Below are 225388 nucleotides of genomic sequence, written 5' to 3'. Positions count from 1 at the left end.
TCGGCACGGGTGAGCGGTGCGTGCAGGCGGTCGAGCGCCCACGCGCGGGTCGCGGCCAGCGAGGTGCCCGTCTCGGGTGGCAGCGGGGTCGCGATGAACTGCGCCTGCCCGCCCGGCCGCACCGGCGCCGCCACCACCAGCCTGGCGACGGCGTTGGCCGCCACGGCGCCGTAGTCGGTCCGTACGAGGTGCAGGCACAGGTCGATGCCCGCGGACAGCCCGGCGGAGGTCAGGACGTTGCCGTCGTCGACGTACAGGACGTCGGGCCGCAGCTCGACCGCGGGGAAGCGCGTGGAGAACTCCTCGGACATGGCCCAGTAGGTGGTGGCACTACGTCCGTCGAGCAGTCCGGCCTGGGCGAGGACGAAAGCCCCGGTGCAGATCGAGGCGACGCGCTTCCCCTCGGCCGACGCGCGGCGCAGTGCCGCGAGGACACACGGGTCGATGTCCTCGCGGGCACTGGTCCCGGTCACGATGACGGTGTCGGCGTCGTCGACGGCCTCCAGCCCGTGCGGGACGCCGACCTGCAGGCTTCCGCTGGTGGCGAGGGGGCCGGGTTGGGCGGTGCAGACGCGGACCCGGTAGCCGGGGCGGCCGTCGACGACCGTCTCGCCGAGGACGAGCTCCGGGATGGACAGGTCGAAGGTGGTGGCAGGGGGGACGGCGATGACGGCAACCCGGTGCATGGCCCGAACCTCCGGATCTTTGGCATTCGGGCCACTACCTTACGGATCACCCGTGGCGGAGGGTAGAGCCGTCGGGGCGGCCGGCCCCGTCCCTCTGCGACCAGGGAGTACCCGTGACCTTGCACGTCATCGTTGGAGCCGGAGCCACCGGATCGGCCGCGGCGCGCCTGTTGGCGGACGCCGGTGAGCAGGTCCGGCTCGTCACCCGCCGGGGCGGCGGACCGCGGCACGAGCGGATCGAGCGGGTGGCCGCCGACGCCGCCGATACCCGCCGGCTGGTCGAGCTGACCGCCGGGGCGGCGGTCCTGTTCAACTGCGCCATGCCGGCCTACGACCGGTGGCCGTCCGAGTTCCCGCCGCTGGCCGCATCACTGCTGGTCGCCGCAGAACGCAGCGGGGCGGACTACGTGATGCTCGGCAACACCTACGGCTACGGGCTCGTCGACGGGCCCGTCACCGAGGACCTTCCGATGGCGCCCAACAGCGTCAAGGGGCACGTCCGGGCCCGGATGTGGCTCGACGCACTCGCCGCGCACGATGCGGGCCGGGTGCGGGTGACCGAGGTCCGGGCGAGCGACTACCTGGGCGCGGGCGCCTACTCGCCCTTCACGCTCATGGTGGGGGCCCAGGTGTTGAGCGGCGCGCCCGTCGCGTATCCGGGAGATCTCGACGCCCCGCACAGCTGGACCTACACCGGCGACGCGGCGCGCACGCTGATCGCCGCCGCCCGGAACGCGACGTCCTGGGGCCGCGCCTGGCACGTGCCGTCCACCTCCCAGGCCCCGGTTCGCGAACTGGCCGCGCACCTGGCCCTGGCCGCCGGCGCGCCCGCCCCCGACCTGGCACACCTGACGAGGGCCGAACTGGAGGCGATCGGCCGGACCGACTCCGTCATGGCCGAGTTCCCGGAAATGCTGTACCTGTACGACCGCCCCGGCATCCTCGACGCGGCGGACACGACGGCGATCCTCGGCCTGACCCCGACGCCGGTCGCGGCGGTCCTGGCCGAGATGGCCGCAGCGCACAGCGGCTCCGCGAGCCCGACGAACCCCGGATAGCCGACACCCACTCGACTTCGGAACACATTCCGAAGTAACATCTCTCCATGTCCACTCTCACCGTGTCGTTCTCTGACCTGTCAAAGAACTCCAAGCGCGTCGCCGACACCGTTGAGCAGGCCCAACGAGTCCACGTCACGCGCCGTGACGGCGAGGACCTCTACCTCACGACCGAGCGCCACGACCGCCAGCGCGAGGAGACCGCGGACGTCACCGCCCGTCTGTTCGCCGCCCTGATGAGCAACGACGAGGGCGCTCGGGCCGTACTCCTCGCACTACCCGCCGTCTTTCCGTGGACCCGGCACCTGTCGGCCGAGGAGGTGCGCGAGTTCGTCGTCGACCTGGTGGACGCCACGCGCGACGCCGTGGAGCTGGACGTGCATTCCAACCTGCACCGCGTCATCGTCGAGTGGCGCGCGACCGCCAGAATCCTGGCCGACCCCGAGCTGACCGCTCAACTCACCCGACCGCTGCAGGGCGAGGACCACGGCGAGGTGCCCGCACCGTGAGCCCCAAGCGTGGTGACGACGTCCCGCCACCGCCCGTCGGCGACGAATGGCGACTACGGTTCGCCACTTCCGATGCCGCCAAGGGGTGGGGCGACCTCTGCACGGAGGCCGCGGGGAATGCCCGCCGCTACTTCGAAGCCCTGCGGACCAACCCGCTGTCCATGAGCGATCCGGATCGCCAGCACCGCCTGCGCGGCCGCCTCGCCACCCGAACGCTGGGCGGGGAGGAACTGCCGCAGTGGGAGTACGAGGTGACGGCCGGCGGCCGCGTGCGCTATCTCGTGGACGAGGCCAGCAGGACGGTCCACTTCGTCTACGCCTCTACTCGGCACCCGAAGGACACCGACGGTTAGACCGTCCCGAGGAAGGCGTAAAGGGGGCGCGAAGAAGAAGGCCTGACACGGCGCCTGGGGAGGTCGAGTGCATTGCGATCATCTGATGATGATTCCGTGACCGCGATCTCATCCCACGGGTGGTCCCCGACCGCTAGCGTCTGATCGGGACATGTGAGGCGGGGACGGCCGCGCCGGGGGTCGAGGGGAGCGTGGGCATGCAGCCGCTGGAAGCGGACGATCCGCGGCAGGTGGGCGAGTACCGCTTGCTGCGGCAGCTCGGGGCGGGCGGGATGGGCCGGGTCTACCTCGGCCGGACGGCGGGCGGGCGGACCGTCGCCGTCAAGGTGGTCCGTCGCGATCTGGCCGGGGACCCCGAGTTCCGGGCCCGGTTCCGGCAGGAGGTGGCGGCCGCCCGGCGGGTCGGCGGGGCGTGGACGGCACCGGTTCTGGATGCGGACACCGAGGGCGGGCAGCCCTGGGTGGCCACCGGCTACATCGCCGGGCCCGCGCTCGGCGCCGCCGTCCGGGAGTTCGGGCCGCTGCCCGAACCGGCTGTACGGACCCTCGGCATCGGACTCGCCGAGGCGCTCGCCCATGTGCACGGCCTCGGGCTGGTCCACCGGGACGTCAAGCCGTCCAACGTGCTGCTCACCCTGGACGGGCCGCGGCTGATCGACTTTGGCATCGCCCGCGCGCTGGACGCCGCCACCATGCTCACCCGGTCCGGCCAGGTGTTCGGCTCGCCGGGCTTCATGTCGCCGGAGCAGGCGAACGGGCTGCCCGCCGGGCCCGCCGGCGACGTCTTCTCGCTCGGCGCGGTGCTCGCGTACGCGGCGACGGGCACGATGCCGTTCGGCTCCGGGGTGAGCGCGCCCATCCTGCTCTACCGGGTGCTGCACGAGGAGCCGGACCTCTCCGGGCTGGCCGACCCGCTGTACTCCATCGTCCGCGACTGCCTGGCCAAGGACCCGGCCGCCCGGCCGACCCCCGAGCAGTTGCGGGCCCGGCTGGACGGCGACGGCTCGGCGGCCGCCCGGCTCGGGCACGGGGACTGGCTGCCGTCGGCCCTGGCGGCGGCGGTCGGGCGCAGTGCCGTGCAGCTGCTGGACCTGGAGGGGGACCGAGGGTCCGGGGAGCGGACGGCCGCGGCGGACGTCACTGCTGCGCCGGCTCCGGAGGCGCCGGCCGCCGAGGCCTGGGCTCCCACCGGGGGCCGGACGATGGCCGAGGCGGCGAGGGCCGCGCGAGCGGCCGAGGCGGCAAAGACCGCACCAGGCACCGGGGTGACCGAGGTGACCGGGCTCCCCGGGTTCGGGCCGCCGGCCCCGCCGGGTTTCGGCCCGCCGACCGTGGCGCCCGTCGGGCCGGCCGGCCCGTACCCGCCGACCCCGCTCCCGGCCCCGCTCCCGACACAACCGCCGGTGCCGGTGCCGGTCTACGCGCCGTACCCGCAGCGGCCACGCGACCGGCGGGGGTACGGCGTCCTGGCGGCCGTGCTGGCCGTCGCGGTGCTGCTGGGCGGCGGCTACCTGCTGATCGAGCGGCTGCGGGACAACGGCCGACAGCCCGACGCGTCCGGCCCCGCGCCGACCGCCCCGGCCGGGCACAGGACGGCACCGACCACCCCGGCGTCGAAGAGCCCCGAGTCGACCGGTGACGGCTCCGACCCGTCCGACGAGAGCCCCGAGCCCGGCGCGGCCCCCACGGACCCGGGGCCGGGCATCGTCCCCGCGAAGTTCCTCGGGACGTGGGTCGGCGAGCTCATGGCGGCCAACGGGGACGTCACCACCCTCACCCTGACCATCGCCCAGTCGGCGAAGAGCGAGGAGAAGAGCAGGATCCGCGCCGAGACGCCGAAGACCGGCACCTGGTGCGAAGGCGCGTGGACGCTCACCGACGCCGACGAGAGCAAGGTCTCCTACGCGTCCCGGATGACCGGCACCTCGGCCGGTGAGAAGTGCGTCGCCGACCGGTCGGTCGACCGGGTGATCACGATGCAGCCGGACGGCACCCTCCGCTACAGCATGGACCTGCTCAAGCCGGACCAGTACCTGGTGCTGCGAAAGAAGGGCTGAGGCGCGGCCAGGCGGCGCGCGCGCCGGGTTCACCTCCCACCCGTGCCCGCCAGCCCCGGTCGGGCGCCCGGCCCTGAGTACCGGCGGTCAGAGCCGCACGATGACCAGGGCGGTGTCGTCGGTGGCGCCGCCGGCCGGGAGGAGGTCGTGCAGAAGGGCGTCGGCGAGGGGTTCGGGGGCGAGGCCGCAGTGCCGGGTGAGGGAGTCGGCGAGGCGGGCGAGGCCGGTGTCGATGTCCTCGCGGCGGCGTTCGACCAGGCCGTCGGTGTAGAGCACGAGCATGTCGCCCTCCTCGAACGCGATGGCGGCCTCGGGGCGGGGGACGTGTTCGGGGCGGGCGCCCAGCGGGGGGTCGGTGGCCTGGTCGAGGAACACGACGGTGCCGTCGGCGTGCAGCAGCGCGGGCGGGGGGTGGCCGGCACTGCTGTACGTGATGGTGTGCGCGTCCCAGTCGATGTGCGTCTCCACCGCCGTGGTGCTCTCGGCGCCGTCGACCGAGCGCGCGTACAGGCCGAGGACCTCCAGCGCCCGGGCGGGACCGTCGGCGACGAGCGAGGCCGCGCTCAACGCGCTGCGGAGCAGGCCCATGACGCAGGCGGCCCGCAGGCCGTGGCCGACGACGTCACCGACGGCGACCCCGATCCGGTCACCGGTCAGGTCGACCAGGTCGTACCAGTCACCGCAGACGTTCAGCGCGCCCACGGCGGGCCGGTAGCGCACGGCGGCCCGGTGGTGGCCGACCGGCCTCGGGGCGGGCAGCATCGCCGCCTGCAGGGCGAGGGCCACCTCGCGCTCCCGGGCGTGGGCCTGCCGCAGCCGGTCGTTGATCCCCTGCAGCTCGCGGGCCCGGGTGTAGAGCTCGGCTTCGAGGACGCGGGCCCGGCTGCCGTCCTGGCCGCCGCGGGCCTTGATGAGCTCGGTCACCTCCTCCACCCGGTGCACCAGCAGGACCACCCGGCCGTCCGGCCCGAGCACCGGGGCGTTCACCGGGCTCCAGTACCGCTCCGTCCAGGTGCCCGGCCGCTCCCGGGACTCGACGTCGTAGCGCTGCAGGGCCATGGCATCGCGCTCCCCGGTCTCCAGCACACGGGTGAGCGAGGCGAGCAGGTTCCGCGCACCGGTCGCATCGGGATCGTTCGGGTTGTCGGGGAAGACGTCGAAGAGGTAGCGGCCGATCAGCTCCTCCCGCGAGCGGCCGGACATGCGCACGAACTCCTCGTTCACGTCCGCGTAGACCAGCTCAGGGGTCAGCAGTGCCACCATGCCGGGCAGTGCCTGGAACATGGCCGCGTAGTCGATGTCCGCGTCGGCGCCCTTCATGCTCAGCCCGCCTCACCGTGCACCACGTGATCTGGTTCAACGATAGGAGCAGGAGCAGGGGGGCCGCCGGACGAGCGGCATCCGGGGCCGCGGTCCGAGGGGTCGGATCCCGCCCGGGGCGGTCCGCCGGCCGCTGCCCGGGGAAGCCGTCGAGGACTGCGCCGAGGGCCGGCGGCCCTCCCTTCAGGAGGAATTGACCCGTGATTTCGGTGCAGAAGTGCACCCGTTACGGGGGTCGATACCTCCGTAGATTCATTGTCATGACGAACCCCACCGCACCCGCCGCCACCGCCGCCAAGGCCCCCCGGGTCAACTTCGCCAAGACCGCCCCGAAGGCCTTCAAGGCCCTGATCGCCTTCGACTCCGCCGCCCGCGAGGGCCTCGACCCGGCCCTGGTCGAGCTCGTCCAGATCCGCGCCTCCCAGCTCAACGGCTGCGCCTACTGCCTGCACATACACACCTCCGACGCGCGCAAGGCCGGCGAGAGCGAGGAGCGGCTGCACATGGTCGCGGTCTGGAAGGACGCCGCGCACTTCTTCACCGCGAAGGAGCAGGCCGCCCTGGCCCTCGCCGAGGCCGTCACGCTGATCGGCCAGGGCGGCGTGCCCGACGCCGTCTACGAGCGGGCCGCCGCGCACTTCGCGGAGGAGGAGCTGGCCCGGCTGCTGGCCCTGATCCTCACCATCAACACCTGGAACCGGATCGCCCTCAGCACCGCCAAGGTCCCCGGCACCGACGAGCGGGCGGCGGGCTGACGGCGAGGGCCCCGTCCGCGAGGAGCAGCCGTCCGTGAAGAGCAGCCGTCCGCGAAGAGCGGCCGTCCGCGAAGAGCGGCCCTCAGGCCCCGTCGCGGTGGAGCGCCTGGACCGCCTCGTAACCGGGCACCTCGGCGGTGACGGCCCGCCCGGCCCGGACGGCGGTGGCGGCGTCCACCGCGGCGGCCAGCGCGGCCCGGTAGAGCAGCGAGCCGAGGCTGACCCGGGCGACGCCCAGCGCGGCGAGGTCGGCGAGCGCGGGGCCGGCCGGGGAGTGGAGGACGTTGAGCGGGACGGCGAGCCGCCGCACCAGCTCGCCGATGGCGCCCGGGTCGGCCAGGCCGGGTACGAACACGCCGTCCGCTCCCGCCTGTTGGTAAGCGGCGAGGCGGTGCCCGGCCTCCGCCTGCGGCCGGTCGAGCCGCAGCCAGTACGGGTCGGTCCGGGCGTTGACGAAGAGCCCGGGCGCGGCGGCCTTCACCGCGGCGATCTTCGCGGTGTGCAGGGCGACGGGCGCGAGCGTGCCGTCCGCACGGCCGTCCTCCAGGTTGATGCCCGCCACCCCGATCTCCGCCAACTCGACTGCCAGGTCGGCGACTTCGGCCGGATCTTCGCTGAAACCGCCCTCGACGTCGACGGAGAGCAGAAACCGCCCCCGGGCGAGGCGCCGGGCCAGGCGGAGGGTCTCCTCACGGGTGGCCGCGACACCGTCGGGCAGCCCGGCGGCCGCGGCCACCCCCAGGCTGGTGGTGCCGATCGCGGGAAAGCCCTGCTCGGCGAGGGCGGCGGCGGAGCCGTGGTCCCAGGCGTTGGGGAGCAACAGGGGTGCGCCCGGGCGGTGGTGGAGCTCGGCGAAGCTGTTCATGATCCGGTCTTCTCCTGAAGGGTCGGGCCGACGACGGCATCCGCGCCGCCGGCCGGGGCAACTGCCATGAACCGCTCCTCGGACACGCCGTGCAGGATCCCTGCGGCGAGGGCGAGGGCGTGCTCGCGTCCGGGGCAGAGCCGGGGTGCGGCGCCGAAGGCCAGGGTCGGTGCTCCCGGGCATCCCGCCACCGCGGCGGCGGTCTCCAGGACGACCTCGGTGCCGACGGGGATCGCCACCGCCCCGACGGTGGTGGCGCGGACGGCCTGCCGCCGCATCGCCCGGACCGGCGGGTCCCGGCGCAGCGTCTCGGCGAGCAGCCCGGCCGTGGGCGCTCCCCGGTCGGCGGAGCGGCGGGCATGCTCGACCAGCCGCCCGGTGGCGTCGCAGGCCTGGACGAGGAGGCCGATCCGGTTGGCCGCGTGGTCGGGCGGGGCCTCCCCGGAGTCGGGCAGCATCCGGGGCAGCAGCCAGGCCACCGCCGCGTCGGCCTCCCGGTCCTCGGGCCGGTCCGCGAAGTACGCCCCGGCCACCACCGCGACCGCCCGCGCCACGGCCTGCGGCTCGGCCAGCCCGAGGGCCTCCGCCAGCACCCGGACGGCCCGCAGCCGGGCGTCCGCCTCGAAGCCCGCGGCGGCGGCGATCCGCAGGCGGGCGGGGTCGAGGCCGGCGAGGTCGGCCTCCACCAGCGCGCGGCGCCCGGCGTGCGCCGCGCCCGCGCTGAACCGTGCCACGGTGGCGCGCAGCCAGGCCACGCCGCCCGGCGGTCCGGGCTCGGCGGGCACCGGCACCAGGGCGGGGTCGGCGAGGGCGGCCGTCACATCGTCGTACCGGTCGAGGACAACAGCGGTGGTGGTCATGGGGCCCACGCTAGGGGCGGAACGTTTCGGCCCCTGCCGAAACGTGGCTGCGGCACGATGGGGGCATGTCGCTAGCCCAGTTCGCCGGACTGCTCGCCGATCCGACCCGCGCCGCTTTCTGCACCGCGCTGCTCGACGGCCGCGCCTGGACGGCGGGCGAGCTGGCCCGGCACGCCGGGGTCGCGCCGTCCACGGCCAGCGAGCACCTGTCCCGGCTGATCGCCGGGGGCCTGCTGGCCGAGGAGCGGCAGGGGCGCCACCGGTACGTGCGGCTGGCCGACCCGGCGGTGGCCACCCTGATCGAGGACCTGTCGGCGTTCGCGGCGTCCGCCTCCCCCGGGCGGGCCCGGCCGCGCACCCTGCGCGAGTCCACCCGGCTGAGCGCCGAGGCGCGGGCCCGGACGTGCTACGACCACCTGGCCGGCCGCCTCGGGGTGGCGGTGTCGGACGCCGTGCTGGAGCGGGGCCTGGTGGCGGACGACGCGGGGCTCGCGGTGACCGGGCCCGGCCAGGCGTGGCTGGCCGGTATCGGCATCGAACTGCCGCCCCGGGCGGGCCGCCGGAGCGCCCGCCCGGTCGTCCGCAGCTGCCTGGACTGGACGGAGCGCCGCAGCCACCTGGGCGGGGCGCTCGGGGCCGCCCTCTGCCGGACGGCCCTGGACGGGGGCTGGGTGGAGCGGATCGGCAGCGGGCGGGCGCTGCGGGTCACCGCGGCCGGCGACCGGGCGTTCCACGAGCTGCTCGGCGTGCGGCTCGACGCGGCGCCCGGCGCCGGTCCGGACCCGGCCGGCTGACGCGCCGCGCCGCTGCCGGAGGGGCCCCTCAGCCCATCGTCTTCGCGCCGTCCAGCGACTCCCGGATGATGTCCGCGTGCCCGGCGTGCTGCGCCGTCTCCGCGAGGATGTGCAGCAGCACCCGCCGCACCGACCAGCTGGCGCCCGGCTCGAACCAGGGCGCCGCCGGCAGCGGGTGGGTGCGGTCGAGGTCGGGCAGGGTCGAGACCAGTTCATCCGTCTCGTGCGCCACCCGCTCGTACTCGGCGAGCAGCCCGGCCAGCGTCTCGCCGTCCCCCATCAGGAACTGGCCCTCCCAGTCGACCGGCTCGCTCTCCATGCTCTCCGCGCCGCCGACCGCGAACCGCATCCAGCGCTCCTCGACCCCGGTGACGTGCTTGATCAGGCCGCCCAGGCAGAGCGCGCTGACCGTGGTGCGCTGGGCGGCCTGCGCGTCGGTCAGGTCGCGGACGGTGTAGCGCAGGAAATCGCGGTGCTTGTCCAGCGTGCGGACCAGCTCGGCGCGCTCGCCGCTCATCAGGCGTCCGCCATGACGGGCATGTCTCCTGCTGTCTTTCCCAGGTCGATCAGGCCGAACGCCGCGCCCTGCGGGTCGCCGACCGCCGCGAAGCGACCGAACGGGCTGTCCATCGGGCCGAAGAACAACCGGCCGCCGCCCGCGGCCACCCTGGCCACGGCGGCGTCGCAGTCGTCCACCGCGAAGTAGACGCTCACATACGACGGCGCCTCGGGCGGGAGGTCGTCCGGTCCCACCTTCATCCGGCCGAGCGCGGGCTGGCCGCCGACCTGGAAGATCTTGTAGTCGACCTGATCGGTGTCCATCCGCTTCACGCCGAACGGGAAGACGGCCGGGAAGAAGGCGTCCGCCTTGCCCGGCTCCCTGGTGAGCACCTCGGCCCAGGTGTACGCGCCCGGCGCGCCCTGCTTCTCGAAGCCCTCGTGGTTGCCGGCCTGCCAGACGCCGAAGGCGACACCGGCCGGGTCCTTGCCGATCACCATGGTGCCGAAGTCGCCGACCTGCATCGGCCCCATCAGCACCTCGCCGCCGTTGGCGCGGATCCGGTCCGCGGTGGCGGCGGCGTCCGGTGAGGAGAGGTACAGGCACCAGGCCGACTGCGCCTCCTGGCCGGGCATCGGCGGGACCACGGCGGCCACCGCCTTGCCGTCCGAGTAGGCCGTCGTGTAGTTGCCGAACTCCGACGAGCTCTCGCCGAAGGTCCAGCCCAGCACGTCGCCGTAGAACGTCTTCGCGCCGTCCAGGTCGGTGAACATCGCGTCGGCCCAACAGGGCGTGCCTTCAGGTAGCGCGGCCATCTCTCAGCCCTCTCATGTGACGTTTTGCCCCGATTCGCCACAGTATCGAGTCCACCGTCCGAGCGCGCGCGTTCGATACGAACGGCGACGGCCCGCCGGGTCCACACCCCGGCGGGCCGTCCCGGTCACCTGCGCCGCTACCCGATCGGCGCGGCCGCCGCCGGCGAGCCGAACGGCGGGCGCGCACCCGCCGTCCCGAAGCCGCTCGGCCCGAACGACCCCGAGCCGGTCGGCGCCGAGCCGACCGGCCGGGCGTCCGCCGTCACCGCGTCCACCGACACGGGCAGCTCCGGCACGGACTCCGACCCCGCCGCCGCCCTGCCGCCGAAGTGCCGCCGCAGATCCGCCTCGCCGTACCGGTGGCAGTCCCGGTGCCAGACGTGGATGCCCGCGAGCCAGTTCTCCAGCTCCTTCACGTACCCGTCCAGCATCGCGCGCGCCTCCGGCCCCAGGTCGAAGTCGTCGTACAGCACCGGGAGTTCGCTCTGCGCCACGTGCTGGAACTGGGCCACCCGCGAGTTCATCAGGTCGTCGACGATGTGCACGGCCGTCGGGTAGTCGCAGTTGAAGAAGTTCTGCACCACCAGCACCACGTTGTGCACCTCGCCCTCGTACTCCACCTCCTTCTGGTACGAGAACAGGTCGTTCATCATGCACGCGTAGTCGGCGGCGGAGTTCTCCAGCGAGCGCATCGGCCCGCTCTGGTAGATCTCCGGCGGCACGGCCTGCCCGTGGGCGAGCCGGCAGAGGCTCATGGTGAGGTCGGACCCGAAGGTCTTGCGGCGCATCTCGATGTAGTCCACGGGGTCGGGGATCCGGTGCTGCGCCTGGTTGTTGAGCTCCCAGACCCAGCTCAGCAGCATGTCCTCGACGGCGGTGCGGAACTTCTGCCGGGCCTCGGGTGCCATCGGCCCGGCGGTCCGCGTCCAGAGGTCGGCCAGACCGCGCTCCAGGGCGTTCAGCGGCACCGGAGTCGGGCTGCCGTCGACCGGCATGAACGCCGAGAACCGCGCGGTCAGCGCCTTGGCCCCGACCAGGTCCCTGGTCCGTCCGAACACCGCCGGGTAGTAGTCGTCGCCGTACGTCCCCCAGGTCAACCAGGCTGAGGTGAGGTCGAGTTGCTCGGCGGTGGCGTCCGGGTGGATGCCCGCCGAGCAGAGCGGGAAGTCGTAGTCGGCGACCTTCTCCGCCGTCCAGATGTCCGAGCCCGGTACGCCCGGCTGGACCTCCAGCATGCCCATCTCCGCAGCCCACGCCACGGTGTTGGCCCGGGAGGTCTCAAGGTGCGGGCTCAGCTGCACCGTGAACGGCATTTTGAACTCCGGCAGTCGGGACGGACCGACGCGCTGGAACGGCACATGGCTGTGCGAGCGCGCCCGCCGCAGCGCCGGCTCGACGCCGCCGGGCGATCCGGGCGTCCCGTCCAGCGTGTTGACCCCGCTGAGCGAGCCCAACTCGCCGAGCCCGCCGGGGAATCCGCCCCCGGCCGGGACCCGGAACAGATCCAGCGCCGAGGTGCCCACCCCGCCGATCGCGAACTGGTCCCACCAGTTGCCCGAATCCGCCGCCGCGCCACCGCCGTTCATGTACCGGCTGGAGCGCATGTGCCACTCGTGGCCGCCCGACTGCCAGTCCTGCAGGCCCTTGACGTAGGCCAGCACCCGGGCGCACTCCTCCGGGTCCAGCCCGGTCTCGGCGAACAGCGGCGGGAGTTCGGTGAAGACGGTGTTCTCGAACTGCTGCAGCCGCGAGGTGAGCAGGTCGTTGACGGCCTCCGCCGCCTCCTGGGTCGAGCACCCCAGGAAGGTCTCCAGCACCAGGACGCCGTTGCTCAGCTCGCCCTCGTCCTCCACCTCCCGCTGGTACGAGAAGAGGTCGTTGCGCAGGTGGACACCGTCCGAGAAGGCGTCCATCAGCACCCGCAGCGGGCGGGAGCCCGAAACCGACTTCGGCACCTCGGCGTTGGCCGCGTACTCGATCAGACCGGCCGACCAGGGTGCGCCGCCGACCTTGCGGCGCATCTCGATGTACTCGACCGGGTTGGCGATCCGGCCGGCGTTGATGTTGGCGAGCTCCCAGAGCGACTCGTTGAGCAGGTTGCGGGTGCTCTCGGCGAACCGCAGCCGCCAGTCCTCGCCCATCGCGGGGACGGTCCGCCGCCACAGGTCGGCCAGACCGGCCTCGACCGGGTTGGTCGGCTCGGGCATCGGGGTGGCCGGGTCGGCCGGCATGAACAGCGGCAGCCGGTCCAGGTAGGCCTTGCCACCCTCGCGGTCGTTGGTGCGCTTGAAGATGTCGAGGAAGTGGTCGTCGAAGAAGAACACCCACACGTACCAGTCGGTGACCAGCGAGAGCGCCTCGGCGGAGGCGTCCGGGTGGGTGTAGGCGCAGAGCAGACCGTAGTCGTGGGCCTCCAGGTCGGCCTGTTCCCAGATCCCCGAGCCCTCCAGCATCCCCATCGTCCGCGCCCACGCGGTGGAGTGGGTGCGGGCCTCCTCCAGATGGGGGTTGAGACGGGCCGGGTGCGGCACGTAGAAGGAGGGCAGTTCGAACGGCTGAGTCACCGGGCGAGCCTTTCTGGACGCGTCGAAGAGGCCGACCGGCACGGCGAGGAGCGCCTCGATCCCACAGCGCCCGCCACCCGGTCGGCTCAGCATTACCCCTGGGCAACGATCTCCACCGAGGAACGGCAACAGTCATACGAGTTGGCCCTGGGTTGGGGCGATCCAGTCGAACGACAGCCCGATTGAACGGTTGGTTCTGGTTCATCTGTACGGTCGCGGGCCGACCTCGTCGCCACCCCGCCGACCGGTCCCGGACCGCGCCGGGCGCATGGTCCGGACACGCCGAGAGGGGCGAGCGGTGATCCGCTCGCCCCTCTCAGGCGCGTTGTTCCGGCCCGGCCCGGGCGGTCTACAGCAGGAACAGGGAGGCGGCGGCCGGCGCCATGTAGATCAGCGGCCACTGCACGTGGCCGAACGAGCGGGCCCGCAGGACGGTGATCGCCGCACCGGCGAAGTACAGCACCAGCCCGACCGCGGCCAGCACCCCGACCACCGGCAGGAAGAGACCCGCCACCAGACCCGCAGCGCCGGCGACCTTCGCCGCACCGAGCAGGTTCCACCACGACTGCGGGACGCCGTACTCGACCAGCGGGTCCACCACGAACCCGGCCCGGAAGAAGATCGAGGCGCCCGAGAAGCCCGCCATGAAGGCGGCCAGGCAGGTGACGACAACGTAGGTGACAGACATGGGGGTTGCTCCTCAACGGGCGAGTCGTGCGGTCCACCGGTGCGTTGCCCGCCCCGGCCGGAGTGCCTTGCGCTCTTTCACTCCTCTGACCCGCCGCACCGCGCAGGTGTGACACGACCACCGAAGAACTTTTCCGAGGGCAGCGCGACAGCACGGCCGCAGGGCCGGGACGCGGCCGCAACCCGCCCGGCCTGCCGCCCCGGGTGCCGCACGGATGCCGCCCACTCACCGACGATCCTCCGAATGCGCAGCCGATTTACCACCGGACAACAAGTCCGCCGACGAACCATCCGGCCGCTCCTAGGTTTCCCCTCCGCTGGGCGTGTTGACCCCGCCCCCTCCTCACCCGTCCAGCAGACTGGGCGGCGACCCGAGACTCCACGCTCAGAGGAGGGCTACCCCATGAACGTCACCGTCCGGCTCGCGCAGCAGCCTGAGGCCGACGAACTGCTCGGGCGCAGCGCGCTCGCCGCGCTCGTCGGGATGTTGCTCGACCAGCAGGTGCCCATGGAATGGGCGTTCACCGGCCCGCTCACCATCGCGCAGCGGCTCGGCCGGGACGACCTCGACGCGCACGAGATCGCGGTGTACGACCCGGAGGCCTTCGTCGCCCTGCTCTCCGACAAGCCGGCCGTGCACCGCTATCCGGCCGCGATGGCCAAACGGGTGCAGCAGCTCTGCCAGTTCCTGGTGGCGCAGTACGACGGGAACGCCTCCGGCGTGTGGCAGGGCGTCGCGACCGGCAAGGAGTTGCTCAGCCGCCTCAACGCCCTTCCCGGGTTCGGGAAGCAGAAGTCGCAGATCTTCCTCGCCCTGCTCGGCAAGCAGTACGGCGTGCAGCCCGAGGGCTGGCGCGAGGCGGCGGGCGCGTACGGCGAGGAGGGCGCGTACCACTCGGTCGCGGACATCACCGGCCCGGAGACGCTGGAGAAGGTGCGCATCCACAAGCAGGAGGTCAAGCGCGCCGCCAAGGAGGCGAAGGCCAAGGTCTGAGCCCACCGGCGGGCGCGCAACACCCGTGAAGCGGCTCCACAGCCCTTCCCGTGTGCGCACGGGGCCCCGGCCGCGCATCGCGACCGGGGCCCGCCACCGCACACCGTCAGACCAGGACGGGCTCCCGGTTCGAGGCCTCCGCAGCCTCGTCGGCCTCGACCGCCGGCGCCCCGGCGACCGCCGCCTTCCGCTTCGGCAGCGCGCACATCAGCAGGAACACCACCACCAGCACCCCCACGACCCACCACATCGCGTGGACGAAAGCCCCGTTGAACGCCGTCCCGACCTCGGCCGGAGCCGGCGTCGCGGGCATCGCGCCGAAGAACGCCACCGAGACCAGCCCGAGCCCCAGCGCCATCCCCACCTGGTTCACCGTGTTGATCAGACCGGACGCCGACCCGGCGTGCTCACGGGGCACCTCCGCCAGCACCGCGTCCGTGATCGGCGCGACGATCAGGCCCATCCCGAGGCCCATCACCACCAGCGGCAGCGCCATCTGCCACGGCGCGATGGCCGTCCCGTACCGCTCCGCCTCCCAGACGTAGGTGAGGACGCCCGCCGCCATCACCAGCGCGCCGGCCTGGAGCACCTTGCGGCCGAACCGCGGCACCAGCTGCTGCACCGAGAGCCCGGCCGCCACCGAGACGGCGATCGAGAACGGGATGCCGGTCGTCCCGGCCTTCAGCGGGCTCCAGCCCAGGCCCAGTTGCATGTACAGGGTCCAGCACAGGAAGAAGATCCCGGTGACGACCCCGAAGGTCAGCTGCACGCCGATGCCCGCCGCGAAGCTCTTCACCCGGAACAGCGAGAGCTCCACCAGCGGCGAGCCGTCCCGCCGGGTCTTGACCCGCTCGTAGACGACGAACAGCGCGAACACCGGCAGGCTCCCGGCCATCGACAGGTAGCCCCAGAGCGGCCAGCCGGCCTCCCGGCCGTGGGTGAGCGGGTAGATCAGCATCAGCAGGCCGGCGCTGGCCAGCAGCACGCCCAGCAGGTCCAGCTTCAGCGCCTTGTCCGCCCGCGACTCCCCGATGAACGCCCGGCCCAGCAGCAGCCCGGCGATGCCGACCGGCAGGTTGATCAGGAAGATCGGCCGCCAGGCCAGGCCGAAGAGGTCCCACTCGGTCAGCAGCGCGCCGATCAGCGGGCCGGACACGGCGCCCAGGCCGACCACCGCGCCGAACATCCCGAACACCTTGCCGCGCTCCTCCGCCGGGAAGGTCGCGTGGATGATCGACAGCACCTGCGGCACCATCAGCGCCGCCGTCGCGCCCTGCAGGATGCGCGTCGCGACCAGCATCTCGGCACCGGTGGCCAGGCCGCAGAGCGCGGAGGCGGCGGTGAAGCCGCCGATCCCGATCAGGAACAGCCGCTTGCGGCCGTAGATGTCGCCCAGCCTGCCGCCCGTGATCAGCCCGATCGCGAAGGCCAGGGCGTAGCCGCCGGTCACCCACTGGACGGCGCTGAACGATGCGCCGGTGTCCTCCTGGATGCTCGGGATGGCGATGTTCACGATGGTGACGTCCACCAGGTCCATGAAGGAGGCGGTCATCACGATCGCCAGCGCGATCCACCTCCGCCGGTCGGCAACCGCCGCATCGGTCTTCATTGCGTTCTCCCCTACCTCGCTCTTCGGCACGTCTGTGACGATAGAGCGGATGTAGGTCAGATCCTGTCCGCCTTGTCCGGCATCCTGGAGCGCATGACAGACACTCCGGCACGCCTGCTGAACCTGCTGTCCCTCCTCCAGACCCCGCGCGAGTGGCCCGGCAGCGAGCTGGCCGAACGCCTCCAGGTCAGCGCACGGACCATCCGCCGCGACATCGACCGGCTGCGCGAGCTTGGCTACCCGGTCGAGGCGACGATGGGCTCCATCGGCGGCTACCGGCTGGTGGCGGGGACGGCGATGCCGCCGCTTCTGCTGGACGACGAGGAGGCGGTGGCCATCGCGGTCGGCCTCCGGGCGGCGGCCGGACACGCCGTGGTCGGCATCGAGGAGGCGTCCGTCCGGGCGCTGGGCAAGCTGCTCCAGGTCCTGCCGGGCCGTCTGCGCCACCGGGTCGCCGCCCTGAACGCGGCCACCGTGCCCCTGCTCAGCGGCGACGGGCCGACCGTCGACCCGGAGGACCTCACCGTGCTGGCCAACGCCGTCACCAACCGGGAGCGGCTGCGCTTCGGCTACCGGGCCGGCAACGGCGCCGAGACCAGACGCCAGGTGGAGCCCAACCGCCTGGTCTCGGCCGGGCGGCGCTGGTACCTGGTCGGGTACGACCTCGACCGCGACGACTGGCGGCTCTTCCGGGTGGACCGGCTCACCGAGCCCTTCGCCACCGGCGCCCGCTTCGCCCCGCGCGAGCTCCCCGCCGAGGACGCGGCCGCGTACGTGGCGAGCAAGCTCCGCCGCCCCTCCCCGACGTACACCCTGGTCGCGACCCTGCACACGCCGGCCGCGAACGTCGAGCGCTGGACCCACCGCAACGGGGACTCCGAGGTCGAGCCGATCGACGAACAGAGCTGCCGCTTCCGCTCCCGCGGGGACTCCCTCGAATGGCTGGCCATGCGCCTGCTGATGCTCGGCTGCGAGTTCGAGGTCCACGAGCCCCCGGAGATGCACGCCCACCTGCGCGCCCTGGCCGCCCGCGCGGCCCGCGCGGCGGACGCGCCCTCAGGAACGTTCTAGGCCCTGCCCGGTCGATCTTGCCGGACAGGGCCGAGACCGTGCCTGACACCGCCGGCCCACCGTACGGGCCGGACAGGGCCTGGGACACGGCCGCCCGCCCGGGTGTCCCCACCGGGCGGGCGCCGTCCCTCAGACGCCGAACTCGGCGGTCAGCACCGCCCGCGCCAGCGTGTGGAAGGTGATGTTGAAGCCGACCTGGGCCGGCGGGAGGTCGGCGGCGACGTCCAGCTTCTCCACGTCCAGCGCGTGCACGGCGAAGGCGTAGCGGTGCGCCGGGCCGGGCGGCGGGGCGGCGCCGTCGTACTTGTTCCCGGGGAAGTCGTTGCGGCCGTGGAAGGAGTCCGCGCCGGGCAGGTCGGCATCCGAGGCACCGGCTCCGCGCGGCAGGCCGACGGCGTCGGCGGGCAGGTTGAGGGCGAGCCAGTGCCACCAGCCGGAGCCGGTCGGCGCGTCCGGGTCGTAGCAGGTGACGGCGATGCTCCGGGTGCCCTCCGGCAGGCCCGACCAGGCCAGCTGCGGCGAGAGGTTGGCACCGGCGTAGGTGAACTCCTCGGCCAGCTTGCCGCCTTCGGAGATGTCCTCACTGGACAGCTCGAAGGACGGCACCTGCGGCAGGAACTCATAGGGCAGCGGCGGACGAACGCTCACGGTTGGTCACCTCTCGACAAGCCGGGGCAGCCCGGCTCGGGCTGAACGACGCGATTCACTGTAGTGGGGTGCACCGGCACACGGACCCGTCCTAAAGTCGGGTCATGGCCTCCACCTTCGCCCGCCTGATATCCGACTCGCGCCGTGCGCTCCTCACGATGGTCGGCGCACTGGCCGTCATCTGGGTGGTGCAGCTGGTGAACTGGATGGACGACTACCGGCTCTCCTACGAGTACGGGGTCTCGTCGCGCCGGCTCGACGAGCTACCGGAGATGTTCACGATGCCCTTCCTGCACTTCGGTTGGGATCACATCGAGGCCAACTCCTGGCCGCTGTTCGCCTTCGGCTTCCTGGCCGCCTACCGGGGCATGAAGAAGTTCCTCTGGGCGACCCTGCTGATCACCGTGGCCTCCGGCCTCACGGTCTGGCTGTGCGAGCGCCCCAACGTGGTGACGGCCGGCGCCAGCGGCGTGGTCTACGGGTACTTCGGCTACGTGGTGCTGCGCGGCCTGCTCGACCGCAACCTGCTGGACGCGGTGATCGGCGTCGTCATCGGCGCCGGGTACTCCTACCTCCTGGTCGGCGTGCTGCCCACCGCCCAGGGGGTCAGCTGGCTGGGCCACCTGGGCGGGCTGGTCGGCGGGCTCGGCGCCGCCTGGCTGTTCCGCAACCGCGGCCCGCGACCCGCCGCGGCCACCCCCGACTCCGCTCCCGGGGCCGCCCCCGGCCCCCGCTCCGCGCTGCTCAAGGAGCTGGACGACCTGGGCCTGTAGACACGGCCACCAGGTATAGACCATTTCGGGGCCCTGCGGTTAGCGTGGGAGGAATCCGCCCCCTGCTCCGGAGCCGCACCGTGGAGTCGTCCGTCCTCGCCTTCGCCACCGACCTGATCGACGAGGGCGCCGACACCTTCTTCGGCAACCTCACCGACCGGGCGGGGGTCGGCGGCGTCACCCTCGCCTCCGTCTACCACGAGGCCCGCGACGTCTTCCCGCACAACCCCCGCCGGGTGATCCGCTACCTGGAGCCCGGCGCGGCGTACTTCCGGCCCGACCCGGCGCGCTGGGCCGGCCGCCGCCTCGCACCCTCACCCGCCGCCGCGATCGGCGAGCGCGACCCCTTCGCCGAGGCAGCCGCCGAGGCGCAGCGCCGCGGGCTGCGGCTGCACGCCTGGACGGTCTTCTGCCACAACGACCGGCTCGGGTTCCAGCACCCGGACTGCGCCCCGGCCAACGCCTTCGGCGACCGGCACCTCACCGAGCTCTGCCCGGCCAACCCGGAGGTCCGCGAGTATGCGGTGACCCTCGTCGCCGAGCTGGCCCGGTACGGCGTGCAGGCCGTCCGCGCCGAGTCGCTGCACTTCCACGGGCTACGGCACGGCTACCACCACGAGCGCTACTTCGAGGAGCTCGGCCCGATCGCGGAGGCGCTGCTCGGCCTCTGCTTCTGCGACCACTGCCGGGCCGCCGCCACCCGCGCGGGCGTGCCGGCCGAGGAGGTGGCGGCGGCCGTCCGCACTGAGCTGCGCCGCCGGCTGGCCGACGACGCGGCGGCCGCCGAGCCGGGGGCCCTGGACGAGCTGGCCGGCGGTGCACTCGCCGCGTACGTCGACGCCTCCGCCGCCACGGTGACCTCGCTCGCCGCCGAGGTGGCCGAGGAGGCGCAGCGGCACGGCATGCGGCTGAGCTTCATGGACGGCGGCGGCCCGGGCACGGGCTGGCTCTCCGGCATCGACCTGCCCGCGCTTGCCAAGGCCGCCCACCAGATCGAGACCCTCGGCTACGCGAAGACCCCGGAGGCCGTCCGCGAGAAGATCGCCGCCTTCGCCCTGCACGGGGTGCGCCCGCAGGACATGGCGGTGATCCTGCGCCCGATGGCCTCGGACTGCGACGGGCCGGCCAACCTGGCCGCCAAGATCACCGTCCTGCGCGAGCTGGGCGTGCCGGAGGTCGAGTTCTACAACTACGGCCTGATGCGGCTCTCCTCGCTCGACCGGATCGGCGCCGCGCTGGGCTAGGGCCCCTGGGCCCGGGGGTTACCGTCGGCGCCGGGACGTCCCGAACAGGCTGCGGGAGATCTCCCGCCCGAGCTGCGTCCCGGCCGAGCGGGCGAAGGACCTGACCGCCGGGTTGCTCAGCAGCGAGCCGAGCAGTCCGCCGCCCTCCTCCTCCTTCTCCTTCTCCTTCTCCCGCCGGGGCTCCGGCGCCGGCTCCTCCGCGGGCTGCCGACCGGGCTCGGGCTCCGCGACCGGCGCCGCCTGTGGCCGGGCGGCCCGCGCGGCCAGCTTCTCGTAGGCCGACTCCCGGTCGATCGCGTCCCGGTAGCGGGCGGTCAGCTCCGACCCGTCCACCGCCGCCTGGAGCGCGGCCGGCTCGACCGGCCCCATCAGCGACTGCGGCGCCCGCAGCCGGGTGGCCGCCACCGGCGTCGGTGCGCCCTTCTCCGAGAGCACCGTCACCACCGCCTCACCCGTCCCGAGTGAGGTCAGCACCTCGCCCAGGTCGTACGCGGGCGACTTGGGGAAGGTGGAGACCGTCGCCTTGAGCGCCTTGGCGTCGTCCGGGGTGAAGGCGCGCAGCGCGTGCTGCACCCGGTTGCCCAGCTGGGCGAGCACGTCGGCGGGGACGTCCTTCGGCGTCTGGGTGACGAAGAAGATGCCCACGCCCTTGGACCGGATCAGCCGGACGGTCTGGGTGATCGCCTCCAGGAAGGACTTGGACGCGCCCTTGAAGAGCAGGTGCGCCTCGTCGAAGAAGAACACCAGCTTGGGCTTGTCGAGGTCCCCCACCTCGGGCAGCTCCTGGTAGAGGTCGGCGAGCAGCCACATCAGGAAGGTGGAGAAGAGCCGCGGCCGGTCCTGCACCGCGGGCAGCTCCAGCACCGAGACGACGCCCCGCCCTTCCGCGGCGGTCCGCAGCAGCTCGGCGGTGTCGAACTCCGGCTCGCCGAAGAACGCCCCGGCGCCCTCGTTCTCCAGCATGGTGAGCGAGCGCAGGATCACCCCGGCGGTCGCCGCGGAGAGCCCGCCGATGCCCTTCAGCTCCTCCTTGCCCTCCGGCGAGGCGAGGAAGGTGATGACGGCGGTGAGGTCCTTGAGGTCGTACAGCTCGAGCCCGCGCTTGTCGGCGTAGTGGAACACCAGGCCGAGCGAGGACTCCTGGGTCTCGTTCAGGTCCAGCACCTTGGCCAGCAGCAGCGGGCCGAAGCTGGTGACGGTGGCCCGCATAGGGATGCCCGCGCCCTGCCCGCCGAGGGAGAAGAAGTCGACCGGGCAGCCCTGGGCCGACCAGCTCTGCCCGACCTCGGCGGCGCGGGCGGTGGTCCGCTCGCTCGGCGCGCCCGGTGCGGCGATCCCGGAGACGTCGCCCTTGATGTCGGCCAGGAACACCGGCACGCCCTGGGCGGAGAGCTGTTCGGCGATCAGCTGGAGGGTCTTGGTCTTGCCGGTGCCGGTCGCACCGGCCACCAGGCCGTGCCGGTTGAGCACGCCGAGCGGGACGCGTACCTGGGCCGCCGGGTACGCGGTGCCGTCGAGCAGCACCGCCCCGAGGTCGAGGGCGGGGCCGGTGAAGGCGTAGCCCTCGGCGATCCCCCGCACGACGGGTGGGACAACGGCGGTGGACGGCGGCTCGGCGGACGGCGGCTCGGCAGTCGGCATCGGGGCACTCTCCAGGGCAGAGCAGAGGGACGACGTTCGCGACATTTCCCATGAAACAGCCGCAATCGTCCGCTCGCAGCTCGCACCGGTGCGCGTGGCGGCGCCGCGGCTGCTGGGCCATCCGCCGCCCAAACGGTAGGCTTTCCGTGTGATCTTCAAGCGCATCGGCAATGGGCGGCCGTACCCGGATCACGGCCGGACCAGCACCCGCCAGTGGGCGGACGTCGCCCCGCGCCCGGTGCGGCTGGACCAGCTGGTGACCACCAAGGGCCAACTCGATCTGGAAACCCTCCTGGCGGAGGACTCCACCTTCTATGGCGATCTCTTCGCCCACGTCGTGAAGTGGCACGGCGACCTCTACCTGGAGGACGGGCTGCACCGGGCCGTACGGGCCGCGTTGCAGCAGCGCCAGGTCCTGCACGCGCGCGTCCTCGAAATGGAGTGACGGGCCCCTTCGACCTGCCGTCGGACCGCCCTCCGGCCACCCCGGGGGGCGGTCCGCACGTCTGCGGTACCCCCTTTCGGGTGCCGCCGTACTCCAGATGATGATCATTTAGTACCTTCACAGCCGGACGGCACTAATCTGCTGACTACGGCCGCGATCCGTGGCGCACCTCCGCGCCGGCCGGACCCGTCACACGAACCCCGCCCTGGCACGAGGGGGAGACAAAACGTGAGCATGTTGACTCCCCAAGGCCTGAAGGGGAAGCAGTACCGCATCACCGGCAACGCCTATCCGCGGCTGGGCCGGCCGCCGAAGAAGAGCCGCAAGGTCCTGGCACTGATCGGCTCGATCCTCGCGCTGTCCCTGATCGCCCTCGGCGGTGTGCAGCTCTGGGACATCTTCAGCGGCAAGCTCAGGCACTCCTCCGCCCAGGCCTGCGCGACCCAGTCCGGGAAGCCGCTGGCCGCGCCCACCCCGGACGCCTCCCCCGCCGCCCCCGGCGGGGATCCGCACGCCGTCCCGCAGCCGGCCGCCTTCAAGTTGAACGTCTTCAACGCCACCACCAAGGCCGGCCTGGCCGGGCGGACCGCCGACGAGTTCACGAAGCGCGGCTTCGCCGTCGACAAGAAGGGCAACGCCCCGGCCGAGCTCGACAAGAAGGTGCCCGGCACCGCGGTGGTGATCGCCGGTCCGGCCGGCGCCGGCGCGGCCACCCTGATCAGCTCGCAGATCGCCGGGGCCACCGTCACCACGGACGCCCGCACCGACAACAGCGTGGACGTCGTCGTCGGCGACAGCTACAACGCCCTGCTCGACGAGACCCAGGCCGCCGCCGCGCTGGCCCTGGCCACCAAGCCCTCGCCGACCCCGAGCGCCACCGGCAGCTGCTGAGCCGCCCGGACGTACGAGAGCCCCCCGGCACCGCGCCGGGGGGCTCTCAGCCGTTCCGGGGAGGTCAGCCCGCGGTGCCGTACAGGCGGTCGCCCGCGTCGCCGAGGCCGGGGACGATGTACCCGTTCTCGTTCAGCCGCTGGTCGACGGCGGCGGTGACGACGGTGACCGGCAGCCCGGCCAGCTCCTTCTCCATCACCGCGACGCCCTCGGGGGCGGCCAGCAGCACGACGGCGGTGACGTCGGTGGCGCCCCGCTCGATCAGCATCCGGATCGCGGCGACCAGCGTGCCGCCGGTGGCCAGCATCGGGTCGAGCACGTAGACCTGGCGGCCGGAGAGGTCGTCCGGCATCCGGGTGGCGTAGGTGGAGGCCTCCAGGGTCTCCTCGTTGCGCACCATGCCGAGGAAGCCCACCTCGGCGGTCGGCAGCAGCCGGGTCATCCCGTCCAGCATGCCGAGGCCGGCCCGCAGGATCGGCACCACCAGCGGGCGGGGGTAGCTGAGCCGGGTGCCGGTGGTGACCGCCACGGGCGTGGTGATCTCCACCTCTTCGGTGCGGACGTCCCGGGTGGCCTCGTAGGCGAGGAGGGTCACCAGCTCGTCGGTCAGGCGACGGAAGGTCGGCGAGTCGGTGCGCTCGTCGCGCAGGGTGGAGAGCTTGTGGGCGACCAGCGGGTGGTCGACGACGTGGATCCGCATGCGTCGAGGTTAGCCCGGTACCGGACGCCCGTACGACACGCCGTGGCCCGCCCGGCCCGGACCCTGACCCGGGCGGCGGAGCGGCCGGGCTCACTCAGACGTGACACGCCGTGACGCACGGCGAATGCCCGGGCGAAACCGCCTCCTGTGGTATCAACCGGGCCGATCTGGGAAAGTCACGTCGTATGACGAGCAACCCGAAGCCCGGGGGCGGCTCGGCGGACGAGCCACAGAGCCCGTCGAGCGGCCTCTCCGGGCCGCCCCCGGACCATCCGGAGACCGAGGCGGAACGCCGTAAACGGCGGGCCGCCTTCCTACGCGAGCTCGCCGAGGCCCGCGAACTGCGCGAGCGGGTGCAGCCCCGCCGGACAAAGGAACGGCGGATGCGCGAGGCCATGCGGATGCGAACCTTCCGGATCTGACCGGACCGGCGGCCGTTCACCGGCGTCCGGCCCGTGCTTCCGACACGACCTGCAAAGACGCGCTGCCGAACACCCCCCGCAAGGGCGGGCTTTCTGTCACGATTCCGATGGGACGGTCCGAACAGCGGACCGCCTCTGGCGCGGGGGCGGCCAGATTCCGCGTTGCCCGAGAGCGCCGACAGCCGAGACCGAGATCCTGGGAGTGTCCCTGGTGGCGTACTTCGCTGCAGTGCTTGCTCACACCGAGGACGGGTGGGATGTGAGCGAGGCGGAACTCGACAACGTCGAAACCCTGGCCGATCTGGCCGATCTGGCCCGCGAGGCCGCCCAGGACGACGACAGCGTCCTGGTCTTCATCGAACAGGAGGACGCCTGGTTCGCCATCGTCCGGGTGGACGGCGAGGAGGATCCGCGGATCTTCGTGTCGGACGGCGCCGCCGCCGCCCGCAGCTCCTACGGCTCCGTCCTCACCGACGAGCTGGTCGACCAGGCCGGCGAGAGCGAGTTCGGCGACCTCGACAACCTGGTCGCCGAGCTGGAGGAGGAGCAGGAGGCCGAGGAGCTGGACGAGGAGGACGCCGACTCCCCGCACGGCGGCGTCCCGGTCGGCCCGCTCGGCGACGCCCACCTGCTCGGCGAGTTCGGGCTGCCCGCCGACGAGCTGCTCGCCCTCAGCGGCGAGGGCGCGGTGCCCGGTGACGCCCTGGAGGAGATCGCCGAGGCCCTCGGCTGCGGAGAGGTCCTGGAGGCGGTCCGGTAGCGGCCGGTGCCCGCCCCGGGATACCGGACACTGGATGTCATGCAGTCCGCCCCGCAGATAGCACCACTGCCCGCCCCCGTCCGCCCCGACCCGGTCCGCGACCGCTGGGCGGCGCCGATGCGCCTCGCCATCGCCGAGGCGTCCCTGGCGCCGTCCTGTGGGGACGTCCCGGTCGGGGCGCTCGTCCTGGGCCCGGACGGCGAGGTGCTCGGGCGCGGCCACAACGAGCGCGAGGCGGTCGGCGACCCGACGGCGCACGCCGAGGTGGTCGCGATCCGGCAGGCGGCCCAGAAGCTCGGCGAGTGGCGCCTCAGCGGCTGCACACTGGTCGTCACCCTGGAGCCCTGCACGATGTGCGCGGGCGCCATTGTGCTGTCCCGGATCGACCGGGTGGTCTACGGCGCCCTCGACGAGAAGGCCGGCGCGGCCGGCTCGCTCTTCGACGTGATGCGCGACCGCCGGCTCAACCACCGCCCCGAGGTGGTCTGGGGCGTCCTCGCAGAGGAGTGCGGCGAGCAGCTGCGCGAGTTCTTCGAAACCCACCGCTGACGCCCGCCCGGGCCTGCGCCACGACCGCCCCGCGCCGCACCCACGGCGCTGACCTGGCCCGGAACACCCGCCCGGATACGGATTTCGTGACGGCGCCACCCGTCCGGTAGAGTTCCCCTCGGTAGCGTGTCCGAGCGGCCAAAGGAGCACGCCTCGAAAGCGTGTGTGGGGGCAACTTCACCGTGGGTTCGAATCCCACCGCTACCGCCATAAGCAGGAAAGACGAAGGGCCCCGACCGGGAACGGTCGGGGCCCTTCGTCATGCCGGTCTCAGTTTTGGTCTCATTCAGCCGGGAGGCAGCCACCGTGAGCCGGGGCCACGGCAGCGCATCTAAGGCTGTTCTTCTGCCCACGCATTGAACTCATCCCAGACCGCCGACCAATCCCGTCCGCTCAGCTCAGCTACTTCGAACGTATCTTCGGCGCCATGCCTCTCCGACCACTGACGTTCGAGACGGTCACTGCGGCGCCGATCCGCCTCGGCTTGGGCGGCACGACGGTCCTCCTCACGACGCTTCTCATCGGCCCACTCGGCTGCCGCCTCGACGGCCTTCCGGGCCTTCCCGGTCCACTTAGCCGCACAGTCTGGGCCTACATGCGATCGGTGACCCAGTGGGTTGCCAGCGCGATCCGCAGCCTCCAAGACGATGGGACGCCGAACCGGTTTCTGGCACCTGTCACAGTCCGCCTCGCCCTCCGACGTCCCCCTGATGATGTACGTCGCCACAACCGCCCCCTACACCCTCTCTACTGGTGGGCACAGTGTGACTGGAGCTGCGGCTACCAGGGGTGCACTTCGCTCAATCAGTCGAGTCCTTCGCCACCTCCCAGATGAGGCCGCCGATCTGCATCGCCACGTCCCGCCGGATCCGGGCCGTCACGTGCTGGTACCGATGCGCCATTGCGGTGCTGGACCAGCCCATGATGTCCATCACGATGCGCTCGGGGACGCCGAGCAGGAGGAGGATCGTCCCTGCGGTGTGACGAGCGTCATGCAGACGCCCGTCCCGGATGCCGGCGGCGACGAGCAGTTCCTTCCACCGGTCCCAGTCCGTGCGCGGGATGAGCGGGTGGCCGGTCTCGGAGGCGAAGACCCACCCACCTTCCACCCACTCCTGACGGGCGACCAGCCGCTCCCGGTCCTGCTCCTCCTTGTGGAGCCTAAGCAGCTTCACCAGCTGATCCGGAAGACCGATCAGCCGCTTACCTGCCCGCGACTTCGTGAGAGCGGCATCGGCGTTCGTCTGCACTCGCTCCGGGCACCGGCCGGCGTGCTTCCGCCCGCACGGGGCCGTACAGCCGTGCCGGTACTTCGGTCGCTGTCGGGCCTGCCGCACCCGCAGGCTGCCCCGCTCCAGATCGATGTCCCGCCACTGGAGCCCGAGCGCCTCCCCCTGCCGCAGGCCGAGCGCCAACGCGATAGCCCACCGACCGCTGTTCCGGTTCTTGCCCGACTCCAGGAGGAGCGCCTGCACCTCCTCCACCTCGTACGGCTCAACCTCCTCTTCCTCCACCTTGGGCGCGACGGCCAACGACGCGACGTTCCGGGTGAGGTGCCCTCGCCGGATCGCCTGGTTCAGCGCCGTCCTGATGGTGCGGTGCGCCTGGTGGGCGGTGGCGGGCTTGCTCCCGCCGTCCTGCATCTTCTTGTAGAGCCGTTCGAGGTGCTCCGGCTCCAACTTCTCCAGCCGGTGAGCGCCGACCCCAGGGATCAGGTGGACGTTCACCGCCACCCGGTAACCGGCGAGGGTGTTCGGCCGGACGTGCAGCGCGGCAATGTTCTCCACCCAATGGGTGAGCCAGGCCGCGACGGTCCACTTCTTGCCGGCCTTCTGGACGTTGCCGTCGTCCCGCTTCCTTTCCAGCTCCCGGACCTTCTTGGTCACGTCCGCCCGGGTCTTCCCCCGGACGTGGCGACGATCCGGTGCGCCGTCATCCTTGACTCCGACGGTCACGCGACCGTGCCACTTGCCGTCCTTGTCCTGGTAAATGCTGGAACCGCCGTTGGGCTGACGGGTTGCCAAGGGTGCTGCCTCCTCAGGCTGCGATGGGGGTGGTGGTCTGCTTCCGCATGCGGCTGCGGGTGAACTCGACAACGGCCTCGGCCGGTACCCGGCGGGCCCGGCCGATGGGGATGGTCTCGATCTCGCCGTCGCGGATCAGGGCGTACATGGTGGTGCGGCCGATGCTGAGCCGGCGGGCGGCCTCTTCGACCTTGAGGGCGACGAGAGTGGGGTCGGGTTCGGGGATGTCTTCGGGAGCGTTGGCGGTCATGCGGCTACTCCTTGGTAAGGGGAGCGGATGCGAGGTCCGGGCGCGCGGTTGTCCGAGGTGGGGATTTCTGCGTCACCGCGTCATCAGCGTCATTCGGGCTTCTGACCTGCGGCTTTAGGTGACGCTGGGGTCGGGGTGTGCGTCACCGCTGCGTCATGGGCTGCGTCATCGGGTGACGCAGGTGACGCAGGATGACGCAGGGGCTGCCGTCTGCGTCACCGGTTCCGGCGCAGGTCAGGGGCTGTTTTCCGGGCCGGGTGACGCAGGTGACGCAGCGTCTTCCTACTTGGGAAAAAGGTGGGGCTGCCTGTAGTACTTGGCACCCCTCTCAGGGCGAATGAGGAGCCGCTGCGCGGCACGACCTTTGGGCGGCTTTGCCGAACAGCAAGAAGAGCACCCGCCGCCCGGTGCTCTTCTTGCTTGTCCGTGCGGCAGGTCAGTGCAGCCGGGGCTGTTCATGCGTGGGCTCGGGCGCGGGGCGGGCCATTTCGAGGTAGCGGCCCTCCTTCGTGCGGCCGGTGTCGATGAGGACGCCCCGGGCTGCGAGGGTGGGCTGAAGGCGCTTGAGCCGGTCGGACAGCACCTTGCCGGTAGTCGGCCACCCCTTGGGCAGGGCCCGCACGTCGTCGCCGCTGCAGAGACGGCTGAGGCGAAGCAGCCACTCGGTGGACGTCCAGCGCTGCGCGGTGCCGGGCTCGATGCTCTCGGCGTGCTTCAGGACGGTCTGCGCGAGCAGGTCGCCCTCGATGACGTCGTCGTTCAGGTCGTCGAGGCTGGCCCGGTAGGCGGGCAGCGCTCCGAGACCTGTGGCCGCGTCGAGCTGCGCGCACAGGTGGGCGAAATCGGCCATCCGCAGGTCGGTGGGGGTCTCGGCCTCGGCGGCGCGGACCTTGACCGTGAGGTCGAGCAGGGACCCGAGGACTATGGGTAGGACGTCCGCGTACTCCGCCCACAGCTCCGCCTCGGTGCGACGGACGCTGGGCCGCTCCAGACGCAGCGGGAGGAGCCGTTCGGCGAGGTCGGGGCGGATGACGCCCACGTCGATGCCGGTCAGGAGCAGGGGCCGGCGGTAGGCGGAGCGGTGGACGTCCCCGTCGGTGAACAGGGCGCGCTTGACGCTCTCGGCGCCGGTCACGATGCAGCACATGGCGTCCGACAGGTCGGGGGTCATGTGGGAGAGGTTGTCCAGGGCGGTGACCCACCCCGCCGCTACGGCGGCGATGAGGTTCTCCTCGTCCTTCGGTGCCCGGCGCAGGTCACCGCTCATGCCCTCGATGATCCGCACGAGCATCCGGCCGCCGGTGGACTTTCCGGCGCCCTGCGGGCCGGTGAGGAACGGCGCCGGGACGGGCACGGACGGGCCGAGGCATCCGATCAGCCAGGCGAGGGCCAGGCACTCGGTGGCGGCGTTCGCGAAGTTGCACAGCCTCATCAACAGGTCGATGCCCTTGCCGTCGGTGTCCTTGACGGGCAGGGGCAGTTCGCCGGTGAGCTGGGTGCGCCGCCAGCACACCTCACGCGGGTCGGGGACGGTGATGCCCCAGCCGGTGGGGTGGATGCGGACGGACTTGCCGTCGGCCCGGCCGAGGTCGAGCCACGTGGCGCCGTCGAAGCCCGGGGCCACGCGGATGTGGACGGGCTGCACCTCCTCGGACAGAGCGAGCGCTTCGATCAGGTCCAGCGCCTCCTTGAGCGAGGTCCCGTTGAAGACGCCGATCCCGTCCCGGTACAGGCCGACCATGAGTTCCTGGCGGTGGCTGCCGGTGGTGCCCTGGGAACGGATTGGACGAGCCACAGGGTGCCCGGTCTTCTGCGCGTACACGGTGCCGTCGGCGGTGCGGAAGTACCGGAAGTGCGCCTGAGCGTAGTCGGCGATGATCTCGCGTGCCGGGGTCTTGTCGTCCTCGGCCACGGCTACATCCCCAGCCGGGTCAGGGCGTTGGCCCACGCGTCGGCGCAGTGCCGGGGCGATTCGCCCTTGGCCTGCGCGGCGGCGAACAGTCGCGCGGTGTGCGCCTCGGTGAGGCAGCCGCACCGGCCGTGCGTGGAGAGCACCGCAAGGAACACCCCGAACACCGTGTTGTGCACGGCGCTGGCGGCCTCGCTGATGCGCTGCTCGGCCATGGCGATGCCCCGCTCCAGGTACGTCCGGGTGCGGTGCGGGCACTTCCCGCCCCCCGCCGGGGCAGGCACGACGACGGCCGTCGGCCGGACCGGGTCGGGCTCCCTGACGATCAGGGCGCGGACGATGTCCGGCAGGGTCGCCATGGTGCCCGTGCCGGGGCCGAGCCACCGCGCGTACTGCATGGACGACTTGACGTCTACGCTCGGCCTGACGTGGTTGGCGGACGGCATGGTGCCCCGGTAGATCCAGTGCTCGCCCCGGGTGGTGGGCACGGTGCGGGTGGCGGGCAGGGTCTCGCGTGCCCACGCGATGGCGGCCGCGTCGTCGAGGTCGACGACGGTCACGCCGGCGCCGCCGGGGTGGTAGGCGACGGCGGCCGCTTCCCGCCACGCGCGCGCCCATGCGGGCGAGTTGAGGACGTCGGGGTCGGTGGTGGCGGCGGCCCAGCCGTGGCATGGGGCCGGGCAGGTGCAGGGGCCGGGGGTCTTCATGGTCGGCCGGCCGCCGCACGCGCTGTCGGTGCAGCGCGGGCAGTTGCCGAACGGCACCTTCCCGGCCCGCAGCGGCAGGACGGGCACGCCGGAGGAAGCGAGGGGGAGAGCGGCGAGCAGGTGCTCTCCCCGGGTAGTGGTCGGTTGGGTCATGCTGGGGGTTCTCCTCGTCTCGATGGGGCGGGGGAACCGGAGCGGCCGGAAACCTTGGCGGGATGCGCCGGTCGCTCCGGGCGAAGTCAGTCCTCGTCGGGTCCGCAGGCGCAGTCCTCGGGGCGGGCGCCTTGGCCGATCCGGCAGGCGCAGTACAGGAGGCCGAGCGGGGTTTCGACGGGGGCGCCGCCGGTGCAGTGGTCGCATTCGCCGGGCTGCCAGTCCTCGGACCGGTCGTCGCCGTACTCGTCGGGGTCGTGGTCGTCGAACACGGGTGGGCCTTTCGGGTCAGGCGGCGATCGGGGCCGTGGCGAGGGCGGCCTGGTCGTGGGCGCCGAGCAGAAGTCCGTAGGCCCAGGTGGCCTGTCGGGGGACGACGCCGTTGCCGAGGATCGTCAGCTCGGCCTTGGGGCCGAGGCCGTGTGCGGTGACGTGGCCGTCGGGCAGGCCCATGAGCCATTCGGTGAAGCGGGGCGCCAGGCGTACGCCGCCCCGGGGGCCGAGCATGGTGGGCGCCGGCGCGGGTCGGCCGAGGATGGTTTCCCAGCGGCGGATCGCGGGGCCGTAGTCGATGCCGTCGCGGGTGGTCCACCGACCGTCGAGCGGGGCGAGGACGTTGACGGCGAATTCGTTGAGCGGCCGGGCGTTGCGGTCCAGGAGGTTGGAGGCGCCGGACTTCCAGTCCCGCGCGGCCGGGGTCGGCAGCAGCCTCAGGCGCCGGGGTGCGGGAGCCTGGTCACGGCGGTGCGCAGGTTCATCCCGCCTTTGCGTTTGGGGGAGGTTCCCGGTCCGCCACTGCCGTCCGAACTCGTCGGGGTGGGCATCAGCGGGATGGGCGACGGCGAACCAGCGGTCGCGCTGGTGGGGGGCGCCGACTTCGGGATCACCAGCTCGTACGCATGTCCACCGCGCGTCATACCCGATCGCGGCCAGGTCCCCGGCGACGACGTCCAGCCCCCGCGAGCAGAGCGCCGCCACGTTCTCCAGGAAGACGATTCGCGGTTCAAGGATGCGAACAGCCGCAGCAACGTTCTTCCAGACTCTCGACCACTGGCCATTGATGCCGTCCTTCCGTCCCGCGTTGGAGATGTTCCGGCACGGGAAACCGGCTGCGACCGCGTCCGGCCGGTACAGCTCCCGTACCGCGCGCCAGTCGGCGCGGGTGATGTCCCCGAGGTTCGGCACCCCGGGGCGGTGGTGGGCAAAGACGGCAGCGGCGTGGGGGTCGACCTCGGCACCGACGACGACCTGGCCGTCGAGGGCGCCGAGGACGGCCATCTCCAGGCCGCCGTAGCCGGCGCACAACGCCGCTACACGCAGAGCAGTCACGCGGCATCACCCCCGCGACCGCGCCGCGGGCAGCGGCTCTTCAGGTAGCTCATTCACATCCCTTTCCTGTGCGGAGGACTGGTGTTGGGCAAGCACCGCCAGCTCATGGTGGCGTCGGCTAGGTTGAGCGAAATCCGTTGGGCAGCCGGGCTCGGAGCGTTCCTTGTCGGGCGCCACAGGACGGCTGCACGCGGCGTTTCCGATACTGGCCAGGAGGTTTCGTGATCCCGCGCTTCGAGATCGAGGTTGACCCGTCGTTCCCTGCAGGCGCTGACATAGGGATGCCGCCGGAAGACGAGATCAGCGAGGAGGGCTACGGGTACTTCCGGGATGTCTGGGACATCAGCGGCGCAACCCGTGCCGAGGCTGTGTCGGTCATCGAAGGAGAGCGGCGCCTGGTCGACTTGATGGATCGGGCCTCCACGACCTGGGAGGAGTTCGAAACGCTGGCCGTAGCTGTTGAGATGGGAGATCCCGAAGCCCTTCCGTCCGATTTCGCGGAGCGGTACCCGGACAGCGAACTCGTTGAAATCGTCGGCGACGGCGAGATGGACAAGCCTGTCCTGACGGGGCTGGACGTCGGCGTGGCAGGCTTGGCCTGGGCGCTGTCTTCGATCGGCTGCTTTCCCGCAGCAAGCTGCCGCGGCCACCTTGGGGAGCGCCCCTGGACGGATCGGCCGGTTGTCTTCTTCGCTGCCGAACCCGTGACCGTCCACTGGCTCACACACTTGGTCCGCGAGTCCGGCTGCGGCTTCGCCGACGGCGGCGAACGGGGAAGGCTGCTGATCGTGGAAGCACCTTCGATCAGCAACCTCATGGACTTGGCCTTCAGGATCGTCGACCAGGCCGAGCGGCAGTCATACAGGGGATGACACCGGGCTGAGGAGGCCGGAGTGCGTCACGGCCTCCTGCCCGGGCCAGGGCGGCGGGCGGGCGGGCGGGCGGGCGGGGAAGACGATGACGGCCGCCGCGGCTGTACGGCGGCGGCCGGGCGGTCACCGGTCTTCTCTTCGTCAACGGTTGCGGTTGGTGACGTTGACGCTGACGTTCACGCCGCCCTGTCCGCCCCGACCCCCACCGCCGCTGGTGGTCTTGAGGAGCCAGACGACGGCGAGACCGGCGGCCACGAACCCGAGCGCGGTGGTGGCGGCGGCGAGGGCCTGCGCGAGGAAACCGATCCCGATCCCGGCGCCACCGATCCCGATGCCGCTGGCGGCGAGCCGGGCGGGCCACGGGTCGCGCACCGGGACGGCGGCCGCGGGCAGGTGCTGCGGGAGCGGAACGGGGGCGTAGAGCGCGGGGGTGGTGTGCTGGGCGGGCACCGGGAGCGGGGTGGGCGGGTGGTAGAGCGCGAGGGGTGCCGGGGTGGGCTGGGCGGCGTAGTAGGGGGTGCCGTCGGGGGTGTAGTGCACCGGGGCGGCGTAGGGCTGCGGGGTGGTGGTGTGGTCCATGGGCGTCTCCCGTCAGGGGTGTGGCGCGGGGGTGTCAGGGCGGGGTGTCAGACGCCGTCAGGGGGCGCTGTCAGGGCGTCTGACACCCCCGTCTGCCTAGGGGAATGGGTGTCAGCGGGTGTCAGGTGTCAGGGGTGTCAGACCAGGGCCGGGGCGGGGACGATCCGGTAGCGGCCGGCCTTCGCGGTGGGCACCAGGCGACCGTCCTCGACCAGGCGGCGGAACTCCCCCGAGACCCAGGGGCGGGAGCGGCCGAACTGCGTCGCCTGGTCCATGACGTCCTTGGGACCGATCACCATCACCCCGTGCTGCTCGAAGGCGGCCACGATGGCGTCCATGGCGGCGCGGGCCTCTTCGGGGGTGAAGTCCGGGGCCGCCGACTCCGGGCCGAACGCCACACCGTCGAGCGCGTCCGGGACCGGGGGGAGTTCGGCCTGCGGGTCGAGGCCCTCGTCCTCCGGGTCCACCCGCCGCCCCGTACCGCTGTCGTCGTTGTCCGGGTCCGCGTACACGCTGTCGTCGTCCTCAGGGTCGGTGGTGTTGCGGGCGTGGCGGTCGGTGTAGGCGTTGCCGACGGTGGCGCCGGCGGCCTTCGCGGTGACGGGGTCGACCCTGGCGCCGTTGCGCACCGCCCACGCGGCCAACTGCTCCATGACGCGGGCGGCCTTCCCGGTGAAGCGCCAGGTGCGGCCGGGCGCGCTGTAGCGGTGCTCGTCGACGCCGGGGGTGACGAGGTAGCAGTAGCCGGGGCGCCGGTTGCCCCAGGCGCCGGGGTGGGCGCCGGCGTCCAGGACGGGTCCGGGCAGGGCCATGCCCTCGTCGCGGGCGTCCAGACCGAAGACCAGCGCGGACGGGAGTGAGGCGCGGGTGCTGGTGCTGATCTGGTCGTGGCTGGGCCGTTGGAGGCTGATGACCAGCGCGATACCGCCGGATCGGGCCTCCTGGGCGGCGCCGGTGAACGCGTCCTCACCCATGAACCGCAGCGTGTTCGCGGCCTCCTCGAACCAGGCGACCAGGAACGGCATGCCCTCGCAGCCGCAGGCCCCGCCCTTGCGGCAGGAGTGGGCCGGGTCGCTCTGGGGCTCGGCCGCGGCCGGGGTCCACTGGCGGTAGCCGTGGGCGCCGAGCCAGCGCGTGCGGGCGGGGATGACGGCCTGCAGCGCGGTGACCATGGTCTCGGTCTCGGCCCCGCCCTCCACGGCCCAGTCCAGGCCCGGCCGCAGCGGCCCGAAGTCCTGGAACGCCTTCGGGTCGGACAGCCAGATGATGACGTCGCGGCGACCCATGATCTCCGTGAGGATGTCGAGCGCGCCGTCGCCCTTGCCGGACCCGGACATCCCGAAGATGCCGAGGTGGGTGCTGTTGCGGCCGGCCTGCGGGTCACCGGGCAGCCACAACATGAGCGGGGCCCCGTCGTCGTAGCGGCCGATCACCAGCGGCTCGGCGATCGATCCGCCGACGTTGGTGGGCATCTCCCACTCGACGACGTCCGCGAGCATGTCCCGCGGCACGACCACCAGTTCGCCGCGGCGCGCGGAGTCGGGGTCGGGCATGTAGCGCACGGCGGTGGGGGCGACGTCGAGCCCGGACGCGATGTTCGGCAGAGCCTTGGCGACGTCGTTGTTGGTCAGCTCCCCTGCGGGCAGGAGCAGTTCGGCGGTGACGCGGTTCGGCTCCACGCTGGTGTGGCGGAGCTTGGCGCCGGCGAGCTTGACCTTCTCCAGCAGCGAGCCGTCCGTGTCGACGCCGGCCTGGACGGCGTCGGGGTTGCGGCGCATCACCTGCCGCACGTTCCACGACAGGGCCAGCACGGTGCCGCCGAGCCAGAACGTGCCGAACGTCAGGCTGTTCCACCCCGCGAGCGCCACCCCGGTGAACCAGCCGCTCCCGGCCGCCACGGTGACCGCGGAGTGCAGGCGCCGCTGGACGCCGGTGGTCTTGCCCGCCCAGGCGGTCGCCCCGGTGAGGGCGACCGAGCCGAGGGTGAGGCCGACCGCGTACCCGGTGGAGCCGTGGGCGGGCAGCCACGCCATGGTCCCGGCGACCCCGGTCGCCCCGACGGTGATCCAGGGCGGGGTGTAGGGCTTGGCCCGGTGGGCCAGCCACCCGGCGACGCCCTTGCCGGTGCTGGCGCCTTCGAGGTTCTCGCGGTGCTGCTGGTCGGGGTCGGTGTCGTTCTTCGGCATGGCCGGCACTCCTTTCGGATCAGAACTGGAAGGGGCGGTGCTGCTGCGGGGCGGGGCGGGGGGTCATGACGTCGGCGTACTCGCGCTGGAACGCGGCCCAGGCGGCGGCGGCGTCCTTCGCGGCGTCGGTCAGGGCGTCGGCGGCCTTGGAGAGCTTCTTGGCGACGGCGCGGGCCCGCATCTTCTTCTGGAACACGTGGTCACCCGGGGCGCCGGGGGCCTGCTCCAGGGCGGCCTTGAGGATCTCGGCCGCCACCTCCACCTCGATCGCGGAGTAGGCGCCGAACGCCCGCAGCGCCTCGCAGTAGGAGCGGACGTCGGCGGCCGAGTAGAACGCGGGCTCGGGCAGGGCCAGCGCCGAGGTGCGGTTGACCCCGGTGCCGGGGTTCGCCGCGGCACCCGCCTTCGGCGCACCGCCGGCGGGGGCGGCGCCGCCGGACGCGGTGTTCTTGCTGACGTTGATGCTGATCCCGGGGGCGAACGTCGCACCGGCCCCGAAGCCGTTGCGCGCGCCGCCGGCGCTGCTGTTGTTCGTGCCGCTGTTCGGCGACGTCGAGTTCACGCTCATCGCGGTGCCTCCCCTGCGGGCCGGGACTGTCCCGGCTCCCCACCCCCGCCCGACCCGTCAGGGCCGAGCAGGGACGGGCAGCCGTCAGACCCGCACGCCGGTGACGGCGCGACCGGTGGCGGTGCGCTCGACCACGGGCTTGGCCAGGTCGCGATGGGTGAGGGTGACCCGGACGCCGGTCTTGCCCAGGCGCCGGGCCAGCGCCATGGCGAAAGTGGCGGCGCGGTGGCGGCCGCCCGCACACCCGACCGCGACGGTCAGCGGCGCCTCGGACGGTCCGGCGTCGAACGCGTCGACCAGCAGCGCGGCCGAGGTGATCAGCTCCCGGATGCCCGGGGTGGCCATCACCGTCCGGCGGACCGGCAGGTCGCTCGCGCTCTGGTGCCGGAGGGCAGGGTCGACGTGCGGGTCGCGGAAGTGGCGGCGCAGATCGAGGGTGAGGGTGGCGCCCGCGGGCGGGGCGCCGTGGAGGTAGCCGAAGCTCACGACGCGGATTTCAGTCACGGACATGACATGAGCCTCCTGTTGCTGGTGGCAGCGGGGCAGGTCAGGGGTGGTTTCAGGCGGCCATCGGGGCACTGTCGGCGCACGGCAGGCAGGTGCCGAGGTGCGCGGGGAGCACGTAACCCGCGTCGTGCCCGCAGGCCGGGCAGGTCCGGCGGGCGGCGTTGGCCTTGGCGAGGGCCGCGGCCCTCGCGGGGGTCATCGGCCTCACGGGCTTGGCGAGGGTCAGGCGGTAGAGGTAGGCGGCCCGCATGCCAGACGTGCTGCGGCGGGAGCGCCAGAGGACCTGCGCGGCGACCGGCTGGCCGCCGGGGCGAAGGCCCCGGGCGCGCAGCTGCCGCTTGGTGAGGTAGCCGGTCGGGGCCATCCGCCACGGGTAGGTGGGGGTGCCGCCGTGCCGGTCGCCGGTCGGGTCCCAGAAGCGGGGGATGCCCATGGCGCTACTCGCCGGTGCCGTCGGGCAGGTGGTAGAAGCCGTTGACCTCGACGGGTACGCCGTGGCTGATGCCGTATACGGTCAGCCAGTGAGTGGTGTCGCACTCGCCGCTGTCGGCGGTGGCGGGGTCCAGGCCCAAGGCTTCGCGCCACTCCTCGAACTCGGTCAGGCTGCCGTGCAGCGACAGCTTCACGCCCCACGCACCCCACGGGATGCCGGTGCCCGGCTTCAGGAACTCGTGCAGCCCCGCGGCGGGGGTGGGCAGGTCGGTGTGGGCGCTGAGGATGGCCAACAGGGCGCCGGCCGCGCTGAGCTGGCCGGTCGCGGTGGTGGCGTTCTCGGTGGTGGTCACGATGCCTTCTCCTCGACGTCGCTCGGGGTGCCGGTGGCGGGCACCGCGTGCAGGGCGGGCCGCTCGGCCTGGGCTGTGCGTAGTTCCTGGTAGCGGGCTGCGATCCACCCGGCGGACCAGCCGGTCAGCTCCACGGCGGAGCGCTGGGGCAGGCCGACCGCGAACGCGCCCTTGGCGATCTCGCGGGCGCGGTCCTCCGGGAGCCGCTCGGCGGCCGGCCCGCCGGACAGCAACTCCTCGCGGGCCCGCTCGGCGGCCTCCCGCTCACGCTGCTCACGGGTCTGGGCGGCTTCGCGCTCACGGCGCTCACGCTCGCTCACCGCGCGCTCACGGCGCTCGCGCTCGACCCGGTCGGCGGCCTCCCGCTGGGCCCGTTCGGCCCGTTCCTCGCGCACCAGCCGGGCCTCGTGCTCACGCTGATCACGGGCCATACGCTCCTCGTGCTCACGGCGCTCACGCTCGCGCCGCTCGGCCGCGGCGAACTCGGCCAGCCGGTCCTCGCGGGCCTGCCGGCGCTTGTCCTCGGCGAGGCGTTCGCGCCCCTCCCGCTCGGCGCGCTCAGCCGCTTCACGGGCGGCCAGCGCAGCGGTGATCGCCCGCCGGTAGGCCAGGGATGCCTCTGCCGTGACGATCAGCAGCAGAGGCGCCACCGCATGCACCGACACCCCGACCGGATCGCGGTCCAGCGCCGACTGACCGGTGTTGAGCAGCACCGTCATGAGGCCGGTCATCCAGCGCAGCACCACCGGCCAGCGCCCGCCGTCCCCGCCGAGACGCACGAGCGTGCTGTCGAGGCGGACCACGATCACCACGGCCGCGTCCACGACCAGCGGCAGGATCGGCGCCGTCCACTCCCAGCCCGCCGGGCTGTGTCCGGACATCAACGGGGTCACCGTGAGCACGCTGTACAGGACAGCGCCGAACGTGATCGTCCACGTCCCCACACTCAGCGCCTGCTCGGCGGAGCGGATCTGCGAAGGGCTGATCGAGGCCCTCCCAGCGGCCCGCGACCGGGGTGCCGTGAGCGGCTGGTGAGCATCGTGAGTGCTCACGCGACACCCCCGCTGCCCGCCCGGGTGGTGCGGCGGTGGAGGGCGCGGCGCTCGCCGGCATTCAGGCCGCCGAAGATGCCGTACGGCTCGCGGCGCTCCAGCGCCATGCCCAGGCAGAGGGACTGCACCGGGCAGCCAGCGCAGATCATCTTCGCCCGGCGCCCGGCCCACCCGTCGACGTCCTTACCGGTGTCGTCGTCGGGGAAGAACAGGTCGGGGTCGGCGCCGGTGCAGGCGGCGCCGCGCAGGTCGCCGCCGGCGGCCGGAGCAACCTCGGCGAGCACGGTGGCCGCCGGGCGGGCGGCCCGGTGCGGGGCACGGGTGCCCACGAAGGGCAGCGTGTGGCGGTGGGTCATCAGGCCGCCGCCTTCCAGGTCTGCACCCGGCGACGCTCGGCCGTACGCATCAGCCCGGAGGCGAAGCGCGCGGCCGGCGGGTCGAGGTCGCGAAGGATGTCCCGCGCGGCGTCCAGGCGGGCCAGCCGCTCGATTGGCGACTCGTCCTCGGTGCCGGTGAACAGCTCGGCGTCGACACCGAAGCCGAACGCGAGTTCCGCGAACTCGTCCTGTGTCACGGCGTCCTGGCCTGCGACAATCAGTTTCATGGGTCGTGTTCCTCTACTCGGGACGGCCCTGAGCGGCCCCGGTGTTCCAGCACCGGGGCCGCAGCCGCATAGGGGGATCGGTGCTCAACGAGCAGCCGCGGAACCCGGCGCGACCCCGCCGCCCCATGTGGGCAGCCGGTGCGCGTCGGGAGCCGTGATCACTGGTGGAGCGACCAGAAGCGGTGGGCCCCGCCCGCTGGTCAGCGGCGGGGCCGGATATGGGTCCGGCTCATGGCAGGCCCCTTTCGGTGAAGCCCTCGAAGGGCGGGTAGATGGGGTGCCCGTCCTACGGGCGTCAGGACTGTCGGGCCTGGTCCGGTGCCTCTCTCTGCTCAGCACCAGCAGGACGGCGCACCCCGTGTGGGCGGTGCTGCGTGGCTCGCTGCCGTCGGCGACATCACCCGGTCGCCTCGGGGGCGGTCTGTCTCATCCCGCCACGTGCGTTGGGACTCCGCTGGTCTCTCGGACCGCCAGCCAGCCGTACGAATCGGCCTGGTCAGCGTCCCGTCCATCCCCACACCCCCGAAGGGGTGGCATGCCACTGCGCAGGGGGAGGGCTTCGTTCATCACGGCGGTCCACCCCCGACCTCTCGGCCTAGGTGCCTACCGCGACCGCCGCCCTCGCGTCGGTCCCGCACGATCACTCTTCAGTTCTCAAACAGCAAGCACGGCCTTCAGGGGGCTGTCACCCCACCCCTCCGGGCGCATTTATGCAGGTCAGAGCAGCCCAAAGAAGGCCCCTCTGCGTCGCTACCGCTTCTCTCGGTTGCGACACTCTCAACATAGAGAACCTGCCTAGGCAGGTCAAGAGGGTTGGGTTTCTCGCGTCTGTTGGGCACCTGCCTTAGCATTGGCGCATGGCCCTAGACCCGGATGACTCGCGCCCCCCGTATCAGCAGGTCAGCAGCTCTCTGCGGGCCTCAATCCTCACCAAGAAGCCGGGCTTCGAGACCGGCGACAAACTTCCTTCTGGCCCTGAGTTGGCGAAGCACTTCGGCGTGGCGCGCGGCACCGTCGACAAGGCGCTGGACCTGCTCCGCACCGAGGGGCTGATCGTGACCCGGCAGGGAAGCGGCTCGTTCGTCCGGGAGCGCACCTCTCGGCCGGTCGGACTCCGGCCCCACCTCGAGGCGGCGTTCGAGCAGCAGCAGGTGACTCTGGACTTCGCAGGGTTCTCCAGCGAGACGCTGCACAACGCCATGCAGGAGCCGCTGGACAAGGTCCGCTCCGGGCGGCTCACCCCGGAGTCCATTACCGTGCGTCTGCTACTGCCGGACACCACAGAGCCGATGGCCGTCCCCGTGCTGGTCGACGGGCTCAAAGACGAGGTGGCACTTCGCGAGCGAGCCCGGAACATCGCTCTGACCAACGCAGGCGGCATCGCCCACTCGGTCGGGGTACTGGCAGAGCTGGGGCTCGTCCAGTCGGCGAGCGTCCAGGTCAAGGTGCACCGGGCGTCCAGCCTGTTCAAGCTGTACATCCTGAACCGGTCGGAAGCCTTCTTCGGCTTCTATCCGCTCCGTGAGCGGACCATCGCAGTGGACGGCACGGACCGCACGTTCTACGACGTGACGGGCAAGGACACCACCCTGTTCCACCACGCCGCCGGGCCGGATGACGCGTCGCTCGGTTCGCAGTACGTCCAGCAGGCCCAGATGTGGTTCGACAGCGTGTGGGCCACGATCGCCTACGAGCGTCAGCCATGAGCGCCACGACACAGCCCCTCACGGATGTACTCCGACCGGTGAAGCACGTTCTGCTCGACTTCGACGGCCCGGTGTGCTCAGTCTTCGCCGGCATCCCTGCCTCGGAGGTCGCCCGACGACTCCGGGAGGGCCTGCTCTCCTCTGGCGAGCAGGCCCCGGCCGGGGCAGAGGATGAGAACGACCCTCTCGCCTTGCTCCGGTTGATCTCGGATGTCCGGCCCGACCTGACGGGGGGCACGGACGCCGCGCTGGCCGCCCTGGAAACCGAAGCTGTCCAGGTTGGCCGGCCGACCCCGGGCGGAGAATCGGTTCTCCGTGCCTGCGCGCGCTCCGGCCGGCTAGTCTCGGTCGTCAGTAACAACGCAGGTGTGGCCATCGAGACCTACCTCGCCACGCACGGTCTCAGTGGCTACGTGGCGGGAGTCTTCGGCCGCGCCCCAGGGGAGCCCTCATCCATGAAGCCGAACCCCCGCCTCCTGCTCGAAGCCATGGATTCTGCGGGCAGCAAGCCGGAGGAATGCATCTTCATCGGCGACGCGACCCGGGATGTCGAAGCTGGAGAGGCAGCCGGCATCCCAACCATTGGCTACGCCAACAAGCCGGGGAAGGACACTCGACTCGCTAACGCTGGCGCCACGGTCGTGGTCGACCACATGGAGCAGATCGCGAAGGCGCTGACGTAGCCACACGGCCAGAAGGGTGATAGCGGCGAGGGTCGGGCAATCCATGCCTGGCTGGTTCACCGGGATCTGCTGCCATTGCGCCCATGAGCGGTGAGGCCACTAAGAGCCGGTCGTTGGTGAGGCTGTGGATCTGGATCAAGCGGAACCAGGACTCCAGATACAACCGAGGCGCATCCACACGGTCTACTTTTGGTGCCAATCTCCTTGACGGCGCACTGACCTTCGGGGTGACCCTTGGCCTCGTATCGGCTGGCAGCCAGATGGCCGAGCACACAGAGTGGCCGGTTGTTCTTGCAGTCGCCGTGCCTCTACTGCTGTGGTTTCCGTACATGTACTACGTAGTCCTCAGGCCACTACAGCAAGCCGAGGCCCTGCTCCAACAGGAGTCGCGTAGCCCAGAGCGGCTCAAAGCAAAGGTCGACCGGCTCCGCCAAGCGTTGGTGGAGGCGGCCACACTGTCGCAGCAGCTCGAAGCAGAGCTGACCGTCCAGGTTGAGGCTCTCGAACGGATCGAGGCTCAGAAGGAACACGCCAAGCACTTGGCCCAGCTAGACGAGGCGGCTGCTGCGGCAGTCAAACAGGCCCTTGTCGACGTCACCGCAGGCCAGCAGCGCCATCAGGGGCGAGTGAGCTTCACGTACTTCGCGCTCGGTGTCGGGGCAACGGTAGCCGTAGTGATCTTCGGCCACTTCATTCCCGTGCTGTGACCGGCAAGCTCACTGACTGGTCTCAGTTCTGGTCTCATTCACCCCCGTCCGCCGGGGTTCATCGCACCCCTACGACGCCCGTCCCACCAGGGGCCGGAACCCCGGCGAACCCCGCCGGACACGGCCGCACAGACCTCGAAAGCGTGTGTGGGGGCAACTTCACCGTGGGTTCGAATCCCACCGCTACCGCCAGCATCACGAAGGGCCCGTCCGATCCGGACGGGCCCTTCGTCGTTCCCCCGCACGAAAGAACTCCGTACCCGAGGCCGATGACCACCAACGCCCGGCGAGTACGGAGCCTGAAGGGGGGAGCGGCTCGGGGGACCAACCGCTCCCCCGGGCGGAGTCCCACAACCGGGGCCGCGTCGGGGGGAGTCGCGGCGCCCGGTCCCACAGCGGGGGCTCCGGATCCACGTACCGGGGATTCCTGCCAGGTCCCCGGGTACACCACCCATCGTGCTGCACCGCTCGCGCCGGGGCACCCGGAGAAAGGCCCCACTCGCGGGGACCTTCGTCCCGCCGGGTGAACGCGTCGCACACGTGATAGGCCGTCCGGTGGATAAGCTGCCCAGTGCAGAGGGCCGCTCGGGGACCGAGTGGCGGCGGCCCACAGCAGGGAGGAAGGCCACCGGATGGCGCAGGCGAAGAAGATCGGCATGGTTCTCCTGCTCGTCTTCGTGCTCTACACGATCATCACCTCTCCGGCCCGGGCCGCCGAACTCGTCCAGCTCGGCTTCGAGGGGATCTCGAACGCCGCCAAGGCGATCGGCACCTTCATGACCGGGCTGGTGAAGTAGCCCCACCGGCAGCGGCTACGGTGGGCGGGACCCTCACCCCCCGTCCGCGAGGAGCGGCATCGTGATCCGGCACCTGGTCCTGTTCAAGCTCAACGAAGGCGTCACCAAGGACGACCCGCGCGCGGTCGCCGGCGCCAAGGCGTTCGAGGAGCTCGGCGCGCTCATCCCCGAGCTGCGCGAGTGGGAGTGCGGCTGGAACACCACCGACCGCGACATCGCGTACGACTACGCGATCAACAGCCTCGTCTCGGACCGCGAGACGCTGCAGTCCTACATCGCCCATCCGGCCCACCAGGCCGCGGCCGGGCAGTGGCGCGAGTTCGCCACCTGGGTGATCGCCGACATCGAGGTCTGATCCCCGGGCCACCCCCCGAACGGCCCCGGCGCCCCGCCCGAGACCCGGGCGGGGCGCCTTGGTGTGTGCCGGAACGGTGCCCCGGGCAGGGCCCCCGGAGGCTCGGCGGGGCGTCACCACCCCACCAACACACCTCCACACGGTGCTTGCCCGACCTGTGCCCGCCTTGTGATGCTATGACCGGTTTTGCCGGACATGGCGAGGTGGTGAGACGAAACGCGACTCCCGATCCGCAGGTCCCGCCATTCATCGAATTCGGGAGGGGTGACGTGTCCGTGCGGACACCAGGGAGCGCGCCGGACACCGGCACCGGGCCCACCGGCCCACAGGCCGCCGAGCAGACCACCGAACGGCCCCCGCCGCCACCGCCGGGGGACGAGGTCCTGGCCGCCATCATCAGCCCGGCCGGGGAGCTGCGCCCGGACGGCCTGCGCGGCCCCGGCGGCCGCCCCGTGGTGGACGTCCGGACCCTGACCCGGGTGCTGTTCGAACGAATGGCCGAGCTGCCCGCGGACGCCCCCGAGCGGGAGCGCGTCCGGGCCGCGCTGATCGAGGTCAACATCCCGCTGGTGCGCTACGCGGCGACCCGCTTCCGCAGCCGCAGCGAGCCGATGGAGGACGTCGTCCAGGTCGGCACGATCGGCCTGATCAACGCGATCGACCGGTTCGACCCGGGCCGGGGCGTGCAGTTCCCGACGTACGCGCTGCCGACCATCCTCGGCGAGATCAAGCGGTACTTCCGCGACAACGTCCGCACCATGCACGTGCCGCGCCGGCTCCAGGAGCTCTGGGTGCAGGTCAGCGGCGCGATGGAGGAGCTGACGGTGGTGCACGGGCGGGCCCCCAAGGTCCCCGAGATCGCCGCCAGCCTGCGCATCCCGGAGGAGGACGTCCGGGCCTGCCTGGACGCCGGGCGGGCCTACAACGCCGCCTCTCTGGAGGCCGCCCAGGAGCACGAGGGCGGGCTCGCCCTGCTCGACCGGCTCGGCTACGAGGACGCCGCGCTGGACGAGGTCGAACACCGGGACATGGTCCGCCACCTCCTGGTCCAGCTGCCGGAGCGGGAGCGGCGGATCGTCATGCTGCGGTTCTTCGCCAATCTGACCCAGTCACAGATCAGCACCGAGCTTGGCATGTCCCAGATGCATGTGTCCCGGCTACTTTCGCGCATCCTGACCAGGCTTCGAACCGGCAATTCCTGGGAAGACTGACCGTCATAATCCCGGACAGTCCGGGGCAAATGAATGTCCGAATCAAGATTGCTACGCGTTACCGACGCGTGACATCTTGCGACGTTCGGGTTTGCCGGGGGCGGTGGGCCGGTATGGAGGGGGAGGGCACCGTGCGGGAACCCCCGCACGGCGGCACCCGTTCAAATGTCAGTCACAAGGGGGTGGGCGCATGTCCGGAGAGCTCGGCACTGCGGAGATCCACGGGGCGCTGGTCCACGTCGGCGACGCCGATACCGCGACGGTCACCGCCGACCTGATCCCGGCCCAGCGGGCCGGGGCCGCGACACCCGTCCCCGAGGCCCCACCCGCCCCTCCGGGCGCCGGGCTGGACACCCGGACGCTCTCCCGCTCGCTGTTCCTGCGGCTGGCCGTCCTGGAGCCCGGAAGCGGGGAGCACACCTACGTCCGCGACACCCTCATCGAGCTCAACCTGCCGCTGGTCCGGTACGCCTCCGCGCGCTTCCGCAGCCGCAACGAGCCGATGGAGGACATCGTCCAGGTCGGCACGATCGGCCTGATCAAGGCGATCGACCGGTTCGACCCGGAGCGCGGGGTCGAGTTCCCCACCTTCGCGATGCCCACCGTGGTCGGCGAGATCAAGCGCTTCTTCCGGGACACCAGCTGGTCGGTGCGGGTGCCGCGGCGGCTGCAGGAGCTGCGCCTGGCGCTCACCAAGGCCGGCGACGAGCTGGCGCAGAAGCTGGACCGCTCCCCCACCGTCGCCGAGCTGGCCACCTGCCTCGGTGTCAGCGAGGAGGACGTGGTCGAGGGCCTCGCGGTGGGCAACGCGTACACCGCGAGCTCGCTCGACTCCAGCCCCGGCGAGGAGGACGGCGACGGGCCGCTGGCCGAGCGGCTGGGCTACGAGGACCTCGCCCTGGAGGGCGTGGAGTACCGCGAGTCGCTGAAGCCGCTGCTGGCCAAGCTGCCGCCGCGGGAGCGCCGGATCATCATGCTGCGCTTCTTCGGCAACCTCACCCAGTCGCAGATCGGCGAGGAGATCGGCATCTCCCAGATGCACGTCTCCCGGCTGCTCACCAAGACCCTCACCCAGCTGCGCGAGGGCCTGACCAACGAGGGGTGACGGCGGCGTCCGCCCGGCGGAACGGGCGGACGCGGCCAGGACCCGTCCGGCCGGTCCGGCCTGACAGGTCCTTCGCGAACGGGCCCTACGCGAGCAGGTTGGCGCGCAGGCCCGCCAGGACGTCGTCGTCCAGGCCCAGGCCGTCCTGCCAGAACTTCTCGAAGGTGACCCAGCCGGCCTCGACCTCGGCGAAGGCCGCCTCCAGGTAGCTCCGCTCGGCCCGGAACACCGGCAGCAGCAGCCCCGGGTCCTGCATCAGGCCGCGGGTGCCGAAGCTGTCCACGATGTTCTCGACGATCTCGGCGGAGCGCTCGTTGGTGAGCAGGTAGTCGGCGAACACCGTCTCGCGGTCCACCCCGAGGACGGTGAGCAGGATCGCCGCCGTCCAGCCGGTGCGGTCCTTGCCGGCCGAGCAGTGGAACAGCAGCGGCGCGCCGTCCGGCGCGGCCAGCAGCCGCAGCACGGTGGCGAAGCGCTCGCGCGCGACGGCGTCGGTGACGAACCAGCGGTAGAGGCCGACCATCATCGCGGCGGCCCTGCCGTCGCCCAGCAGGGCGTGCTGCTTCTCCGGGCTGCGGTCGGCCAGGGCGTCGCGCAGCGCCACGTAGATGTCGAAGTCGGCGGCGAAGACCGGCAGGTGGTGCAGGGTGATGCCGTCCGCGGTGGTCCGCTCGACGGTGATCGGCCGGGCGGACAGCTCGGCCGCGGCGATGTCGGCGACCGGCAGACCGGGGACCCGGTCCGGGCCGGCCTCGCGGACCTCGTCGAGGCTGCGCAGGTCGACCACCTGGCGCAGGCCGAGGGCGACCAGCAGGTCGAGGTCCGCGTCGGTGAGCCGGTTGAGACCGTCGCTGCGCAGCGCGACGCCGTGCCGCAGCACCCGGCCGTCGGCCGTCCGGTAGCCGCCGAGATCGCGGGCGTTGACGGCCCCGCGCAGCCCGAGGCTCCGGGCCGCCGGATCGTTCTCCGCGGCCCCCGCAACGGCCTCGAAAACGACGTTCTCGGTCTGCTGCTCGGTCACCCGGTGCCCTCCAATGGATATTCAGACTGTGACATGGCACAACCCTGCGCGATATTGCATGAACCTGCCCAGCAGAACGGGCAGATGTGCAAGGGTGTCACGCGCAGCGCCGCCAGTGTAGGGCGCACCGCCCCCGCCCCGGCCACACGCTTGGTGACCAGCGGTAACGCTCCGGCAGCGCTTTTTAATTTTCAATTCATTATTTGCGTAACCGGTCCACTTCCGGCCACAATCAGCGCCTTCATGGCATCGCCATGAACGTTGGTAACAGATTCGCTGCACTCCCGCCCATTTGGTCCCAATCGGTGCGGAGTCTCCACCAGGATGGGCGCCGGGCAGCCTGCTGCCCGCGAACAGCGACCGGGCAGAAGAGCGCCGAGCAGCGGAGCGCCCTGCCCAGGGGAGGAACACACATGGGTCGAGCGACCCGAAGAGTTGCCGCTTGCGCGGCAGCCGTCCTGCTGGCCGGCGGCCTGCAGTCGTCCCTCGCACACGGCGCCACCACGGCTCCCAGGATCGACCTCACGGTCCTGGTGATCGACGATGGCGGCCCCGCGACGGCGGCCATAGCCGCCGAGCTGAAGAGCCAGGGCACCCCGTACAAGATCGTCAATCTCAACGACGCCAACCGTCCGGTCATCGATGCCGCCTTCCTCAGCGACACCGTCAACGGCCAGCCGCGCGGCAAGTACCAGGGCATCGTGATGCCCAACGACAACCCCTTCGCGGCCGGCTCGGCCGAGATGACGGCCCTCGCCACCTACGAGGCCGCCTTCGGCGTCCGCCAGGTCGACGCCTACACCTACGCCAGGCCGGACGTCGGCCTGAACTGGGCGCAGGACCCGGGGTACATGGGCAAGCTGGACGGCGTCCAGGCCCAGGTCACCGGCGCCGGCACGGCCGGCCCGTTCGGCTACCTCAAGGGCGCCGTCCCGTTCGAGGACAACGACCCGACCGTCGACGAGAGCTACGGCTACCTGGCCACCCCGCTGGCCTCGCCGCCGGCCGGCGCCTCGTTCACGCCGCTGGTGGACGCCCCGATCCCGGGCTCCACCGCCCGCGGCTCGCTGGTCGGCGAGTACAGCCACGACGGCCGCAAGGAACTGGTCGTCACCTTCGTCTACAACCAGTACCAGCAGCAGTACCGCCTGCTGGCGCGGGGCATCGTCGACTGGATCACCCAGGGCGTGCACCTCGGGTACGACCGCAACTACTTCGCGGCCCACGTGGACGACGTCTTCCTGGCGGACGACCGCTGGGACACCGTCCTCAAGTGCACCCCCGGCGACGTCACCTGCCCGCCCGGCACCCCGGAGACGGCCAACCCGATCCGGATGACCGCCGCCGACGCGCAGTTCGCGAAGCAGTGGCAGACCGCCCACAACTTCACCATGGACATGGTGTTCAACGGCGGCGGCAGCGAGGACTGGAAGGCCGACCACAGCGTCACCGCCGACCCGGTCGTGGACCAGATGGTCGCCGACCAGGCCAGCTACCGGTGGGTCAACCACACCTACACGCACCCGTACCTGGGCTGCCTGCAGGACGTCTCGGTGGTCCCGTGGAAGTGCACCAAGGACGCCGCGGGCGCCACCGTCTGGGTCGACCAGGCCACCATCACCTCCCAGGTCAAGAACAACATCGACTGGGCCGCGGCGCACAGCCTGGTCATCGACAAGACCGAGCTGGTCACCGGTGAGCACTCCGGCCTGCTGACCGCCCCGCAGGAGACCAGCGACAACCCGTACCTGGCGCCCTCGCTGGTCGCCAACGGGGTCAAGTGGACCGCCAGCGACGCCTCCCGCGAGCCCGCCCAGCGGGCCGTCGGCTCGTCCGTGCTGACCGTGCCGCGGTACCCGATGAACGTCTTCTACAACGCCGGGACGGCGAAGGAGGAGGCCGACGAGTACAACTGGATCTACACCAGCGTGGCCAACGGCGGAAGCGGCGTCTGCGAGAACAACGCCAACTCCACCTGCCTGCCGACGCCGCTGGACGTCAACACCGGCTACCAGTCGTACATCGTGCCGCTGGAGGCCCGGATCGACCTCGGCCACGTGCTGAGCAACGACCCGCGCCCGCACTTCATCCACCAGTCGAACCTGTCCGAGGACCGGATCGTCTACCCGGTGCTGGAGCGGATCCTCTCCACCTACCGCTCGCTGCACGCCGACAACGCCCCGGTCGTGAACCTTCCGCAGAAGGAGATCGGCGCCGAGTTCCAGCGCCGCGCGGCGTGGAGCACGGCCCTGGCCTCCGGCCAGGTCACCGCGTACCGGGTCGGCGACACCGTCACGGTGAGCGCCCCGGCCGGTGTCCAGATCCAGGCCACCATGCCGACCGGCACCACCCAGAAGGTTTCCATCGGAACCGCGCCCTTCGGCACCGCCTACGCCGGTACGCTGTCCGGCTGGGTGAAGCCCGCACAGCTGCAGAGCAGCGTCACGCTCAAGCTGACCGCGGCCAACACCCCGGCGACCCCGGCCGTCGCCGCGCCGAACGCCGCCGCCAAGGCGGTCACCGCGCCGGCGCCGGCCGACAAGAAGGTGGTGCCCCAGGGCACCGCCGACGCCGTCCCGGCCGGCCCGAGCGACACCGCCCGGACCGACGCGCCGACCCTGGTGCCCGGCAGCGGCGCTCCGGTGGCCGGCAAGGGCGTCACCGGCGGCAACGCCAAGGGCGTCGCCAAGGGCAGCGCCAAGAGCGGCAAGGCCTCCGGGGGGAAGGCCGAACCCGCCCGCAAGACCGCCGGTCAGCCCGGCACCCGTTAACAGGTGATACCGGTGGTGGGGCCGGGCCGTCCCCCGGCCCCACCACCGGTAACCCGACCCGGCCATCCGCGCCGGGCGCTTGACGCAAGGACAGGAGGGGGGACAGGCAATGCGAGTCACCCTGCTCACCGAGGGGACGTACCCGCACCAGCACGGCGGCGTGAGCGTCTGGTGCGACCAGCTCGTCCAGGGCATGCCGGACGTGGACTTCGACATCGTCGCGGTCACCGGAACCGGCCACGAACCACTGGCCTGGGAGCTGCCGGCCAACGTGCGGTCCGTCACGACCGCCCCGCTGTGGGGCCCGGCCATCGAGGCCAGAGCACCGCGCGGCAAGGAGATGCGCCGCTTCCTCAACGCCTACGAGCGGTTCCTGCACTCCATCCTGGACCCGGTCTACACCACCCACTTCGGCACCGAGCTGTACGGCTTCGCCGACCTCGCCCGGCGCGGGCTGCTCAGCCCGGCGCTGCGCAGCGAGCGTGCCCTGCGCACCCTCCAACACGTCTGGACCCGTGACTACCTCTCCACCGCCGTCTCCCGGCCCACCCTGCACGACGCGCTGAACGCCACCGACCTGCTGGAGCACGCGCTGCGCCCGCTGTCGGTCGAGCCGCCCAAGGACGGCGTCGCGCACGCCGCCAGCGGCGGCCTGGCCACCCTCCCGGGGCTGATCGCCTCCCAGCAGTACGGCGTACCGTTCCTGCTGACCGAGCACGGCATCTACCTGCGCGAGCGCTACCTCGGCTACCGCACCGGCCCCTACCGCTGGCCGGTCAAGGCGCTGCTGCTGGGCTTCTACCGGATGCTCGCCGAGGAGAGCTACCGGCGGGCCGCGCTGGTCACCCCCGGCAACCGGTACAACCGGCGCTGGGAGGAGCGCGGCGGCACGCCGTCCGCCCACATCCGCACCGTGTACAACGGCGTGGACCCGGCGGCGTTCCCGCCCGCCGGACCGGAGCCCGAGACGCCGACGCTCAGCTGGGCCGGCCGGGTCGACCCGATCAAGGACCTGGAGACGCTGATCCAGGCCTTCGCGATCGTGCGGCGCGAGATACCCGACGCCCGGCTGCGGCTGTTCGGCGGCACGCCCAAGGGCGGCGAGGCCTACCGCGACCGGTGCATAGCCCTGGCCGCCGAGCTCGGCGTCGCCGACTCGGTGGCCTTCGAAGGCCGCGTCGCGGACATCACCGACGCGTACGCGGCGGGGAACGTGGTGATGCTCTCCAGCATCAGCGAGGGCTTCCCGTTCACCCTGATCGAGGCCATGTCCTGCGGCCGCTCCACCGTCTCGACCGACGTGGGCGGCGTGCGCGAGGCCGTCGGCGACACCGGCCTGGTCGTCCCGCCGCGCGAACCCGAACCCATGGCCGCCGCCGCCATCGAGCTGCTGCGCGACCCCGAGCGGCGGGCCCGGCTCGGCGAGCAGGCCCGGCTGCGGGTGATCGAGCAGTTCACGCTCCGCCAGAACATCGACGGCTTCCGCAGCATCTACACCGAGCTGCTCGGCACCTCCCGCTGGCTGCCGAACGGCGTGGTCGCCGTCGCCGACGGCGCACCCGCCGACTGGGACGAGCCGGTGGCCCTCGGCGAACGCAGCGAGGTGGGCGCGTGAACGACCGGACCATCGACCGGCGCGCACCCCGCGAAGCGGCCGCCGAGCGCAGCGAGGTGAACGCATGAGCGGACCCCTGCGCCTCGTCCCGGACGAGGCCGGCCCCGAGTGGGCCGAGCAGACCGTGCAGTTGCGCACCCTGCCGCGCAAGCGCCGCCGCCCGGTGCTGCCCGCGCAGCGGACCGAGCCCGAGGAGCAGCTGGACCTCTCGCCGGACCCGCTGGACGAGCTGGCCGACCGGCTGGCCGACGTCTGCGCCGACGCCGTCCACCCCTACGAGATCGCGGCCTACCTGGAGTCCGACGGCCTCTCCGACGAGCAGGCGGCGCTGCTGTACGGCCGCCCCGACGCGTTCACCGTCGCCGAGGAGCTGTTCCAGAAGGTCGAGCGCCGCTACCCCGGCCCGAGCTCCGAGTTCGCCAACCCCTGGCGGGCCGACCCCTGGCGCTGTGTGGTCCGCGGCCTGGTGTTCGCCCTGCCCGGCCTGGGCTACCTGCTCGGCGCCAACCTGTTCGCGGCCACCCGGATGCGATTCGGCCTGCCCTCGGGCATGCTCGCGCTCTCGGTGTCCACCCTGGTCAGCTGGTCCTGGAACCAGGCGCTGGCGCACCGCTCGTACGCCTGGCTCGGCCGCGGCCGGCGCCGGGCGGCCGGGATCTGCCTGGCCGTCGGCGCACCGGTCGGCGCGCTGACGGCGGCCACCGCCGGGTACGTGGTCGGCGGGCCGCTCGGCTCGCTCGGCTTCGCCGCCGGGCAGTCCGGCTACCTGGCCGCCGCCACCGTGCTGCTGGTCCTCGGCCGGGAGAAGTTCCTGCTGGTGGCCCTCGCACCGTCGGCGATCGGCGCGGGCGTGGTGCTGGCCGTGGACGTACCGCAGCTGGCCCGGACGGTCGTGCTGCTGGCCTCGCTCGGGCTCGCGCTGGGCCTGGCCACCCGCGAGATCATCCGCTGCCTGCGCAGCGAACAGGACGCCACCGTGCTGCGGCTGCCGCTGCGGCAGGAGATCCCGCACCTGCTGTTCGGCCTGGCCGTCGGCACCCTCACCCTGATCGCCGGCCTCGGCGCCACCGTCCACCAGGCGGTCCGCACCGGGGCCGCGGACGGCGCGGCCACCAGCCCGACGGGGCCGGCCATGATCGCGCTGACGCTCAGCCTCGGCCTCGCCGAGTGGTTGCTCTTCCGCTACCGGGCGATGGCCGTGGCGGCACTGCGGACCAGCCACACCGCTGGCGAGTTCGTCCGCCGCACCGGCGGCGTGCTGCTCGGTTGCCTGTTCATCTACCTCACCACCGTGGCCGCGCTGGACGCCGCCGCCACCGTGCTCTGGCCCGGCGCCCCGGCGCTCGGGGTCCGCGAGCTCGGCGCGCTGCTGCTGCTCGGCGGCTCCCTCTGGCTGGCGCTGCTGCTGAACGCCTTCGGGCTCAGCTGGAGCACCGCCCTGATCTGTCTGGCCGCCGCGGGCGCCGAGTGCGCCGGGCTGCTGACAGGTGTGGACCCGACCCTCCTGCAGCTCATCGGCTGCGGGGCGGCGGCCGTCGTCCTCACCGCCATCGCCGGGCCCGTGCTCGGCCGCACCACCAAGCACCGCTGAACCAAGCACCGCTGAACCGAGCACGGCCCGAACCGCACCACCGCACCACCGCACAGCACACCCGGCTGGGCCACCACACACCGCTCAGCCCGTCCCCGATCACCGAGAAAGCGAATACCCAGCATGAGCAGCGTCGCCGTCACCGGAGCCGAGGGCTTCATCGGCTCCCACCTCGTCGAGACCCTGGTCGCGGACGGCCACCAGGTCCGCGCGATGGTCCAGTACAACTCCTTCTCGTCCTTCGGATGGCTGGAGACCCTCCCCAAGGAGGTGCTCGACTCGGTCGAGATCGTCCTTGGCGACGTCCGCGACCCGGGTTCGGTCAACGGCCTGGTCAAGGGCACCGAGGCGGTGTACCACCTGGCCGCCCTGATCGCGATCCCCTACTCCTACCGGGCCCCGCACTCCTACATCGAGACCAACGTCACCGGCACCCTCAACGTGCTGGAGGCGGTGCGCCACCTGGAGATCCCCCGCCTGGTGCACACCTCCACCAGCGAGACCTACGGCACCGCGCAGACCGTGCCGATCACCGAGGACCACCCGATCAACACCCAGTCCCCGTACGCCGCCTCCAAGGCCGGCGGGGACCGGCTGGCCGACAGCTACCACGCCAGCTTCGAGACCCCGGTCGTCACGCTGCGCCCGTTCAACACCTTCGGCCCGCGCCAGTCGATGCGCGCCGTCATCCCGACCGTGATCGCCCAGCTGGCCGCCGGCGAGCGCGAGATCACCCTCGGCGACCTGCGCCCGACCCGTGACTTCACCTTCGTCAAGGACACCGCGAGCGCCTTCCGCACGGTCGGCACCGCCCCCGCCGAGGCCGTCGTCGGCAAGACCTTCAACGCCGGCACCGGCGGCGAGATCTCGGTCGGCGACCTGGTCACCCTGGTCGGCAAGCTGATGGGCGTGGACGTCACCGTGAAGGAGGACGAGCAGCGCATCCGGCCGACCAACTCCGAGGTCATGCGCCTGGTCGCCGACGCCACCCGGCTGCGCACCGCCACCGGCTGGGCCCCCGCCTTCTCCCTGGAGGAGGGCCTGGAGCAGACCATCGAGTTCTTCCGCGACCCGGCCAACCTGGCCCGCTACAAGACCGACATCTACAACGTCTGATCCTCGCCGTCCCGGCATCCGGTAATCCGACCCGAAGGCTCCTGTCGCACCGACTTCCGTGGGGGAAACACCATGCATGCAGTGATCCTGGCCGGCGGTAAGGGCGTTCGCCTGCGCCCGTACACCACCGCGCTCCCCAAGCCGCTCGTCCCGATCGGCGACCAGCACGCGATCCTCGAGATCGTGATGCGCCAGCTCGCCGCCGCGGGCTTCAAGACCGTCACCCTGGCCATCGGCCACCTCGGCCACATCATCCGCGCCTACGTGGGCAACGGCTCGCAGTGGGGCCTGCGGGTCGGCTACGCCGTCGAGGACAGCCCGCTCGGCACCATGGGCCCGCTGCTCACCATGCAGGACCGGCTGCCCGAGCACTTCCTGGTGATGAACGGCGACATCCTCACCGACCTGGACTTCGCCGGGGTGCTCAAGCACCACGAGGCGTCCGGGGCTCCGCTCACCATCGCCACCTACGCCCGCCAGGTGAAGATCGACTTCGGCGTGCTGACCACCGAGTCCGGGAGCATCACCGGCTTCCAGGAGAAGCCGAGCATCGACTACCGGGTCTCGATGGGCGTCTACGGCGTGTCCCGCTCCGCGCTCGCCGCGTACACCCCCGGCCTGCCGCTGGGCTTCGACGAGCTGGTGCTGGACCTGCTGGCCGCCAAGACCCCGCCGGCCGCCTACGAGTTCGGCGGCTACTGGCTGGACATCGGCCGCCCGGACGACTACGACCGGGCCAACGCCGAGTTCGCGCTCAACCGCTCGCTGCTGCTGCCGGGCGAGCCGGCCGAGGGCCTGTACGCCGTGCCGGACGGGCCGGAGCTGCCGATCCCGGCCGCCCGCACCGCAGCCGACAGCGCCGACGGGCAGCCGGTCGCCGCCGGCGGCCCCGGGAACGACGGACGGGCCGCGTGAGAATCCTGCTGCTCGGCGTGGACGGCTTCCTCGGCCGCCACGCCGCCACCGTCCTGCGGTCACTGCCCGGTGCCACCGTGCTGACCGCGGGGCGGCGGCCCGACCACGACCTGCGCCTGGACCTGGCCACCGCCCAGTCCGGCCCGCTCGGCGAGGAGTTGGCCGCGCTCGCCCCCGACGCGGTCGTCAACTTCGCCGGGGCGGTGGCCGGCAGCGCCGTCACCCTCGCCGAGGTCAACGCCCGCGGCCCGGCCGTGCTCTGCGAGGCCCTCCAGCAGGGGGCCCCGAAGGCGCGCCTGGTGCACATCGGCTCGGCCGGCGAGTACGGCGTCTGCGAATCCGGCACCTCGCTCGCCGAGGACGCCGACGCCCGCCCGGTCGGCGTCTACGGCGCGACCAAGCTGGCCGGCTCCCTCGCGGTGGCCGGCTCGCCGCTGGACGCCGTGGTGCTGCGGGTGTTCAACCCGGTCGGCCCCGGCGCGCCGGCCGGTTCGCTGCCCGGCCGGCTCGCCGCCGAGCTGCGCAGGGCGGCGCCGGAGGGCGCCGAGGGCGTGGTGAAGGTGGGGGACCTCTCCGCCCACCGCGACTTCGTCGACGCCCGGGACATCGCCCGTGCGGTCGGCCTGGCCGTCACCGCCGAGCGCCCGCTGCCCCGGGTGCTCAACCTCGCCTCCGGACAGGCCAAGCCGGTCCGGGCGATCGCGGACGGCCTGGCCGCGGCGGCCGGGTTCACCGGCCGGATCGACGAGAGCGGGGCCGGCTCCGAGCGCTCGGCCGCCGTCTCCTGGCAGCAGGCCGACGTCTCGGCCGCCGCCCGGGAGCTCGGCTGGCACCCGGAGACCGGGCTCGCCGACACGCTGCGCGATCTCTGGCTCAGCACCGCTCCGGCCGCCCCGGTCGTCGCATGACCGGCGTCAGCCACGCCGACGGCCGCCTGCTGGTGCCGCTGTACGTCCACCCCGCGGTGGACCCGGCGGCCTGGCAGGCGGTCGCCGCCGCCGAACCGGGCCGGATCGCCGCCGTCGTGCTCAACCTGGCCGACGGCCCGGGCGAGACCCCCGACAACGTCTTCGCCGAGGCCGCCGAGAAGCTGCGCGCGGCGGGCCTGCCGCTGCTCGGCTACGCGGACACCGACTACGGCCGAAGGCCCCACTCCGCCGTGGTGGCCGATGTTCTGACGTACCGTCAGCGACACGGCATCACCGGCGTCTACCTCGACCAGGTCGCCACCCATCCGGGCGCACTGGCCCACTACCGGCGGCTGGCCACCGCGGCCCGGGCGGCCGGCTGCGCCACCGTGGTGTTCGGCCACGGCGACCACCCCGACCCCGGGTACGCCGAGGTCGGCCTCGCCGACCTGCTGGTCACCTTCGAGGGGGACTGGGAGGCGTACCGCTCGATGACCCTGCCGCTGTGGACCGGCCGGCACGCCGCCGCCCGCTTCTGCCACCTGGTGTACGACGTGCCCGCCGAGCAGGCCCGGGAGGCCGCCGCGCTGATCGCCGCCCGCCGGGCCGGCGTCGGCTGCGCCGTTCCCGGTGCCGGGGAGAACCCCTGGCGCACCCTGCCGTACGGCCTGACCGCCGCTGAACTTACCTGACCCGATCCGGAGTTCGAGTACCGTGACCCGCCGTACCCGGCCCCTGCTGGCCGCCCTCGCCCTCGCCACCACCCTGTTGGCGACCTCGTGCAGCAGCTCCGGTTCGGAGGACGAGGACGACCCCTCGGCCGACGCCACCGCCGCGCAGCCCCCCGCGGCCACCGCCGCCCCCGTGCCCGGCACCCCGGGCACCCCGGGTACTCCGAGCACCCCGGCCACTCCGGGCACCCCGAGCGTCCCCGGTACGCCCGGCACCCCGGGCACCCCGACCAGCGCTCCGACGGGCACCCCGACCGGCAGCCCGACGGGCGGCACCCCGACCGGCGGCCCGGCGCCGCAGCCCGCCGGCTCCCGCTGGCAGCCGGCCCCCGGCCTCGCCTGGCAGTGGCAGCTCGGCGGCGGGGTCGACCAGTCGGTGGACGTCCCGGTCTACGACATCGACGGCTTCGAGACCGACGCCTCGGTGGTCGCCGCGCTGCACGCCAAGGGCCGCAAGGTGATCTGCTACATCAACGCCGGTTCCTGGGAGGACTTCCGCCCCGACGCCGCCGCCTTCGCCAAGGCCCTGCAGGGCGGCGGCAACGGCTGGAAGGGCGAGAAGTGGTTCGACATCCGCAAGCTCGACCAGCTGAAGCCGCTGATGGCGGCCCGCTTCGACATGTGCAGGTCCAAGGGCTTCGACGCGGTCGAGCCGGACACCATCGAGGCCTACAACCAGGACAGCGGCTTCCCGCTGACCGCCGAGGACCAGCTCCGGTACAACCGCATGCTGGCCGCGCTCGCCCACGAACGCGGCCTGGCGATCGGTCTGAAGAACGACCTGGACCAGATCCCCGCCCTGCTGGGCGACTTCGACTTCGCCGTGAACGAGGAGTGCTCGCAGTTCAACGAGTGCGCCCGGCTCTCGCCCTTCATCCAGGCGGGCAAGGCGGTGTTCCACGTCGAGTACAAGCTCGGCACGGAGAAGTTCTGCGTCCAGACCAAGGCCCTGGGCTTCAGCTCGATGCAGAAGAAGCTCGAACTGGACGCCTGGCGGCGACCCTGCTGAGGGAGCAGGGGCCACTCGGCCGCCAGGCACCAGTTGTTACTTGACCGCCAGCCAGACGACGGCCGCCACCACGACCACCGCGACGACGGCGATCGCCGCGATCACGCCGGTCCGGCGGTTGCCGCCACTGCTGTAGGTGGAGACGGAGCCCGGTGCCTGGGGTGCCGGGGTCTCGTCGACGAACGCCCGGAACATCTGGGTGCTGCCGGCGGGGTCGTAGTCGTTGTCAGCCATGGCAGGGACTCTAACGAATCCGCCCGTCTCGACGACACCCCGGACCCCGCCCCGGTGATCACCCGCGGCCGCCCGCGTGATCGTGCCCGCCCAGTGCAACGGCGACACGACAAGCTCGTGAAGACCTGCGGGTCCGAGGAATCGCCGCCGACCCGATCAGGTTGACTTCACTCATGACCGAAAACCACAGTGACGCCCCCAGGGTGAAGCTCGGCACCTCCGACCTCGCGGTGTTCCCGCTCTCGCTCGGCGGCAACGTCTTCGGCTGGACGGCGGACGAGGCGCAGTCCTTCGCCGTGCTCGACGCGTACACCGCCGCCGGCGGGAACTTCGTCGACACCGCCGACACCTACTCCTCCTGGGTGCCCGGCAACAGCGGCGGCGAGTCCGAGACCATCATCGGCAAGTGGCTGCGCAGCCGCGGCCGCCAGGACGACCTCGTCGTCGCCACCAAGGTGGGCATCCACCCCGAGGCCACCGGCCTGAGCGCGGCCAACATCAAGTCCGCCACCGAGGCCTCGCTGCGCCGACTCGACGTCGAGCGCATCGACCTGCTCTACACCCACCGGGACGACGACACCCCGGTGGAGGAGTTCGTCAGCGCGCTCAACGAGCTGGTGAAGGAGGGCAAGGTCGCCGAGATCGCCGCCTCCAACATCAGCGCCGAGCGGCTCGCCGAGGCGCTGGCCTTCTCCGAGCGCGAGGGCCTGGCCAGGTACGTCGCCGTTCAGCCGCACTACAACCTGGTCTCGCGCGCCACCTTCGAGGGCGCGCTGGCGGACACGGTCGCCGACCACGGCCTGTCCACCGTGCCGTACTTCGCCCTCGCCTCCGGCTTCCTGACCGGCAAGTACCGCCCCGGAGGCCCGGGCGTGGACAGTGCCAGGGCCCAGGGCGCCGCCCGGTACCTGGAGGACGAGCGCGGCCCCAAGGTGCTGGACGCGCTGGACGCCGTCGCCGCCGAGCACGGTGTCGAGCTCGCCACCGTCGCGCTGGCCTGGCTCGCCGCCCGCCCGACCGTCGCCGCCCCGCTCGCCAGCGCCCGTACGGTCGAGCAGCTCCCCCCGCTGCTGGCCGCCGCCTCGCTGCGGCTCACCCCGGAGCAGACGGCCCTGCTGGACGCCGCCTCCCGCTGACCCGGCGCGCCGGACCGGTCCGGGGCGGCACGCGGGGCCTTCACCGGGACGACTCCCGGCGAAGGCCCCGCGCTCATCGGCTACGGACGACCGAAGTGGGTCGGGCGGAAGCCGCTGCTGATGGTGGATATCCGCACCGTCCTGCCAGGCCTGGGCGCCTCGACGAAGGTGTTGCCGCCCAGGTATATCCCCACGTGGTGGATGCCCGAGGCCCGGCCGCTGTCCGACCAGAACACCAGGTCCCCGCGGCGCAGCTGCCCGGCGCTGATCGGCGTGGTGGCCGCGTACTGGTCGTCCGCCACCCGGGGCAGGCTGATCCCGCTGCGCCGGTACGCCTGCTGGACCAGTCCCGAGCAGTCGTACCCGGACGGGCCGTTGCCACCCCAGACGTAGGGCTTGCCGAGCTGGGCGAGCGCGTACTCGATGGCGGCCTCGGTGCTGCCGGAGGCCGACTCGGCTGGCGCGGCGGGCTTGGCCGCAGGTTGGGCCGCGGGCTGGGCGGGCGCCGAACTGCCGGACGAACCGGACTGCCCGGTACGGCTCAGGTAGATGTCGTAGTGGCTGGTGTACCGCCACTCGCCGCCACCGTTCTTGAACCAGTACTTCGAGCCGTCCCAGCCCTGCCTGATCCCGGAGGACGCGGCCGGGCCGTTGGAGGCCGCCGCCTTGCCGCTCGAACCGCCTGACGCACTGGAACCGACAGGTGTACCGGAGCCGACGGGCTTGGCGATGTGGCCGGCGTACACGTCGTAGTGGCTGGTGTAGCGCCACTTCCCGTCGGCGTTCTTGAACCAGTACTTGGAGCCGTCCCAGCCCTGTTTGCCGGCCGCGGCGTGCGCGGATCCGGCACCGGCCGTCAGACCGACCACACCGGCACCCGCCAGCACGGTGGTGGCCAGGCAGGTATTTCGCACGGCGCGGTGTATTCGTCCGCCGCCGCTCGCACCGGCCGACGTCCCTCGCGCGGTCCGCGGGCGGCCGGCGCAGTTCAGGCAGCCGCACCCCGCCAGCGCGGGAGTGCCGCCGAGCATCTCCTCGAACCCGATCAGCGCGGCGTCGGCGTCGAAATCGATGTCGGCGTCGAGGTCGAGGCCGAGCGCGCTGTCGAAGTCGGCGTCCGTGCCGGTGGCTATCCTCATGCCGGTCGTCCTTCCTTCCGCCCGGCCCGGGCGGCCGGGGACGGTACCGAGGCGGCCACTCCGGCCGGGGCGACGAAGGCGACCAGCAGCTGCTCCATCAGCGCACTGCGGGCGGCCTCGTCCAGTTCGTGCGCGGTGGCGCGCTCCAGCCGCCGCACGGCGAGCGCCGCGGCCTCCACCGCGTCGTCCACCAGCACCGTGCGCAGGCCCGCGTCCAGGTCCGCCAGCCGGCGGCGGCGCATCGACTCGGCGACCTCCGGCGCGTAGTCCAGCGCCAGTGGCTGCGCCGAGTAGACCTCCAGGCCGGCCGGGGCGACCTCGGCGGCCAGCCCCCGGGTGAGCTCGTCGGCGAACCACTGCCCGTCGCGCAGCGCGGGCCCGGGTGCCGCGTTGCTGTCGCAGGGCAGCATGGACGCGGTACGGGTCAGCACCGCCTGGACCTGCTCGCGCAGGTAGTTCTCGTGGTCCTCGATGGCCAGCAGCGCCCGGGCGGTGTCCTTGACCCGCCAGACGATCAGCAGCCGGACGATGATCGGTGTGCCGGTGCGGTCGACCACCTTGACCGGCTCGCTGCGCCAGTGCCGCAGCCGCACGTCCACCCGGCGGCGGCGCAGCAGCGGGTTGACCCAGACCAGGCCGGTGCGGCGGACGGTTCCCCGGTAGCGGCCCCAGCGGGTGAGCACCCTGGTCTCGCCGCCCGCGTTGGCCAGCAGCCCGGCCAGCACGACGAGGATCAGCAGACCGGCCACGGTGACGGCGGTGACGGACCGGGCGTCCGCCTCGGACCCCCCGCTCGCCTTCGCGGCGGCGCTGCGCAGGTCGGGCACCGCGTCCCAGGCCGGGATGACGCCGTCGTGCAGCAGTACCAGCAGTACGGCGGCCACCCCGACCAGCAGCGCCAGCAGGGCGATCCAGCCGGGCACCGTGCCGGCGGCGTGCTCGCGCAGTGCCTGGTCGGCACGCGGGGGGCGGCGGGAGGTGGTGGCGGCGACGGCTCCGGCCGGCGCCGGGTCCGGGATCGCCAGCGCCTCCGCGACGGCCGTCTCCAGGGGATCCCGCAGGTCGACGGGGGTGCCCGAGGTGGCCGCCGGGAGCGGGACGACCGCCATCGGCGCGGTGGCCGGGCCGGTCGGCGTGGCGTTGCGGCCCGCCTTGGCCAGCGGGCTCGAACCGGAGGCGGAACGTTCCGGCAGCGCCGGGGGGAGTGCTTTCGGCAGGTGGTCGGGTCGCTGCGAAGAATCGCGGGTGACGTCCATGCACGGATCCTCGTGGTCGGTGTGTCGCGCAACGGGCGGCCCGGATCTGACGGGCAGTGCCAAGATCAGGCTAAGTTCATACGTCATCAAATGCGACATTTGAGGTGTCGTGTGTCGACATTTCCTGACGAATCGTCCGAAGCCGACCTGACGCGCAGGCACATGGGCTGATGGTTCGGATGGGCTCAGCGCCGCCGCGCGCCGGGCCCCCGGGCGAAGACCCGGCGGGTGATCAGGCCGATCCCGGTGAGCAGCAGGAGGAAGCCGGCGAGCGCACCGCGCCAGCCGCCCGAACCGGGCCGGTCGGCCGCCGCCTCCGCGGCCACGACCCCACCGGGCGGCGCGGCCAGCGCCCGGGAGGACTCGGCAGCGGACTGCACCTCCGGGTCCCCGGCGACGGGTCCGACGGAGGCGGGAACAGCGGACGCCGGACCGGCCGCAGCCGACGCGGCAACCGGCGACGGGGAGACGGACAGGGCGGGAGAAGGAGAGGGAGTGGGCGAGGGAGCCGCGGACAGGAGGCCACTCGGGCTCGCCGTCACACCCGCCGGTGCGGACACGCCCGGCGACACCGGGGAGCCCGACGCACCGGCCGACGCAGCCACGCTCGGCGAGACGGACACGCTCGGCGAAAGCGAGGAGCCCGGCACCGCCGGCCGTCCCGGAACGGCCGCGATCGGCGGCACGACGACCGGTACGACCACCGGCAGCAGCCCCGGCGCAACAGGATCGAGAACGGGAACGGACGGGACGGACGGACTCACCGAGCCCGGCGGGGCGGACGGTGACACCGTCGGGACGGGTACCGAGGGCACCGGAACGGTGGGCGCCGACGACGGAGTCGGACCCGCGACCGGCGGCACAACGACCGGTACGACCACCGGCAGCAGCCCCGGCGCAACAGGATCGAGAACGGGAACGGACGGGACGGACGGACTCACCGAGCCCGGCGGCACGGCCACCGAGGGGCTCGCCGCCGCGGGGGCCGGAGCAGCCGCCGCAGGTGAGGCCGGTACCGCCGCCGGGGACGTCGGGGTCGGAAGGCCCGATGCCGACGGGGACGGGACCGGCACCGAGGGCGTAGGCACGGGCGAGGGGACCGCCGGAGCGGGCACAGCCGCCGTGGGCACCGCGGGCGAGGGAACGACCGTCGGGGAAACGGTCGGCACGGGCACCGCCGGCAGGGACACCGACGGCGAGGCCGTCACCGAAGGCACCACCGAAGGAGTCACCGGAGCCGCCACCGAGGGCGACGGCACGACCGGTGAAGGCGTCGAAGGCACCGGCACCGCCGCCGCGACCCGGATGCCGACCGGATCCCCCGGCGTGCCGTTCCCCGCGAGATCGGTCGCCGTGACGAGCAGCCACTGCTCACCCTCCGGCAGATCGCGGTTGGCCGTGCAGGTCCAGCTGCCGTCGATGGCCACGGTTGCCCCGCAGGCCACGACCCGCTCGGCCGCGGCCGAGTCGGAGGCCGGCCCCGAGCCGCCCACCCGGGCGGTGACGATCACCCTGGCGCCCGCCTCCGCCCGCCCTGCCAGCTTCGGCCGGGCGATCCGGACGGTCTCGCCGGCGGCCGGGGCGGTGAGCACCGGACGGGCCGGCGCGACGGTGTCCACGACCAGTCCGGTGGCGCGCCCCGCCGTCCGGTTCCCCGCCCCGTCGACGGCGGTCGGGGTGAGCTGGTGCCGACCGTCCGTCAGGTTCTCCACCGGCAGGCAGGACCAGGCGCCGTCGGAGCGGACGGCCGTGCTGCACAGTTCGACCCCGGCACCGCGCACTCCGGCCGACTGGTCGGCGACCGAGACGGTGCTGCCCGCCTCACCGGTGCCGGTCAGCTGGAGTCCCGGGTCGTTGGTGTACTCCGGCAGGGTGAGGGCGGGGGCGGCCGGCGGCGCGGTCTTCACGGTGATCCGGATCGGTTCGCCGCGCAGCACCACCCCGCCGCTGGTGGTCTCGACCGGGGTGAGGGCGTGGACGCCGGGGCTGAGCGCGCCGCCGGGGCGGCAGGACCAGTCGCCCTTCTTCCCCGCCCGGGCACGGCAGAGCGTGGCGTCCCCGTCCCGGACCTCCACCGTCGCGCCCGAGACCGCGCCCTCGCCGCGCATCTGCGGGCGGGCGTCGGCGACCACGGCGCCGTCGACCGGTTCGGCGATCTCGGGGCGGGCGGCGCCGACCGTCAGCCGGATCCGCTGGTCCAGCACCTGGCCGGAGTCGGCGAAGCCGCCGGGGGGCACCAGCTGGGCGGCGTCGCGGCCGATCCGCAGCCGGGCCCAGGTCTCCCCCGAGGATGCGCCGGCGGGCACGGTCCACTCCAGGACGGTGTGGTCGGCCCCGGCCGGGACTTCGCTCTGCACCCGCTCGGTGGCGTCGAAGCGGCCGTTGCGGTCGAAGTCGACCCAGCCGGCCAGGGTGGCGGTCGCGCCGCCCACCGCGACCGGCACGGTCAGCCGGTAGTAGCGGCCGATCGCGGCCTCGGCGGGGTATCCGATGCTCGGGTCCGCGCCCTGGTACTCACCGCGCCCGGGCTGGAGCTGCGGCGGCGCCGGGCTGGACCAGACGCTGCGCCGCCCCGCGCCGTGGTCGAGCTGCACCAGCGGCTCGTCGGCCGGATCCGCCCCGGCACCCGCCCCGGGGCTCGAGCCCTCGACGGAGGCGGGTGCGGGCGCCGACGACCGGGCGGCGGTCTGCCGGGCGAGTCTGGCCGGGGAGGCCGCTTCGGCGCCGAGGAAGAGGTCGGAGACCAGATGGGAGGCGTTCCCGTAGCCCTGCGGGGCGGTGCCGACGCCCTCGTCGACGGTGACGGTGTACGCCTGGTTCAGCCGGACGGGCGCGGTGGTGCTGCCGGCCCGGGCGGTGGAGCGCTGCTCGACCCGGAGCACGGCGGTCCGGAACGTCCCGGCCAGCTCCAGACTGCCCTCGGCGGCCGATCCCCCCGAGCCGTCGGAGGCGCCGTCGGCCCCGGCGGGGGCGAGGGAGTTGCCGTCGACCGTCCAACCGGGCCAGTCGGTGCGGTTGACCAGGGCGGGCGCGTCCGGCGAGCCGCCGGTGACGGTCAGCCGGGTGGCGGTGCTGGTGGTGCCGTCCTTCCCGGTGGCGGTTGCGGCGAGTCCGCTGAGGTGCAGCCGGGGATTGCGGACGGCCCGGGAGAAGGTGAGCTGGAGCGTTCCGACGGTGCGCCAGGAGCCGTCCGCCTGCGGACGGTCCTCGGCGATCCGGAAGGTCTCGGCCGGGTCGCCCGGCCGCAGGCCGTCCGTGTAGAGCGCGGCCGCCCGCCCCCCTCCGGCGCGGTCGGCGAGCTCACCCGGCTCGGCGGTGACGCTCGTTCCGGGAGCGGGCGAGAAGTCGAGCTGGACGGAGAGCCCGGAGGGCAGCAGTGCGCGGTGCTCGCCCGACCAGGTGTCGGGTGACTGCTGGGCGGCGGAGAACGGCGGGTTCCAGCCGATCAGCAGTCCGGCGGCAACCACGGCGCAGACGCCGGCCGTGGTCAGGGGCAGCCGCCTGGCGCTGCCCGTCCGGCGAATCCGCCGCTCCGGGGCCGGGCCGGACAGGACGGCGTCGCGGGGAGACTGTCGGCTCATCCGGCTCTCCTTCGGTGTCGGCTGCCTGGGACGGGCAGTCTGGGCACAAGATCTGACAAAACGGAATCACGATCCTGGTCCGGTCATACTTCGACACCTGCGCTATTGGCCGTGTCCCACCCGAACAGCCGTCATCCGACCGGCAGGAAGGATGTACCCGAAAGAGATGCATTTCATCCATTAGGCGGCGTATCGCGGTGAATCCGACGATTACAACCAGGCGCCGCGGTCCGGCAGCTGACGGCCCCTCGGGATGCCCTGTTCGAATGAACCGACCGCTCGGGAGCGCCAGGGCCCGCGACCACGGACCTCGCTCCCGCCACGAGCGGTCTCGCGGCCGCCGCACCCTGTGGCCCGCCGTCGCCGGACCCTCTGTTCGAACACGATCCCGGCGTCCGCGCGCCACCCGCCGACCGTCCGGACGATCGGCGGGAGCGGCTCCCGGGCGGCACTCGGAGCCCGGTCACCCCCCCCCCTGGAGGACGCCGCCCCCGATCGCCCTGCCGCGGGAGCCGGGCGGCCACCCCGGCGAGGCCTTGACTCCGGAGACCGAGGCCTCCCCGGCGGCCGCCCACGACGTGACCGCCGACACCCCGGGACGGGGCCCGACCACCGCCCGGAAAAGCGGAGAAGCCCCCGGCCGATGGCCGGGGGCTTCCCTGGTGGTGCGCTCAGCAGGATTCGAACCTGCAACCTCTTGATCCGTAGTCAAGTGCTCTATCCGTTGAGCTATGAGCGCAAGTGCCGGGCGAACCCGGTCTTGCGAAGGTTTGGTGCGCTCAGCAGGATTCGAACCTGCAACCTCTTGATCCGTAGTCAAGTGCTCTATCCGTTGAGCTATGAGCGCTCGCCCTGGTGAACGTGCCACCGGGGCGGTGCGGGAACAACATTACATGACCTGCGACTCGGGGCGAAATCGATTGATCCGGGCCGTACCGGACCCCGCCCGGCGATCATGCAGAGAGCCCCGCCGACGTGCTCGTCGGCGGGGCTCTCGGAGGCGGAGGCTGAGGGATTTGAACCCTCGATCAGGAATAACCCCGAAACCGCATTAGCAGTGCGGCGCCATAGACCGGACTAGGCGAAGCCTCCTCCACATGGAGCGCGCCCGTCTGGCGGACCCGTTCCGTGTGCCTGTGATGATGCCACAACCCAAGGGCCCGACACCAACCACCGCCAACGTTACTAGGCGGGTCGTCCCCGCCGCAAAGAAGAATGAGATACTGCCGTCTCCGGAGGAGCTGCCCTGAGCCGAGGAGACCTGTCGACGTGAGCAGCAGGCCGATCCGAGGCGCTGCTCGCCTCGCCGCCATACTCGACGCACTGCCCGACGCGCTGCTGCTGGTGAACAGCAACGGCACCGTCGTCGATGCCAACAACGCGGCCGTCCGGGCGCTCCAAGCCCCCGGCACCTCGCTGGTCGGCATGGGCGTCCTGGACCTCCTGCCCGAGTTCGACCCGAGCCGGATCCCCGGCTCGATGCGACCGGCGCCCCGCGAGGACGACGCCCTCGACCGCCCGGTGCGGATGACGGCCCGCCGCACCGACGGCACCGCCTTCCCGGTCGAGGTCTCCGGCAACGACTTCGCCGACGACGGCGCCGGCGAGGGCCGCGGCTACGCGCTCTCCCCGCTCGTCCCCTACGACCCGTACCGCGAGGGCTCGTCCTCCGGCAGCGACCTGCTCCTGCTGCTGGTCCGCGACCTGTCCAGCCGGCTCGGCGTCGAGGCGGAGCTTCGCCGCCAGCACAAGCAGACCGAGATGATCCTGCGGGCCGCCGCCGAAGGCGTGCTCGGGGTCGACCTCGAAGGCCGTTGCGTGCTCGTCAACCCGGCCGCCGCGCACATCCTGGAGTACCGGGCGAGTGAGCTGGGCGGGCGCGAGCTGCACCCCCTGATCCAGCACTCCCGGGCCGACGGCACCCCGCTGGCGCTGGAGGAGTCCGCGCTGCTGGACACCCTGACCTCCGGGCGCAAGCACCGGGTGCGGGGCACCGTGCTGTGGCGCAAGGACGGCCGACCGGTCACCGTCGACCTCACCACCGCCCCCGTCCGGGACGGCGACCAGCTGGTCGGCGCGGTGATGACCTTCACCGACCGCAGCCGCGAGCTGGCCCTGATCGCCCGCAACGAGCACCTCACCGCGGTGCTGGAGAGCGAGCTGGGCGGCGCGCTGACCGCGCTGCACCGCCGGATCGACGCGCTGGCCGGCGACCCGGCCGGGCAGCTCTGGCCGGAGGCCAACTGGACGCTGCGCCGGCTCGCCGACGAGTGCCGGCGGTTCGGCAAGCTGATCGACGGCGTGCTCGCCCACCAGCGCTCCGAGGCCGGCGACAGCGGACCGGCCGGCTCCGGCGACGGCCGCACCGACGGCAAGGGCGAGCCGAAGGCCACCGAGCGCGTCCCGGTCGCCCTGGACAAGGTGGTCCGACGGGCCGTCGAGCACGCGGGCGAGCTGGTCGGCGCGGGCCGGGTGCGGTTCTCCGTGCACGCCGCCGCCGTCGAGGTGATCGCCGACGAGCAGCGGCTCGCCCAGGCGCTGGCCCACCTGGTCGCCGACGTCAGCGGGGTCGCCCTCTCGCTGGACGCCACGCCGGCGGTGTCCTCCCCCGGGCTGGCCGCCCCCGGCGCCCCCGCCCTGCCCCCGGCCGACGGCGACGTGCCCATGGTGGTGCTCGCGGCCGCCCAGCGCGGCGAGGTCGCCCGGGTGGAGATCCGCGGCCCCGGGCGCGGCGGCAGCCCCGTCCACCTGCCGATAGCCCGCACGGTGGTGGAGCGTCACGGCGGCGTGCTCCAGCCGCACGAGCTTCCCGGCAAGGCCGGCACCACCTATGTGGTCGAGCTGCCGCTGGACCCGGTCGCGGCGAAGGCCGCCGCCGAGCGCGCCGCCGCCGAGGGCCGGTCGGACCGGCCCAAGGAGACCGACAGCGCCGTCCTGCCCGACCTGCCGGGCATCCCGGAGCTGCCCGCCGCCGCACCGCGCCCGGAGGAGGACGCCGCCGAGGACACGGCGGCCCCGGGCGACGCCGCGCCGGAGCAGCCCGCCGAGCAGCCGGTGCCCGAGCGGCGCGGCCGCCGCGGACGGGCCGCCGAGGAGCCGGCCGCACCCCCCGCCACGCCGGAGCCGGCCGCCGAGCAGTGGCCGAACGCCCCCGCGCGGGTCGAGCGGGCCGTCCCCGAGCAGTGGAACGGCACCGGGAACGACCCTGCCTACGGGCGCCAGGGGATCGGCGGACCGGAGAACCCGGCCAGCGATCCGTGGGGCAAGGACGACGGCGGATCCGGTCCGGCCTACGCGGTACCGGTCGACGGCGAGCACCAGGACGCTCCGGCCGCCGAGGAGGCCGACGCCCCCGGCGGACGCGGCCCGATCGCGCTCGGCCCCGCTCCGGAGCACCCCGCGCCCGAGGGCGCCGAGCCGACCCCGGCTACGGGGACGGCCGTCCCCGCCGACGCCGAGACCGAGCAGAAGCCGTCCCGTCGGCGCCGGGCCCTGCCGACCGCCGAGGACTCCTCCGGCGCGATCTCCCTGCCGGGCGTCCCCGACCCCGGCACCCAGTTCTACCCCGGCCTGGAGCACGCGCTGCCGGCCGGCCCGGCCCCCGCGGCGGCCGAGCCGCCCGCCGTCGCGCCGACCGGTCGGCGCCGCCGGCTGGCCGTCCCGCCAGGCGCGGACACGGAGGCCCCGGAGGCACCCGCCCCGACGCCCGGCACCGCCCTGGAGCCGGCCCGGCCCGCCCTTCCCGCGGCCGCCGTCGAGCAGGCGCCGCAGGCACCGCAGCCGCCGCGTCCGGTCGGCAGCGGCCTGGCCGAACTCGCACCGCCGCGCCCGCTCGGCGGGCCAGGCGAGGCCTACCCCGGCGGCATCCCCGCCCCGGCCGGACCCCCGCAGCTGCCCGCCGCCCCCGAGCTCCGGACGGCCCCCCGCCCGATGGCCGAGCTCCCCGCCGCCGCCCCGCACGGGGAGGACACCGGCGACCACCCGGCCATGGCCACGCCCGCCGCGGACGGCGGCCCGCGCCGCCTGCTGGTCTGGCCCGAGCCCGACGCGGCCACCCGCCAGGCCCTTCAGGACCGCGGCTACCGCCCGGTGATCGTCCGCTCCCGCGAGGAGGTGGACGCCCAGGTCTCCGGCTTCCCCGCCGCGCTCTTCGTCGACCCGCTGACCGGCCCGATCACCCGCACCGCGCTGCAGTCGCTGCGTACCGCGGCGCTGAACAGCCGGGTCCCGGTGCTGGTCACCGCCGGCCTCGGCCAGGCCACCCGGGACGCCGCGTACGGCGCCGACCCGGCCGTGCTGCTGCGCGCGCTGGCCCCGCGGGACGGCGAGAACCACGCCCCGCGCGTGCTGCTGGTCGAAGGCGACCCGGACATCGCCGCCGCCATGATCAGCAGCCTGGAACGGCGCGGCATGCACGTCGAGCACGCGTCCGACGAGAACGACGCCGTGGCCCGGGCCAGCAGCGTGCAGCCGAACCTGGTGGTGATGGACCTCTTCCAGATCCGCCGCCGCCGGGTCGGCCTGCTGGACTGGCTGCGCACCAACGACCGGCTGCACCGCACCCCGCTGGTCGTCTACACCTCTGTGGACCTCGACCCGCGCGAGCTGCCCCGGCTGCGGACCGGCGAGACGGTGCTGTTCCTCGCCGAGCGCTCGACCAGCGCGGACGTGCAGTCCCGGATCGTCGACCTGCTCGGGCGGATCGGCGCCATGGGTGAGGCGGGCGTCGCCGCCGCCGGCTGACACGGCGGAGGGCCGGCCACCCGTGGTGGCCGGCCCTCCGGTCCGTTCCGCTCCGCGCGGCCCGGACTACTCCTTGCCGAGCACCGTGACGTCCAGGCCGTCCGCCGCGTAGGTCGCCCGGATCACCTTCTTGTCGAACTTGCCGACCGAGGTCTTCGGCACCGACTCGACGATCGCCCAGCGCTCCGGCAGCTGCCAGGAGGCGATCCGCTCGGCCAGGAAGGCCCGCAGCTCCGGCAGCCCCGCGGTCGCGCCGGGCCGCAGGACGACGGTGGCCAGCGGCCGCTCGCCCCACCGCTCGTCCGGGACGGCGACCACGGCGGCCTCGGCGACCTGCGGGTGGGCCATCAGCTGGTTCTCCAGGTCGACCGAGGAGATCCACTCGCCGCCGGACTTGATGACGTCCTTGGCGCGGTCGGTGAGGGTGAGGTAGCCGTCGGGGGTGATGGTGCCGACGTCCCCCGTGCGCAGCCAGCCGTCCTCGCTGAACTTGTCCTCCGGACGCTCCGGGTCGTGGCCGGCGCCGCCGTAGTAGGCCCCGGCGATCCACGGGCCGCGCACCTCCAGCTCGCCCGCCGAGACGCCGTCGTGCGGCATCCGCTCGCCGCCCGGGCCGGTCAGCCGGGCCTCGACGGAGGCCGGGAAGACGCCCTGGGTGACGCGGTACTCCCACTCCTCCTCGGGGGTCAGGCCGCCGGGCGGCTGGGCGAACGAGCCCAGCGGGGAGGTCTCGGTCATGCCCCAGGCGTGCACCACCTTGATGCCGTGGCGCTCGTCGAAGCCGCGCATCAGGGCGGGCGGGCAGGCGGAGCCGCCGATGACCACCATGCGCAGGCTGGAGGTGTCGTAGTCCCCCGCGTCGAGCTCGTCCAGCAGGCCGCTCCAGATGGTGGGCACGGCGGCGCTGACGGTGGGCCGCACCCGGGCGATCATCTCGGCCATGGGCTTGGGCTGGAGGAAACGATCCGGCATGAGCAGGTTGGCACCCGACATGAAGGCGGCGTGCGGGATGCCCCAGGCGTTCACGTGGAACATCGGGACGACCGGCAGCGCGGTGTCGCGCGGGGTGAAGGCGAAGTTGTCGCCCGTGTTGACCTGGAGGCAGTGCAGGTAGACCGACCGGTGGCTGTAGAGCACGCCCTTCGGGTCGCCGGTGGTGCCGGAGGTGTAGCAGAGCACGGCGGCCTGGCGCTCGTCGAGGTCGTCCAGCCAGGGGTACTCGGTGGGCCGGTCGGCGATCAGGTCCTCGTACTCGTGCACGGTGCCGGCGAAGCCGTCCAGGACGGACCGGTCGCCGGGCCCGCTGACCACGATGTGCTTGAGGGTGGGGTTGAGGGCCGGCAGGACGGCGGCGAGCAGCGGGAGCACGGTGCCGTTGACGATGATCACGCGGTCGGCGGCGTGGTTGACGATGAACGCCAGCTGCTGGCCGGGCAGCCGCAGGTTCAGCGTGTGCAGCACCGCCCCCATCGACGGCACCGCGAGGTACGCCTCCAGGTGCTCGGCGTTGTTCCACATCAGCGTCGCCACCCGGTCGTCGCCGGTGACCCCGAGCTCGTCGCGCAGCGCGTACGCGAGCTGCGCGGCCCGCGCCCCGACCTCGGCGTACGTCCGGACGACCGGCCCGGCGCCGTCCCAGGTGGTGACGGTCGACCGGCCGTGGATGGTGGCACCGTGGGTGAGGATCCTGGCGACGGTGAGCGGTACGTCCTGCATCGTGCTGAACACGGGTCCTCCTTGACCTGGCGGCACCTGGGCGGGCTCCCCCGCCTACTGGGCGGTAATCTCGGGCAGCCGAGGCCGATTGTGCCTCCCGGCGGGGCCGATGTCAGCATCCTCGGCCCGTTGAACGGATCACGGCTTCGCGTTGGTGACGATTCGTCGGACGCCGGTCGAAAACAGCGGGATCTGTGGCGGTGTCACCTCGGCGCGGATAGAGTATTGCTTCATTATGAATGACGTACATAACTCAGAGCTGTCCTCCGACTCCGACGGCCTCCTCTACGACCCCGGGGTCAGAGCGACCATGCGGGCGTTCGCGGCAGGCGACGGCACGCTCACGCTGGAGGCGGCCGCGGCGGTCCGCTCGGCTTCGCAGGCCGTGGACCGGTTGCGCGCGCAGGGCGCGGGCGGCCGCGGCCTCAGCGCGGGTGCGCTCGATCTCCTCGCCCGACTGAGCGTGGCCACCGACGAGGGGCTGAGCATCGGCGACCTGGCCCGCGCGGCCGGTGTGAGTTCGCGCAACGTCACCGGCCTGGTCGACACGCTGGAACGCGACGGGCTGGCCCGACGAGTCCAGGACCAGCACGACCGCAGGTCGGTCAGGGCCCGGATCACCCCGGCCGGCAGCGACTGGCTGGAGGCCTTCCGCCAGCCGACGCAGCGCGCCATGTCCGCCGTCTTCCGCGGCTTCTCCGAGGACGAACTCGCCCGACTCCGGCACCTGTGCCTGCGTCTGGTCGAGAACCAGCACCGGATCGAGCGGTATCTGGCCGACGTCCAGCCCGACCAGCCGACCTCCTGAACAGGACAAGGAGCACCGCATGACCGCCGACGCCTCCAGCAGGCACACCGTCAGGACGTACTCCGCGGCCCGGTTCCGCGGCGATGTCGCCACGGCCGTGGCGCGCAATACTGAACGGCATGAGCGACAGCCATGACGATCGCCAGGTGCAGCGCGAGCCGGCCAGATTCCGGGTGCCGTGCCCGAACTGCGCCGGGGGTGTGCGGACCCGCGCCCGCCTCGGGGTGCGGGCCGACCGGACGGGCACGGGGTACATCTCCGAGACCTGTCCCGACTGCGCCGGGCAGGGGTGGATCCCGCTCGGCAACGGCGAGTGGAAGCGGGGGTCGGCCTAGGCAGGTGCCTGGGCCGGGGTGGCGCGGTCGGTGCGGCAGAGGCGGACGCAGACCTCGGGTTGAGGGGTGTACGCCGGGTCGAGGTGCCAGCCGTGCTCGGCCGCGATGCGCAGGACCTGCTGGGCGCCGGCGCCGCGGTAGGTCGCGAGGTTGATCCGGATCCGGCGGACGAAGGTGCCGTCCGCGGCCACCACGCCGCGGGCGGGCCCCTTGTCGCGGGCGGCGTCCTGGCGGATGTCGCGGGCCAGGATGCGGCGGATGTGGCGGTCCCAGGCCGCGGCGCCACCGGTCAGCTCCGCCCAGAACGCGCGGGGCCCGACCGCCCAACGGGCACCCCAGCGGTCCCAGTAGTCCGGCTCGGCGCGGTCCAGCCAGAAGGTGGAGAGGCAGTACACGGGAACGTAGACGACCTGCAGCACCAGGATGACGGGGAGCAGCAGGGCGAACCTGCCCGGGCGCGGCCCCCACGGCGTGCCGGGCGCGGCGGGCGGGTCGTGCGGACCGGGCGCGTGGATCTGCGCGGGCGCGGGGAACCGGCGGCCGAGCCGGACGTGGTTGCGGTCACCGCTGTCGGCCACCCCGTGCCAGCCGTAGCGCTCGGCGAGGCGCACCACGCCGGCCGCGCCGAGGCCGCGGTAGAGGCGTACGGCGAGCCTGACCCCCATCGCGCGGCTGAGGTCGGCGGCGACGTCACCGCCGCCGGCGGCGTACTCGGCCTCGGCGCTGCGGATCCGGCGCTCCAGGATCGGGGCGACGTAGCGCTCCCAGTCCTCGGGGCGGCCGGTGAGCTCGGCCCTCAGGCGGCGGGGCGGGATGAAGGAGCGGTTGACCTTCAGCCAGGCGTCGGAGTCCGGGCCGGACGGGCCGCCGCCGCCCGCCCAGAGCAGGAGCGCGATCAGGGCGGCCAGGGCGGCGATCCAGAGCGGGGCGTAGATCCACTGGAGCGTGAACTGCAGCAGGACGGCGGTCCGGCTGCGGCGCGGCCCGGGGCCGGGGAAGCCGCCGGTGGCCGCCAGGGCGCCCGGGGCGGGGGCCTGCTGAGCGGGCGCCGGCTGAAGGGGCGCCTGCGGAGGTGGCGCGTACTGCGGCGATACGGGCTGCGGCGCTACAGGCTGCGACGGCACGGGTTGCGACGGCACGGGTTGCGGCGGGACCGGCTGCGCGTACGGGTTCTGCTGGTACGGCCCCGGTTGCTGGTACGGGTTCCCCTGGCCGTACGGGTGCTGCGGCGGTGTGCCGTACCCGCCTCCGCCGTAGTGCCCCTGCTGCTCCGACACGCCCGTCCCCCTGTGCCTCGATCGAGTCGACGGCACACCCTATCCGGGGCACCGGACGGGGGAGGTGCGAGGAAGGCCCCGGATCAGTTCGCCAGCGGGGTGTCGACCTGGTTGCGGTCGATGGTGAGGGCGGCTCCCCCGTAGGTCTCCTCGACGTTGCCGCGGTACTGGTGGACGCGCTGGTGTCCGGTCCAGAGGTCGGCGGCGAGTGCGCCGCCGCCGGCGGTGTCGGCGCCGTCGTTCCAGCGCGCGTACCAGACGCTGTCGGGCAGCGGGGAGCTGCCGGCCCGGGCGGCCGCCGCGAGGTCGGCGATGCCGGAGTCGAGGCTGGAGTAGAAGCCGGAGCGGTAGCCGGCCACGTGCAGGCCCTGGGTCCAGCCGAGGGTGAAGTCGACGACCGCCTGGCCGCAGGCCGCGTCCCGCATCGGGTACGCCTCGATGTCGAGGAAGACCGGACTGCCCGCGCCCAGCCCGACGGCCTTCAGGCCGCCGACCGCCTCGACCGCCTCGTCCCGGCCCTGCTGGACGGCGTGGGCCGGGTCGATCCGCGCGGGTTTGCCCTTGAGCTCGCTGCACGGTGCCTGCAGTCCGACGTGGACGGGCAGGAACCGCCAGCCCATCGCCCGCGCCTGGCGGACCCACTCGGCGCTGAGCCGGGGCTGGGCGCAGCCGCGCTGGGCACCGCTGGTGTAGATGCCGACCGCGCCGTACGGGGAGGTGCCGCGCCAGGCGCGGAGGGTGTCCAGCGGGGGCGCGGTACAGGTGTCGAAGGCGGCACCGCTGAAGAGGTCGCGGGTCCGGGCGGCGGGTGGACCGGGCCGGTCCGGCAGCACGGTGCCCCGGATGCGGGGGGCGGCGGCGCCGACCGGGGAGGTCGCCTCGGCACTCAGGCCCGTCAGGCCCGTCCCGTCGGTGGCGAGGAGCAGGACCAGGGATGCGGCGGAGAGGGCCGCCGGGCGGAGATAGCGCACCCGCCATTGATACTGACGGACCATCGGACGATTGCGGCAACCGCGCCGCACGTGCCGCCGGAGCTCACCCTTTCAGCCGCACCCGTCCGCATCCGTCCGCATTTTGGTAACGAGCTTGCCCCGCACTTACTCCTTACGGCAAACTCGCCTCTATGCCCACGTCCCCTCCCGTCGAAACCGCCGCCCCGACGCCGGCCGCCGCCGTCGCCGAGGCTCTTGCCATGCCGCCCGCCCCCAAGGGCGAGCCCGCCGGCGAGCGCGGTGGCTGGCGACGAGGCGGGGCGCCCGGCACCGAGCCGCCCCCAGGCGCGCTGCCCGCCCGGCCCACCGGCCGACGGATCCCGAAGCTGATGCGGCGCCCGGAGCGGATCCCGGCGCCGCTCTTCTGTCTTGCCGCGATGTTCCTGGTACAGCTCGGCATCGCGCTCTCCAAGCCGCTGTTCGGCCCGCTCGGCGTCAGCGGCACGACCTTCCTCCGGCTGGGCTTCGCCGCGGTCCTCCTGCTGGCCGTCACCCGGCCCCGGCTGCGCGGGCGCCGTCCGCGGGACCTGGCCGCGGCCGGACTGCTCGGGATGGCCTCGGCCGGGATGACCCTGCTGTTCGCCGGGGCGATCGACCGGCTGCCGATGGGCACCGCGGCGACCATCGAGTTCCTCGGCCCGCTCGCGGTGGCGCTGGTCTTCGCCCGGCGGGCCAGCCACCTGCTCTGGGCGCTGCTGGCGGCCGGCGGGGTGGCGCTGCTGACGCTGCTCGGCGAGGGCGACGGCGGTTCGTCGCTGGACCCGGTCGGGCTGGCGTACGCCTTCGGGGCGGCCGCCTGCTACGCCGCGTACATCCTGTTCACGGACAAGGTCGGTGCCGCGTTCCAGGGCTTCCAGGGCCTGGCCGTCTCGATGACGGTCGGTGCGCTGACGGTGGCGCCGTTCGGGTTGAGCCAGGCCTGGGACGGGCTGACCGCGCCCGGTGCCTCGCCGCTGGTGCTGCTGCTCTCGGTGGCCGGGGTGTCGCTACTGCTGCCGGTGATCCCGTACACGCTGGAGATGACGGCGCTGCGGCGGATGCCGCAGCGGGTGTTCAGCGTGCTGGTGAGCCTGGAGCCCGCGGTGAGCGCGCTGGTCGGCCTGGTGGTGCTGGGCCAGCTACTGGGCGGGCCGCAGCTGGCCGGCATCGGCTGCGTGGTGGCGGCCAGCGTGGGGGCCACGCTGACCGGTCGGCGCTGATCGGGTCGGGGCCGCGCCGCCCTTCGGGGGCTCACGGCTCCCTGAGGCTGACGGTTTCCTGCGGGTCCGTGCCGGTCGCTCAGGGCCAGAGCAGGGTGCGCGACCACTCCGGGGTGCGGACCGGACCCGTCCGGGTGTAGCGCAGTCGCACGTGCCGGCGCTCGGCGTCGCCCTGCCAGAACTCCACCTCGTGCGCCCACAGGGTGTAGACCGCGTGGCCGGCCGCGACGGCGTCCGGGGTGGCCTCCAGCCGACGGCGGGCGGAGGCGGAGGCCTCCTCGTACTCGCCCAGGGCGGCCAGCGGCTCGCTCTGCCGGCCGACCAGCGAGGCGACCCGGGAGGCCGGGGAGCGGGTGGCGAACTCGGCCGCCGCGACCTGGTCCGCGGCCCGCTCGACGGTGCCGCGGACCCGGATCTGGCGCCCGAGCGGCGGCCAGTAGAGGGTCATCGCGGCCGCCGGGTGGTCGGCGAGCTGGCGGCCCTTCGGGCTGTCGGCGGCGGCCGAGAAGACCCAGCCGGTACCGGAGGCGTCGACGTCCCGCACCACCAGGACCCGGGCGTCCGGGAGCCCGTCGGCGTCGACCGTGGAGAGCGTGACCACCTGCGGGTCCAGGACTCCGGCCGCGAACGCGTCGGCGAGCCAGTCGACGAACAGCGGGCCGGGCTCGGCCGGGGCGGTGTCCGGGTCGAAGGACGGCAGCGGACGGGCCATCGGCGGGCGGCCGAGCAGCAGCTCGGGTACGGACCTGGCTTCGGACCTCGGCTCGGACCCGTGGTCCGGCCGCGGTGCGGGCGTGGACTCGCCCGGGCCGGTCAGGCCCTCCTCCTCCGCTGCCATCGCGCCCTTCCCTCCGGTTGCCGCGGCCGCAGCCCGGTCGGTCGGGCCGAGACGGCCCGGGCGCGGGGTGCGCTGTCGGAGCGCAACCGTACCGCCGAGGGGTGACGGACCCGGGCGCGGGCCCTTGCTGCGGGGTGTCCGGGCGGGGCCGGGCGGGGCCGCCGGACCGTTCCGAGGGTGATTCGGGAGTGCTTCAACGGCAAGTCACAGGCGCTTTCGAGGGCGCGCCAGAGGGAGCGCCTGAGGGAGCGTCAAGGGAGTTTCAAGAGGGCTTCGAGGCTGTTCCGGCGGCGGGCGCCGGACGCACCGGTGGGCGGTGCCGACGATCGGCACCGCCCACGAGCCCGGCTCGCGGTGACCCTTTCCGCTACCCGGTTCCATGCTTCGCTTCGAACCCTGCCGCGGACGCTCAGCCCACCCGCGGCCATCCACCTCCGGCGCCCCCGCCGGCGGTGGAATCCGCCTCCGTCAGTGGAAGACCGGGGCGAAGACGATGTTGAAGTTCCTGTTGTCCTGGCCGGCCAGGATGACGCCCGCGTTGTCCTTCACCGCGAGGGTGTTGGCCTGGTTGGAGGCACCGGAACCGGTGGCCGTCTGCTGGGTGGAGACGTAGTTGCCGTCGACGGATCCGAAGACGTTGCCCGTCCCGACGTTCGACACCACGCTGCCGTTGGAGCCGTCGTTGGACGCCGCGCCGTTGTCGGCGGCGGCGGCACCGGCTCCCGCGAGCAGCAGACCGGCGGCAAGCGGAGCCGCGAGCAGAAGACCGGCCACTCGGTGGGTGCGGATGCGAGCCATAAGAATCCTCCAAAAAACTGAAAATCATGCATTGCCGTACACGGTGTGCGGGAGTCCGTCGGCCAGACGAACACCTGCGGGCTGCGACGCCGGGAGACAGACTTCCGCAACAAATCGACAAAGCACCACCTCCCGGCGGCCTTTTCGCCCGTTAGCGTGATATCCGGACCTGGGCGCATAACGATCGAACCAGCGGCAACCACGCCGACACACCGCCACCGAGCTGGGAGTTCGCTCGAACGATGGCAGCGTCGCGCGACCCTTGCGCGGGCGTGCGTGCACCATTCGGGTGACCCCGCGCACCACCCCCGCGCGCAGCGCCAGTGAACGCGCCCCCTAATGGTGCGGTCGGCCACCCTTGTCGATATATCCAGCCATTCTCGGACTATTCAAAAAATCCGATAAAGCAGGAAAGCGCCCCGCATTTCCACTCCTCGGAGATGCGGGGCGCTTTGGGTGCTTGGGGCTCTTGGAACGCTTGATGACGGGGATGCGGGGTTTCGGGCAACAGTCGGTCTGACGATCAGACCGCCTTGCCCGGGTTGAGGATCCCCAGCGGGTCGAAGACCGCCTTCAGCTGCCGCTGCAGCTCCATGGCCACCGGCCCCAGCTCGCGCGCCAGCCAGTCCCGCTTCAGCAGCCCGACCCCGTGCTCGCCGGTGATCGTCCCGCCCAACTCCAGCCCGAGCGCCATGATCTCGTCGAAGGACCGCTGCGCCCGCGCCGACTGCTCGGGGTCGGCCGCGTCGAAGATGACGATCGGATGGGTGTTGCCGTCGCCCGCGTGGCTCACCACGCCGATGGTCAGCTCGTGCCGCTCGGCGATCACGGCGACGCCGTTCAGCATCTCGGCCAGCCGCGAGCGCGGCACCGCCACGTCGTCGATCATCGTGGTGCCCAGCCGGTCCATCGCGGGCAGCGCCAGCCGCCGCGCCTCCAGCAGCATGTCGGACTCCGCCTGGTCCTCGGCCGGCACCACCTCGGTCGCGCCGGCGGCCCGGCAGATCGCCTCCACCGCCGCCAGCTCGGCCACCCGGTCCGGCCCGTCGAAGGCCACCAGCAGCAGCGCCTGGGTCGACTCCGGCAGCCCCATCTGCCCGAGTTCGTTGACGGCCCGCACGCTGACGGCGTCCATCAGCTCCATCAGCGACGGCGTGAGGCCGCGCGCCATCACCTCGCAGACCGCCGCACCCGCCGTGTCCGCACTCGGGAACTCGGCGGCCAGCGCCAGCTGCGCCGCGGGGGCGGGTCGCAGCGAGACCACCGCCCGGACCACCACGCCCAGCGTGCCCTCCGAGCCGACCAGCAGCCGGGTCAGGTCGTAGCCCGCGACACCCTTGGCGGTCCGACGGCCGGTGGAGAGCAGCCGGCCGTCCGCCAGCACCACGTCGAGCCCGAGCACGTACTCGCTGGTCACCCCGTACTTCACACAGCACAGGCCGCCCGCGCCGGTGCCGATGTTGCCGCCGATGGTGCAGGACTCCCAGCTGGACGGGTCCGGCGGATACGCCAGGCCCAGTCCGGCCGCCGCGCGGGAGAGTTCGGCGTTGATCACGCCCGGTTCGACCACCGCGATCCGGTTCACCGCGTCCAGCTCCAGGATGCGGTTCATCTTCACCATGGACAGCACGATGCAGCCGTCCACCGCGTTGGCCGCGCCGGAGAGCCCGGTGCGGGCGCCCTGCGGGACCACCGGGACGCGCAGGTCGGTGGCGGTCCGCAGCACGTGCTGGACCTGTTCGACCGTCTCCGGGAAGACCACCACCGCGGGGGTGCCGGCCGCGCAGAAGCCCGCCATGTCACGGCTGTAGGCGGCCGTCACATCCGGGTCCACGGTCAGCGCGCCGGGCGGGAGGCCCTGGGCCAGCCGGTCCGTCAGATCACTCATCGCCGTCTCCGATCGCCGCCGGGGTGCGGGCCCGTCCCGTCCCGCCGCACTCTGCCCCGTGCCCGCGGGAGCGGCAAGTACGCGCACCGACCGCTTCAGGGGTGCTTCAGGGGTGCTTCAGGGCCGCCGCGTGTCCGCGTTCCTGCTTTGTGCGGCCCTTTGGCTGGTCCTCCGGTCGGCCCGCTGACCGGCCCGCTGCCTGGCCCGCTGCCGGGCTCGCTGCCCGGCGGAGCGTGGCCGACCCGAGTGCGGCAAGCCCGGCGGCTCCGGTGGCGAGCGCACAGAGCGCCGTCGGCCAGCGGGCCGCGCCGGGCCGCGCCTCAGCCGCGGACCACCGGCTCCTGGAACTCCGTCACCCACTCCGCGGTGTCCTCGGGGCACTCCAGGTACAGCTCCCGGGCGTACCCGGTGGAGCGGTAGCCGGCCTCGTCGACGAAGCGGGCGAGGGTCTGGAAGGAGGGCAGGCAGTCGTCCATCGCACCGCGGTGGACGATGGTCGCCGCCTCCTCGATCTCCGGCAGGTCGAGGACGTCGAAGTCGTACGCCCCGGGCGCGTCCACCCCGGCGCCGACCGTCACGGCCGCCCGGATCAGCACCGAGCCGTCCCCCTCCGGGGTGTCCTCGTACCGGGCGACCGACGGACCGGCCGCCGCCACCCCGGCCGCCGCCATCCGACGGCACAGCTCCTCGAAGAGCGGGCCGATCACCGGCCCGATGTCCTCCGGCTGGTAGCTCGCCGCGACGGCGGTCAGCTCCGCCACCCGCACCGACGGGATCCGCTTCACCACGACGTCGTTTGCCGACATGATTCCCTCGCTCTCGATGGTTCGGAGCCTCACCTCGACCCGGGCCAGCCGCTGGGCGTCCGCCGCCATCGCGGCGGCCAGTTCGGCACGCCGCAGCCGCAGCATCCCGCGCAGCTCGGCCGCGTCCACCCGGTCGTCCAGGACGGCCTGCACCTGCTGCAGCGTGAAGCCGAGGTCCTTGAGCGCGATGACGCGGTTGAGCCGGGCCAACTGGGCGGCCTCGTAGGAGCGGTAGCCGCTGGCCGGGTCGACACGGGCCGGGCGCAGCAGTCCGATGGCGTCGTAGTGACGCAGCATGCGGACCGACACCCGGCCGTGCTTGGCGAAGTCTCCGATGTTGAACATGATTCCTCCAGTGCAGACCCTCACACCGTGTCATGGTCAAGTCCCGGCCGACGCCGCTCCCTCCTAGCCGCCGTTCCCGCCCTTTTACCCCCTCCGTCCACCGGCCTTCCGACCTGTCAGTCCGTGACGTCGAACCCCCGGCGGCCGCCCAACTCCCGCAGGCTGCGCTGGCCCGGGATGCCGTTGGCGTCCGTGCCCGAGTAGCCGAGGCTGCGCTGGAAGGCCGCGTACGCCTCGACCGTCCGGGTGCCGAGCGATCCGTCCACCCAGCGCTGCTCCAGGAACCCCTCGTCGGCCAGCGCCTGTTCGACGATTCGCACCTCGCCGCCGTACGTCTGGTGGCCCTGTTCGGCACCCGGGTCGGTGCGCGCGGCGGTGACGACATGCGCCAGCGAGACCCGCCGGGGCGAGGGCAGCCGGCCGAGCAGCCGGCGCAGCGACTCCTCGCCCGGCACGCCGTCCGCGGCGGCGCCCGAGTAACCCAGACCGCGTTGGTAGTCCTGGTAGTTGAGGGTGTCGGCGTCGCGCCAGTCCTCGTCCGGCCCGGAGGTGTAGTGCGAGCCGTGACCGGCGGCCACCAGCGCCTCGCCGACCTCGCGGACCTGCGGGCCGTGGGCGCCGTAGCCGTACTCCAGCCCGTTGATGGTCACCCGGTAGCGGGCCGGGCCGGAGTCCGCCCGGGGCGGCGGCAGCGGGGTGCTGTCGCCCGTGCCACCACCGCCTCCGCCACCGCCTCCGCCTGCGGCCCCGGCGACGATGCCGGGCAGGACCACGTCGTAGAACTGCCGCACCCGGGCGTCCCCCGGGCAGGCCGTCCCGCCGTCCGACCAGTCCGGGAACATCCGGTGGAAGCCGTACCCCGGGTCGTCCGCCGTCCGGCAGGCGCGCAGCGGGATCCCGTGCGTGCGGTGCAGCCACACCCCCAGCGCGGTGAGCGCCGCCACCTGGGCGTCCGTCCACGGATCGGTGTGCCGGTCGTTGCTCGCCGACTCGATGCTCACCGCCCCGGTGCCGTCCGCCCTCCGGTTCGCGTGCATGTTGGCGTCGGCGCGGGTCTGCGTGCCGACGAACTGGCCTACACCGCCGTCGTATCCGACCCCGAAGTGCGACTCCAGGTTGGTGCTGTCGCGCCAGTACTCGTAGATCCGCTGCGGCGTCCACGGCGCCGCGATGCTGTGAAAGATCACCTGCGTCGGCACGATCGCCGGCTGCTCGTCCGACTCGGGCTGCAGCTCCATCCGCTCAGCACCGGGGTACCAGGCCATCCGCGTCTCCTCGCCGGGCACGCACCAGGGGCAGTTCGCCCCCTTACGTCCGACTAACGCCGACCCCTCCCCCTCACGAGGACGCCCCCTCCCCAAACCCCCCTTCCGAGTGAAACCAGGACAACTCCCCCTGACACCACGGCGGTCCACACCCCACGCCCAGAGCCGGAAACGCGAAGGGCGGGTGCCGGAAGCTTCCGGCACCCGCCCTGAGCAGGTTGTTCTCCTACCAGCGGAGAGCGTGGGATTCGAACCCACGGTACGGGGTCACCGCACGACAGTTTTCAAGATCAGAAGCAGTGCGAGCCAGAGATGCCCGCTGGCCTCGACAAGGGACCTGCCTTCGCATGCTCATCTGAAACGGCGGCCCACAACTGGCCCACACAGGAGGCTCAGGCCACAAGCCGGCGGCCATCATGCGCGCGCACAGCGGGATCGCCGAGGCTGAGTGCGTCCTGAACCCGAATGGCGTACATGTCTCCCATCTTCGCAACCGCCTCACCAGCCGGGAGCCACTGCACGACTGTCGATTCATCGGAGACTGCTGGCGTACCGCCGATCGGGCGGCACCGGAAGACCAAGGCGACGACGCCGAGGGCCATGTTCTTGTAGACACCAGTCAGCCGCTCGACCTCGATCTCGACACCGGTCTCCTCCAACACCTCCCGGCAGACTCCCGTCTCAACGGACTCTCCAAGCTCCAGCACCCCACCGGGCGGCTCCCACGTGCTGTTGTCCGCGCGACGGATGACCAGCACGTCACCGCCCTCCCGCACAACGACGCCTGCGACCGACACGGAGTGCAGCGGCGTTGACCGCCCCTGCTGCGTACTGTTACTCATGTATATGAGCATAGGAGGTTCCACCCAAATGAGGAGTGGAAGCGTTCGCGAGACGTCCTCGCCCCGGTACCTGCAGATCGCCGAGGACCTTGCGGAGCAGATTCAAAAGGGCATCCTGCCCCCTGGCACGAAGATCCCAAGCGAGTCCGAACTCATGGACCGATACAAGGTCGCGCCCGGCACCGCACGGAAGGCCGTGGCCGAGCTTCGCACGACCGGTCTGATCGAGACCCATCACGGCCGTGGATCCTTCGTGAAGTCACGCCCCCCGGTCAAGCGCAAGTCGTCGGACCGCTTCCGGCGATCCCACCGGAAGGCAGGGAAGGCCGCCTACCTCGCTGAGGCCGAGCAGGCAGGTTCCACCCCCTCGGTTCGGGTCCTGTACATCGGGCCCACCGAAGCATCGGCGGACATCGCCGAACGGCTCTCGGTCGCGCCCGGGGCCCAGGTGTTGGCGCGCCGGCGGCTGTACTTCAGCGATGGAGTGCCGACCGAGGAAGCCACCTCCTACTTGCCCTGGGACATCGCGAAGGACATCCCCGAGTTGTTCGCGGAGAACCCGGGCGGCGGTGGCATTTATGCACGCCTGGAGGACAACGGACACATCCTCGCGGAGTTCACCGAGACCGTACAGGCTCGCCTCGCCACGAAGCCTGAGACCGGCATGCTGGACCTCAGTCCAGGCGCACCGGTCATCCACCTGACACGCAATGCCATCACCGAGATGGGGCGCGTGGTCGAGGTCTGCGACACGCTGATGGCTGCTGACCGGTTCGTTCTCGACTACCGAATCCCTGCTACAGACTGACGCTCACACACCTCTCGACGACCCTCCACGGTGCACTCCACGTGGAGGGTTGACTTATGTATAGGAGCAGTGCACTCTAATGCATGTCACTCCTATACATAAGTGCATGAGCACTTAGGTGCAGGAGTTCTGAGGGGCCTTCTTCGGGCTGCTCTGAACAGCACAAACGCATCACCGCTCAACAACTCAAGAGAGTGATCCACCACCGCAGTCCCTCCGTGACCACACCGGTCGGGGTGAGTGGAGACCAGTCGGCAGAGAAGGGGCGCACGCCCTGACACCTCGGTCCGCCCTTCAGACGGCGGGCCGTACATGGGACACGCAGCCGACTCAAAAGAACGACGCGGCCGACATTTCGCGGCGACGACCTTCGGGAGGGATCTCCCCGGAGCGAGCAGGCCCCGCGTCCAGACGAGACCAACCCCTCAGCTCCACCAGTGACCACGGCCCTCGACACCCCCTCGCATCCATGACTGTGGGGAGCGTGCCGGGGGTCGTGGCTACTCGTGACGTTCGAGTGGCCCAGGCCCGATGGGACGGACCGCCGCGCATTCCTTGGCCGGGCGCGCGGCGGTCCTCGGGTCCACGCCCCCTACTGAGAAGAGGTAGACCCGTGAGGTCGATTGTTGCAGGCCAGATGCCCCTGGACGGGGCAGAGTTCGCCGAGTTGGCGCTCGGCGTGGACGAGGAGCTGTTCACCGGGGTGCCCGATGAGCGCGAGTTGGACCGTGCGGTCCGGCTGGACGCGGCGGGCGCGGTGCTGGCGGACCTGCGTCGGGAGGACCCGGAGCTGGCCGCCTACGCCGCCGCGCTGCTGCGGTCGGCGCCGGTGCCGCTGCGGCGCCCGGCCGTGATCCGCCGCACGGCGAGCGTCGACCGGGTGGCGGCGTGAAGCGGGCCGCCGGACAGATGGATGTCCTGGCCTGGCTGGCGATGAGCGCGGCCGTGGTCGTGTCGGCGCACGGCGAGTGGGCGCTGGCCGTCGACAGCGGGTTCCACCCCGTCGTCGCCGCCGGCCTTCCGCTGGCGCTGGACACCTATGCGCTGCGGGCGCTTCGGGCCGGGCGAGAGGTGTTCCCGCCGGTGCTGGGGATGATCGCCACCAATGCCGCCGCGCACCTGCTCGGCGCGGGCGTCATCACGCCGGACTGGCGGTTGATCGTGGCTGTCTCGGCGATCGCCCCGCTCGTGCTGTGGCGGGTGCACGTCCTGCACACCCACACCGCGCCCGCCGAGAGCGAGCCCGAAGCGGTGGTGGAGGACGATCTGCCGCCGCTGTGGGCCGAGCCCGTACCCGCCCCGGCCGGGCCGTATCCGGTGGACGTACCCGCCGTACCCGGGCTGGTCGAGGTGTACCCGCAGCCCGTACCCGCCGTACCCGAGACGGCGCCGGCGCCGGCCGCCGAACCGGTGGCGGAGCTGGAGTTCTGCCCGCTTCCGCCCCGCCCCGTACCCGCCCCGGCGCCGGAGCGTACCCACCCGTACCCGCTCGCCGAGTACGTACCCGGGGACGACGAGTACACCGGATACACCAGCCCCGACCAGCACGAACAGCCCGAAGACCTCGACGAGCTGACCCCGGCCGCCGCCGAGCGCTTCGCCGCCGTACTCGCCGACGGCGCGCTCCCGTCCGTCCGTACCCTGCGCGCCGAGTACGGCATCGGCCAGCCCCGGGCCCAGCGAGTACGGGACCAGCTCCGCACCCTCCAGGCGCCCGCGTCCGCGCCGATCGCCGCCTGACAGGAGACCTCACCATGCAGACCGCCCGCACCCAGATCACCGCCGCCGGCGCCCTGATGGCCGCACTCACCGCCCACCCCGACCTGCCCGCCCCGAAGATCAGCACCGAGTACGTCGTCACCGCCGACCGCGACCCCTCCGGGAACCTGCTCCTCACCGGGGGCCTGGACTTCGCGTTCCACGACGGCCTCGACGGCTTCGAGCAGTGGCGCCAGGCCCTCGGCATCGACCCGGCCACCGTCGACCACGACGCCACCGAGTCCGGCACCCTCGCCTGGCTCACCGCCACCACCACCTACGCCGGCGTCCCGCTGCGGCTGGTCGGCTACTACAAGCCCCCCACCGCTACCGCGCCGGCCGCTGACGAGTGAGCCGCCCCCGGCACTGGGACCCCGACGGCGAGCGGCACGGCGGGATGCCCACCTACCCCTGGCATATGGCGCCGGACGACCTGCTCACCCGCCGTCAGCTCCGCGCCCGCGGCTTGCGTCCGGGCGGGCAGGACGTGGCCGCGCAGATCCTCTGGCGCTCCCGCCGATCGCGGGACCTGCGCGCCGCGTACCTGTACCGGCTCGACCGGGCCAAGCCCGTGCGGCCGATGACGCCGGGCCGGTGGCGGGCTCTGGCCGCCGCCAACCGTGCCCGGCGTACCTGCCCCGGCTGCGGTGCGGACGCCGGGTACGTCCTGCCCGCGCACCTGGGCACCTGCCTGCCCTGCGCCGACAGCGTGCCGCTCGCCGCCTGATATTCCACACTTTCCGGGCACCACAGTCTCTTGGGAGATCCCATGACCAGCGTTCGCGCTGCCCGGTTCGCCGCCGCCTACGCCCTGCTTCGGGCGTCGGCGGACGTCGCGGACCACTGGATCCAGACCGACCACCAGGCCGCCACCAAGGGCCAGCACAACCACATCGAGGGCCAGTCGAGCGCGGCCGGGCGCCGCGCCTGCGCCGCCCACGTCGCCACCTACACCGCCGCCCAGGGCGTCGTCCTGCTCGCCGGGACCCGTCTGCTCGGCATCCGGCTGCGGCCCTTGCCGGTCGCCGCCGCCCTCGCCCTCTCGGCCGCCACGCACTACGCCGCCGACCGGCGTGAGCCGCTGCGGCGTCTGGCGGACGCGACCGGCAAGGGCCGGTTCGTGCGGCTCGCCGACCACGGTCTGAACGGCGGCTACCTGCTGGACCAGTCCTGGCACCACGCCTTCGAGACCTGCGCCGCCCTCATCGCTTCCGCCTGAGAGAGGACACCACCGTGACCACCTCGAACACCCCGCCCCGCCCGCCCCGGCAGGCCACCCCCAACGGTGGCGCCGGCGGCGGTGGGACCCGTAACGGTTTCGGCTCGGGGGCGACGTTCTCGCCCGGGCTCAACATCAACGTCAACAAGACCGCCCCCTCCGGCGGCGGCGGGGGCGGCGCCCCGAAGGCGGGCGCCGCGGCGAACCCGGGCACCGGGGTGAACCGCACCTCCGCCCTGGCCCTGCCGGAGCCCGCGTTCTACTCGGCCGCCGACGTGCGCTCCTACTGCGAGGCCCTGCGCGCGTTCGCCTCCTACTCCGCGATCGAGGTGGAGGTGGCCGCCGAGATCCTGAAGGCCGCGCTGGAGCAGGCCCCCGGCGCGGCGGGTGACCACGTCTTCCAGCAGAAGATGCGGGCCCGCGCGGTGGCGAAGAAGCTCGCCAAGGCCGCGGACGCGCTGACCGACGCGGCGAAGGACGCCGCCGCCGCGTGGGCCGCCTTCCAGCGCGAGTACGCCGACGTCATGACCCCCCGCCCGGCGCGCCAGCAGCGCCCGTTCCAGTTCTGAAAGGAGTACCGGCCGTGGCGAAGAAGGACACCGACCCCGACCAGCAGCACCGGGAGAACCTGGAAGGCGCCAGCACCGGGCGAGGGATCGCCGCGTGGCTGGCCCACCGGGCCAAGCCCTACACCCCGCCGTGGATCACGGTCGGGGCGACCGGCATCGGCGGGAGCCTGGCGTGGGTGCCCGCCCACGGCTCCCCCGGCTACGCGGTCGGCCTCACCCTCGGATCGGTCGCGCTCACCGGCGCGACCGCGTGGGCGGGCAAGACCACCACGACGCAGCGGCGCCTGCACTCGGCGGTCACCGTGGCGGCGGGGAGCGGCTGGTTCACCGGGATGGCGCTGGCGGGCTGGAACGGGCTGACGTTCGGCACGTTCTGGCTCGGCGGCACCGTGCTGGCCCTGTCGTGGAACGTGCGGCAGATCATGCGCCGCAACCCCGACGTCGTCCAGACCGGCGCCGACGCGGACGGCTCGCTGCTGGAGAAGGTCAAGCTGGCCGGGGCCAAGCTCCGCAAGACGGAGGTGGAGCCGAACCGGGTCACCGCCGAACTGGTCCTGCCCGCCGGCGAGCTGACCAACGACGACGTCACGCGGGCGCTGCCGAACATCGCCTCTGCCCTGGACGTCGCCCCCACCGCGGTGCGGTACCTGCCGGATCCCGACTCCGCCCGCCGGGGCGAGCTGGTGGTCGTCCCCCGGGACATGCTCGCGGACGTCGTCGAGTGGGAGATGCCGACCAACGTCGGCGCCTCGATCGCCGAGCCGCTGGTCATCGGCCGCTACGACGACGGCTCGCCGTTGCAGCTGTGGCTGCCCGGCGACCCGCAGGCCGGCCGCAACAGCACCCACCTCGGCATCTTCGGGATGTCCGGGTCCGGCAAGGGCGACGGCGCGCTCGACATCCTCACGGAGATCATGAGCCGCCGGGACGTCATCGTGTGGCTGTCCGACCCGAAGGCGTTCCAGGACTTCGGCCCGCTGCGGCCGGGCCTGGACTGGGCGGTCGAGGGCGGGGCCGAGACCGAGACCATGGTCACCGCGCTGCAGGCCGTCATCCCCGCCCGGACCCGCTGGCTCGGCGCCCACGGCTACCGCCAGTGGACCCCCGCGGCCGCCGAGCAGCAGACCGACCCCGGGCACTCGTGCCGCAAGGGCGGGGCGTGCGGCTGCGAGGGCATGCCGTTCCTGGTCGCCTGGTTCGAGGAGGCCGCGAACACCCTGCGGTTCATGGGCGAGGACGCGTTCACCGGCGCCGCACAGGAGGCCCGATCCGGCGGCATCGCGCTGGTCATCAGCCTCCAGCGCCCCAGCCACGACCAGATCAGCACCAGCACCCGGGCCTCGCTCCCGTCCGCGCTGGTCTTCGGCCTGGACGCCAGGGACGAGGGCATGGCCCTGCCCGGCCCGGTCCTGGACGCCGGCGCCCACCCCGGCGCCTGGGGAAACCGCCGCCCCGGCTACTGCTACCTCGTCACCCCCGGCGTCGACGAACAGCGCTACAGCGCCCCCGGCCGCACCTGGCGCTTCACCGGCCAGGCCGCCCGCGTCATGGAACAGCTCGCCGCTTGGGCGCAGCGCAACGGCGCCAAGGTCGACCCCGTCACCGCGAAGGCCGCCGCCGCCACCGTCGGCACCGCCTACACCGACCGCCACACCCGGAACACCACCGACGAGGACGACGGGGGCAGCGTGTACGTGGACCAGAACGGCGACGGCACGGAGCGGCGGGTGGACCCGGAGGACGAAGGCCTGGACCCGCAGGCCGAACTCCCGCCGGTCCCCGACACGCTCGGCGACGTCGCCTTCGGCCCCGAGTCGGCCGCCCCGGACTTCACCCCCGAGGAGGCCCGCGCCGCCATGGACGCCATCGTTGCCGGCTTCGAGCAGGCCGGGGTGATGGTGATCGGCCCCAAGGACGCCATGGAGCAGGCCGCTCAGTTCGGCCGCTCCCGCCCGTGGGTGTCCGGGGAGTTCCGCCGCCTCGTGGAAGAGGGCCGTCTCGTGCCCGCCGCGCAGAAGGGCCGGTACCGGATCGTGCCCGCCCCGGCGCTGGTCTGACACCCGCTGACACCTGACACCCCCTGACACCCATTCCCCTAGGCAGACGGGGTGTCAGACGGCCCCTGACGCCCTCTGACACCCCGCCCCTGACACCCCCGCGCCACCCCCTGACGGGAGAAGCACGTGGACCACTTCACCACCCCGCAGCCGTTCGCCGTCCCGGTGCTCTACACCCATGACGGCACCCCCTACTACGCCGCCCCGCCCACCCCGGCGCCCCTCGCGCTCTACCACCCGCCCGCCCCGCTCCCGGCGCCCGCTCAGCACGTCGCCCCCGCGCTCTACACCCCCGCCCCGCTCCCGCACACCGTCCCGGCCCGGGACCCGTGGCCCGCCCGACTCGTGGCCGGCGGGGTCGGGATCGGCGGCGCCGGGATCGGCATCGGATTCCTCGCCCAGGCCCTCGCCGCCGCCACCACCGCCCTCGGATTCGTCGCCGCGGGCCTGGCCGTGATCTGGCTCCTCAAGAACACCAGCGGCGGCGGAGGGGGCCGGGGCGGCCAGGGCGCCGTGAACGTGAGCGTCAACGTCACCAACCGCAACCGCTGATCAGGAGGAGCCCGGTGACCAAGCTCGCTCACGTGCTCGGTGCCCGCCCGGCCGCCGTCATCCTGCCCCACCGGCCGTGGAACGGGATGACCGTGCTGGACGCCTACTGCAACATCGGCGGCGCCGGCATGGGCTTCCATCTCGCGGGATTCGACGTCGTCGGCGTCGACATCCTCGACCAACCCCGCTACCCGTTCCCGTTCCTACGCGGCGACGCCATCGAGGCCATCACCGCCCACGGCCACCGGTTCGACCTGATCTCGGCCGGGCCGCCCTGCCAGTTCGACTGCACCCTCACCGCCGGCACCAACGCCGCCAAACGCGACCGCTACCCGGACCTGCTCGAACCCACCCGCACCGCACTGGAGTCCACGGGGCGGCCGCACGTGATCGAGCAACCTCCCGGCCGCGCCGCCAAGCGCATGCGCGTGGACCTGACGCTGTGCGGGGAGATGTTCGACCTGCAGGTACTCAGGCACCGCAACTTCGAAGGCGGTGGCGGTCTGCTGCTCGACCAGCCCGTTCACGTCCCGCATCGCGGCCTGACTATCGGCTACCGCCACGGACGGCTGGTCACCGAGCAGGAAGGCCGCTACTTCCAGGTCTACGGCAACGGCGGCGGCAAGGGCAGCGTCCCGCAGTGGCAGGACGCCATGGGCATCCACTGGACCGACGTCCGCCGCGAACTCGCCGAGGCCATCCCCCCGGCCTACACCCGACTCATCGGCCACCAGGCCGCCGCCCAGCTCCGGGCCGGAGCGCCCGACGCCGTCGCCGCCTAGCGCCGGCGCTGCCCACCCGAGCAGACACAACGACAGCGGCGGCCCCCCTTCCGGCAAGAACCGGGGCCGCCGCCCATCCAGCAGAGAACTGGAGGCATCCAGCATGACCCCTCGCACCACCTACCGCCACCACCTGTCCACCGCGCTCGCCCTGGCCGCGTCCGGCGTGCCCGTCCTGCCACTGCGGGCCGGGAAGGTGCCGTTCGGCAACTGCCCGCGCTGCACCGACCACGCGTGCGGCGACCGGCCGAACATGAAGACCCCCGGCCCCTGCACCTGCCCGGCGCCCTGCCACGGCTGGGCCGCCGCCACCACCGACCCCGACGTCCTGACCGGACCGGGGTGGGCGCGGGCGTGGCGGGAGGCCGCCGCCGTCGGCTACCACCCCGGCGGCGCGGACCTGACCGTCGTCGACCTCGACAACGCCGACGCCATCGCGTGGGCGCGCGAGGCCCTGCCCGCCACCCGGACCGTCACGACCACCCGGGGCGAGCACTGGCTCTACCGGGGCGCCATGACCTCCGCCAACGCGGTGCGGCCGGGCGTGGACGTCAAGTCGGCCATGTCCTACGCCCGTTGGCTCGGCCCCGGCGGGGGCACCATGGCGGCCCTGCCGGACGTCGTGCGCGCCCTGGTCGTCAGGGAGCCCGCCCCGGTCCGGCCGGCGGCTGTCGTCGTGTCCGTGCCGGCCGGGGGCGGGACGTGCCCGCACCGCACGCCGATGTTCCTGGAGCGCGGCATCGCCATGGCCGAACAGCGCATCACCGAGGCCACCGCCGCCGTGCACAACACCGTGTTCGGGGCGTTCCTCGCCGTGCTGTCCACGCACGGCCGGTGCGGGTGCCTGACGGTGGCGCACACGGAGCGGCTGTTCGCCGCCGCGCAGGCCAAGGGCGAGACTGCCCGGCACTGCGCCGACGCGTGGGCCAACGCCCTCGTCCGGTTGGGGCTGTAGCCGTGGCCGACGACGAGAAGAACCCCGCGCGCGAGATCATCACCGACTACGCGCAGGCCCACTTCCGGTACTTCCGCACCGCCGACGGCACCGTCTACGCCCAGCGGAACGGCCACCCGGTGGCCCGCCCGATCCGCTCCCAGGGCACCACCGGCAGCCACCGCCAGGAACTCCTGGTCGGCCTCTACAAGGACGGGCGCGGTGTCTTCAACGGGACCGCGATGAAGGAGGCGCTGGACCTGATCGAAGCCCTCGCCCTGCTGGAGGAGGTGCAGCCCGTCCACATCCGCGTCGCCCCCGGCCACGACGGGGCGACGTGGCTCGACCTCGGGCGCGCCGACGGCCTGTCCGTGCGGATCCACCCCACCGGCTGGGACATCACCGTCCCCGACCCGCGTGAAGTCTGCTGGCGGCGCACCCAGCTCACCGGGGAGCTTCCGGTCCCGGTCAAGGACACCGACGGCAAGGGCATTGACCTGCTGCTGCGGCTGACCAACTTCACCGATGCCCAGACCGAGTGCCTGGCCATCGCCTGGTTGATCGGCTGCCTCGGGCCCGGGGTGCCGGTCCCCGCCCCGTTCCTCACCGGGCCGCAGGGGGCCGGGAAGTCCACGGCCGGCCGGATGATGGTGCGGATCATCGAGGGCATGAGCGGGGACCTGCGCCGGGCCCCGAAGGACGAGGAGAACCTGGTCGCGGCCGTAGCGGCGGGGTGGGTCACCGCCCTGGACAACCTGTCCCACATGACCCCGGACCTGTCCGACGCCATGTGCTGCATCGTGACCGGCATCGAGTCCGTCAAGCGCGCCCTGTTCACCGACGGGGACGTCCACCGCTCCGCCTACCGGCGCCCCCTGCTCCTGACCGGCATCGACGTCGGCGTCATCCGCCCCGACCTCGCCGAACGCCTCCTGCCGCTGCGGCTGGAGCGGCCCAAGGTGCGGCGCACCGAAGCGGAGCTGTGGGCCGAGTACGCCGAAGTGCTGCCCGTCGTCCTCGGGTCCCTGCTCGACCTCACGGTCCAGGTCCGCGCGGCAGAGGTCGAGACCCCGACCGATCTGCGGATGGCGGACTTCGCGCACCTGTGCGCCCAGCTCGACGCCGCGACCGGATTCGGGGTGCTCCCGGTCTACCGGGCCAGCCTCAACGACCTGAACGACGACGTCATCGAGGGCGACCTGCTCGCGCAGACCGTCCTCAAGCACGCCGAGACCATCGAGAAGGGCGGCGCCCAGCGCATGACGTCCACCGAGTGGCTGCACTGCCTCGGACGCCTCCACAGCGGCGACGACTTCCGCGCCCTGCCCAAGGGCTGGCCGACCACCGGCAAGGTGCTGTCCGACCGGCTCAAGCGCCTTCAGCCCACCCTCGCAGCCCGGGGCGTCCTCATCGACACCGGCCGCACCTTCGAGGGCCGCTACCTCGAAATGGCCCGCCCCGCCCCCGTACCGACGCACGAACAGCCAGAGTTGGGCTGACGCCCGGACAAACAAGAGGAGCACCGGGCCGGGCCGCCGGGTGCTCCTCTTGCTGTTCGGCGAAGCCGCCCCAGGAGCGCGCCGCGAAGCGGCTCCGCTTCACGCCCTAAGGTGCACCGAACTGCAGCAGAAACCCCCTCCCTTTTTCCTAAGAGAGGGAACGCTGCGTCATGTTCGACATGCAGAGCGGCAGACGGCCGCTGACCTGCGACGAAGGCCATGACGCAGGCGCCGGACGCTGCGTCATCCTGCGTCATGTGCGTCATGCCATGACGCAGGCCATGACGCACCCATGACGCGGCCCCCGGGCGTCGCGTCATGCAAAGGCACAGGTCAGAGGCCCGCATGTCGCTGATGACGCAATGACGCAGAAATCCGCACCTCGGACAAACACGCCGAGACCCGCCACTTGCTCCCTCGCTCAGTCTCACGCCAATGGAGCCTCCATGCCCAAGCAGGAACACCTGAAGCTCCCCGCCGTACTCGCCGAGATCGACATGTCCCGCAGCGCGTTCTACCGCATGGTCGCGCGCGGCCACGGTCCGAAGCTCCTGAAGCTCCCCAACGGTCAGATCCGCGTCCGCCGGACCGACCTCGACGCCTGGTGGGCCGCTCTGGAGCAGAGCACCGCCGCCTGACACCCGCCGCCCTGAGGGACCCCGGCCGCGCGCCGGGGTCCTTTCCCTTTGGAGTGCCCTTGCTGACCTACGACGTGACGCTGTATAAGATCCGCCAGCGGCCGGGCCGTCGCCGCCCGTTCGAGCTGCGGTGGAAGGTGGGGGTGAAGCCGCACTCGAAGAGCTACGCCACCAACACCCTCGCCACCGGCCGCCTCGCCGAGCTGCGGACGGCGATGAAGAAGGGCGAGGAGTTCGACCAGGAGACCGGCCTTCCGGTGTCCGAACTGCGGAAGCTCACCCAGGTGACGTGGTTCGCCCACGCCAAGCAGTACGCCGAGGCGAAGTGGGAGCGGTCGTCAGCGAAGAGCCGGGCCGCCCGCGCGGACGCGCTCGCCACGATCACCGAGGCCCTGGTGACGGACCGTCGAGGCCGGCCGGACCGACGCATGCTCCGGCGGGCCCTGTCCTGCTGGGCGTTCAACTTCTCCGAGCAGCAACCGGAGCCGCCGGAGGAGATCACCGCCGCCCTGGCCTGGATGACCACGAAGTCGATCGGTCTCGGCGCGCTGGACGACTCCGAGACCGTGCGGCTCGCCCTGGAGGCCATCGCCCGCCTTCTGAACGGCAAGAGGGCGGCGGACAACACCCTTGCGCGCAAGCGGATGGTGCTGAACAACGCGCTCCGGTACGCGGTCGAGCGGCGCCGACTCCCCAGCAACCCACTCCAGTTCGTCGACTGGACGCCGCCGGAGACGGACGACGAGATCGACTTCCGGTGGGTGCCCAGCCCGCAGCAGGGGCGGGCACTGCTGGACGCGGCCGGGGAGGTCTCGGCGCGCGGGCGGCACCTGAGGGCGTTCTACGGGTGCATCCTGTATGCCGCCACGCGGCCGGCCGAGGCGACGAACCTGCGGCTCGCCGACTGCACTCTTCCGGAGTCCGGCTGGGGTGAGTTGCTGCTCGGCGGAAGCTCACCGCGGGTCGGGTCGCGCTGGACCGACGACGGGCAGTCGCACGAGGAGCGGGGGCTGAAGCGGCGGGCGCGGAAGGCCACCCGGCCGGTGCCGATCCCGCCGGTTCTCGTGGCGCTGCTGCGCGAGCACATCGCCGAGTTCGGGGCGACTCCCGACGGACGGGTCTTCCGTGCGGCCGAGGGTGGCCGACTGCTGACCAAGGAGACCGCCGCCGTGTGGAAGCGGGCCCGCGAGATCGCGCTGACACCCGAAGAGGTGAAGACTCGGCTTGCCAACGTGCCGTACTCGGCCCGGCACACGGCCGTCTCCGGGTGGCTGGCCGCCGGCGTCGACCAGACCGAGGTGGCCCGCCGGGCCGGGCACAGCGTGGCCGTCCTGCTCAAGTTCTACGCGAAGATCATCAACGGTCGCCAGGAACAGGCGAACAGCAAGATCGAGCGGTTCTTGGAGGGCGAGGAGCCGACCGGATAGGGGCCTGGAGATCACGTTCCACAGCCGTTCCACCCGGTCCACGGTTGGCCCACAACTGGCCCACACACAGTGGCCAGGGGCGGTACTGAAGTGGGACACCCCGGGACGGAATCGAAAAGAGGGGGTATCGGCACTTGGCCGATACCCCCTCTGATCAGGGATTTCCCCACCAGCGGAGAGCGTGGGATTCGAACCCACGGTACGGGGTCACCGCACGACAGTTTTCAAGACTGTTCCCTTAGGCCGCTCGGGCAGCTCTCCAGGCGGAGGTCAGCCTAACGGGTCCGGCGGGGTTCGGTGCACATGGTTATCGGGTCGGTTACTTGTCGCCGACGCGCTTGTCGAAGGTGACCTTGGTGGTGGCGGTCTGGCCGTTGCGGGTGTACTCGACGTCGACGGTCTCGCCGGGCTTGTGGGTCCAGATCTTGCTGACCAGGGCGGGGCCGTTCTCGATGGGGCTGCCGCCGAGCTTGGTGATGACGTCGCCGGGCTTGAGGCCGGCCTTGTCGGCGGCGCCGCCGGGGGTGACGGCGGGGGTGCCCTGGATGTCGCGGGTGGAGATCTGGGCGCCCTCGCCCTTGTAGTCGTCGTTGCGCAGGACGGCGAGCTGGGCGTAGACCGGCTCGCCGCTCTGGATCAGGGTCTCGGCGACCCACTTGGCCTGGTTGATCGGGATGGCGAAGCCCAGGCCGATGCTGCCGGCCCGGCCGGTGCTGGAAGTGTTGGACTGGATCGCCGAGTTGATGCCGACCACCGCGCCGCCGGCGTCGAGCAGCGGGCCGCCGGAGTTGCCCGGGTTGATCGAGGCGTCGGTCTGCAGGGCGTTCATGTACGAGGACTGGGCGCCGGTCTCGTCGCCGGAGGCGACCGGGCGGTCCTTGGCGCTGATGATGCCGGTGGTGACGGTGGACTCCAGGCCGTACGGGGCACCGATGGCGATGGTGGCATCGCCGACGTTGACCTTGTCGGAGTCGGCCAGCGGGAGCGGGGTGAGCTTGCCCTTCGGCATGTCGTCGAGCTTGACGACGGCGACGTCGTAGCCCTCGGCGCGGCCCAGCACGGAGGCGCCGTAGGTGCTGCCGTCGGCGAACTTGACGGTCAGTTTGCCGCCGTTGGACGCGGGCGCGACCACGTGGTTGTTGGTCAGGATGTGGCCCTGGGTGTCGAAGACGAACCCGGTGCCGGTGCCGGACTCGCCGTTGCCCTGCGCCTTGATGGTGACGACGCTCGGCAGCGCCTTCTGCGCGATGCCCGCGACGGAGCCGGGGACGGGCTCGCTCTTCTGCGGGCTGTTGGCCTGGACGGTGGTGCTGCGGTGGTCGTCCGCGGCGCTGACGCTGCGGTCGTTGCGGTCCGCGACGGCCACGCCGACCGCGCCGCCGGCCACACCGGCGACCAGGGCGACGGCGGCGATCAGGGCGATCAGGCCGCCGCGCTTGCGGCCCGGGCCGCCGGGGCCGCCGGGGCCGGGCGCACCGGGGTAGTCGGCCGGGTAGCCGAGCGGGCCGCCCGGGTAGCCGGGGCCGCCGGGCGTACCGGCACCGGCCGCGCCGCCGGCCGTGGCGTCGTGCAGGCCCCAGCCGCCGAGCGGCTGGCCCGCGCCGAAGGGGTGCTGGGGGTGCGCCCCGGGCACTCCCGGGGCGGCCGGCGCACCGGGGACCGGCGGGGGGCCGTACGGGTCGTGCGGGGCGGCGGCGTGCGGGGCGGCGGCGTGCGGGGCTCCGGGCGTCGCGTACGGGTTGGTCTCGTGCACCGCGGGCGCGGCGGGCGCCACCGGGGCGACCGGCGCCGCGGCGACGGGTGCGACCGGGGCCGGCGGCAGGACGGGCGGCGGCGCGTCGATGTACCCGGACCCGACCGGGGCCGCAGGGGCCGCCGGGGCGACCGGGGGCTCGACCGGCTCCGGGGCGCTGAGCTTGCCGAACGCCAGCGTCGGCGTGAAGCCACCGGTGGCGGGGGCCTCGGGAGCGGCCGCCGGGGCGGGGGCGGCAGGCGCGGCCTGCTGGGCCGGACCGTCATGAGCGGGGCCCACCACCCCCTGGCCGCCGGAGGGCTGCTCCCCCTGCGGCCCGGTGGACCCAACCTCGCGCTCGGTGCTCACGGACGACCTCCATAGCTGACAGGACCAAGAACCATAGTTTTTCGCACACCCGATTCGATTGCCGTAAGGACCCCTCTGAAGAACTCATAAGAATCCTTAGCCCGGCCAGACAAACCGGCACGGCGAACCAGGCGGACCGGCCCGGCGAACCTGCCGGACCCACCGGACGAACCCGCCGGACGGACCGGCCGGACACCCCCGGCACGGCGGACCGGTGTACCCCCCGGCGCACCGTTCACTCCGTCCACGACGGACACCCCTGACGTCCCGCGATGCGGACCGCAGGCCGCCTGGCCTTGGCGTTCACCGCCCCGCCGGTTAGCCTGTCGCTCCAAACTGACACGCGGGAGCTTGGACCGACCAGGCTGAGAGTGCGCTGGTCGACGGTACGTCACGGGATCCGTGGCCGGATCGTCGAGGGGGCGCAGACCGCCGGAACCTGTCCGGGTAATGCCGGCGTAGGGAGTATCGGCCATGCCGCCTGCTTCGCCATCCTCTTCTTCGGGCGCGTCCGCGTCCAAGGGTTTCCCCGAACCGTCCACGACCGTTCACTCGGACGCAGACGGCCGCGCACCCGGTTCCACGGCCGGCGCACCCGCCGCGACCGCGACCTCGGTGCTGGACCGGCCCGAGCAGGCCGCGGGCCGGGTCGAGGCCCCGCTGGTGCTGGACACCGAGCCGCCGCGCACGCTCCGCTTCCGGGACCACTTCGCGCTCTGGATGAACCTCGGCGTCAGCCTGATCGGCTTCACCACCGCCGCCACCGTGCTGGGCGCCCCGGGCAGCGAGCTTTCCCTGGCCGCCGCCGTGACCGCGATCGTGGCCGGCACCGTGGTCGGCACCGCGATGCTCGGCGTCGCCGCGCTGATCGGCGCCCGCACCGGCGCACCCGCGATGGCCAACCTGCGCGGACTGTTCGGGACCCGCCTGTCGTACGTGCCGACGGTGCTGAACATCGTCCAGTGCATCGGCTGGGGCGTGTACGAGCTGCTGGTGATCGCGATGGGCGCGCAGACCGTCGCCCACACCGAGGGCTACCGCTGGGTCTTCGTCGTACTGGCGGGCGCCGTGACCACCGCGCTGACCATCTGGCCGCTGGGGGCGATCGCCGTGCTGCGCCGCTTCGTGGCCGCGGCGGTGGCGGTCGCGATGGTGTACTTCACCGTCCAGCTCGGCCGCCAGGGCGTGCCCGACCCGGGCGCGGGCAACTGGCACGGCTTCCTGAAGGCCACCGACGCGATGATCGCCGTCTCGATCTCCTTCGTGCCGCTGGCCGCCGACTACACCCGGCACTCGCGCACCCCGCGCGCCGCGTTCTGGGGCAGCTTCTCCGGCTACACCGTCGCCCAGATCTGGTGCTACGTGCTCGGCCTCTTCGCGCTGCTGCAGTCCGGCGGCGACGCGACCCGGATCTTCGACTCCTTCCTGGGGGTCTGGGCCGGCTGGGCGTTCCTGCTGGTGCTGGTGCTGCGCGAGACCGACCAGTCCTTCGCCAACGTGTACTCGACGGCGATGTCGGTCCACAACCTGCTGCCGAAGGTCGACCGCCGGGTGCTGACCGGCGGCACCGGCCTGCTGATCACCGTGCTGGCCCTGCAGATCACCGAGTTCGCCGACTCGTACTACGCCTTCCTGGGCCTGATCGGCTCGGTGTTCGTGCCGATGTTCGCGGTGCTGGCGGTGGACTACTTCCTCGGCGCCGGCCGGCGCGGCTGGAACCTCGCCGACGACGCGCCCTCCCGCTGGCTGATGCTGCTGCCGTGGGCGCTCGGCTTCGCGGTCTACCAGCTGATCGCACCGACCGCGATCGCCGGCTGGTGGACGGACTTCTGGACGTCCGTCCAGGAGGCGCTGCACTTCACGCCGCAGGAGTGGACCTCGGCCTCGCTGTTCGGCTTCCTGGTGCCCGCCCTGGCCACCCTGGCGCTCACCCCGCTGACCCGCGGCCGGCGCTGACCACCGCGCCCGCACCCGAAGACGGCCCCGCAGGTTGGGGCCGTCTTCGCTTTCGCGTCACCTCCGGCGCCTATCGTGGACGCGTGACCAGCCCTGACCTCTCCCCCGCGACGGCGCGCACCGGGCCGCCCGTCCAGGTGATCGCCCACCGCGGCTCCTCGCACGCGCTGCCCGAGCACACCCTCGCCGCCTACCGCCGGGCGCTCGACGAGGGCGCCGACGCCGTCGAGTGCGATGTCCGGGTGACCGCCGACGGGCAGCTGGTGTGCGTGCACGACCGCCGGATCGGCCGGGTCTCGGACGGGCGGGGCACGGTCTCCGCGATGACGCTGGCACAGCTGGAGGCGCACGACTTCGGCGCCTGGAAGACGGGCGTGCCGAGCGCGGACCCGGAGCTGCGGAGCGTGCTGCGGCTGGAGAGCCTGCTGGAGCTGGTCGCGGACTGCGGGCGCCCGGTGGACCTGGCGATCGAGACCAAGCACCCGGTCCGCTTCCGGGGCCGGGTGGAGGCCGAGCTGCTGCGGATGCTGGACCGGTTCAAGATCACCGGCACCCCGGACGGCGACCGCCCGCAGGCCCGCATCATGAGCTTCTCCGCGCTGGCGCTCGGCCGGGTGGCCGCCGCCGCGCCGCAGTACCCACGGGTGTTCCTGTTCGAGAGCACGCTGCCGTTGCGCGGCCGGCTGCGCCCGGGTGCGCCGCTGCCGGGCGGGGCCCGGATCGCCGGTCCCGGCATCGACCTGGTGCGGGCCCGGCCGGAGCTGGTGACGCGGCTGCGCGGGCTGGGCCACCAGGTGCACGTCTGGACCGTGGACGAGCCGGCCGACGTGGAGCTCTGCCTGGAGCTCGGGGTGTCGGCGCTGATCACCAACCGCCCGGCGGAGGTGCTGGCCCAGCTCGGCCGCTGAGCCGGGCCGGGCGCTCCACCCCGGGCCACCCCGGGCCGGGCGCCCCCCGTCCGGTGTGCCCCGCTCTCCAGGGCGCCCACAGGCCGACTGGAGCCGGACCAGCGGACCGGTCGACCGCTCCGGGGCCGGATCAAACGTTTCGCCGACGTTCTTTGCCGGAAATTATGCGCTTTCACAACGCAGGGTGAGCAGCGAATCACCTGTCGCGCACCGTGCGTCGCACGGCTTGAAATGTCCGCGCGGGATCGGCCCGCGGTCGTTTCCGACGCATTACCAAGGGGCATCCATCCCTCGGCATACGCTGAAGGAGGTCCGGGGGTGGCGTTGATGGTGGCGCGTGAAGTGCCGACTTCATCGACCATGGCAGTGCCGCACGGCCCAGCGAGTGTCGGGGTCGCACGGCGCCGACTGCGTCGAGATCTGGGTGACCGGGAGATACCGGAGCCGGTCATTGATGATGCTGTTCTGATCCTTTCCGAACTGTTGAGTAATGCCTGTCGTTATGCCCGGCCGCTCGGTCCGCTGCCCGCCCTCGGGCGCAGCGCCCGCGCGGAGGTGGTCGACAGCGTGCTGGTCGGTGTGCCGACCGGCGCGTCCGCGGCCCCCGCCGAGGCCGGGCCGGACGCCGGCGGAGTGCTGGTGCGCTGGCAGATGCACGCGGACGGGATCCTCACCCTGGAGGTCACCGACGGCGGGGCGCAGACCCGGCCGTCGCCGGCCAGCCCGTCGCTGAGCTCGCGCGGCGGCCGGGGCCTGAGCATCGTCGACCAGTTGTCGAGTGACTGGGGCGTGCGCGACGCGCCCGGCGAGGTGACGGTGTGGGCCGCGCTGCCCGCCCGGGCCCGCCATGCGAGACGGACCGGCGGTGATGCCCGCAGCGCCTGACGGCGCACCCCTGTCCACCGGGGCCCTGCGACCCCGGGTCCGCCCCGGCGCGTGCCCACGCGCCGGGGGAACGTCAGTAGGCTGCCCGGAGCACAACACAACCGTCCCCGGGAGAGCAGCACCATGGGCAAGAAGGCCGCCAAGAAGGCGCCGCAGCGCAGCCAGTCCACCACCACCGCCACGGGCGAGATCCCCGTGGTCGGGGCCCGCGAGAACTGCCCCTGCGGTTCGGGCCGCCGGTACAAGGCCTGCCACGGCCGGGAGGCCTCGCACGCCGTGCAGGAGCTGGTGCACCGCCCGTTCGAGGGGCTGCCGGGCGAGGCCGACTGGGTGGCGCTGCGCGAGCTGGTGCCGGCCGCGACCGCGCCGCTGACGCTGGCCGCCGCGGTGGCCGAGGGCGCCAACGGCGAGGTCCCGTCCGTGACGCTGGCCACCGTCCTGCCGCTGGCCTGGCCGGCCCTGCGCCGCCAGGACGGCTCGATCCTGCTCGGCCTGCAGACCCAGTCCGCCTCCGGCGACCTCAGCCGCGACCTGGCGGACGCGCTGGAGCTGGCCCTGGCCACCGAGCCGGGCACGCCCGTCCCCGCCCGCCGGACCGTCCCGGGCGGCCGCCGCCTGCAGGACCTGCTGGACGTCGAGGCGCCGTTCACGCCCACCGTGCACACCGGCTTCGAGTTCTGGCTGGAGGACGCCGAGACCGCCACCGGTGAGGTGGCCGCCTCGCTGGAGCGCGCCAACGCCTCGGCCATCCCGACCGAGAAGCTGGCCTCCGCGGACGCCGCGTACTGGTGCGGCACGCCGGACAAGAACCACCTGCGCTGGGTGATGACCGTGCCCGAGGAGCAGCTGCTGGACGCCCTGGCCCGGCTGACGGCGGCCGACCAGTCCTCGCTCGGCCCGGACACCCGTCTGGTCGGCTCGTTCCGCGCGCACGGCCTCACCGTCCCGGTCTGGGACCTGCCGGTGACGATGACCGCCGCCGACTGCGAGAAGCCGGCCGCCGAGTTCGCCGAGCGGCTCGCCGCGACGCTCACCGACACCACCCCGCTCACCGCGGAGGAGCGTCGCGCCCGGGCGAACCTGGTGAACCGTCAGGTCACCTTGAACTAAAGGCGACCCGGGATCACGTGATACGCGTCACATTACCGCCGGAGGCCGCAATTTCCGGGCTGCCAGGGCGTCTTGGAAATTGGCGTGGACGCGGATCCTTGTTACTGTCTAAAGAGTCCGGTCGCTGGTGCATCCCCCGTCGCCAGCGGCCGGATCTTTTGTTTTCCGGGCGGGCGTTCCCGACCGGCCGGATCGGCGGCCCGATCGGTGGCCCGATCACGGACCCGGTCACCGGCTTGACCGACAGCCAGGCGCCCGGCCCGATCAACAGCGCCGCGATCAACACCGCCGCGATCAACAGCGCCGCGATCAATACCGGCGAACGCCCCGGGCCGGCTGCCCGGGACGTTCGTCGGAATCGAACCGCGGGATCAGTACGAGCGGCCGCCGTCCAGTTGCACCGTCGCCTCGACCAACTCACCCAGCAGCGGCCCGACCTGGGGCAGCCACACCCCGCCGTCCGCCGCCGGGCGCGGCGCCAGCACCCAGCGCACCCGGGCGCCGGAGCCGCCGGGCGGCAGCGGCAGGAAGCCGCCCTGTCCGTGATAGCGCAACGAGCCCGGCACCCAAGGCTGTTGGGAGAGCATCTCGCCGAGCGCATCCAGTGAGTAGGGGGCGACCAGCAGGGCGTAGCGGCCCGGCAGCGCCAGCACCGGTCCGAGCGGCAGCCGCAGCGCGCCCAGGTAGGCGATCGCCCGGGCGCCGGCCGCCGCGGGCAGGCTGACCGCCGAGACGGCCCCGCCGGTGGCCGCCAGGACCGGCGCGTCCGGGCTCTGCCGCTCCCACCACCAGCGGACCATCCGGGCGTCGGTGGTCGCCGCGAGCAGCGGCGGGTCGTACGGGTGGGCGCCGGGGACGGGGCAGTCCGGGTCGCCGCAGGAGCAGCCGTCGGCTCTCAGCAGCGCGCCGGGGACCACGGGCCAGCGATGGTCGACGGCGGCGGCCAGGGCCGCAGCCAGCCGGGCGGCCCGGGCCGTCGATCGGCCCTTCGGGTTCTCACGCATGGCGCTCGTTCCTTTCCGTGACCGCTCGGGTCGCTCCGGGCCCACCGGCGCACCGCGGGGGAAACGCCGCGCGGGCCGCAGGGGAGGCACGGGCATGGCGGACGCCGTGACAGGCATGGCGAGGCATGACGGACATGGCGGGCGTGACAGGCATCGCGGGGCATGGCGGGCATGGCGAACATGGAGCACGGTGTGGTGCACGACATGAAAAGGACCGCAGATCAGAACAGCCCTGGGACGAGAATCCCGCATGCGACCGGATGGACGCCGCCCGGGCGCGATTGGTTCCACCGTACGAGTGAGTGACTTCCGGCCAGCCCGGCCGAGGAGCGGCGAAAGCATACGATCCGGGCGGCCGCCGGACCCGTCCTCACGGTTCTGCCCGTTCTCGGCCGCTCCATGCCCCCGCCGTCGGCCGGGGCGTGCGCGGCCCCCGGGCGCGCCCCCGACGGGTTCCGGAGGGAGGCGGAACCGGCCACCAGCGCCGTCTCGGATCTGGACATGCCCCGAATGGCCTGTGTAGAAGTGGTGGCATTGCTGACGATCAATGACGAGTAGTAGCGAATCCAGGCGAAACACGCCGTTCGGCCGCGCTCGCTCCGATCGGCCGTACCCGGGGGGTTCCGCATGACCCGTACCACCGCGTCAGGAGTGGCGGCATGACCGAGTCCCACCCATCGTCGACGCCCTCGGATCCGGCCGAGAGCGGTTCCTCCAGCGGGCTCTCGGTGCTGGACCCGCCGGGCTTCCCCGGCCCGGCCTCCGGCCCCGGCGAGGAGCAGCACCCCGACGGCCGCAGTGCACCCCCGGCCGGGGTGCAGGACCGTTTGGCCGGACGGCTGTCCGATTTCACCAGCCTGTACGCGCACACCGAACAGCTCGCCCGCACCCGCGGGCTCGCGGCCGCCCTGGACACCGTCCTGGCGTCCGGCTCCGCGCTGCTCGGGGCCCGCCGGGCGCTGCTGGTCACCGCGCTGCCCGGCGGCGGGCCCAGCCAGCCGATCGGCCTCGGCCTGGACCGCGCCAGCCTCGGCGCGCTGGAGACGGTGCCCCCGGAGCAGAGCCTGGTCGCCAGGCTGCTGCGCGAGCACGACCGGCCCGTCCAGCTGCAGTCCCGCGACCTCGCCGACGACCCCGCCATCGGCACCCGGCTGCGCGAGCTGGCCGGGCACCTCGGCCTCGGCGGCTGCTACGGCCTGCCGCTCGCCACCGAGGAGGACGGGCCGCTGGCCGCCGCCCTCTGGTTCTACGACGAACCCGCCGAGCCCACCGAGCGCCAGCGCGAGCTGGCCCGCCGGTACTGCGGGGTCGCCGCGCCCCTGCTGGCCAAGCAGCTGGACGCGGAGAAGGTCCGGCGCACCACCGAGGCGCTGCGCCGCGGCCTGCTGCCGGACCGGCTCCCGCAGCTCGCCGGGCTGCGGCTGGCCGCCCGGCTCGACCCGGCCGGTCTGGACGACTCGGTCGGCAGCGACTGGTACGACGCCATCCCGCTGCCGGACGGCACGGTCGGGCTGACCGTCGGCAGCGTCTCCGGGGACGGCCCGGGCGCCGGCCCCGGCAGTGCCCCGGGCGCGGCCGCCGCGATGGGCCGGGTCCGGGCGGCGCTGCGCGCCTACGCCGTCCTGGAGGGCGAGGACCCGGTCTCCGTCCTCGGCGACCTGGAGCTGCTGCTGAAGACCACCGAGCCGGCCCGCAGCGCCACCGCCGTCTACGCCTGGGTGGAGCCGGAGGAGCGCCGGATCACCCTGGCCGGGGCCGGGCACTGCCCGCCGGTGCTGGTCGGCCGGTACGGCGCCGAGTTCGTGGAGACCTCGCTCTCCGCGCCGCTCGGCATGCTGTCCTGCTGGGAGGCCCCGGGAGTCGAGCTGACCGCCGGGCGCGGCGACACCCTGCTGCTCTACACCGAGGGCCTGGCCCGCCGCTGCGGCCCGACCCTGCACGCCGGGCAGGCCAACCTGCGCCGGGCCGCCGCCGACGCCCCGCGCGACGTGCGGATCGACCCGGACCGGCTCTGCGCCCACCTGCTGGCCGTCTGCCCGGACCGCGGCACCGGCCCGGCCACCGACGACCTGACGGTGCTCGCCGCCCGCTTCGAGTAGCCGCTGTCATGACCCCGCAGGGGTCGGCGGCCGGGCGTCCGTACCATGGACGCACGGCCGCCCACGCGCGTCGCGATCCGACGCGTCCGGGGCGGCAAGACTCGCAAGGAGGCGACGTACGTGACCGAGGACCGTAGCCCGGCGGTGGCCGAGAACCCCGAGGCGGCCGGGGGCGACGAGGAACCGAAGTTCAGGGGCGGCCGCAGGAACGGCCTCTACTCCGAGGTCTCCGAGGAACTCGCCGCCTCGATGAAGTCCGGCTGGGCCGACACCGAGCTGCGCGGTCTCGAGCCCATCGCCCAGGCCCCGTACACCGCCGAGCGCCGTGCCAGGCTCTCCGCCGCCTTCCCCGGCGAGCGCCTGGTGGTCCCGGCCGGCAACCTGCGGGTGCGCTGCAACGACACCGACTACGACTTCCGTGCCGCCAGCGAGTACGTGCACCTCACCGGCGACCAGACCGAGGACGCGGTGCTGGTCGCGGAGCCCACCGGCGACAGCGGCCACAGCTTCGGCCTCTACCTGCTGCCCCGCTCCAACCGCGAGAACGGCGAGTTCTGGCTGGACGGCTACGGCGAGCTGTGGGTCGGCCGCCGGCACAGCCTGGCCGAGTCCGAGCTGCTGCTCGGCCTGCCCGCCCGGGACGTCCGCAAGGCCGCCGAGGAGCTGGCCGCGCTGGCCGCGTCCGGCGGTGCGCCGACCCGGATCGTGCGCGGCTACGACGCCGGTCTGGAGGGCGCCCTCGCGGACGTCCTCGACGCGGACCGGGACGCCGAGCTGAAGGAGTTCCTGAGCGGCCTGCGGCTGGTCAAGGACGAGTGGGAGATCGGCGAGATGCGCGCCGCCTGCGCCGCCACCGTCAAGGGCTTCACGGACGTGGTCCGCGAGCTGGGGCAGGCCGTCGCCACGTCCGAGCGCTGGATCGAGGGCACCTTCTGGCGCCGCGCCCGGGTCGAGGGCAACGACGTCGGCTACGGCTCCATCGCCGCCGCCGGCCCGCACGCCACCACCCTGCACTGGGTGCGCAACGACGGCGACGTCCGCCCCGGCGAGCTGCTGCTGCTGGACGCCGGCGTGGAGACGCACTCCCTCTACACCGCCGACGTCACCCGCACCCTGCCGATCGACGGCCGGTTCAACGACCTGCAGCGCAGGATCTACCAGGCCGTGTACGAGTCCCAGGAGGCCGGCATCGCGGCGGTGCGGCCGGGCGCCCGGTTCCGCGACTTCCACGAGGCCTCGCAGCGCGTCCTCACCGAGCACCTGCTCGCCTGGGGCCTGCTGGACGCCTCGGCGTACGACGTGGAGAAGGTCCTGGAGCTGGGCCTCCAGCGCCGCTGGACCCTGCACGGCACCGGCCACATGCTCGGCCTGGACGTCCACGACTGCGCCCACTCCCGCACCGAGGAGCACGTCGACGCCCTGCTGGTCCCCGGCATGGTGCTCACCGTCGAGCCCGGCCTGTACTTCCAGCAGGACGACCTGACCGTGCCCGAGGAGTACCGCGGCATCGGCGTCCGGATCGAGGACGACATCCTGGTGACCGCCGACGGCAACGAGAACCTCTCGGCCGGCCTGCCGCGCCGCGCGGAGGACGTCGAGGCCTGGATGGCCTCGCTCGCCTGAGCCCGGACCAAGGCTTGTTCCGGAGCAGCCGAACGGGCCCGGTCCCCCTCCTGGAGAGGGGGCCGGGCCCGCGGCAGCATGCGCGAGCGGATCCGCCGCGCTACTTGGTGACCCGCACCGGGGTGCTGCGCTCGCCGATCACCACCAGCTCCTTGGTGCCGTCGTAGGGCAGCGTCGCCTGGGCCGTGACCGGCATGACCCCGGCCCCGTTCGCGCCCGCCAGCGTCATCCGGTACTTGACCGTCCTGCTCTGGCCCGGCGCCAGCGGGAACAAGGCGTCCTTGCCCAGCGCCGCGTAGTCCATGCCACCGCCCGGCGCGATCGGCAGGGGCTTCCAGACGGTGCCGTCCAGACGCTCCAGCCTGCCTTCGTTGATCGGCACCACGTCGGCGGGCGTACCCGCGTACTCCTCGGTGAAGACCAGCGGCTGCACCGAGGCGTAGGTGCTCTGGCTGCTGTTCTTGAACGTCACGGAGAAGGACACCGCCGGGCCGTTGTTCACGACCTGCTGGCCCGTGGTCAGGCCCTCGAAGGTGATGGCGATGTCGCTCTGGTTCGGCTTCAGCACCGGCGCCTGGCGGCTGCTCAGGTCCATGGTGTCCAGGATCGACACCAGGCCTGCCTGGAGCTCGGGCTTGAGCCCGACCGCGGAGAGGAAGACCTGGTCGTTCGGCAGGCCCCAGAGCTGTGCGGTGAAGTTCTCCTTGGCGTTGCAGGAGACCTGCCACTGGGTCTTGCGGACGGCCCGGCCGGCCACGATGTCCCTGGTGCGCACCGGGGTGCCGACGGCCTTCAGCTGGTCGGCGGCGCCGACCGTGTGCGGGTTGCCCCAGACCGGGCAGTACGGCTGGGAGCCCCAGCCGGAGTCCGAGTCGAGGGCCCCGATCGAGGGCCAGTTGCCGTGCTCCACCTCCTCCGCCGTGTTGTAGGAGGTCAGCTGGGCGCCGTACGGCGCGCAGTCGGCGAACTTCGCCGACTGCGGCGCTCCGGGGGCCAGCAGGCAGATCGCGTTGCGGCCCGGCGCGTCGTCCGCTGCGAGCCGCCAGCCGGCCGGGATCTGGAACTTCACCCCGCGGAAGGTGTGCGGGGTCGCGGGCGAGAGCGGCGGGGTGGTGGAGGAGGACGCGGTCGGGCTGGTACTCCCGGAGGACGTCGGGGCCACGAGCGCCCCCGGGTCCCCGGTCGTGGCGGCGGTGGGGCCGGCGGTCGGGCTCGGGCCCACCGTCGGCTCGGCCGTCGGGCTCGCGGTCGGGCCGGGGGTCGGCTCGGCGGTCGGGCTCGGGCTGGCGCTCAGGGTCGCGGCCGGGTTCGGCGAGCGGTCCTGGTCGGCCACGGTGTCGGCGCGGAAGTTGAGCAGCCCGAACGCCAGCGCGGCGGCCAGGGCGAACATCGGCACGGCCGCCAGGTACACCGGCCGCAGCCTGCGCACCCGGCGGTTCGGCGGTTCGGCCGGGCGCAGGTCGTGCGCGGTGATCGACGAGGCCCGGGCGCTCATCGCCTCGCGGAGCAGCTGTTCCATCGGGGACTCGCCCGACCCGGCGCCGTCGCCGCCGTTGCGGCGGGGAAGCTTGTCGGTCATCGAACCTTCTCCAGGTGCTTTTCCAGAGCGTCCAGAGCCCGGCTGGCGGTGGACTTCACGGCACCCCGGGACAGTCCCAGGGTCTCGGCTATCTGCGCCTCCGACATGTCGGACCAGTAACGCAGTACCAGCACCTCGCGCTGGCGGGACGTCAGCTCCTGCATGGCGACCAGGACGCGCCGGTGCTCGTCGTTGAGTACGGCGTGGTCCTCGGCCGACGGTGCGTCGGCCTCGTGCGGCGGCACGTACTCGCGGGCGGTCTTGCGCCGGCGCAGCATCGACCGGGCGCCGTTGACCACCGAGGTCCGCAGGTACCCGAGCGCGTTGTCCAGGTCGTCGAGGTTCTCCCCGTGCCGCTGGTAGAGCTGGGTGAACGCCTCCTGCACGACGTCCTCGGCCAGGTCCTGGTGGTCGACCAGCAGGACCGCCATCCGGACCAGGCCGAGCCGGTGCGCATGGTAGAGGTCCGTCAGGGTGGGCCGTTCCTCGACGGGCTTGCGCCCGCCGCGAAGCAGCCGGAACCCCGAGCGGCGCTGCGCCGCCTCGTGTTCCGAACCCCGGCCGGCGACCACCTCGCCGGCCTCCTGCGCGCCGAACAGCAACCCGAGCAGCCCCGCGAGGGAGAAGCCGCGCCCCCTCGCAGGTCCCACAACCGGCCCGATGGCCATGGACATGTACGTTCTGCTTTCCCCCGGGACGGCACCCGCTGCGAACCGGGCCCGTCAGGACAAGTGATCAAGGTCGTGATCAGCGGGAATCATGTCAGTACAGGTCTCCCGACTGCCCCACCCCCCTTGCTTATGGACGTTCGGGGCGCCCCGGGGTTGCAGGTGGATTCGAAGAAACCGGCGATGGCCGGAACGGCTACACTCACCGGCATTCCGCCAGCCGCCACCCAGCCCGCGAGGGGACCTCATGGCCGACCAGCAGACGTCCGGGCCGGTGGCCGTCACGATCGGGCGCCGCCCGGAGCCGGTCCACGACGTCGCCGTGTACGCGTTCGACGGCATGACCCCCTTCGAACTCGGCGTGGTGGTCGAGGTCTTCGGGCTGGCCCGGCCGGAGCTGAGCGGACTGCTGGCCGCGCCCTGGTACGGGCTGAAGGTCTGCGCCGACCGGCCCGGCACCCCGCTGTCCTCGGTCGGCGGCTTCGAACTGACCGCCCGGCACGGCCTGGACGAACTCGCCGCCGCCGACACCGTGGTGGTCCCCGGCGTACCGAACGCCTTCGGCGGCGAGGTCTCCCCCGGTCTGGTCGCCGCCCTGCGCACCGCGCACGAGCGCGGCGCCCGGATCGTCTCGATCTGCTCCGGCGCCTTCGCGCTGGCCGCCGCCGGCCTGCTCGACGGCCGCGAGGCCACCACCCACTGGCGGTACGCCGACCTGCTCCGGCAGCGCCACCCCTCGGTGCGGGTCAACCCGGACGTGCTGTACGTGGACAGCGGGGACGTCCTGACCAGTGCCGGCAGCGCGGCCGGCATCGACCTCTGCCTGTACCTGGTCCGCCGGGACCACGGCGCCAGGGTGGCCAACAGCGTCGCCCGGCGCTTCGTGGTGCCGCCGCACCGGGACGGCGGCCAGGCCCAGTTCATCGAGGCGGCGGTCCGCCCGGTCGAGGAGGAGGACGACGGCATCGCCCGCAGCATGCAGTGGGCGATGGACCACCTGTCCGCCCCGCTGACCATCTCGCTGCTGGCCCGGGCCGCCCAGATGTCCGACCGCTCCTACCTGCGCCACTTCACCGCCCGCAACGGGACCAGCCCGATGCGCTGGGTCGTCACCCAGCGGGTCGCGGCCAGCCTGCCGCTGCTCGAAGCCCCGGGCGGCACGGTGGAGGAGGTGGCCTGCGCCGTCGGCTTCGAGAGCGCCGCGACCTTCCGCCACCACTTCGGCCGGGTGATGCGCACCTCCCCGACGGCCTACCGGCGCAGCTTCGGCCGCGGGGTGGCGTAGGCCGTCCGCACGGCCCGGCCCGGGACTTCGTCCGGAAGCGGCGCGGCCCGGGTCGGCGCCCCCGTACGGGGGTGCCGACCCGGGCCGTGCCGTCAGGCCTGCCCGCCGGTGCGGTGGTCCGCGTTGGCGAGGATGGCGTCGTGCAGCCACTGGGCCAGGCCCGGGGCGAGCTGCTCGTAGGTGGCGGTGAAACGCGGATCGGCGATGTACATCTGTGCGATACCGCGGTGGATCTCGAAGGTGCAGTCGTAGAAGTTGTCGGTGATGTGCCGGCGGTGGGCCTCGGCGAGGTCCATGGCCTCGGCACCGTCGGCGGGCCGACCGGCGGTGTGGGCCTCGACCAGACGCGCGTTGAGCTCGTCCATCTCGGCCTTGACCCGCTGCCAGTCGGCCTTGTCGTAGCCGCTGGTCCGGCTCTGGGACTGCGCCCAGGCCTCGGTGTCGCCCCAGCGCCGCTCGGCCTCGCCCTCCCACTCCTCGCGGTAGGACTCGCCGAAGATCTCGAACTTCTCCTCCGGGGTCAGCCTGATACCCATCTTCTGTGCCTCCATGGCGTGTTCGACGGCCGCGGCCAGGTCCTGGAGGTGCCTGATCCGGTCGCTCAGCAGACGGTGCTGGCGCCGCAGGTGTTCGCTCGGGCTCACCGAGTCGTCGTCCAGGACGGCCGCGATCTCCTCCAGGGGGAACCCGAGCTCGCGGTAGAACAGGATCCGCTGCAGCCGGTCGAGATCGGCGTCCTGGTACCGGCGGTAGCCGGCCGGGGTGCGGCCCCGGGGGGACAGCAGTCCGATCTCGTCGTAGTGGTGCAGGGCCCGGACGGTGACCTTGGCGGTCTTCGCCACCTCACCGACCGAGTAGCCGCCGCTGATGCTCATTCGGTCGCTCCCTTCTTGCTGACCACGACTCTCCCGCCTCCCGTTGCGTGAGGGTCAAGCCCAGTTTCACCGGCCCCGGCGGCCGCAGGGGTGCGCAGTCCCGTGCGAGTCTCCGAGCGGGCGTGCGCCGGGCGGCTCCGGGTTGGACGAAGCCGCCAATTGCCGGGCCCGGGCGGCGGCCGGGACCATGTCGGCTATGACCACGACCTCTGTGCCCCTGATCCGTCGGCTGGCCGCGGAGGCGGTCGGCACCGCGGCGCTGGCCGCCGTGGTGGTGGGCTCGGGCATCCGGGCGAGCGCGCTCAGCCCGGACGGCGGGGTGCGGTTCCTCGCCAACGTCGGGGCGTCCGCGCTGGCCCTGGTCGTGCTGATCGAGCTGTTCGGACCGGTCTCCGGCGGGCACCTCAACCCGCTGGTGTCGGCCGCCGACTGGTGGACCGGGCGGCGGTCCGGCGACGGTCTGACGCTGCGCGAGCTGGGCGGGTACGCGGGCGCGCAGCTGGCGGGCGCGGTCGCCGGGACGGGGCTGGCCAACGCGATGTTCGAGCGGTCCCTCGTCGAGCCCTCCGGGCAGGCGCGGGACGGCGCCGCGCTCTGGCTCGCCGAGGCGGTGGCCACCGGGGTCCTGCTGCTGGTGGTGTTCGGCCTGGCGGGCGGCGGGCGCGGGCGGCTGGTGCCGGCGGCGGTGGGGCTGTGGATCGGCGCCGCCTGCTGGGCCACCTCCTCGGGCAGCTTCGCCAATCCGGCGGTGACGCTCGGGCGCTCCCTGACCGACAGCTACACCGGGATCGCGCCCGGCTCCGTCCCGGGCTTCCTGCTGGCCCAGCTGGTCGGCGCGGTGGTCGGACTGGCCCTGGTGGCCCTGTTGTTCGGCCGGTCCGCCCGGAAGCCGGCGGTGCCGGACGACGCCCGGGACCTGGTGGCGGGGTAGCGGGGGGTCGCCGGCGGGACAGGGCAGGGTTTAGGCGCCCGCGCCGACCAGGGGGCGACCGGACAAGGGCAGGCCCTAAGCGCCCGCGCCGACCAGGGGGCGTTCGCGGCGGCGGGAGGTCCGGCCGTGGGCGCCGCCGCCCGCTCCGGCGCCCGGGCGCCGCGGCCGTTTGGTGGGCCAGAGCAGCACGTACGCCGCCGAGACGGCCACGAACGCGAGCCGGAGGAAGCCCCGCGCCGAGTCGGACGGGATCAGCAGCGTGCCGCCGTAGAGCGTGGCCAGCGCGATCCAGCTCCACCACGGCACCAGCCGCTTCTGGCCGACCGCGTCCCAGAGCAGCGTGCCGAGCAGGATCGAGGCGGAGTAGTAGGTGTAGACGCTGGGGTCGAGCAGGATCCGGGCGTCGGCGCCCAGCAGCACGACGGCGGGCCAGCGGCCGCGCCACACCGCCAGACTGCCCAGTCCCAGGCCCAGCGCGAACTGGGTCGGGCGGTCCCACCACGGCGTGGCCGGGTCGGTGACCCCGAACCAGCGCAGCGCGGAGGCCGGCTGGTTGGGGATGGTGAACTTGGCGGCGGCCATGGTGTCCAGGTTGCCCAGGTAGAACGGCAGCCAGGCGACGGCCACCAGCCCCGCGAACCAGAGCGCGGTACGCAGCCAGGCCGGCCGGGGCAGCGCGAGGATCAGCGGGGCGAAGGCCAGCGCCCAGGGCTTGGAGTCCACCGCCAGCGCCAGGTGGACGGCCACCATGGTGGACCGGCCCCGGCTGAGCGCGTGGGCGGCGAGGGTGGTGAAGAACAGCGCCAGCACGTCGTCCAGGTGCGCGAAGCGGACCGAGACCTCCACCCACATCGGGATGAACGCCAGCCCGGCGACCAGCAGCCGCTGTTGGAGCCGGCGGTGGTTGGTCCCGGTGCCCAGGTAGTACCAGGCGGCGGTGCGGCCGACCAGGACCAGCATCACCAGGCCGAGACCGGACATCGTCGCCTCGGCCAGGATCTGGCCGGTGTGGGCGGGGAAGGGGTCGAACAGCCGGGCGGCGGCCAGGCTGATCGGGCCGATCTGCAGCTCGGGGTGGTGGGCGTAGAGCGAGAGCCCGCCGTCGGACTGACCGCTGAACAGCAGTTCCTCGCCCTGGCGCAGATAGTGCCAGGAGAAGCCGCCGCTGGGCTCGACCAGCAGGAACCAGAGCACCGTCCAGGCGACCAGCAGCACGTGGTGTCTGCGGATCGGGGTGCCCGCGATCCGCCCCGTGGCGGCCCCGTAGTCGGTCGTACCCCGTGCCGAACGTGCTCCCCGCACCTGTGCGCCTCTTCCCGGCCGTTCCGCCCCCCTCCGGCCGGTCATCCTAAGCGATCGGGGAGAACGCGACGCGCCCCCCGGAGGTCCGGTGACCGGACCTCCGGGGGGCGCGTGACGGCGCTAAGCGCTACTGCTCCGGGGCGCTACTGCTCCGGCTTTGGCGCTCCGGGGCGTTGGTGCTCCGGGCTCAGCCGTGCTGGGCGGACTTGCGGCGACGCAGCACCACGAGGGTGCCGACACCGGCGGCCAGCACCGCGGCACCCGCGGCGGCGATGGTGGTGGTGTTGTCACCGCCACCGGTCTGGGCCAGGTCCTTGTCCGCGTTGTCGGCGGCGGCCTTCGCCTTGGTGACGCTGGCCGGGACGAGCTTCGGCGCGGGGACGGTCGGCACCGCCACCGGGAAGTCGATCGGCTGCTGGGCGGCGCTGCTGCTCACGGCCGGGGCCGGGGCGGAGGCCGACGCGCTCGGCGAGGTGGAGGCCGAGGGCGAGACCGCCGGGCCCGAGGTCACCGGGGTGGTCGGCGTGGTCGGGGCGGTCGGCTCCGTGCTGGCGGTCGGCGAGGCCGGGGCGCTGCTGGTGACCGTCGCGGAGGGCGAGGTGCTGGTGGTCGCGGTCGCCGTGGCGGAGGGCGAGGTGGACGCGGACGGGGAGGTGGACGCCGTCGGCGAGGTGGGCGAGGTCGGGGTGACGGTGGCGCTCGGCGAGGTGGTGGCGCTCGGCGAGTGGGTGGCCGTCGGGCTCGGCTTCGAGGTGGTGGGCTTCGAGGTGGTGGGCTTCGAGGTCGGGCTCGGCTTGCCGCCGCCGCCCTTGATGGTGAAGCCCGCGCCGCGGATCCCGTCGCAGCTGAAGTGGCCGTTGTCCACGGCCTCGTGGCTCTGGTCGTCGAGCTGCGCGGAGAAGACCACCGGCACCACGCCGGCCTTGCCGAGCGGGGCGCCCGCGGTGAAGGAGACCCGGACCTTGATGACGATGTTCTTGCCGCGGTTCACGCCGAGCAGGGCGTCGTCCGCGACGTTGCCGTCCGGGCCGACGCCGCCGAGCAGGGTCAGCACCGCGTCGTCGTCGGAGTCCCCGCCGCCGGGCGCCACCGAGCCGGTCAGCCACTGGCCGCCGGGCAGCTGGTACTCGACCTTGAGGTCCTTCGCCTCCAGGCTGCCCTCACGGTTCTTGAACTTGAGCAGCGGGATGAAGACGAAGTCGTGCTTGGTGGAGTTGTCGATCTTGAACGTGAACTCGCGGGCGTCGCCTCCGGCTATGAACGTGTCCGGCACGCCGTGCACGGACAGGTCGAGGTCCTGGCGCGCGGACTTGTCGGCCTGCGGCGCGACCGCGGCGGACGGGGAACCGGTGGTGCCGACGGCCAGGGCGCCCTGCGCGCCGGCCAGCACCAGGGAGGAGGCGAGCGCTGCGGTGCCGGCGAAGGCGAGGCTGCGACGGATGGTCATGGACAAGGGAGACCTCACGTGAGTGTCCGGGCGCGGCCCGGGAACGCGGCAGGGGCGTGGCTGTCCGGACAGCGATCCCCCCGCGGAAGCTGAAAGTCCGACGGAGACTACCGAACGATCCGGCCACTTTGGAAGGCGGGTGCCACTCTGTGTGCAAGCCCCCCGCGCGCGATGTCCGTTTGGCCCAACTCCGTCACTTGCCAGGGCTTTTGCACCTGACCGACGGGTAACCCGGGAGTGACCGGTACACGTCCGGAGGGCCGTGCCGCACGACCCTCCGGTGGCGTGAAATCAACGGTGTACCGACGGACTTCGGCCGTCGGCGCCACCTGCCGGGAGTCGGCCCGCGCAGGCTCAGTCCGCGAAGAAGGACTTGGCGGCCAGCAGCGCCGCCTCGTCGCCGAGCACGTCGCCCGGCCGCGTCCCGTTGCCCAGCAGCACCCCGCCCCAGCGCATCCCGAGGTAGTCGGCACAGAGCCGCAGGGTGCCGATCAGCGGGTCGGCGTTGGACCGGTCGGTGGCCAGGGCGGTGACGCCCCAGATGGTGCCGCCGGCCATCCGGGCCCGGAAGTCCGCGCCCTGCACCCGCTGCCAGGCCGACCAGTGGTCGAGGTAGAGCTTGGCGCTGGCCGGCACCGAGTACCAGTACAGCGGGGCCACGAACACCAGGTCGGTGGCGGCGAGGGTGGCGTCCAGCAGGGTGCGCTCATGGCCGACGGGATCGCGGTAGCCGTCCCCGTCGGCGTGCCGGAGGTCCTCGAACGGCGCGAGCGGCAGCTCGTCGAGCCGCAGCCAGCGCTGTTCGGCCCCCGCGGGCAGACTCGCCTCCGCCGCCAGCCGGGCGAGCTGCTCGGAGTTCCCGTTGGTCCGCGAACTGGCGTTGAGGAAGAGGAAACTGCGCGGCTCGGCGGCCGACGCGTCGGCGGCGGCTATGGGCTGGTCGGACATCCGGACTCCCCGTGAACGGTGCTGACAGAGGATCCGGGCCGCCGGGCCCGGACCGGGGCCGGGACGGGCCCCGCCCCTACAGCCCGGTCGGCCCGGCGCCTGTTCCCGGCGGCCGGACAGGGCCTACGCGCTGCGGGCGAACGCGCGCCGGGACGCCCGCGCGGGGCCGGCCTCCAGCTCGGCGAGCACCCGGCCGCGCAGCAGTTCGTACTGGGCCTGGAGCCGGCCGGGACGCTGCGGGCGGGCGACCGGGCGGCCCGGGCCGACCAGCTCGTCCGGGCCGAACTGCTCGCGGGTCAGGTCGATCTCGACGCCCGTCGCGAACCGGTTCCACCAGTGCAGGTCCGTGCGGACCCCGCCGACGTGCACCTCGCCCATCATCAGCTCGCCGCCGAGCAGGTCGTGCACGACCATCGCCGTCACCCCGCACTGGCCGCGGGCCGGATTGTCGGGACGCCAGTGGGCCAGGTCCTCGGGCGCACAGGTGTCGACACCCCAGGAGGAGCGGATCGCACGTTCGATGTCGTTGAGGGTCCACGCCGTCATACCGGGAAGCCTGCCACGGGCCACTGACACCGGCACCGGCTTTTCAATGAGCCACCCCGTGTTCTGCGCTGACCTTCTCAATCTTCACCCGTACGAGGAGCTCGCCCGGGACGCCGTTGCGCTCCCCGTACTGCTCGGCCAGCTCCTCGCCCATGTAGCGGGCGGCGATCCTGGTCGCCCACTCCCGGACCTCGGGCAGGTCGTCGCCGAGGGTGGCCGTGCCCTGGACGAGGACGTAGGAGAACGGCGGCCGGTCGTCGTCCACGCAGAGCATCACCCGGCCGTCCCGGGCCAGGGTGCGGCCCTTGACGGTGGCGGCGCCGGTGTTGAAGACGATCTCGTCGCCGTCCAGCAGGAACCAGACCGGCGCGACGTGCGGGCGCCCGTCGATCCGGGTGGTGGCGATCTTGGCGGTACGGGTGCCGGCGGAGAGGAACGCGCGCCACTCGGGCTCGGTCATGTGTGCCATGGGCCCATCCTGGCCGTCGCCGCGGCCCGGCGCCAGGGCGGTCCGCGCGGGGCACCGGACAGCGCCCCGCGCCCGACCGCGCGCACTCGCGTGCGACCGCTCGTACCCCGCGCAACCGGGTGCGACCGGGACGGTCGGGGGCCCGTCCCGGTCGCACGGCGGCGCCCGACCGCCCGGCGGCTACTTGCCGAGCGCCGCGACGCCCGCCTGGGCGAACTGCTCGTCCAGGTCGCCGCTGGGCGCACCCGCGACGCCGATGGCCGCGACCGGCGCGCCCTTGGCCTGCACCGGCGCGCCCCCGGCCAGGAACAAGGTCCCCGGGATGTCCTTGAGGTTCGGCGCCTGGGCCAGGCGCTTGGCCAGCTCGGAGGTCGGCGCGTTCCAGGAGACGGCGGTGAACGCCTTGCGCTCGGCGGACTCCGGCGACTGCGGGCCGGCGCCGTCGCCCTTGAGCAGGACCCGGGTGATGCCGTCCCGGTCGACGACCGCGACCGAGACGTGCTGGCCGGCCTTGGTGGCCGCGTCCAGGGTGGCCTGGGCGGCCTTGGTGGCGGCCTCGATGGTCAGGCCGGTGGTCTGGGTGAGGTTCCGGTTCTGGGTGTCCGCCTTCACCGCGGAGGCGGCGGCCGGGGTCTCGGCGGTGTCGGCGCTGGCCGAGACGGCGCCGACGGTGGCGGCGGCCAGGGCGGCGACGGCGACGGTACCGGTCAGCACCCGGGTACGCACGGCGGTCTTCTTCATGGTCCAGCTCCTCGGGGGTCGGTCGGGCCTGGTCGGGCCCGGCTGCTCTGCTTCGATCCTCCGGCCGGCACCCCGCCCGACACATCAACGGTCCGGCGCGGGCTCACCGGCATGATGGACGACAGGGGCGTCAACCGATCGGCTGATGCGCGAGGGGGCCGGACGGGCCACCATCGAGGGATCGGCCCAGGTCGGCGCGGTGCGCAGGCGGGCCCGTCGACCGCGGGCGGCCGGCCGTCCCGGGCGGCCGGGCGCCGCTGCCGCCGGCGCCGGGAGACGCGGCACCCCAGGAAGGAGCACCCCGTGGAGCAGCCCCGACCCGCCGCCGGCCAGGGCGCGGCCGACCAGGGCGTGACCGGCCAGGACGCCGACGGCCGGAGCGCGGCCGGCCTGGCCGCCGACGGCCAGGACGCCGGGGACCGCGACGCGGGCCGGCTGGCCGTCCTGCTCGACTCCGCCTTCCTGCTGCTGCTCGCCACCTCGCTCAGCCGCTACCTCACCCACCACGCCGACAACCCGCAGGTCCCCTGGGTCCTCGGGCTGAGCCTCGCCCTGGCCGTCGCCCAGCCGGTCGGCTCCTGGCTCGCGCACCGCCGCCCGGTCGCCCCCGGGCGCCGCCGCCGGCTCTGGCCGCTGGCCGTGGTGGTCTCGCTCTGGGTGGTCCTCGTCCTGCTCGCGCCGAGCTTCGCGTGGTGCGCCGTCCCGCTCGTCTACACGGCGCTGCGCACGCTGCCCGCGCGGACCGCGATCCCCCTGGTGGCCGCGCTCACCCTGCTGGTGGTGGTCGGTGAGATCCGGCTGCCCGGCGGGGTGGACGCCAACCTGGTGCTGCTGCCGCCCGCCGTGGCGGCGCTGGCCACCGCCGTCTTCCTGTACATGGAACGGCAGGCGGGGCGGCAGCGCGTCCTGATCGCCGACCTGGTCCGCACCCGGCGCGAACTCGCCGCCACCGAACGGCGGGAGGGCACCCTCGCCGAGCGCGAGCGGCTCGCGATGGAGATCCACGACACGCTCGCCCAGGGGCTCTCCAGCCAGCAGATGCTGCTCCAGGCCGCCGACCGCACCTGGGACTCCGATCCGGTGACCGCCCGCACCCATGTCCGGACGGCCGCCGAGGTGTCGGCCCGGAACCTGGCCGAGGCACGCCGGTTCGTCCACGACCTCGCACCGGCCGAGCTCGCCGACGGCCGCACCCTGGACCAGGCCCTGCGGGCGCTCGCCGAGCGGGAGTCCGCCGAGAGCGGGCTCCCGGTCCGCTTCCTGCTGGACGGCGCCCCGGTGCCGCTGCCCGCCGCCGCGCAGTCCGCGCTGCTGCGGATCGCCCAGGGTGCGCTGGCCAACGTCCGCGAGCACGCCGGGGCCTCGGCCGCCGCGCTGACGCTGTCCTTCCTCGGCGACCAGGCCGTGCTGGACATCGCCGACGACGGGCGGGGCTTCGGCCCGGTCGGCGAAACCGGGCCGACCACCGACGGACCGGGTACCGACGGGCCGGGCACCGACGGATCGGCCGCCATCAGGCCGGGTGCCGACGGGCGCGGCCACGGTCTGCCCGCGATGCGGGCCCGGTTGCGCCAGCTCGGAGGCACCCTGACGGTCGAGAGCAGCCCCGGTGAGGGCACCGTCGTCTCCGCCGCGATCCCCCTGGAGGTCCGATGAACGCCGCCGACCCGACGCCCCCCGCGCCCGTGCGCCTGCTGGTCTGCGACGACCACGCCGTCGTCCGGGCCGGTCTGCTGGCGCTGCTGGCCAGCGCCGGCGACATCGAGGTGGTCGGCGAGGCGAGCAGCGGGGAGGAGGCCGTCTCCCTGGCCGCCCGGCTGGCGCCGCAGGTCGTCCTGATGGACCTCCAGCTCGGCGAGGGCATCGACGGGGTGGAGGCCACCCGGCGGATCACCGCCGGTCCGGACGCCCCGCACGTCCTGGTGCTCACCACGTACGACACCGATGCCGACATCACCCGGGCGATCGGTGCGGGCGCCACCGGCTACCTGCTGAAGGCCGAGCGGCCGGAGGAGCTGTTCGCCGCGGTGCACGCCGCCGCGCAGGGCCGGACGGTGCTCTCGCCGCCGGTCGCCTCCCGGGTGATGGCCCAGATGCGGGCGCCCGCGCCGCAGCTCACCGAGCGCGAGCAGGAGATCCTCGCCCAGCTGGCACAGGGCCTCGGCAACCGGGAGATCGCCCGCGCGCTGTTCATCAGCGAGGCGACGGTGAAGACCCATCTGGGCCGGATCTACGACAAGTTGGGCGTCGACACCCGGGCCGGCGCGGTGGCCGTCGCCAAGGAGCGCCGACTGCTGCGCTGAGCAGTCGTCCACTTCCGCTCGGTAGCGGACCGATGGGCGGAATGTCGGATTCCGGGAGGCCGCACGCCGGGCGCCGACAGCGGATCCGGCCGGGCGCGTCCACCTCCGGCCGCCCGGAGCACCGGAACGGGTGATCCCGGGCCCTGGACGGCCCATCAGCACGTATACGGACGACAGCGGCCACACAAGGGCCTTTCCGCCCCCTTCCGATGACCGGACGTCACCTGCCCGCGCCCCGACCGGACACTTGGGGCCAAGTTGTGGATATTTCATGGATCTCGGCATTGACAAACCAACCACTCGGTTTGTTAGCGTGAGATCAACGACGCCCCCGGTGGTGGGGCTCGCCGAGGTCCGAGCGGACCACTCTCGCCGGAGGGTGCGCCAGGGGGGCGGCGAGAGCCTGGGGAGTCGGGGGGAGCGGCGCGCCAGGGCCGTGCGACGAGGCGACGCGGAGCGTGTCCGGGGGGACTCGCTCCGCGTCATCTCCCGTCTTCCATCCGTCCGTTCGGCAGGCGGAGGCAGTCCTCACAGCGCGGGGCCACCGCAGCCGGACGGGACTTGGGCCCAGTTCGGCCGATCTTGCCGGGCGGACAGGACCTAGTCGAGCGCGGTCCAGAACGGACAGCGCACCTCCGGCACCGGCGCGACGTCGGCTGTCGGCTCCTCGGAGGCACCGGAAACGCCGGGGACGCCGGGCGTGCCCAGCGGGTACGGCAGCTGCTCCGAGTGGAGGACCCCCGGCGAGGCCGCCGTCAGCCAGGCGTTCCCCCACGGGCCGAATCCCAGCGCGAGCCGGTAGCCGTCACGGGTGACCGCACTGACCCCCGGCGGTCCCGCCGCCACCGTGACCACGACCCGGCCGCGCCGCCGCCAGTGCTGCTCCACCGCGCTCAGCAGCGCCCGCCGGCGGGCCGCCGAGATGATCGTCGTGATGTGCCGGCTGCGGGTCACGTACCAGTGCACGTCCCCGTCGCCCGGGCCGGCTCCGGGCGCGGGCAGCCGGGCACCCGCCCCGGGCACCCCGTACCGCCAGGCCAGCGCCGGCCGGACGGCGCCGATGGTGTCCCGCAACAGCCGCTCGCAGTGCTCCGCCGCGGCCGCCTGGTCGGTGGGCGCCTCCCGGACGCCGATCGGCCCCGCCGCTTCACCCGGGTGCTGCTGCCAGACCTGCACACAGTCCTCCGCGACTCGTCCCGGCGTCCGGACCGGTCCGGGCCGGGGTTCCGTTTCCCCCTTGGACGGCCCGCCGCCCGCCACGGTTCCGCCGGATCTGACGGCACGTCCGGTCGCCCTCCCCCACCGTACGACGCGGCCCGCCACACCGCCAAGGGTAAACTGCACCGAGTAGTGCACCTTTGCCGAAGGAGAGACGCCCGATGACCCCAGGGAACCCCACGCCACCCGCGGGCTCGCGCCGGATGCCGGAGAAGCGGCAGGCCATCGCGCGCGCGGCGAGCACGGTGTTCGGCCGCGAGGGCTACACGCGGGCGAGCGTGGACGCGATCGCCGCCGAGGCCGGCGTGTCCAAGCGCACCATCTACAACCACTTCGGCGACAAGGAGAAGCTGTTCCTCTCCGTCGCCCTGGAGACCGCCGGCGAGCTCACCGAGATCATCGCGGGCCTGGCCGACCGGCACCTGCACAAGATCGTCGACCTGGAGGCCGACCTCACCGCCTTCGCCGTCGACCGGGCCAAGGCCGTGATCGCGGCGGGCGACCACTACGCGCTGGGCCGCACCATCCGCGCCGAGGCGGGCAACATCCCGCCCGACGTCCTCGCCGCCTGGCTGGACGCCGGCCCGCTCGCCTCCCACCGGGACATCACCGCGCACTTCGACCGGCTGGCCGGACAGGGGCTGCTGCACTTCGACGAGGCGGAACAGGACGCCGGGCTGGCCGCGACCCAGTTCACCCTGCTGACCTTCAGCGGCGCGGCCGACCGCACCTTCTACGGCGCCGTCCCGATCCCGGACGCCGAGCTGGCCTCCGGCATCACCGCCGGGGTCCGCGCGTTCCTGCGCCTCTACGGCTGATCGGCGCCACGACCGAACCACTACCGCCGACCGCCGCCTCAGGGCCGGACCCCACCGCCGGGGCCGGCCCTGACGCATGTCCCGCCGAGCCGCTCCGGAAAGTGCACTGCACGGTGTAGTTGATCCCATGCCCTACACCGTGTAGTTTACTTTCTTGTCAGCCCGCACCGCCGGGCCGACAGCAGACCGGACACCCCACCCCGAAAGCAGAGGACCTCGGCCATGCCCAACGTCACCGTCGGCACCGCCCGCATCCCCTACCGCGTCGTCGGCCAGGGCCCCGCCACCCTGGTGCTCGTCCACGGCACCGGTCCGGGCTCCGGCATGTGGGACCACCTGCTGGACCGCTTCACCGACCGCTACACCGTGCTGCTCCCCGAGCTGTCCGGCAGCGAGAGCGCCGAGGACGACGGCGCCGAGCTGACCGTCGAGACCCTCGCCGCCCAGGTCAACGCGGTGATCGAGGACGCCGGCCGGGGCCCGGTCGACCTCGTCGGCTTCTCGCTCGGCGCGGTCGTCGCCACCGCCACCGCGGCCCGGCGGCCCGAGCAGGTCCGCCGACTGGTCGCCGCCGCCGGGTGGGTCAACGCCGACGACGAGTACCTGCGCAACATGATGACCGTCTGGCTGGCGATCGCCGACGACGAGGCCGCGTTCGGCCGCTACGCCACGCTCACCGCGTTCAGCCGCGGCTTCCTCAACGGGATCGGCCGCGAGGCAGTCGAGTCCAACGCCGCGTTCATGCGACCGGCCCCCGGCACCCTGCGGCACATCGCGCTCAACCTGAGCCTGGACATCAGCGCACTGCTCCCCCGCGTCCAGGCCCAGACCCTGGTGATCGGCTGCGCCCAGGACGCCACCATCCCGGTGGAGAACGCCCGACTGCTGCACGCCGGCATCCGGGGCAGCGAGTACGCCGAGTTCGACACCGGCCACGTCGTGGTGTTCGAGCAGGCGGAGGCCTTCAGCCGCAAGGTCCGCGACTTCCTGGCGGCGGCCTGAGCCGAGGGCCGGCCCGGAGCGCCCGGAGCGCCCCGCGGACACCCCGGCCGCCCCCTCGGAGCACACTGTCCGCACCGTGGCAAGACCCGCACCAGAACGTCCGATTACCGACGCCGATCGGAATAGGAATTGACTCCGCGTCAGCTTGCAGGGAGAGACTGCCCCGATCACATGATTCGTCCTCAAACGGCAAGGAGACACCCGTGCGCATACTCTTCACCGGCCCGGCCGCCGCCGGTCACCTGTTCCCGATGGTGCCGACCGCGCAGGCGCTGCGCGCCGCCGGCCACGAGGTGCTCTTCGCGGGCGGGCAGCCGCTGGACCAGCTCCGCTCCGCCGGCTTCCCGGTCACCGAGGTCGGCGACGGCCGCACCATCCGCGAGGTGTTCGAGGAGGTCTCCGGGGGGACGATCCGCTACGTCAACCCCGACCTGACGCAGGACGAGATCCTCGACGGGGCGGCCGTCGCCTTCGCCGCGGCCTCCCGCCCCACGGTGGACGGCCTGCTCGACGCCGCCACCGGGTGGGGCGCCGACCTGCTGATCTACGACTCCTTCCAGGGTGCGGCGCCGCTGGTGGCGGCCAAGCTCAAGCTCCCCTCGGCGATCCAGAACTTCGGCGTCACCTCCGGCCACTCGATGGTGGGGCGCCTTGCGGCCAACCTCACCGACCTCTACGAGCAGCACGGCCTGGCGGGCCCGGCCGAGTCGCTCGCCATCAACGTCGTCCCGGCCGAACTCGGCGGCGACGCGGACGGCCTGCGGATGCGCTACATCCCCTTCAACGGGGGCGGGTTGGTCCCCGCGGACCTGCTGCACCGCGGCACCCGCCCGCGCGTCGCGGTCACCCTGGGCACCGTGCTCACCGCAATGGACGGCGTCCGCGCCATCGTCCGCCTGATCGAGGCCGCGGCCTCGGTGGACGCCGAGTTCCTGCTCGCGGTCGGCGACGCCGACCTCACCCCGCTCGGCACCCTGCCCGCCAACGTCCGCCCGCTCCCCTGGGTCCCGCTGGCCGAGCTGCTGGGCACCTGCGACGCGCTGATCCACCACGGCGGCGCCGGCACCATGCTCACCGCCCTCCAGGCCGGCCTGCCCCAGCTGCTCCTCCCGCAGGGCGCCGACCACTTCGTCAACGCCGACGCCCTCACCGCCGCCGGATCCGCCCTGCGGGCCACCTCCGAGGCGGTGGACAGCGCGCTGCTCACCCGCCTGTTCACCGACCCGGCCCTTCGCACGGCCGCCACCCGCCTCCAGACCGAGAACGCCGCGCTCCCCTCGCCGGCCGCCATCGTCCCCACCCTCGAAGCCCTGGCCACGGCAGCCCGCTGACCTCGGCGCGCAGGGCGAAGCCGCAGGTCCCGGCGACCTCCGGCTTCGCCCTGCGGGGCGGGGGCCGGCTCCCCTCGCCGGCCGGGAACCGGGCCGTCCCGGGGCCGGGCGGGACGCGGGTCGTCCCTTGCCTGGCGCATTGGTCTAGTCCAAACTGATCTTCTTCGAAGCCTCCGCAGAGTCGGCCGCGCACGGGGCCCGCAAGGCCGCCTCCGGTCGCCACCGGCGGGTCGCGGTCGCCGGATGAGGGGGATGCCATGTCGGAGCGGACGTCGGCCACGGGGCTTCCCCGGAGAGGGCCGGCAGGTCCGGCAGGCGGCCCCGGCCCGTTCGGCCCACGGCTCCAGTCCTTCCGCAGCCGCGCCGGGCTGAGCCAGGAGGCGGCCGCGACCCGGGCCGGGATCAGCACCAGGGCGCTGCGCGACATCGAGCACGGCCGGGTTCGGCAGCCCCGGCCGCGCACCCTCCAACGCCTGGGCGAGGCACTGGGATTGAGCGGCTGCGAGCTGGCGGACCTGCTGGCCGCCGTCCGCACCGGGCCACCGCCCGGCGCCGGCCGGCCGCGGCTGCTGATCCTCGGCCCGCTCGCCCTCCAGCGCGGCCGGACGCCCGTCCCGGTCACCAGCCCGATGCTGCGCCGCCTGCTCGGCCTGCTGGCGCTCAAGCACCCCGAGCCCGCCACCCAGCAGGAGATCACCGACACCCTCTGGCCGTCCGGACCGCCCGGCTCCCAGCAGAGCCTGATCCACACCTACGTCAGCCAGGTCCGCCGGTTGCTCGACCCGGACGGAGTGCGGACCGCCCCGGAGCCGACCGTCGTCCGGACACCCACCGGCTACCTGCTGAAGGCGGCCCGGAACCAGATCGACCTCGGCCACTTCGACGAGCTGCTGGCCCAGGCGAGACGCCTGCACCAGGCGCCCGACCCGGCGGCCCCGGAGGCCGCGTACGAGTCGCTGACCCAGGCGCTGCAGTGGTGGCGCGGTCCGGTGCTCGCGGACGCGGACCTGGTGCTGCGCCAGCACCCGGCCGCGGTGGCGGCCAACGAGCGGCGGGTCAAGGCGGTGCTGCTGCACGCCGACGCGGCGCTGCTGCGGCACCGCCCCGAGGAGGCCGCCCCGGTGCTGTGGGACATGGTGAACACCGAGCCGCTGCACGAGGGCCTGCACGCCCGGCTGATCCTCACCCTCGCCGGCAGCGGGGAGCAGGCCGCCGCGCTCAACGTGTTCGGGCGCCTCCGCAAGCGGCTCGACGAGGAACTGGGCATCGCGCCCGGCGCGGAGGTCCGCGACGCCCACCTGCGGGTGCTGCGCCGGCAACTGCCCCTCTCCCAGCCCCCCGACCGGCCCGAGCACCACGACCGGCCCGAGCGCCCCGCGCCGTCCGACCGCCCCGCGCCCGCGGGCCCGCTCCCGGCCCAGCTGCCCGCCGCCTCCGGCACCCATGTCGGGCGGCGGCGGCAGCTGACGGAGCTGGACGCCCTCGTCTCGCCCGACCCGGCCCGGCGCCCGCACGTGGTGGCGGTGGTCGGCGCACCCGGGGTCGGCAAGACCGCCCTCGCCACCCACTGGTCCCACACGCGCCGCGAACACTTCACCGACGGACAGCTGTTCGCCGACCTGCGCGGCCACTCCCGGCTGCCGACGTTGCGCCCCGGCGACGTCCTCGCGCAGTTCCTCCGGGCCCTGGGCACCCCGCCCGACCGGCTGCCCACCGACGAGGACGAGGCCGCGGCGCTGTACCGCACCCTGCTCGCCGACCGGCGGATGCTGATCGTGCTGGACGACGCGCGCGACGCCGAGCAGGTCAGGCCGCTGATCCCGGGCGCCCGGGGCTGCGCGGTGGTGATCACCAGCCGCAGCCGGCTCGCCGGGCTGGTCGCGAGCGACGGCGCCCGTCGACTCGGCCTGGACGTGCTCGACCCGGACGAGGCGCGCCAACTCCTGGGCGGCACCATCGGCGAGTGCCGGGTCGCCGCCGAGGAGGAGGCGGCCCGCAGGCTCGTCCAGCTGTGCGGCGGCCTGCCGCTGGCCATCCGGATCGCCGGCGCCAACCTGGTGGCCGGCAGCGCCGACATCGCCGACCACTGCGCCGAGTTGGCGGGCGACGACCGGCTCGGCCGGCTGCACATCGAAGGGGACCGGCGCTCGACGGTGCGGGCCGCCTTCGACCTCTCCTACCGCGCGCTCCCGGCGCAGGCCCAGCGGATGTTCCGCCTCCTCAGCCTGATGCCCGGCCCGGACCTCACCGTGGACGGCGCCGCGGCGCTGGCCGGCACGACCCCGGCCGGATCCGACGGACTGCTGGTGAGCCTCGCGGACGCCCACCTGGTGCAGGAGCGGGCGCCCGGCCGGTTCGGGCTGCACGACCTGCTGCGCTGCTACGCCCGCGAGCTGCTCGACAGGGAGGAGGCCCACGCCGCCCGCCAACTGCTCTTCGACTGGTACCTCCACCACGCCGACGCGGCGGCCCGCCCGCACCACCCGGCGGAGCAGGCCGCGGACCGGCCCGAGGGGACAGCACCCTCGGACGCACCCGAGGCCGAATTCACCGCCGTTGCCTGGCGATTGGCGGAGACCTTGCACGACTACCTCTCGGCGGGGCTGTACACCGGCGACTGCCTCAGGGTCGCGACCGCCGGCCTGTTCGCCGCCGTCGCCGACGGCGGGCTGCGGGCCGAGGCCACCGCCCGGTTGCGGCACGCCGAATGCCAGGAGGCACCGGCGGACCACGCGCAGGCCCTGGAGCTGGTCGGCCGGGCACTGGAGCTCGCCCGGCAGGCCGGCTGGCTCGACGGCCGGGCACTGGCGCTGCGCCGCATCGGCGCCGCGCACCAGGCGGCCGGCGCCGCCCGACCGGCCCAGTCGGCCCCCGGCGCGCGGGGCAGGGCGTTCGAGCACTGGCGCGAGGCGATGCGACGCTCCCGGACGGCGAACCGGGGCCGGATCCGCTGACCACCGGCCCGGTCCTGCCGCGCCCGGCGGCAGGACCACCGCTCCGGCAGTCTCCCCCGTTCTGCCGGTTCCCCTGCCCGGCCCGGCGACGACCGGCAGAACCGCAGGTCAACACCGGTTCGCCCGAACGGGATCGGACTCCCCGGGGGCCCGCGCTCCTCTGGTCCGGCTGTAGGAGCCCGACCAGGCCGGCTCCGTACGGTGGTCGCACCGCAGGGCCGATCCAGTCGGACGCCCGGCAGGCGCCCGGAGTGCCGCGCCGACCAGGCCCGGCCGAACCGGACTTGAGGCGCGTCGCTTCCACACGCCGACAACCACGTTCCACGACCGAGGGGTTGAACAGTCATGGCGGAATGCCTGACCGAGCACACTGCGACGGCGACGCCCTCGCAGGTCCAGGACCGGCCCGCCGAGCCGCCGCCGACCGGGGAACCGGCGATCTGGTCCCGTAACTTCCGGTACTACTTCACCGGCCGCAGTGCGGGCCTGCTCAGTTGGGCCATGCTGCCGGTCGCGGTCTCGGCCGGCCTGCTCAGCGGCGGGTACGGCCTGGACACCGCCGGGTACGCGATGGCCTTCCTGGTGGGCCCGTTCGCCGGGTTGGTGCTGTTCGGCGGGGTGCTCGCCGACCGCTTCACCGCCCGGCGGCTGATGATCGCCGCCGACCTGGCCAACCTCTGCGCCCACGTGCTGCTCGCCCTTCTGTTCATCCACGGCATCGACCATCTCTGGCAGCTGTACGCGCTGTTGATGGTGGCCGGTACCGCCAACGCGATGTTCCAGCCGGGCTCCGCCTCGACCGTCCCGCTGGTGGCCCGCGACGTCCAGGGCGCCAACGGCGTACTGCGCACCTCCGAGGCGCTCACCGGTCTGGGCGGCCCCGCGCTGGCCGGCGCCCTGGTCGGGTTCGGGGCCACCGGCTGGGTGATGGTGATCTCCGCCGTCGCCTACGGGACCAGCGCGGCCTGCCTGTTCGCGCTCCGGCTCGGGGCGGTACCCGCTCCGCCGGCCGGCGGGAGCCTGTGGCACAACCTGGCGGTCGGCTGGCAGGAGTTCCGCGCCCGCAGCTGGCTCTGGGGCGTGATCGTGATCTGGATGTTCTTCGCGGTGCTCTCCTGGGGCCCGCAGCTGTCGGTGGCCGCCGGTGTGATCGTGCCCGAGCACGGCGCGACCGCCTTCGGCCTGCTCAACGCCGCGCTGGGCGCGGGCACCGTGGCCGGCGGCCTGCTGGCGATCCGCTACAAGCCCGAACGCCCGCTCGCCGCCGGGGCCGTGGCGATGCTGGCCTACCCGCTCTACCCGCTCGGCATCGTGCTCGACTGGCCGGTCTGGCTGCTCGTCGCCGCCCAGGTCGCGGTCGGCGTCGGAGTCGGCGTCTGGGGCGTCATGTGGGCCACCAGTGTGCAGACCCAGGTGCCGGGCGAGGTGCTCAACCGCGTCCACGCCTACGAGGTCGCGGGCTCCGTCGGCATGTACCCGATCGGCAGCGCACTGGCCGGCCCCGCCGTCGGCGCCTTCGGCACCGACCGGGTCCTCCTGGTCGGCGTCGCGGTCGCCCTCCTCACCGCCACCGCCCTCCTGGCCACCCACCCCATCCGCACCCTCCCCCGCATCCCACCCCGCCCCTGACCACCCCCCACCCGAACCGCCCCGGAAAACGCGAAAGCCGCAGGTCAGATGACCTGCGGCTTTCGGTATGGAGCGGGCGACGAGAATCGAACTCGCGCTATAAGCTTGGGAATCTTTGGCCCTTCGAGCCCAAAATGGCCTCGAGCACACACGCCGAATTCAGCCGCGCCCTGCTGCCCGTCGCGCCCAACGGTTTCCCTCACGCAGCTGAGGCCTTGATCAGGGCCCGGATCGCGCCATGGTCCGCGCCAGCCTCGAGTAGTCACCCCAGGTCAGCCGGTCGGATTCTCGCGACGCGTGGTTGTAGGGCTCAGCCCAGCCGCCCGGCGACGCTGTTGTTCCTCCCACTCCACGTCAAGCAACTGGTTCCATGGGTGGACGATGCCGCGAGTCATCAGCGGCGTACACAGCTCGATCGACACCGAGTCCAACCGGAGAAGACTAACGTCGAATTCATGGCTCCGAGGCGTGAACGAGGCCCCGGGGATACTCAGCGGCCCTTCGGTCAACAGACTGCCAATCTGCTCACAGGACCGGCCCACGTCCCATCGAAGGCACTGAACGGTGTTGCTCCGCCTCGGTCTGACCAAGGCTGCACCGTGCCGGAGCGTGTACCACCACAGATGAGACCGGGCCATCAAGGCGCTGCGAAGGGGTGTAGATGGGTTCGGCGCCCAGTGATCACCTGCCGCTTCCTCGGCCGCAGTGAGTGAAGATCTCGCATGAACGGGATCGCGTCCGTCATCTGCTTCACTCTTGGCTCGAAACTCCAGTTCCCCCTGGAAGCAGTACCGCATCAGCCGAGTCGAACTTGAATGACTGGTGTCCTGCAGGTCAAGCCGCCCACCGGTCGGGATATGACAGAGGTGGATGGTGTCGGGGCTGAACCCTTCAACGCGCAGCCCGGCGACCCCCGAGTGTTCGTAGGAACCATCATCGAATACCCTGGTATGAGGGAGAAGGTAGCTGGCAATGCGATCTGCGGTGTTGGTCCGAATAAGCAGACGATCGGGCTGTGGTGCCGTCCAACTGAAGTAGCAGATCAACTGCCGGAACGTTCGACCGGTCATGCGGTCCCACGGGTGATCTCCGCCCGAGCTAAAGAAGCAGTCGAATAGGAGCGCCTGAAACTGCTGCTGTCCGCCGCCTGAGGCATCGAGGGAGACTTTGCCTTCAGTGCAGCAGCGGCGGAGCACCTGCTTCGGAAGATTCAGAAGTTTACGACATGCCTCAAAGGTATCTCTGTCGTGAGTGTGCGGCATTGCAATCTCATCCGCGACTACAACCCGGATTGCGGCCACAATTGAGAACAGTGCAGCGCGGGGCGAATTATCGTTGAAACCAGAGGCTAGGCATCTCACCTTTTGGGCTTTCGCGCACACTCGTCCGGGCAAGCGGCTCGCCACTGGCCCACCTCCGGGCCTTTGAGTGGACATTAGCACGCCAAAGCTGTCGCACTGGCGCTTTACCCGGCATGTCGCCATTCGGCGCGACGGCGGAGGTGGCGGCTGTCGGTCGTGAAGTACGAGGTGTGTCACGGAGTCGCACCTCGGCCTACGAGCGGGTCGCTCCGTGCTCCAAGTAGAGCGTCTCGGACTGTGCCCTGGCAGCACGAGCGGCGTGAACGCGGCGGGCCAGGCGCGGGATGAGGAGGACGCCACCGTCGAAGACGAAGAGGAGCTTGTCGCCTTCGGTGGGGTGGGGTGCCCAGTCAGCGACGAGATGGCCGGTTCGTCGCCGGGGAACACGGAAGTCCAGACCCGGTCCTGGAGTTCGGCGATGCACCGGCCGCAGGCGGACATCGGCGCGTTCATTCCCGCGACGGTCTCCGGTTCGATCCACAGAACGCGGGTCCACTGCTGGTCGCAGTAGAGCCAGCAGACCCCGTCCACCCAGAGGTTGCCGTCGTCCGTTCGCGCGGGTGCGGGGAGGCCGCACCGCGCGAACTCGGCTATGCCAGGGATCACAAGCACGTCTACGTCGAGTACTTGGAGGTTCTCCGGTCTGCGACCACACGGCGGTGATCGGGGTATCGGGCGCGGTGGAATCGCCCTGCGTCCGGCAGGACGGGGCGTCGGCTACGGGCGGCCTCTGCCGTCAGGACGGCGGCAGGCGGACATAGGCGAGGCCGGGTGCCCGGTCGAGATCGAGGGTGAAGCCCTCGGTGTCGTCCGCGTCGCTGGTCAGGGTGAGGGTGTAGCCGTTGCCCGTCCAGGTGGTGGGCCCGGCCGGGGTGAGGCGATCCGAAGTGCCGCGGCGCCACAGGTGAAGCGCGTCGCCGGTGCGCGTGAGTCGCAGGGTTCCCGGGACTTGGTCGCTGATGAAGCGGCCGAGTTCGCGGTGGAGCTGTCCGTCATCCTGCTGATCGTGGCCGTCTTCGGCGGCCCTGGGCGGTCGCCGCGCGCGAGCGGCTGCGAGGGGCAGCAGGTCTCCCACATCGTGGTCGGGGTGTTCGTCGAGTTCGCGGAGCACGGCCGCCACGACGTGGTCCGCAGCCAGGTCGGTGGCGTTGGCCAGACAGACGACCCGCAGGCCGTCTTGGGTGAGGTGGGTGGCGGCGGAGAAGCCGTGTTCGTGACCGTAGTGGAAGACGGTGGTGTGTCCGGGGCGGGGGTCGGCGTACAGGCCCGGTCCGTACAGGTAGGGCGGGTGGTCGGCCGTCCGGTAGCCGAGCACGTCCTCCCAGGGCAGCGGGGTGTTGCCGTGCTGCCAGAGCTGGTGGAGGTGACCGAGCCAGCGGTCGAGGTCACCGGAGGTGGTGAACAGGGTGCCGGGGCCGGGCAGGGCGACGGGGGTCTGGGTGTACTGCCAGCCGCTGCCGGTGGGCTGGTAGGCGGCCGCGGCGCCGGGAACGACCTGGCGGGGGTCGGCTTGGAAGTGGGTGGCGTGCATGCCGAGCTGGTCGAACAGTCGGCGGCGGGCGAGGTCGGGCAGCGCGGCGTGGTCGACGGTTTCGAGGAGTTCGGCGAGCAGGAGGTAGTTGGTGTTGCTGTAGAGGAACTGCCCCGCCGGAACGGCACGTTCGCGTTGCCGGTAGGCGAGGGTTCGCAGGTCGGCGGCGGTGTAGTGGTCGAGGTCGCGCAGGCCGGCGAGGGAGAGCAGGGATTCGGCGTCGCATAGGCCGGAGGTGTGGGTGATCAGGTCGGCGACGGTCACGTCGGTGAGTTGGAGGCGGGGCAGCAGGTCGGCGGCCGGCTGGTGGAGGTGGATCAGGTTGTCGCGGGCCGCGAGCAGGACCAGGTGGGCGGTGATCTGCTTGGCGACGGAGCCGGTGTTGAAGGCGGTGTCTGGTCCGATCGGGACGTGGTGCTCGATGCTGGCCAGGCCGGTGTGCCAGTCAACCGGTTCCTGCTTGGGGCGCCGGACGAGCAGGGTGAGGCCCGGGGAGTCGAAGCGGTCGGCGGTCACAGGGTGAGCGCCTGGCGGTGGACGGCGGCCAGCCGCTCGCGCAGGTCGTCGTCGCCGACGAGTTCGAGGGCACGCGGGTGGTCTGCGGTTGTAGCGGCGAGCTGCTCGCGCTGCTGGTCGAGGTAGGCGGTCAGGAAGCGCTGCACGGCGCCTTCGGTGTGCTCCAGGACGCGGGCGATGTAGAGCATGGTGAGGGGGAAGGCCCAGCAGGCGTGGAGGAAGCCGAAGGCGGAGCGCATGCTCTGCTTCCACGGGGAGTGGAACTCGGCCTGGTCGTCGATCTTGCAGCCGGTGGCCGTGAAGGCGTCGTTCAGCCAGTTGTGACCGGCCTCGTGGATGAGGTCGCGGGCCAGGACGGCGCGGTCGCCAATGTGGTCGAGGAAGACGGTGCCGGGCAGGCGGGTGATGGTCCAGCTGTCGAGCCTCTGGCCGAGTTGCTTGTTGCGCAGCAGGATCACCACGACGGCGTGGGCGGTCAGCAGGGGGCCGAAGCCGGTGTCGGCGGCGGCGGTGAACGCGCCTGCGGCGAGCGTCCGCAGGTGGATCGGTGCGGATCGGGTGTCGGGGCCGAGCACGTAGTACGGGGTCTCCGAGATCGGGGAGCGGGGCAGGTCGGTGAGGTCGGGGGTGACGACGACGCGCGGGCCGAGGGTGGTGGGGGTGGAGCTGGTGGCGGCGTCGACGAACGGGCTGGCGGCGTACCAGTCGAAGGCGGCCCGCTCACCGGAGCGGGCGGCGCTCTCGGCGCCTTCGAGGGCGTGGTGGGCCAGGCAGTAGTCGGCGGCCGGGCCAAGGCCCGAGGGCTGGGGTTCGGCGTTGGGATTGAGGATCATGTGGATCTTGGCGGTGCGCTCGTGGTGCAGGCGGGTGGTCGGCGGGAAGTCGAAGAGGCCGGGGTTGTCCATGCGCGGGCTCCTGTCCAGGTGGAAAGGTGGCCTGGGGCCGGTCCCGCCGCGGTCGGGCCCGGCCCCAGGGTGGTTACCGCCGACGCTCAGCACGCCATGCGGTCAGGGTGTTCAGGCGAGGTCGCCCTCGGCGGCTGGCCAGCCCTCGGCGGAGACGCTGGAGGTGTGGGCGGTGGTGCGGACGGTCTCGTCCTCGCCGCGCAGGTCCTCGACGTCGGCGAGGAACTCGGAGATGCGGTCGTTGTCCATGGGTCCTTCTCCTTCTGAGCGATCCGGATGGTGCTGTTGCGTGCCCGCTGCGGTGGTGCGTGCTCGGGCACCGGGCGGTGATCTCGCCCTGGGCACGAGGGCCTCCACGTCAGTGCTGGGCGGTGCGGGCGACGGTGCGGAGCGCGGTGGCCAGGTCGCTCATCGCGGGCCGGTCGCCGGGCTGGTCGGAGAGCGCGGCGACGACCGGGGTCCGCAGGGTGGCGGGGATGAGGGCGAGGTTGGCGTGGCCACCGAGGCGCGGGATGTCCGCGCACAGGTAGCGGTACACGAGGACGGCGAGGCTGAACACGTCGGCGGCGGGGCCTGCCTGGTGGTAGCCGGTGATGTACTCGGGCGGCCAGTGGACCTCGGGGCCTCGGTGCTCGGGGCCGCGCTCGGTGACCAGGCGGCGGGCGGCGCCGAGATCGGTGATCAGCCCGCGGCCGCGGTGGATGAGGATGTTCTCCTGATAGACGTCGCGGTGGACGATGCCGCGCTGGTGCAGAGCGATCAGGCCCTCGGCGACGTCGGCGAGGATGTTCAGGCCCTCGTCGGTGTTCTTGTAGGAGGCCATGAAGGTGCGGAAGTTGCCGCCGTCGCACAGCGGCATGGTGTACCAGTCGAACCGTTCGCCGCCGCCCTGGTCGAGCAGGGGGACGACGTGGTCGGCTCCGCCGGCAGCCTGTGTGAGGTCGGTTTCGTGGCGGAAGTCCTCACGGGCCAGGGCACGTTCGGCGTCGGTCATCTGCGCGTACCAGTAGAAGCCGTACGCGGCGGGCCGCTGGTCAGCCGCGAGTTCGGCCAAGACGTGGTTGCTGCCGAACCCGGCCTTCAGTACGACGGGCTGCTGGCCGGTGCGGTGGGCAGTAATCAGCGTGCTGGCGCGGGTGAACGCGAGGAGGTCGCTCACGTGCCAGCCGTTCGCGCGGAGTTGGTCGACGACCCAGGCGGCGGGGTGGAGGGGGTGGAGGCTCATCAGCTCGCTTCTGCGGTCGTGGACGGGCGCGCAGGGCCGTCCAGGTGGTTGAGGCAGTCGGCAGCCAGCTGGTCGAGGTCGGCCTTGATCGTGCAGGGCCGCTGCCAGACCTCCAGGCCGGTGCAGCGGCTCCAGGCGGTGGCGGCCTGCGGGTAGAGGTCGGCCAGACGGGTGGCTGCCTCGGGGCGGTCGGTGAACCGCGGTGCGGTCTCCCTGTCGGCGAGGCGGGCCTGGCACAGGCCGGGGTCGGTGGTCAGCAGGACGGTCAGCTGCGGGCGGGCCCGCTGTTGCTCGGCGAGGCGCTCGACGTACTCGGCGACCGGGCGCTGGTGGACCAGGGCGAGCAGGCAGGCTGTGGAGAGACTGAGTCGGTCGGCGATCACCGAGCCGCCGGCGAGGGCGGGGGTGAGGTTGAAGCGGGTGTGGAGGGTGAGGTCCCAGCAGGCCGCTTCGACGGCTTCATCGGGGTCGGCGGCGCTGTGTCCGGCCCGCAGCCGTACCAGGGTGCGGGTGGCGGCCAGGGAGAGCCAGGAGAACTGGCCGGTGTGGTCGAGCGGGATGCCTCGGGGGCGGGCCTCGGCGAGGAGGCAGTCGCGCAGGGTGCTCTTTCCGGCGCCGGGTAGTCCTTCCAGGGCCACGAGCACGATGTCAGCTCCTCGGGTGCTCGGCGGCGAGCCAGCTGATGAACTTCGCGCACCGTCCGGCAGTGACCGGGTGGGTGCCGTGGGCGAGCTGGGAGCCGTACAGCAGTGCGGTGCCCGGAGCGGGGGCCACCGACCAGCGGGTGCGGGGCATCTGCTGGAACCATGCGGCGGAGTTGTCCGCGCCGTCGTGGGCCAGCCACATGCCCTCCGCGTAGCCGTTAGCCGCCGCGTCGGGGGCCTGGCAGTACCAGAGCCGGTCGCTGGAGGCGGTCTCGACGTAGAAGTCGCCTCCAGCGTCGGCCTGCGTGATGACGACGCTGATGCCGGCGATCTGGCGGGGCCAGGCGAACGGGTCGGGGGCGATGCCGTCGAGATGGCTGGTGATGTGCTGGCCTTCTCCGTACTCGACGTACGTCCAGGGGCGGCACACGGTGACGGAGGGCATGACCCGGGCCAGGGCCGGATGGGCGCGCTCGAAGGCATCCTGGAGGATCTTCTCCGCTTCATCGGGGATGCCGGGGATCTCGACCCGTCCGGCGGGCTCGTAGACGGCCATCGCCTGCGCGTGGCTGTGGCCGGGGATCTCGTGGATGGAGGTGCGGCGCTCGTCGCCGAAGCGGAGAGCGTCCACAGCGGTGAGGACGTCGTGCATCAGGGCGGCGAGGCGGAGCCGCTCGGTGGAGCCGAGGAAGTTCTCAATGCTGCCGACGCCGACGGTCTCGGCTGTGTGGATCACGGGGTAGGCCTCCTTGTTTCGAGGACGCGGCGGATGTCGTCGAGGTCGGTGCAGTGGTTGAGCCAGCTGATGACCGGGCTGCCGTCACGGGCCAGCGGGTCGCGCCACAGGGCGAGGAGTTCACCGGTCAGCGGCAGTTCCTCCGCGCCGGGCAGCAGCCAGGTACCGGCCGTCTCACTGCTCCGGGCCTCGGGGCAGGGGGCACGGTGCTGGCGGACGAAGATGCGGGCCAGACGGGTGGTGGCGGCCTCCCGGCACGCCTTCCGTGCCCAGCTGTGCGCCTTGGGCCTTTGGTAGGCGCGGAGTTCGGTGGCCAGCCACGCGTCGGCGACGGCGGCGGCCGAGGAGGCGACGCGGCACGTCGCGCAGCAGTCCGGCCCGCGCGCCGGGCACTGCCCGGCGTAGGTGCCGAGGGTGGCGGCGGTCTCGTCGAGGACGGCCCACGCGGTACCGGTCAGCAGCCCGTCCACGTTCAGCCGTGCGGCTCCGGGCGGAGTGCGGTGGTTGCAGCACGGCTCGCCGCGGGTGGCGGTCGAGGTCGTGGCGAGGTCGGGTTCGATGAACAAGGCATGGAAGTAGGCGATGCGTCCGAGGAGTTGGTGGACGGTTACCTCGTCACCGGGCCTCACCGAGCCGCCGTCGCCTGGGCGGGCAGTGGGCAGGCGCATGTGCTGCCCTCCGGGCGCTCGGCTGCCAGCGCGGCGGAGAGGATGCCCGCGGCGGTGTCGAGGTTGGCGAAGTAGGCGTCCCAGTCCTGGTGGCGGTCCGGGTTAAGGCTGAGATCGAGCACCGGGGTGGTGGTGCCAGAGGTCTCGCAGGTCAGCTCGGAACGGGCGATACGAACCTCGATGCCGCCCGGCAGCGCGGACGCGGCAGCGGTGGCCGCGCGGCACAGGGCCGCAGCGGTGCGGGCGTACTCGGCGCGGTCGCGCGGCAGCAGGCCGACTCGCAGTTCGGCCGGGTCCAGGTCCAGGCCGTACTGATGGCCCTGGCAGCTGTCGTAGGTGATCAGGCCCCAGCCGGTGGTGAGGGTGTCGACCATGGGCCAGATCCGAGGCTCGATCGCCTCGCGCCACTTCGGGTGGTCGGGGTCGAGGTCGTCGGCCTCGTGGACGCCGGGCCGGCCGACGGTGTTGATGTTGCCGTGCTTACTGGCGTGCAGCCTCACCTCGGCATGGGTGGCAGCCGGGTTGTCCCAGCGGGCGGTAAAGACGTTCACGTCGCGCATGCTGTTCGGGGTGCGAGGATGCCAGCGCAGAGTCTGGCACCAGGTGCCCTCGGGATAGGCGGGCTGGGCGAGGAGGGCGGCGATGCCGTCGACCAGCCGCATCCGGTAGTCGCAGTAGGCGTCGTCGTCCACGGCCGGGTCCTGGCGCCAGCGGGTGGCGATGCAGCCACCGCCGCAGGTGCTGCGGTAGTCGCAGCCCGCGCACTTGGCCATCAGCGACCTGCCCTGGGTCAGCAGGACGGAGCCCTGCTGGAGGCGGGCCAGCTCGTCCTGGCTGGTGACTTCGTCGAGCTGGGTCAGGCGGGCCTGGGGCCAGGGCAGTTCGTCGCAGCTGCCGAACCGGTTGTCGGGGTAGAGAGTGAAGACGTGGTCGCACTTTAGGTCTGAGAAGTGGCAGAAGACGCTGCCCAGGCCGCGTAGGCGCCGGATCGTGGAGACGGCCGGCTCCAGTTTGAGTCGGGTGAAGTGCCCGACGCTGATCCAGTGGGCGGTGGCGGCCAACACGAACTCGGCGTACTCGTCCGGGTGGATCGCCCACGCCGGGCCGCCGTTGCCGGTGAGGGCGGCCTGCTGGAGCAGGCGGCTAACCGGGAGGCTCCGGGCCCGGACGGCGGTGGACCGGCGGATACTGCTGTCGAAGCAGGGCACGAAGCTGACCGCGTTGACCGCCTCGAAGGTCGCTAGGTGGTCCAGAACCTGCTCGGCGCGACCCAGTACGGCCGGGGTCACGGTGGTGATGACGCCGACCTTGCGCCCCCGCTCAGCCAGCAGTTCGAGGGCTTGGACGACACGCTGGTAGACGGGCTCGCCGTCGTAGCCGATGCGCCAGGCGTTGCCCTGGACGTCGCCGTCGAGGGAGACACCGATCTGCAGGCCGGGGCAGAGTTCGTCGAAGAGGTCGAGCCACTGCTCGTCGAGCTGGACGCCGTTGGTCTGCATCGACACCCTCACGACCTGCGGCTGCGCGGCAAGTTCACGCAGGATCTCGGCGACGGCTTCGCGGCCGGCGGTCAGTGGTTCCCCGCCGTGGAGTTCGACGGCGAGGGGGCGGCCCCGGAAGAGCCGGGCCAGCTGTCCGATCTGGTCGGGGCTGATCCGGGCTCCGCCGGGAACCTCCTTGCGCTTCTCGTAGCAGTGGGGGCAGTCGATGTCGCAGGTCTCCCCGCGCAGCTTGACGATCACCGACACGGCGGTGCTGGTGTCCTCTGGCTCCAGGCTCCGGTAGAGCCGGTCGATCGGATGGTGCTGTTCGGTGGTGCGGTGCATCGGCTGCCTCCCTTGCTGCCGTGACCGTTCGATTAGTCGGACAGGCGTCCCAGGAAGGCGCCCTGGCCGGACTGGAGGATGTGCGCGGCCTCCAGCGGAATCCAGAAGCACTCGAAGTGGGTGGGCTCCTGCTCGCCGTCGTGGCCCTCCTGGCTCATCCACCGCTCCGGGGTGGGCTCGGTGAGCTCCAGGTGGAAGACGTGCCGGTGCTGGATCTCGAACCGGTACGGGCTGATGTCGTACTCGGTCTCGCCGAGCTTGCGCACGATCTTGAAGTCGCTCAGGCCGGTCTCCTCCCGGGCCTCCCGCAGCGCGGCGGCTTCCGGTGTCTCCCCGGGGCGGATGCTGCCGGCCGGGACCTGGATGCCGACCTCCTCGTAGCTGTAGTCGGTGTGCCGGAACACCAGCAGCCGCCCGTCGCGCACGACGTAGACGAGCACCTTCTCCTTGGTGACCTTCTCGGGCATCGGAACAACCTCCGTGTGGCTGGGAATGATCATCTGGAGCTCGCGAGATCGCGGCTCCGGCCCCTGGCACAAGCTGTTGAGGCAGGGGCGGGAAGCCCACGAGTCTAGAAGTTCTGAGCACCCGTCAATTCGCTCCCAGGGTCCGCCTGGGAGACTCGGACCGTTGTGCGACGGGGCGATCGAGCCCAACCGCTCTCGGAATGCCGGCCAACGCCAGCCCGGGCACGAACCTTGAACCGTCCGGCCCACATGCAACGTTGTGTGACCAGGTTGGCGCTCCAGGTGACCAATCCGGTACGTCCTGGCACTGCCCCGGCCCTGAACTTTCACCGAACTTCGGTGCCCCACCGACAGGAACCGCGCCCCGCCATCCAGGGCCGATGCCATGCTTGGCGCCATGGCGGAACTGAACGGTAGCCCGATCAGCCTGGACCAGCTCCAGGCCCTTGCCCTGACGAACTACGGGCACTTCACCTCGATCCGTGTGGAGGACGGCCACGTGCGCGGCCTCGCCCTCCACCTGGCGCGCCTGGCCCGCGACTGCCGCGCAGTCTTCGACACGGATATCGACCTCGGCCTCGTCCGCGACTTCGCCCGTCGCGCCGTGCCGTCGTCCGGGGACCGCGTGGTCAGAGTGACGGTCTTCGACCCCGCGCTCGACCTAGGACACGTCGGGAACGACGCCCACCCCCACGTCCTGGTGACCACCCGGCCCGCCGGGCAACTGCCTCTTCCCGCCATGCGCGTTCAGCCCGTCGTCTACACCCGCGACATGCCGGCCGTGAAGAGCGTCGGTCTCTTCGGCTCACTCCGCCACCGGCGCGACTCCCAGCGGGCGGGCTTCGACGACGCTCTCTTCACCGACGCCGACTCCGTGATCTCCGAGGGCGGCACCTGGAACGTCGGCTTCGTCAAGGGTGACCAGGTCGTCTGGCCGGACGCCGAGTGCCTTGTCGGCACCACGATGGAGCTGCTGCGCCAGGCTCACCCCTCGTCGACCGCGACCGTGCGCCTGGGCGACCTCACCGACTTCGACGCCGCCTTCGCCACCAACGTCGGCATCGGTGTCCGGGCGATCAACGCGGTCGACAGCGCGACCTTCCCGGACACACACCCCGTGATCGAACAACTCCGCAAGGAGTACGCGGAAGTGCCGGTCGATCTACTCTAGTTGCCCCCAGCGAGGGGAAGCTGGGCGCAACGGCTGTGGGGTGGAGGGCCGCGTTGGCGACCGTAGAAGTTTGGACCGGTATCGAGGTCAAGGCGCTTCGGCAGGCGAAGCGGATGAGTATCGAGGCGTTCGCAGCTCATCTCGGCATCAGTGATCGCATGGTGTCGAAGTGGGAGAAGAGGGGCGCCGACATCACGCCTCGACCGGTCAACCAGGCTGCTCTGGACACGTCGTTGGCCGCGTCCGGTCCCGAAGTCCACGAACGCTTCGTCCGGTCGACCGGCTCCTCGGACGCCGTCCTTTCCGACCAGCGCACGGAGACGGAACACGCGCTGCCCCGGCAACACCAGATCACGCACCCCGGTGACGGCAAGCGGATGGCCCTCGTCGAAGCCGGGGTGTTCCTCGCCGGCCCCGAGAAGAACCCGATCTGGCTACCGGACTTCTACATCGACGTCTTCCCGGTCACGAACTCGGACTTCTCCCGCTTCGTCGCAGCCACCGGGCACCCCGCGCCCCGCCACTGGCCCAAGGCGAAGTGTCCGGACAGCCTGTTCGACCATCCCGTCGTGTTCGTCACCTGGCACGACGCCGCCGCCTACGCACGCTGGGCGGGAAAGCTCCTGCCGGTCAGTCAACAGTGGGAGAAGGCCGCACGTGGGCCTCGCGGCGACGCGTACCCCTGGGGTGACCAGCCGACCCCGGCGAAGTGCAACAGCCGCGAGAGCGGCATCGGCCGCACGACCCCGGTCAGCCGGTTCCACAGCGGCGTCAGCGCGTACGGCGTCTACGACCTCTGCGGCAACACGTGGGAGTGGTGCTCGGACGAGTCCGAACCCGGGCGGCGTGAGCTCAAGGCCGGCGCCTTCACCAGCCCCTTCGCACGGGCGACCCCGTCCGCCTTCAACGACGCCGACACGACCATGCTCGACGACGACACCGGCTTCCGATGTTGCTTCGTCGAATCCCAGCCGACCTGAGCGAGAACGGGACAGCGGGCTCTGATGAGGCTCGTTCAAAGGTCTCAAGGAGTCGCCCGTCAGCGCCGCCGCCAGTAGCCCGGCCAAAGTAGTCAGCAGAGCTGGCGGATCGCAGCCGACATGATCAGGCGGTGGTCGAAGGCCAGGTCGGCGCACGGGGCACCGCACCGAGCCCGGCACAGAGGTACAGGCCGTGGTCCCGGTCCGCTGAGCTGGCATGAACCACATGATCGCGGTCCAGCCAAACGGAACCGTCACTCCGGCCCGCACGGCATGTTCGACACGCCGGTCGAATTCGCCACCCCCAGCCGCCTGTTCACCCTGCCCGATATTTCAGTTGCCGAGGCGTTCGGGCCCCCAGGGGGTCGCCCTCGGTGATCGTCGAGAATCTGCTTCCCCCTGCTCGGGATTCAGGTTCACGCAGTGCAGGCGTTGAACGCCTGTGAGGCCGCTCGCGTCGGCGCCAAACTCTGGCACGGCGGGGTCAAACTGGTCTAGACAATGAAGAAGCCGCAGGTCACTGACCTGCGGCGCTTTACTACTGGAGCGGGCGACGAGAATCGAACTCGCGCTATAAGCTTGGGAAGCTCATGTTCTACCATTAAACTACGCCCGCCTGACGGGCTGTCAGAAACCGCCCGTCCACCATCACTGTACCCCATCCGCAACGGCGGGCGCACAGGTGATCCCCGAGCGCGGCGGAGCCGCGGGGGGCGGGGTCGGAGGCGTACTGTGTGGGCCGCGTGAGAGTGCTCCGGCGGTGGGTTTCGGGGCGGCGAGCCGCGGTGTGGAATGTCCGGAACATCCCCTAATGTGACGCTGTCCCGGGGGCCCCGCCTCTCGGGGCGCGATGAGCACGGGTGAGTACCGGGGTAAGGATGGGAAGGGGATCGATGGAGCAGCGCGCCGTCGTTCGTTGTGCCGAGGGGCACCTGTTCAGCACCACCACGTTCCCGATGCAGAACCTCGGGCCCGGTCGGCTGGGGCCCGGTCGGCTGATCCGCTGTCCGCAGTGCGGACGCCTGCGCAGCTCGGTGCTGGCCGACGTGCGGGAGCTGTCCGAGCCGCAACTGGCCCGGGCGATGCGGCTGGAGGCCGCGGAGTTCCTGGCCTGACCGGGACGGATGTGACGGATGCGGCCCCGGACGATTCGTCCGGGGCCGCGTCGTGCACGTAACCTCGAAGCGTGCTGCTCTCTGACAAGGACATCCGGACGGAAATCGACAAGGGTCGGGTCTCCATCGACCCGTTCGACCCGGCGATGATCCAGCCCTCCAGTATCGACGTGCGGCTGGACCGCTTCTTCCGCGTGTTCGAGAACCACCGCTACCCGCACATCGACCCCTCCGAGGAGCAGCCGGACCTGACCCGGCTGGTCGAGCCGGAGGGCGACGAGGCGTTCATCCTGCACCCGGGCGAGTTCGTACTGGCGTCGACCTACGAGGTCATCACGCTGCCGGACGACGTCGCCTCGCGGCTGGAGGGCAAGTCCAGCCTGGGCCGCCTCGGCCTGCTGACCCACTCCACGGCCGGCTTCATCGACCCCGGCTTCAGCGGGCACGTCACGCTGGAGCTGTCGAACGTCGCAACGCTGCCGATCAAGCTCTACCCGGGGATGAAGATCGGGCAGCTCTGCCTGTTCCGGCTCTCCTCGCCGTCCGAGCACCCGTACGGCTCCGCGCGCTACGGCTCGCGCTACCAGGGCCAGCGCGGCCCGACGCCGTCCCGCTCGTACCTGAACTTCCACCGCACCGAGGTCTGAGCACCGCGGGCCCGGAGCGGCACAGCGGCACAGCGACACAGCGACACAGCGACACAGCGACACAACGGCACAGAGCGCACGCACCGCGGGCGGCCGCCCCTCACCCCGAGGGGCGGCCGCCCGCAGGCGTTGTAGGGGGTGCCGGAGTCAGGCGCGCTTGGGCCGGGTGACGGCGACCAGCTCGCTGCCGTCCTCGGAGAGGCGCAGCTCGGTGCGGAGCTCGGCCAGCTCACCGAGGTGGTGCAGGTGGGTGCCGCCGCAGAAGATCTGGGCCGCGCCCTCGGGCAGCTCGCAGTGCCACTGGCGGCGGGCGGTCAGCTCCGGTCCGGGGACCTCGATGCGGACGGGTGCGTCGGCGGCGACCCAGGCGGCCAGCTGCCGGTTGACGGCCTCGGTGAGCGCGGGCAGCGCGTCGGCCAGGGCGGGGAGGTCCTCGGTGGCCTCGGTGGTGAAGCCCTTCTTCCGCAGCGACTTGCCGAGCCGGTAGGTGTCGGTGCTGGCCTCGGTGTCCATCACCGAGGTGTCCATCGCGAGGCTGTCGAAGTCGGGGTTCCCGAAGGCGTCGGAGCGGCCCGGGTCCTTGCGCCAGCGCGGCGCGAGGGCGGCGTTCAGGGCGAGGGCGAGCAGGTGGCAGCCGCTGTGCGAGGCGCACAGCGCGGCGCGGCGCCCGGCGTCGACGCTGAGGGTGGCCACCCGGCCGGCGAGGTCCCCCGGGTCGCCCTCGACCACGTGCAGGACCAGCCAGGACCACTCCTCGTCACCGCGCCGGACCGGGATGTCCTTGCCGGCCAGCGGCGCGCCGCCGTCCGGCCCGACCGCGCCGGTCAGGCAGTCCACGACGGCCAGCTCGGTGCCGTCCACGGTGAGCGTGCCGAGGTCGGCGGGCTGGTCGGGCCAGGTGTGGTCGAGCGGGTGGAACGGGGTCGCCTCGGTGACGACGGCGTACCGGCCGCCGTCCAGCGGGTGCACCGCGAGCACCGGCGACTCGCCGGTGACCGCCCCGGCGGGGAAGCTGACGTGGGTGGTGGGGAGGGTCATGCGCTGGCTCCGTGCGGATCGCTGGCGAGGGTGGACGGGGGTGGAAGCGGATCGGGCCCCGAACCCGGGGCCCGCCGCCCATTCTCCCCCGGCCGGACCGGGCTCAGCCCAGGGTCGGCAGCTTGATCAGCACCAGCAGCGCGAGCAGCTGCAGCGCGGCCGCGCCGGCCGCCTTGCCCCAGGGCAGGTCGTGCACCCTGCGCACCATCGTGGTCAGCAGGACGGCGCAGAGCAGCCAGGTCGCCCAGCCGACGACCTGGACGACCAGGTTGTCGGACGGCAGCACCAGCGCCAGCAGCAGCCGGGGCGCGTCGGTGAGCCAGCCGATCAGCACCGCCAGGCCGACCGTGGACTGCCAGGGGCCGTCCCCGCCGAACTGCCGGGCCAGGGCGAAGGTCACCGCGCCGAGGGTGGCGCCGGCCAGGGTGAAGCCGATCGCAGCGGCGGCCATCGCGGTCAGCGCGACGGTGAAGGTCGAGTCGACCACGTCGTTGCGGGTCAGGCCGATGCCCAGCACGGCGAGCGCGCCGTACAGCAGCGAGACGGTGACCGCGGGCAGCCAGACCTGGTGGTCGCGGGTGCGGTCGAAGGTCGCGGTCGGGGCGCGGAAGAGGCCGGTCAGCAGTTCGCGCCAGGGCGGACGGGGGCCGGCGGCGTGCGGGGCGGACTGGCCGCCGGCCCGGTAGACGGCGACGTTGTCCTGCTCGTGCGGGGCGGGCTCGTAGTAGCCCTGCTGCCCGTGCCCCTGCCCGTGCTGCTGCGGGTAGCCCTGGTACTGCTCCCCCTGGTACTGCTCCCCCGGGTAGGGGCCGCCGGGGTACTGCTCCCCCTGGTACGGGCCCCCTTGGTACGGCCCCCCGCCGTAGGGCTCACCCGCGTACGGGTCCGCGCCGGCCGGGAAGGCCCGGGTGTGACCGGGCTGGTCCGCGGCGTACGGGTCGTAGCCCCCCACAGGACCGTGACCCGCGCCGTGACCGCCCCCGCCGTGACCACCCCCACCGGGGCCGCCCGCAGGCGCGCCGCCGGTCCCCTGCTGCGGGCCGGTGAAGTACTCCGGCCCGTCCGTCTGCCCGTACCCCCCGGGCGCCGCCGCGGAGGGCGGCGGGGCCGACCACCCGCCACGGGGGTCGGCACCCTGCCCGCTGTCGTATCGATTACCAGCCACGCTCCGAAGGTACCCGTCCGGCTGACTCCGTGTAGGCCGCGTACGGACCCGGGGCCGGTTTGCAGCCGGCCTGTGACGCCCGGATCCGGACAGCGGCACTTCAAATCAAACGGCGGAGCCCCGGCCGAGGCGCCCCGAAAAGCACCGCTACCGCTGGGCGGTCACCGTCGGCGCGTGCACCGCCGCGGCCGCCGAGGCGCCCGCCGGGCAGCCGCCGGGGCCGGCCGAGATGCGGACGGCGCCGACCGGCAGCAGCGTGCCGCAGGCGATCCGGATGCCGGCGGGCAGCTCGTTGTCCGACTCGACGATCGCACCGTCGCCGATCACCGCACCGTCCAGCGCCGTACGGTCGCCGACGGTGGCGTAGGCGCCCACGATGGAGTCCTTGACCAGGGTGTCCGGGCCGATCGCCGCACCGGGCAGGATCACGCTGCCCTCGACGATCGCGCCGGCCTCGATCACGGCCCCCTCGGAGACCACCGTGCCGCCGCTCAGCACGGCGCCGGGGTGCACGGTCGAGCCGGGCAGCAGCAGGGCGTCACCGGTCGGCCCGGGGACCGCCGGGGAGTCGACCTTGCCCAGCACCAGGTCGGCGGAGCCGCGGACGAAGGCCGCCGGGGTGCCGAGGTCCAGCCAGTACGAGGTGTCCACCACGCCGCGCAGCAGCGCGCCGGTGGCCAGCAGCTCGGGGAAGGTCTCGCGCTCCACGGACACCTCGCGGCCGACCGGGATGCGGTCGATCACGGAGCGGGTGAAGACGTAGCAGCCGGCGTTGATCTGGTCGGTGACGATCTGCTCGGGCGTCTCCGGCTTCTCCAGGAACTCCAGCACCCGCCCGTTCGCGTCGGTCGGGACCAGCCCGAACGCGCGCGGGTCGGCCACCCGGGTGAGGTGCAGCGTGACGTCGGCCCCGGCGGCCACGTGGCCGCCGCGCAGGGCCGCGATGTCGACGCCGGACAGGATGTCCCCGTTGAAGACCAGGACCGGCTCGTCGGGGCCGCAGGTCAGCCCGGAGGCGGCGTTGCGGATGGCGCCGCCGGTACCGAGCGGCTCGCGCTCGGTCAGGTACACCAGCTCGATCCCGTACGGGGTGCCGTCCTGGAAGTGGTCCTCGAAGACCTCGGCCAGGTACGAGGTGGCCAGCACCACCCGGGTGACGCCGGCGGCGGCCGCCCGGGCCAGCTGGTGTGCGATGAACGGGACGCCTGCCACGGGGAGCATCGGCTTGGGGGTGTGGGTGGTCAGCGGACGCAGTCGCGTGCCCTTACCACCGACCAGCATGATCGCCTCGGTCATGGTCTGCGCTGTTCCCCTTGTGGTCTCTGCGGCCCGGCCCGGCGGGCCGATACCTCCGTCGGTGGTCTGATCACCCGTCCGGAGGGCCGTACGGGTTCGACCGGCACGAGGCCGGTCAGGCGCCTACTGTATTTCCTTCCCACCTCGGCCTGGTCCGGCGGTCTGCCGGTTGGCGTCCCGCCACCTGCGGGACGGCCGGCGAAGCGCGGTGGAAAGCCGGGTGGGAGCCGGGTGAAAAGCAGGCGAAAAGCCCGGCCCGGCAGGCGCTCGTGGGCACCTGCCGGGCCGGGCGGTTGTAGCAGAACTGTCGAACAACAGACCGGTGTTACCGCCCTGCTCAGGCGTCGACGGGCTGTGCCTCGGCCTCCGCGGGCGGCGCCGCCTTCACCGAGTCGAGCAGCAGCTGGGCGACGTCCACGACCTTCAGGTGCTCCTTGGCCGCGCCCTCGTTCTTCTTCCCGTTGACCGAGTCGGAGAGCATCACCAGGCAGAACGGGCAGGCGGTGGAGACGATGTCGGGGTTGAGCGACAGCGCCTCGTCCACGCGCTCGGTGTTGATCCGCTTGCCGATGCGCTCCTCCATCCACATCCGCGCGCCGCCGGCTCCGCAGCAGAAGCCGCGCTCCTTGTGGCGGTGCATCTCCTGCTGGCGCAGACCGGGGACCTTGTCCATGATCTCGCGCGGCGGGCTGTAGACCTTGTTGTGGCGGCCCAGGTAGCAGGGGTCGTGGTAGGTGATCAGGCCCTCGACCGGGTTGACCGGGACGAGCTTGCCCTCGTCGATCAGGTGCTGCAGCAGCTGGGTGTGGTGGATGACCTCGAAGTGGCCGCCCAGCTGCGGGTACTCGTTGGCGATGGTGTTGAAGCAGTGCGGGCAGGTGGCGACGATCCGCTTCTTGGGAGCGTCCTCCAGCGCCGCGTTCAGCGTCTCGACGTTCTGCGCGCCGAGCATCTGGAAGAGGAACTCGTTGCCCAGGCGGCGGGCGGAGTCACCGGTGCAGGACTCCTCCTTGCCGAGGATCGCGAACTGCACGCCGGCGGTGTGCAGCAGCTCCGCGAAGGCCTTGGTGGTCTTCTTGGCGCGGTCCTCCAGGGCGCCGGCGCAGCCGACCCAGTAGAGGTACTCGACCTCGGCGGGGTCGATGTCCTCACCGATCACCGGCACCGCGATGCCGGTCTCCTTCTTGAGCTCCTTGACCCAGTCCAGGCGCGCCTTGGTGGCCATGCCCCACGGGTTGCCCTTGTTCTCCAGGTTCTTGAGCATCGTCCCGGCCTCGGTCGGGAACGAGGACTCGATCATCACCTGGTAGCGGCGCATGTCGACGATGTGGTCGATGTGCTCGATGTCCACCGGGCACTGCTCGACGCAGGCGCCGCAGGTGGTGCAGGACCACAGGACGTCGGGGTCGATGACCCCGTTCTCCTCCGCGGTGCCGATCAGCGGGCGCTCGGCCTCGGCCAGCGCGGCGGCCGGCACGTCCTTGAGCTGCTCGGCCGTGGCCGTCTCGTTGCCCTCCATGTCCTTGCCGCCGCCCGCGAGCAGGTACGGCGCCTTGGCGAAGGCGTGCTCGCGCAGGCTCATGATCAGCAGCTTGGGGGAGAGCGGCTTGCCGGTGTTCCAGGCGGGGCACTGCGACTGGCAGCGGCCGCACTCGGTGCAGGTGGAGAAGTCGAGGATGCCCTTCCAGGAGAAGTGCTCGACCTGGGAGGCGCCGAACACGGCGTCGTCCGCCGGGTCCTCGAAGTCGATCGGCTTGCCGTCGCTGGTCATCGGACGCAGGGCGCCGAGGGCGACCGAGCCGTCCTCCTCGCGCTTGAAGTAGATGTTGAAGAAGGCGAGGAAGCGGTGCCAGGCCACACCCATCGAGGGGTTGATGCCGATGGTGATCGCCCAGGCGAAGGAGGTGCAGATCTTCAGCATCGCGAAGATGTAGATCAGGTTCTCCAGCGTGCCGAGCGACAGGCCCTTGAAGGCCAGCACCAGCGGGTAGGAGACCAGGTACTTCGCCTCGTAGGAGCCGACGTTCTCCAGCGCGCCCTCCAGGCCGCGCAGGATCATGATGCAGAGGCCGATGCCGAGGATCGTGTACTCGACGTAGAACGCCTGCCAGGCGATCGAGCCGGCGAACCGGGACTTGCGGCCGGCCCGGGAGGGCAGGCTGAGCAGCCGGATCACGATCAGCGTCGCGATGCCCAGCGTGGTGGCCGTGCCGACCAGCTCGGTGAAGAGCTCGTACGGCAGCCAGCCGCCGAGCACCGGGAGGACGAACTCCGCGTCGAACAGCTGGAAGAAGGCCGTCAGCAGGGTGAGGCCGAGGGTGAAGAAGCCGACCGCGACGAACCAGTGGGCGACGCCGACGACGCCCCAGCGGTTCATCCGGGTGTGGCCGACGAACTCGACCGCCACGGTCTTCACCCGCTGTGCGGGCTCCCCGAACCTGGTGGGGTCGGACTGGCCGGTCCGCACCACCTTGAAGATGTACAGCGCCGCACGGGCGGCGAGCGCGGTGCCGATCACAAACGTGACCAGCGAGATGACGATCGCTGCTAGTTGCATCGGCTCTCCGTCTCCTGCGGCTTCCTGGGTGAGCAGTTTCTCCGGGGCGATTGTACTCGTCGGTAACTTCCTGGGCCGACGGCCCGGACATTACCGTTTGTCAACTCTTCTCCTGAAGATGCCCAAGGTATGGCGGCAGTCACGTAAGTCCACCCTTGGCACTCCGGACCGGGCCCACCCCATGGGCCGGACTCAGCAAAGTTGAGCCCGCCCGGCTCACCCATGTTGACGCTGCCCGGTCGGTCATGCATCCTTGAGCCTGTAAAGCTCAACTCTTCCGTGGAGGTATTTACGATGGCACGCGCGGTCGGCATCGACCTCGGCACGACGAACTCGGTCGTCAGCGTTCTGGAGGGTGGCGAGCCCACCGTCATCACGAACGCCGAGGGCGCGCGGACCACGCCGTCCGTCGTCGCCTTCGCCAAGAACGGCGAGGTTCTGGTCGGCGAGGTGGCCAAGCGCCAGGCGGTCACCAACGTGGACCGCACCATCCGCTCGGTCAAGCGCCACATGGGCACCGGGTGGAAGATCAACCTGGATGGCAAGGACTTCAACCCCCAGCAGATCAGCGCCTTCGTGCTGCAGAAGCTGAAGCGGGACGCCGAGGCGTACCTGGGCGAGACGGTCACCGACGCCGTCATCACCGTCCCGGCGTACTTCTCCGACTCCGAGCGCCAGGCGACCAAGGAGGCCGGTGAGATCGCGGGCCTCAACGTCCTGCGCATCGTCAACGAGCCCACCGCGGCCGCGCTGGCCTACGGCCTGGACAAGGACGACCAGACCATCCTGGTCTTCGACCTCGGCGGCGGCACCTTCGACGTCTCCCTGCTGGAGATCGGCGACGGGGTCGTCGAGGTGAAGGCCACCAACGGTGACAACCACCTCGGTGGTGACGACTGGGACCAGAAGGTCGTCGACCACCTGGTGAAGGTCTTCCAGGCCGGCCACGGCGTCGACCTGTCCAAGGACAAGATGGCCCTGCAGCGTCTGCGCGAGGCCGCCGAGAAGGCCAAGATCGAGCTGTCCTCGTCCTCCGAGACCTCGATCAACCTGCCCTACATCACGGCCTCCGCCGAGGGCCCGCTGCACCTGGACGAGAAGCTCACCCGGGCCCAGTTCCAGCAGCTCACCGCCGACCTGCTGGAGCGCTGCAAGACGCCGTTCCACAACGTGATCAAGGACGCGGGCATCTCGCTCTCCGAGATCGACCACGTCGTCCTGGTCGGTGGCTCCACCCGGATGCCGGCCGTCGCCGAGCTCGTCAAGGAGATGACCGGCGGGCAGGACGCCAACAAGGGCGTCAACCCGGACGAGGTCGTCGCCATCGGCGCCGCGCTCCAGGCCGGTGTCCTCAAGGGCGAGGTCAAGGACGTCCTGCTGCTCGACGTCACCCCGCTGTCCCTCGGCATCGAGACCAAGGGCGGCATCATGACCAAGCTGATCGAGCGCAACACCACGATCCCGACCAAGCGCTCCGAGATCTTCACCACGGCCGAGGACAACCAGCCGTCCGTGCAGATCCAGGTCTACCAGGGCGAGCGCGAGATCGCCGCGTACAACAAGAAGCTCGGCATGTTCGAGCTGACCGGTCTCCCGCCGGCCCCCCGCGGCCTGCCCCAGATCGAGGTCACCTTCGACATCGACGCCAACGGCATCATGCACGTCGGCGCGAAGGACCTCGGCACCGGCAAGGAGCAGAAGATGACCGTCACCGGCGGCTCCGCGCTGCCGAAGGACGACATCGAGCGCATGATGCGCGAGGCCGAGCAGTACGCGGAGGAGGACCACAAGCGCCGCGAGTCGGTCGAGACCCGCAACCAGGCCGAGCAGCTCGTCTACTCGACCGAGAAGTTCATCGCGGACAACGCCGACAAGCTCCCGGCCGACGTCAAGGGCGAGGTCGAGGCCGCCATCGGCGAGCTCAAGGAGGCCCTGAAGGGCGAGGACATCGCGGCCATCCGCGAGGCGACCGAGAAGGTCTCCACCACCGCCCAGAAGCTCGGCCAGGCGCTCTACGCCAACGCCGACGCCGCCTCCTCCGCCCCGGCCGACGACGCCGCCGGTGCCAAGGACGACGACGTCGTCGACGCCGAGATCGTGGACGACGAGAAGCCCAAGGGCGGTGCGGCATGACGGAGAAGCCGCAGGGTGCTGAGCCCGGCGACGACTCCGCCGCCGAGGAGGCCGTGATCAAGGCGGCCGAGGAGGCCGCCGCGGCCGGGGACTCCGCCGGGGACGACGCCGCCACGGCCAAGCGCGAGCTGGCCGAGCGGACCGCCGACCTCCAGCGCCTCCAGGCCGAGTACCAGAACTACCGCAAGCGGGTCGAGCGCGACCGTCTGACGGTCCGCGAGATCGCGGTCTCCAACATCCTGGAGTCCCTGATCCCGGTGCTGGACGACATCGGCCGGGCCCGCGAGCACGGCGAGGTGACGGGCGGCTTCAAGTCCGTCGCCGAGTCGCTGGAGACGGTCGTGGCCAAGCTGGGCCTGCAGCAGTTCGGCAAGGAGGGCGAGCCCTTCGACCCGACCATGCACGAGGCGCTCATGCACAGCTACTCCTCGGACGTCACCGAGGACACCTGTGTCCAGATCCTCCAGCCCGGCTACCGGATCGGCGAGCGGATCATCCGCCCGGCGATGGTGGCGGTCGCGGAGCCCCAGCCGGGCACCCAGACCACCTCCGGGCCGGACGCCGAGTCGTCGAAGTCCGCGGAGTCGGACAAGGCCGACGGTGGCGCGGACAGCTGAACACCCCTGCGCTGCGGAGTCGTACACCGTCGTCCCGTACGGCGTACGACTCCGCGGCGCGCTCGCTATTGACACCGCAGGTGGCACTGCACTGACTATGGGTCTCGGGAGGTGGCGGCAGCCATGAGCGGCAAGGACTACGTGGAGAAGGACTACTACAAGGTCCTCGGCGTGCCCAAGGACGCCTCCGCCACCGAGATCAAGAAGACCTACCGCAAGCTGGCGCGCGAGTTCCACCCCGACGCCAACAAGGGCGACGTCAAGGCCGAGGACCGGTTCAAGGACATCTCCGAGGCGTATGACGTCCTGTCGGACGAGAAGCGCCGCAAGGAGTACGACGAGGCGCGCACCCTCTTCGCCAACGGCGGCTTCCGCTCCGGCGGCCCCGGCAACGGCAACCACAGCTTCGACTTCGGGGACCTCTTCAGCGGCAGCCAGGGCGGTGGCGGGGGCGGGATCGGCGACGTCTTCGGCGGCCTGTTCAACCGCGGCGGCACCCGGCAGGCCCAGCCCCGGCGCGGCGCCGACGTCGAGACCGAGGTGACGCTCTCCTTCGAGGAGGCGGTGGACGGCGCGACCGTCCCGCTGCGGATGACCAGTCAGGCCCCCTGCCGCACCTGCAACGGCACCGGTGCCAGGACCGGCTCCACCCCCCGGGTCTGTCCGACCTGCGTCGGCGCCGGCACCGTCAGCCGCGGCCAGGGCGCCTTCGCGCTCTCCGAGCCGTGCCGGGACTGCCGCGGCCGGGGCATGATCGTCGACGACCCGTGCCCCGACTGCCACGGCAGCGCCAAGGCCACCTCGGCCCGCACCATGCAGGTCCGGATCCCCGCCGGCGTCCAGGACGCCCAGCGGATCCGCCTCAAGGGCAAGGGCGCCCAGGGCGAGCGCGGCGGCGTCTCCGGCGACCTCTACGTCACCGTCCACGTCGACACCCACCCGGTCTTCGGGCGCAAGGGCGACAACCTGACCGTGACGGTACCGGTCACCTTCCCCGAAGCGGCTCTCGGCGGCACCATCGAGGTGCCGACGCTCAACGGCCCCTCGGTGAAGCTCAAGCTGCCCGCAGGCAGTGCCAACGGCCTCACCCTGCGGGCCCGCGGAAAGGGCGCCACCCGCAAGGACGGCACCCGCGGCGACCTCCTGGTCACCGTGGAGGTCGCGGTGCCGCAGGCCGTCACCGGTGACGCGCTGACGGCACTGGAGCAGTACCGCGAGGCCACCGCCTCCGACGACCCGCGAGCCGCCCTGTTCCGGGCGGCGAAGGGAGCGTGACGACCAGATGATCCACGACAGCGGCCCCATCGGCCCCGGTATCGGCGAGGGTCTCCCCGGCAGCGCCCCGCGCGCCCGCCGTGCCGCCCCGCCGCCGCAGTACGTCCTCACCGAGGACACCCCGGTCTACGTGATCTCGGTCGCCGCCGAGCTCTCCGGCCTGCACCCGCAGACCCTGCGCCAGTACGACCGCCTCGGCCTGGTCTGCCCCGACCGGACGGCCGGCCGCGGGCGGCGCTACTCCGCCCGGGACATCCAGCAGCTGCGCGAGGTCCAGCGGCTCTCCCAGGACGAGGGCATCAACCTGGCCGGCATCAAGCGGATCATCGAGCTGGAGAACCAGGTCACCGCCCTCCAGTCCCGGATCGCCGAGCTCGCCGACTCGCTCGAGGGCGCGGCCACCGCGCTCCAGCAGCGGGAGGCCGCCGTGCACGCCTCCTACCGCCGCGACCTCGTCCCGTACCAGCCGCCGACCCAGTCCAGCGCCCTCGTGGTGTGGCGGCCGAAGCGCTGACGCGGCCCCGATGCCCGTACCGCCGGTTCCCCTCTGTCCGGGGGGTGCCGGCGGCTTGCGTCTGGTGAGAGAGTGCTGCTTCCGGGCCGCCGTCGGGCGGCCCGCGCTCTCACCGGGCCGGGCGCCGGATCGAGGTCTCCGTCTAGGATCCCCCGAGACAACGGACCTCAGTCGCGTTGACGAATTGTCCGGTCGACGACAAGGAGCCCGCAGTGAGTGATCGAGAGCAGCTGGTGAACAACCACGGTCGGTCACACATCCTGTCCTCCGATGCCCGCAGGCTCTACCTGAAGGCGTTGAACGAGGACGGCCGGCTCAGCCGCGGCGGCTGTGCACCGGACGAGGGCGCCGCGCTCGACGAGCTGCTGGAACTCGGACTCCTGATATCCGACCTGGACGAACCCGGCTCACTGATCGCCGCCGACCCGGCCAAGCTCGCCGCCAGCCTGAGCCACACCTGGCAGCGGCAGGCGCTCGACCTGCTGTCCCGCGCGGTGGCAATTCCCGGGGACCTGAACGAGCTGGCGGAGGCCTTCCACAACCCCGACCAGAGCGGCGGCCCGATCGAATACGTCCAGGGCCGGGCGCTGATTAACCAGCGGGTCCAGCAGGCCATGGCCAGTGAGATAACCGAGGGCCTCGCCATGCAGCCGGGCGGACCGCGGCCGTCCGAACTGCTGACCTCGTTCATGAAACGCGACCTGGACATCATCCGCCAGGGGGCGTCCATGCGGACGATCTACAACGCCAGCACCAGGCACCACCAACCCACCAGGGATTACGTCTCGACCCTGGCCAAAGAGGGCTGGCAATTCAGGACCCTGGACGAGCCCTATGCCCGACTGCTCATCGTCAATCGGCGACTGGCGGTGATACCGGTCATGGGCGACCACCTGGCCGCCTTCGTCCACGACTCCGCGGTCATCGATTTCCTGGCCCAAGAGGTCTTCGAGCGGAACTGGAGCAGGGCTCTGGATTTCGACGGCGATCGGACCATTCCGCACCAGGTCGTCTCGCAGCTCCGCCAGACGATTATCGACCTGTTGTTGTCGGGTACCAATCACCGGGTAATCGCACGGCGCCTCGGAATAAGCGAGCGAACGCTTGCCCGGCATATTGCGGAACTGCGCGAGGAATACAACGTGGACTCGCTCTTCCAGCTCGGCCACGCACTCGGCCAGGCGGCCAGGACGGGCCACGAACCGCGCCAGTAGGCGGCCCACGTGATCCCGGCACCCGGGAAAGAGGCAAGGGAAAGCCGGCCGGCGACGCACACCGGCCATCGCTGTGCGCCCTAAGCCCGCACAGGCTCAGGGCAGGCCCGGGGCGACCACCGCCCGCACAGGCGGCACCCGCTCAGGAATCCGTCGACCGGTTCGCGTCGGCCCGCACGCCCTCGGCATGCGCTCCGCCACCCGGTCGGGACGCCTCACGCACCCGGGCCGATCAGCACATCACCAGTGAAAGTCGTCCATCATGAGCTGCACCTGGGGCTTGGCGACAGCCTCATTCACGGTCTCAGCCTGCGCACTGCCGGCCGCAAGCGAGCCGACAACCAGAAGAGAGACGCCGACAACGGCAGACAGCACGGCCTTACGGGCAAGTCGGTACATACGAGACACGGACTTACGCCTCCTTCTCCAGCTCCACGAGCGTGGACCAATAGCACTAACGTCCACATGATGCCGCACACCTTGCCGCAGTGTCATCTCCCCCATGGCATCAGGAGCGTCATCTCTCTGCCAGGCATCCAGATGACAGGGCGGACCGCTGGACGAGGCAGCCGGCACTGATAGACGATCAGTTCGCTCCCGATGGTCCAGGACCGGCAGCAAATCTTGCCGCTGTACCGTCAAATATCAGCCCTGGTTCAGTGACAGATTCTTTGAAGCAGCAACTAACCGCAGCGCCTGCCGGCACCGCATCCTCCACCCGGTCGGCCTTCCCCCCGGAGTCGACAATGACCGAGCCCTACCTGCGTCACCACGACAGCCAGGCCCCCGAGGGCCGGCGTGCACGAGTGTTCCTGGCCGCGCCGCTCATGCGGCTGACCGGGCCGGCGGACAGCGTGGTGACCCTGGCCAGCCGGACGCGGCTGACGACGCTTCGCACCACGCTGCTGCGCAGCGGTGCCGCCGTGTACAGCGCGCACCACAGCGACGCCTGGACGGTGGCCGGCCGGGCCCCCGAGCCGCGGGTGCCCTCCGACTTCCGCGCGATGCAGTCCGCCGACCTGGTCTTCGCGTACGTCGGCGCCCCGCTCTCCGCCGGGGTGAGCCTGGAGCTGGGCTGGGCCTCGGCGCTGCGCAAGCCGGTCGTGCTGCTGGTCGACGAGGCGATCACGCACAACCCGCTGATCGCCACCATCGAGCAGGTCGCCCCCGTACTGCCGCTGGTCTTCGACGACACCTGGTCCCAGGAGGCCCTCCACCACACCGTGGAGACCGCCCTCGACTGGGCCGGCATGGCGCTCTCCCTGCGCGAGGGCTTCTGGACCGCCCCCGGCGAGCAGTTCAGCGTCCCCCGCCAGCAGCCCCCGGCCGTCGGTCCGACCGGCTACTGGCCGACGGGTGCCGCCACCGGCTGACCGCGGCTCACACACCGGGCTCCCCCGCCCGGGCCGCTCGCGCGGCTCATCCACGGTGCTCGCCCCGCATCCGCCAGCCGAGCTGGAACAGCGTCTGCACGCCGTGCCGGGAGCGCAGCCGGGAGATGTGGGCGGCGATCGTCCGCTCGCTGAGGCCCAGCCGGGTCGCGACGGCGCGCTGGGTGAGGCCGGCCGCCAGCAGGCGGCCGATCCGGACGGTCACCGGGTCCGCCGGGGCGGCGGACCAGTCGACGACGGTGGCGCGGGCCCAGTCGCGTTCGAAGACGCCGACCAGGAAGGCCACCGCGGCCGGGTCGTGGACGAAGACCGCCTTGGTGTCGTCGTCCGCGGCGGCGACCACGGCCACCGTCCGGTCGAAGACCAGCATCCGCCGGTAGGGCTCGTCCAGGATCCGGACCCGGGCGCCGTGCCCGGTCATCACGGCGGCGTACTGCACGACCGCCCGGTCGGCGGCGGCGACCGGCTGGTAGAGGGTGCGCATGGCGCTGCCGCGCCTGAGCAGCGCGATGTCCTGCGGCATCGCCATCCGCAGGCCGGCCGCCGGGCGGTGGCCCGGCTGGGCGGCCAGCAGCTCCTCCTTGCAGTCGGAGAGCAGCTCGGCGACGCGCTGGCGGATGGTGACGCCGCCCTCGACGTGGGTGGCCTCGCCGGCGGGTGAGGTCGGGCGGGTCACGGCGTCGTAGGCCTGCGCGAGCGGTTCCAGGACCTCCGGCAGCCGCTCGGCGCCGACCAGCAACCGGGTTGCCTCGCTGCGCAGTTCGGCGCCGAGGCGGTCGCCGGCCGAGCGCGGGCTGACCGCGCTGTAGCCGGTCGCGGTCGGGGCGAGCAGACCGAGGTCCAGCAGGCCGTCGAGTGCGGCGCCGGCCTCGGGGGTGAGGTCGGTCAGGTCGGCCGCGTGCAGGTGTCCGCCGGCCGCCACGGCGGCCAGGTAGAGGGCCCGTTCGGCAGCGCCGGGCTCGTCACTCACCTCGGCCTCCCCGCATCAGCCAGCCGAGTTGGAACAGCGTCTGGGCGCCGTGCCGGTCGCGCAGCCGGGAGATGTGGCCGGCCACGGTCCGCTCGCTCAGGCCGAGGCGGTTGGCGACGGCCCGCTGGGTGAGGCCCTTGGCCAGCAGCCGGCCGACCCGGTCGGGGGCGTTGTGCGCGGGGCCGTGGGCGAGCGCGGCGGCCCAGTCGGTGGTGTCGGCGCGGGCCCAGTCGCGTTCGAAGGCGCCGACCAGGAAGGCGATCGCGGCGGGGTCGGAGATGAAGGCGGCGGTGCTGTGGTCCTCGTTGGCGGAGATCACCGCGACCGTGCGGTCGAAGACCATGATCCGCTGGAACGGCTCGTCCAGGACCCGGATGAGCGAGCCGTGCCGGGTGACCTCGTCCGCGTAGGCGAGGGCGGCCGGCTCGGAGACCGCGATCGGCTGGTAGATGGTGCGCAGCGAGCAGCCGCGCTGCAGCAGCTGGACGTCCTGGAGGACGGCGATCTGCAGGGCGTCGGGCGGGCGGTGGCCGGGCTGGGCGGTGAGCACCTCGTCGCGGCAGTCGGAGACCAGTTGGGAGATCCGCTGGCGGATGTGGACGTGGCCCTCGATGTGGACGGCGCCGCCGGAGCTCTCGGACGGGCGGCGCATCCCGTCGTAGGCCCGGGTGAGGGAGTCCAGGGCGCCCGGGAGGTTCTCGGCCCGGACCAGCAACCGGGTGGCCTCGCTGCGCAGTTCGGCGCCGAGGCGGTCGCTGACCGAGCGCGGGCTGACGGCGGTGTAGCAGGAGTCCATCGGGTTGGGCATCAGCAGGCCGATGCCGACCAGTTGGCGCAGCGCGCCCTGCTCGGCCTCGACGGCGTCGGCGAAGGGGAGGCGGCCGCCGTCGGCGAGGATGGCCAGGTAGAGCTGCCGGGCCGCCTCGTCGGGCTCACCGCCGGCCGGGCCTGCGCCCGGAGCGGCCGTCGGATCCGCCGTCACTCGAACACTCCCTGCCGGATGGTTCTCGGATCTGCCTGGGCCCCGCACGCCGTCCGCTCGTGATCGCGGCGCGGGTACGGGGCGTGATCACGGTATCGGGAGTCGGCGGACCCCCGGGGCCCGGGTGCCGTCGCACGCCGGGCTGCCGGGGGCCGCCGGTTACACGCCGAGGTCAGGGCGATTCCGGCGAGGCGGAGCAGCAACGCCTCGCCGACTCCGGTCCCGGGGGCCATCACCACACATGGCGTCCCGGCCGGCGCTCTTCCCCCCGATATGCAGGTACGGACGTACCATTCGCATCCAGTTTTGAAGAGCAAGTCGCCACCATCGGGCTGCGGTTGCCCGGTCGACCCTGGCGTGACTCCACCCTCACAGCGTGACGGCCGGTGAACAAGTGCCGCCCTGCTGCATGTTCTCGCAATTGCAGGAACCTGCAGCGGCCGCCCGCCCCGGGCTCTCGCGCGAAGCGGCGCCGACGGGTAAAAGCACTGGTCAGATGGGTGGGTCGCGGAATCCTATGCTCCGGGCCGTACTGGCGGGTAGCCTTCCGCGGTCCGGCCGGCCGGAGGAGGCCGACGGAACTAGCGCGAGAGCAGTCGCCCGCCCGCGAGGCCGGCGGCGGTGCCCCAGGCGGCGACGGCCCAGGCGGCGGCCAGCAGCACGAACAGGCCGGCCGCGAGGCCGGTGAACCCGGCGAAGCCGGTGTGCCGGGCGAGGGCGGCGGAGCCGGTCACGCAGGTGCCCACCGGGAAGGTGAACGCCCACCAGGTCATCGCGAAGGGCATCCCGGCGCGGCGGGCCCGCAGGTTGACGGCGGTCGCGATCACCAGCCAGAGCATCGCGACCCCGAGCACCGCGACCCCGTACAGCTCGGCGATGGCGAGTGCGGCGGGGGCCAGCCGCGGGGTGACCGGGCGGGCGGCGTCGGCGAGCTGGTGGACGGCGGTGGTGGACTGGCCGAGCGGGCCGAGCACCAGGAAGAGCGACGGGGTGAGCACCAGGCTGGGCAGCTTGCTGTGGACGAGCCCGGTGAGCACCAGCGGCAGCAGCGCGAGGGTGGCCAGCAGGCCGATCCCGAACAGCGCGTAACAGCCGTACAGCAGGGCCTCCTGGGCGGCGCCGGCCGGCAGGTGCGGGACGAGCGCGGGGCCGGTGGAGGAGGCCACCAGCGGTGCGACCACGGGCAGCAGCCAGGTGGGGTTGGCCTCCAGCGGGGAGACCGGGTGCCGGGTGATCATCAGGTACGGGATGCCGGCCGCGACGGCCAGTGCGTACAGGGCGCCGACGCCCCACAGCACCGCGTCGAGGACGACGGCCGGGCCGGTGCCGATCACCCGGGAGCCGAGCAGCAGCGTCCCGAGCCCGACCGAGAGCAGGGCCATCGGCGGGCAGCCGTAGAAGACCGCGGTGGCCGGGTTGTCCAGCAGCTGGGCCCGGGCGGCCTCGCGGTGCCGGGTGAGGTGAACCAGCCGGGCGGTTCCGAGCACCAGCAGGGCGGCCAGCCCGAGCGCCCACATCAGCTCGCCGAAGCCGATCAGTCCGGGCAGCTCGACCGGGAGGACGGCGGCGGCGTTGCCGAGGATCGCCGTGCCCATGACGGCGGCGTACCAGTTGGGGCCGAGCTGGGCGAGGTCGAGCCGGAAGGGCCGGGCGAACGGAAAGGCGCTGGTGAGGGTGGTGGACATGGCATCCACCCTTCCGCGGAAGCTCCGGCTCCGGTAGCGCCGCACGCTCTATGAGGGCATAGCCTGAGGCTATGCCCCTCTCTCCGCACGTCCCTGAACTGGGAGCCCTGGAACTCCTGCTCGCCGTGGCCAGGCTGGGCAGCGTCGGGCGGGCGGCGGCCGAGCTCGGGGTGAGCCAGCCGACCGCCAGCGCCCGGATCAAGGGCATGGAGCGGCAGATCGGCGTCCCCCTGCTGGACCGCTCCCCGCGCGGCTCGCGGCCCACCGAGGCGGGCCGGCTGGTGGTCGAGTGGGCGCGGCACGTGGTGGAGGCGGCGCAGGCGCTGGACGCCGGGATCGACGCGCTGCGCGAGCGGCGGGACGCCCGGCTGGTCGTGGTGGCGAGCCTGACGGTCGCCGAGTACCTGATGCCGGGCTGGCTGCTGGCGCTGCACTCGACCAGCCCGGGCACCGCGGTGACGCTGCGGACGGCGAACTCGGCGGACGTGGCCGGGCGGGTGCTGGCCGGCGAGGCGGACCTCGGCTTCGTCGAGGGCCCGACCACCCCGACCGGGCTCTCCGGTGTGGTGGTGGCCGCCGACCGGCTGGTGGTCGTGGTGGCCCCCGGGCACCCGTGGGCCCGCCGCCGTCCGGACCGCTCGCCGCTGACCGGGCCGGAGCTGGCCGCGACCGCGCTGGTGCTGCGCGAGCCCGGTTCGGGCACCCGGGAGGTGCTGGAGATGGCGCTGGCGCAGTACGGGGGCGCGGCGAAGCCCCGGCTGGAGCTGGCCTCGTCCACCGCGCTGAAGGCGGCGGCGATGACCGGGGCCGGGCCGGTCTGCCTGAGCGAGCTGGCGGTGGTGGAGGAGCTGGCCACCCGGCGGCTGGTGGAGGTGCCGCTGGCGCCGGGGCTGGACCTGCGGCGCCCGCTGCGCGCGGTCTGGCCGGCCGGACAGCGGCCGAACGGCCCGGCCCGGGAGCTGCTGGGGCTGACCCGGCGGACCGGCCCGCACACCGGCCCTGGACGTTCATCCGAAAGTTGAGCGGAATAGACTCAACTTAGTGCATGCTGTACTCGGCAGGATTTTCAACCGACGAGGGAGGACACCCCAGCAGTGGACGCCAGCAAGTTCACCACCAAGACGCAGGACGCCCTGTCCGCCGCGATCCGGCAGGCGGGCGCCGCGGGGAACCCGGACGTCAAGCCGGTGCACATCCTGATCGCCCTGCTGGAACAGCCCGAGGGCATCGCCAGGCCGCTCCTGGAGGCGGTCGGCGCGGACACCGCCCGGATCGACGCCGAGGCCCGTCGGCAGTCGGCCGCACTGCCCAGCGCCATGGGCTCCACCGTGGCCGCGCCGCAGCTGGCCCGGGACACCCTGGCGGTGCTCACCGAGGCCGGGAAGCGCGCCGACGACCTGGACGACCAGTACGTCTCCACCGAGCACCTGATGGTCGGCCTGGCCGCCGAGGGCGGCGCGGTCGCCGAGCTGCTGACCCGGCAGGGCGCCACGCCCAAGGCCCTGCTCGCCGCCTTCAAGGACGTCCGCGGCAGCGGCCGGGTCACCTCGCCCGACCCCGAGGGCACCTACAAGGCGCTGGAGAAGTACGGCACGGACCTCACCCAGGCCGCCCGGGACGGCAAGCTCGACCCGGTGATCGGACGGGACCAGGAGATCCGCCGGGTCGTCCAGGTGCTCTCCCGGCGCACCAAGAACAACCCGGTGCTGATCGGCGAGCCCGGCGTCGGCAAGACGGCCGTGGTCGAGGGCCTGGCGCAGCGGATCGTCGCCGGGGACGTCCCGGAGTCGCTGCGCGGCAAGCGCCTGGTCTCGCTGGACCTCAGCGCGATGGTCGCCGGGGCGAAGTACCGCGGCGAGTTCGAGGAGCGGCTGAAGGCCGTCCTGAACGACATCAAGCAGAGCGACGGCCAGGTCGTCACCTTCATCGACGAGCTGCACACCATGGTCGGCGCGGGCGCGGGCGGCGACTCCGCGATGGACGCCGGCAACATGCTCAAGCCGATGCTGGCCCGCGGCGAGCTGCGGATGGTCGGCGCCACCACCCTGGACGAGTACCGCGAGCGGATCGAGAAGGACCCGGCGCTGGAGCGCCGCTTCCAGCAGGTGCTGGTCGGCGAGCCCAGCGTGGAGGACTCCATCGCCATCCTGCGCGGCCTCAAGGGCCGGTACGAGGCGCACCACAAGGTGCAGATCTCGGATGCCGCCCTGGTCGCCGCGGCCACCCTCTCCAACCGCTACATCACCTCCCGCTTCCTGCCCGACAAGGCGATCGACCTGGTCGACGAGGCGGCCTCCCGGCTCCGGATGGAGATCGACTCCTCCCCGGTGGAGATCGACGAACTCCAGCGCTCCGTCGACCGGTTGCGGATGGAGGAGCTGGCCCTGGAGAAGGAGTCCGACCCGGCCTCGGTCGACCGGCTGGCCCGGCTGCGCCGCGATCTCGCCGACCGGAACGAGCAGTTGAGCGTGCTCACGGCCCGCTGGGAGCAGGAGAAGAAGAGCCTGAACCGGGTCGGCGAGCTCAAGGAGCGGCTGGACGACCTGCACGGCGCCCTCGACCGCGCCCAGCGGGACGGCGACTTCGAGCGCGCCTCCAAGCTGATGTACGCCGAGATCCCGACCGCCGAGCACGAGTTGGCCGAGGCCCAGGAGCGCGCCGCCGACCAGGACGCCAGCACCTCGATGGTCAAGGAGGAGGTCGGCCCGGACGACGTCGCCGATGTGGTCGCCTCCTGGACGGGCATCCCGGCCGGCCGGCTACTGGAGGGCGAGAGCGCCAAACTCCTGCGCATGGAGGACGAGTTGGGCCGCCGCCTGATCGGCCAGCGGGAGGCCGTCCAGGCCGTCTCGGACGCGGTGCGCCGCACCCGCTCCGGCATCGCCGACCCCGACCGGCCGACCGGATCCTTCCTCTTCCTCGGCCCGACCGGCGTCGGCAAGACCGAACTCGCCAAGGCCCTGGCCGACTTCCTCTTCGACGACGAGCGGGCGATGGTCCGCATCGACATGAGCGAGTACGGCGAGAAGCACTCCGTCTCGCGCCTGGTCGGCGCCCCGCCCGGCTACGTCGGGTACGAGGAGGGCGGCCAGCTCACCGAGGCGGTCCGCCGCCGCCCGTACAGCGTCGTGCTGCTGGACGAGGTCGAGAAGGCCCACCCCGAGGTCTTCGACGTGCTGCTCCAGGTCCTGGACGACGGCCGGCTCACCGACGGCCAGGGCCGCACGGTGGACTTCCGCAACGCGATCCTGATCCTCACCTCCAACCTGGGCTCGCAGTTCCTCGTCGACCCGGCCACCCCGGAGGAGATGAAGAAGCAGCTGGTGCTGGAGTCGGTGCGGGCCGCGTTCAAGCCGGAGTTCCTCAACCGGCTGGACGACATCGTGGTCTTCGAGCCGCTGGGCACCGCCGAGCTCAGCCGGATCGTCGACCTCCAGGTGGACCGGCTCGGCGACCGGCTACGCGAGCGCCGGCTCACCCTGCAGGTCACCGAGGACGCCCGGGACTGGCTGGCCCGCACCGGCTACGACCCGGCGTACGGCGCCCGGCCGCTGCGCCGCCTGGTGCAGTCCGCGATCGGGGACCGGCTGGCCCGCGCCATCCTCTCCGGCGAGGTCCACGACGGCGACACCGTGGTGGTCGAGCGGGACGGTGACGCCGACCACCTCGGCGTCCGGACGCGGGGGCCGCTGGAGAAGTAGACCGGCTGGTCCGGCGGGCCGGCCCCGCCCCCGGGCGGCGGCCCGCCGGACCAGCCCGGACCCCGTCGGCCGCGTCCGGGCGCCCCTGTGAGCGGGGCCCCGAATGAGGCAGGATGGGACATGGAAGGGCGGCCTCTCATTGCCGGCCACCACGTGCACTGAGGAAGAGGACCCCCATGAGCATCGACCCGTCGTCCATCCCGTCGTTCGGCCTCCCGCAGGGCGGTCAGCCCGGCGGCGGTCAGGGTCGCCCGGCCGGCCCGCCGCCGATCATCGTTCCGGACCAGGCCCTGGTGACCCAGCTGCTCGACCAGATGCAGCTCAAGCACGTCGTGGACGAGGAGGGCGACCTCACCGCCCCCTGGGAGGGCTTCCGCGTCTACTACATGTTCCGCGGTGACCAGAAGGAGCTCTTCGCCGTCCGCGCGTTCTACGACCGCGCCTACCCGCTCGAGGAGAAGGGCGAGATCCTCGACCTGATCGACGAGTGGAACCGCGAGACCCTCTGGCCCAAGGTCTACACGCACACCCACGAGGACGGCGTGGTCCGCCTGATCGGCGAGGCCCAGATGATCGTCGGCACCGGCGTCAACCTCGACTACTTCGTCACCACCACCGCCAACTGGACCCAGGCCGCCGTCGGCTTCGAGCAGTGGATCGTCGAGCGCCTCGGCCTCCAGAAGGAGATCGAGGGCGAGGAGGGCGAGGGCGAGTCCCCCGAGGACACCAACGAGGCCTGACCTCCCCCGCGACTTCGGCATCGGCCCGCCACCGGACCCCCGGTCGGCGGGCCGTGCTTGTCCCCGGCCGCCGACTGCCCCGAGGATGGGGCCGACGACGAGCCGTGAGGAGCTGCAATGGGTGCGAGGCCGCTGTTGAACCGCCGGCTGGCGGGCATGGGCACGACGATCTTCGCGGAGATGTCCGCCCTGGCCACCGCGACCGGATCGATCAACCTCGGCCAGGGGTTCCCCGACACCGACGGCCCGCGCGAGATCGCCGAGGCCGCGGCCCGCGCGGTGCTGGACGGGCACGGCAACCAGTACCCGCCCGGCCCCGGGATCCCCGAGCTGCGGACCGCGATCGCCGAGCACCAGCAGCGCTTCCACGGCCTGTCCTACGACCCCGACACCGAGGTCCTGGTCACCGCGGGCGCCACCGAGGCCATCGCCGCCGCCCTGCTCGCCCTGCTGGAGCCCGGCGACGAGGTGATCGCCCTCGAACCCTTCTACGACTCCTACGCCGCCTGCATCGCCATGGCGGGGGCCGTCCGCGTCCCGCTCACCCTGCGTGCACCGGACTTCCGGCCCGACCTGGACCAGCTGCGCGCCCTGGTCACCCCGCGTACCCGGCTGCTGCTGCTGAACACCCCGCACAACCCGACCGGCACCGTGCTCACCGCCGACGAACTGGCCGCGATCGCCGCCCTGGCCGTCGAGCACGACCTGCTGGTGATCGTCGACGAGGTCTACGAGCACCTGGTGTTCAGCGGCGCCCACCACCCGATCGCCGCCCTGCCCGGCATGCGCGAGCGCACCGTCTCGATCTCCTCGGCCGGCAAGACCTTCTCCTTCACCGGCTGGAAGGTCGGCTGGGTGACGGCGAGCGCGCCGCTGGTCTCGGCGGTCCGCACCGCCAAGCAGTACCTGACCTACGTCAGCGCCGGGCCGTTCCAGTACGCCGTCGCCGAGGCGCTGCGGCTGCCCGACGCGTACTTCGACTCCCTGCGCGCCGACCTGCTGCGCAAGCGGGACCTGCTCGCGGACGGGCTGGACGCGGCCGGGTTCCGGGTGTTCCGGCCCGCGGGCACCTACTTCATCACCACCGACATCACCCCGCTGGGCGAGAAGGACGGCATCGAGTTCTGCCGCACCCTGCCCGGCCGGTGCGGCGTGGTCGCGATCCCCAACGCGGTCTTCTACGACGACTCCGAGGCCGGCCGCCCGCTCGTCCGCTTCGCCTTCTGCAAGCGGGTCGAGGTACTGGAGGAGGCCGTCGCCCGGCTCGGCCGGCTGTAGCCGCCGAGCGGCCGCGACCACGGCCGGGCGCCGCACCAGCCAGGCCTGACGCCCAGTCAATTCGACCACCCCGCTTGACCCGTCACTGCCCGTGGGGCAATTCCGCCTGCCCCGGCGGCACGGGCCGACGCCGCCTGCGCCCGGCGCATCAGGGGTGGGGGCGTGCGGGCCGCCCTCGCGGCGCGCGACCAGAGCGAACGGCGCACACCCCGGTACCAGGGGCGCGCGCGGTGCAGAGTCGCACACCGGGTCGATCAGACCAGGGAAGCGGGTGTGCTCGAAACGGTGAATGCTTGACAAAGTTGGGTAAATCACCGACGGACCCGGCGTATTCATGCTTCTCTGCTGCTGAATCTCCAGCCGGAATCCTTCCTTCCACGGTCGGCCGCGCCCTGGACCGCACAGCCACGAACAGCCTCGCCAACGCCTGGGCCTACTCGGATGCTGCACGGCGGGCGCGCACGGAGCTGAAACGCGGAGCCGAGCATGCTCACCACACTGCAGACCTCCTACACGGACACCCGCGCCGGTGACCTGGCCTGGTGCCTGGGCGGCGACCCGCTGCCCGCTCTCGCGGTTCGCGATCTGAGACTCGACACCGCCGGCCGCCCGGGCCCGCCCGGCACCCTCCAGCTGCGACTGCTGGGCGCCTCGCACCAGGTGGTGATCGCCGCCGGCCCGGGCGAGTGCCTGGAGACGGTCGCCTGTCTGCCGGGCCGCCGCACCCCTTTGCCCGCCCGGGTGGCCAAACAGGTGGCCGGCTGGGAGTACGAGTTCGCGGCCCGGATCGAGGCGCTGCCCCCGCACGAGTTCGCCGCCCGCGCCCAGGAGCTGCTGGCCCTGGTCGAGGGCCACCCCCGCGGCCTGGCCGGCGTCTTCCCCGGGGATCCCAGCGCCTTCACCGCGCTCGTCACCCAGGGCGGCCCGGACCGGCTGCTCTGGCGCACCTGGCACGCCTACCCGCAGGAGGGCCAGCTGGTCTGCACCCGCTCCTCGCTCGTGGTGCCGCAGTGCTCGCTCGTGGTGCCGCAGTGAGGGCCACCGCCCGCCACCAATCGCCGAGCAGCCGGGAATCGCACGCAGGAACGATCCGTCAACCTCCGACACCCCGCTGTCCGTCGAATGGACGCAGCTATCCGTACCGAACGTCGCCTAGCGTTTGTTCGTGATCAACCATCCGGCCGGTCCGCCCGCTCAGTCGGGACTCGACCTCGACGACGGCAGCCCACCCCGGCTCGGGCGGAGCCTGACCCCCCTGCCCGCCCGCCGTCGCGCCCGGCTGCGCTCCCGCCCCCGGCTCGCCCGGCTGGCCGTCCTGCTGGCCGCGTTCGTCTGCGCGGCCTGCGGACTCGTCTACGAGCTCGAACTCGTGGCGCTCGGCAGCTATCTGCTCGGGGACTCGGTCACCCAAACCTCGGTCGTGCTCTCCGTCATGGTGTTCGCGATGGGCCTCGGCTCACTGCTCGCCAAGCGCTTCACCCGCCGCCCCGCCACCGCCTTCGCCCTGGTCGAGTGCGCGCTCGCGCTGACCGGCGGGCTGTCCGTTCTCGCGCTCTACTCCTGCTGGGCCTGGATCGGCCGCTACCAGGCCGCGATGGTCGGGCTGACCTGTCTGATCGGCATCCTGATCGGCGCCGAGATCCCGCTGCTGATGACGCTCATCCAGCGGATCAGACGGGAGGACGCCGGGCGGGCCGCGGCCGACCTCTTCGCGGCCGACTACGTGGGCGCGCTGATCGGCGGCCTCGCCTTCCCGTTCCTGATCCTGCCCGCCTTCGGCCAGGGCACCGGTGCGCTGGTCACCGGCGCGGTCAACGCCGTCGCGGGAGCCGCGGTGGTGCTCTGGCTGTTCCGCGAGGAGCCGGCGCCGAAGGTCCGGATGCTGCTCTGGGGCGGCTGCGCGCTCGTCCTCGCCGCGCTCGCCGCGGCCGCCGCCTGGTCCGGCGCGGTCGAACGGGCCGCCCGGCACGCCCTGTACGGCGCGCAGGTCCGCTTCGCCGCCCACAGCCGGTACCAGGAGATCGTCCTCACCGGCCCGGCCGAGGGGCCGCTGCGGCTCTACCGGGACGGCCGGCTCGCGGTCTGCGGCCCGGACGAGTACCGGGGCAGCGAGGCCCTGGTGCACCCCGCGATGGCCGCCGGACCGGACGCCCGGGTGCTGGTGCTCGGCGGCGGCGACGGACTCGCCGCGCGCGAGGTGCTGCGGCACGGCGGGGTCCGCTCGGTGCTGCTGGTCGACCTCGACCCGGCGCTCACCCGGCTCGCCCGGACCGACCCGGGCCTGGCCGCGCTCTCCGGGCGCTCGCTGGACGACCCGCGGGTGCGGACGGTCGACGCGGACCCGCTGGAGTGGCTGCGCGGCGTCCGGCCCGGGGACCGGGCCTTCGACGTGGTGCTCGCCGATCTGCCCGCCCCCGCGGACGGCGGCACGGTGAAGTTCCACTCCCAGGAGTTCTACGGCCTCGCCACCCGGCTGCTCTCGCCCGGCGGGCGGCTCGCGGTCCGGGCGGGGAGCGACGAGCACGGGCTCTGGCAGATCGAGTCCGGGCTGCGGGCGGCGGGCCTGCGCACCGTCCCGTACACCGTCCAGGGCAGCCCGAAGGCGAGCTGCGTGCCCGGACCGGACGACGGCCAGGGCTTCCTGCTCGCGGCCGCCGCCCAGCCCCCGCTCGGCCTCGCGCCGGACGCCCCGCCCCCGCGCGCGTTCGACTCGGACGCCCTGCGCGCCTCCTCCGCCCGGCTGACCGCCCGGCGCCCCACCCGGCCGCCGGCCGCCCTGACCCTGCTGGGGCCGCACTGAACCGGGAGCGGCTCCGTCCGGGCGCCGCGGACCGACCCCGGACGGAGCCGCCGAAGCCCCCGGTGGGCCCCATCGCGGAGACCACCGGGGGTTGGGTCGGTAGGCTCCCTGGCATGGAGCATGAGGTTGTCGTCCCGATGCCCGCCGAAGCGGTCCGGCAGGCGCTGCAGGATCCCGCCCTGCTGGCACGTTGCGTGCCGGGGCTGAGCACCGAACCGGCCGCGGCCGGCCGCGGCCCCGCCGACGAGATCAGCGGACGGCTGCGCCTGCGGGTCGGCACCTCCACCATCACCTACAAGGGCGTGCTCTCACTGATCGAGGGCCGCGAAGGCGTCCTCACCGTGTTCGCCGAGGGCCAGGAGGCGCGCGGCGGCGGCGAGGCCAGTGCCACCGTCCGGGTGAGCGTCGCGGACGGCGCCGAGGACGGCACCGGCCTGGTCCGCTTCACCGGCGACCTGAGCGCCACCGGGCGGCTCGCCGAGTTCGACGACGAGACCCTCGCCGCCGTCGGCCGCCGGCTGCTGGACCGCTTCGTCGCCGCCCTGGCCGCGCCGGAGGGCGCCGCCGAGGCGGAGCCGGAGGACGACGAGGAGACCGCCGAGGGCTCCGAGGACTCCGAGGGCTCCGACGACGTCGCGGGCGCCGAAGCCGCCGACGACGTGCAGAGCGCCGACGACGTCGACGACGTCGAGCCGGTCGACGACGTCGAGCCGATCGAGGTCGTGGAGGTCGTCGAGCCCGTCGAGGAGGAGACCGGCGCCACCGTGCACTTCCTGGAGGACCGCCAGGACGAGCCCGGCGACGACCTGGAGGACGACCTCTCCGACCTGATCGCCTTCTCCGACGCCGACGCCGAGCGCTTCGGCCTCCCCACCGGCGACCGCACCGAGCACCCCGAGCAGGACGACCGCGAGGGCTCCGGCGACACCTCGGGCCCCGCCGAGGACGGCGACCCGTCCACCGACCTCCCCGCCGAGCTGCCCTTCGAGTACGAGCAGGAGCCGGTGCTCAGCGGCCCGGTCCGCCGCAGCATCGTCGGGCGCTCCGCCGAGGAGGTCGACCACGCCCCGCCGCGCGGCCGCTACGCCCCGGCCCTGCCGGCCCGCAGCGCGCGGGCCCGTGCCGCGTCCCGCTGGGGCGGCGAGGCCGGCGGCATCGTGGTGCCGGGCCCCGGCAGCCGCAACGCGGTGCCGTGGGTGATCGGCGGCGGAGTGGCCCTGCTGGGCGGCGCCGTGGTGCTGGTCAGAGCGCTGCGCCGCCGCTAGGGTCCGTCCTCGGCAGGCTCTAGACTGAACGCTCATGAGCACCGACCTGAGCAACGACCGCGACGCCCTGCTGGCACAGATCAAGGACAAGGCCGTCGTGCACGGCAAGGTCACCCTTTCCTCCGGCAAGGAGGCCGACTACTACGTCGACCTGCGCCGGATCACCCTGGACGCGCAGGCCGCTCCGCTGGTCGGCCGGGTGATGCTGGACGCCACCGCCGACCTGGAGTACGACGCCGTCGGCGGGCTGACCCTGGGTGCCGACCCGGTGGCCGCCGCGATGCTGCACGCCGCCGCCGCCCGCGGCCGTGAGCTGGACGCCTTCGTGGTCCGCAAGGCGGGCAAGGCGCACGGCCTGCAGCGCCGGATCGAGGGCCCGGACGTCAAGGGCCGCCGGGTGCTGGCGGTCGAGGACACCTCCACCACCGGTGGTTCGGTGCTGACCGCCGTCGAGGCCCTGCGCGAGGCGGGCGCCGAGGTGGTCGGCGTCGCGGTGATCGTGGAGCGCGGCGGCGCCGCGGCGGTCGAGGCGACCGGCCTGCCGTACGTGACCGCGTACACCTGGCCCGCCCGGGGCCTGTGCCCCCGGGGCCCCGGGGGCATCGCCACACCGGCCGGGGCCGGTCCGGTTTCACTTTAACCGGGCCCGGCCCCGGCCGTTCGTCGTCCAGGGACAGGCCCCGGAGGGGGATCAGCCCCGGCGGTGGCGGCCGCCGGCCTGGACGGCCTCGCCGTCCTCGGCCACGGCCTCGGCGCCGCCCGCCTTCTTCTTCTTCCGCTCGCGCAGCACCTCGATCAGGATCGGCGAGACGGACAGCAGCACGATCAGCAGCACGGCCGGGATCAGGTACTTGTCGATCACCGGGGCGAGCGCGTCACCGAAGAAGTAACCGATCAGCAGCATGGACTCGGTCCACAGCACACCGCCGATCACGTTCCACAGGAAGAACGTCCGGGCCGGCATCTCCAGGGTGCCGGCGACCGGGTTCAGGAAGGTCCGGACGATCGGCATGAAGCGGGCCAGCACCACCGCCTTGCCGGGCCCGAACTTGTTGAAGTACTCCTCGGCCTTCAGCACGTACTCACGGCGGAAGATCTTCGACTCGGGCTTGTCGAACATCTTCGGCCCGGCCTTCACCCCGATCAGGTGTCCGAGCTGGGCGCCGGCGATGGCGGCCACCGGGGCCCCGATCAGCAGCACCCCGATCGGCAGCTTCGTACCGTCGCCGAGCACCGACGAGGCGGCGTTCGAGGCGGCGACCCCGGCGATGATCAGCAGGGAGTCACCCGGGAAGAAGAATCCGACCAGGAGGCCGGTCTCCGCGAAGATGATCGCGATCAGCCCGATGGCACCGAGGGACGAGATCAGTGATTTGGCGTCGAGCAGATTGACGGCCAGCTGGTTGTAGTCCACGGGCGCAGGATAGCTGGCTTGTATTGACGCGGGCTTCGGCCCGGGGGTCGAGAGGGCCGTCATCCCTTCGTCGCACGCGGGCCCCCGTCCCGACAGGCGGGCCACATGGTGGTCCCCGGGCCTGGGATGGGAAGATGACTCCGGCGTCCCGGACCGCGGTCGCAAACACCCTCATTGTCGTACCGCAGCGGCCGCCTCGAACCTTGGTACAGGAGAGCCGCACCGCAGAGCCGCGCGTAGGCCCCGGTACCCCGGAGTCGCCACGAAGGCGTACACAGCGTCGGACAGCACCGTCCGTACGCCGCAACCCGACAGGAGCGGATTCGCATGCCCATCGCAACTCCCGAGGTCTACAACGAGATGCTCGACCGGGCCAAGGCGGGCAAGTTCGCCTACCCGGCCATCAACGTCACCTCGTCGCAGACCCTGCACGCCGCGCTGCGCGGCTTCGCCGAGGCCGAGAGCGACGGCATCATCCAGATCTCCACCGGTGGTGCGGAGTTCCTGGGCGGCCAGCACAACAAGGACATGGTGACCGGCGCCGTGGCGCTGGCCGAGTTCGCGCACATCGTCGCCGCCAAGTACGACGTCACCATCGCGCTGCACACCGACCACTGCCCGAAGGACAAGCTGGACGGCTACGTCCGCCCGCTGCTGGCGGTCTCCGCCGAGCGCGTGGCCAAGGGTCTGAACCCGCTGTTCCAGTCGCACATGTGGGACGGCTCCGCCGAGACCCTGAACGACAACCTGGCCATCGCCGAGGAGCTGCTGGCCCAGGCCGTCGCCGCCAAGATCATCCTCGAGGTCGAGATCACCCCGACCGGTGGCGAGGAGGACGGCGTCACCCACGAGATCAACGACGAGCTGTACACCACCGTCAACGACGCCGTCCGCACCGCCGAGGCCCTGGGCCTGGGCGAGAAGGGCCGCTACCTGCTGGCCGCCTCCTTCGGCAACGTGCACGGCGTCTACAAGCCGGGCAACGTCGTGCTGAAGCCGGGCCTGCTGCGCGAGCTGCAGGACGCGATCGGCAAGCAGTACGGCAAGACCGACCCGTTCGACTTCGTCTTCCACGGCGGCTCGGGCTCCACCACCGAGGAGATCGCCACCGCGCTGGAGAACGGCGTCGTGAAGATGAACCTCGACACCGACACCCAGTACGCCTTCACCCGCCCGGTCGTGGACCACATGTTCCGCAACTACGACGGCGTGCTGAAGGTCGACGGCGAGGTCGGCAAGAAGAACACCTACGACCCGCGCACCTGGGGCAAGCTCGCCGAGGCCGGCATGGCCGCCCGCGTGCTGGAGGCCGCGCAGCAGCTGCGCTCGGCCGGCAACCGCCTGAAGTAGGGCTCCGCCGGACGGCAGGGTCTGCGGTCGTGCCCCCCAGTGGTTCACTGGGGGGCATGACCATCCACCAGAACCTCCTCGGGGGTCCGCCCCCGACGCACCTGCCCGCCGAGCCCGCTCCGCTGGAGCTGCTGGCCGGCGGCGCCTCCCCGGCCGAGGTCGCGGCGAAGTTCCCGACCTCCTCGCTGGCCTGGGCCCAGCTCGCCGACGACGCCTTCGCCGCCGGCCGCACCGTCGAGTCCTACGCGTACGCCCGGACCGGGTACCACCGCGGGCTGGACTCGCTGCGGCGGGCCGGCTGGAAGGGCCACGGCCCGGTGCCGTGGGAGCACGAGCCGAACCGCGGCTTCCTGCGGGCGCTGCACGCGCTCGGCCGGGCCGCCGCCGCGATCGAGGAGAAGGAGGAGGCGGAGCGCTGCGCGCAGTTCCTCCGGGACAGCTCGCCGACCGCCGCCGCCACCCTGGGCTGACCAGGCCGGTTCGATCGACCGCCCCCGCCGCCCACCCGGGCGGCGGGGGCGCCGTGCGTCGTAAACGCCCTGCGTACCGGGTGCGTGGACATTCACAGGGTCTCCATGCCAGGGTGGGCGGGCGAGGGGGCGCACCTGTCTGTTCGAATGCTCCGCGGCCCCGCCAGCCCGACAGGAAGCCTTCGACGTGCCCCCAGCAAGATCCGCCCGGCGCGGCACCCGCGCACGCAGCGCCGGCCCGCGCGGCGGCCGGGCTCGCGGCAACCGGGCGGGCACCGGACAGCCGGGCGGCGGCCGGCGCCGCCGCCGACAGCGCCGCAGGCTCGGACCGGGGATGATCGCCGCGATGGTCGCGGCGCTGGCGATACTCGGCGGCACCCTCTTCATCCTCAACCGGCCCTCCGTGCTGCCCGGCACCGGACCGACCGCCCAGGGCCGGGTCGCCCCGGCCGGCGAGGGCTCCGCCCCGGCCGCCGCGCCCGCCACCCCCACGGCGACCCCCACGGCCACCCCCACCCCGGAGCCGCCCGCGCCGCCGCCCGTCGTGGAGCCCAGCGCCCCGGACCCGGGCCCGGCCAAGGGCGCCGGCACCTTCACCATCGCCCCCGGCGCCGCCGCCCCGGTCGGCAAGGGCACCATCCGCCGCTACCGGGTGGAGGTCGAGGACGGCATCGGAATCGACCCGCCGGCCGCCGCCGCCCAGGTCCAGGGCATCCTGGCCGACAAGCGCGGCTGGACCAACGACCGCAAGAACGGCTTCCAGCTGGTGGCGGGCGGCGCGTACGACTTCACCGTGAAGATCGCCTCCCCGGCCACCGTGGACAAGATCTGCGGCGCCGCCGGCCTGGACACCCACGGCGAGGTGAACTGCAACGTCGGCAACCAGGTGCTGGTCAACGTCAAGCGCTGGAACACCGGATCGCCGCAGTTCAGCGGGCCGATCGACGAGTACCGGGCACTGATCGTCAACCACGAGGTGGGCCACCGGATCGGCCACGGGCACGAGACCTGCCCGGGCAAGGGCAAGCCCGCGCCCGCCATGATGCAGCAGATCTACGGCCTCAAGGGCTGCGAGCCCAACGCCTGGCCGTACAGCGCGGAGGGCACCTACCTGGGCGGCCCGGCGGTGCCCTGAACCGGCCCTGCCGGGCCCTGCCGGGCTCTACCGGGACCGATCTGAGACCTGTTCAACGGCGCCCCGCGACAACCCCGACGTAGGCTGACCGAATGACAGCTGACCGCACGACAGCCAAGATGCGCCGCGTCCCCGCCCTGCTGGGCGCCGTCGGGATCGTCCTCGGCGCGGCCGCCTGCTCCTCCTCCGGCGACTCGGGCAGCGGCTCGGGCGGCGGGGGCAAGCTCTCCTACGACCAGGTGCGGTCGACGGCCCAGGGACTGTCGAAGTCCGGGCCGTGCCCCTTCGGCCTCGACCTCGCGGCGGCGCTGAAGGGCGCCGGGATCGACCGCCCGGTGACCGCCGGGGCCAAGGACGAGAAGCCGGTGGACACCGACCTCGGCGACGGCGTCCCGGCCCAGGACTGGCCCGCCGGCGCCAGCCACCCGGCGGGAATGCCCTCGATGCCGGCCACTCCCCCCTCGGCCTGGGTGACCTGCACCTACACGGTGGGTTCGACGCCCGTCCGGATCGATCTGCTGGCGATCCCCCAGAACGACGTCGGGGTCAACATGATGCTGCCGCACATCCAGCGCTTCGGGAACGTCGGAGTGGACCAGCTGACGCAGTTCGCCAACGACAGGCCCAAGGCCGGGGAGACCAGGCTCACCCCGGGCGACGCCTCGGTGGGGGTCGCCCGGGTGGCGGCCAAGGGCAAGGGCGACCTGGTGCTGACGCTCACCCAGGACTCCGACGCGGCGGTGGAGCCCTCCCTGGTCGGCGAGCCGCTGCGGAAGGCCACCGAGCAGCTCGCCGCCCAGCTGCGCCCGTGACCCCTCAGCCCAGCACGGGCAGGTAGGCCCGGAGGTCACTGCGCTCGCCGCCGGCCGACACCGCGCCGGCGTCCACCGCGGACGCCCAGCCGGTACGGCCGGTGGCGAGCCTGATCCAGGTGAGCGGGTCGGTCTCGACCACGTTCGGCGGGGTGCCGCGGGTGTGCCGCGGTCCCTCGACCGCCTGCACCACGGCGTACGGCGGGATCCGCAGCTCGACCGCACCGCCGGGCACCTGGTCGGCGAGGGCGTCGGCCAGCAGCCGGGTGACGGCGGCCAGCGCCTGCCGCTCGTGCGGGAAGGCCACCCCCACCGCCGCGGCCAGGTCGTCGGCGTGCACGACCGTCTCGACCAGCCGGGTCACCAGCATGTCGGTGAGCGACATCGAGCCGAGCCTGATCTCGAACCGCCGGCCCGGGGCGGCCGTCTCCGGCTCGGCCAGGACGGTGATCAGCGCGCCCGCGGCGCGCTCGAAGGCGTCCGCCACCGAGGCCGGATCCCCGCCGAAGGCACCCGCCGCCTGCTCCCTGGCCTGCGCGTCGAGCAGCGGTGCGACCGTGCCGACCCGGGCGACCCACTGCAGCAGGTCCAGCGGCGCCCGCCCCTCCAGCGCTTCCCCGAGGTGGGCCGGCACCCAGTCGATCTGGACGGCGAGGTGCGCGATCAGCTCGCGTACCGTCCACTCCCCCAGCCGGGTCGGCCGGGCGAGCAGGTCCGCGGCGTCCGGGCGGGCGCAGAGCTCCCGGACGGTGTCGCGCAGTGCGGCGGTCTGCGCCGCCAGCGCGGCACTGACCTTCGGGTGCTGGTACGTACGGGACTTGGCAGGCATGCGCCCCAACATACGCCGAGGGGCGGGCGGTTCCGCAGAACCGCCCGCCCCTCTGTCATTCGCTCGCTCGCCTCCGGGCCGCTCGGGGCGGGCCCGCGACCATGGGGGTGTCAGGCGAGCAGGGCCTCGATGACGCCGGTGTGGGCGTCCTTCAGCTCGGCCAGCGAGACGGTGAACTGGCCCTGGACGTCCAGGACATCGCCGTCGACCACACCGATGCGGGTGGCCGGCAGGCCGCGCGCGGTGCACATGTCGTTGAACCGGAGCTCCTCGCTGCGCGGCACCGCGACAACCGCGCGGCCCGCCGACTCGGAGAACAGGAACACGAACGGGTCCTGGCCCTCGGGCAGGATGATCCGTGCGCCGTGGCCGCCCTTGAGGCAGCTCTCCACCAGGGCCTGGCCGAGGCCGCCGTCGGAGAGGTCGTGCGCGGCGTCGATCATGCCGTCGCGCGAGGCGGCGATCAGGATGTCGCCGAGCAGCCGCTCGCGCTCCAGGTCGACCTTGGGCGGCAGACCGCCCAGGTGGTCGTGGACCACCTGCGACCAGGCCGAACCGCCGAGCTCGTCCGCGGTGTCACCGAGCAGGTAGAGCAGCTGCCCCTCCTCGGCGAACGCGATCGGGGTGCGGCGGGTGACATCGTCGATGACGCCGAGCACCGCGACCACGGGGGTCGGGTGGATGGCGGTCTCGCCGGTCTGGTTGTAGAGCGAGACGTTGCCGCCGGTGACCGGGGTGCCCAGCTCCAGGCAGGCGTCGGCCAGGCCGCGGGTGGCCTCGGCGAACTGCCACATCACGTCCGGGTCCTCGGGGGAGCCGAAGTTGAGGCAGTCGGAGATCGCGAGCGGCTTGGCACCGCCGGCCGCGACGTTGCGGTACGCCTCGGCGAGGGCCAGCTGGGCACCGGTGTACGGATCCAGCTTGGTGTAGCGGCCGTTGCCGTCGGTGGCGACCGAGACGCCGAGGTTGGTCTCCTCGTCGATCCGGATCATGCCGGAGTCCTCGGGCACCGAGAGCACGGTGTTGCCGAGCACGTAGCGGTCGTACTGGTCGGTGATCCAGGACTTGGAGGCCTGGTTGGGCGAGCCGGCGACCTTGAGCAGGTCGGCCTTCAGGCCCTCACCGGTGGTCGGGCGGGCGAGGCGCTCGGCGGTCGGGGCGTCGGCCTGCAGCGCGTCCTGCCAGCTCGGGCGGGCGTACGGGCGCTGGTAGGTCGGGCCCTCGTGGGCGACGGTGCGCGGCGGCACGTCGACCACCAGCTCGCCGTGCCAGAAGATCTCCAGACGCTCGCCGTCGGTCACCTCACCGATGACGGTGGCGATGACGTCCCACTTCTCGCAGATCTCCAGGAAGCGGTCGACCTTGTCGGGCTCGACGATGGCGCACATGCGCTCCTGCGACTCGCTCATGAGGATCTCCTCGGGCGAGAGCGTGTTGTCGCGCAGCGGCACGGTGTCCAGCTCGATCCGCATACCGCCGGAGCCGGCCGAGGCCAGCTCGGAGGTGGCGCAGGAGAGGCCGGCGCCGCCGAGGTCCTGGATGCCCTTGACGAGCTTCTCGGCGAAGATCTCCAGGGTGCACTCGATGAGGAGCTTCTCCTGGAACGGGTCGCCGACCTGGACCGCCGGGCGCTTGGCCGGGCCGGTGGCGTCGAAGGTCTCGGAGGCGAGCACCGAGACACCGCCGATGCCGTCGCCGCCGGTGCGGGCACCGTAGAGGATGACCTTGTTGCCGGCGCCGGAGGCCTGCGCGAGGTGGATGTCCTCGTGCTTCATCACGCCCACGCACAGGGCGTTGACCAGCGGGTTGCCCTGGTAGCAGGAGTCGAAGACGACCTCGCCGCCGATGTTCGGCAGGCCCAGGCAGTTGCCGTAGCCGCCGATGCCCGCGACGATCCCGGGCAGCACGCGCCGGGTGTCGGGGTGGTCGGCCGCACCGAAGCGCAGCGGGTCCATCACGGCGACCGGGCGGGCGCCCATCGCCAGGATGTCGCGCACGATGCCGCCGATGCCGGTGGCCGCGCCCTGGTAGGGCTCGATGTACGAGGGGTGGTTGTGCGACTCCACCTTGAAGGTGACCGCGTAGCCCTGGCCGACGTCGACCACACCGGCGTTCTCGCCGATGCCGACGAGCATGGCGTCGCTCTGCGGCTTCTTCTCGCTGAACTGCTTCAGGTGGACCTTGGAGCTCTTGTACGAACAGTGCTCCGACCACATGACCGAGTACATCGCGAGTTCGGCGCCGGTGGGGCGGCGGTCGAGAATCTCGCGGATCCGGGCGTACTCGTCCTGCTTGAGACCGAGCTCGGCCCAAGGCTGGGAGGCGTCCGGGGTCTGCTCGGCGTTCTTGACGGTGTCGAGGCTCATCAGGCGTTCACCAGCTGCTTCAGGACGGAAGTGAAGAAGCCCAGGCCCTCGACGGTCGGACCGGTGAGCGGCTCCACGGCGTGCTCCGGGTGCGGCATCAGGCCGACGACATTGCCGGCGGCGTTGGTGATGCCGGCGATGTCACGGTACGAACCGTTCGGGTTACCGTACCCGTCGGCGGCGTTGCCACCGGTCAGGTAACGGGCGACCACCCGGCCCTCCGCCTCCAGCTCGTCCAGGACGTGCGCCTCGGCGACGAAGCGGCCCTCGCCGTTCTTCAGCGGGACGACGATTTCCTGGCCGGCCGAGTAATCCCGGGTCCAGGCGGTGCCGGCGTTCTCGATCCGCAGCTTCTGGTCGCGGCAGATGAAGTGCAGCGAGTCGTTGCGGGTGAGCGCGCCGGGCAGCAGGTGCGATTCGCACAGCACCTGGAACCCGTTGCAGATACCGAGAACCGGCATTCCCAGCTTCGCCTGCTCGATGATGGTGTCCATCACCGGGGAGAAGCGGGAGATGGCGCCGCAGCGCAGATAGTCGCCGTAACTGAATCCGCCCGGCAGGACGACGGCGTCGACCTGGTGGAGATCCTTGTCACGGTGCCAGAGGGCGACCGGCTCGGCGCCGGCCAGGCGGACCGCGCGCTGGGCGTCGCGGTCGTCGAGGGAACCGGGGAAAGTGACGACGCCGACTCGGGTGGTCACTTGCCCTCCTCCTCGACGCGGACTGTGAAGTCCTCGATCACGGTGTTGGCGAGGAAGGTCTCGGCGGCTTCGCGGATCCGGGCGAGCGCGGCGTCGTCGACCGGGCCCTCCAGTTCCAGCTCGAAGCGCTTGCCCTGGCGGACGTCGGCGATCCCGGCGAATCCGAGACGGGGCAGTGCACGCTGCACCGCCTGTCCCTGGGGGTCGAGGATCTCCGGCTTGAGCATGACGTCGACTACGACGCGTGCCACTGGCACTCCCGGTGGTGTCTTCGTGAAGGCGGGGGAACTCCAGACTACCGGGGGTTTCGGCCGACTTTGCTGGCCGGGGAGAGCGACGCGCGTAGACCCGCGCCCCTTACGCCCCAAGGGTTCCGGCCCTCCGGGCCACCCCATTTCAGGGGTTTCGGCGCCGCGGCGGGAAGGGACGAAGAACGCCCGAATACGGCACTCCGGGACAGATCGGCCAGTCGAGTGCGCCGGTATCCGGCACTCCGACGAAGACACGTGAATATCCGGAAAAGAAAGCCGGACTCTTCGATTTCGACCCGCTTCGGGTGCAGAATAGGGCCACCTGCTGCGGCAAGTGCTGCGTATCCGGCACGCCATCGGGCTGCCCGTATGTGCTTGCGCACGTGGTGCACATCAGGCCCCGGGAGCGCACCCCGCGCCCTTCGGCCGAATTGCCCGAGAGGATTGACACCCATGGCTCAGCGTGTAGTCGTCACGCTCTCCGACGACCTGGACGGCGGCGCGGCCGCGGAAACCGTCCACTTCGGCGTCGACGGGAAGTCGTACGAGATCGACCTGTCCCTGGACAACGCGGAAAAGCTGCGGGAGGCCCTCGCGCCCTTCGTCGCGGCCGGCCGCCGTCAGAGCCGTACCGGTAAGTCCTTCCGCCGCACCGCACTGACCCCGGACCCGGCCGCCGTGCGCGCCTGGGCCCAGTCGCGCGGCATGGAGCTGCCCGCCCGGGGCCGTATCCCGAAGCACGTGTACGAGGCCTTCGCCGACGCGAACTGACCTCGGCGGAGCCCGGTCGCCCCGCCTGCCCGAAAGGGTGGGGCGACCACCCCGATCGATGGGGTAGAGTAATCCTCGTCGCCGCAACGGAGAGATCCCGAGAGGCGGCCGGTGCCCCACCAGGTACCGTGCGGACGTGGCTCAGTTGGTAGAGCATCACCTTGCCAAGGTGAGGGTCGCGAGTTCGAATCTCGTCGTCCGCTCGTAGTGCGCGAGCAACAGTGCGCGAGCACGCTACAACTCAATATCTCCATCCTGCGGACGTGGCTCAGTTGGTAGAGCATCACCTTGCCAAGGTGAGGGTCGCGAGTTCGAATCTCGTCGTCCGCTCCAGTACGAAGGGCCCCCTCATCGAGGGGGCCCTTCGGCATTTCCCCGGCCATTCCCGGGGCATGCACCCATGACATTTGTCATCGCCCACCCGTGGATCCGCACCCCGCACCGGTGACGGCTCGCACTGCCCCCGGCGCCCGGGCGGCGGAAGGCTTGAGCCATGGAAACGAGCCAGCACCGCACCCCGGGCGACAGCGTGATCGAGGTCACCGGCCTGCACCGCCACTACGGGTCCGGCGCCTCCGCATACCGCGCCGTCCGCGGCATCGACCTGGACGTGCGGCGCGGTGAGCTGTTCGCGCTGCTCGGCACCAACGGCGCCGGCAAGACCTCCGCCATGGAACTGATCGAGGGCCTCGCCGCCCCGACCGCCGGACGGGTCCGGGTGCTCGGCCACGACCCGTACCGCGAGCGCGCCGTCGTCCGCCCCCGGATCGGCATCATGCTCCAGGAGGGCGGCTTCCCCGGGGACCTCACCGTCGCCGAGACCGGCCGCAGCTGGTCCGGCCTGACCAGCGGGGCCCGCCCGGTGGACGAGGCGCTGGAGCTGGTCGGCCTGGTCGACCGCCGCGACGTCCGGGTCAAGCAGCTCTCCGGCGGCGAGCGCCGCCGGCTCGACCTCGCGATGGCCCTGCTCGGCCGGCCCGAGGTGCTCTTCCTGGACGAGCCCAGCACCGGCCTCGACCCCGAGGCCCGCGCCGCCGTCTGGAACCTGGTGCGCGAGCTGCGCGCCGAGGGCACCACCGTGCTGCTCACCACGCACTACCTGGAGGAGGCCGAGGAACTGGCCGACCGGCTGGCCATCATGCACCGCGGCCAGGTCGTCACCGCCGGCACCGTGGCCGAGGTGATCGCCGGCCGCCCCTCCCGGATCACCTTCGAGCTGCCCGAGTTCAGCGGGGCCTCGCTGCCGCCGCTGACCTCCGCCGAGGTCCTCGCGGTCGGCCGGCGGATCACCGTGCAGACCCCGCGCCTTCAGGCCACCCTCACCGAGCTGCTGGTCTGGGCCGACCGCCACGGGATCACGCTCGGCGCGCTCGACGCCCGCAGCGCCTCGCTGGAGGAGGCCTTCCTCGCGATCGCCGCCGAGGCCGCCCACGAGCCCCCGGCCGAGACCCCCGCCGCCCCCGCCGCCCGCCGCCGCCTGATCGGATCCGCCCGATGACCACCGCCGTCCCCGCCGCCCGCAACGCCACGACCGGCCGCACCACCGCGACCGGCCGGCTGCTCGCCCTCGGCCGCGCCGAGGCCACCCTGCTGGTGCGCAACCGCACCGCGCTGTTCACCGCCCTGCTGCTGCCGCTGGTGCTGATCGCCGGGCTGAAGAACGTGCTCTCCCAGCAGGCCAAGGACAACCCCGGCCTGGACGTCGACTCGCTGCTGGTCAGCGGCTCGATCGGGATGGTCCTCGCCTTCGTCGTCTACTACAACCTGACCGCCGCCTACGTGGCCCGGCGCGGCGAGCTGGTGCTCAAGCGGCTGCGCACCGGCGAGGCCCGGGACATCGAGATCCTGGCCGGCACCGCGGTGCCCTCGGTCGGTCTCGCCCTGCTGATGTGCACCGTGATCGGCGTCGGCGGCGCCTTCGCGCTCAAGCTCACCGTCCCGGTCAACCCGCTGCTGCTGGCCGTCGGGCTGGTCCTGGTCATCGGCACCCTGATGGCGCTCGCCGCGCTCTCCAGCGCGTTCACCAAGACGGTCGAGAGCGCCGGCATCACCACCATGCCGGTCCTGCTGATCTCCCAGTTCGGCTCCGGCCTGTTCTACCCGCTCGAGGTCATGCCGGACCGGATGGCCGACATCTGCCGACTGCTGCCCACCACCCCGGCCTTCCAGCTGATCCGCCTCGGCTGGTTCGGCACCGACGGCTCCGACGCCCCCACCGGCTTCCTCGGCACCTGGGCGCCCGCCGCCCCGTACCTGGTCACCGGCGGCGTCTGGCTCGCCCTCGCCGCCTGGGGCGCCGTGCGCTACTTCCGCTGGGAGCCCCGCCGCTGACGCGGGGCCGGACAGGGTACGCCGCAGCTGATAGGAAGAACGCAGCACGGTCATGATCGAACAGGGAGCGGATCAGATGGACGTCCTGGCACCGGTGCGCACCTGGAAGGGCTACGGCAAGCCCCAGCGCACCGAGCTCTACCTCCGCTGGTCGCTCTACCTGGTGCCGCTGATCGTGCTGCCGCTCATCGCGCTGGCCATCGTGAGCTCCGCCGGGCAGCAGGACGTCCGCGGCGCCGCCCAGGTCTGCCTGGTCGTCGCCCTGGCCAGCACGCTGGTGACCCTCCGGGCCTTCCGCACCTCTCTCGACCACTACCTGAAGCGGCCCGCCGACCACCTGCGCTGGCTCGCGATCAGCGGCACGGTGGTGGTGGTCGGCTCCTGGGCGGTGCTGCTGCTCGGCCCGGCCCACGGCGGACCGCAGGACCCGACCGGCCCGCCGTTCACCATCGTGGCCGTCTCCTCGCTGCTGGCCTCCGCCTTCGGCCCGGCGGGGGTGGGCCTGTCGGTACGCCAGGCCTGCGCCGCCGGGTTCGGCGCCATGGCGCTGGTCGCCCCCGCGGTGCTGCTGGCCGGCATCGACTCCGGGACGGCCACCGGCCTGCTGGTCGGCCAGGTGGTGGCGATGACGCTGGTCGCCGGCAGCTGCCGCAGCTTCGCCTGGCTGCAGTCGGTGGTCTGGGAGCTGGACGCCGCCCGCGAGGCGCAGTCCCGGCTGGCCGTGGCCGAGGAGCGACTGCGGTTCTCCCGCGACCTGCACGATGTGATGGGCCGCAACCTCACCACCATCGCGCTGAAGAGCGAGCTGGCCGTCCAACTGGCCCGCCGGGGCCGCCCCGAGGCCGCCGACCAGATGACCGAGGTGCAGCGGATCGCGCAGGAGTCCCAGCGCGAGGTCCGGGACGTGGTCCGCGGCTACCGCACCGCGGACCTACAGGCGGAGGCGATCGGCGCCCGCGCGGTGCTCCGCGCCGCCGACGTGGCCTGCGAGATCGACCTCGGCGGGGACGCCGACGAGCTGCCCCAACCGGTCCAGTCGGTGTTCGGCTGGGTGATCCGCGAGGCGACCACCAACGTGCTGCGGCACAGCGAGGCCGGGCGCTGCGCGATCCGGCTGCACCGGGAGGACGGCCGGGCGGTGCTGGAGCTGGAGAATGACGGGGTACCGGACGTCCCGATCCCCTCCCAGGGAAGCGGCACCGGGCTGCACGGACTGCGCGAGCGGCTCGCCGCCCACGACGGCGAGCTGCTCGTCCCGGCCGCCGGGCCGGGCCGCTTCCGGCTGCTCGCCAGCGTGCCGCTCCGCCCCGAACCGCTCTGACCTGCCCTGACCCGTTCTGCTCCGTCCTGACCCGCCCCGCTCCGGCCCCGCTCGGCTACGGAAGAAGGCCCGCCGATGACCGCCCCCGCCCCCGCCCCCGTACGGGTCCTGCTCGCGGACGACGAGCACCTGATCCGGGGCGCGCTCGCCGCGCTGCTCTCCCTGGAGGAGGACATCGTCGTGGTCGCCGAGGCCGCCTCCGGCCCGGAGGCGCTGGCCATGGCGAAGGCACACCGCCCGGACATCGCGGTACTGGACCTGCAGATGCCCGGACTGGACGGCATCGAGGTGGCCACCGAGCTGCGCCGACTGCTGCCGGACTGCCGCGCGATGATCGTCACCGGCCACGGGCGCCCCGGCTATCTGAAGCGGGCGCTGGAGGTCGGGGTGCGCGGCTTCCTGCCGAAGACCGTCTCGGCGGCCGACCTCGCCGGGATCATCCGGACCGTGCGGGCCGGCGCCCGGTACGTCGACCCCGAGCTCGCGGCGGACGCGATCAGCGCGGGCGGCACCCCGCTGACCCCGCGCGAGACGGACGTGCTGGAGCTGGCCGCCGACGGCACCTCGATCGCCGGGATCGCCGAGCGCGCGGCGCTCTCCCAGGGCACCGTCCGCAACTACCTCTCCTCGGCGGCCGCCAAGCTGGGCGCCGAGAACCGCCATGCGGCGGTGCGGATCGCCCGCGAGCACGGCTGGATCTGACCAGCCGCGCCCGCGGGCGCCCCGGTCACTGCCAGGTGGTGCCGGTCAGCCGCTCGTACGCCTCGATGTACTTGCTGCGGGTGAGCTCGACGATCTCGGCCGGCAGGGCCGGCGGCGGCAGCTCGCTGTGACGGTCCCAGCCGGAGGCCGGGGAGGTCAGCCAGTCGCGGATGAGCTGCTTGTCGAAGGACGGCTGCGCGTGGCCGGGCTCCCACTGGTCGGCCGGCCAGTAGCGCGAGGAGTCGGGCGTGAGCACCTCGTCGCCGATCACCAGCTCGCCGTCCACCAGGCCGAACTCGAACTTGGTGTCGGCCAGGATCAGACCGCGGTCGCGGGCGATGTCCCGGGCCCGGGAGTAGACCGCGAGGGTGGTCTGGCGCAGCTGGGCGGCCAGGTCGGCGCCGATCCGGCGGGCGGTCTCCTCGTAGGGGACGTTCTCGTCGTGGTCGCCGACCGCGGCCTTGAGGGCCGGGGTGTAGATCGGGGCGGGCAGCTCGGAGCCGTCGTCCAGGCCGTCCGGCAGGGCGATGCCGCAGACCGTGCGGTCGGCGCGGTACTCGCTCAGGCCGGAGCCTGCCAGGTAGCCGCGGGCGACGCACTCGACCGGGATCATCTCCAGGCTGCGGCAGACCAGCGTGCGGCCCTTCCAGTCGGCGGGGGCGCCGGCCGGGACCTCGGTGGAGACGACGTGGTTGGGCACCAGGTCGGCGATCCGCTCGAACCACCACAGCGAGAGCTGGGTGAGGATGCGGCCCTTGTCGGGGATCTCGTTGGGCAGCACCCAGTCGTGGGCCGAGGTGCGGTCGCTGGCAACCATCACCAGCTCGCCGGACTCGGTGCGGTAGAGGTCGCGCACCTTGCCGGTGTGCAGGTGGACCAGGCCGGGCACCTGGACCGGCTCGGGCTTGGTGACAAATCCGCTCAAGGTCGTCTCAGTCCTCAGGGGTCGTTCGCGTGCATGTGGGACGCGCGAATGGGGAGGTCACTGCACCCGAGTCTGTCATGGAGGCCCTCGCGGGCCGGTCCTGGGTTCTCCGCCGTTCTCTTCTCAGCCGTTCTTGCAGAGGTGGTCGAGCAGGTTGGCGGTGGCACGCTGGATCCGCTCGTCGGTGTGGCCCGGCCGGTCCAGCGCGGGCGACCAGGCGAAGGTCCCGGCGGCGAACACGTAGGCGCCGCTCGGCGCCCGGTACAGCGAGGTCTCCTGGTAGCGGGTGCGGCCGGCCAGGTCCCGGTACGGGGAGTGCGCGAGCAGCACCCGCTCGGTGTGCTCGGGCAGCGCCACCTTGGGGTAGTAGCGGTCCGCCTCGCCCGCGACCAGCCCGGACAGCTCCTCGCCCTCCTGGACGCCGGTGCCGTCCCAGAGCCAGTGCGCGGTGTGCCGGGCGACCAGCGGGACGGGTGCGGCGACCCGGCCGGAGTACTGGAGGCCCAGCAGGTGCTGCTCCGGCTCGCCGGCGTCCCGCCAGAGCGCGCTGGCGGCGCCCGCCCCGGCGGCCGGGCTGCCGGGCGGGACCTTCTGCCGCTTGCGGCAGTTCAGCAGCCGGTTGGGCTCGCCGGAGGCGGCGGCGGACAGCTCGACCCGCCAGTACATGGTGTTGGCGGAGAGGAAGACCAGCGAGGTGCCGCCGTCCCGGGCCCGCTCGGCGGCCCGGCGCATCGGCTCGGACCAGTACTCGTCGTGGCCGGGGAAGACCAGCGCGCGGTGCCGGGACGGGTCGACCAGCCCGGCGTGCAGGTCGGTGGCGGTGGCGTAGGAGAGGTCGTAGCCGTAGCGCTCGGCCCAGCGGATGAAGTCGTAGGCGTGGCCGACGTGCAGCGGCAGGCCCGCGGTGGCGTGCGGGCGGTCGAAGGAGACGGTGACGGCCGCCTCCGACTCCCCGACCAGTCGGCCCTCGTCGTCCCAGGCGTGGTAGAGGCTGGCGCCGCTGCGGCCGTCCTCGGGGAAGAGGTTGTAGGCCTGCCAGGTCACGTCCGGGAGGACCAGCAGCAGCTCGGCGGCGTGCGACTGCTCCTCGAAGTCCCGGACGGTGAACGGGATGTGGCTGCGGTGCAGCATGTCGGCGGTGGTCAGGACGGCGACGTAGGCGCCGGGCTGCCAGTGGGCGGGGATCTGCAGCCGCCAGGACTGCCACCAGTGGTGGCAGGAGACGGTGCGGCCGACGACCAGCGGGGCGGGCTGGGCCAGCCCGGCGATCAGCGGGCTGGACGTCATGTGGCGGGCGCCGTCGCCGCCGTAGTGGCCGATCCGGTAGACCCCCACGGTGAACTCGCGCGGCGGGTTGACGGTGACCCGGAAGTCCACCGAGCCGCCCGGGCGGACGACACCGGCCGAGGCGAAGCCCTTGATCTGCTGCACCACGTCGTTGGCGCCCTGCGGGGTGCCGACCGGCGGCTTGGGTCTGGCACCGCCCGCGAGCGGCTGCTGGCCGGGGGCGTCCACCGAGACGTACCAGGGGAGGGCGCCCTCGGCACCCTCCAGGTACTGGTCGGGGCTGCGCAGCCAGGGCAGCGGGCCCTGGCCGAAGGGGTCGGACACGCTGTACGCGTGCGTTCCGGACTCCCAGCGGCGGTTGAGTTCCGTCCCCACGCGCCCCTCCCACAGGTGCACCCTCCACCGGCTGGCATGTGCCCCCCGGATGTGCGTGCGGTCTAATACACCACACAGTGCTGGCGCTGCGTCACCCCACGGTAGCAACTAGTGGCGGTCAATCTTCCGGCCCGACGGCCAGAGGGCCCCCGGCCTGCGAATACCCGGCGGGGTCGGCCGCCGCGGGGGCGCGAGCCCACCGGCCGAGCGCCCCGCCGGGGCGGTCGGCTCAGAGCCGGACCGGCTTCTCCAGCCGGACGTCGGCCGCGTCCAGCCAGGCGCGCAGCGGCCCGTCCTGGCCCTGCTCGACGGCCTGGGCGACCGGCCCGGCGAGATCGGTGCGCCGCACCCCGCCGAGCACCAGGACCGGGCCGTCCAGCCAGTCCAGGCCGGGGGTGGCGCCGGCGGTGTCGACGGCGGCGCAGCAGACCATCGCGGTGACGTGGTCGACCAGCAGGTCCCGGCCGGTGCGGACGGGTTCGAGCAGCGGGGCGGGGGCGGTGGTGCGGGCCAGCTGGGCGGTGAGCGCGGCGGCCAGCGGCTCGCCGTCCCCGTCGGCGAGCCGGACCAGCAGCCGGGTGAGCGTCGGGGCTCCCGGGCGGGCCTGCGGGGCGAGCCGGTCCAGGGCGGCCTGCAGTGCGGCGGCCCGGGCCCGCCAGCCCGCGTCGACCACCTCGGCCGGGTAGTCGGACCACTCCAGCTCCCGCCAGGAGCCGGAGGCCGGGCGCCCGAAGAACAGGTCGGCGGCGAGCAGCGAGACCGCCTGGTCCACCGCGCCGGGCTCCTCCAGCAGGTCGCAGGCCGGGCGGTCGCCGAGCCGGGTGCCGTAGCCGTCGGCCAGCCGGTCGCGCCGGGACAGCTCGGTGAGTGCGGCGACCACGCCGGCGTTCAGGTGCGTGGGGTGGCGGCCGAGCCGCCAGGCGGGCAGCGCGACCCGGGTGAGCAGCCGGTCCCAGCCCGCGTAGGCCAGGCCGACCTGCTCCTGGGCGGCGATCCGCAGCCCGTAGTCGACCGTGCGGGCCTGCTCGGAGGCCCAGCCGGCGACCGCCCGCTCCAGCTCGGCGGAGTGCGCGCGGCAGGCGCCGAGCAGCCGGCGGGTGATCCGGTCGACCAGCGCGGCCGGTCCCCGCCGGGGCGGCCGGTGCGCCGCGGGGGCGGGGGCGCCGCCCAGGCCCGGGACGGGGGCGGGCCCGGAGTCCAGGCTGGCGTCCAGACTGCGCAGGAACCGGCGGGCGGCGGCGATGTCCGGATCGACCGAGGCCGCCGTACCGGCCACCACCGGGGCGAGCAGGGCGCGCAGCTCCCCGGCCCGCATCCACCAGAGGAAGGGCGAGCCGATCACCAGCATCGGTGCGGCGGGCGCGCTCTCGGCCCGGTGGGCGAAGGGCCGGCCGGCCGCGCGGACCGGAGGGACGTCCTCCAGCCAGCTGTCGCAGTCGGGGGTGAGCGCGATGCGGGAGGGCGCGGGGACTTCGAGGCGGTCGGCCAGCTCGTCTATCAGCCGGTACAGCTCGGGGGCCTGGGCCCGGTCGAGCGGCACGGCCGGGGTCTGTGGCGGGACGGCCCGGCGGTAGGCCCGGGCGACCAGTGCGGCCACCAGCAGGGTGGCGGCGGCGACCGCGCAGACCACCCAGCGGACGGCGTCCCAGCCGGCGGCGTCCGGGGAGCCCGGTGCGCCGAGCCGACCGGTGAACCGGCCCGCCAGCAGGACCACCGCGGTGGCGGCGGGCAGTACGGCGGCGGCGAGGGCCAGACCTCGGACCCGCAGGACGGCGTGGGCATGAGCGCGCGCGGCGTCGACAACGGCCATACGGTGCGGCACCCCCTTCGGAGCCCTCGGGAGCCCGGCGACGGACCCCTGAGCCGACTCGAAACGATCAGTTCCGACCGGGAGACGGCGGCATCCGATCCCCGGCTAGTACATGCTGCGTGGCGCTACTGACAGTTCTGACGCCCGCGTACGGGTGGGTGTTCCGGATCTCCCCGGTTTCCACTCGTCCCGGTGACGGCGCCCGAATTCCGGACGACCCGCACCCGGCCCGTGCGAAGCGATCCCGGGCGTGTCGGCCCGGCGTGCCGGACGCCGTCCAGCATCCCCCCGCGTGACCGCCGCTACCCGGCGGGGACCACAGCGACACGGCCCGCGGCACTGCGATCCAGCGCACCATAAGGCCGAGTACCCGGCTACGTCAGCCGGATGCGGGCGCTATCACTCGATGGGGTTGATTCCGGCCGCCGAACGGTGTGGCGGCCCCATCGGCGGCTCCGGCCCCTCCCACCCCGGAAACGCCGGAGGGCGCTGCGTCCATGGGGGTTGTTTCCCGTGGAACACAGCGCCCTCGTCATCATCAGGCGCTCGGCTCGCCTCCGGGGCGCTCCGGCCCGGTGCCGACGCTCTTCGCTCCGGCGCTCCTTCGTCGCTGGTCGCTCGCCTCTTCAGGCGCTCGACTCGCCTCCGGGGCGCTAGCCCGCTCGCGAGGTGCTACTGCGCGGCCTTGAGCGCGATGTCGGTGCGGTGCTGGCCGCCCTTGAGGCCGATCCGACCGAGCGCGTCGTACGCGCGGCCGCGGGCCTCGGCCAGGTCGGTGCCGGTGGCGGTGACGGACAGGACCCGGCCGCCGGCGCTGAGCACCCGGCCGTCCTCGTCCGCGCGGGTGCCGGCGTGCAGCACGTAGGCGGTGCCGTCGGCGGCCTCGGCCTCGGCCAGGCCCTCGATCGGGTCGCCGGTGCGCGGCGCGGCCGGGTAGCCCTCGGAGGCGATCACCACGGTGACGGCGGCGCCGTCGTCCCAGCGCAGCGGCTCCAGCTGGTCCAGCGTGCCGGTGGCGGCGGCGTGCAGCACGCCGGCCAGCGGGGTGCGCAGCCGGGCCAGCACGACCTGGGTCTCCGGGTCGCCGAAGCGGGCGTTGAACTCGATCACCCTGGTCCCGCGCGAGGTCAGCGCCAGGCCGGCGTAGAGCAGGCCGGAGAACTCGGTGCCGCGGCGGCGCAGCTCGTCCACGGTCGGCTGCAGGACGGTCTCCAGGACCTCCTCGACCAGGCCCTCGGGGGCCCAGGGCAGCGGCGAGTACGCGCCCATGCCGCCGGTGTTGGGGCCCTCGTCGCCGTCCAGTGCGCGCTTGAAGTCCTGCGCGGGCTGGAGCGGGAGGACGGTGGTGCCGTCGGTGATCGCGAACAGCGATACCTCGGGGCCGTCCAGGTACTCCTCGATGACCACGCGCTCGCAGGACGCGGCGTGGGCGAGGGCCTCGGCGCGGTCGGAGGTGACCACCACGCCCTTGCCGGCGGCCAGGCCGTCGTCCTTGACCACGTAGGGCGCGCCGAAGGCGTCCAGCGCCTCGGCGGCCTCCTCGGGGGTGGTGCAGACGTAGGAGCGGGCGGTGGGCACACCGGCGCCGGCCATCACGTCCTTGGCGAAGGCCTTGGAGCCCTCCAGCTGGGCGGCCGCGCCGGACGGGCCGAAGACCGGGATGCCGGCCGCGCGCACGGCGTCAGAGACGCCCGCGACCAGCGGGGCCTCCGGGCCGACCACGACCAGGTCGGCGTCGAGCCGCCGGGCGAGCGCGGTGACCTGCGCGCCGTCCAGCTGGTCGACGGGGTGGACCGTCGCCACCTGCGCGATCCCGGCGTTACCCGGGGCGCAGTGCAGCTCGGTGACGGCGGAATCTTGGGACAGAGAGCGGCACAGGGCGTGTTCGCGGGCGCCGCCGCCGATGACGAGGACCTTCACGCTTGGCAAGGGTAGTCGGTGGCCTGATCGCGCCGCCCCCCGGTCCCGTCCGAACCTCCAGCCGACCGGCCCTCCACGGCCCGTGGACTGGAGGAACCTCCAAGCGGTGCCCCGGGTGATGCGCTCCGGGTATCCGGGTCAGGACGGCGGGTGACCGGGGCCTCCCTCGGACGGGTGAAATCTCGCCGACCCCCGCAACCCGCTCACCTCGGCATCCGGTGGCCGAATCCGATAACGATCATTGGCGAAGCGCCCCCATGGTCAGCCATTTGGCGGTAAGAAGTGCTGTTGGACAACCGCCGGCAGCCGCCGGTCCGCGCGGTCCCCGGGTGCCCACACTCACCCGGAGGCGTCGCGGGTCCGATGCGTCATCCGGTGTTTCACGGCCAGTCAGGCGGATGAAACGTCAGGGCGACGCCCTGTCAGACCCAGCAGTCCGCCCGCCACAGGGAGCCCCACAGGTGAGCCAGCCGGAAATGCAGCCCGAGGAGAGTGCCTGGGGCAAAGAGGTCGGCGAGGAGGACCAGCCCGCCGCCGCCATCGCGCGCCGGGCGTCCACCCGCCGCCGGACCGATCTGAGCGCCCGCCAGTTCCCGCTCGGGGACTGGGGCGAGCCGGCCGAGCGGCTGGAGGAGCTCTACCGCTGGTCCGAGGAGCGGGCGGTCGAGGCGATCGACTGGTACCGCAAGGACCGCGTCTGGAAGCGCCGCTGGGCGCGGCTGCTGAGATTCGGCTCGGCCGGGTTCGCGGTCGGCGGGGTCACCGCCCCGCTGGTGGACCTCACCGGCACGGTGGCGAACGCCTCCGGCTGGGGCTACGTCGCACTCATGATGTCCGCCGCCTGCTACGGCACGGACCGGGTGTTCGGCCTGACCTCCGGGTGGATGCGGGACGTCTCCACCGCCCAGGCACTGCAGCGCCGGCTGGAGGCCTTCCAGTTCGACTGGGCCTCGGAGTGCGTGCGCGAGGTGCTCGGCCCCACCGAGGGCACCGCGGGCGAGGCGGCCGAGCGCTGCCTGGGCGTGCTGCGGCGGTTCTGCGAGGACGTTTCGGACATGGTCCGCACCGAGACCTCGGAGTGGATGCTGGAGTTCCGGGCGGGCATGACCCAGCTGCCCACCCAGTCCTCCGGGAACTGGGGCGGGCGCAGCGAGGCGGGCGTGGGCGCCCAGGTGCGGATCCTGCCGCCGCCGGGCACCCGGCCCACCATGCCGCGTCAGCGCCCGCCGGAGGGGCCGCTGCGCTGAGCCGGCGGCCCGAGGGAGCGGTGGTCGTCGGGCTCAGGCGAAGACGATCATCGAACCCTGGGTGAGGCTGCGGGTCGCCGCCGCGTAGAGGCCGGACCAGGCGTGCCGCTCCCGGGCGAAGGGGTGCAGGTCGTCGATCGGCGGGCCGAACGGCTGCTCCAGGCCGGTCGGGCCGAGCGGCCTGGTCGGGTCCGGCGGGTTGAGCGGGTCGAGGCCCAGGGCCGGGGCGACCGCCTGCAGTTCGCGCAGCAGGCCGTGGGTGGAGCCCAGCGGGCCGCCGGAGGCGAGCAGCGCGTCGTCCACCAGCGGTACCGCGAACTCGATCGGCACATAGGCGCCGGCGTGGTCGAAGTGCCAGACCAGGTGGGACTGTTCCGCGCTGCTCTCGAACATCTCCAGCAGCTGCTCGTAGTCGCCGCCGAGCGCGTCCACCGGCGTGATGTCCAGGCCGGTGAGGCCCAGCAGATAGGCCCGGCGCAGGAAGTGCAGCGAGTCGTAGTCGAACGCGGCTATCGGCTCGACCGCCCCGCTTATCCCCGGGACGTACTGGTAGACCGGCACCTCGGGCAGGCCGTTCGCGGCCAACACGGCGTTGTAGAGCACGAGATCGTCCCGGAAGGGGTTCTCGGGGCTGTGGCTCAGCACGTCCACGAGCGGGACGAGCCAGAGGTCGCAGGCCATGAGCCGGCTCTTCCTCTCCGGGCGACGGGGGTCCGCCTGCAGGGGGCGGACGACGGGTGGACGGGTCGGTACCCGGACGGTCCGTACGAGGACCCTCCGGGACGACGACCGCCCACCCTACCGGCCCGGCGCGCGGTGCGGGTCTGGCGGGGAGCCGGGCTGGGAGGCGGGCCGGGAGACGCCCTGCGGGTCCGGCAGGCGGCGGCCGAACCTGCCGTACGGGACGGAGCGCGGCTGCGGCACCAGGCCGAGGCCCAGACCCAGCTCGCGGCCCAGCTCCCGGCCGAGTTCGCGGCCCTGGTCCCGGGTGCGGTCGGCCTGGTCGGACCGGTCGGATCCACCCGGACGGGCGCCGTCCGCCGGCCGGGGCGGTTCGGCCGGGCCGTGCGCCCTGCCGCTCTGCGCCGCCCCGCCGTACTCCGGGCCGCCCGGTGCCGTGCCGCCGGTCCCGCCCGTCTGGTCCTGCGGCGCCGGCCGGGCCACCGGGCCCGTCTCCAGCGGCCCGGTCAGCAGCAGCAGGACGCCCACCGAGTCCTCGGGCTGTCCGGCCAGCTCGGCCAGCAGCCGGACGGTGAAGAGGTTGTAGTCGCAGATGATCCGGTGCGCACCCGTCAGGTCCCGCGCCTCGATCGCCTCGACCAGCTCGACGTGCCGGTCCCAGCAGACCCCGGCCAGGACCGGCATCGTCCGCAGGTAGGGGGCGGCGAACATCCAGGACTGCACCCGCAGCCAGTCCAGGTAGTCGCCGATCCGGCGGTTGCCCAGCAGCCCGGCCACCTCCTGCCAGAACCGGCGGTCGCAGCCGACCATCACGTCCAGGTTCCCCGACCGGGCCGCCCGGACCGCCGCGTCCGCGCGGCGGCGCAGCGAGGGCAGCCGGTTGGCGTCCGTGGGCGCGCCCCGCACGGCCAGCTGGCGGAACGCGCTGTCGGTGAGCAGCACCCGCGACTCGAAGATCTCCAGGAAGTCGACCCAGTCGAACTCCGGCACCGTGAAACCGCGGTGGTGCTCGGCCCGGAGCAGGCCCTGGGCACCCAGGTCCACCAGCGCCTCGCGGGCCGGGGTCGCCGAGACCCCGTACAGCTCGGCGATCTCCTTGACGGTGAAGTTGCGGCCCGCCGCGATCCGGCCGGCCATCATCTCCTCGCGCAGCGCACCGGCGATCTGCTCGCGCAGGCTGTTGCGGTGGATCACGGGACGGGTGTCGCCGGCGCCGGTACCGGACATGCGCGCGACCTCCTCGGGCGGCCCGCCGACCGGCCCTGAACGGACCGGCGGAAGAAACGGTGTGAAACACGACGAACGCTCATCTTCTCAAATGTGTCGCGGTCGTGTTCAAGCACCCGGAAATCGCCGTGTCCCGACGCCGGACGGGAGCGTCCCCAGGGGCGACGGGCCCTCGGACGTCACCCCCGTACCGAGGTCACCCCCGTACCGAGGTCACTCACGTGCCGAGGTCACCGCTGCACGGGCGCCGGGATGCCCAGCAGCCGGTCGCGCAGCACCGGGAACTCCGCGCGGATCTTCGCCACCTCCGCCGGGTCGAACTCCACGGTGAGCACCTCCTCGCCGGCCCCGGCCTCGGCCAGCACCCGGCCCCAGGGGTCCACCACCAGACTGTGCCCGGCCTGCTCGACGCCGCTGTGGGTGCCCGCCGTGTTGCAGGCCAGCACGAACGCCTGCTCCTCCACCGCACGGGCCCGGTTCAGCAGCGTCCAGTGGTCGCGCCGCCGGGCCGGCCAGGCCGCCGGAACCACCAGCAGCTGCGCGCCCGCGTCCAGCAGGGCCCGGAACAGCTCCGGGAAGCGCAGGTCGTAGCAGGTGGCCAGGCCCAGCGTGCCGAAGTCGGTGGCGGCCGTGACGATCTCCTGTCCGGCGCCCATCACCACCGCCTCACCCTCGTCGAAGCCGAAGCGGTGGATCTTGCGGTAGGTGTGCACCAGCTCGCCGTCCGGGGCGAACAGCAGCGAGGTGTTGTAGATCGGACCGTCCGGGTCCCGTTCGACGATCGAACCGGCGTGCAGCCAGACCCCGGCCGCCTTCGCGGCGGCCGCCATCGCGTCGGAGGTCGGCCCGTCCAGGGTCTCGGCCTCGTCCGACCACCTGTCCTGAGCGAACCCGCCCACCGGCCACAGCTCGGGGAGGACCACCAGGTCGGCGCCCTGCTGCGCGCGGACCAGGGCGGCCGCCCGGGCCCGTCGCTCGGCGGCCGGCTCGGCATCGGAGACCGCGAGTTGGATCAATGAAGCGCGCACAGTACCACCGTCCACGGCAAGAGGCCTACGATCGTCACCCGAAAGCGCTGCCCTGGGCTCATCAGGCAGCGTAACGTGCGGTTAGCGTGTGCGCCCGGAAGGCCGGACTTTCCCCCGACCTCCCCGAACCGGGGCGTGCACGGCAAGGCAGCTGACGGAGGGCCGGAGATTCCCGTGACGGACAACCAGACCGTGCAGGCTTACACCGAGGCGTGGACGCAGTCCATCGAGTCCATATCCGGGCTGGTCGCCCCCCTGCCCACGGACGCCTGGAACCGGGCCACCGAGTGCCCCGGCTGGTCCGTCCGCGACGTCGTCTCGCACGTCATCGCCTTCGAGTCCGAGCTGCTCGGCGACCCCCGCCCGATCCACTCGCTGCCGCGCGACCTGCGGCACGTCACCAACGAGTTCGCCCGGTACGTCGAGCTGCCGGTCGACAAGCGCCGCTGCCACACCGCTCCGGAGATGACCGGCGAGCTGGAGTACACGATCATCCGCCGCTCCCGGGCACTGCGGAACGCCAAGCACGCCCCCACCGAGCCGGTCCGCTGGCCGGCCGGGCCGCACAGCCGCGAGGTGCCGTACCACGAGCTGCTGCGCAACCGGGTCTTCGACGTCTGGGTGCACGAGCAGGACCTCCGCCGGGCCCTCGGCGAGCCCGGCAACCTGGACTCCCCGGCCGCGCTGATCACCCGGGACGTCCTGCTGTCGGCGCTGCCCAAGGCCGTCGCGCACCAGGCCGGCGCCCCGGCCGGGACGGCCCTGGTGGTGGACGTCACCGGCCCGGTCGAGTTCCTGCGCACCGTCCGGGTCGACGCCTCGGGGCGCGGCACCGTCGACGAGTCCATCAGCCTCGCCCCCGACGTCCAGCTCACCATGGACTGGGAGACGTACGTCCGGCTCGCCTGCGGCCGCGGCCGCCCCGGCCCGGTCACCGTCGAGGGCGACCAGGAGCTGGCCGCCCGCGTCCTCGCCAACTTCTCCGTCACCCCGTAGCCCACCGGCTCACCCGCCCGGCGTACACGCACCACCGCACGCCGGGTGGCGCACCTCGTGCTTCCGTACGTCAGCTTGGCACCAGTACCCCACCCGTTCGGCCTCGTTGTTCCGGGCAGTCGTCACCCGGAAGAAGGAGGGGCGTCCAGATGGACGACGAACAGACGCAGATGGTCCTGGTGCGGTCGAGCTTCCCGGTCACGGGGCAGCCGATCAGGGTCGTGATGATCGACGGGGAGCCGTGGTTCGTCACGGCGGACGTGTGCCGAGTCCTGGGCCGCGGAAATCCGACCGATGCGGTGAAGGTCCTGGAGGCACACCACCATCGCACGGTGGATCTGCGGACCGTAACCCTTGTTCGGAACAAGGGTTACGGCGTTTTCCCAGATCAGAAAGCCTACCGGCGGGGAAATCCGCTGCTCGGGGTGGTGAGCGAGGCCGGGCTGTACGGACTGCTCATGAGGTCGGACAAGGCCGCCGCAAGGCCCTTCCAGGAGTGGGTCACCACCGACCTCCTCCCCTCCGTCCGTCGCGGGGACGCCGACATCCCCACCCAGCAGCGGCGGATGGCGCAGACGCTGGCCGAGGCGATCGGCCAGCAGGTCCAGATCATCGCGGAGCTCGACCACGGCGGCGGCCCGGGAGTGCACGTGCACTCCGACGGGACGGTGCACTGCCGGCACGGGGAGATGGTCTTCGCCGTGCCGAGCCGGGAGGACGACAGCGGTCCTCCGTTCGGCGGCTACTTCTCCTGCCCGATCGTCGAGCGGGTCGGCATCCGGGGCGGCAAGGCGATCCCGGGCTGCCCGAAGCTCAAGCTCGTGGACCTGGTCCGCCTGATGGCCGAAGCCCCGGTACCGACCCGGCTCGGCGACGGGCCGCTGCTCGTGGAGCTGCACGGCGCCCGGATCCACGGGACGGCGCGGCAGATCTCCGATCTGATGCGGGAGTACGGGCGCTGATCGAAGGGTGCCGGCCCTCAGGACTGCTGCGGGTCGGCGCCCTTCCCCGGGTCGGACCCTACGAACTCCCCCGGGTCGGAAACCCTACGAAGCCGCCGTCGACACCTTCCGGCGGAGCCGGAGGATCATCACCGTCCCCAGCGCCATCGGCACGTACAGCCAGCAGAACGCCCAGCGGTACGCCTCCGCCGAGTAGCCGCTGCCGCCGCCGGGGGTCAGGGCGTCGAGCAGGACGCCGATGCCGAAGAGGGTGATCATCGTGCCGATGAAGCCGCCCATGTTGGCGATCCCGGAGGCGGTGCCGAGCCGTTCGACCGGGTTGTGGGAGCGGGCGTAGTCGAGGCCGACCAGCGAGGCCGGGCCGTTGCTGCCCATCACCAGGATGATCCCGACCAGCAGCCAGAGCGGGGGGCGGCCGCCCGGCCAGGCCAGGGTGAGGGCCCAGCCCGCGGAGGTGACGGCGATGACGGTGAGCACGATCGGCATCCGCGCCCGGGCGGTCCGGCTGAGCAGCCGGCCGAAGAGCAGGCCGAAGGCCATGTTGCTGAAGACCAGCACGGTGAGCAGCCCGCCGGCCGCGGCCCGGGACACGCCCTGGGCCTCGACCAGGTACGGCAGGCCCCAGAGCAGGCCGAAGGCGTTGCCGGGGAACTGGGTGGTGAAGTGCACCCAGAGCCCGAGCCGGGTGCCGGGCTCGCGCCAGGAGTGCCGGATCTGCTGCCCGACGGCCGGTCGGGCCGCCGGGGCGGTCTCGGACGCCGGCGGGCCGGCCGGGGACTCCCGGAGGAACAGCGCGACCAGGGCGAAGACGGCGACGCCGAGCAGCGCGATGGCGGTGAAGGTGGGCGTCCAGCCCTCGTGGTGCAGGGCCTGGGCGAGGACGACCGTGGTGACCAGGTTGCCGCCCATCCCGGCCAGCCCGGTCAGCTGGGCGACCAGCGGGTTCTTCGCGGCCGGGAACCAGCGGGCGGCGATCCGCAGCACGCTGATGAAGGTCATCGCGTCGCCGCAGCCCAGTACCGCCCGGGAGGCGAGCGCCGGGGCGAAGGAGGCGCAGAAGGCGAAGGCCAGCTGTCCCAGGCTCAGCAGCACCACGCCCAGCAGCAGCACCCGGCGCGGGCCGAACCGGTCGACCAGCAGGCCGACGGGTATCTGCATGGCCGCGTAGACCAGCACCTGGAGGATGGAGAAGGTGGACAGCGCGGAGGCGCCGATGGTGAAGCGCTCGGCGGCGTCCAGCCCCGCCACGCCCAGGCTGGTGCGGTGGATGACCGCGAGGACGTAGACGCTGACGCCGACCGACCAGGCCAGCCAGGCGGCCCGGCCGCCGGGCGGGGAGTGCGGGGCGGGCGCCGGGGCCGCCGCCGGGTCCAGTACCGCGATCGCCGCCGGGGTCCCCGCCGGGGACGGACCGGCGCCGAGCCGGGGACCGGGGGCGGTGATCGGGCGGGCGGCGGCGGGGTCCACGGTCATAGTGGACCCAGATTAGTCATCCCATCATTCGACGCCGGAACGGGGGCGGCCGCTTCCCGCCCCGGGGATCGGACACGAACGGCCTCACCCCCGTAGCGTCCAGGAGACCGATCTGGTCATGTAGCGGTCCCGGAAGGCCTCGTCCCGCACCCAGTCGGTGGTGTCCCGGACGGTGGCGGTGACCGTGGCGCTCTCGCCGGGCGGCAGGTTCAGCTGGGCGGTGTCCAGCCAGCTGCGGTCCGGCGCCTGCGGTTCGACCGGGAGGCCGTCGACCCTCCACTCCACCCGCAGTTGCCGGGCCCCGGCCAGCGGCAGCGGGCGGACCTCCAACCGGGGGCGCCCGACGACCTCGCCGGGGGCCGGCACCGGGGCGTCGGTCGGCCGGATCCGGCGGTAGATCTCCTCGATGATCGCCTCCCGCGAGGGCAGGTTGTACGCCCCGCCGAGGGTGCGCATCACCGAGTCCGGGGTGGGCCGGTAGATGCCGTTGGCACTGCGGTACGCCCCGACCGTCCCGGCGCCGTCCGGGGACTCCGCTCCCAGCCAGCGCCACCACTTGGTCTGCTTGCGGCGCATGTCCTCGGCGCTCTCGGTGGAGAGGTTGGGGTAGTCGGCGTCGTCCGGCGCGCTGTCGTACTCGTCGCCGAGGTCGCCCACGGTGTGCCCTATCTCGTGCTGGATGATCCGGCCGGCATCGGGGCTGCCGCCGGCCAGGGTGGTCACCCCGGTGCCGCCGGCGCCCCCGTACTCGCCGGAGTTGGCCAGTGCGATCAGGTACTGCGGCCCCTCGCCGTCGCCGGCGTAGCGCGCGGTGGCGGACTCGTCGGCGCAGAGCAGCCGGGCGGTGCCCTCGCACCAGAAGTGCATGCCGAGCGGGGTGCCGGGGTTGCGGCCCCGGCTCTCGGTCTCGGCGATGCCGGAGACCGCGGAGACCACCTCGACCCTCCTTATGTTGAAGAACCCCTGGTAGCTGCGGAAGGGCTCGATCTCCATCAGGGAGCGCCAGGCCCGGTCGGCCTGCTGGCGGAACAGCTCCTGCTCCTCGGAGGTGTAGCCGTCGCCGAGCAGCACCAGCGTGATCCGGTTGGCCGGATCCCCGGTGCGCCTTATGTCGACGGTCGGGGCGGTGCCGGCGGCCCGGAGGTCGGCCCGCTGCGCGGTGTGCGGCGGCACCGCCCGGTCGGCCGGGGCCCCGGGGCCGATCACCCCGAACGGGGAGGGACCGGCCAGCTCCAGGGCGGCCGGCAGTACGGCGGTGGACACCAGCACGAGCGCGGCCAGACTCCGGACGAGACGGCCAGGGTTGCCAGGCGGCATACGGGTGCGTCCTCGGGGATCCGGTCACCCGGCGTCGCCCGGGTGGTGGACGCGAAGACGTACCCGCGGCGGTGGCCCTCCCCCACGCACCGGCGAAAAAGTCACCGACCTGGCCGAACGACCCGAATCACCCCGGTCATACCTATGAGTCCGATCAGGTGGCTGCCGTCGACCGGCCGTGACCTCAGGCGGCCGCGCCCGACCGCGCGTGCAGCGCCAGATGGGTGCCGAGGCCGAGCAGCAGGCCCCAGAAGGCCGAGCCGATCCCGCACAGGCTCATCCCGGAGGCGGTGGCCAGGAAGGTCACCACCGCCGCGTCCCGGCCGCGCTCCTCGGCCACCGCGGCGGCCAGGCTGCCCTGCAGCGAGGCCAGCAGGGCGACCCCGGCGATCACCGCGATCAGCTCCTTCGGCAGGCCGGTGAACAGGCTGACCAGCAGCCCGCTGAAGCTGCCCACCACCAGGTAGAACGCGCCTGCCGACATCCCGGCCACATAGCGTCGGCGCGGATCGGGGTGGCTCTCCGGCCCGGCGCAGATCGCGGCGGTGATCGCGGCCAGGTTGACGCCCGGCGAACCGAACGGCGCCAGCAGGACGGACAGCCCGCCGGTGGCCCCGATCACCAGCCGGTCGTCCGGCCGGTAGCCGAAGGCCCGCATGACGCCGAGGCCGGGGGCGTTCTGCGAGGCCAGCGCCACGATGGTGAGCGGCAGCGCCAGGCCGACCATGGCGGGCCAGGAGAAGGCGGGCACGGTGAGCACCGGCCGGGTGGGGCCGCCGGAGCCGAGGTGCAGCGGGAGTCCGGTGGTGGCGGCCGCCAGGACCGCGCCGACCAGCAGCGCGGCCGGGACGGCGTAGCGCGGCGCGAACCGCTTGGCCAGCAGGAAGGCCGCGAAGCTGCCGAGCACCAGCCCGGGTGCGCCGTGCACGGCACCGAAGATCCCGGCGCCGAAGGAGAAGAGGATCCCGGCCAGCATCGCGTTGACGATCCCGGCCGGGATCGCCGCGATCAGCCGGCCGAACAGGCCGGTGACGCCGAACAGCGCCACCAGCACCCCGCACACCAGGAAGGCGCCGACCGCCTCCCGGTACGGGTACGCGCCGAGGCTGGTCACCAGCAGCGCGGCCCCCGGGGTGGACCAGGCGGCGATCACCGGGGTGCGGGTCCACCAGCTGAGCAGCAGACAGGTCAACCCGCTGCCGATGGACACCGCCCAGATCCAGGACGCGGTGTGCGCCTGGTCCAGCCGCCCGGCGGAGGCCGCCGCGAGCACCACCACCAGCGGCCCGGAGAACCCGACCACGATGCACACCAGCCCGGCCAGCAGTGCCGGGAGAGAGGCGTCCCGCCGCAGCGAACGGCGCTCGTCCGGTCCGGTCCGACCGTCCACCGGACGGGTTATCAGCTCCTCTGTCATGCCCGGAAGTATCCCGGAGGCGCCTGCTCCACGGGCCGTTCGAAAGATTCCGAAAAAACTTTTGAACCCACCTGCAACCCCCGGCGGGGATGCACGTCTTTACGGATGAAGGCACGGAGAGCGAGACCGGCAAGGCCGGGGGGCGCTACCGCTCAGCAGGAGCAACGCCGGCCGTCTTCAAATCCACGTCAGAACATGCTCTGGGGAGTCACGTCATGCGCACGTCCGTTATCACCGCTTTTGCGAAGAACGCCCGCTCGCTCTCCGGCCGCCGCCGCCTCGCCGTCGTCGCCGCCACCGCCGTCCTCGCCGGCGGTGTGCAGCTGATGGCCGCCGACTCCTCCTGGGCCTGCGGCGACATGCGACTGGGCGGCCCGCACGCGGCGATGGACGACAAGAGCGTCACCGAGATCGCCCCGGACGCCGCCTTCACCTCCAACAAGTCCACCGTCACCGCCGACGGCAGCTGGAACGAGGTCAGCGTCAAGGTCACCAACAAGACCGGCATCGACGCCCACGGCATGCTCCCCACCTTCGCCATCCACACCCCCGGCGACGGCGCCTCGCTGCGCTCCCAGGACGTCCGCATCCAGGTCCAGGAGAACGGCGCCTGGAAGGCCGTGCCCTCGGTGGCCGGCTGCTACCACACCGTCGACGCCGGCTACGAGCAGCGCCAGCGCCTCGACAACGGCAGCTCGATGACCATCAAGTTCCGCTACTCGATCGCCGCCACCAGCCCCAAGGGCGTCAACACCGTGGAGCTCGTCACCGACACCTGGCGGGCCGGCGCCATGGGCAACGGCGCCACCGACCTCAAGACCGTCAAGGTCCTCCGCACCCAGGACACCGCCGGCACCAACGCCAAGCCCACCACCACGGCCAAGCCCAGCACCCCGGCCAAGCCCGCCGCCCCCAAGGCCGCCGAGACCGCGAAGCCCGCCGCCCCGAAGCCCGTCACCCCCGTCGAGGCCAAGACCACCGCCGCGCCCGCCCCCAAGGCCGAGACCCCGAAGGCCACCCCGAGCGCCGCCCCGGCCACCACCGCCCCGGCCGGCACCCCCGAGCTCGCCCAGACCGGCGCGCACACCCCCAACGGCCTCCTCGCCGCCACCGCCGCCGCCCTGCTCGCGCTCGGCGCCGGCGCCCTGATCGCCGTCCGCCGGATGCGTGGCCAGCGCTGACCGGGGCACCCGAAGCAGCGGGGCCGTACCTCCACACGCCGGTGTGTGAGGTACGGCCCCGCTTTTGCGTCCTGCTGTGCGCGTCCTGCGCTGTGTTTCCTGCGCTGTGTTTCCTGCGGTGGGCTTCCCGCCGCGCGTTCCCGGGCCGGCCTACCCGCCGCCCCGGGAACGCCCGTGCCGGGTCAGCCCCAGGTGATCAGCCGCTTGGGCCGCTCCAGCAGCGCGGCCACGTCGGCCAGCACCTTGGAGCCCAGCTCCCCGTCCACCAGGCGGTGGTCGAAGGAGAGCGCCAGCGTGGTGACCTGACGCGGGACCACCTTGCCCTTGTGCACCCACGGCAGCTCCCGGACCGCGCCGAAGGCCAGGATGGCGGCCTCGCCCGGGTTGAGGATCGGGGTGCCGGTGTCGACGCCGAAGACGCCGACGTTGGTGATGGTGACGGTGCCGCCCTGCATGTCGCCCGGCGCCGTCTTGCCCTGCCGCGCGGTGTCGATCAGCTCGCCGAGCGCCAGTGCCAGACCGGTCAGGGTCTTGGCCCCGGCGTCCTTGATGTTGGGGACGATCAGACCGCGCGGGGTGGCCGCGGCGATGCCGAGGTTCACCTGGCCCTTGATCACGATCTCCTGGGCCGCGTCGTCCCACTGGGCGTTGATCTCGGGGTGCCGCTTGATCGCCGTCAGCAGCGCCTTGGCGACCAGCAGCAGCGGGCTGACCCGGACGTCCCGGCCCAGCTCGCCGCTCTCCTTGAGCCGGCGGACGAACTTCATCGTGCGGGTGACGTCGACCTGGACGAACTCGGTGACGTGCGGGGCGGTGAAGGCCGAGGCCACCATCGCCTGCGCGGTCGCCTTGCGGACGCCCTTGATCGGCACCCGGACGTCCCCGGTGCCCACTGCGGGCACGGCGGAGACGGCGGCCACCGGCTCCGGCTGCGCGACCGGCGCCGGGGCGACCGGCTCGACCACGGCGGCGGCCGTGGCCGCCGCGGCGTGCGCGTGCACGTCCTCGCGGGTGACCACCCCGTCCGGGCCGGTCGGGGTGACGGCGCGCAGGTCGATGCCGAGGTCCTTGGCGAGCTTGCGCACCGGCGGCTTGGCCAGCGGCCGGTCACCGGTGGACTGCTCCGGCACCACCGGCGCGGGGGCCGGGGCGACCGGGGCGGGGGCCGGGGCGACCGGGGCGGGAGCCGACGCGACCACCGTGGTGGTCGTGGTCCGGCGGGCCCGGCGCTGGCTGACCCCGGTGCGCGGGCCGTAGCCGACCAGCACCTCGCGCCGCTCCGGCTCGGCCGGCTCGGCCGCGGCGGGAGCGGCAGCAGGAGCAGCCGCCGGGGCGGCGGCGGCCGGAGCCGCGGCGGGGGCCGCCCCCGCCACCGCGACCGAGATGATCACGGTGCCGACGTCGACCGTCGCGCCCTCCGGGAAGAACAGCTGCTCGACGACCCCGTTGAACGGGATCGGCAGCTCCACGGCGGCCTTGGCGGTCTCGACCTCGCAGACGACCTGGCCGTCCGTCACGGTGTCGCCGGGCTTGACGTACCAGCTGAGGATCTCGGCCTCGGTGAGGCCCTCGCCGACGTCGGGCATCTTGAACTCGCGGAGCGAGCGAACTTCGGTGGTCATCTTCGCTCCCCGGTTCAGAACGCGAGCGCGCGGTCGACGGCGTCGAGCACGCGGTCCAGGTCGGGCAGGAAGGCCTCCTCGACGCGGGACGGCGGGTACGGCGCGTAGTAGCCGCCGACCCGCAGGACCGGTGCCTCGAGGTGGTAGAAGCAGCGCTCGGTCAGGCGGGCGGCCAGCTCGGCGCCCATGCCCAGGAACACCGGTGCCTCGTGCACCACGATGCCGCGACCGGTCCGCTTGACCGACTCCTCCAGGGTGGTGAAGTCCACCGGGGAGAGCGAGCGCAGGTCGACGACCTCCAGGCGGCGGCCGTCCTCCTCGGCGGCCGCGGCCGCCTCCAGGCAGACCTTGACCATCGGCCCGTACGCGATGAGCGTGGCGTCGGCGCCGGGGCGCACGATCCGGGCGTCGTGCAGCCCGAGGTCCGCGGCGGCGCCGACCTCGCCCTTGTCCCAGTAGCGGCGCTTGGGCTCCAGGAAGATCACCGGGTCGTCCGACTCGATGGACTGGCGCAGCATCCAGTGCGCGTCGTGCGCGTTGGAGGGGGTGACCACCCGCAGGCCCGCGGTGTGCGCGAAGTACGCCTCGTGCGACTCGCTGTGGTGCTCGACCGCGCCGATGCCGCCGGCGTACGGGATGCGGATGGTGACCGGCATCTTGACGTGCCCGAGCGCGCGGGCGTGCATCTTGGCCAGCTGGGAGACGATCTGGTCGAAGGCCGGGTAGACGAAGCCGTCGAACTGGATCTCCACCACCGGGCGGTAGCCGCGCAGCGCCAGGCCGATCGCGGTGCCGACGATGCCGGACTCGGCGAGCGGGGTGTCGATGACCCGGCTGTCCCCGAAGTCCTTCTGCAGCCCGTCGGTGATCCGGAAGACGCCACCGAGCTTGCCGATGTCCTCGCCCATCAGGACGGTCTTCGGGTCGTTCTCCAGCGACTTGCGCAGCGCCTCGTTGAGCGCCTTGGCGATGCTGAGCTGACCGGCCATCAGAGGTTCTCCCCCGCCTCGAAGGAGGCCGCGTACTGCACGTACTCGGCCCGTTCCTCATCGACCAGCGTGTGCGGCTCCGCGTAGACGTGGTCGAAGATCAGCGTCGGCTCCGGGTCCGGCATGCTGCGCACGCCCTCGCGCACCCGCAGTCCGAGCTGCTCGCTCTCGGCGTCGATCGAGGCGAAGAACTCCTCGTCGGCCAGGCCCTCCTTGTCCAGGTAGGCCTTGAGCCGGCTGATCGGGTCCTTGGCCTTCCAGGCCTCGGTCTCCTCGGCGAGCCGGTAGCGGGTCGGGTCGTCGGAGGTGGTGTGGGCGCCCATCCGGTAGGTGAACGCCTCGATCAGCACCGGACCGTTGCCGCTGCGGGCGTGGTCGAGCGCCCAGCGGGTGACGGCCAGGCAGGCCAGCACGTCGTTGCCGTCGACCCGGACCCCGGGGAAGCCGAAGCCGGAGGCGCGGCGGTACAGCGGGATCTTGGTCTGGGTGGTGGTGGGCTCGGAGATCGCCCACTGGTTGTTCTGGCAGAAGAACACCACCGGCGAGTTGTAGACCGAGGCGAAGGTGAAGGCCTCGTTGACGTCGCCCTGGCTGGAGGCGCCGTCGCCGAAGTACGCGATCACCGCGTCGTCGGCGCCGTCCTTGGTGATGCCCATCGCGTAACCGGTGGCGTGCAGGGTCTGCGAGCCGATCACGATGGTGTAGAGGTGGAAGTTCTTCTCGTTCGGGTCCCAGCCGCCGTGGTTCACGCCGCGGAACATGCCGAGCAGGTTCAGCGGGTCGACGTCCCGGCACCACGCGACGCCGTGCTCGCGGTAGGTGGGGAAGGCGTAGTCGCCGGCGCGCATGGCCCGGCCGGAGCCGACCTGGGCGGCCTCCTGGCCGAGCAGCGAGGCCCACAGGCCCAGCTCGCCCTGGCGCTGGAGCGCGGTGGCCTCCGCGTCGAACCGGCGCACCAGCACCAGGTCGCGGTAGAGGGCGCGCAGCTCCTCCGGGGTCGTGGTGAGCGGGTAGTCCGGGTGCTCGACCCGCTCGCCCTCCGGGGTGAGCAGCTGGACGAGCTCCGGCTGGGCGTCCGTACCCGTGGCGCGGAGGGTGTCAGGGACGCCGGGGGCCGCCTTCTTGCGGGCCCTCGCCGTGCTTTTGACGGTCACGTTCACTCCTCGGTCTGTCCGGCCGCCCGGGGTCGCCGGTGACCGGTCCGGTCACCGCCTCGCGGGGCGCGCGTGGGTGTGCGCACCGGCTGTGAGGCAGGTGGTGATCCTTTTCCGACGGCGTCCCTCAGAGAACGTTACCCAGCGGCGGCTCTGGGCGCGCTGGAGCTAGGACGTCCTACTTGTTGAGCTCTGACAACTGCGGGTGTGGCACAGCTCTCAAATCGGTCGCCGTCAGGACACCAGCGCACGTTATCCGGGCAGAGCTCTCCGCGTAAGGGGGTTACCGGTACGGGTTTGCCCGCTCTGGCCGGATAACGCTGCTCCGCCGCTTCGAGCAAGAGGTCATTTGTAGGGTGATATGGGAGGCTTTGGGCGTGACTGATAAAGGACAAATCCGGGTATTCCTGCTCGACGATCACGAGGTGGTCCGACGGGGCGTCCACGAGCTCCTCTCGGTCGAGGAGGACATCGAGGTGGTCGGCGAGGCCGGCACCGTCGCCGAGGCCCTGACCAGGATCCCGGCCGTGGAACCCGACGTCGCGGTGCTCGACGTACGGCTGCCGGACGGCAACGGGGTCGAGGTCTGCCGGGAGATCCGCTCCCGGCTGCCGGAGATCAAGTGCCTGATGCTGACCTCGTTCTCGGACGACGAGGCGCTGTTCGACTCGATCATGGCGGGCGCCTCCGGCTACGTGCTGAAGGCGATCCGCGGCACCGACCTGATCACCGCCGTCCGGGACGTCGCGGCCGGCAAGTCCCTGCTCGACCCGGTCGCCACCAGCCGGGTGCTGGAGCGGCTGCGCGACGGCGGCGAGAAGGAGGACGAACGGCTCGCCCAGCTCACCAGGCAGGAGCGCCGCATCCTCGATCTGATCGGCGAGGGGATGACCAATCGTCAGATCGGCAACGAGCTGCACCTGGCCGAGAAGACGGTGAAGAACTACGTCTCCAGTCTGCTCGCCAAGATGGGGATGGAGCGACGCACCCAGGCCGCCGCCTTCGTCGCCCGCCACCAGGCCGACCAGCAGAGCGACCACCAGCACTGAAACAGGCCCCTCATACACAGAGTTGACCACTTGTCAAGGACCCCCGTCAGGGGGCCCTAACCTCTGGCTGTGACTTTCAGCCAGACCCTCGCCTGTCCCCCGGCCCGCCCCGACCTCTCCGCTCCCCCGATAGGGACCCTCAGCCCACCCGTCCCGCACTCCGCGCTCGCCGAGGTCCTGCGCGGCTACCGGGTCGGCCGGCTGCTCACCGCCGAACCGGTCGCCGAGGGCCTGCTGAACCGGGGCTACCGCGTCACCGCCGAGGCCGGGACGTACTTCCTGAAGTGCTACGTCGACGCCGCCACCGCCAACCGCACCGCGATCGCCGCCCACCACCGCGCGATGGCCGCCCTGCAGACCCTCGGACTGCCCGTCGCGCCCCCGCTGGCCCGTGCCGAGCGGGCCGGCACGGTCACCGCCTTCGGGGGCCGGCTGTTCGCGCTCTTCCCCTGGGTCGATGGCCGACACCGGCACGGTACCGACCTCGCCCTGCCGCAGTGCGACGCGCTCGGCACGCTGCTCGGTCGGCTGCACGGCGCACTCGACGACGTCTGCGCCCCCCTCGTCCAGCCCGGCGGCTACGGCAGCGCGGACCCGCTGGACAGTGCCGAGCTCGCCCGGGACCTGCGCCGCCGGGCCCGGGCCCACCGCCCCTACGGAGAGCTGGACACCCTGGTCGAACGGCGGCTCGCCGAGCGCCTGGAGCTGCTCGCCGAGTACGGCCACCGCCGGCCCGCCCCGCAGGGCGCCCCGCCCACCGGCTGGACCCACGGCGACTTCCACGGGCTCAACCTGCTGCACGGGGAGGACCGGATCGCGGCCGTCCTGGACTGGGACAAGCTCGGACCCCAGCCGCGCGCCGAGGAGGCCGTCCGGGCCGCCACCCTGGTCTTCAACGACCGGGCGTCCGGGGTGCTCGACCTCGTCCGGGTCCGGCGCTACTCCCAGGCCTACCGGGCCACCGGGGCCGCCACCGCGGACAACCTGGCGGCGGCGGTGCACCGGGTCTGGTGGGAGCGGCTGAACGACTTCTGGATGCTGCAGTGGCGCTACCAGCGCGCCGACCACCGGGCCGACCCGCTCTACCCCGCCGCGGCGGGCCAGTTGGCGTGGTGGTGCCAGGAGTACGAGCAGGTCCTGGACGCCTTCGCCAACTGACCCGGACGGTCAGGGGCCCGGCCGGTCAGGGAGCCGGCGTGGTCGCTCCGCCGGTCACCGGCGGCTTCGGGGCGGTGCTCTGGTTCGGCGGCGGCTGCGACTGGGTCTGGCTCTGGGTCGGCGCCGCGGACGGCGAGGTCCCGGTCGTCGGCGTGGTCGTCGTACTCGGCGTGCTGCTCGGGCTCTGGGTGGCCGTCGGGGACGGCTTGGTGCCGGTGGCCGGCGCCGTCGGGGACTGCGTGTGCTTGCCGGAGCTCTGCGGCTGCGCCGGGGAGTTGTTGGTGTTGTCGGACGGCTGCTGGGTGCGCCGGGTGCTGTTCTGGGGGGAGGGCGCGGTCGTCGCGTTGGTCCCGGTCGACGGGGCCGTGGTGGCCTCGGGCGAGGTCGTCACCGACACCGACGGGGCGGGCGTCGGGTTGTGGGTCGTGCCGCCGCCGTTGCCGCTGAGCGCGAACGCGATGCCGACACCGGACGCGACGAGCACCGCGGCCGCGCCGGCCACCCAGCCCCACGGTCCGCGCCGACGGCCGGAGCCGTTGCCGTTCCCGCCGTCGCCGCCGTCATCGTGGCCGCCGTTCCCGCCGCCGTACGGGCCGGACACCGCCGGGTAGGGCGCCGACGGGGTCTGCGGGCCGCCGGGCACCTGGTAGGGCAGCAGCGCCGTCGGGTCGCCGGCGGCTCCCCCGCCGAACGGCCCGGTGGCGGAGTTGTCCCCGTACTCGCCGATCAGCTGGGTGGCGCCGGTCTGGCCCTGCCCGGCGGCGGCCAGCCCGGCCGCGGCCGCACCCGCCGCCCAGGCGCCGGTCGCGCCGTGGATCTCCCGCAGCGCGTGCTGGACGTGGGCGCGGAACTCGTCCGCGTCCTGGAACCGGTCGTCCGGGTTCTTCGCGAGCGAGCGCAGCACCAGCGGGTCGAGCCCGCCCGGCACCCGGTGGTTCGCCTGCGACGGCGGCACCGGCGGGTCCTGGACGTGCTGGTAGACCACCGAGAGCGGGGTGTCGCCGGTGAACGGCGGGCGCAGCGTCAGCAGCTCGTAGAGCATGCAGCCGGCCGCGTACAGGTCGGAGCGGTGGTCGACCGGCTTGCCGAGCGCCTGCTCGGGCGAGAGGTACTGCGGGGTGCCCATCACCATGCCGGTCTGGGTCATGGTGCTGGCCGCGCCGGTCAGCGCGCGGGCGATGCCGAAGTCCATCACCTTGACCGCGCCCGCGGTCGTGATGATCACGTTGGCGGGCTTGATGTCGCGGTGCACGATGCCGTGCCGGTGGCTGTAGGCGAGCGCCTCCAGCACCCCGGCGATGATGATCAGCGCCTGGTCGACCGGCGGCGCCTCCTCGTCCACCAGCAGCTCGCGGACGGTCCGGCCCTCGACCAGCTCCATCACGATGTACGGCGTCGACTCCTCGCCGACGTGCTCCTCGCCGGTGTCGTACACCGCGACGATCGAGTGGTGGTTGAGCGCCGCGACGGCGTGTGCCTCGCGGGTGAACCGCAGCCGGGCGATGTCGTCCTGGGCGAGCTCGGGGCGGAGCAGCTTGACCGCGACGGTCCGGCCGAGCCGGACGTCCTGGGCGGCGAACACCTCGGCCATCCCGCCGCGGCCGAGCCGGTGGGTCAGCCGGTAGCGGCCGTCACCGACGGTGCCGAGCGGGGCGGCCGTGCCGCGGCCGGGCGTCTGCGGGCCGCTGCCGACCGGCGGGAGCGCGGTGGTCGGGGCGCTGTCGCTGCCGGGTGCGGGAGCCTTCGGCGGTCCGCCGGCCGAACCGGCCCGGTGGGCGCCCTCGTCGTCCGGCTGCTGCGTCTGTGCCATCGCTCCTCGCCCCGGGCCTTCGCTCGGATCGCGGTGCCCTGTCGCTTCGTGTCCCCGAACGCTACCGCCTCCGGCCGATCGGCGTAGCCCACCCGATCCGGGCGGAAACCGTCAGAGCAGGCCATTCCGGTCGGTGAAGCCGTCCAGGTGGAGGACGGTGGCCGACTGCCCGGTGTACCGCGAGGTGCTCTTGCCCGAGCTGTCGTTCTGCGCCTTGGTCACCACGATGGCGATGATGATGATGGCGAGCACGATCACGCCGACGATGATGCCGACGATCACGAGCGCGGTGGAGCAGCCGTTGCTGTTGCTCGCCGGGGCGGGCTGGAACGGCGGCGCCGGCATCGGCATCGGCGGCGGGGTGTGCGCCTGCGGCGCGAAGGGCGCCGGGGTCTGGAAGGCCGGCGGGGGCGTCTGGTACTGCTGCGGGAACGGCTGCGGCGTCTGCGGGTGCTGCGGCGGCGGGGTCTGGAAGGCCGGCGGCGGGGTCTGGTACTGCTGCTGGAAGGGCTGCGGCGTCTGCGGGGCCTGCTGCGGGGCCGCGTGGGCCGAGCGCGGGCCGTCGGTGATCACCAGCGGGGTGCTCGCGGCCAGCTGGTTGCCGCCGCCCCGCCCGGCGGCGATCAGCCGCTCGGCCTCGTCGCGCATCGCGGCCGCGCTCGGGAAGCGGTGCGCCGGGTCCTTGCGCAGCGCCTGGGCGACGAAGGCGTCCACCGCCGGGCTGACCGACCGGTTGAGCGTGGACGGCGCCGGCGGCTCCTCCTGGACGTGCTTGTAGGCGATCGAGAACGCCGAGTCGCCGTCGAAGACCAGCTGGCCGGTGATCATCTCGAAGAGCATCACGCCGACCGAGTAGAGGTCGGAGCGGGCGTCCACCGGCTTGCCGAGGGCCTGCTCGGGCGAGAGGTACTGCGGGGTGCCGACCACCATGCCGGTCTGGGTCATCGAGGTGACCCCGGGCTCCAGCGCGCGGGCGATGCCGAAGTCCATGACCTTGACGACGCCCTTGCGGTCGAACATGACGTTGCCGGGCTTGATGTCGCGGTGGACCAGGCCCTGGTCGTGCGAGGCCTCCAGCGCGTTGAGCACGCCGACGGTGACCCGCAGCGCCTCCTCGGCGGGCATCGCGCCGTACTGGGCGACCGCCTCGTTGATCGCGTCGCGCAGGCCCTTGCCGTCGACCAGCTGCATCACGATGAACGGGGTGCTGGAGCCGTCGGGGGCGATGTCCTCGCCGCTGTCGTAGACGGTGACGATGTTCTGGTGCTCCAGCCGGGCCACCGACTGCGCCTCGCGGCGGAAGCGCTCCTTGAAGGTGTCGTCACGGCCGAGCTCGGTGTGCATGCTCTTCAGCGCGACCTGGCGGTCCAGCACGTTGTCGTACGCGAGGTGCACGGAGGCCATGCCGCCCTCACCCAGCAGCCGCTGCAGCACGTACCTGCCGTTGCCCAGGGAGTAGCCCTCGACCGCCGCGTTGCCGTGCTCGCTCATGGTCCTCTGCTCCCCCTCGGTGCGGCGGTGCCGCCGCGCCCGTGACGTTCGGTCTCGTCCGTGCGTTGGTCGGGCCCGGCCCCCTGGGCCTGCCCGACCCCTGTCGCGGCCTCACCCGGCCGACGACAGGGGTCAGGGTATCGGCTCGCGGCGACAGTGATCGGCCCAGGGCCGACACTGTGTCCAGGCCGCGACCGTACCCGTACGTAGGCTCCCCCGGCAGCCCGGGACGGGCCCCGCTACAGGTACGGGCCGGAGCGGATGCCGCGGCCCTCCCCGGGCTCGTCGCCCTCCAGGTCACCGCCGTGCAGACCGGGCGGCAGGGCCCGGCGCATCTGCTCCAGCTGCGCCCGCGCCGCCATCTGCTGGGCGAACAGCGCGGTCTGGATGCCGTGGAACAGCCCCTCCAGCCAGCCCACCAGCTGCGCCTGCGCGATCCGCAGCTCGGCCTCGGTCGGGATGGTGTCCTCGGTGAACGGGAGCGACAACCGCTCCAGCTCGGCGACCAGTTCGGGGGCCAGCCCGAGCTCCAGCTCCTTGATGGAGCTGGCGTGGATGTCCTTCAGCCGGACGCGGCTGGCCTCGTCGAGGGGAGCCGCCCGGACCTCCTCCAGCAGCTGCTTGATCATGCTGCCGATCCGCATGACCTTGGCGGGCTGCTCCACCATCTCGGTCACCGGGAGCTCACGCGGCATGTCACCGTCGTCGCCCCCCGCCGAGCCGGCGAAGCCCGGGCCCACGGGCATCCCGTCCGGTCCGACGATCAGCACCTTCTGGCCGTCCTGCGACTGCCCGCCGGAGGCCTGGTACAACTCCTGCGGCGAGCGCTCGTTCATCGGATTCGTCATGAACAACATTCTCTCTCACTGGGGTTGGTCGGGTGGAAGCCCCCGACCACGCCGCCACCGCCGGAACCGACGCTACGCCTGTGCGCGGCGGCCCGGCATCCGTACGCGTACTCAGTTCGCGCGGGGCCTTCACAGAAGCCGCCCGGTACCCGACCGCCCGGTACACGGCATCCGGCGTACGGCGACCGGCCCGGCTCAGCCCCGGCGCAGCCGCAGCCCGACGAGGCCCAGTCCGCAGCCGATCAGGCCGAGGCCCGCGCCCAGCGGGAACTGGAGCGTGGAGGCATCGCTCCAGCGGGCGGGCACGGCGACCTGGCCGGCCACCAGGCCGCGGCCGGCGACGGTGGCGGTCTCGGGCGCGGCGGCGGCCACGCTCTCGTCACCGGCCGCCCCCGTCCCCGTCGTGGCGCCGTCCGCGCCGGTGTCCGCGTCGGAGGCCGGCGGGTCGGCCTCGGGCGCACCGGCCACGGTCTCGGCGGACCGGTCCGGGGCGGCCGCGGTCCGCTCGGGCGCCGAGGCCGGGCGGTGCCGGGGGCCGGCCGGCCCGTGGTCGGCCCAGAGGCCGCCGGACTGGGCGGGCCGGGCCGGACCGGGCCGCGGACGGACGCTCTGGTGCTGCGGCGGCGCGGCGGCCGGCGCCTGGTCCGCGGCAGGATCCGCGGCAGGGCCCGCGGCGGGCTCCGCCGACGGCGCGGCGGGCACGGCGGCGGCCGGCCCCGCCGAGGGCGGCGGCGCCGAGGAGGGCTCGACCACCGGCTCGGCGGAGGGGACGGTCGAGGGCGCGGCAGGCGTGGCGGGCAGGGAGGGGCCGGACGGCCCCGAAGGCCCGGAGGACGCGCCGGACGGCCCGGCGGTCGGCCCGCGGGTGGGCACGGCCGAAAGGTCCGCCGAGGGCGGGCCGGTCCGGTGCGGCCGGCCCCCGGGCCGCTCGGCGGGCACCGCCACGGAGATCTCCTCCGACCCGGCGGCCGGATCCGCGGCGGCCAGGGTGGCGGACCCGAGCGGGAGGGCCAGGCCCAGCACCGCCACCGCGAGCAGCCGCTGCCAGCGGCGCCCGCCGGAGTCGGCGCCGCGGCGGCAGCGGCAGGCGTCGGCACAGCCGACGGACCTGGCGGAGCGGCCGCGGGTACGGCCGGGGGAGAGCGCGGCGGGCAGCGGCCCGAGGAACGCGAACGAAGGTGCGGCCACGGTCGGAGGTCCTTCCGACGGCCGACCGCGCACGGGCGGGGTCGGCGGCGGGACAGCTCCGGACCAGCCTCACACAATCCGACAATTCAGGCATTCCGAACGACTGTGCACCAACCGCCCCGGCGCCGCCCCCACCCTCGGCCCCGAGGGCCTCAGGCCCGGAGGACCACCTTGCCGACCTGCTCGCCCTGCTCCAGCACCCGGTGCCCGGCGGCGGCCTCGGCCAGCGGCAGCACCCGGTCGACCACCGGCTTCACCACCCCGGACTCGATCAGCGGCCACACGTGCTCGCGCACCGCGGCCACGATCGCGGCCTTCTCGGCCAGCGGCCGCCCGCGCAGGTTGGTGGCGATCACCGCGCCGCGCTTGCGCAGCAGCGTGTTGAGGTTGAGCTCGCCCTGGACCCCGCCCTGCAGCCCGATGATCACCAGTCGGCCGTTCACCGCCAGCGCGTCCACGTTCCGCTGGAGGTACTTCGCGCCCATGATGTCCAGGATCACGTCCGCCCCGGCGCCGCCGGTGGCCTCCCGCAGCACCTCGACGAAGTCCTGCTCTCGGTAGTCGATCGCGATGTCCGCGCCCAGGGCGGTGCACCGGGCCAGCTTCTCGGCACTGCCCGCCGTCACCGCCACCCGCGCGCCGACCGCCTTGGCCAGCTGGATCGCCATCGTCCCGATACCGCTGGCGCCGCCGTGCAGCAGCACCGTCTCGCCCGGCCGCAGGTGGGCGACCAGGAAGACGTTGGACCAGACCGTCGAGGCCACCTCGGGCAGCGCGGCGGCCTCCTCCAGGCTCAGCCCCTTCGGCACCGGCAGCAGCTGCCCGACCGGGACGGCGACCTTCTGGGCGTACCCGCCGCCGACCAGCAGCGCGCACACCTCGTCGCCCACCCCCCAGCCGGCCACGCCGGGCCCGAGGGCGGTGATCCGCCCCGAGCACTCCAACCCGGGGTAGGGGGAGCTTCCGGCCGGCGGGCTGTAGAGGCCCTGCCGCTGCAGCAGGTCGGCGCGGTTGACGGCGGTCGCCGCCACCTCGACCAGGACCTCGCCCTCGCCGGGCACCGGGTCGGGCACCTCGGCCCAGACCAGTGCCTCGGGCCCGCCGGGTTCAGGAATCGTCATCGCATACATGCCCCGAAGCTACTGCGTACCGGCCCGGGCGCGACGGCGCCCCGCTCAGCCCGCGAGGCCCGCCAGCACCTCGGCGCCCGGGAGTTGGGCCAGCGCACGGCCCGGCAGGATCAGCTTGCCGCGCCGCCGGCCGCTGCCGATCAGCACGTACGGCGCCTCGGCCACCGCCGCGTCGATCAGCAGCGGCCAGCCGGCCGGCAGCCCGATCGGGGTGATGCCGCCGTACTCCATGCCGGTCTCCGCCACCGCGGCGTCCATCGACGCGAAGGAGGCCTTGCGCGCCTCCAGGTGCTTGCGGACGGCCTTGTTGACGTCCACCCGGGTGGTGGCGAGCGCCAGACAGGCGGCGAGCGCCGTCTCCCCGCCGCGCTTGGCGGCGACCACCACGCAGTTCGCCGAGGCCTCCAGCGGCGCACCGTACGTCTCGCAGAACACCGCGGTGTCGGCCTTCTCCGGGTCGGTGTCCACGTACAGCACGGACTCCGCCGCCTCCCGGTCGTCCCAGTTCTTGAGGGCGTCGGCCACCGGGTCGGCGAGCAGGTCGACGACCGCCAGGGCCGTGGCGACCGACTCGAACGTGCCGAACGGGGCGTGCGGTTGCTCAGTCATGACTCGGACTGTAGCCACCCCGGTCACTTGATGACGATCACCCGGTCGGTGAGCTGCAGCACGGCCGCCTCCGGCTCGGTGTAGTTGAGCACCCGCCGGCCCCGGACCACCGCGACCACCAGGTCCGCGCAGTCCCGCGGGCTGTTCCCGGCCTCGGCCCGGGTGACCGGGCGCTCGATCACGTCCAGGCCGTTGCCGTAGGTGAGCAGGTCCTCCATCACCGCCCCCGCGTGCGGGCTGACCATCGACATGCCGAGCAGCCGGCCCGCCGAGCTCGAGCTGGTGACCACCACGTCGGCGCCGCTCTGCCGCAGCAGCGGGGCGTTCTCGTCCTCGCGGACCGCCGCGACCACCGTGGCGGCCTTGTTGAGCTGGCGCGCGGTCAGGGTGACCAGGACGGCCGTGTCGTCCCGCTCGGGCGCGATCACCACCCGCGCCGCGGCGGGCAGCCCGGCCCGGATCAGGGTGTCGGTACGGGTGGCATCGCCGACCACGCCCACCAGACCGTGCTGGGCGGCCTGGTCGATCACCTTGCGCTGCGGGTCGACGACCACGACCTCCTCCTTGCGCACCCCCTGGCCGAGCAGCGTGTCGACGGCGCTGCGCCCCTTGGTGCCGTACCCGATCACGACGGTGTGCTCGTGCACGGTGGACCTCCAGCGGTTCAACCGCCACTGCTGGCGGGTGCGTTCGGTGAGCACTTCGAGCGTGGTGCCGACCAGGATGATCAGGAAGAGCACCCGCAGCGGGGTGATCACGAAGATGTTGGTGAGCCGGGCGCCGTCACTGAACGGGGTGATGTCCCCGTACCCCGTGGTGGAGAGCGTCACGGTGGCGTAGTACGCCGAGTCGAGGAAGCTCAGCCCGCCGCCGGCGTTGTCGTTGTACCCGTCGCGGTCCAGCCAGACGATCAGGGTGGTGGCGACCAGCACGGCGAGGGCCAGCAGCAGCCGGGAGCCGACCTGGTGCACCGCGGGGCCGCTGCGCCGGGCCGGCAGCACGATGCCGGCGTCCGCCCACGGCTCGGTGCCGGGGGCGAGCGGGCCCAGCCGGGCGCTCCGTTTCGCCTTCACGGGACCTCCAGGAGCTCGACGGCGGTGCCGGCCGCGGCGCCGCCGGGCGGGACGACGGCGAGGGCCTCCGCGCGGGCCAGCCCGCGCAGCATCGCGGGGCCGTCGAAGGCGAGCGGGACGACGCCGTGCTCGGTCCGGCGCACCGGCAGCAGCCGGGTGTCCCAGGGGTGGCCGGGCAGGTCGACGGCGGTGGGTGCGACAGCGGGCTCGACGACCGCCCGGCCGCTGCGGGCGTGCAACAGCGGCAGGGCGAGGGTCACGGTGCCGGCCACCGCCGCCAGCGGATTGCCGGGCAGGCCCACCAGGTGTCGCCCGCCGGGGAGTTCGGCGAGCAGCATCGGGTGGCCGGGGCGGACGGCCACGCCGTCCACCAGCAACCGGGCGTCGGCCGCCGCGAGGGCCTGGTGCAGGAAGTCGACCGGGCCGGCCGCGGTCCCGCCGGTGGTGATCACCACGTCGGCGGTGGAGTGCCGGATGGCGTCCCGCAACAGCCCGAAGTCGTCCCGGACGGAGCGCCGTTCGCCGACCTCGGCGCCGGCCGCACGCAGCCAGGGCGGCAGCAGCGGGCCCAGCGCATCCCGGACCAGACCGGGCGTGGGCAGCCCGGAGTCGAGCAACTCATCGCCGAGGACGAGCAGTTCGACCACCGGGCGGCGGCGGACGGCCAGCCGGTCGTGGCCGCAGGCGGCGGCCAGGCCGAGCACCGCAGGGCCGACCGGGGTACCGGTGGCGAGCAGCGCCTCGCCCCGGCGGCACTCCTGGCCGCGCGGACGGACGTCCTGGCCGGTGGTCAGCGGCTCGGGGCCGCGGTCGTACAGCAGCGGCCCGAGCTGCTCGCCGTGCTCGCGGCGCAGGACCGCGGTGGCGCCGGGCGGCAGCTGGGCGCCGGTGGCGATCTCGACGGCCGCGCCGTCGGCCAGCGGCGCCGCGGCCTCCTGCCCGGCCAGCAGCCGGCCGGACACCCGCCAGGGCCCGGGGCCGGCCACCGCCCAGCCGTCCATCGCGGAGGTGTCGAAGGCGGGCAGGTCGGTGAGCGCGGTGAGCGGCTCGGCGAGGGTGGCGCCGAGCGCCTCGGCCAGCGGGACGGTACGCGGCGGCAGCGGGCGCAGCCCGGCCCGGCGGGCACTCTCGCGGGCCCGGCGCCAGCTCAGCGCGGCCGGACCGGGCGACCGAAGGTGCACGGCGGTCTCCTCGACGGTGCTCACGGCCGGTCCGGTCCGGCCGCGTCCGCCGTCCAGCGCGAGGCCAGCGCGACGGTGCGCCGGGACGCCTCGGCGACGGCCTCCGGGCCGCCGCCGCGCTGGGCGGCCGCGTACCCGATCAGGAAGGCGGTCAGCGGCGCGGCGGGCCGGGCCACCCCGTGCGCGACCACCCGGGCGAGGTCGAGCAATCCGGGGACGTCGACATCCAGGTCGATCCCCAGTTCGGCCCGGACCTCGGCGATCCACTCATCCAGCGTGCGCTCCATGGCCCCCATGCTGCCTGATCGGCGGTGACCCCGAGGTTTTTGCCCGGTGAGCGGCGCGCGTCGTTTCGCTCACGGCGGGGTGCGGGGCGGCGTGAGCAGCCCTCGGGCGGGCGCTGGTCCCCGGGCCCGGCCCTACCCGCCGGCCCCGGCGCGCTCGCGGGCCCGGGCCAGCTCCTCCCAGGTGTCGCAGTCGTAGGCGACGGCGTCGGTGTCCGCCAGCCGCAGGGTGCGCAGGGCGCCGGTGAGGCGGCGCAGCGGGAGGCCGGCCGGGTCGCCGGCGGAGGCCAGGGCGGTGCGCAGGGCGGCGGTGCGGTAGGCGGCGGCGAGCGGCTGGTCCCGTCCGGCGGCGTCGACCAGCAGGGCGGCCTCGGCGGCCTGGCCCTCCTCGGCGAGCGCGGCGACCAGTCGGCGGACGGTCCGCTCGTCCAGGAACGGCAGGTCGGCGGCGAGCAGCAGCACCACGTCCGCGGTGACGTGCGCCAGGCCGGCCGCGACGGCGGCGACCGGGCCGCCGCCGGGCGGCCGCTCCCTGGTCCACCGCACACCGGTGCGGGCGGTGGGCCGGGCCGGGCCGACCACCACGGTGGTCCGGGCGCCGGCGCAGGCGGCGAGCACCCGGTCGAGCAGGGTGGACTCGCCGACGGTCAGGCCCGGCTTGTCCGCTCCGCCGAGCCGCCGGGCGGCGCCGCCGGCCGGAACGATCGCGTCATACGGCGTCATGCCGCCAGTATCCGTCCGCGGCTCACTCCTGCGGCCCGGCCTGGTCCTTCTCATCGGCGCCCTCGGTGTCCTCGTCCGGCTCGCCGTCGCCGTCGCCGTCGCCGTCGGCGTCCTCGTCGGCGGCCCCGGCGCTCTCCTCCCGGGGCGCGGTGTTGGCGGCCGCCCCGAGCTCCAGGACGGCCGGCAGGGTCAGCTCCCCGTACCGCTCGTTCACCGCGGTGATCAGCGCCTCCGGGTCGTGCGGGTGCTCGGCCAGCAGGCGGTCGAAGTCCTGCAGGTACTCGCCGGTGAAGGCGAGCACCCGGGCCGCCTCGTCGCCCTGGTCCGGCGCCCGGTGGCCGGCGATCACCCGCTCCGCGCCCAGCTCGGCGATCCGGCCGAGGTTGTGGATCCACTCGGTGCGCTGCTCCGGGGTGGTGTCGGCGGTCCAGACGTGGGTGCCGTTGTAGACGAAGTCCCCCGCGACGACGGTGCGGATGCTGGGCACGTGCACCACCGTGGAGCCGCCGCAGTCGGCCTGGCCGAGCAGCAGCACCGGGATCAGCTGACGGTCGACCATCAGCGGCTGGGGCAGCAGCGGGGCGGGCACCAGCGGGTGGTCGGGGATGTCGTCCCCGTACACCGGCTTCCACTGGGCGACCTTGGCGGCGGCGGTGCGCAGGATGCCGTCCACCACCGGCGGGGCGGCCAGCAGCTGCGCCTCGGGGAAGAGCCGCAGCACCTCCTCGGCGCCGAAGTAGTGGTCGGGGTGCTGGTGGGTGATCACGATGGCCAGCAGCCGCCGGCCCTTGCCGGCCACCCACTCGGCGAGCTCGCGGCCCGCACTGCGGGTGAGCTGGGCGTCGACCAGGATCGCCGTGTGCTCGCCGAGGATCAGCGTGGAGGTCGCGAAGAAGGCCGACTCGGGGCCGGTGAAGACGGCCGTCTCCAGCGGTCTGACGGACGCGGCCTCGACGGTCCGCCCGGTCCGCGAGCCGTCCACGGCGTCCATGCCCTCCGCGCCGGCGTTCTCCTCGGGCGGGGACGACGTCACTGGGTGCTCCCTCTGGTCGGCGGTCGGACTTCCTGCGCCCTACAGCATGGGAGCACGGGCCGCCGAATGCGCGGAAGGCGCGCCCGGCGGGGCACGCCTTCCGGATCGGTGCCCGCCGCGCCCCGGGACGCGGAAAGCGCTCGGCCCGTCTGTCCGCGGACAGACGGGCCGAGCGCTCGAATCCGTGCGCGGAGCCTCAGCTCTTCCTGCCCCGGCGGCCGGTCAGCCGCGCGAACCGGTCGGCGACACCCCAGGAGGTGACCCGCCAGAGCGCCTCCACCACGATGCTCCGGCTCATCTTGGACGCACCGAGCTCGCGCTCCACGAAGGTGATCGGCACCTCGGCGACCTTGAAGCCGGCCTTCACCGTGCGCCAGGCCAGGTCGACCTGGAAGCAGTAGCCCGCCGAGGCGACCTCGTCCATGCCGAGACCGAGCAGGGTCTCCTTGCGGAAGGCCCGGTAGCCGCCGGTGACATCCCGGATCGGCACCCCCAGCATCAGCCGCGAGTAGGTCGACCCGCCGCGCGAGAGCAGCAGACGGGACTTCGGCCAGTTCACCACCCGGCCGCCCGGCACCCAGCGCGAGCCCAGCACCAGGTCGGCGCCGCGCAGCGCGCCCAGCAGCCGGTCCAGCTCCTCCGGCTGGTGCGAGCCGTCGGCGTCCATCTCCACCAGGACGTCGTAGCCGGCGTCGATGCCCCAGCGGAAGCCCGCGAGGTAGGCGGCGCCCAGCCCCTCCTTGCCCTTGCGGTGCATCACGTGCACGCTCGGGTCCTCGGCGGCCAGCTTGTCGGCGAGTTCGCCGGTTCCGTCCGGGCTGTTGTCATCGGCGACCAGGACATGCGCCTCTGGTACCGAGGCACGAACCCGGCCGACGATCCGCTCGACGTTCTCCGCTTCGTTGAACGTCGGGATGATCACCAGCACCCTGCCGAGATCAGCAAAACTCTGCTGGTTCACGGTCACGTACAAACCTCTCGGCCGGCGGCGGGAAGTGCCAGTCACCGTTGCCCGCACTCTGAAACGCAGCTCTACCCGGCATCCCGCCGCGGTGGAAACCACATGGAAACTACAGCGTGCTGGCATCCTACTACCGCGCCCCGGCAGCTCCGGTACGGCCGAGGCACTACCCGGCACCGCCCACCGTTTCCCTGGCGGTGGCACCGGTCGGCTAGGGTCGATCACCAGCCTTTGCCAGGACGGCATCACCCGCACCATCGGGCCGCCTCTCGGCGATCCGGCACACCCGCCACCGCGGCAAAGGAAAAAAGGAGCAGGACCGCGCGCATGGACAGGCTTGTCAACACTGTCCGCCCGTACGCCTGGGGGTCCGTCACCGCGATCCCCTCGTTGCTCGGGCAGGAACCCACCGGCGAACCACAGGCCGAACTGTGGATGGGCGCACACCCGGGCGCCCCCTCCCGTGCCGACCGGGACGGCGGGCCGCACCGGCTCGACGACCTCATCGCAGCCGACCCCGAGGGCGAGCTGGGCGCCGCCACCGTGGCCCGGTTCGGCCCCACCCTCCCGTTCCTCTTCAAGATCCTGGCCGCCGGCATCCCGCTGTCCATCCAGGCCCACCCCACCCTCGACCAGGCCAGGGCCGGGCACGCCGCGGAGGACGCCCTCGGCATCCCGTCGGACGCCCCGAACCGCAACTACCGGGACGCCAACCACAAGCCCGAACTCATCTGCGCCCTCGACGACTTCGACGGCCTCTGCGGCTTCCGCCGGCCCGCCGAGGCGGCCGCGCTGATGACCGCGCTGAAGGTGCCCGCGCTCGACCCGCTGATCGCCCTGCTCCAGGACGAGGACGAGTCCCGGGCGCTCAGCCGCACCCTCGCCACCATCCTCACGATGGCCGATCCGGCCGCCGCCGAGGCCGTCCGGGACACCGCCGAGGCCGTCGACAAGGCCGCCGCCGGCGACCCCGACGGCCCGTACGCGCCGTACACCCGGATCACCCGGGAGTTCTCCGGCGACCGCGGTCTGCTGGCCGGCCTGCTGCTCAACCACATCCGGCTGCGCGCCGGGGAGGCGCTCTACCTCGGCGCCGGCGTCCCGCACGCCTATCTGCAGGGCATCTGCGTCGAGCTGATGGCCAACTCGGACAACGTGCTGCGCGCCGGGCTCACCCCCAAGCACATCGACGTGCCCGAGCTCATGAAGGTGGTCGGCTTCACCGCCGGCGCCCCGGCGGTGCTGCGGCCCGTACCCGTCCCCGGGACCCCGGGCGAGGGGCTCTACCCCGTCCCGATCGACGAGTTCCGGCTCTCCCGCTTCGACCTGGACGAGCAGCCCCGCACGGTGGACGGCCGCACCCCGCAGATCCTGCTCTGCACCGCCGGCACCGCCCGGCTGACCGCGGCCGACGGCACCGCCCTGGACCTCGCCCCCGGCCAGTCCGCCTTCCTGCCCGCGACCGGCACCGACACCGTCCTCGGCGGCGCCGGCGCGACCGTCTTCCGCGCCACCGTCACCCTCTGACGACGCGCCCCCGGACGCCCGAAGGGCCCGCATCCCCCCGGGGATGCGGGCCCTTCGTCACGTCCTCGGCGGGATCAGCCCGCCGCTGGTCCACCGGATCCGCCGGACCCGCCGGCGCCGACCTCGACCGGCACCCGGGCCGGCTCCGCCTGGACCGGTACGGCCGCCGCGGGGGCACCGCCCCCGGGCGCCGTCAGCGCCTCGGCGGGGAAGCGCCGCTCGACCGCCTTCAGCAGCTTCCGCCCGACCTTCTGCATCGGCAGCTCCACCAGGCGGTACATCAGGTAGGCCGCCAGCAGGGACACCGTGAGGAACTCGGCCACCCAGATCACCTTCTCGCCGGTGGCGGTCGGCCGCTGCTCGTGCCCCAGCAGCGGGGCGATGGTGTGCAGCAGCGGCACGTGCAGCAGGTACAGCGAGAAGCTCACCGCGCCGAGCCAGGTCAGCACCTTCGGGAACCGCCGCTTGCGCAGCGCCATCGCCCCGAGGAAGGTCGCCCAGGCGCCGGTGTAGGAGGTCGACCAGGAGATCCACCCGGAGTTCCAGGTGTTCAGCTCCATGCCGTTGCGGTTGTACATCCAGCCGATCGCCACCCCGGCGACCACCACGAAGGCGCAGCACAGCACCGCGTGGATGCGCTCGATCTGGCCGTGCTCGGCCCGGTAGAGCACCGTCCCGGCGAACATCGTGGCGAAGATCAGCAGGGTCTCGAAGACGGGGGCCCGGCTGTTGTTGAGCAGCAGCACCAGGGCGAGGCCGGCCACCAGCACCGCGCCGGTACGGGTCAGCACCGGGTTGCCGCTGAGCATGCACGCGAAGCCCATCAGCACGATCAGGGCCGCCGCCAGCACGAGGTTGCGGGTCGAGCCCAGGTCGTGGCTGATCGTGGCGGTCGCCATCGAGCCGCCGAACACCAGCGCCACCGCGGCGAACCCGATGGCGAAGGCGCTGCTGCGCTTGTGCCAGCCGAGCGCGAACAGGCCGCTGACCAGGAAGTAGAAGGCCATCTCGTAGCTGAGGGTCCAGGTCACGCCCATGCCGTTGATCACGCCGAGCATGTCCTGGAGCATCGTCGCGTTGGCGACCAGCGAGATGAGGTTGTGGCCGGTGCGGAAGAGCGCCACCGATCCGTCGCCCTCGGGCAGCATCAGGATCGACACCACGAAGGCGCCGATCAGCGCCGGGTAGATGCGGAACAGCCGCCCGATCCAGAACGCCCGCACATCACCCCGGCGTTCCAGCGAGGCGGGGATGATGTAGCCGCTGACCAGGAAGAACAGCATCACGCCGTACACGCCCAGGTCGAAGTGCCACCAGATCATCCCGCCGAACGGAAGCAGCTCCAGGATCCCGAAGTGGTGCAGCGCCACCACCAGGGCGGCCAACCCGCGCAGCGCGTCGAGCCAACCGAGCCGGGATCCGGCCTTTCCGGCCGCCGCCGCAGCACGCGTGTTCCCCCCGGCTCTACCGGGAAGCCGCAGTCGTATTGTTCTCACGGCAGGGACAGTAACCCATTCGCCGTAGCCCATCGTTTCCGGAGTACCCCGGCCCCGCCTGGGCCCTGGGCGCCCCGGAGCGCCCCCGAGGACGGCAGGGAGCGCCCCGGGGGGCAGCCTGCGGACGGCTGCCCCCCGGGGTGGTGATCAGCGGTCGCCGATCATTTGTTCTGATCGATCAGTTGTTCTGGTAGACGCCGAACATGTCGACGAGCAGGTCGATGTCGCCGTCGCTGGCGTTCCAGAAGTCGACGATGCCGTTGACGCCGGGGTTCGCCTGGACGAGGTTCGGCACGGTCTCACCGGCCTGCCAGTTCAGCGAGGATGTCGGCGGCTTGGTCGGCCGGACGTCCGTCCCGCTGTTGTACTGCGTCATCGAGTTCGGGTCCGGGGCGACGGTCAGGTGGCCCGAGTCCTGGGTGTTGGTCACGGTGGCGTTGAGCACGAAGCCGGTGAACTGCGGCTCGTCGACCGCCAGCGGCATGTAGACGTAGTTGCGGCGGTCCAGCGGTCCGCCGATGTCCTCGACCCGACGGGTGTCCAGCAGACGCAGCGGGGTCACCGGCAGGAAGGCGCTCTTGCTGTTGTCGCTGTAGTAGCCCACCACGTCCACGATCACGTCGGTCGGGGCCCAGGCACCGTTGCGGATCTGGATCCGCCCGTCGGCGCCGACCGGCACGATCACCGAGTTGGCGACGGTCTGGCCGGTCCGGAAGTTCACGTTGGAGGCGGTGGGCGCGGGCTGGCTGCCCGGGAAGACCGTCAGGTGGCCGGTCTCCTGCGGGTTGGTCACCGTGACGTTGAGCGCGACCGCCTTGGCACCCGACGGGACACCCGCGGTGCCCCAGACCTGGGTCGAGATCGTCGAGACGGCGTTGACCTTGCCCTGCGCGGTGCCCGTGCCGTCACGGGTGTCGACCAGGCGGGTCGGGCCGACGGCGGTGTAGCCCGCGGCCGCGCTGTGGGTGAAGTAGCCGGCGACGTCGGCCAGCAGGTCCACCGGGGCCCAGCCGCCGTTGTAGAGGTCGACGTAGCCGTTCGCACCGACCGGGACGATCACCAGGTTCGGGACGGTCTGCCCCGGGGCGAAGTTGACGTTCGAGGTCTCCGGGAGGGCGGCGCCCTCGGCGAAGGCCTTGATGTGGCCGGGGGTGGTGGTGTTGGTGACGGTGACGTTGAGGGCCACGGCGGTCACGCCGACCGGGATGCCGGCGTTGCCGCCGACCTTCACCCGGGCCGAGGTGGACGGCTGCACCTTGGCGGCGGGGGCGCCGGTGCCGTCACGGGTGTCGAGCAGACGGGTCGGGCCGTACGGGGTGTACGCCGAACCCGGGGTCGCCATCGTGACGGTGTTGGTCGCGAAGTAGCCGCTTCCGTCGGAGGCGGTCACCGAGATGGTGTACGAGCCGAGCTTCGCGTAGGTGTGCTTGCGCCCGGTGTCCGTGCTCTGGCCGAACGCGTTGAAGTTGTCCGAGGTGCCGTCGCCCCAGTTCACGGTGACGGCGACCGCGACCGGGTCGCTGATGACGACCGTGGTCAGCTCGATGCCGTAGGCGCTGGTCCCGACGGCGGCGATGCCGACCGCCAGGCCCGAGTTGGCGGCCGGGGCGTCGGCGCCCTGCTGGGCGCTCTTGGCGCCCGGTGCGGCCTGGGAGTGCTGAGAGGCGCTGGCCGGGCTCTCGTACTTGGTGAACGCCGGGCTGGAGATCTTGTCCTTCGGCGCGGTCTGCACCACGTGCGCACCGGCGGCCGGCGCCGGGGCGTCGGCCGCCTGGGCCAGCGCGGGTGCGAAAACGACGCTGGCCGCCACGGCGGCAGCGGTCACAACGAGACGGTGACGGGACACCGTACCCCCCAAGTCCTATTAAGCGATCATCAAATGATGCTCACACAGAGTACACATCGCGCGGGTACGGAACAACGGAAATTCCGGCGCCCCTGGACAGCACTCCCGACCGGGGGGAATGGTCAGTCTCTCGTCATGTCGACAAAGCGGGAGTAATGGCCCTGGAATGCCACCGTGATGGTCGCGGTGGGGCCGTTTCGGTGCTTGGCGACAATCAGGTCGGCCTCGCCGGCGCGGGGGGACTCCTTCTCGTAGGCGTCCTCTCGGTGGAGCAGGATGACCATGTCGGCGTCCTGCTCGATCGAGCCGGACTCGCGCAGGTCGGAGACCATCGGCCGCTTGTCGGTGCGCTGCTCGGGACCACGGTTCAGCTGGGAGAGCGCGATCACCGGGACCTCGAGCTCCTTCGCCAGCAGCTTCAGGTTTCGCGACATGTCGGAAACCTCCTGCTGGCGGTTCTCGGCCCGGCGCGAACCACCGGACTGCATCAGCTGGAGGTAGTCGATAACGACCAGTTTGATGTCGTTGCGCTGCTTGAGCCGACGGCATTTGGCGCGGATCTCCATCATCGACAGGTTCGGTGAATCGTCGATGAACAGTGGGGCCTCACTGACGTCCGGCATCCGCCGGGCCACCCTGGTCCAGTCGTCGTCCGTCATGTTCCCGGAACGCATATGGTGCAGCGCCACCCGGGCCTCGGCGGAGAGCAGACGCATGGCGATTTCGTTTCGCCCCATTTCGAGCGAGAAAATCACGCTCGGGAGCTTGTTCTGAATGGAACACGCCCGCGCGAAGTCCAGCGCGAGGGTCGATTTTCCCATGGCCGGGCGGGCGGCGATGACGATCATCTGGCCGGGGTGCAGGCCGTTGGTCAGTGCGTCGAAGTCGGCGAAGCCGGTGGGCACCCCGGACATCTGGCCGTTGCGGGAGCCGATCGCCTCGATCTCGTCGAGGGCGCCCTCCATGATGTCGGAGAGCGGCGCGTAGTCCTCGTTG

At 72.9% G+C, this 225388-nt stretch carries 201 protein-coding genes, 8 tRNA genes, 4 pseudogenes and 1 riboswitch (2 of these 214 only partly in view); of the genes and pseudogenes, 105 read left to right on the top strand and 108 right to left on the bottom strand.

Annotated features, from left to right (window positions below; genetic code table 11):
* Positions 1–686, bottom strand: partial view of a GlxA family transcriptional regulator gene (locus ACIGZJ_RS09910; protein ID WP_396456744.1) — the 5' portion only. 301 nt of this gene lie to the left of the window's left edge; only the first 686 of its 987 coding nucleotides appear in the window; its start codon is at positions 684–686; its stop codon lies beyond the left edge, outside the window.
* Positions 687–799: 113 nt separating this feature from the next.
* Here ACIGZJ_RS09910 and ACIGZJ_RS09905 point away from each other — a divergent pair, with 113 nt between their 5' ends.
* The 4 genes from ACIGZJ_RS09905 to ACIGZJ_RS09890 all read left to right on the top strand — a co-directional run bounded on the left by ACIGZJ_RS09905 (position 800) and on the right by ACIGZJ_RS09890 (position 4663).
* Positions 800–1744, top strand: a complete 945-nt coding sequence (locus ACIGZJ_RS09905) for an NAD-dependent epimerase/dehydratase family protein (protein ID WP_396456743.1) — start codon at positions 800–802, stop codon at positions 1742–1744.
* 47 nt (positions 1745–1791) lie between these two features.
* Positions 1792–2253, top strand: coding sequence for a prevent-host-death family protein (locus tag ACIGZJ_RS09900; RefSeq protein WP_396456742.1), 462 nt, complete (start codon positions 1792–1794; stop codon positions 2251–2253).
* Entirely contained in the window at positions 2250–2606 is a 357-nt protein-coding gene (locus ACIGZJ_RS09895; RefSeq protein ID WP_396456741.1) for a hypothetical protein, read from the top strand. The genes ACIGZJ_RS09900 and ACIGZJ_RS09895 overlap by 4 nt, the downstream gene beginning before the upstream one ends.
* A 197-nt stretch (positions 2607–2803) precedes the next feature.
* Positions 2804–4663, top strand: a complete 1860-nt coding sequence (locus ACIGZJ_RS09890; RefSeq protein ID WP_396456740.1) for a protein kinase — start codon at positions 2804–2806, stop codon at positions 4661–4663.
* A gap of 87 nt (positions 4664–4750) precedes the next feature.
* Here the strand turns inward: ACIGZJ_RS09890 and ACIGZJ_RS09885 are convergent, their stop codons facing one another.
* Positions 4751–5983 (bottom strand): PP2C family protein-serine/threonine phosphatase, encoded by a 1233-nt coding sequence (locus tag ACIGZJ_RS09885; protein ID WP_396456739.1) that lies wholly within the window; start codon positions 5981–5983, stop codon positions 4751–4753.
* Between the two features lie 260 nt (positions 5984–6243).
* Between ACIGZJ_RS09885 and ACIGZJ_RS09880 the strand changes: the two genes are divergently transcribed.
* Positions 6244–6738, top strand: a complete 495-nt coding sequence (locus ACIGZJ_RS09880) for a carboxymuconolactone decarboxylase family protein (protein ID WP_396456738.1) — start codon at positions 6244–6246, stop codon at positions 6736–6738.
* A gap of 82 nt (positions 6739–6820) precedes the next feature.
* On the opposite strand, the gene ACIGZJ_RS09875 is transcribed toward ACIGZJ_RS09880, so the two are convergent.
* Together ACIGZJ_RS09875 and ACIGZJ_RS09870 are read right to left on the bottom strand one after the other, a co-directional pair.
* Complete coding sequence (locus ACIGZJ_RS09875; RefSeq protein WP_396456737.1) at positions 6821–7603, bottom strand: isocitrate lyase/phosphoenolpyruvate mutase family protein; 783 nt, start codon at positions 7601–7603, stop codon at positions 6821–6823.
* Positions 7600–8463 (bottom strand): hypothetical protein, encoded by an 864-nt coding sequence (locus ACIGZJ_RS09870; protein ID WP_396456736.1) that lies wholly within the window; start codon positions 8461–8463, stop codon positions 7600–7602. The genes ACIGZJ_RS09875 and ACIGZJ_RS09870 overlap by 4 nt, the downstream gene beginning before the upstream one ends.
* Positions 8464–8528: 65 nt before the next feature.
* Between ACIGZJ_RS09870 and ACIGZJ_RS09865 the strand changes: the two genes are divergently transcribed.
* Positions 8529–9257 carry an ArsR/SmtB family transcription factor gene (locus ACIGZJ_RS09865; protein ID WP_396456735.1) on the top strand — a complete coding sequence of 243 codons (729 nt, stop codon included), beginning with the start codon at positions 8529–8531 and terminating at the stop codon, positions 9255–9257.
* Positions 9258–9285: 28 nt separating this feature from the next.
* On the opposite strand, the gene ACIGZJ_RS09860 is transcribed toward ACIGZJ_RS09865, so the two are convergent.
* From ACIGZJ_RS09860 to ACIGZJ_RS09845, 4 genes are all read right to left on the bottom strand, one after another.
* Complete coding sequence (locus ACIGZJ_RS09860; RefSeq protein ID WP_396456734.1) at positions 9286–9774, bottom strand: DinB family protein; 489 nt, start codon at positions 9772–9774, stop codon at positions 9286–9288.
* Positions 9774–10571, bottom strand: coding sequence for a VOC family protein (locus ACIGZJ_RS09855; RefSeq protein WP_396456733.1), 798 nt, complete (start codon positions 10569–10571; stop codon positions 9774–9776). Before ACIGZJ_RS09855 ends, ACIGZJ_RS09860 begins: the two co-directional genes overlap by 1 nt.
* 137 nt (positions 10572–10708) lie before the next feature.
* Positions 10709–13135 (bottom strand): germacradienol/geosmin synthase, encoded by a 2427-nt coding sequence (locus ACIGZJ_RS09850; RefSeq protein WP_396456732.1) that lies wholly within the window; start codon positions 13133–13135, stop codon positions 10709–10711.
* A 349-nt stretch (positions 13136–13484) separates the two neighbouring features.
* Positions 13485–13823 carry a DoxX family protein gene (locus tag ACIGZJ_RS09845; RefSeq protein WP_396456731.1) on the bottom strand — a complete coding sequence of 113 codons (339 nt, stop codon included), beginning with the start codon at positions 13821–13823 and terminating at the stop codon, positions 13485–13487.
* Positions 13824–14225: 402 nt separating this feature from the next.
* On the opposite strand from ACIGZJ_RS09845, the gene ACIGZJ_RS09840 reads away from it, so the two are divergent.
* Positions 14226–14816, top strand: a complete 591-nt coding sequence (locus ACIGZJ_RS09840; RefSeq protein ID WP_392930667.1) for an HhH-GPD-type base excision DNA repair protein — start codon at positions 14226–14228, stop codon at positions 14814–14816.
* Positions 14817–14922: 106 nt separating this feature from the next.
* Here the strand turns inward: ACIGZJ_RS09840 and ACIGZJ_RS09835 are convergent, their stop codons facing one another.
* Entirely contained in the window at positions 14923–16425 is a 1503-nt protein-coding gene (locus ACIGZJ_RS09835; protein WP_396456730.1) for an MFS transporter, read from the bottom strand.
* Positions 16426–16518: 93 nt separating this feature from the next.
* On the opposite strand from ACIGZJ_RS09835, the gene ACIGZJ_RS09830 reads away from it, so the two are divergent.
* On the top strand, positions 16519–17496 hold the full coding sequence (locus ACIGZJ_RS09830; RefSeq protein WP_396456729.1) for a helix-turn-helix transcriptional regulator: 978 nt from the start codon (positions 16519–16521) through the stop codon (positions 17494–17496).
* A 129-nt stretch (positions 17497–17625) separates the two neighbouring features.
* Here the strand turns inward: ACIGZJ_RS09830 and ACIGZJ_RS09825 are convergent, their stop codons facing one another.
* Positions 17626–18144: a YbhB/YbcL family Raf kinase inhibitor-like protein gene (locus ACIGZJ_RS09825; RefSeq protein WP_392930660.1), complete on the bottom strand. Its 519-nt coding sequence runs from the start codon at positions 18142–18144 to the stop codon at positions 17626–17628.
* 104 nt (positions 18145–18248) lie between these two features.
* Between ACIGZJ_RS09825 and ACIGZJ_RS09820 the strand changes: the two genes are divergently transcribed.
* Both ACIGZJ_RS09820 and ACIGZJ_RS09815 read left to right on the top strand, forming a co-directional pair.
* A complete protein-coding gene (locus ACIGZJ_RS09820; RefSeq protein WP_396456728.1) occupies positions 18249–18917 on the top strand; it encodes a rhomboid family intramembrane serine protease in 669 nt (222 codons plus the stop codon).
* An 80-nt stretch (positions 18918–18997) separates the two neighbouring features.
* Complete coding sequence (locus tag ACIGZJ_RS09815) at positions 18998–20161, top strand: hypothetical protein (protein ID WP_396456727.1); 1164 nt, start codon at positions 18998–19000, stop codon at positions 20159–20161.
* Between the two features lie 18 nt (positions 20162–20179).
* Here ACIGZJ_RS09815 and ACIGZJ_RS09810 read toward each other — a convergent pair whose 3' ends face one another.
* Complete coding sequence (locus ACIGZJ_RS09810) at positions 20180–21802, bottom strand: helicase HerA-like domain-containing protein (RefSeq protein WP_396456726.1); 1623 nt, start codon at positions 21800–21802, stop codon at positions 20180–20182.
* Positions 21803–21950: 148 nt separating this feature from the next.
* On the opposite strand from ACIGZJ_RS09810, the gene ACIGZJ_RS09805 reads away from it, so the two are divergent.
* Positions 21951–22247, top strand: a complete 297-nt coding sequence (locus ACIGZJ_RS09805) for a type II toxin-antitoxin system VapB family antitoxin (RefSeq protein ID WP_030061387.1) — start codon at positions 21951–21953, stop codon at positions 22245–22247.
* A 234-nt stretch (positions 22248–22481) separates the two neighbouring features.
* Positions 22482–23138: a LytR C-terminal domain-containing protein gene (locus ACIGZJ_RS09800; protein ID WP_396456866.1), complete on the top strand. Its 657-nt coding sequence runs from the start codon at positions 22482–22484 to the stop codon at positions 23136–23138.
* Positions 23139–23202: 64 nt separating this feature from the next.
* Here the strand turns inward: ACIGZJ_RS09800 and upp are convergent, their stop codons facing one another.
* A complete protein-coding gene (upp, locus tag ACIGZJ_RS09795; RefSeq protein WP_387947889.1) occupies positions 23203–23838 on the bottom strand; it encodes a uracil phosphoribosyltransferase in 636 nt (211 codons plus the stop codon).
* Between the two features lie 185 nt (positions 23839–24023).
* On the opposite strand from upp, the gene ACIGZJ_RS09790 reads away from it, so the two are divergent.
* The 4 genes from ACIGZJ_RS09790 (at position 24024) to ACIGZJ_RS09775 (ending at position 25779) form a co-directional block, all read left to right on the top strand.
* Positions 24024–24260 (top strand): hypothetical protein, encoded by a 237-nt coding sequence (locus ACIGZJ_RS09790; RefSeq protein WP_392930652.1) that lies wholly within the window; start codon positions 24024–24026, stop codon positions 24258–24260.
* 211 nt (positions 24261–24471) lie between these two features.
* Positions 24472–25020, top strand: coding sequence for a tRNA adenosine deaminase-associated protein (locus ACIGZJ_RS09785; RefSeq protein ID WP_396456725.1), 549 nt, complete (start codon positions 24472–24474; stop codon positions 25018–25020).
* 39 nt (positions 25021–25059) lie between these two features.
* The gene (gene tadA / locus ACIGZJ_RS09780) at positions 25060–25569 is read left to right on the top strand and encodes a tRNA adenosine(34) deaminase TadA (protein WP_396456724.1); all 510 of its coding nucleotides are present in this window, start codon (positions 25060–25062) and stop codon (positions 25567–25569) included.
* 120 nt (positions 25570–25689) lie between these two features.
* Positions 25690–25779: transfer RNA gene (locus ACIGZJ_RS09775), tRNA-Ser, on the top strand.
* 590 nt (positions 25780–26369) lie between these two features.
* On the opposite strand, the gene ACIGZJ_RS09770 is transcribed toward ACIGZJ_RS09775, so the two are convergent.
* The 6 genes from ACIGZJ_RS09770 to ACIGZJ_RS09745 all read right to left on the bottom strand — a co-directional run bounded on the left by ACIGZJ_RS09770 (position 26370) and on the right by ACIGZJ_RS09745 (position 31941).
* The gene (locus tag ACIGZJ_RS09770; protein ID WP_396456723.1) at positions 26370–27593 is read right to left on the bottom strand and encodes a tyrosine-type recombinase/integrase; all 1224 of its coding nucleotides are present in this window, start codon (positions 27591–27593) and stop codon (positions 26370–26372) included.
* Positions 27594–27606: 13 nt separating this feature from the next.
* A complete protein-coding gene (locus tag ACIGZJ_RS09765) occupies positions 27607–27843 on the bottom strand; it encodes a helix-turn-helix domain-containing protein (protein WP_396456722.1) in 237 nt (78 codons plus the stop codon).
* A 436-nt stretch (positions 27844–28279) separates the two neighbouring features.
* Positions 28280–29755, bottom strand: a complete 1476-nt coding sequence (locus tag ACIGZJ_RS09760; RefSeq protein ID WP_396456721.1) for an ATP-binding protein — start codon at positions 29753–29755, stop codon at positions 28280–28282.
* Between the two features lie 2 nt (positions 29756–29757).
* Complete coding sequence (locus ACIGZJ_RS09755) at positions 29758–30612, bottom strand: DNA primase (protein ID WP_396456719.1); 855 nt, start codon at positions 30610–30612, stop codon at positions 29758–29760.
* An 86-nt stretch (positions 30613–30698) separates the two neighbouring features.
* On the bottom strand, positions 30699–30884 hold the full coding sequence (locus tag ACIGZJ_RS09750; RefSeq protein WP_396456718.1) for a hypothetical protein: 186 nt from the start codon (positions 30882–30884) through the stop codon (positions 30699–30701).
* A gap of 16 nt (positions 30885–30900) precedes the next feature.
* On the bottom strand, positions 30901–31941 hold the full coding sequence (locus ACIGZJ_RS09745; RefSeq protein WP_396456717.1) for a DNA cytosine methyltransferase: 1041 nt from the start codon (positions 31939–31941) through the stop codon (positions 30901–30903).
* A gap of 221 nt (positions 31942–32162) precedes the next feature.
* On the opposite strand from ACIGZJ_RS09745, the gene ACIGZJ_RS09740 reads away from it, so the two are divergent.
* Entirely contained in the window at positions 32163–32813 is a 651-nt protein-coding gene (locus tag ACIGZJ_RS09740) for a hypothetical protein (protein ID WP_396456716.1), read from the top strand.
* Between the two features lie 141 nt (positions 32814–32954).
* On the opposite strand, the gene ACIGZJ_RS09735 is transcribed toward ACIGZJ_RS09740, so the two are convergent.
* The 7 genes from ACIGZJ_RS09735 to ACIGZJ_RS09705 all read right to left on the bottom strand — a co-directional run bounded on the left by ACIGZJ_RS09735 (position 32955) and on the right by ACIGZJ_RS09705 (position 38319).
* A complete protein-coding gene (locus ACIGZJ_RS09735; RefSeq protein WP_396456715.1) occupies positions 32955–33392 on the bottom strand; it encodes a hypothetical protein in 438 nt (145 codons plus the stop codon).
* A 137-nt stretch (positions 33393–33529) separates the two neighbouring features.
* Positions 33530–35578: a plasmid transfer protein TraB gene (gene traB / locus ACIGZJ_RS09730; RefSeq protein WP_396456714.1), complete on the bottom strand. Its 2049-nt coding sequence runs from the start codon at positions 35576–35578 to the stop codon at positions 33530–33532.
* 19 nt (positions 35579–35597) lie between these two features.
* Positions 35598–36146, bottom strand: coding sequence for a plasmid transfer protein TraA (traA, locus tag ACIGZJ_RS09725; RefSeq protein WP_392929877.1), 549 nt, complete (start codon positions 36144–36146; stop codon positions 35598–35600).
* Positions 36147–36230: 84 nt separating this feature from the next.
* Positions 36231–36656: an ATPase gene (locus ACIGZJ_RS09720; RefSeq protein WP_396456713.1), complete on the bottom strand. Its 426-nt coding sequence runs from the start codon at positions 36654–36656 to the stop codon at positions 36231–36233.
* Between the two features lie 49 nt (positions 36657–36705).
* Complete coding sequence (locus ACIGZJ_RS09715) at positions 36706–37086, bottom strand: RRQRL motif-containing zinc-binding protein (RefSeq protein ID WP_396456712.1); 381 nt, start codon at positions 37084–37086, stop codon at positions 36706–36708.
* Between the two features lie 4 nt (positions 37087–37090).
* Entirely contained in the window at positions 37091–37438 is a 348-nt protein-coding gene (locus ACIGZJ_RS09710) for a hypothetical protein (protein WP_396456711.1), read from the bottom strand.
* Positions 37435–38319, bottom strand: coding sequence for a DUF2637 domain-containing protein (locus ACIGZJ_RS09705; protein WP_396456710.1), 885 nt, complete (start codon positions 38317–38319; stop codon positions 37435–37437). The genes ACIGZJ_RS09710 and ACIGZJ_RS09705 overlap by 4 nt, the downstream gene beginning before the upstream one ends.
* A gap of 13 nt (positions 38320–38332) precedes the next feature.
* Here ACIGZJ_RS09705 and ACIGZJ_RS09700 point away from each other — a divergent pair, with 13 nt between their 5' ends.
* Positions 38333–38473, top strand: a complete 141-nt coding sequence (locus tag ACIGZJ_RS09700; RefSeq protein ID WP_396456709.1) for a hypothetical protein — start codon at positions 38333–38335, stop codon at positions 38471–38473.
* A gap of 13 nt (positions 38474–38486) precedes the next feature.
* Here ACIGZJ_RS09700 and ACIGZJ_RS09695 read toward each other — a convergent pair whose 3' ends face one another.
* Entirely contained in the window at positions 38487–38846 is a 360-nt protein-coding gene (locus ACIGZJ_RS09695) for a WhiB family transcriptional regulator (RefSeq protein ID WP_396456708.1), read from the bottom strand.
* Positions 38846–39094, bottom strand: a complete 249-nt coding sequence (locus ACIGZJ_RS09690) for a hypothetical protein (RefSeq protein ID WP_396456707.1) — start codon at positions 39092–39094, stop codon at positions 38846–38848. Before ACIGZJ_RS09690 ends, ACIGZJ_RS09695 begins: the two co-directional genes overlap by 1 nt.
* A gap of 857 nt (positions 39095–39951) precedes the next feature.
* Here ACIGZJ_RS09690 and ACIGZJ_RS09685 point away from each other — a divergent pair.
* From ACIGZJ_RS09685 to ACIGZJ_RS09655, 7 genes are all read left to right on the top strand, one after another.
* Positions 39952–40800 carry a GntR family transcriptional regulator gene (locus tag ACIGZJ_RS09685; RefSeq protein WP_396456706.1) on the top strand — a complete coding sequence of 283 codons (849 nt, stop codon included), beginning with the start codon at positions 39952–39954 and terminating at the stop codon, positions 40798–40800.
* Between the two features lie 38 nt (positions 40801–40838).
* On the top strand, positions 40839–41483 hold the full coding sequence (locus tag ACIGZJ_RS09680) for an HAD family hydrolase (RefSeq protein ID WP_396456705.1): 645 nt from the start codon (positions 40839–40841) through the stop codon (positions 41481–41483).
* A gap of 83 nt (positions 41484–41566) precedes the next feature.
* On the top strand, positions 41567–42190 hold the full coding sequence (locus tag ACIGZJ_RS09675) for a hypothetical protein (protein ID WP_396456704.1): 624 nt from the start codon (positions 41567–41569) through the stop codon (positions 42188–42190).
* Positions 42191–42822: 632 nt separating this feature from the next.
* The gene (locus tag ACIGZJ_RS09670) at positions 42823–42987 is read left to right on the top strand and encodes a hypothetical protein (protein ID WP_174315669.1); all 165 of its coding nucleotides are present in this window, start codon (positions 42823–42825) and stop codon (positions 42985–42987) included.
* Between the two features lie 61 nt (positions 42988–43048).
* A complete protein-coding gene (locus tag ACIGZJ_RS09665) occupies positions 43049–43342 on the top strand; it encodes a Dabb family protein (RefSeq protein ID WP_387947881.1) in 294 nt (97 codons plus the stop codon).
* Between the two features lie 269 nt (positions 43343–43611).
* Entirely contained in the window at positions 43612–44553 is a 942-nt protein-coding gene (locus ACIGZJ_RS09660) for an RNA polymerase sigma factor SigF (RefSeq protein WP_396456703.1), read from the top strand.
* 190 nt (positions 44554–44743) lie between these two features.
* The gene (locus ACIGZJ_RS09655; RefSeq protein ID WP_392930643.1) at positions 44744–45658 is read left to right on the top strand and encodes an RNA polymerase sigma factor SigF; all 915 of its coding nucleotides are present in this window, start codon (positions 44744–44746) and stop codon (positions 45656–45658) included.
* An 85-nt stretch (positions 45659–45743) separates the two neighbouring features.
* On the opposite strand, the gene ACIGZJ_RS09650 is transcribed toward ACIGZJ_RS09655, so the two are convergent.
* Entirely contained in the window at positions 45744–46679 is a 936-nt protein-coding gene (locus ACIGZJ_RS09650) for a tyrosine-protein phosphatase (protein WP_396456702.1), read from the bottom strand.
* 413 nt (positions 46680–47092) lie between these two features.
* On the opposite strand from ACIGZJ_RS09650, the gene ACIGZJ_RS09645 reads away from it, so the two are divergent.
* From ACIGZJ_RS09645 to ACIGZJ_RS09610, 8 genes and pseudogenes are all read left to right on the top strand, one after another.
* Entirely contained in the window at positions 47093–49450 is a 2358-nt protein-coding gene (locus tag ACIGZJ_RS09645) for a hypothetical protein (RefSeq protein ID WP_396456701.1), read from the top strand.
* Positions 49451–49559: 109 nt separating this feature from the next.
* A complete protein-coding gene (gene pelF / locus ACIGZJ_RS09640) occupies positions 49560–51065 on the top strand; it encodes a GT4 family glycosyltransferase PelF (protein WP_396456700.1) in 1506 nt (501 codons plus the stop codon).
* Between the two features lie 64 nt (positions 51066–51129).
* Positions 51130–52656, top strand: a complete 1527-nt coding sequence (locus ACIGZJ_RS09635) for a hypothetical protein (protein ID WP_396456699.1) — start codon at positions 51130–51132, stop codon at positions 52654–52656.
* A 123-nt stretch (positions 52657–52779) separates the two neighbouring features.
* Positions 52780–53772, top strand: a complete 993-nt coding sequence (locus ACIGZJ_RS09630) for an SDR family NAD(P)-dependent oxidoreductase (protein ID WP_392930631.1) — start codon at positions 52780–52782, stop codon at positions 53770–53772.
* 72 nt (positions 53773–53844) lie between these two features.
* Positions 53845–54552: pseudogene (locus ACIGZJ_RS09625) on the top strand (NDP-sugar synthase); the annotation flags it as partial.
* Between the two features lie 131 nt (positions 54553–54683).
* Positions 54684–55595 carry an NAD-dependent epimerase/dehydratase family protein gene (locus ACIGZJ_RS09620; RefSeq protein WP_396456698.1) on the top strand — a complete coding sequence of 304 codons (912 nt, stop codon included), beginning with the start codon at positions 54684–54686 and terminating at the stop codon, positions 55593–55595.
* On the top strand, positions 55592–56287 hold the full coding sequence (locus tag ACIGZJ_RS09615; protein ID WP_396456697.1) for a spherulation-specific family 4 protein: 696 nt from the start codon (positions 55592–55594) through the stop codon (positions 56285–56287). The genes ACIGZJ_RS09620 and ACIGZJ_RS09615 overlap by 4 nt, the downstream gene beginning before the upstream one ends.
* A gap of 22 nt (positions 56288–56309) precedes the next feature.
* Positions 56310–57335, top strand: coding sequence for an endo alpha-1,4 polygalactosaminidase (locus ACIGZJ_RS09610; protein WP_396456696.1), 1026 nt, complete (start codon positions 56310–56312; stop codon positions 57333–57335).
* A 36-nt stretch (positions 57336–57371) separates the two neighbouring features.
* Here the strand turns inward: ACIGZJ_RS09610 and ACIGZJ_RS09605 are convergent, their stop codons facing one another.
* Positions 57372–57569 (bottom strand): hypothetical protein, encoded by a 198-nt coding sequence (locus ACIGZJ_RS09605; protein ID WP_396456695.1) that lies wholly within the window; start codon positions 57567–57569, stop codon positions 57372–57374.
* Between the two features lie 173 nt (positions 57570–57742).
* Between ACIGZJ_RS09605 and ACIGZJ_RS09600 the strand changes: the two genes are divergently transcribed.
* On the top strand, positions 57743–58705 hold the full coding sequence (locus tag ACIGZJ_RS09600) for an aldo/keto reductase (RefSeq protein ID WP_396456694.1): 963 nt from the start codon (positions 57743–57745) through the stop codon (positions 58703–58705).
* An 80-nt stretch (positions 58706–58785) separates the two neighbouring features.
* Here the strand turns inward: ACIGZJ_RS09600 and ACIGZJ_RS09595 are convergent, their stop codons facing one another.
* The 6 genes from ACIGZJ_RS09595 to ACIGZJ_RS09570 form a co-directional block, all read right to left on the bottom strand.
* A complete protein-coding gene (locus ACIGZJ_RS09595; protein ID WP_396456693.1) occupies positions 58786–59844 on the bottom strand; it encodes a C40 family peptidase in 1059 nt (352 codons plus the stop codon).
* Positions 59841–61100, bottom strand: coding sequence for an SPFH domain-containing protein (locus ACIGZJ_RS09590; RefSeq protein ID WP_396456692.1), 1260 nt, complete (start codon positions 61098–61100; stop codon positions 59841–59843). The genes ACIGZJ_RS09595 and ACIGZJ_RS09590 overlap by 4 nt, the downstream gene beginning before the upstream one ends.
* 185 nt (positions 61101–61285) lie before the next feature.
* Positions 61286–64681 (bottom strand): Ig-like domain-containing protein, encoded by a 3396-nt coding sequence (locus tag ACIGZJ_RS09585; RefSeq protein WP_396456691.1) that lies wholly within the window; start codon positions 64679–64681, stop codon positions 61286–61288.
* A gap of 663 nt (positions 64682–65344) precedes the next feature.
* A tRNA-Arg gene (locus ACIGZJ_RS09580) sits at positions 65345–65420 on the bottom strand.
* A 32-nt stretch (positions 65421–65452) separates the two neighbouring features.
* Positions 65453–65528: transfer RNA gene (locus ACIGZJ_RS09575), tRNA-Arg, on the bottom strand.
* A 154-nt stretch (positions 65529–65682) separates the two neighbouring features.
* Positions 65683–65773: transfer RNA gene (locus ACIGZJ_RS09570), tRNA-Ser, on the bottom strand.
* A gap of 177 nt (positions 65774–65950) precedes the next feature.
* On the opposite strand from ACIGZJ_RS09570, the gene ACIGZJ_RS09565 reads away from it, so the two are divergent.
* Complete coding sequence (locus ACIGZJ_RS09565) at positions 65951–69424, top strand: PAS domain-containing protein (RefSeq protein ID WP_396456690.1); 3474 nt, start codon at positions 65951–65953, stop codon at positions 69422–69424.
* Between the two features lie 66 nt (positions 69425–69490).
* On the opposite strand, the gene ACIGZJ_RS09560 is transcribed toward ACIGZJ_RS09565, so the two are convergent.
* Positions 69491–71152, bottom strand: coding sequence for a long-chain fatty acid--CoA ligase (locus ACIGZJ_RS09560; RefSeq protein WP_396456689.1), 1662 nt, complete (start codon positions 71150–71152; stop codon positions 69491–69493).
* A gap of 223 nt (positions 71153–71375) precedes the next feature.
* Here ACIGZJ_RS09560 and ACIGZJ_RS09555 point away from each other — a divergent pair, with 223 nt between their 5' ends.
* Both ACIGZJ_RS09555 and ACIGZJ_RS09550 read left to right on the top strand, forming a co-directional pair.
* Entirely contained in the window at positions 71376–71948 is a 573-nt protein-coding gene (locus ACIGZJ_RS09555) for a MarR family winged helix-turn-helix transcriptional regulator (protein WP_396456688.1), read from the top strand.
* Positions 71949–72067: 119 nt separating this feature from the next.
* Positions 72068–72283: a hypothetical protein gene (locus ACIGZJ_RS09550; RefSeq protein WP_392930596.1), complete on the top strand. Its 216-nt coding sequence runs from the start codon at positions 72068–72070 to the stop codon at positions 72281–72283.
* On the opposite strand, the gene ACIGZJ_RS09545 is transcribed toward ACIGZJ_RS09550, so the two are convergent.
* Both ACIGZJ_RS09545 and ACIGZJ_RS09540 read right to left on the bottom strand, forming a co-directional pair.
* Entirely contained in the window at positions 72280–73560 is a 1281-nt protein-coding gene (locus ACIGZJ_RS09545) for a hypothetical protein (protein WP_396456687.1), read from the bottom strand. The two genes, ACIGZJ_RS09550 and ACIGZJ_RS09545, sit on opposite strands and share 4 nt — an antisense overlap.
* A gap of 83 nt (positions 73561–73643) precedes the next feature.
* Positions 73644–74531, bottom strand: coding sequence for a DUF1906 domain-containing protein (locus ACIGZJ_RS09540; RefSeq protein WP_396456686.1), 888 nt, complete (start codon positions 74529–74531; stop codon positions 73644–73646).
* Between the two features lie 152 nt (positions 74532–74683).
* Between ACIGZJ_RS09540 and ACIGZJ_RS09535 the strand changes: the two genes are divergently transcribed.
* Positions 74684–75751 (top strand): EamA family transporter, encoded by a 1068-nt coding sequence (locus ACIGZJ_RS09535; RefSeq protein ID WP_396456685.1) that lies wholly within the window; start codon positions 74684–74686, stop codon positions 75749–75751.
* Positions 75752–75830: 79 nt separating this feature from the next.
* Here the strand turns inward: ACIGZJ_RS09535 and ACIGZJ_RS09530 are convergent, their stop codons facing one another.
* From ACIGZJ_RS09530 to ACIGZJ_RS09505, 6 genes are all read right to left on the bottom strand, one after another.
* A complete protein-coding gene (locus tag ACIGZJ_RS09530; protein WP_396456684.1) occupies positions 75831–76589 on the bottom strand; it encodes a pyridoxal 5'-phosphate synthase in 759 nt (252 codons plus the stop codon).
* Between the two features lie 468 nt (positions 76590–77057).
* Positions 77058–77387, bottom strand: a complete 330-nt coding sequence (locus tag ACIGZJ_RS09525; RefSeq protein ID WP_392930586.1) for a hypothetical protein — start codon at positions 77385–77387, stop codon at positions 77058–77060.
* Positions 77388–77910: 523 nt separating this feature from the next.
* Positions 77911–79275: an FAD-binding oxidoreductase gene (locus ACIGZJ_RS09520; RefSeq protein ID WP_396456683.1), complete on the bottom strand. Its 1365-nt coding sequence runs from the start codon at positions 79273–79275 to the stop codon at positions 77911–77913.
* Between the two features lie 320 nt (positions 79276–79595).
* The gene (locus tag ACIGZJ_RS09515) at positions 79596–80426 is read right to left on the bottom strand and encodes a MerR family transcriptional regulator (protein WP_396456682.1); all 831 of its coding nucleotides are present in this window, start codon (positions 80424–80426) and stop codon (positions 79596–79598) included.
* Positions 80427–80542: 116 nt separating this feature from the next.
* Complete coding sequence (locus ACIGZJ_RS09510) at positions 80543–81691, bottom strand: peptidoglycan-binding protein (protein ID WP_396456681.1); 1149 nt, start codon at positions 81689–81691, stop codon at positions 80543–80545.
* A gap of 392 nt (positions 81692–82083) precedes the next feature.
* The gene (locus ACIGZJ_RS09505; RefSeq protein ID WP_396456680.1) at positions 82084–82545 is read right to left on the bottom strand and encodes an NUDIX domain-containing protein; all 462 of its coding nucleotides are present in this window, start codon (positions 82543–82545) and stop codon (positions 82084–82086) included.
* 16 nt (positions 82546–82561) lie between these two features.
* Here ACIGZJ_RS09505 and ACIGZJ_RS09500 point away from each other — a divergent pair, with 16 nt between their 5' ends.
* The 15 genes from ACIGZJ_RS09500 (at position 82562) to ACIGZJ_RS09430 (ending at position 94776) form a co-directional block, all read left to right on the top strand.
* Complete coding sequence (locus ACIGZJ_RS09500; protein WP_396456679.1) at positions 82562–83341, top strand: GntR family transcriptional regulator; 780 nt, start codon at positions 82562–82564, stop codon at positions 83339–83341.
* Positions 83342–83954: 613 nt separating this feature from the next.
* Positions 83955–84233 (top strand): hypothetical protein, encoded by a 279-nt coding sequence (locus ACIGZJ_RS09495; RefSeq protein ID WP_396456678.1) that lies wholly within the window; start codon positions 83955–83957, stop codon positions 84231–84233.
* The gene (locus ACIGZJ_RS09490) at positions 84230–85081 is read left to right on the top strand and encodes a hypothetical protein (RefSeq protein ID WP_396456677.1); all 852 of its coding nucleotides are present in this window, start codon (positions 84230–84232) and stop codon (positions 85079–85081) included. Before ACIGZJ_RS09495 ends, ACIGZJ_RS09490 begins: the two co-directional genes overlap by 4 nt.
* Positions 85082–85095: 14 nt before the next feature.
* A complete protein-coding gene (locus ACIGZJ_RS09485; protein WP_396456676.1) occupies positions 85096–85452 on the top strand; it encodes a hypothetical protein in 357 nt (118 codons plus the stop codon).
* Between the two features lie 44 nt (positions 85453–85496).
* Positions 85497–85826 carry an RRQRL motif-containing zinc-binding protein gene (locus ACIGZJ_RS09480; RefSeq protein ID WP_396456865.1) on the top strand — a complete coding sequence of 110 codons (330 nt, stop codon included), beginning with the start codon at positions 85497–85499 and terminating at the stop codon, positions 85824–85826.
* Positions 85827–85868: 42 nt separating this feature from the next.
* Complete coding sequence (locus ACIGZJ_RS09475) at positions 85869–86318, top strand: hypothetical protein (RefSeq protein WP_396456675.1); 450 nt, start codon at positions 85869–85871, stop codon at positions 86316–86318.
* A gap of 14 nt (positions 86319–86332) precedes the next feature.
* Complete coding sequence (gene traA / locus ACIGZJ_RS09470) at positions 86333–86887, top strand: plasmid transfer protein TraA (RefSeq protein WP_396456674.1); 555 nt, start codon at positions 86333–86335, stop codon at positions 86885–86887.
* 14 nt (positions 86888–86901) lie between these two features.
* Positions 86902–88944 carry a plasmid transfer protein TraB gene (gene traB, locus ACIGZJ_RS09465; protein ID WP_396456673.1) on the top strand — a complete coding sequence of 681 codons (2043 nt, stop codon included), beginning with the start codon at positions 86902–86904 and terminating at the stop codon, positions 88942–88944.
* A gap of 126 nt (positions 88945–89070) precedes the next feature.
* Positions 89071–89496, top strand: coding sequence for a hypothetical protein (locus ACIGZJ_RS09460; protein ID WP_396456672.1), 426 nt, complete (start codon positions 89071–89073; stop codon positions 89494–89496).
* A gap of 14 nt (positions 89497–89510) precedes the next feature.
* Complete coding sequence (locus ACIGZJ_RS09455) at positions 89511–90278, top strand: DNA methylase (RefSeq protein WP_396456671.1); 768 nt, start codon at positions 89511–89513, stop codon at positions 90276–90278.
* 103 nt (positions 90279–90381) lie between these two features.
* Positions 90382–91233, top strand: coding sequence for a bifunctional DNA primase/polymerase (locus ACIGZJ_RS09450; protein ID WP_396456670.1), 852 nt, complete (start codon positions 90382–90384; stop codon positions 91231–91233).
* Between the two features lie 2 nt (positions 91234–91235).
* On the top strand, positions 91236–92711 hold the full coding sequence (locus tag ACIGZJ_RS09445; protein WP_396456669.1) for an ATP-binding protein: 1476 nt from the start codon (positions 91236–91238) through the stop codon (positions 92709–92711).
* A 170-nt stretch (positions 92712–92881) separates the two neighbouring features.
* Positions 92882–93007: a hypothetical protein gene (locus tag ACIGZJ_RS09440; protein ID WP_396456668.1), complete on the top strand. Its 126-nt coding sequence runs from the start codon at positions 92882–92884 to the stop codon at positions 93005–93007.
* A 150-nt stretch (positions 93008–93157) separates the two neighbouring features.
* Positions 93158–93349: a helix-turn-helix transcriptional regulator gene (locus ACIGZJ_RS09435; protein ID WP_396456667.1), complete on the top strand. Its 192-nt coding sequence runs from the start codon at positions 93158–93160 to the stop codon at positions 93347–93349.
* Positions 93350–93423: 74 nt separating this feature from the next.
* On the top strand, positions 93424–94776 hold the full coding sequence (locus tag ACIGZJ_RS09430; protein WP_396456666.1) for a tyrosine-type recombinase/integrase: 1353 nt from the start codon (positions 93424–93426) through the stop codon (positions 94774–94776).
* A 173-nt stretch (positions 94777–94949) separates the two neighbouring features.
* Here ACIGZJ_RS09430 and ACIGZJ_RS09425 read toward each other — a convergent pair.
* Both ACIGZJ_RS09425 and ACIGZJ_RS09420 read right to left on the bottom strand, forming a co-directional pair.
* A tRNA-Ser gene (locus ACIGZJ_RS09425) sits at positions 94950–95037 on the bottom strand.
* 58 nt (positions 95038–95095) lie between these two features.
* Positions 95096–96877, bottom strand: a complete 1782-nt coding sequence (locus ACIGZJ_RS09420) for a S1C family serine protease (protein ID WP_396456665.1) — start codon at positions 96875–96877, stop codon at positions 95096–95098.
* A gap of 333 nt (positions 96878–97210) precedes the next feature.
* A riboswitch (TPP riboswitch) is annotated at positions 97211–97359 on the top strand.
* A 133-nt stretch (positions 97360–97492) separates the two neighbouring features.
* On the opposite strand from ACIGZJ_RS09420, the gene ACIGZJ_RS09415 reads away from it, so the two are divergent.
* The 4 genes from ACIGZJ_RS09415 to ACIGZJ_RS09400 all read left to right on the top strand — a co-directional run bounded on the left by ACIGZJ_RS09415 (position 97493) and on the right by ACIGZJ_RS09400 (position 101736).
* Positions 97493–98833: a purine-cytosine permease family protein gene (locus tag ACIGZJ_RS09415; RefSeq protein ID WP_396456664.1), complete on the top strand. Its 1341-nt coding sequence runs from the start codon at positions 97493–97495 to the stop codon at positions 98831–98833.
* Positions 98834–98916: 83 nt separating this feature from the next.
* A complete protein-coding gene (locus tag ACIGZJ_RS09410) occupies positions 98917–99741 on the top strand; it encodes a glycerophosphodiester phosphodiesterase family protein (protein WP_396456663.1) in 825 nt (274 codons plus the stop codon).
* A 318-nt stretch (positions 99742–100059) separates the two neighbouring features.
* The gene (locus ACIGZJ_RS09405; protein WP_396456662.1) at positions 100060–100626 is read left to right on the top strand and encodes an ATP-binding protein; all 567 of its coding nucleotides are present in this window, start codon (positions 100060–100062) and stop codon (positions 100624–100626) included.
* Between the two features lie 123 nt (positions 100627–100749).
* Entirely contained in the window at positions 100750–101736 is a 987-nt protein-coding gene (locus ACIGZJ_RS09400) for a DUF5926 family protein (RefSeq protein ID WP_396456661.1), read from the top strand.
* Between the two features lie 371 nt (positions 101737–102107).
* On the opposite strand, the gene ACIGZJ_RS09395 is transcribed toward ACIGZJ_RS09400, so the two are convergent.
* A complete protein-coding gene (locus ACIGZJ_RS09395) occupies positions 102108–102740 on the bottom strand; it encodes a bifunctional DNA primase/polymerase (protein WP_396456660.1) in 633 nt (210 codons plus the stop codon).
* 659 nt (positions 102741–103399) lie between these two features.
* On the opposite strand from ACIGZJ_RS09395, the gene ACIGZJ_RS09390 reads away from it, so the two are divergent.
* Complete coding sequence (locus ACIGZJ_RS09390) at positions 103400–104839, top strand: PP2C family protein-serine/threonine phosphatase (protein ID WP_396456659.1); 1440 nt, start codon at positions 103400–103402, stop codon at positions 104837–104839.
* A gap of 120 nt (positions 104840–104959) precedes the next feature.
* A complete protein-coding gene (locus ACIGZJ_RS09385) occupies positions 104960–106462 on the top strand; it encodes an aminopeptidase P family protein (RefSeq protein ID WP_396456658.1) in 1503 nt (500 codons plus the stop codon).
* Positions 106463–106562: 100 nt separating this feature from the next.
* Here ACIGZJ_RS09385 and ACIGZJ_RS09380 read toward each other — a convergent pair whose 3' ends face one another.
* Both ACIGZJ_RS09380 and ACIGZJ_RS09375 read right to left on the bottom strand, forming a co-directional pair.
* Entirely contained in the window at positions 106563–108041 is a 1479-nt protein-coding gene (locus tag ACIGZJ_RS09380; protein ID WP_396456657.1) for a hypothetical protein, read from the bottom strand.
* Positions 108038–108715, bottom strand: coding sequence for an RNA polymerase sigma factor (locus ACIGZJ_RS09375; RefSeq protein WP_396456656.1), 678 nt, complete (start codon positions 108713–108715; stop codon positions 108038–108040). Before ACIGZJ_RS09375 ends, ACIGZJ_RS09380 begins: the two co-directional genes overlap by 4 nt.
* A gap of 241 nt (positions 108716–108956) precedes the next feature.
* On the opposite strand from ACIGZJ_RS09375, the gene ACIGZJ_RS09370 reads away from it, so the two are divergent.
* The gene (locus ACIGZJ_RS09370) at positions 108957–109994 is read left to right on the top strand and encodes a helix-turn-helix domain-containing protein (RefSeq protein WP_396456655.1); all 1038 of its coding nucleotides are present in this window, start codon (positions 108957–108959) and stop codon (positions 109992–109994) included.
* A 92-nt stretch (positions 109995–110086) separates the two neighbouring features.
* Here ACIGZJ_RS09370 and ACIGZJ_RS09365 read toward each other — a convergent pair whose 3' ends face one another.
* Positions 110087–110869, bottom strand: coding sequence for a MerR family transcriptional regulator (locus ACIGZJ_RS09365; RefSeq protein WP_396456654.1), 783 nt, complete (start codon positions 110867–110869; stop codon positions 110087–110089).
* Between the two features lie 196 nt (positions 110870–111065).
* Between ACIGZJ_RS09365 and ACIGZJ_RS09360 the strand changes: the two genes are divergently transcribed.
* Positions 111066–111800, top strand: coding sequence for an aquaporin (locus ACIGZJ_RS09360; protein WP_396456653.1), 735 nt, complete (start codon positions 111066–111068; stop codon positions 111798–111800).
* Positions 111801–111875: 75 nt separating this feature from the next.
* Here ACIGZJ_RS09360 and ACIGZJ_RS09355 read toward each other — a convergent pair whose 3' ends face one another.
* The 6 genes from ACIGZJ_RS09355 to ACIGZJ_RS09330 form a co-directional block, all read right to left on the bottom strand.
* Positions 111876–113102 carry a hypothetical protein gene (locus ACIGZJ_RS09355; protein ID WP_396456652.1) on the bottom strand — a complete coding sequence of 409 codons (1227 nt, stop codon included), beginning with the start codon at positions 113100–113102 and terminating at the stop codon, positions 111876–111878.
* Positions 113103–113289: 187 nt separating this feature from the next.
* Positions 113290–114549 (bottom strand): LAETG motif-containing sortase-dependent surface protein, encoded by a 1260-nt coding sequence (locus tag ACIGZJ_RS09350; RefSeq protein WP_396456651.1) that lies wholly within the window; start codon positions 114547–114549, stop codon positions 113290–113292.
* Between the two features lie 354 nt (positions 114550–114903).
* Entirely contained in the window at positions 114904–115497 is a 594-nt protein-coding gene (locus ACIGZJ_RS09345) for a flavodoxin family protein (RefSeq protein WP_396456650.1), read from the bottom strand.
* A 123-nt stretch (positions 115498–115620) separates the two neighbouring features.
* The gene (locus ACIGZJ_RS09340; protein ID WP_387947788.1) at positions 115621–116043 is read right to left on the bottom strand and encodes a hypothetical protein; all 423 of its coding nucleotides are present in this window, start codon (positions 116041–116043) and stop codon (positions 115621–115623) included.
* Positions 116044–116086: 43 nt separating this feature from the next.
* Positions 116087–116503, bottom strand: coding sequence for a PPOX class F420-dependent oxidoreductase (locus ACIGZJ_RS09335; protein WP_396456864.1), 417 nt, complete (start codon positions 116501–116503; stop codon positions 116087–116089).
* 189 nt (positions 116504–116692) lie between these two features.
* Complete coding sequence (locus ACIGZJ_RS09330; RefSeq protein WP_387947786.1) at positions 116693–117253, bottom strand: heme-binding protein; 561 nt, start codon at positions 117251–117253, stop codon at positions 116693–116695.
* 390 nt (positions 117254–117643) lie between these two features.
* On the opposite strand from ACIGZJ_RS09330, the gene ACIGZJ_RS09325 reads away from it, so the two are divergent.
* Positions 117644–118909, top strand: a complete 1266-nt coding sequence (locus tag ACIGZJ_RS09325) for a sensor histidine kinase (protein ID WP_396456863.1) — start codon at positions 117644–117646, stop codon at positions 118907–118909.
* Positions 118906–119556, top strand: coding sequence for a response regulator (locus ACIGZJ_RS09320; RefSeq protein ID WP_396456649.1), 651 nt, complete (start codon positions 118906–118908; stop codon positions 119554–119556). Before ACIGZJ_RS09325 ends, ACIGZJ_RS09320 begins: the two co-directional genes overlap by 4 nt.
* Before the next feature lie 600 nt (positions 119557–120156).
* On the opposite strand, the gene ACIGZJ_RS09315 is transcribed toward ACIGZJ_RS09320, so the two are convergent.
* The gene (locus ACIGZJ_RS09315) at positions 120157–120732 is read right to left on the bottom strand and encodes a hypothetical protein (protein ID WP_396456648.1); all 576 of its coding nucleotides are present in this window, start codon (positions 120730–120732) and stop codon (positions 120157–120159) included.
* A 203-nt stretch (positions 120733–120935) separates the two neighbouring features.
* Between ACIGZJ_RS09315 and ACIGZJ_RS09310 the strand changes: the two genes are divergently transcribed.
* The 6 genes from ACIGZJ_RS09310 to ACIGZJ_RS09285 all read left to right on the top strand — a co-directional run bounded on the left by ACIGZJ_RS09310 (position 120936) and on the right by ACIGZJ_RS09285 (position 130380).
* Positions 120936–121592 (top strand): TetR/AcrR family transcriptional regulator, encoded by a 657-nt coding sequence (locus ACIGZJ_RS09310; RefSeq protein WP_396456647.1) that lies wholly within the window; start codon positions 120936–120938, stop codon positions 121590–121592.
* Between the two features lie 222 nt (positions 121593–121814).
* Positions 121815–122594 carry an alpha/beta fold hydrolase gene (locus ACIGZJ_RS09305; RefSeq protein ID WP_396456646.1) on the top strand — a complete coding sequence of 260 codons (780 nt, stop codon included), beginning with the start codon at positions 121815–121817 and terminating at the stop codon, positions 122592–122594.
* A gap of 203 nt (positions 122595–122797) precedes the next feature.
* On the top strand, positions 122798–123925 hold the full coding sequence (locus tag ACIGZJ_RS09300) for a glycosyltransferase (protein WP_396456645.1): 1128 nt from the start codon (positions 122798–122800) through the stop codon (positions 123923–123925).
* A 257-nt stretch (positions 123926–124182) separates the two neighbouring features.
* Positions 124183–126879, top strand: a complete 2697-nt coding sequence (locus tag ACIGZJ_RS09295; RefSeq protein ID WP_396456644.1) for a BTAD domain-containing putative transcriptional regulator — start codon at positions 124183–124185, stop codon at positions 126877–126879.
* Positions 126880–127224: 345 nt separating this feature from the next.
* Positions 127225–128508 carry an MFS transporter gene (locus tag ACIGZJ_RS09290; protein WP_396456643.1) on the top strand — a complete coding sequence of 428 codons (1284 nt, stop codon included), beginning with the start codon at positions 127225–127227 and terminating at the stop codon, positions 128506–128508.
* Positions 128509–130128: 1620 nt separating this feature from the next.
* Positions 130129–130380, top strand: a complete 252-nt coding sequence (locus tag ACIGZJ_RS09285; RefSeq protein ID WP_396456642.1) for a hypothetical protein — start codon at positions 130129–130131, stop codon at positions 130378–130380.
* A gap of 225 nt (positions 130381–130605) precedes the next feature.
* Here ACIGZJ_RS09285 and ACIGZJ_RS09280 read toward each other — a convergent pair whose 3' ends face one another.
* The 9 genes from ACIGZJ_RS09280 to ACIGZJ_RS09240 all read right to left on the bottom strand — a co-directional run bounded on the left by ACIGZJ_RS09280 (position 130606) and on the right by ACIGZJ_RS09240 (position 138387).
* Positions 130606–131916 (bottom strand): serine hydrolase domain-containing protein, encoded by a 1311-nt coding sequence (locus ACIGZJ_RS09280; protein WP_396456641.1) that lies wholly within the window; start codon positions 131914–131916, stop codon positions 130606–130608.
* Complete coding sequence (locus ACIGZJ_RS09275; RefSeq protein WP_396456640.1) at positions 131913–132821, bottom strand: aKG-HExxH-type peptide beta-hydroxylase; 909 nt, start codon at positions 132819–132821, stop codon at positions 131913–131915. The genes ACIGZJ_RS09280 and ACIGZJ_RS09275 overlap by 4 nt, the downstream gene beginning before the upstream one ends.
* A gap of 111 nt (positions 132822–132932) precedes the next feature.
* Positions 132933–133070 (bottom strand): hypothetical protein, encoded by a 138-nt coding sequence (locus tag ACIGZJ_RS09270; protein ID WP_396456639.1) that lies wholly within the window; start codon positions 133068–133070, stop codon positions 132933–132935.
* Positions 133071–133179: 109 nt separating this feature from the next.
* Entirely contained in the window at positions 133180–134046 is an 867-nt protein-coding gene (locus ACIGZJ_RS09265; RefSeq protein ID WP_396456638.1) for a protein kinase, read from the bottom strand.
* Positions 134046–134690 (bottom strand): hypothetical protein, encoded by a 645-nt coding sequence (locus ACIGZJ_RS09260; RefSeq protein WP_396456637.1) that lies wholly within the window; start codon positions 134688–134690, stop codon positions 134046–134048. Before ACIGZJ_RS09260 ends, ACIGZJ_RS09265 begins: the two co-directional genes overlap by 1 nt.
* A 4-nt stretch (positions 134691–134694) precedes the next feature.
* Positions 134695–135426, bottom strand: a complete 732-nt coding sequence (locus ACIGZJ_RS09255) for a hypothetical protein (RefSeq protein WP_396456636.1) — start codon at positions 135424–135426, stop codon at positions 134695–134697.
* The gene (locus tag ACIGZJ_RS09250) at positions 135423–136094 is read right to left on the bottom strand and encodes a hypothetical protein (protein ID WP_396456635.1); all 672 of its coding nucleotides are present in this window, start codon (positions 136092–136094) and stop codon (positions 135423–135425) included. Before ACIGZJ_RS09250 ends, ACIGZJ_RS09255 begins: the two co-directional genes overlap by 4 nt.
* The gene (locus tag ACIGZJ_RS09245) at positions 136052–137920 is read right to left on the bottom strand and encodes a radical SAM protein (protein WP_396456634.1); all 1869 of its coding nucleotides are present in this window, start codon (positions 137918–137920) and stop codon (positions 136052–136054) included. Before ACIGZJ_RS09245 ends, ACIGZJ_RS09250 begins: the two co-directional genes overlap by 43 nt.
* Positions 137921–137952: 32 nt before the next feature.
* Positions 137953–138387 carry an NUDIX domain-containing protein gene (locus ACIGZJ_RS09240; RefSeq protein ID WP_396456633.1) on the bottom strand — a complete coding sequence of 145 codons (435 nt, stop codon included), beginning with the start codon at positions 138385–138387 and terminating at the stop codon, positions 137953–137955.
* Between the two features lie 397 nt (positions 138388–138784).
* On the opposite strand from ACIGZJ_RS09240, the gene ACIGZJ_RS09235 reads away from it, so the two are divergent.
* Positions 138785–139558, top strand: a complete 774-nt coding sequence (locus tag ACIGZJ_RS09235) for an aminotransferase class IV family protein (protein WP_396456632.1) — start codon at positions 138785–138787, stop codon at positions 139556–139558.
* A 53-nt stretch (positions 139559–139611) separates the two neighbouring features.
* Positions 139612–140538: an SUMF1/EgtB/PvdO family nonheme iron enzyme gene (locus tag ACIGZJ_RS09230; protein ID WP_396456631.1), complete on the top strand. Its 927-nt coding sequence runs from the start codon at positions 139612–139614 to the stop codon at positions 140536–140538.
* A gap of 542 nt (positions 140539–141080) precedes the next feature.
* Here the strand turns inward: ACIGZJ_RS09230 and ACIGZJ_RS09225 are convergent.
* Positions 141081–141154: transfer RNA gene (locus ACIGZJ_RS09225), tRNA-Gly, on the bottom strand.
* Positions 141155–141416: 262 nt separating this feature from the next.
* Here ACIGZJ_RS09225 and ACIGZJ_RS09220 point away from each other — a divergent pair.
* Both ACIGZJ_RS09220 and dcd read left to right on the top strand, forming a co-directional pair.
* Complete coding sequence (locus ACIGZJ_RS09220) at positions 141417–141653, top strand: hypothetical protein (RefSeq protein ID WP_148643912.1); 237 nt, start codon at positions 141417–141419, stop codon at positions 141651–141653.
* 71 nt (positions 141654–141724) lie between these two features.
* Positions 141725–142300 (top strand): dCTP deaminase, encoded by a 576-nt coding sequence (gene dcd / locus ACIGZJ_RS09215; RefSeq protein ID WP_396456630.1) that lies wholly within the window; start codon positions 141725–141727, stop codon positions 142298–142300.
* A 147-nt stretch (positions 142301–142447) separates the two neighbouring features.
* Here dcd and ACIGZJ_RS09210 read toward each other — a convergent pair whose 3' ends face one another.
* The 4 genes and pseudogenes from ACIGZJ_RS09210 to ACIGZJ_RS09195 form a co-directional block, all read right to left on the bottom strand.
* On the bottom strand, positions 142448–143338 hold the full coding sequence (locus ACIGZJ_RS09210) for a metal-dependent hydrolase (protein ID WP_396456629.1): 891 nt from the start codon (positions 143336–143338) through the stop codon (positions 142448–142450).
* 103 nt (positions 143339–143441) lie between these two features.
* Positions 143442–144290 carry a Yip1 family protein gene (locus tag ACIGZJ_RS09205; RefSeq protein ID WP_396456628.1) on the bottom strand — a complete coding sequence of 283 codons (849 nt, stop codon included), beginning with the start codon at positions 144288–144290 and terminating at the stop codon, positions 143442–143444.
* Between the two features lie 435 nt (positions 144291–144725).
* Positions 144726–145799: pseudogene (locus tag ACIGZJ_RS09200) on the bottom strand (sugar phosphate nucleotidyltransferase); the annotation flags it as partial.
* Positions 145800–146136: 337 nt separating this feature from the next.
* A complete protein-coding gene (locus tag ACIGZJ_RS09195) occupies positions 146137–148356 on the bottom strand; it encodes a (Fe-S)-binding protein (RefSeq protein ID WP_396456627.1) in 2220 nt (739 codons plus the stop codon).
* 294 nt (positions 148357–148650) lie between these two features.
* On the opposite strand from ACIGZJ_RS09195, the gene dnaK reads away from it, so the two are divergent.
* From dnaK to ACIGZJ_RS09170, 5 genes are all read left to right on the top strand, one after another.
* Entirely contained in the window at positions 148651–150489 is a 1839-nt protein-coding gene (dnaK, locus tag ACIGZJ_RS09190) for a molecular chaperone DnaK (protein ID WP_396456626.1), read from the top strand.
* Positions 150486–151106, top strand: coding sequence for a nucleotide exchange factor GrpE (gene grpE, locus ACIGZJ_RS09185; protein WP_392930467.1), 621 nt, complete (start codon positions 150486–150488; stop codon positions 151104–151106). Before dnaK ends, grpE begins: the two co-directional genes overlap by 4 nt.
* A gap of 123 nt (positions 151107–151229) precedes the next feature.
* Entirely contained in the window at positions 151230–152381 is a 1152-nt protein-coding gene (gene dnaJ, locus ACIGZJ_RS09180) for a molecular chaperone DnaJ (protein WP_396456625.1), read from the top strand.
* Between the two features lie 7 nt (positions 152382–152388).
* Positions 152389–152895, top strand: a complete 507-nt coding sequence (locus tag ACIGZJ_RS09175; RefSeq protein ID WP_392930464.1) for a heat shock protein transcriptional repressor HspR — start codon at positions 152389–152391, stop codon at positions 152893–152895.
* Between the two features lie 212 nt (positions 152896–153107).
* Entirely contained in the window at positions 153108–154109 is a 1002-nt protein-coding gene (locus tag ACIGZJ_RS09170; protein WP_392930462.1) for a hypothetical protein, read from the top strand.
* Between the two features lie 240 nt (positions 154110–154349).
* On the opposite strand, the gene ACIGZJ_RS09165 is transcribed toward ACIGZJ_RS09170, so the two are convergent.
* Positions 154350–154517 (bottom strand): hypothetical protein, encoded by a 168-nt coding sequence (locus ACIGZJ_RS09165; protein ID WP_387947746.1) that lies wholly within the window; start codon positions 154515–154517, stop codon positions 154350–154352.
* A gap of 338 nt (positions 154518–154855) precedes the next feature.
* On the opposite strand from ACIGZJ_RS09165, the gene ACIGZJ_RS09160 reads away from it, so the two are divergent.
* A complete protein-coding gene (locus ACIGZJ_RS09160) occupies positions 154856–155482 on the top strand; it encodes a hypothetical protein (RefSeq protein ID WP_387947744.1) in 627 nt (208 codons plus the stop codon).
* Between the two features lie 46 nt (positions 155483–155528).
* Here ACIGZJ_RS09160 and ACIGZJ_RS09155 read toward each other — a convergent pair whose 3' ends face one another.
* The 3 genes from ACIGZJ_RS09155 to ACIGZJ_RS09145 form a co-directional block, all read right to left on the bottom strand.
* Positions 155529–156470, bottom strand: a complete 942-nt coding sequence (locus tag ACIGZJ_RS09155) for a LuxR C-terminal-related transcriptional regulator (protein ID WP_396456624.1) — start codon at positions 156468–156470, stop codon at positions 155529–155531.
* Positions 156463–157452: a LuxR C-terminal-related transcriptional regulator gene (locus tag ACIGZJ_RS09150; RefSeq protein WP_396456623.1), complete on the bottom strand. Its 990-nt coding sequence runs from the start codon at positions 157450–157452 to the stop codon at positions 156463–156465. Before ACIGZJ_RS09150 ends, ACIGZJ_RS09155 begins: the two co-directional genes overlap by 8 nt.
* A gap of 581 nt (positions 157453–158033) precedes the next feature.
* A complete protein-coding gene (locus ACIGZJ_RS09145) occupies positions 158034–159137 on the bottom strand; it encodes a TDT family transporter (RefSeq protein WP_396456622.1) in 1104 nt (367 codons plus the stop codon).
* 71 nt (positions 159138–159208) lie between these two features.
* On the opposite strand from ACIGZJ_RS09145, the gene ACIGZJ_RS09140 reads away from it, so the two are divergent.
* The 8 genes from ACIGZJ_RS09140 (at position 159209) to pyrE (ending at position 169561) form a co-directional block, all read left to right on the top strand.
* Positions 159209–160159 carry a LysR family transcriptional regulator gene (locus ACIGZJ_RS09140; RefSeq protein WP_396456621.1) on the top strand — a complete coding sequence of 317 codons (951 nt, stop codon included), beginning with the start codon at positions 159209–159211 and terminating at the stop codon, positions 160157–160159.
* 72 nt (positions 160160–160231) lie between these two features.
* Positions 160232–162838, top strand: coding sequence for an ATP-dependent chaperone ClpB (clpB, locus tag ACIGZJ_RS09135; RefSeq protein ID WP_396456620.1), 2607 nt, complete (start codon positions 160232–160234; stop codon positions 162836–162838).
* A 176-nt stretch (positions 162839–163014) separates the two neighbouring features.
* Entirely contained in the window at positions 163015–163578 is a 564-nt protein-coding gene (locus ACIGZJ_RS09130; protein ID WP_392930440.1) for a YbjN domain-containing protein, read from the top strand.
* A gap of 117 nt (positions 163579–163695) precedes the next feature.
* Positions 163696–164856, top strand: a complete 1161-nt coding sequence (locus ACIGZJ_RS09125; RefSeq protein WP_396456619.1) for a pyridoxal phosphate-dependent aminotransferase — start codon at positions 163696–163698, stop codon at positions 164854–164856.
* Between the two features lie 486 nt (positions 164857–165342).
* Positions 165343–165891 carry a DUF2617 family protein gene (locus ACIGZJ_RS09120; protein ID WP_396456618.1) on the top strand — a complete coding sequence of 183 codons (549 nt, stop codon included), beginning with the start codon at positions 165343–165345 and terminating at the stop codon, positions 165889–165891.
* 130 nt (positions 165892–166021) lie between these two features.
* The gene (locus tag ACIGZJ_RS09115) at positions 166022–167656 is read left to right on the top strand and encodes a polyamine aminopropyltransferase (RefSeq protein ID WP_396456617.1); all 1635 of its coding nucleotides are present in this window, start codon (positions 166022–166024) and stop codon (positions 167654–167656) included.
* Between the two features lie 113 nt (positions 167657–167769).
* Positions 167770–168921 carry an SRPBCC family protein gene (locus tag ACIGZJ_RS09110; RefSeq protein WP_396456616.1) on the top strand — a complete coding sequence of 384 codons (1152 nt, stop codon included), beginning with the start codon at positions 167770–167772 and terminating at the stop codon, positions 168919–168921.
* 34 nt (positions 168922–168955) lie between these two features.
* Entirely contained in the window at positions 168956–169561 is a 606-nt protein-coding gene (gene pyrE / locus ACIGZJ_RS09105; protein WP_396456615.1) for an orotate phosphoribosyltransferase, read from the top strand.
* Positions 169562–169612: 51 nt separating this feature from the next.
* On the opposite strand, the gene ACIGZJ_RS09100 is transcribed toward pyrE, so the two are convergent.
* Positions 169613–170335 carry a DedA family protein gene (locus ACIGZJ_RS09100; RefSeq protein WP_387947719.1) on the bottom strand — a complete coding sequence of 241 codons (723 nt, stop codon included), beginning with the start codon at positions 170333–170335 and terminating at the stop codon, positions 169613–169615.
* 327 nt (positions 170336–170662) lie between these two features.
* Between ACIGZJ_RS09100 and fbaA the strand changes: the two genes are divergently transcribed.
* From fbaA to ACIGZJ_RS09080, 4 genes are all read left to right on the top strand, one after another.
* Positions 170663–171685: a class II fructose-bisphosphate aldolase gene (gene fbaA / locus ACIGZJ_RS09095; RefSeq protein WP_392930423.1), complete on the top strand. Its 1023-nt coding sequence runs from the start codon at positions 170663–170665 to the stop codon at positions 171683–171685.
* Between the two features lie 56 nt (positions 171686–171741).
* Positions 171742–172155 carry a DUF3151 domain-containing protein gene (locus ACIGZJ_RS09090; protein ID WP_387947715.1) on the top strand — a complete coding sequence of 138 codons (414 nt, stop codon included), beginning with the start codon at positions 171742–171744 and terminating at the stop codon, positions 172153–172155.
* Positions 172156–172342: 187 nt separating this feature from the next.
* Positions 172343–173290, top strand: a complete 948-nt coding sequence (locus tag ACIGZJ_RS09085; protein WP_396456614.1) for a DUF3152 domain-containing protein — start codon at positions 172343–172345, stop codon at positions 173288–173290.
* A gap of 92 nt (positions 173291–173382) precedes the next feature.
* On the top strand, positions 173383–174102 hold the full coding sequence (locus tag ACIGZJ_RS09080; protein WP_396456613.1) for a hypothetical protein: 720 nt from the start codon (positions 173383–173385) through the stop codon (positions 174100–174102).
* 4 nt (positions 174103–174106) lie between these two features.
* Here the strand turns inward: ACIGZJ_RS09080 and ACIGZJ_RS09075 are convergent, their stop codons facing one another.
* From ACIGZJ_RS09075 to purS, 4 genes are all read right to left on the bottom strand, one after another.
* The gene (locus ACIGZJ_RS09075) at positions 174107–174931 is read right to left on the bottom strand and encodes a sterol carrier family protein (protein WP_396456612.1); all 825 of its coding nucleotides are present in this window, start codon (positions 174929–174931) and stop codon (positions 174107–174109) included.
* Positions 174932–175041: 110 nt separating this feature from the next.
* Positions 175042–177297, bottom strand: coding sequence for a phosphoribosylformylglycinamidine synthase subunit PurL (purL, locus tag ACIGZJ_RS09070; RefSeq protein ID WP_396456611.1), 2256 nt, complete (start codon positions 177295–177297; stop codon positions 175042–175044).
* Entirely contained in the window at positions 177297–177998 is a 702-nt protein-coding gene (gene purQ, locus ACIGZJ_RS09065) for a phosphoribosylformylglycinamidine synthase subunit PurQ (protein WP_387947706.1), read from the bottom strand. The genes purL and purQ overlap by 1 nt, the downstream gene beginning before the upstream one ends.
* Positions 177995–178249, bottom strand: coding sequence for a phosphoribosylformylglycinamidine synthase subunit PurS (purS, locus tag ACIGZJ_RS09060; RefSeq protein WP_033250393.1), 255 nt, complete (start codon positions 178247–178249; stop codon positions 177995–177997). Before purS ends, purQ begins: the two co-directional genes overlap by 4 nt.
* Positions 178250–178702: 453 nt before the next feature.
* On the opposite strand from purS, the gene ACIGZJ_RS09055 reads away from it, so the two are divergent.
* The 7 genes from ACIGZJ_RS09055 to ACIGZJ_RS09025 all read left to right on the top strand — a co-directional run bounded on the left by ACIGZJ_RS09055 (position 178703) and on the right by ACIGZJ_RS09025 (position 183374).
* Entirely contained in the window at positions 178703–179020 is a 318-nt protein-coding gene (locus tag ACIGZJ_RS09055; RefSeq protein WP_392930407.1) for an Lsr2 family protein, read from the top strand.
* A 130-nt stretch (positions 179021–179150) separates the two neighbouring features.
* A tRNA-Gly gene (locus ACIGZJ_RS09050) sits at positions 179151–179223 on the top strand.
* A 54-nt stretch (positions 179224–179277) separates the two neighbouring features.
* A tRNA-Gly gene (locus tag ACIGZJ_RS09045) sits at positions 179278–179353 on the top strand.
* 160 nt (positions 179354–179513) lie between these two features.
* A complete protein-coding gene (locus ACIGZJ_RS09040; protein ID WP_396456610.1) occupies positions 179514–180518 on the top strand; it encodes an ABC transporter ATP-binding protein in 1005 nt (334 codons plus the stop codon).
* The gene (locus ACIGZJ_RS09035) at positions 180515–181351 is read left to right on the top strand and encodes an ABC transporter permease (protein ID WP_396456609.1); all 837 of its coding nucleotides are present in this window, start codon (positions 180515–180517) and stop codon (positions 181349–181351) included. Before ACIGZJ_RS09040 ends, ACIGZJ_RS09035 begins: the two co-directional genes overlap by 4 nt.
* Before the next feature lie 76 nt (positions 181352–181427).
* A complete protein-coding gene (locus ACIGZJ_RS09030; protein ID WP_396456608.1) occupies positions 181428–182672 on the top strand; it encodes a sensor histidine kinase in 1245 nt (414 codons plus the stop codon).
* A 75-nt stretch (positions 182673–182747) separates the two neighbouring features.
* Positions 182748–183374 carry a response regulator gene (locus tag ACIGZJ_RS09025; RefSeq protein ID WP_396456607.1) on the top strand — a complete coding sequence of 209 codons (627 nt, stop codon included), beginning with the start codon at positions 182748–182750 and terminating at the stop codon, positions 183372–183374.
* Positions 183375–183399: 25 nt separating this feature from the next.
* Here the strand turns inward: ACIGZJ_RS09025 and ACIGZJ_RS09020 are convergent, their stop codons facing one another.
* The 4 genes from ACIGZJ_RS09020 to purD form a co-directional block, all read right to left on the bottom strand.
* A complete protein-coding gene (locus ACIGZJ_RS09020) occupies positions 183400–184299 on the bottom strand; it encodes a phosphoribosylaminoimidazolesuccinocarboxamide synthase (RefSeq protein ID WP_396456606.1) in 900 nt (299 codons plus the stop codon).
* 123 nt (positions 184300–184422) lie between these two features.
* Complete coding sequence (locus ACIGZJ_RS09015) at positions 184423–185961, bottom strand: N,N-dimethylformamidase beta subunit family domain-containing protein (protein WP_396456605.1); 1539 nt, start codon at positions 185959–185961, stop codon at positions 184423–184425.
* 229 nt (positions 185962–186190) lie between these two features.
* Positions 186191–187771 carry a hypothetical protein gene (locus ACIGZJ_RS09010; RefSeq protein WP_396456604.1) on the bottom strand — a complete coding sequence of 527 codons (1581 nt, stop codon included), beginning with the start codon at positions 187769–187771 and terminating at the stop codon, positions 186191–186193.
* Between the two features lie 672 nt (positions 187772–188443).
* Positions 188444–189691, bottom strand: coding sequence for a phosphoribosylamine--glycine ligase (gene purD, locus ACIGZJ_RS09005; protein ID WP_396456603.1), 1248 nt, complete (start codon positions 189689–189691; stop codon positions 188444–188446).
* A 461-nt stretch (positions 189692–190152) separates the two neighbouring features.
* Here purD and ACIGZJ_RS09000 point away from each other — a divergent pair, with 461 nt between their 5' ends.
* Complete coding sequence (locus ACIGZJ_RS09000) at positions 190153–190938, top strand: SLATT domain-containing protein (protein WP_396456602.1); 786 nt, start codon at positions 190153–190155, stop codon at positions 190936–190938.
* Between the two features lie 33 nt (positions 190939–190971).
* Here the strand turns inward: ACIGZJ_RS09000 and ACIGZJ_RS08995 are convergent, their stop codons facing one another.
* The 3 genes from ACIGZJ_RS08995 to ACIGZJ_RS08985 form a co-directional block, all read right to left on the bottom strand.
* The gene (locus ACIGZJ_RS08995; RefSeq protein ID WP_387947687.1) at positions 190972–191619 is read right to left on the bottom strand and encodes a hypothetical protein; all 648 of its coding nucleotides are present in this window, start codon (positions 191617–191619) and stop codon (positions 190972–190974) included.
* A 117-nt stretch (positions 191620–191736) separates the two neighbouring features.
* Positions 191737–192846 (bottom strand): GntR family transcriptional regulator, encoded by a 1110-nt coding sequence (locus tag ACIGZJ_RS08990; protein ID WP_396456601.1) that lies wholly within the window; start codon positions 192844–192846, stop codon positions 191737–191739.
* Positions 192847–193076: 230 nt separating this feature from the next.
* Positions 193077–193874 carry a carbon-nitrogen family hydrolase gene (locus ACIGZJ_RS08985; RefSeq protein WP_396456600.1) on the bottom strand — a complete coding sequence of 266 codons (798 nt, stop codon included), beginning with the start codon at positions 193872–193874 and terminating at the stop codon, positions 193077–193079.
* Positions 193875–194048: 174 nt separating this feature from the next.
* Here ACIGZJ_RS08985 and ACIGZJ_RS08980 point away from each other — a divergent pair, with 174 nt between their 5' ends.
* Both ACIGZJ_RS08980 and ACIGZJ_RS08975 read left to right on the top strand, forming a co-directional pair.
* The gene (locus ACIGZJ_RS08980; RefSeq protein ID WP_396456599.1) at positions 194049–194870 is read left to right on the top strand and encodes a maleylpyruvate isomerase family mycothiol-dependent enzyme; all 822 of its coding nucleotides are present in this window, start codon (positions 194049–194051) and stop codon (positions 194868–194870) included.
* 149 nt (positions 194871–195019) lie between these two features.
* A complete protein-coding gene (locus ACIGZJ_RS08975; RefSeq protein ID WP_396456598.1) occupies positions 195020–195832 on the top strand; it encodes a Bro-N domain-containing protein in 813 nt (270 codons plus the stop codon).
* An 84-nt stretch (positions 195833–195916) separates the two neighbouring features.
* Here ACIGZJ_RS08975 and ACIGZJ_RS08970 read toward each other — a convergent pair whose 3' ends face one another.
* The 3 genes from ACIGZJ_RS08970 to ACIGZJ_RS08960 form a co-directional block, all read right to left on the bottom strand.
* Positions 195917–197305, bottom strand: a complete 1389-nt coding sequence (locus tag ACIGZJ_RS08970) for a nitrate/nitrite transporter (RefSeq protein ID WP_396456597.1) — start codon at positions 197303–197305, stop codon at positions 195917–195919.
* Between the two features lie 84 nt (positions 197306–197389).
* A complete protein-coding gene (locus ACIGZJ_RS08965; RefSeq protein ID WP_396456596.1) occupies positions 197390–198568 on the bottom strand; it encodes a M64 family metallopeptidase in 1179 nt (392 codons plus the stop codon).
* A 238-nt stretch (positions 198569–198806) separates the two neighbouring features.
* Positions 198807–200039: a benzoate/H(+) symporter BenE family transporter gene (locus tag ACIGZJ_RS08960; protein ID WP_396456595.1), complete on the bottom strand. Its 1233-nt coding sequence runs from the start codon at positions 200037–200039 to the stop codon at positions 198807–198809.
* A 215-nt stretch (positions 200040–200254) separates the two neighbouring features.
* Here ACIGZJ_RS08960 and ACIGZJ_RS08955 point away from each other — a divergent pair, with 215 nt between their 5' ends.
* The gene (locus ACIGZJ_RS08955) at positions 200255–201220 is read left to right on the top strand and encodes a hypothetical protein (protein WP_396456594.1); all 966 of its coding nucleotides are present in this window, start codon (positions 200255–200257) and stop codon (positions 201218–201220) included.
* A 182-nt stretch (positions 201221–201402) separates the two neighbouring features.
* Here the strand turns inward: ACIGZJ_RS08955 and ACIGZJ_RS08950 are convergent, their stop codons facing one another.
* From ACIGZJ_RS08950 to pdhA, 3 genes are read right to left on the bottom strand one after another with little or no spacing between them, the layout of a single operon-like run.
* The gene (locus ACIGZJ_RS08950; protein WP_396456593.1) at positions 201403–202842 is read right to left on the bottom strand and encodes a dihydrolipoamide acetyltransferase family protein; all 1440 of its coding nucleotides are present in this window, start codon (positions 202840–202842) and stop codon (positions 201403–201405) included.
* Positions 202843–202856: 14 nt separating this feature from the next.
* Positions 202857–203831: an alpha-ketoacid dehydrogenase subunit beta gene (locus ACIGZJ_RS08945; protein ID WP_392930364.1), complete on the bottom strand. Its 975-nt coding sequence runs from the start codon at positions 203829–203831 to the stop codon at positions 202857–202859.
* The gene (gene pdhA / locus ACIGZJ_RS08940; protein ID WP_396456592.1) at positions 203831–204985 is read right to left on the bottom strand and encodes a pyruvate dehydrogenase (acetyl-transferring) E1 component subunit alpha; all 1155 of its coding nucleotides are present in this window, start codon (positions 204983–204985) and stop codon (positions 203831–203833) included. Before pdhA ends, ACIGZJ_RS08945 begins: the two co-directional genes overlap by 1 nt.
* 377 nt (positions 204986–205362) lie before the next feature.
* Between pdhA and ACIGZJ_RS08935 the strand changes: the two genes are divergently transcribed.
* Entirely contained in the window at positions 205363–206034 is a 672-nt protein-coding gene (locus ACIGZJ_RS08935) for a response regulator (protein ID WP_396456591.1), read from the top strand.
* Between the two features lie 69 nt (positions 206035–206103).
* Positions 206104–207192, top strand: coding sequence for a phosphotransferase enzyme family protein (locus ACIGZJ_RS08930; protein ID WP_396456590.1), 1089 nt, complete (start codon positions 206104–206106; stop codon positions 207190–207192).
* Positions 207193–207217: 25 nt separating this feature from the next.
* Here ACIGZJ_RS08930 and ACIGZJ_RS08925 read toward each other — a convergent pair whose 3' ends face one another.
* The 12 genes and pseudogenes from ACIGZJ_RS08925 to ACIGZJ_RS08870 all read right to left on the bottom strand — a co-directional run bounded on the left by ACIGZJ_RS08925 (position 207218) and on the right by ACIGZJ_RS08870 (position 219529).
* Complete coding sequence (locus ACIGZJ_RS08925; RefSeq protein ID WP_396456589.1) at positions 207218–209002, bottom strand: protein kinase; 1785 nt, start codon at positions 209000–209002, stop codon at positions 207218–207220.
* A gap of 111 nt (positions 209003–209113) precedes the next feature.
* The gene (locus tag ACIGZJ_RS08920; protein WP_396456588.1) at positions 209114–210493 is read right to left on the bottom strand and encodes a protein kinase; all 1380 of its coding nucleotides are present in this window, start codon (positions 210491–210493) and stop codon (positions 209114–209116) included.
* Between the two features lie 239 nt (positions 210494–210732).
* Positions 210733–211341 (bottom strand): bacterial proteasome activator family protein, encoded by a 609-nt coding sequence (locus ACIGZJ_RS08915; RefSeq protein ID WP_396456587.1) that lies wholly within the window; start codon positions 211339–211341, stop codon positions 210733–210735.
* Positions 211342–211536: 195 nt separating this feature from the next.
* Positions 211537–212529 (bottom strand): hypothetical protein, encoded by a 993-nt coding sequence (locus ACIGZJ_RS08910; RefSeq protein WP_396456586.1) that lies wholly within the window; start codon positions 212527–212529, stop codon positions 211537–211539.
* A gap of 152 nt (positions 212530–212681) precedes the next feature.
* Positions 212682–213659, bottom strand: a complete 978-nt coding sequence (locus ACIGZJ_RS08905; RefSeq protein ID WP_396456585.1) for an NAD(P)H-quinone oxidoreductase — start codon at positions 213657–213659, stop codon at positions 212682–212684.
* A gap of 45 nt (positions 213660–213704) precedes the next feature.
* A complete protein-coding gene (locus tag ACIGZJ_RS08900; RefSeq protein WP_396456584.1) occupies positions 213705–214268 on the bottom strand; it encodes a YbaK/EbsC family protein in 564 nt (187 codons plus the stop codon).
* A gap of 23 nt (positions 214269–214291) precedes the next feature.
* Complete coding sequence (locus ACIGZJ_RS08895) at positions 214292–215317, bottom strand: potassium channel family protein (protein ID WP_396456862.1); 1026 nt, start codon at positions 215315–215317, stop codon at positions 214292–214294.
* A gap of 20 nt (positions 215318–215337) precedes the next feature.
* A complete protein-coding gene (locus ACIGZJ_RS08890) occupies positions 215338–216546 on the bottom strand; it encodes a molybdopterin molybdotransferase MoeA (protein ID WP_396456583.1) in 1209 nt (402 codons plus the stop codon).
* Positions 216543–216828, bottom strand: a pseudogene (locus ACIGZJ_RS08885) (DUF6457 domain-containing protein); the annotation flags it as partial. The gene ACIGZJ_RS08890 and the pseudogene ACIGZJ_RS08885, both read right to left, overlap by 4 nt.
* 129 nt (positions 216829–216957) lie before the next feature.
* Positions 216958–217583 (bottom strand): annotated as a pseudogene (locus ACIGZJ_RS08880) (molybdenum cofactor guanylyltransferase); the annotation flags it as partial.
* The gene (locus tag ACIGZJ_RS08875) at positions 217552–218562 is read right to left on the bottom strand and encodes an MBL fold metallo-hydrolase (RefSeq protein ID WP_396456582.1); all 1011 of its coding nucleotides are present in this window, start codon (positions 218560–218562) and stop codon (positions 217552–217554) included. The pseudogene ACIGZJ_RS08880 and the gene ACIGZJ_RS08875, both read right to left, overlap by 32 nt.
* A 196-nt stretch (positions 218563–218758) precedes the next feature.
* Positions 218759–219529 carry a polyprenol monophosphomannose synthase gene (locus ACIGZJ_RS08870; RefSeq protein ID WP_392930342.1) on the bottom strand — a complete coding sequence of 257 codons (771 nt, stop codon included), beginning with the start codon at positions 219527–219529 and terminating at the stop codon, positions 218759–218761.
* 321 nt (positions 219530–219850) lie between these two features.
* Here ACIGZJ_RS08870 and manA point away from each other — a divergent pair, with 321 nt between their 5' ends.
* Positions 219851–221050, top strand: coding sequence for a mannose-6-phosphate isomerase, class I (gene manA, locus ACIGZJ_RS08865; RefSeq protein WP_396456581.1), 1200 nt, complete (start codon positions 219851–219853; stop codon positions 221048–221050).
* Between the two features lie 74 nt (positions 221051–221124).
* Here manA and ACIGZJ_RS08860 read toward each other — a convergent pair whose 3' ends face one another.
* The 3 genes from ACIGZJ_RS08860 to dnaB form a co-directional block, all read right to left on the bottom strand.
* Positions 221125–222546, bottom strand: coding sequence for an acyltransferase family protein (locus ACIGZJ_RS08860; protein ID WP_396456580.1), 1422 nt, complete (start codon positions 222544–222546; stop codon positions 221125–221127).
* A 178-nt stretch (positions 222547–222724) separates the two neighbouring features.
* Positions 222725–224371, bottom strand: a complete 1647-nt coding sequence (locus tag ACIGZJ_RS08855) for a hypothetical protein (protein ID WP_396456579.1) — start codon at positions 224369–224371, stop codon at positions 222725–222727.
* Between the two features lie 143 nt (positions 224372–224514).
* Positions 224515–225388, bottom strand: partial view of a replicative DNA helicase gene (gene dnaB / locus ACIGZJ_RS08850; protein ID WP_392930334.1) — the 3' portion only. It continues 740 nt past the right edge of the window; the window shows 874 of its 1614 coding nt (coding positions 741–1614); its start codon lies off the right edge, out of view; the stop codon is at positions 224515–224517.

The organism is Kitasatospora sp. NPDC052868 (genome assembly GCF_044547105.1).
Lineage (GTDB): Bacteria > Actinomycetota > Actinomycetes > Streptomycetales > Streptomycetaceae > Kitasatospora.
Note: the sequence above shows the minus strand (reverse complement) of the source record. Positions and strands in the feature narration are given on the sequence as shown.

Excerpts from the sequence above, each read along its gene's own strand:
- ACIGZJ_RS09500 (WP_396456679.1), top strand. The coding sequence starts at position 82,562 with ATGAGGAGTGGAAGCGTTCGCGAGACGTCCTCGCCCCGGTACCTGCAG.
- ACIGZJ_RS09885 (WP_396456739.1), bottom strand. The coding sequence starts at position 5,983 with ATGAAGGGCGCCGACGCGGACATCGACTACGCGGCCATGTTCCAGGCA.
- ACIGZJ_RS09120 (WP_396456618.1), top strand. The coding sequence starts at position 165,343 with ATGCTCACCACACTGCAGACCTCCTACACGGACACCCGCGCCGGTGAC.
- ACIGZJ_RS09040 (WP_396456610.1), top strand. The coding sequence starts at position 179,514 with ATGGAAACGAGCCAGCACCGCACCCCGGGCGACAGCGTGATCGAGGTC.
- ACIGZJ_RS09210 (WP_396456629.1), bottom strand. The coding sequence starts at position 143,338 with ATGACCCTCCCCACCACCCACGTCAGCTTCCCCGCCGGGGCGGTCACC.
- ACIGZJ_RS09875 (WP_396456737.1), bottom strand. The coding sequence starts at position 7,603 with ATGAACAGCTTCGCCGAGCTCCACCACCGCCCGGGCGCACCCCTGTTG.
- ACIGZJ_RS09555 (WP_396456688.1), top strand. The coding sequence starts at position 71,376 with ATGAATGACGTACATAACTCAGAGCTGTCCTCCGACTCCGACGGCCTC.
- ACIGZJ_RS09235 (WP_396456632.1), top strand. The coding sequence starts at position 138,785 with ATGGCGGAACTGAACGGTAGCCCGATCAGCCTGGACCAGCTCCAGGCC.
- ACIGZJ_RS09270 (WP_396456639.1), bottom strand. The coding sequence starts at position 133,070 with ATGGACAACGACCGCATCTCCGAGTTCCTCGCCGACGTCGAGGACCTG.
- ACIGZJ_RS09630 (WP_392930631.1), top strand. The coding sequence starts at position 52,780 with ATGAGCAGCGTCGCCGTCACCGGAGCCGAGGGCTTCATCGGCTCCCAC.
- ACIGZJ_RS09220 (WP_148643912.1), top strand. The coding sequence starts at position 141,417 with ATGGGAAGGGGATCGATGGAGCAGCGCGCCGTCGTTCGTTGTGCCGAG.
- ACIGZJ_RS09265 (WP_396456638.1), bottom strand. The coding sequence starts at position 134,046 with ATGAGCCTCCACCCCCTCCACCCCGCCGCCTGGGTCGTCGACCAACTC.
- purL (WP_396456611.1), bottom strand. The coding sequence starts at position 177,297 with ATGAGCCTCGACACCGTCAAGAACGCCGAGCAGACCCCGGACGCCTCC.
- ACIGZJ_RS08920 (WP_396456588.1), bottom strand. The coding sequence starts at position 210,493 with ATGAGCGAGCACGGCAACGCGGCGGTCGAGGGCTACTCCCTGGGCAAC.
- ACIGZJ_RS09320 (WP_396456649.1), top strand. The coding sequence starts at position 118,906 with ATGAACGCCGCCGACCCGACGCCCCCCGCGCCCGTGCGCCTGCTGGTC.
- ACIGZJ_RS09025 (WP_396456607.1), top strand. The coding sequence starts at position 182,748 with ATGACCGCCCCCGCCCCCGCCCCCGTACGGGTCCTGCTCGCGGACGAC.
- ACIGZJ_RS09600 (WP_396456694.1), top strand. The coding sequence starts at position 57,743 with ATGACCGAAAACCACAGTGACGCCCCCAGGGTGAAGCTCGGCACCTCC.
- ACIGZJ_RS09870 (WP_396456736.1), bottom strand. The coding sequence starts at position 8,463 with ATGACCACCACCGCTGTTGTCCTCGACCGGTACGACGATGTGACGGCC.
- ACIGZJ_RS09365 (WP_396456654.1), bottom strand. The coding sequence starts at position 110,869 with ATGAGCATCAGCGGCGGCTACTCGGTCGGTGAGGTGGCGAAGACCGCC.
- ACIGZJ_RS09670 (WP_174315669.1), top strand. The coding sequence starts at position 42,823 with ATGGCGCAGGCGAAGAAGATCGGCATGGTTCTCCTGCTCGTCTTCGTG.
- ACIGZJ_RS09510 (WP_396456681.1), bottom strand. The coding sequence starts at position 81,691 with ATGGCCTGGTACCCCGGTGCTGAGCGGATGGAGCTGCAGCCCGAGTCG.
- ACIGZJ_RS09865 (WP_396456735.1), top strand. The coding sequence starts at position 8,529 with ATGTCGCTAGCCCAGTTCGCCGGACTGCTCGCCGATCCGACCCGCGCC.
- ACIGZJ_RS09360 (WP_396456653.1), top strand. The coding sequence starts at position 111,066 with ATGACCACGACCTCTGTGCCCCTGATCCGTCGGCTGGCCGCGGAGGCG.
- ACIGZJ_RS09330 (WP_387947786.1), bottom strand. The coding sequence starts at position 117,253 with ATGAAGAAGACCGCCGTGCGTACCCGGGTGCTGACCGGTACCGTCGCC.
- ACIGZJ_RS09590 (WP_396456692.1), bottom strand. The coding sequence starts at position 61,100 with ATGGACGTCACCCGCGATTCTTCGCAGCGACCCGACCACCTGCCGAAA.
- ACIGZJ_RS09690 (WP_396456707.1), bottom strand. The coding sequence starts at position 39,094 with ATGAAACTGATTGTCGCAGGCCAGGACGCCGTGACACAGGACGAGTTC.
- ACIGZJ_RS08915 (WP_396456587.1), bottom strand. The coding sequence starts at position 211,341 with ATGACGAATCCGATGAACGAGCGCTCGCCGCAGGAGTTGTACCAGGCC.
- ACIGZJ_RS08970 (WP_396456597.1), bottom strand. The coding sequence starts at position 197,305 with ATGACCGTGGACCCCGCCGCCGCCCGCCCGATCACCGCCCCCGGTCCC.
- ACIGZJ_RS09845 (WP_396456731.1), bottom strand. The coding sequence starts at position 13,823 with ATGTCTGTCACCTACGTTGTCGTCACCTGCCTGGCCGCCTTCATGGCG.
- ACIGZJ_RS09030 (WP_396456608.1), top strand. The coding sequence starts at position 181,428 with ATGGACGTCCTGGCACCGGTGCGCACCTGGAAGGGCTACGGCAAGCCC.
- ACIGZJ_RS08975 (WP_396456598.1), top strand. The coding sequence starts at position 195,020 with ATGGACGACGAACAGACGCAGATGGTCCTGGTGCGGTCGAGCTTCCCG.
- ACIGZJ_RS08995 (WP_387947687.1), bottom strand. The coding sequence starts at position 191,619 with ATGGCCTGCGACCTCTGGCTCGTCCCGCTCGTGGACGTGCTGAGCCAC.
- ACIGZJ_RS09685 (WP_396456706.1), top strand. The coding sequence starts at position 39,952 with ATGGCCCTAGACCCGGATGACTCGCGCCCCCCGTATCAGCAGGTCAGC.
- ACIGZJ_RS09340 (WP_387947788.1), bottom strand. The coding sequence starts at position 116,043 with ATGACGGCGTGGACCCTCAACGACATCGAACGTGCGATCCGCTCCTCC.
- ACIGZJ_RS09245 (WP_396456634.1), bottom strand. The coding sequence starts at position 137,920 with ATGCACCGCACCACCGAACAGCACCATCCGATCGACCGGCTCTACCGG.
- ACIGZJ_RS09395 (WP_396456660.1), bottom strand. The coding sequence starts at position 102,740 with ATGCGTGAGAACCCGAAGGGCCGATCGACGGCCCGGGCCGCCCGGCTG.
- ACIGZJ_RS09035 (WP_396456609.1), top strand. The coding sequence starts at position 180,515 with ATGACCACCGCCGTCCCCGCCGCCCGCAACGCCACGACCGGCCGCACC.
- ACIGZJ_RS09480 (WP_396456865.1), top strand. The coding sequence starts at position 85,497 with ATGCCCACCTACCCCTGGCATATGGCGCCGGACGACCTGCTCACCCGC.
- ACIGZJ_RS09380 (WP_396456657.1), bottom strand. The coding sequence starts at position 108,041 with ATGACCGACAAGCTTCCCCGCCGCAACGGCGGCGACGGCGCCGGGTCG.
- ACIGZJ_RS09055 (WP_392930407.1), top strand. The coding sequence starts at position 178,703 with ATGGCTCAGCGTGTAGTCGTCACGCTCTCCGACGACCTGGACGGCGGC.
- ACIGZJ_RS09345 (WP_396456650.1), bottom strand. The coding sequence starts at position 115,497 with ATGTCCGACCAGCCCATAGCCGCCGCCGACGCGTCGGCCGCCGAGCCG.
- ACIGZJ_RS09830 (WP_396456729.1), top strand. The coding sequence starts at position 16,519 with ATGACAGACACTCCGGCACGCCTGCTGAACCTGCTGTCCCTCCTCCAG.
- ACIGZJ_RS09595 (WP_396456693.1), bottom strand. The coding sequence starts at position 59,844 with ATGAGGATAGCCACCGGCACGGACGCCGACTTCGACAGCGCGCTCGGC.
- manA (WP_396456581.1), top strand. The coding sequence starts at position 219,851 with ATGGACAGGCTTGTCAACACTGTCCGCCCGTACGCCTGGGGGTCCGTC.
- upp (WP_387947889.1), bottom strand. The coding sequence starts at position 23,838 with ATGCGGATCCACGTCGTCGACCACCCGCTGGTCGCCCACAAGCTCTCC.
- ACIGZJ_RS09820 (WP_396456728.1), top strand. The coding sequence starts at position 18,249 with ATGGCCTCCACCTTCGCCCGCCTGATATCCGACTCGCGCCGTGCGCTC.
- ACIGZJ_RS09400 (WP_396456661.1), top strand. The coding sequence starts at position 100,750 with ATGGGCAAGAAGGCCGCCAAGAAGGCGCCGCAGCGCAGCCAGTCCACC.
- ACIGZJ_RS09695 (WP_396456708.1), bottom strand. The coding sequence starts at position 38,846 with ATGACCCACCGCCACACGCTGCCCTTCGTGGGCACCCGTGCCCCGCAC.
- ACIGZJ_RS09130 (WP_392930440.1), top strand. The coding sequence starts at position 163,015 with ATGAGCATCGACCCGTCGTCCATCCCGTCGTTCGGCCTCCCGCAGGGC.
- ACIGZJ_RS09295 (WP_396456644.1), top strand. The coding sequence starts at position 124,183 with ATGTCGGAGCGGACGTCGGCCACGGGGCTTCCCCGGAGAGGGCCGGCA.
- ACIGZJ_RS08950 (WP_396456593.1), bottom strand. The coding sequence starts at position 202,842 with ATGACCACCGAAGTTCGCTCGCTCCGCGAGTTCAAGATGCCCGACGTC.
- ACIGZJ_RS09765 (WP_396456722.1), bottom strand. The coding sequence starts at position 27,843 with ATGACCGCCAACGCTCCCGAAGACATCCCCGAACCCGACCCCACTCTC.
- ACIGZJ_RS08990 (WP_396456601.1), bottom strand. The coding sequence starts at position 192,846 with ATGTCCGGTACCGGCGCCGGCGACACCCGTCCCGTGATCCACCGCAAC.
- ACIGZJ_RS09890 (WP_396456740.1), top strand. The coding sequence starts at position 2,804 with ATGCAGCCGCTGGAAGCGGACGATCCGCGGCAGGTGGGCGAGTACCGC.
- ACIGZJ_RS09145 (WP_396456622.1), bottom strand. The coding sequence starts at position 159,137 with ATGTCCACCACCCTCACCAGCGCCTTTCCGTTCGCCCGGCCCTTCCGG.
- ACIGZJ_RS09010 (WP_396456604.1), bottom strand. The coding sequence starts at position 187,771 with ATGGCCGTTGTCGACGCCGCGCGCGCTCATGCCCACGCCGTCCTGCGG.
- dnaK (WP_396456626.1), top strand. The coding sequence starts at position 148,651 with ATGGCACGCGCGGTCGGCATCGACCTCGGCACGACGAACTCGGTCGTC.
- ACIGZJ_RS09715 (WP_396456712.1), bottom strand. The coding sequence starts at position 37,086 with ATGGGCATCCCCCGCTTCTGGGACCCGACCGGCGACCGGCACGGCGGC.
- ACIGZJ_RS09160 (WP_387947744.1), top strand. The coding sequence starts at position 154,856 with ATGACCGAGCCCTACCTGCGTCACCACGACAGCCAGGCCCCCGAGGGC.
- ACIGZJ_RS09125 (WP_396456619.1), top strand. The coding sequence starts at position 163,696 with ATGGGTGCGAGGCCGCTGTTGAACCGCCGGCTGGCGGGCATGGGCACG.
- ACIGZJ_RS09090 (WP_387947715.1), top strand. The coding sequence starts at position 171,742 with ATGACCATCCACCAGAACCTCCTCGGGGGTCCGCCCCCGACGCACCTG.
- tadA (WP_396456724.1), top strand. The coding sequence starts at position 25,060 with ATGCAGTCCGCCCCGCAGATAGCACCACTGCCCGCCCCCGTCCGCCCC.
- ACIGZJ_RS09290 (WP_396456643.1), top strand. The coding sequence starts at position 127,225 with ATGGCGGAATGCCTGACCGAGCACACTGCGACGGCGACGCCCTCGCAG.
- ACIGZJ_RS09250 (WP_396456635.1), bottom strand. The coding sequence starts at position 136,094 with ATGCGCCTGCCCACTGCCCGCCCAGGCGACGGCGGCTCGGTGAGGCCC.
- ACIGZJ_RS09615 (WP_396456697.1), top strand. The coding sequence starts at position 55,592 with ATGACCGGCGTCAGCCACGCCGACGGCCGCCTGCTGGTGCCGCTGTAC.
- ACIGZJ_RS09080 (WP_396456613.1), top strand. The coding sequence starts at position 173,383 with ATGACAGCTGACCGCACGACAGCCAAGATGCGCCGCGTCCCCGCCCTG.
- ACIGZJ_RS09515 (WP_396456682.1), bottom strand. The coding sequence starts at position 80,426 with ATGTTCAACATCGGAGACTTCGCCAAGCACGGCCGGGTGTCGGTCCGC.
- ACIGZJ_RS09655 (WP_392930643.1), top strand. The coding sequence starts at position 44,744 with ATGTCCGGAGAGCTCGGCACTGCGGAGATCCACGGGGCGCTGGTCCAC.
- ACIGZJ_RS09375 (WP_396456656.1), bottom strand. The coding sequence starts at position 108,715 with ATGTCCATGGCCATCGGGCCGGTTGTGGGACCTGCGAGGGGGCGCGGC.
- ACIGZJ_RS09535 (WP_396456685.1), top strand. The coding sequence starts at position 74,684 with ATGCCCACGTCCCCTCCCGTCGAAACCGCCGCCCCGACGCCGGCCGCC.
- ACIGZJ_RS09335 (WP_396456864.1), bottom strand. The coding sequence starts at position 116,503 with ATGACCGAGCCCGAGTGGCGCGCGTTCCTCTCCGCCGGCACCCGTACC.
- ACIGZJ_RS09450 (WP_396456670.1), top strand. The coding sequence starts at position 90,382 with ATGACCCCTCGCACCACCTACCGCCACCACCTGTCCACCGCGCTCGCC.
- ACIGZJ_RS09370 (WP_396456655.1), top strand. The coding sequence starts at position 108,957 with ATGGCCGACCAGCAGACGTCCGGGCCGGTGGCCGTCACGATCGGGCGC.
- ACIGZJ_RS09645 (WP_396456701.1), top strand. The coding sequence starts at position 47,093 with ATGGGTCGAGCGACCCGAAGAGTTGCCGCTTGCGCGGCAGCCGTCCTG.
- ACIGZJ_RS08900 (WP_396456584.1), bottom strand. The coding sequence starts at position 214,268 with ATGACTGAGCAACCGCACGCCCCGTTCGGCACGTTCGAGTCGGTCGCC.
- pyrE (WP_396456615.1), top strand. The coding sequence starts at position 168,956 with ATGAGCACCGACCTGAGCAACGACCGCGACGCCCTGCTGGCACAGATC.
- ACIGZJ_RS09585 (WP_396456691.1), bottom strand. The coding sequence starts at position 64,681 with ATGAGCCGACAGTCTCCCCGCGACGCCGTCCTGTCCGGCCCGGCCCCG.
- ACIGZJ_RS09390 (WP_396456659.1), top strand. The coding sequence starts at position 103,400 with ATGACCGAGTCCCACCCATCGTCGACGCCCTCGGATCCGGCCGAGAGC.
- ACIGZJ_RS09900 (WP_396456742.1), top strand. The coding sequence starts at position 1,792 with ATGTCCACTCTCACCGTGTCGTTCTCTGACCTGTCAAAGAACTCCAAG.
- ACIGZJ_RS09240 (WP_396456633.1), bottom strand. The coding sequence starts at position 138,387 with ATGCCCGAGAAGGTCACCAAGGAGAAGGTGCTCGTCTACGTCGTGCGC.
- grpE (WP_392930467.1), top strand. The coding sequence starts at position 150,486 with ATGACGGAGAAGCCGCAGGGTGCTGAGCCCGGCGACGACTCCGCCGCC.
- ACIGZJ_RS09505 (WP_396456680.1), bottom strand. The coding sequence starts at position 82,545 with ATGCTCATATACATGAGTAACAGTACGCAGCAGGGGCGGTCAACGCCG.
- ACIGZJ_RS08945 (WP_392930364.1), bottom strand. The coding sequence starts at position 203,831 with ATGGCCGGTCAGCTCAGCATCGCCAAGGCGCTCAACGAGGCGCTGCGC.
- ACIGZJ_RS09855 (WP_396456733.1), bottom strand. The coding sequence starts at position 10,571 with ATGGCCGCGCTACCTGAAGGCACGCCCTGTTGGGCCGACGCGATGTTC.
- fbaA (WP_392930423.1), top strand. The coding sequence starts at position 170,663 with ATGCCCATCGCAACTCCCGAGGTCTACAACGAGATGCTCGACCGGGCC.
- ACIGZJ_RS09140 (WP_396456621.1), top strand. The coding sequence starts at position 159,209 with ATGCCCCTCTCTCCGCACGTCCCTGAACTGGGAGCCCTGGAACTCCTG.
- ACIGZJ_RS09675 (WP_396456704.1), top strand. The coding sequence starts at position 41,567 with ATGAGCGGTGAGGCCACTAAGAGCCGGTCGTTGGTGAGGCTGTGGATC.
- ACIGZJ_RS09735 (WP_396456715.1), bottom strand. The coding sequence starts at position 33,392 with ATGGACCACACCACCACCCCGCAGCCCTACGCCGCCCCGGTGCACTAC.
- ACIGZJ_RS09275 (WP_396456640.1), bottom strand. The coding sequence starts at position 132,821 with ATGGACAACCCCGGCCTCTTCGACTTCCCGCCGACCACCCGCCTGCAC.
- ACIGZJ_RS08955 (WP_396456594.1), top strand. The coding sequence starts at position 200,255 with ATGCGCACGTCCGTTATCACCGCTTTTGCGAAGAACGCCCGCTCGCTC.
- ACIGZJ_RS09755 (WP_396456719.1), bottom strand. The coding sequence starts at position 30,612 with ATGACCCAACCGACCACTACCCGGGGAGAGCACCTGCTCGCCGCTCTC.
- ACIGZJ_RS09705 (WP_396456710.1), bottom strand. The coding sequence starts at position 38,319 with ATGTCCGGACACAGCCCGGCGGGCTGGGAGTGGACGGCGCCGATCCTG.
- ACIGZJ_RS09550 (WP_392930596.1), top strand. The coding sequence starts at position 72,068 with ATGAGCGACAGCCATGACGATCGCCAGGTGCAGCGCGAGCCGGCCAGA.
- ACIGZJ_RS08905 (WP_396456585.1), bottom strand. The coding sequence starts at position 213,659 with ATGTATGCGATGACGATTCCTGAACCCGGCGGGCCCGAGGCACTGGTC.
- ACIGZJ_RS09880 (WP_396456738.1), top strand. The coding sequence starts at position 6,244 with ATGACGAACCCCACCGCACCCGCCGCCACCGCCGCCAAGGCCCCCCGG.
- ACIGZJ_RS09835 (WP_396456730.1), bottom strand. The coding sequence starts at position 16,425 with ATGAAGACCGATGCGGCGGTTGCCGACCGGCGGAGGTGGATCGCGCTG.
- ACIGZJ_RS08925 (WP_396456589.1), bottom strand. The coding sequence starts at position 209,002 with ATGGCACAGACGCAGCAGCCGGACGACGAGGGCGCCCACCGGGCCGGT.
- pelF (WP_396456700.1), top strand. The coding sequence starts at position 49,560 with ATGCGAGTCACCCTGCTCACCGAGGGGACGTACCCGCACCAGCACGGC.
- ACIGZJ_RS09605 (WP_396456695.1), bottom strand. The coding sequence starts at position 57,569 with ATGGCTGACAACGACTACGACCCCGCCGGCAGCACCCAGATGTTCCGG.
- ACIGZJ_RS09530 (WP_396456684.1), bottom strand. The coding sequence starts at position 76,589 with ATGGCAGCGGAGGAGGAGGGCCTGACCGGCCCGGGCGAGTCCACGCCC.
- traB (WP_396456714.1), bottom strand. The coding sequence starts at position 35,578 with ATGCCGAAGAACGACACCGACCCCGACCAGCAGCACCGCGAGAACCTC.
- ACIGZJ_RS09195 (WP_396456627.1), bottom strand. The coding sequence starts at position 148,356 with ATGCAACTAGCAGCGATCGTCATCTCGCTGGTCACGTTTGTGATCGGC.
- ACIGZJ_RS09800 (WP_396456866.1), top strand. The coding sequence starts at position 22,482 with ATGTTGACTCCCCAAGGCCTGAAGGGGAAGCAGTACCGCATCACCGGC.
- ACIGZJ_RS09435 (WP_396456667.1), top strand. The coding sequence starts at position 93,158 with ATGCCCAAGCAGGAACACCTGAAGCTCCCCGCCGTACTCGCCGAGATC.
- ACIGZJ_RS09350 (WP_396456651.1), bottom strand. The coding sequence starts at position 114,549 with ATGACCATCCGTCGCAGCCTCGCCTTCGCCGGCACCGCAGCGCTCGCC.
- ACIGZJ_RS09440 (WP_396456668.1), top strand. The coding sequence starts at position 92,882 with ATGTTCGACATGCAGAGCGGCAGACGGCCGCTGACCTGCGACGAAGGC.
- ACIGZJ_RS09175 (WP_392930464.1), top strand. The coding sequence starts at position 152,389 with ATGATCCACGACAGCGGCCCCATCGGCCCCGGTATCGGCGAGGGTCTC.
- ACIGZJ_RS09720 (WP_396456713.1), bottom strand. The coding sequence starts at position 36,656 with ATGTCCGTGACTGAAATCCGCGTCGTGAGCTTCGGCTACCTCCACGGC.
- ACIGZJ_RS09110 (WP_396456616.1), top strand. The coding sequence starts at position 167,770 with ATGGAGCATGAGGTTGTCGTCCCGATGCCCGCCGAAGCGGTCCGGCAG.
- ACIGZJ_RS09520 (WP_396456683.1), bottom strand. The coding sequence starts at position 79,275 with ATGAGTGATCTGACGGACCGGCTGGCCCAGGGCCTCCCGCCCGGCGCG.
- dnaJ (WP_396456625.1), top strand. The coding sequence starts at position 151,230 with ATGAGCGGCAAGGACTACGTGGAGAAGGACTACTACAAGGTCCTCGGC.
- ACIGZJ_RS09525 (WP_392930586.1), bottom strand. The coding sequence starts at position 77,387 with ATGGCTCGCATCCGCACCCACCGAGTGGCCGGTCTTCTGCTCGCGGCT.
- ACIGZJ_RS09485 (WP_396456676.1), top strand. The coding sequence starts at position 85,096 with ATGCAGACCGCCCGCACCCAGATCACCGCCGCCGGCGCCCTGATGGCC.
- ACIGZJ_RS09310 (WP_396456647.1), top strand. The coding sequence starts at position 120,936 with ATGACCCCAGGGAACCCCACGCCACCCGCGGGCTCGCGCCGGATGCCG.
- ACIGZJ_RS09840 (WP_392930667.1), top strand. The coding sequence starts at position 14,226 with ATGAACGTCACCGTCCGGCTCGCGCAGCAGCCTGAGGCCGACGAACTG.
- ACIGZJ_RS09075 (WP_396456612.1), bottom strand. The coding sequence starts at position 174,931 with ATGCCTGCCAAGTCCCGTACGTACCAGCACCCGAAGGTCAGTGCCGCG.
- traA (WP_392929877.1), bottom strand. The coding sequence starts at position 36,146 with ATGAGCGTGAACTCGACGTCGCCGAACAGCGGCACGAACAACAGCAGC.
- ACIGZJ_RS09635 (WP_396456699.1), top strand. The coding sequence starts at position 51,130 with ATGAGCGGACCCCTGCGCCTCGTCCCGGACGAGGCCGGCCCCGAGTGG.
- ACIGZJ_RS09305 (WP_396456646.1), top strand. The coding sequence starts at position 121,815 with ATGCCCAACGTCACCGTCGGCACCGCCCGCATCCCCTACCGCGTCGTC.
- ACIGZJ_RS09790 (WP_392930652.1), top strand. The coding sequence starts at position 24,024 with ATGACGAGCAACCCGAAGCCCGGGGGCGGCTCGGCGGACGAGCCACAG.
- ACIGZJ_RS08960 (WP_396456595.1), bottom strand. The coding sequence starts at position 200,039 with ATGACAGAGGAGCTGATAACCCGTCCGGTGGACGGTCGGACCGGACCG.
- ACIGZJ_RS09810 (WP_396456726.1), bottom strand. The coding sequence starts at position 21,802 with ATGCCGACTGCCGAGCCGCCGTCCGCCGAGCCGCCGTCCACCGCCGTT.
- ACIGZJ_RS09475 (WP_396456675.1), top strand. The coding sequence starts at position 85,869 with ATGACCAGCGTTCGCGCTGCCCGGTTCGCCGCCGCCTACGCCCTGCTT.
- ACIGZJ_RS09860 (WP_396456734.1), bottom strand. The coding sequence starts at position 9,774 with ATGAGCGGCGAGCGCGCCGAGCTGGTCCGCACGCTGGACAAGCACCGC.